Below are 189,982 nucleotides of genomic sequence, written 5' to 3'. Positions count from 1 at the left end.
GAAGGCCATCGAAGACCCGGAGGGCGGCGCGCAAGGATGCGCGCCGTTTTTCATCGGGACAGGGATGTCCCGTATGAAAAATCCCCGCGGATGCACCGCTCGTGCGGGCCTGTGATTCAAAGAAAAGCATTTTTCTTTGGTTACCTTTCTTTTGTTGCTTATGACAAAAGAAAGTAACCCGCCGCTTTAGTGGCGGAAGCTTTTGGCGTTTGATCTTGTTTCTTTAGAAACCTGGGCAAGAGCAGAGCTTCCGTCCGCTAACGCGGCCGGGTTACTTTCTTTTGCTAAGCCCAAAAGAAAGGTAACCAAAGAAAAGGGCTCTCCTTGCAAGGGCACAAGCCACGAGTGCGATGCCCACGCCGGGATTTTTCGATAGGACATCCTTGTCCTATCGAAAAACGGCGCACGTCCTGTGCGCCGCCCTCCGGGTCTCCACTTGACCGGTAAAGCCACAAAGCAAAGCCACAAAGCAAAGCCACAAAGCAAAGCCACAAAGCAAAGCGGCAAAGCAAAGCGGCAAAGCAAAGCAGATCTATATCGCCGCAACGGCAACGATTTTTCTGCACATCCGGTAATCGCGGCTCGCGCCGACGCATCGCTTCGATGGGCGGCATCGGCGATGCCGGCTATGCGTGTTCCTTGGTCGCGGCTTTCGTCGCTCCTACCCTTCGCGAAAGCATGCCGCTTCGATGGATGACATCGGCGTTGCACCCTCTGCGCGTCCGTCCACACCCGCACGGCATCGGCACGCTTACGTCCGCGACACGGCTGTCGCGATCCAGCCCGAACCGCGCCGCCTCAGCCGCGACGGTTCAGACGTCGCCCCAGCCACCAGGCGCCGGCCGCGACCGTCACCCCGAGGAACAGGGCGAGGCCGCTGACGCCCGGGGTGGCGCGTTCGCTGACGAACTCGCCGCCCGGCAACAGGATGATCACCGCCATCGCCAGGCAGGCGTAGGCGACCACGGTCAGCACCCAGAACAGCCACTGCAGCGCACGCAGCACTTCGCGGCTGGGTTCGTTCTCGTGGCTGGTGCGGTGGGTGCCGCCGCGACCGAGCGCCCACAGCCAATAGGTCAGCGAGGCGTTGTCGACCTTGGCGCCGCGGCGCAGCGGGCGCCGGTAGGGGCTGTCGGCATACACGGCATGGTTCAGCGGGCCGTCGTTGCGCATCAGGTTGAGGCGGTCGTTGGCCAGCGGCAGGTTACGCGGGTCGTTCGGCGCGGCGTTGACCATCAGCGGCACCACCGTCGGCGCCACCAGGGCCTCGCTCGCCGGCGCGGCCACGTTGGCCGGCACCACGTTCGGAGGCGTGCTCAAGCGCTGCATCATCGACAACTGATTGAGCAGGTTCTGCTGCGCGAGCAGGGACTCGCTGTACAACGCGCTCGTCATCGGCGCGGCCAGCACCGCATTCGGCGTCGCCACCGGTACCGCGAGCGCAGGCGCCGCCGCATACGCGACCTGCGCCGGCAGGCCGGCGTTGCTCGCCGCGGCCACGCTCGGGTTGCCGAGCAGCGCGCTCTGCACGCCGGAAGGCTGCATGGTCATCGCGCTGCCGGGCACCGCATCGGCCGAGACCGGCCGGTTCAAGGCCGGCTGCAGCCCGGCGCTGTTGCCGAGCGCGCGTTCGGACAAGGTCGGCGGCGGGTATTGGGTGACCTGATTGAATGCGGTCTGGGTGTTGCCGCTCGAGTGCATCGACTGGCCGGGCAACAAACGGCTCGGATAGGCGGCGATCTGATCGTCCATCGCCGAACCGGAACTGACCACGTTCGGGGTGTTGTGCGGGCGGTCGTGCTCGGTCGAGCTGGGCGTGGTGCCGGACGGCGGCGTGACCGGGCTGGTGTCGCTGCCGTGATTGTTATCGACACCATTGCCGCCGGTGTGGGTATCGCCGCCGCCGTGCGGTTTTTCCAGGCCCGGCGGGCCGTCGCCGTTCAGCCCCGGCGGCGAGCCGGGACCGTGGTGATCGTCGCCGCCGAGACCGGGCAGGCCCAGGCCGAGCGGATCGTGGCCATGACCGTGGCCACCGCCCAGGCCCGGGAAGGACGGGCGGTGGCCGCCCGGAAATCCGGGGAAATTCGGAAAACCCGACATGGGCGTTCTCCCAGCAGAAACCTCGCACCGGATCGATAGCGCGCTTTGGGAAATTAATCCGCTGCGGGGCCGGGAGCATCCTCGGGCCGACCCTAGGTGCGACACGCCTGCGCCGGCCTTGCGGCGGGGCGTCGTGCCTGCCGGACTGCGTTAGCGGGACGAGCGCGATGCCGCAGTCGCCGAGTCGCGTGCGTCGATGCCGCAATCACCAACGTCGCTCGCATTCGATCGACCGCCCGCTCGCTCATCGCGTCCATCGACCACGCGAATCCGACACGCAGCGTGTTTGCGGCGAGGAGGCGTTGCCATTCATCGCCTGCCTTCCACGCCGGCATGCGATCGCCGCACAAACGTGGCAACGCAGGCGTCTTTCGCCTGCACATCCTCTTGTTGCCGTTGAAGTTCTCGGCGAGACTATTCGCGCAATCTCTACGTCGCGGCGCAACGCCGCGATGCGATCGCAGCACCATCCCTCTGCCGTAAACCCCAACCAGGAACTTCAATGAGCCGACTGCCCGGCCTCGATCTGCTGCGCGCGATCGCGATCGTATGGGTGATGTTTTTTCATGCCGCCACCGCCGGACTCGGCTCGCCTTACGGCCCGATGTCGGAATTCGGCTGGATGGGGGTGGACTTGTTCTTCGCCCTCAGCGGCTATCTGATCGGCTGGCAGGTGCTCAAGCCGCTGAGTCGCGGCGAACCGCTGCGCTGGGGCGATTTCTATCTGCGCCGCGCCATGCGCGTGCTGCCGGCGTTCTGGGCGGTGATCGCGCTGTACCTGCTGGTGCCCGAGTTCCGCGAGCGCCCCGGCATGCAGCCGGCCTGGCAGTTCCTGACGTTCACCGTGAACCTGTTGATCGACTACGAACACAACAAGGCGTTCTCGCATGCCTGGTCGCTCTGCGTGGAAGAGCATTTCTATCTGGTCTTTCCGTTGCTCGCATGGTGGCTGACGCGGCGCCCGGCGTTGTGGAAAACCCTCGCGCTCGGCGTGCTGTTGGTCGCGGGCGGCATGGCCTTGCGCGCCTGGGTCTGGCATTCGAGCCTGCCCGACGGCAGCGTGGCCTGGGTCGAGCGCGTCTATTACCCGACCTGGATGCGTCTGGACGGGCTGCTCGCCGGCGTCATGCTGGCGGCGATCCGCGCCTATCGTCCGCAATGGTGGTCGGCGATGATGCAGCGCTCCGGCGTGTTGCTGGCACTCGGCCTGGCCGGCGTCGCCGCGGCGATCTGGCTGTCGCAGAATCGCCTGGGTTTGCAGGCCTCGGTGTTCGGTTTCCCGGTGGTCTCGTTCGGGCTGGCCTTGCTGGTCGCCGCCGCGGCTTCGGAACAACGTTGGACCGGGCGCTTGCGCGTGCCGGGCGCGGCCTGGTTGGCGGCGGCGTCGTTCAGTCTCTATCTGACCCACAAGCAGATGTTCGGCCTGGTCTCGCGCCACTACGGCGAGCAACTCGACGGCCACGGCCTGCTTGCCTTCGCTGCCTATGCCGGCGCGGCCCTGCTCGGCGGTGCGGTCCTGTATTACGCGGTGGAGCGGCCGTTCCTGCGTCTGCGCGATCGCATCGTGCAGCGACGCGATGCCCAAGGCGAGGTCGGATCGGGTGCCGCGCTGCCGGCGGGCCAGGGCTGAGGCGGCGGGCGGGTTCGTCGGATGGCGCCTCCCCACTCCTGTTCATCGGCGGGCGATGCCTGAGATGTGACTTCTGTCATGTTTCGAGCATCCGGACTATGGCCTAAGGTGGGGAAAGCGCGCCGGACCGCGTTCGGGATAAGGTGGGTTCCGGAATCGTCGGCCGGCGATGCAGATCGCAGGCGGCGAATCCGGGCCGGTCCGTCCATGCATCCCCCGGTGTGGGCGCCTACAGTCCAGTGGCCCGATCCGTCCGTGGCCGATGTGCTCGAAGCGGGCCTTGCCCGTCGTTGCCAGAGGGGTGTGAACGATGCATCGAACTCGTGCCGAACTCGATGGCGATCTGTGCCAGCTGCGTGCCGCCTTGCCGATGTGGCGGCGACAGTGGCGCGACGATGCCGTGTTCTGGCCGCGCGTCGACAGTCTCGTCGAACGTCTGTTGACGGTGACGCCGCGCCCCGAGCGCGGCCACGTGGTCTCCAACATCAATCGGATGCTGGCCTCGCAGGGCTTGCAGCACGCGCCCTACGAATGAGGCCGGCGCGCGTCGCGACTGCGGCGGCGCCTGCGCTTATCTGATCAATTCATCCAGCAAGGCCGCGACGCGCGCGGCATAGGCGTTCGGCGCGAATCGCTGGGCGAAGGCGCGGCGTTGTTCGGCGTTGCCGTCGACCGACTCGCGGCCGAGCTGGATCATCAACTGGGTCAGCATCGGCCGGTCGTGCGGATCGAAACGCGGCATGTCGCCGGGCGCGACTTCTTCCAGGGCGCTGCCTTCGGCCACCGCGACCGGCGTGCCGGCGGCCAGCGCTTCCAGTACCGGCAGTCCGAAGCCTTCCGCATACGAGGGCTGCCACAGGCGTTCGGCATCGACGTACAGGCGCGCCAGGCCTTCGTCGTCGACCTCGTCGAACCAATGCACGCCGTTGAGCCGGCGCAGTTCCGGTCCGACGTCGGCGGGCGAGCCGACTACGGCCAGGTCCGGCGTGTCGTAATGCTGGCGGCGCGCGTCGAGCCAGGCGCGCAGGAACAAGTCGGCGTTCTTGCGCGGTTCGCGGGTGCCGACCAGCAACCAGTAACGCGGCGGCAAGGCGAGCGGCAGTTTGCTGCGGTCGGCCGGCGGCGGCAGCGGTGCGACCGCATCGGGCAGCACGTAGAGCTTGTGCGCATGCGCCGGGTACAAGCGTCCGCATTCGGCGGTGGTATAGCGCGACGGCGTCCAGATCGCGTCGGCGTTGGCGATCGCATGGCCGATCCGGGTCTGGTCGATCAGCCGCGTGGCCAAGGCGCGCCACGGCGAGGTGCGCGGGCGACGCAGGGTCAGCCGGAACAGGTCGTGCAGCAGCAACACCTGGCGCACGTCGGCCGGCTTGCGCCACACCGGCAATCCGCCCTCGGCGGTGGCGATGTAGATATCGATCTTCTCGCGGCGCAGCGCGGCCGGCAGAAAGCCGGCTTCGTAGTGCCAACGGTCGCGCAGGCCGGGGTCGTGGTCGAGCGGCAACGGTGCATCGTCGCTGACCGCGATGGCGCGATGCGGATGATCGGCCGGCGCGGCGGTGAACAGCACGGTGTCGATGCCGCTGCGGCCGCGCAAGGCGCGCTCCAGGGCCAGCACCTGGCGTCCGGCGGAGGTCGTCGGGGCGGCAGTGGCGGCGCGATAATCCAGGCCTATGCGCATGGCGCCCGCCTCCGTGCCGGGGCCGGCACGGGTTCGGCCGATGCCGACGGCAGCCACGGCGAAATCATTGCGGCGGCATTGGCCGTCGCGCGCGCGCAGGCAACGATCGCGGTGGAGAACGAATGCTTCATCGGATCCCGCAAGGCCCTGGGTCAGACCACTAACGGGATTGCAGCCGGATCGACCCTTCCCACTTAGTGCCAAATTAATGCGAAAAACATCACACTTATTATGTGATGTAAGTCGTTATGGTTGGCCCGGTCTATTGAATCGTTCATGAAAACGATGAACGAAAATAGCGCTTCCCCGTTCAGCTAAACGCGGTTTCGCGGCGCAGCGGCCATGCGGCTTGACAGCCTGGGCCTCCGGCTTTATCAACGGATCAGTTATTTAACCTTTCGGTTCATAGATATGTCCGTCGATTCGCTCAATGCGACCTTCGCCGCCCTGGCCGATCCGACCCGGCGCGCGATCCTGGCCCGGCTCGCCCACGGCGAGGCCGGCGTGACCGAACTGGCCGAGCCCTTCGCCATGAGCCTTCCGGCGATTTCCAAGCACATCAAGGTGCTCGAGCGCGCCGGCCTGATTGCGCGCGGCCGCGAAGCGCAATGGCGGCCTTGCCGGCTCGAGACCGAGCGGCTGCAGGAGGTCTCCGGCTGGCTCGATCGCTACCGGCAGATCTGGGAACAACGCCTCGACCGCCTCGACGACTACCTTGTGCAGTTGCAGGCGACGCACGCAAAACGCGACGACCCACCGCAACGCGGGGACCAGCGCGATGAGCACGATCCCGACTAGCGACAGAAGTGGCTTGCGCCGAGCAGGCTGCAGGCGGAGCCTGCGCCGCCATGGCTGACACCGGCGCGTCCGGGCGCAAGCGCGACGGCGCCGCCGATGCCTTGCCGGTGTCGGGCAGACCGTGTTGCGGTCTGCCGAGCCCCTTGGCGAGCGCCATCCGCAGCACCGTGCGCACGCCGGCCGACGTCGCCGCGTCCGCCGCACCGCCGCCGCCCTCCGGCGAAGACGGCGAGGGCGGCGAGGGCGGGCAAGACCCGATCCGATAACAGCCGCTGCGGGCGCGGCGAAACCACGCGAGCGCCGTCCCCGCAGTGATCGCTCGTTTGCCCGCACGAAGCGGCGAGCGCACGACTTCGGCGCATCGCAGCGATGCGATCGATCAAACGCCGGCGACGGCGTCCTGCCACCGTTGCGGGGTAGCGATCGTCCGCAGTCCTTGCCGCCCCGGGCGCGCCCCGTGCCGGCGATCCGCTAACCGGGCTTTGCGCGCCGATCCCGTGCCGGCGCGTCGTTTCGCGGTCCGTCAGCCCCCTGGACTGGCGGACCGTGGCTTTTGCCGTCGGCCTGCGTCGCCACGGTACTGGCGTGCTGGTCGACCGCGTCCTTGTCGATTTGGCCGCAGGCCGTTCGTCGTCCTCATGAGAGCCGCCACCGGGCCGCTCGCCCGCGAGGAACCGACGATGAAATTCATGCTGATAGTCAAAGCCGACCGCGACAGCGAGGCCGGGGTGTTGCCCGATCCGGCCCTGCTGCGCGCGATGGGCGCCTACAACGAGGAACTGGTCCGGGCCGGGGTGCTGCTCGCCGCCGAAGGCCTGCACCCGAGCGCCAAAGGCGTGCGGGTGCAGTTCGACGGCGCCACCCGCCGGATCGTGGAAGGTCCCTTCGCCTCGACCGAGGAACTGGTCGCCGGGTTCTGGCTGATCCAGGCGCGTTCGCTCGCTGAAGCGGTCGAATGGGTCAAGCGGGTGCCGCACCCGCCGGGCGTGCCGGCGCAGATCGAGATCCGTCAGGTCTACGACCTGGCCGACTTCGGCGAAGCCCTGAGCCCGGAACTGCGCGCGGCCGAAGAGCGCATGCGCGACCGCGTCGCGACCTGGTCGAACTGATTCGACCGCGATCAATGCGTGGCTTGTCGATTCCGCCCGCGCGGGTTCGTCGTTCGTAAGACACCGGCCGCCATGGCCGCCAGCATCGCGACGGCCATGCCCACCCACAGCACCCGTCTTACCCGGTTCAAACGCCACCACCCCAACCAGGACGACCACGCCATGCAACTGACCACGTATCTGTCTTTCAACGGCGATTGCCGCCAGGCCTTCGAGTTCTACCACGCGACCCTCGGCGGCAAGATCACCGACATGATGATCTTCGGCGACCATCCCGGCTGCGAAGGCCTGACCGAGCAGGACAGCGACAAGATCATGCACGCCCGCTACGAGCTCGACGGCTTCGCGCTGATGGGCACCGACGCCACCCACCTGTATCCCTACAAAGGCATCGCCGGCGCGCACGTCGTCGTGTCCTTGAACGACCCGGCCGAGGCCAAGCGCATCTACGACGCGTTCGCCGACGGCGGCAAGATCGAAATGCCCCTGCAGGAAACCTTCTGGGCGCTGGCCTACGGCATCGTCAGCGACCGCTTCGGCGTGCCGTGGATGATCAACTGCGAACAGGCGGCCTGACCGCCATCAGGGTAGGAGCGGCGTCGCCCAAGGATTTCCTTCGGTCGCTAGCCGCGATCGCGTTGTCGCATTCACCGGCGAAGGCCGTGGTGCCGACCGTTGCGGCCCGGGACCGATTTATCGGGCGTCGCAACTTTCGCCGGAGTTCGCTGGGTCGCGGTCGCGGCCTGCGCCGCTCCTACCCAAGGCGGCGATGCGGTCGCGGTCGATAGCACGCCGCTCTTACCCTGAAGCGGTCGCGCGGGCCTCGTCCTAAATGCCCTTGCATCGGCGTGCGCGAGGTGGTCTGATCCTTGGCCGTGACGGCCATCGATACCCACCGTGCCATCGACGCCGTCTGGCGCATCGAATCGGCCAAACTCATCGCCGGACTGACGCGCATGGTGCGCGATGTCGGTCTGGCCGAAGAACTCGCCCAGGATGCGCTGGTGGTCGCGCTCGAGCGCTGGCCCGAGACCGGAGTGCCCGACAATCCGGGCGCCTGGCTCATGCAGACCGCGAAGAATCGCGCGATCGACCGCTTGCGCCGCAAGAAGTTGCTCGACCGCAAGCACGAGGAAATCGGGCGCGAGATCGAGGCCAGCCAGGAAGAGGTCGAGGACGCGTTCTTCGACAAACTCGACGACGACATCGGCGACGATCTGTTGCGGCTCGTATTCATCTCCTGCCATCCGGTGTTGTCGACCGAAGCGCGTCTGGCCCTGACCCTGCGCCTGCTCGGCGGCCTCACCACCGACGAAATCGCGCGCGCCTTTCTCGCCGCCGAACCGACCATCGCCCAGCGCATCGTCCGCGCCAAGCGCACCCTGGCCGAGGCGCAGGTGCCGTTCGAGGTGCCGCGCGGCGAAGAGCTCGCGCAGCGGCTGGCCTCGGTGCTCGAAGTCATCTACCTGATCTTCAACGAAGGCTATTCGGCCACTGCCGGCGACGACTGGATGCGTCCGGGCCTGTGCGAAGACGCGCTGCGCCTGGGCCGCATCCTCGCCGGGCTGATGCCCAACGAATCGGAAGTGCACGGTCTGGTCGCGCTGATGGAAATCCAGGCCTCGCGTGCCGGCGCGCGCACCGCGCCCGACGGCACCCCGATCCTGCTGCTCGAGCAGGACCGCGCGCGCTGGGACCGGATCCAGATCCAGCGCGGGCTCAGCGCCCTGGAGCGCGCCATCCGCCTCGGCGGCGCGCAGCGGCCGTATGCCTTACAGGCCGGGATCGCCGCCTGCCATGCCAGCGCGCCGACCGCGCAGGACACGCCGTGGCCGCGCATCGCCGCGCTGTACCAGCAACTCGCGGTGCTGACGCCGTCGCCGGTGATCGAACTCAATCGCGCCGTGGCCTTGTCGATGGCGTTCGGCCCGGCCGCCGGCCTGGAGCTGGTCGACACGCTGATCGACGAGCCCTCGCTCAAGCACTACCACTTGCTGCCGACGGTGCGCGGCGACCTGCTGTTCAAGCTCGGCCGCCGCGACGAAGCGCGCGCCGAGTTCGAACGCGCCGCCTCGATGACCCGCAACGTGCGCGAGCGCGAACTGCTGCTCGCGCGCGCCGCCGAAAGCGTCTGAAGGTCAGCGCGACCGGCGAGTGGGCGAACCCGGGTTCGCACCGCGGCGCCATGGCGGCATTCGCCGCAGGTGTCGCGAGGGGGATCGGCAGCGCCGACACCGTCGTCCCAGGCATGGAATTCACAACATCCGAACGTGCGAAAACCGCGGAAATTTACCGGTTTTTTACACGCCCGCCGACGGCCTCGATCAGGATGCGCGCAACTCGGGCCGCGTGGAGGGAGACACGATGAGCAACCTAGCTATCGGCATAGCCATTGTCGTCGCACTGAATGTCTGGGCTACCGTCGTGGTGGTGCGCAACGAGGAGCCGCAAACGTATACGCGGCGCCGGCAACTGGGACTGATCTGGCTGCTGCCGGTGTTCGGCGCGACGCTGTGCTTGGCGATACACGCCAGTGGCCAGGTCATTGCCCACGGGATGCGCCGCGCAGGCGCTATGCGTTATCGGTCGGGCCGCGGTGCGGCCAACGATTTCGTATTTCCGCAGGCGGTGTTCTTCGCCAGCACAGCCGGTCAAGACTGCGGCGACCACGGCTGGGGCGGCCCTTGCGGCAACGACGGCAGCACCGAGGGCGGTGGCGACTGCGGTGGTAGTGACGGTGGCGGAGGCGGAGGCGGGGGCGACTGAGTCGCGCCGCTCAAACGCCGTCGTCGGCCATCGCACCGACGATCAACCGGGCCAGCGTCGCCGCGGCGTCGGCTTCCTCGATGCGCCCGCGCGTCATCTCGCGCGACAAGGCGTCGCCTGCGCCGATGATGGCGACGCAGCGGCGCAGCAGTTCGTCGCTCGGCAACGAGGCGGCGAAGGGCGCGAGCAGATCGCGGTAGAAGTTGACATAGCCTTCGACCAGTTCCTGCTGGAACTTTTCCATTTCCTCGTCGCCGGCCAACGCGGCGTTGATCGCGTGGCATTCCGGCCCGGCGGTGCGGAAGCAACTCATATAGCTCTCGCCGAGCAGGCGCGCGACGTCGTGCAGGCGATGCGGGGTGCGCTCGAAATCGCGCCGCACCACCGCGTTCTGGCGGTCGTCGATCTGTTTGTACAGCGCGATCAACAGGCCCGAGCGAGTGCCGAAGTGTTCGTAGGCGATCGGCTTGCTGACCCCGGCGCGCTCGGCGAGGTAGCCCAAGGTCAGGGCATCGGTGCCTTGCTCGCGGACGATGCCCATCGCTGTTTCGAGCAACTGCTCGCGACGTTCGGCCTTGGGCAGGCGTTTGGCGGGGGTGTCGGTCATGGAGCGATCTCTGGCGGGACGGGTGGTGGGTGCAGCGGAGAAAAAAGCGCTTGACAGCCTGGGTAGGAGTGTATCTTACTATTGGTAACTTACCAATCGTAGCTTATGCCGATGCCCGCCGGGCGCCGCGCACGCTGCCTCATCAAGGAGCTTGGACCATGAACGCAATCGCCAACAAACCCGTCCTCATCATCGGCGGTTCCGGCGTCGTCGGCGCCCAGGGCGCTCAGGCCCTGCGCCGCCTGCAGCCCGACCTGCCGATCGCCATCGCCGGCCGCGACCTGGCCAAGGCGGCAAAGGTCGCGGCCGAGGTCGGCCGAGCCGAAGCGGTGCGGGTCGACCTGGCGCGCGCCGATCTCGGGTTGGGCGATGAAGCGCGTTATGGCGCCGTCGTCGTGTTCGTCAAGGACGACACCCTCAACACGCTCAAGTACGCCCAGCGCCACGGCTTGCCCTACGTCAGCACCTCCAGCGGCTCGTTCGAGATCGCCCCGGAAGTCGCGCGCCATCTGCGCCATCCCGGGCGTTCGCCGATCCTGCTCGCCAGCCATTGGCTGGCCGGCACCGCAACCTTGCCGGCGCTGCATTTCGCCCGCGATTTCCGCCGGCTCGACCGCATCGTGATCTCGGCCCTGCTCGACGAGCAGGACATGGGCGGCCCGGCCGCGGCCGCCGACTACGAACGCCTGACCACCGCCGCCGCCGCGCAGATTCTCGACCAGGGGCGTTGGCGCTGGGTGCGTGGCGAGGAGGCCGCAACCACCTTCGCCAGCGTCGACGGCACCGTGGTCGAGGCCGCGGCGTATTCGCCCATGGACGTGGTCAGCCTGGCCGCGGCGACCGACGCGCACTCGATCCGCCTCGACATGGCCTTGGGCGAAAGCGCCAGCCGCCGTCGCGGCGAAGCCTTCTCGACCGAGATCGTGATCGAGCTCGAAGGCGAGCGCCACGACGGCACGCATGCGCGCACCCGCCACGAACTGGTGCATCCGCAAGGGCAGGCGCCGATGACCGCACTCGGCATCGCGCTCGGCGTCGAACGCCTGCTCGGCCTCGCCGGTGGCGAAGCGGTGGCGCCGGGCCTGTACACGCCGGACCTGTTGATCGACCCGGCCTACCAACTGGCGCAGTTGCAGGCCTTCGGTGTGCAGGTGGCGCAACGGTCGCTCGTCGAGATCCGCGCCGCCGCCTGACGACCCCTCGCCGTCGCTGCTGGTCACGCAGCGACGGCCGACCGCACACCACGCCATTCCCGGCCGACGTCCTGGTGACGTCGGTTGCGACCGCTTGCGGCCCCGCGCCGCGCCCAGGACTCCGTCATGGACTTCTCGCGTTTCTTCATCGACCGTCCGATCTTCGCGGCGGTGCTGTCGATCCTGATCTTCGCCGCCGGCCTGATCGCGATCCCGCTGTTGCCGGTCAGCGAATACCCCGACGTGGTGCCGCCGACCGTGGTGGTGCGCGCGGTCTACCCGGGCGCCAACGCCAAGGTCATCGCCGAAACCGTAGCCACGCCGCTGGAGGAAGCGATCAACGGCGTGGAACGGATGATGTACATGAAGTCGGTTGCCGGCTCCGACGGCGTGCTTGTGGTCACCGTGACCTTCAAGCCCGGCACCGACGCCGACCAGGCCCAGGTGCAGGTGCAGAACCGGGTTAGTCAGGCATTGGCGCGTCTGCCCGAGGATGTGCGGCGCCAGGGCGTGACCACCCAGAAGCAGTCGCCGACCCTGACCATGCTGGTGCACCTGATCTCGCCGGACGGCAAATACGACTCGCTGTACCTGCGCAACTACGCGACCTTGAAGCTCAAGGACGACCTCGCGCGACTGCCCGGCGTCGGCCAGATCCAGATGTTCGGCAGCGGCGACTACGCGATGCGGATCTGGCTCGACCCCAACCGCATCGCCGCGCGCGGCCTGAGCGCGGGCGACGTGGTGCGGGCGATCCGCGAACAGAACGTGCAGGTTTCGGCCGGCCAGCTCGGTGCCGAGCCGATGGCGAACCGCAGCGAGTTCCTGATTCCGATCAACGCCCAGGGCCGCTTGCACAGCGAAGCCGAGTTCGGCGGTATCGTCGTCAAGAGCGGCGCCGACGGCGAGCTGGTGCGGCTGTCCGATGTGGCCCGTATCGAACTCGATGCCGGCGACTACAGCCTGCGCGCCCAGCTCGACAACCAGGACGCGGTCGCGATCGGCCTGTTCGAGGCGCCCGGCGCCAATTCGATCGGCCTGTCGAACGCGGTGCGCGCGCGCATGAGCGAGCTCGCACGGACCTTCCCGCCGGGGTTGGAGTACCGCATCGTCTACGACCCGACCGTGTTCGTGCGCGACTCGATCAAGGCGGTGGTCACGACGCTGTTGGAAGCCGTCGCCCTGGTGGTGCTGGTGGTGATCCTGTTCCTGCAGACCTGGCGTGCTTCGATCATCCCCTTGCTCGCCGTGCCGGTGTCGGTGGTCGGCACCTTCGCCGCGCTGTACCTGCTCGGTTTCTCGATCAACACCTTGAGTTTGTTCGGCCTGGTGTTGGCGATCGGCATCGTCGTCGACGACGCGATCGTGGTGGTGGAAAACGTCGAACGCAATATCGAAGAAGGCCTGACCCCGCTGGCCGCGGCGCACCAGGCGATGAAGGAAGTGTCCGGCCCGATCGTCGCGATCGCCGTGGTGCTGTGCGCGGTGTTCGTGCCGATGGCGTTCCTGTCGGGCGTGACCGGCCAGTTCTACAAACAGTTCGCGGTGACCATCGCCATCTCGACGGTGATCTCGGCGATCAACTCGCTGACTTTGTCGCCGGCTCTGGCCGCGAAACTGCTCAAGCCGCATGGTGCACCGAAAGACGCGCCGACGCGCCTGATCGAGCGCCTGTTTGGCTGGCTGTTCCGCCCGTTCAACCGCTTCTTCGCGTCGAGCTCGCAGAAGTACCAGGGCGCAGTTTCGCGCGCGCTGGGCAAACGCGGCGCCGTGTTCGTCGTCTATGCGCTGTTGCTGGTCGGCAGCGGCCTGATGTTCAAGGCCGTGCCGGGCGGCTTCATCCCGATCCAGGACAAGCTGTACTTGATCGGCGGGGTGAAACTGCCCGAAGGCGCCTCGCTCGCGCGCACCGATGCGGTGATCCGCAAGATGAGCGCGATCGCGATGTCGACCGAAGGCGTGTCGGCGTCGGAAGGCTATCCCGGCCTGAACCCGCTGCAGTTCACCAACACGCCTAACACCGGCACCCTGTTCTTCGAACTCGACGGTTTCGGCGAGCGCGAGCGCAGCGCCGAGGCGATCAACGCCGAACTCAACGAGAAGTTCGCGGCCCTACAGGAAGGCGCGGCGTTCTCGTTCATGCCGCCGCCGATCCTCGGCCTCGGCGCCGGTTCGGGCTATGCGCTGTACATCCAGGACCGCAGCGGCCAGGGCTACGGCGAGCTGCAGAACGCACTCAACGGCTTGAGCGGCGCGGTCGCGCAGACCCCGGGCATGGGCTATCCGATCAGCACCTACCAGGCCAACGTGCCGCAGCTCGACGCGCGCGTCGACCGCGCCAAGGCCAAGGCCCAGGGCGTTCCGCTCGACGAACTGTTCGATACCCTCCAGACCTATCTGGGCTCGGCCTACGTCAACGACTTCAACCGCTTCGGCCGCACCTACCAGGTCATCGCCCAGGCCGACGGCGCCCACCGCGACAGCATCGAGGACATCGCCAACCTGCGCGTGCGCAACGTCGACGGCGCGATGGTGCCGCTCGGCTCGATGGTGAGCCTCGGCGAAACCTACGGCCCCGACCCGGTGATCCGCTACAACGGCTATCCCGCCGCCGACGTGGTCGGCGAATCCGACCCGCGCCTGTTGTCCTCGAGCGAAGCGATGCAGTCCCTGCGCGAACTGGCCGCCAAGCACTTGCCGAACGGCATGGCCATCGAGTGGACCGACCTGAGCTATCAGCAGGCGACCCAGGGCAACGCCGCGCTGATCGTGTTCCCGCTCGCGGTGTTGCTGGCCTTCCTCGCGCTCGCGGCCCTGTACGAAAGCTGGACTCTGCCGCTGGCGGTGATCCTGATCGTGCCGATGACCTTGCTGTCGGCCTTGTTCGGCGTGTGGCTGAGCGGCGGCGACAACAACGTGTTCGTACAGGTCGGCCTGGTGGTGCTGATGGGGCTGGCGTGCAAGAACGCGATCCTGATCGTCGAATTCGCCCGCGAACTCGAACTGCAGGGGCGCGGCATCGTCGAGGCAGCGCTGGAAGCCTGCCGCCTGCGTCTGCGCCCGATCGTGATGACCTCGATCGCCTTCGTCGCCGGCACCGTGCCCCTGCTGATCGGCCAGGGCGCAGGCAGCGAAGTGCGCGCCGCCACCGGCATCACCGTATTCGCCGGTATGCTGGGCGTAACCTTGTTCGGTCTGTTCCTGACTCCGGTGTTTTACGTGGCGTTGCGGACGTGGGTGATGCGGGGTGCGACGGCGCGGGCTTCCGCTGACACGCTTGCTCTCGGGTAGGAGCGACGCAAGTCGCGAACGCGTTGCATCGGGCTAACGGCGTCAGCGACTGCAGCCCTGTAGGAGCGGCGTGAGCCGCGACCGCGCTGTGTCCCGTTGTAGCGTGTCTGGCGGTGTGTCATTGAAGCAACTGCAACTGCAAAGCTTCCGCCCGCTAAAGCGGCCGGGTTACTTTCTTTTGCTAAGCCTAAAAGTCCGTCTGGATTCCCTTCGGTCAAAGGTAACCAAAGAAAAGGGCTCTCCTTGCAAGGGCACAGGCCACGAGTGCGCGGCTAGCGCCGGGATTTTTCGATAGGACATCCTTGTCCTATCGAAAAACGGCGCACGTCCTGTGCGCCGCCCTCCGGGTCTACGGTTGCATTGCTAGATCGGAACTGCGCCAAGCTTTCAAGGCAACGGCAACGGCAACGGCAACGGCGGGCCGGGGGCTTGTGATTGGGGTAGGAGCGACGCAAGTCGCGACCGCGTGGCTTCAACCTCGCGGCGTCATGGTCGTGCGGGTGGGCGCTGCGGGCTGATCCAGATCGCTGCATCTTGTTGAGATCGCGGCTTGGGCCCCCGACCAGAATGATCACCGAGTTGATCGGCGTCACAGAAGCGACGCGCGTCTGCAACATTTGCAACATGGGCTGTGGATGATGGCGGGTCGCCTGACGCTTCCGGGGATGCCCTACCGATGACCGACCCGCAACGCCGCCGCTTCCTGGTCGGGCTCACCGTGGGCGGTGCGGCGACCGTCGCCGGGCCGCTGGCGCTGTGGCGCTGGACCGGCGGTCACGGGCATAGCCTCGGCTCGGGCCCGGCACCGAAGTTGTCGGAGTTGGCGCCGGACGCTCGCTTCGTGCAGCCGCTGCGCTTGCCCGGTGTCGACGGCCTGCTCGCCGAGGTCGATCTGAAGCAACCGCTGCGCCTGCTTGCGCAGACGCTTTCGGTGGGTCTGTTCCCGGGCGCGGCGACTTCGCTGTGGGCGTATACCGGTCGCGTCGGTGCGCGCGAAGTCGGCAATCCCTTGTTGCATGCGCGCCGCGGCGATACGGTCGAGGTCGAACTCGATAATCGCCTCGCCGAGGCGACTACGATCCATTGGCACGGCCTGAGCATCGACGAGGCCAACGACGGCAGCGGCCTGCATCCGGTCGCGCCCGGCGCCCGCCGAAGCTATCGCTATCGGGTCGACAACCGCGCCGGCCTGTACTGGTATCACGCTCATCCGCACGGACGCACCGGCGTGCAATTGCAGCGCGGCCTGGCCGGTTTGCTGTTGGTCGAGGACGAGGAAGAACGCGCGCTGCGGCAGCGCCTTGGCATGCGCTGGGGCGAGCGCGATCTGCCCTTGATGATCGCCGACAAGCAGGTCGGCGCCGACAACGCCATCGTCTACAAGGACGGCGCCGACGACTGGATCGGCAACCGCGTGCTGGTCAACTGGACGCCCGAGCCTTACCTCGACGTGATCCCGGCCTGGTATCGCTTCCGTCTGGCCAACGTCGCCAATGCGCGCATGCTGCGGGTGGCCTTCGTGCAGGGCGATCAGGTGCTGCCGATGCAGTTGATCGGCACCGACGGCGGCCTGCTCGCCCAGGCCTGGCCGGTCGACGATGTGTTTCTCGGGCCGGCGCAGCGCATCGACGTGCTGGTCGACTTCGGCGCGCTCACGCCCGGCCAGCGGGTGATGCTGCGCAGCCTCGACTACGTGGCGATGGAGAACGAGGACGAATCCGGTGCCTTCCTGCCCGATCCGATGGCCGATCATCCCGGCGCCACGCCGATGGGCGCCGCGTTGGACCTGATGGAACTGCGTTTGATCGAATGCGCGACCGAACGCCGGCCGCCGACGCGGCTGCCCGACCTGAGTGCCTTGTCGAAGATCGACCCGTTGCCCGACACCGCCGACTGGCCGGTGCGCGCCTTGCGTCTGCGCATGGACGAGGCCGGGCGCTGGTTCATCAACGACTGGAATTTCCACGACAGCGGCCACGAGCCGTCGTTCTCGGTGCGCCGCGGCAGCCGCGAGGTCTGGGAAATCCGCAACAGCATGACCAGCATGCCGCACCCGATCCATCTGCACGGCTTCCAGTTCCGTGTGCTCTCGCGCAGCATCAGCCCGCCGGATATCCGCGGCCGCCAGGTCGCGCCCGGCGGTCTGACCGCGCAGGACCTGGGCTGGAACGACACCGTCGTGGTCTGGCCCGGCGAGATCGTGCGCCTGGCCATCGACTTCGCCCAACCGCTCAGCGGCAGCCAGCGCTACATGCTTCATTGCCACAACCTCGAACACGAGGACATGGGCATGATGCTGACCTTTGCGGTGACCGACTGATTCCGCCTTCCCGATCGATGCCCCTGCATTACGGAGTTGCCATGCGCCACGATTTCCTGCGTCCGACCCTGCTCGCCGCCGTCCTGGGCCTGGCCGCATGCACGCCGCCTGCAGGCGGCCCAGCGGGCGACGCCGCCAGCGATGCCGCTGGCGGCGCGCTGACCGCGGCCGAGCTCGACAGCGAGAAGGTCCGCATCAGCTACATCGTCGGCCGCGATTTTGCCCGCAGCATCGAACCCATCCGCGGCGAACTGGACCAAGGCATCGTGCTGCGCGCGATCCGCGACGCCCAGGCCGGCGCGCCGCCGCTGTTCGACGAGGCGCAGAGCAAGAAGATCCGCGAAGGCTTCAGCGAGCATCTGCGCAACAAGCGCGACGGTGAGCTCAAGCAGCTCGCCGCGCGCAACCTCGAAGCCGGCGACGCCTTCCTGAAGAAGAACGCGAAAGTCGACGGCGTGGTCAGCACTGCTTCCGGTCTGCAGTACCAGATGCTGCGGGCGGGCAAGGGTGCGCACCCGAAAGCCAGCGACACCGTACGCGTCAACTACGTCGGCCGCTTGCTCGATGGCAGCAAGTTCGAGAGCACCTACGACACCGACCACCCGGCCGAATTCGTCCTTGCCCAAGTCATGCCGGGCTGGACCGAAGCCGTGCAGCTGATGACGCCGGGCAGTCAGTACCGCTTCTGGATTCCGCCCAAGCTCGCTTACGGCGAGCAGGGGTTGCCTGGGCAGATTGAACCCAATGCGACCTTGGCGTTCGAGATCGAGCTGTTGGAGATTGCAGGGCAGGGGGCGCCGACGCAGGGGGAATGAGGGGCGGTCGAGGCCGGATTAGTTCTTGATCGCAAAGGTGATGCCAGGCGAAGTGGCTGTTCGGTTAGCTGAGATTATGCCGTTCTCCGTTCTCCGTTCTCCGTTCTCCGTTCTCCGCTCTCCGCTTCTTGCTCTTCGCTTTTCCTGCGAATTGGAGACCCGGAGGGCGGCCCGCATGGATGCGGGCCGTTTTTCATCGGGACAGGGATGTCCCGTATGAAAAATCCCTGCGTCGGCACCGAACGCGCGGGCCCTTGATTCAAAGAAAAGCATTTTTCTTTGGTTAGCTTTCTTTTGTTGCTTATGACAAAAGAAAGTAACCCGCCGCTTTAGTGGCGGAAGCTCTTAGCGTTTGATCTTGCTTCTGAAAACCCAAAGCAAGTGCAGAGCTGTCACCCTTGTAGGAGCGACGTAAGTCGCGACCGATCTCGCCGAGTATCGATCAAGCAAGAGCAGAGCTTCCGTCCGCTACGCGGCCGGGTTACTTTCTTTTGCTAAGCCCAAAAGAAAGGTAACCAAAGAAAAGGGCTCTCCTTGCAAGGGCACAGGCCACGAGTGCGATGCTAGCGCGGGGATTTTTCGATAAGACGTCCCTGTCTTATCGAAAAACGGCGCACGTCCTGTGCGCCGCCCTCCGGGTCTCCACTTGACCGACAAAGCGGCAAAGCGGCAAAGCAGCAAAGCAGCAAAGCAGATCAAAATCTTGGCAACGGCAACGGCAACGGCAACGGCAACGGCAACGGCAACGGCAACGGCAACGGCAACGGCAACGGCAACGGCAGTTCAGCGCCGCAGCTCACGTAAATCGCGGAAGGAACGCGGTCGCGGCTTGCGCCGCTCCTACCCCCGCGAAAGTGCGCCGCTTCGATGGGCGTCATTTGCGCCATGGCCTCTACTCGTCCCTTGGTCGCGACTCACGTCGCTCCTACAGGAGGGAAGGATTCGCAGGCTACTTCGGAGCAGTTGCAGAGCTCGCGGCGGCCGACGCCCCATGCCAGCGGCACCCGCCGAATACCTACGGAAAACACATTGTTTTCACCGATTTCGGCGACCGCCCGTCGGCCAGACATCGATCTGTGACGGCAGCCGCACGTGGCCCCGCAACGGGCGGGGAATCCGTCGCAATCGTGTAGTCGTTTAGCGGCCACACTCCGCAACGTTCGTGGTCCGCCCGGACCCTTACCCGCCCGCCATCACCGTTACGGAGACAGCCAGTGAACCCCATGCTCAAGGGCCTGCCCGCCCAGGGCGCGATCGCCTCGTTGTTGATCGCCGCCGTTCTCGCGCCCGCATCGGCCAGCCAGCGCACGCTGCAGCTGTCCGAGGACGACACCTTCAGCAAGCCGGTGCCGGCGCCCAAGGCGACGCCGTTGGCCAAGGCCGCCGCGCTCGACCGCGTCTGCGAAAGCGGCGCCAAGTGGATGCGCCTGGGGTTCAAGCAACTCAAGCTGAGCGGCTACGACTCGCTGGTGCTGACCAGCAGCGGCGGCGACCGCGTGGTGTTCGAAGGCAAGCACTGGAACGACCGCAGCTTCCATACCCGCGCCCTGCGCGGCGATTGCGTCGACATCAAGCCGTATTTCAGCCAGCCCGACAGCGCCTTCCAGCTCGACCGCTACGAATACAGCACGACGGCGCTGGAACTGGCGAGCGTGGTCGTGGCCGGCGCCGGCGACATCTGCGACACCAGCGGCACCGCGTGCAAGGGCACGTCCGACCTGATCGTCTCGATCAACCCGACCGCGGTCTTCACTGCGGGCGACAACGCCTACGACAGCGGCACGCTGAGCGAATTCAATAACCGCTACGCGCCGACCTGGGGCCGCTTCAAGGCGTTGACCAGCCCCTCGCCGGGCAACCACGAGTACTACACCAGTGGCGCCAGCGGTTACTTCGACTACTTCAATGGTGTCGGCAACGCCGACGGCCCGGCCGGTAATCGCAGCAAGGGCTATTACAGCTGGGACGTGGGCGACTGGCACTTCATCGCCTTGAACACGATGACCGGCGGCACGGTGTCCTCGACCCAGATCACCTGGCTCAAGAACGATCTGGCCGCCAACACCAAACCCTGCACCGCGGCGTATTTCCATCACCCGCTGGTGAGCCGCGGCAGCTACAGCGGCTACAGCCAGGTCAAGCCGTTCTGGGATGCGCTGTATGCGGCCAAGGCCGATCTGGTCCTGGTCGGCCACGACCACAACTACCAGCGCTACGGCAAGATGAATCCGAGCCAGGCCGCGGCCAGCGACGGCATCCGCCAGATCCTGATCGGCACCGGCGGGCGCGCGTTCTACGACATCGACGGCAGCCATGCCTCGCTGGAAGCGAGCAACGACAACACCCACGGCGTGCTCAAGCTGACCCTGACCGCGACCGGCTACACCGGCGACTTCGTGCCGCGCGCCGGCAGCAGCTATACCGATCATTTCACCGGCACCTGCAACAAGGGCGGCAATCCCTCGCAGTCGCTGACCCTCAACGCGGTGCGCGACGTCACCGTCAAATCCGGTGGCAGCCGCGTCAACACCGCGGTGCTGTATGCCGACGGCAGCGACGGCGGCCAGCAATTGCGCGGTCTGATGGGCTGGAACGTCACGAGCGCCGCGGGTCTGAACCTGGTCTCGGCGCAGGTGAAGCTGCAGGTCAGCGATCGCGCGACCGGCGTCTACGACCTGTACCAGGTCACGACGAGCTGGAGCGAAAGCAACGCGACCTACAGCGGAGCCACGCTCGGCACCAAGCTCGGTTCGGTCACCCCGAGTGCGACCGGCGCGCAGTACGTGACCCTCAACGCCGCCGGCCTCCAGTTGGTGAAGAACTGGGCCGCGGGCACGGTCGCCAACAACGGCGTGATCCTGGTGGCGGCCTCCGGCGTCACCGACGGCGTCGACTGGTCCTCGCGCGAAGGCGCGAACGCGCCGCAGCTATTGCTGAGCTACACGACGCCCTGAGCCGGCGCTCCGAAGCGGCGTTTGAGCGGCCGACGATCGCTTCGTCGGCCGCTGCGAACCAGCCTCCAGCGCCGCAGCGAGCCTGCGGGCGCTGGACACCGGACGATGCCGTTGCCGGCGACGGCAACGGAGATTTGCGTTGCGGCAGATCGAATACGGGTCGATGCGTGTTGCGGGTCAGCTCATCGCCTGCAACAGCGTGCGCGATCCGACGCCGGCGCCGATCATGAGCTTGACCGATTCCTTGATCCGGTCCGCGCCGCCGAGTTTGACCGCGGCGACCAGACGCTCGCCGATGGTCTTGCTCTCGTCGGTGGAATGCGCCTGCGCGCCGAGCACCGCGAAACCTTTCTCGGTCAGGCGATAGCGCAAGGCCATGTGGACGAAGGCCACACCGTTCAAGGACTCTTTCACGCAGGCGTTGCTGCGCAGATAGCCTTCGTCGAGCAACCATTCGAACGTGGCGCCGCAAGCCAATACCGCGGCGGCCATGTCTTCGCGATTGGCCGGGTCCAGGCCTGGGATATGTCGCGCCGATTCCTCGGCGTTGAAGCGGGCTACGACGGGATGCTGTTCTAGCGCCGCTGCACAGATGCGCGCAGTGGCAATGCTGAAAACTTCGATATTTTTCATTGATGACGCCCCCTGACGTCCTTGCTATTTACGAGGGGGTTACGTCAACGCCGTGTGATGGAAAAAACGCGTAAAGATTTGAATATCAAGGCGATTTATTGATGTGCGTCTCGTCGAATCTGTGACTGCCGATGTGCGGCCATCAACAATCTGACCCACTACGGCAGATGCACGCCAACAGCGGCACCCGCGTTGGCCCACAGCGTCAGGCAGACCGGGCCGCGCGCACAAAACGGCACAACTTCGTCGCAATCGGCGGCCTCAGGATTCTGTCGGAACCAGCTCGATCACGGTGTCGATCGCATCGGGCAACTGCTTGGGCAACTCGACGATCAACTGCCGGCCTTCGCGCCGCGTCGTCAATGCCGCGCCGCCGTCGAGCAGACGTGCGCGACGGGCACCGTCGACGTCCAGGCGCAAGCGGCCGTCGGCAGGGCGTTCGAACACGTGCAGATACATGCGGTCGGGTTTCGCGGTGATGCGCCCCCAGGCGACCGCGTCGAGCGGGCTGGCCTGGGTGGCGTAGACCGATTCGCCGTTGCGGCGCAGCCAGGCGCCGATCTGTTCGAGCCGGGTCGCGCTGGCCTTGGGCACGCTGCCATCGGCCTCCGGCCCGATGTTGAGCAGGAAGTTGCCGCCCTTGCTGGCGGTGTCGACGAGGTTGCGGACCAGCTCGCGCGTCGATTTCCACTGGTCGTCGAGCGCGCTATAGCCCCAGGTGCCGTTCATGGTCATGCAGGCTTCCCAGTCGACGCCGGCCATGCCCTGCGCCGGGATCGCCTGCTCGGGCGTGGTGAAGTCGCCGTGCGCGCGATCGAACCAGCGCAGGCTGCCTTGCGGATCGTCGTAGCCGAGCGAGCGATACAAGCGATTGTTCATGACGATGGCGGGTTGCGCGGCGCGCACCATCGTCATCAACTCGCCGGCACGCCAGGTTTCGCCTTCGGCGCCGGGATTGGAATAGTCCCACCACAGCACGTCGATCGGGCCGTAGTGCTCGACCAGCTCGCGCACCTGCGCCTGCAGGAAATCCTGATAGGCCTTGAGGTTCGCGCGTCGGGCGTAGTCGGGATCGTCCCGGTCGGTGGCTTTCTCGAGCGGATGCGGCAGCGGGTGTTCGAGGCGGGCGAAATCGCGATACGGGTAGGCCGGGTGATGCCAGTCGATCACCGAGTGATACAGGCCCACCTTGAGGCCTTCGGCGCGCGCGGCGTCGACGATCTCGCGGACCAGATCGCGGTCGACCGCGTCTTTCGCATCGAAGCGCGTGACCGCGCTGTCGTGCAGGGCGAAGCCTTCGTGGTGCTTGCTGGTGAACACCAGATACTTCGCGCCGGCGTTCTTGGCCAGCTTCGCCCATTCGCGGGCGAAGCCGGGCTTGGGCTTGAACAGCGGCAACATCTGCCGTGCGTACTCGTCGGTCGGCACGTGCGCATTGCGCTGGATCCATTCGGCCGAGCCCTTGATCGGCTCGCCGTTCCAGCGCCCGGCCGCGCCCGAGTACAGGCCCCAGTGCACGAACATGCCGAAGCGCGCCTCGCGCCACCAGCGCATGCGCGCATCGAACGCGGCCTGGCTCTCGCTCGGCGCCGCCACCACCAGTGCGGGCGCGTCGGCGGCCGGCGTCGCCGCTATTGCGCTGCCGGCCGTCGCCCACAGGGCGCCAAGCAACGCGGCGGTGAGGGACGCTCGATGGGTCGAACGATGCGGGGGGCGACGCGTACACGACATGCTATTGCTCCGGCGGTGACGAACCGCAGGCATCGGAACAGACCGACGCCGATGCGGTCAACCGTTGTGCGTCGTCGATCGGCCGCCGTCATCGCGAAAGCGATAAGGTTTTTGACGCAGGTGCGAATCTCCAAAAAATTCCAATGTCTGTCCAGACATCGCATAAGCATGTGCGTGGATTCGAGTACGCATGCGGATTCATCCGCGCACGCCTGTGAGCGACGCGCCACTGCGACTAGACTCGGATCATCGAATACCGCCGTAGACCGCATCGGTCGCGGCCGCAACGCGAGGAGTTCCATGGATCGACGTCGTTTCCTGATCGCCGGCGGTGCCGGCGCCGTGGCATTGGGCGCCGCGCCGACGGTTTCTGCGCACCCGGCAACGTCGAGCGCACAACGCGAAACCTTGTCGCGGCCGCGGCCCACGCCGCAGCAATTGGCCTGGCAACGCGAAGAGCTGGCGCTGTTCGTGCATTTCACCGTCAACACCTTCACCGATCGCGAATGGGGCGAGGGCGACGAAGACCCGCAGGTGTTCGCGCCGACGCAACTCGACGCCGGGCAGTGGGCGCGCGCGGCCAAGGCCGGCGGTTTCCGCAGCCTGATCCTGACCGCCAAGCATCACGACGGTTTCTGCCTGTGGCCGACCGCGACCACCGCGCACAGCGTGCGCAATAGCCCGTGGCGCGACGGCCGCGGCGACGTGGTCCGCGAGTTCGTCGATGCCTGTCGCGCCGAAGGCCTCGGCGTGGGGTTCTATCTGTCGCCCTGGGACCGGCACGAACCGCGCTACGGCAGCGGCCAGGCCTACGACGACTTCTACATCGCACAGCTGACCGAGCTGTTGAGCAACTACGGCCCGGTGGTCGAAGTCTGGTTCGACGGCGCCAACGGCGAAGGCCCGAACGGCAAACGCCAGGCCTACGACTGGCCGCGCATCCATCGCACCGTGCGCGAGTTGCAAGCCGATGCGATCGTGTTTTCCGATGCCGGCCCCGACGTGCGTTGGATCGGCAACGAACGCGGCGTCGCCGGCAGTACCTGCTGGGCTTCGGTCGACCCGGCGCGCGTGCCCTATGCCGGCTTCGACCGCCCATGGGTCGGCGAAGCCCTGCAGCAGGGCGACCCTTACGGTTCGGTCTGGCGCCCCGGCGAAACCGACGTTTCGATCCGCCCGGGTTGGTTCTGGCATGCGGCCGAAGACGCGAAGGTACGCAACGCGCAGCAGCTGATCGACTTGTATTTCAGCTCGGTCGGGCGTAACAGCAAGTTGCTGCTCAACGTGCCGCCGACCCGCGAAGGCCGTTTCCACGCCACCGACGTCGCCAACCTGGCCGCGTTCGGACAACGACGACAGGCCTTGTTCGCCGGCGGCAATCTGCTCGCCGGGGCGCGGCTGCGCGCGAACGCGAGCGCCGACGGCCATGCGCCTGCGCGCGTGCTCGACGGCGAGGCGGACTCGTATTGGGCGCCGTCCAGCGATGCGCGCAGCGGCTGGATCGAGTTCGAACTCGAACGCGAGATCGAATTCGATCTGTTGTGCCTGCAGGAAGCGATCGTTCACGGTCAGCACATCGCCAACCATCGCGTCGAACACTGGCGCGATGGCGTCTGGCAGCCGTTCGCCTGGGGCACGACCATCGGCTACAAGCGCCTGGAGCGCTTCGACCCCGTGCGCACCCATCGCCTGCGCGTGAGCATCGAGCATGCTTATGACATGCCGCGCCTGGCGAGCGTGGCTGTGTATCGCAGCCCGCGTTGATCGTCGCGCTCGAGGGTAGGAGCGGCGTCCCGGGGATTTCCTCCGGTCACAAGCCGCGACAGACCAAAGCGATGTACGTAAGCGTGGTGAGCGGATGCCGGATGCCTGAAGTCAGCCGGGACTATGCCGCTTCGGATGCTTGCGTGGTATTCGGCTGCTGCGGTTGGTCGCGGCTCGCGCCGCTCCTGCCCTGAAAGCCCGGGCCCAGGCGCCCCGGTAACCTGAACTGAAATTCAGCCGCACCCGTGCTAAGGTGCGCGCCAGAAGGGGAGTAGCTCCCGCTGTCGTATCGTCATTACGGGCTTACCGCCCCGGTGCGACAGGCGTCCGGACCTTGGATCGATCGATCCGGCCGTACGCGGGCAAGACCTTCGCCGCCAGCGGCGAAGCGCCCATCCTCCCCGATTCCTTCCGGATGAATGACGCCTCGCGGCTGCGGTCGCGCAGTTTGCCGTCAGCTTTTCATCTCCGGGAGAACCACATGCAAACCATCGGAAGTCCGATGCTCTGGGGGGCGTTCGTCGCCTTCGTCGTCGTCGCCTTGCTCGTCGATCTGGTGCTGATGCGCCACGGCGGGCCGCACAAGGTGACCTTCAAGGAGGCCGCCTGGTGGAGCGTCGGCTGGATCGGCCTGGCGCTGGCGTTCAACGCCGGCCTGTGGTGGTGGGTGACCCAGCAGTCCGGCGCCGAGATCGGCAACCGCATCGGCCTGGAGTTCCTGACCGGCTACTTGGTCGAGAAATCGCTCGCGGTCGACAACATCTTCGTGTTCCTGATGCTGTTCTCCTACTTCGCCATGCCCGAGGAGCAACGCCAGCGGGTGCTGGTGATCGGCGTGCTCGGCGCGATCGCGTTGCGCGCGATCCTGATCTTCGCCGGCGCCCTGTTGTTGGCGAAGTTCCACTGGATCTTGTACGTGTTCGGCGTGTTCCTGGTGGTGACCGGCATCAAGATGCTGTTGGCCGCCGGCAAGGCGCCCGACCTCGACAGCAACCCCTTGCTGAAATGGATGCGCAGCCATCTGCGCTTGACCGACGGCTACCACGGCGCGGCGATCTCGATCCAGCGCGATGGCCAGCGCTGGTACACGCCGCTGTTCGTGGTGATCGTGTTGATCGGCGTCACCGACGTGATTTTCGCCGTCGACTCGATCCCGGCGATCTTCGCGATCACCGAAGACCCCTTCATCGTGCTGACCTCGAACGTGTTCGCCGTGCTCGGCCTGCGCGCGATGTTCTTCCTGTTGCAGGGCATGGCCGACCGCTTCCATCTGCTGCCCTACGGCCTGGCCCTGGTGCTGGTGTTCATCGGCACCAAGATGCTGTTGATCGACGTGTACAAGGTGCCGATCCTGGTCTCGCTGCTCGGCGTCGCCGCGATCATCGGCGCTGCCATCGCCCTGAGCCTGCTGCGTCCGGCGCCGGCCAAGAGCGAGACCGAGACCGGCTCGACCGAGGTCTGATGCGGCGAGTCTGATCGCAAGCGTCGGGACATGGCGGACGGCGGCGCCGATGAGTACATTGGCGTCGCCGTCTTCGCGAGGGTAAGGACATGGCCCGCACTGCCGCCACTCAGGCAGTCGCCAAGGCGACCCGCACGCCGTCCGCGAGCAAGCGGGCGGCGTCCAAACAGGCGGCTTCCACGCGGGAGGCTCCGGCCGCATCGCCACCGCCGCTCGCCGAACGCTTGGGCGATGCGCTGGCGCAACTGCGCGCCGCCGCCAGCACGAGCCATCGCGATGGTTTGGCGCGCTACGCGATCCCCACCGAGCGCGCCTTCGGCGTGCCGATGGCCTCGATCCAGGGCATCGCCAAACGCCTCGGCCGCGACCGCGAACTCGCCGAGGCCTTGTGGGGCAGCGGCTGGTACGAGGCGCGCTTGCTCGCGTCCTACCTCGACGACCCGGCCCAAGTCAGCGCCGCGCAGATGGATCGCTGGGGCCGCCAATTCGACAACTGGGCGGTGTGCGACACCGTCTGCTTCGCCTTGTTCGATCGCAGCCCGCACGCCTGGCGCAAGATCGGGCAATGGGCCGGGCGTCGCGACGAATACCTCAAGCGCGCGGCGTTCGCACTGCTGGCCAGCAAGACCGTGCACGACAAAGCCGCGCCGGACCAAGCCTTCCTGCATGGGCTGGAACTCATCGAGGCGGGTGCCGGCGACGAACGCAACTTCGTCAAGAAAGCCGTCAACTGGGCCCTGCGTTCGATCGGCAAACGCAATGCCGTGCTGCACGCCGCAGCGCTCGCCGTGGCGAAACGCTTAGCCGCCTCGGAAGACGCCGCGCCGCGCTGGGTCGGCAAGGATGCGCTGCGCGAGCTCAACAGCGCCGCCGTCGTCGCCCGCGTGACGGCCAAGGCGGCGCGTGTGCCGGCACGCAAGGCCGCGGCGAAGGCACCGCGCACACGCAAGTAAGCCCCGAGGCCGGCCTCTTTGCCCAGGCGATCGCGTACATTCGCTGCGGCCATTGCCTGATCGCGAATCGTCCATTAGCGTCCCAAGCTCGGCACGGTGGTCGGCGTGAGCGCCGTACTGTCTCGCCTCGTCTCCGCTTTCACTTTCCGGCCTTCCGCATGCTCGCTTCGATCATCGTCGCCAACCCCGATCCGCTCAGCTTGAGCCACGCCATGGCCCAGCTCGCGCAGCGCACGCTTGCCGTACGCGGTTACGAAATCGCGTTTCACGATCTCAATGCGGAGGGTTTCGATCCGGTCCAGCCCACGGGCGAAAGCGCCAACACCGCATCGGTCGATGCCCTGGTCGAACAGCACTGCGCCGAACTCGCGCAGGCCGACCTGATCCTGGTGTTCCATCCGAACTGGTGGGGCCAGCCGCCGGCGATCCTCAAGGGCTGGATCGACCGGGTGTTCCGGCTTGGCACCGCCTATGGCTATCCGCCGGGCGTGTCCTACGAGGGCGTGCCGGTCGGTCTGCTGCGAGCGAGCCACGCCATTGTCGTAAATACCTCGAACACGCCGCCGGAGCGAGAGGCGGCGGTATTCGGCGATCCGCTCGAGGCGATCTGGAAGCACTGCGTGTTCGGGTTGTGCGGGGTGGACAGCGTGATCAGGCGGATGGTCGGGCCGGTATCGGGCAGCAGCGCCGAGCAGCGCGCGCAATGGCTGGCCGAGGTCGAGACCCTCGTCGCCGAGCTGGCCTGATCGCGCTCAGGCGCGCCGCCATTTCTCCGCCACGCCCTTGAAGAAGCTGTAGCAGAAAGTGCCGTCGGCGCGGGTGGTGCGGCGCAGGTCGGCGAGGCCGGAGTCGAACGCGGCCGGCGTGCTGAGCCCGGCGGCGATCGCGGCATCGCGCACGCCTTCGACCATCGCGCAGAAGGTCTTGTCGGTGAACCCGTCGACGAGCGCGGGACGGCCGGCATCGGCATAGACCATGCGCGGCGACACCGCGACCCGGTCGAAGCCGACCGCGACCAGCAGCGGATACAGGCTGCGACCGATCAGGGCGTTGCCGCCGGCGCGGCGTTGCAGTTCGACCTGGCAATCGATCGTCGCTCGTGCGGCGGCGCTGTCGGGGTGGAAGCAGATCGTGCCGTGGTCGCCTTCGATCACCGTGATCGTGCCGCCGGGCTTGAGCACGCGGTCGAGCAAGGCCAGGGCCGTGAGCGGACGCGCCAGGTGTTCGAGCACGAAGCAGACGAACACGTGATCGAAGCTGCCGTCCGCGAACGGCAGCTCGAACAGATCGGCCTGCAGGAACTCGACGTTGTCGAGGCCGGCCGCGTCGGCGCGCCGGCGCGCTTCATCGACCGATTCGGCGGAACGGTCGATCGAGGTGAACTGTGTTCCCGGGCTGCGTCGGGCCAGGGTCAGGCTCTGGGCACCGACGCCGCAGCCGACTTCGAGCACGCGGCTGCCGGGCGGATAGACGGTGTCGGCGTGCAGCAGGTCGGCGAGGGTGCCGGCCTGATCCTGCAGGCGTGCGTGTTCGCGCGGGTGATAACCGTGGACGTAGTTGGAAGTCATGGCGGCGGCATCGAGGACGGAGACGGCAGTCTCGTGCGGCCTCGACCGCGCGTCTTGAAGCTTATTGCGGCGGTGCGGCGCCGTCGTTGCGCGGCCGGCGAGCCGCTGCCGCCCGCTGCCAGGCGCCCGGGGTGAAACCGAACTGGCGCGCGAACGCACGCGTCATATGGCTCTGATCGGCGAAGCCGCTGTCGGCCGCGGCATCGGTCAGGCTGCGGCCGCGCCGGATCAGGTCGCGGGCGCGCTCGACCCGCTGCTGGACCAGCCAAGCGTGCGGCGGCAGACCGTAGGCGCGCTGGAAGCGGCGCAGCAGTTGGTACTTGGTCAGCCCGAACGGGGCCGCCAGTTCGTCCAGGCTTGGCGCCCGCTGCGGGTCGTCGGCGAGCCGTTCGCGCACCTGGGCGAGGTCGGCCGACACTGCCGGCGCCGGCGCCTGGGTGCTGTGGCGTTCGAGCAATTGCGCGCAGACCTGCACCAGGGCTTCTTCGCAGGCCAGGCCGTCGTCGTCGTGGGCCTGGCCCTGGTTCCAGAGGTCGAGACGGGCGAACAAGCGCAACAGCAAGCCCTGCAATCGGGCGTCGCGGATGACCGGGCGGACCAGCTCCAGCGAGCCTGCCGACGCCAGCGACGGCGCAACGCAGGGCGCGCTCATCGAATGCATCAGCTGCGGATCGAGGTAGAGCATGCGCCAGCGCCGTGCGCCGCCGAGCGGACGGCCGTCGTGCACTTCGCCGGGGTTGGTCGTGATCAGGTCGCCGGCGCGGGCGTCGACCTGGCCGCGTCCGCTCGCCGAACTCTGCGCGCCGCGTTCGAGCAGGCCGAGGCCGTAGGTTGCGTGCCAATGGCGGCCGAACTCGCGCGCGCTGTCGATCTGGGTGCCGTACAAGCCGGCCCAGGGCGAGGCGGTGACGCGGCTGCGATGGTCCGGGGCGGCGGGCATGGCGCCAATCATCGCACCCCCATCGCATCTCATCGCATCGCTCTGCCCGGAGCGCGCCGCGCCGTGCGTGCCGGTGCCAGCGGCATGGCCGCCATACCGCGGCCTAGGGACCGCCCTAGCGTTCGTCGCCGCCGCGCCAGTGCTACGGTCCCCGCCAAACGACTTTCGCCCGAATCCGAGCGGACCACGCCATGAGCTTCATCAACTTCCTCGATTCCGTTTCGCGCGCGGTGCAGCAGCTCGCGACCCAACCGGCCGCGCCGGTGCACGTGGTCCAGCGCCACGAGACCTTGCCCGACATCGCCGCGCAACACCGCGGCACGGTGCCGCAGGAGGTCTACGAACAGAGTCTCAAGGACGCCAACCCGCAGGTGTTGAACTGGGAGGCGCTGTACCCGGACACGCCGTTGCAGTTGCCGCCCGCGCACGACGGCGAGGCCGATCCGGTGGTCCATGCCGCCGCGCCGGCCCAGGCCGACAAGCCGACGCTGTCGCCGGAAGCGCAGCGCGTCGACGCCGCGCTCAAGGCCGACGCCCAGCAGTCCACGCCGCAGACCCAGGCCGAGTTGAAGTCGGCGATCCAGGCCGAGATGAAGGCGCGTTTCCAGGTCGAGTTCGACGCGCGCCCGACCGGCGCGATCTACGACACCAAGGCGATCGCCTCCTATGGCGACAGCATCGCCGCGCGCCACGCCGACGACCCGGCGGCGCAGGCGAGCATCGAGGCCACGGTCAAGGACATCAGCATCGACCATGAAGTCGAATTCGCGCTGATGGTGTCCGGCGGCGGCGATGCCAAATCGGTCATGTCGATCCTGAAGTCGCAATGGGCGTCGATGTCGCCGGAAGCGCAAGCGCGCTTGTCGACCAGCCCCGAGCTGGGCCGCTTGCTCAACGACAAGGTCGAGCCCTACGTGGCGGCGCCGTATGCGAATTTCAGCAGCGACGACCCGCGCGAGCAGCGCGTGCCGGCCAACGAGGCGGCCAAGCGCCTGGCCGAACTGGTCGGCGGCCTGCCGCCCGAACTCGCCAATGCGATGGTGACGCAGAACCTCGACACGGTGATGCGCATCGTCCAGGTCAAGCCGATGTACGCCGGCGAGAAGTTCGGCGGCAGTTCCTATGCCGACATGGCGCGCGTGGTCGGCGCGCTCGGTAACGGCGAGGACGGCAAGCGCATGCGTGCCGACATCGCCAGCATGTACCTGGCCAAGCCCGAAGTGCTGCGCGGGCAGTGGGTGCCGTTCTCGGAGAACATCTCCAACGCGATCCGCGACGGCGCCAGCCCGGCGCTCGCGCTGGAGATGGCCCAGCAACTCAAGAATCAGGGCTTGAACGAACAGGCCGGCGTGTTCCTGCGCGGCATCAGCCACGGCGCCGAGTTGCTGCAAGGCAAGATCGACGCCGACCTGAAGGAATACCAGTCGATGATGGGCGAGCTCGGTCGCCTGTTGAAGTACTCCGAAGGCCTGCCGCCGGAAGCGATCTCGCAGGCGGTCGACAAATACCTGGCCGGCAAGGGCAAGACCAATCCGGGTTGGCTGGAGAAATTCCACGGCCTCGAAGAACGCCTGACCGCGAACGCGAACGTGCTCAAGGACACCCTGGGCGGCTTGAACGCATTGCCCGAGGACCTCAAGGCGACTTATCCGGACCTCGGCAAGGAAATGCAGGCGGTCGCCAACAACGACTCGGTGCTGCAGGCCTTCGGCCTGGCCGCCGCGCGCGACCGCGATTTCCTGATCGGCGCCGAGGCCGATGCGGCGACCAAGCTGTTCGATGTCACCAAGGTGTCGAAGGAAGGCGCCGAGTACCTCAAGCGCCTGGCCAACGACGGCATCCAGCAGGCGGCGTTGAAGGTCTTTTCCGACCTCGATTCCTCCGATCCTACCAGCATCGCCAATGCCAAGACCCAGCTCGAATCGCTGAGCACGCGTTACGCCAGCCTGCTCGGCAAGGACTCCGAGCAATACCGCGAAGCGATCCGCGCGCTCGAAGGCCTGACCAGCGTGCCGGCGGGCGACACCGCGGCGATGGAGGCCCAGCTCAAGCAGTTCAACCAGGCATTGAGCGGTATCGACGGCTTCAACGCCAATCAGCCCGCCGGCGTGACCTTCCGTTCGCTCGGCGTGGCCGCGGCCGGCCTGGCCTTCGCCAAATCGAGCAGCGACCTGATCAGCGACCCGGGCTGGGCCAACGCGGTCGGCGCCTTCGCCGATGCCGCGGGCTTGGCCAAGGACGTGCGCGATCTGATGCACCGTCCGGGCAGCATTCCGATCGACGCCGATTCGGCGCTGGCCGACAGCCACGCCCGCGCCGGCGTGCGCTTCGAAAACTGGAACCGCGCGCTGGGCCTGCTGTCGGCGACCGGCGACATCGCCAAGATGGCCGACGCCCTGCTGTCCGACCGCCCGTACAAGGAAGCCGAGGCGGCGTTGTACGGATTGGGTGCGACCGGCACGGTGGTCATGACCTTGTCGAGCGGCCCGGTCGGCGCCATCGTCGGCGCGGTGATGATCGGCGTGTCGGTGTTCGGCCAGTCGGCCCTGGCCGACGGCCGCGACAAGGACGCCAAGATCAAGGGCTCGCAGGAGTTCCTGCAGAACGCCGGCTTCGACGCCGATGCGGCGCGGATCATGGGCGACCTCGGCGAGGACGAGCACTACCAGTCGATCCCGGTGGTGCCGCTGATGATGGAATACGGCAAGCGCGACGGCCTGGGCACCGGCAAGCCGATGACGCCGGAAGAGACCATCAAGGCGATCAACGACATGCCGCCGGATCAGCTGCAGGCCATGGTCAACCGATTGCGCATCGCCGCGCGCTGAGGCCTGTGAGAGAATCGCGACGGCCGTTGCGGCCGTCGCGGCCGGTCGAACCGTACTGCTGCGATCAGGGCGTGTCGGCGGGTTCCGCCAGGGCTTCGTCCTGGTAGATCGCCACGTGCGGCACGCCGTCGGCGCCGATCCAGCCGCGGTACATGCCTTCGGTGTTGAAGGGCAGGGCGAAACGGCCGTCGGCGCCGAGCGCGATCGCGCCGCCGTCGCCGCCGGCCTTCGGGATCGCCTCGTTGATCACCGCCTTGGCGGCCTCGCCGATGCTCTGCCCGGCGTACTGTACGCGCGCGCAGATGTCGTAGGCGGCCACCGCGCGGATGTAGTACTCGCCCCAGCCGGTGCCGGACACCGCACAGCGCGCGTTCGCATAGGTGCCTGCGCCGATGATCGGCGAATCGCCGACGCGGCCGTAGCGCTTGTTGGTCATGCCGCCGGTCGAGGTGCCTGCGGCGAGGCGGCCGTCGGCATCGAGCGCGACCGCGCCGACCGTGCCGAAGTGCTTGGCGGTTTCGACATCGGCGTGGGCCTTGCCCGAGGCCTCTTCCTTGAGCGCCTTCTGCAACTGCTGCCAGCGCTTCTCGGTGCGGAAATAGGACGGATCGACCAGCGTCACGCCCTGTTCGCGGGCGAAGGCTTCGGCGCCGTCGCCGACCATCATCACGTGCTTGGATTTCTCCATCACCGTGCGCGCCAGCAGGATCGGGTTCTTGACCCGGTGCACGCCGGCGATCGCACCGGCGCGCAGGCTGGCGCCGTCCATCACCGCCGAGTCGAGTTCGTTCTGGCCGTCGTGATTGAACACCGCGCCGCGCCCGGCGTTGAACATCGGCGCGTCCTCGAGCACGGTGATCGCGGCGGTGACGGCGTCCAGCGCGGGCTTGCCGGCCTTCAGCTGCGCATGACCGGCGCGCAGGGCCTGTTCGAGCGCGGCGCGCGCGGCGGTTTCGTCGGCCGGGGTCAGGCCGGCGCGTTCGACGCCGGCGCCGCCGTGGATCACCAGCACCGGTTCCGTCGCCTTTTTGTTCGCCGGCGGTGCGTCGGCGGCGTGGGCGAGCGTCGCCGAGCCGAGCAGCAGCCAGGCGAAACAATGATGACGCAGGGCAGTTGGCATGTTCGGCTCCGGACAGCCCCGGCGAGGGGCGAGAGTGATCAGGGCGGCGGCGGGGGCGCTGCGTTCGCATCGCGCCCGACCAGGCGCCCCGCTTCGACATCATAAAGCGCGGAGAAGGCCGGGCGCTCGACGCGAAAATCCGCCAGGTGCAGCACGCTGTCGCCGCCGACGCCGAGCACCGGCACCGCGCGGACACTGAGCGGCTTGCCCGCGGCATAGACCTCGGCCGCCGGCTGCGGACCCACCAGCCAGGCGTGCCCGCCGTTGCCGCTGAAGACGCGGCCGATGCCGTCGCCGTCGATGCACAGCGCGGTGTACTCGTCGACGCCGATGCCGACCAGGTCGTCGCGGCCTTGTTCCTGCGTCAGCCGCGCCAGCATCGCGATCAGGCGGCCAAGCCGCTCGCGCTTGCCGAAATGGCTGTCGGTGAGCACGCGTTCGAGATAGGGCAGATGCAGGAAGTCATCGACCAAGGTCAGCGCCGGTCCGGCAGGGTCGCGCAAGGCGTCCTCCGAGGTCAGGCTGCCGCCGTCCATGGCGCCGTAGGCGTGCGCGCCGAGAATCGCCAGCCCCGCGCTGGTGCCGCCGATCGGCTTGCCGGCGCGCACGTGCGCATCCAGCGCGCGATTGAGCGGCGTGCCTTTCCAATAGCGCACGTAGTTGGACTGATCGCCGCCGGCGAGGAAGATGCCGTCGGCCTGGCGCACGATCTCCAGCACCTGCGGGTCGCTGGCGGCGCGGCGATCCTCGAACACCAGGGTCTGCGCGGCGGTGATGCCGCCGATGTCCCGGAAGAACTCGTCCTGCGCCTCGGTGCTGCCGGAGGCGCGCAGGATCACGATGCGGCCGTGGCCGGCGCGCTCGATCATCCAGCGGAACGCCGGGTAGGGCCAATCGCCGCCACCGACCAGCATCGCCCCGGCGCGGGTCGGCGCCGGCCGCGGCGCGGCGAGGTCGCCGATCGCGTAGTAGCGATAGCCGTCGCGGCGCGACTCGGTGGTGTCCGTGGCCAAGGCGCTGGTGCAGCCAACGGCCAGGACAGCGCCGAGCACGCCTTGGCACAGCGTTCGAGCCAACACGGACCGGCGGGACCACAGGCGCATCGTTCGACTCCGGCTGGGTATGAAGGGCCAAGACGAACCAGCGCCGGCTTTCCCCCATGTCCGTTCGCAAATTCGCGCCCGCGCGCGCAATCCGCTGATCGGCTGCAGCGGCCGCTACGGAATGGACGTCGGAATCGGCTAAGGTCGGCGCATGAACGCCGCCCTCGACGCTTGGTTCGCCCGCGAGATCCTCGTGCACGAAGAGGCGCTGGTGCACGTGCTGCGGCGTTATTGGCCGCATCGCGACGACCTCCACGACCTGCGCCAAGAGGTCTACGTCCGCGTCTACGAGGCTGCCGGCAAGGCCTTGCCGACCCAGCCCAAGTCGTTCCTGTTCGCGACCGCGCGGCACCTTATGACCGACCGCCTGCGCCGCGGCAAGGTGGTGTCGATCGAGCCGGTGGGTGATTTCGAGGCTTTGAACGTCTTGATAGACGAGGTCTGTCCGGAGCGCCGGCTCGGCGCGCGGCAGATCCTCAAGCGTCTCGCCGAAGCCTTCGACCGTCTGCCCGATCGCTGCCGCGAGGTGGTGTGGCTGCGCCGGGTCGACGAGTTGTCGCAGAAGGAAGTGGCCGAGCGTCTGGGCATCAGCGAGAAGACCGTGGAGAAACAGATGGCCAAGGGGGTGCGTCTGATCGCCGAGTATTTCTACGGCGGCGAACCCTCGCGTGCGGACTTGCCGCGCAAGCCGCAGGCCGACAAGGAAACGGAACATGGCAAGCAGCAGACAGATTGAGCGCGACGCAGCGCAGTGGTTAGCCAGGCGCGAGGGGGGCGATTGGTCGGCGCTGGAACAGGCCGAGCTCGACGCCTGGCTTGCGGCCTCGACCGCGCACCGGGTCGCGTTCCTGCGTCTGGACGCGGCCTGGGCACAGAGCGACCGGCTCAAGGCGCTCGGCGCCGGGGCCGCTTCGGACGGCGTGCCGGCGCGTGGGCAATGGCTGCATTCGAGCTTCGATCTGCAGGCGCCGCGCGCCGAGTCGATGCCGGAACCGCCGACGCCGGCCGCGACCGGTCACGACGCCGCCGCGCTGGTGTTCGCACCGCGCCGCTCGGCCGCGCGCGGCGGCCGTGGCCTGCGTTATGCGGGCGTCGCGATGCTGGCGTTGTTGGGCGTCGCCTCGTTCTGGGGTTGGCAGCGTCAGGCCGTGGTCGAACAGGCTTCCTACCGCACCGCGATGGGCGACCTCAGCGACGTCGCCCTGGCCGACGGCTCGCAGGCGACGCTGAGCAGCGACAGCCGCATCGAGGTGGCCTTGTCGCGCAGCGAGCGTCATGTCGAACTGCAGCAGGGCGAGGCCTTCTTCGATGTCGCCAAGGACGCGCGGCGGCCGTTCGCGGTGGTGGCCGGCGGCCGCCGGGTGATCGCGGTCGGCACCCGCTTCTCGGTGCGCCGCGAGGGCGCCGACTTGCGCGTGGTCGTCACCGAAGGCACGGTGCGGCTCGAATCCGAGCCGGTCGGCGGCCGTCGCCAGCCGACCAGCGTGTTGCCGGCCGGCAGCACCGCCTTCGCCAGCCGCAGCGGCGTGTTGGTGCGCATCGGTTCGGTCGAGGACGCCGAGCGCCAGGTCGATTGGCGTCGCGGCTATCTGGTGTTCCGCGACACGCCGTTGAGCGCAGCCGCGGCCGAATTCAACCGCTATAACGCCCGCAAGATCGTCATTGGCGATGCCGCCGCGGGCGAGCTGCGGGTCGGCGGCAACTTCCGCTGGTCCAACACCGAAGTGTTCGTGCGCCTGCTCGAACAGGTCACGCCGGTCCGCGTCGAGCACCACCCGGACCGCATCGTCCTGCACAGCCGCTAGCCGGCTCCGCGTCGGCAGGCCGCAGCGCGTGCGGGATTTGCCGGCTTCGTTCGTCCTGATATCCCGATGGGCGCTGCAAGGCGCCGATGGGGAGGGGAACCCGATGTCGCGAAGTGCGCGTGTGTGGTGGTTGAGTCTGGCCTGTTCGGCCGCGTTGTCCGCCCAGGCGCAAGTCGCGGCGAAGCGGGAGGCGATCGATATTCCGGCGGGGGAGCTGGTGTCGGCGCTGGATGTGCTGGCGAGGCAGTCGGGGGTGCAGTTCGTCTACCGCGCCGATCGTCTCAAGGGGTTGCGTACTCGGGGGGTGCAGGGGGCGATGTCGGCCGAGGCCGCGCTCGACCGCCTGCTGCTCGGCAGCGGTCATGTGGCGCGGCGCGATGCGTCGGGGGCGATGGTGATCGTCAAGGATCCGACGCCGCCGAAGCCGCGCAAGAAGACCTCGCTGGCGCCGATGGGGAGCGGCGCCGACATCGTCGAGGCGTCGCCGCCGTCGACGACCGAGCTGGAAGGCGTGCAGGTCACCGGCTCGCGCATTCCGCGCAGCCAGATCGAAGGCCCGGCGCCGATCACGGTGATGACCGCGCAGGAGATCAAGGCCAACGGCTTCACCACCGTGCCCGACGTGCTGCGGGCGATGACCCAGAACGGCGGCGAGACCCAGAGCCAGCAGTCGGCCAGCGCCGCCGACTTCTCGCCGGGCGCACAGCAGGTCGACCTGCGCGGGCTCGGCCCGAACCACACCCTGGTGCTGGTCAACGGCCGCCGCATCGCCGACTTTCCGATGCCGTTCAAGGGCCGCAGCAACTTCACCGACATCTCGAATATTCCGCTCGGCATGGTCGACCGGATCGAGATCCTGACCGGCAGCGCCTCGGCGATCTACGGCTCGGATGCGATCTCCGGCGTGGTCAATTTCATCCTCAAAAAGCGCGCCGATGGCACCACCGTCGACTTTCGCCTCGGCGACACTACGCGTGGCGGCGGCGAGTCGTTCAACCTCAGCGTCTCCAGCGGCTACGGCAACGATCGCTTCAACGCGGTCTACGGTTTCGAGCTGCAGGTGCAGAACCCGTTGTGGGCTTACGAGCGCTCGATCCAGGACTCGACCCGGGATGCGCCGACCGCGAGCACGCGCGCCGCGCGCCGCGCCTTCCTGCGTACCAACTGGGACGACGAATACCTCGATCCCGGCGCCGCCTGCGGCCCCTTGGCCTCGCTCAACGGCGGCACCACCTACCGCGCCTCGCGTTCCGGCTGGGGGCCGGACGGCGAGGACGGCTACTACTGCGGCAGCGACGAGTCGATCGGCTACGGCACCATGATCAACAAGCGCGAAGGCCTCAATGCCTACGCCTCGTTGAGCTACGCCTTCGGCGACGCCAGCGAATGGTTCGCCGATGTGCAGTTGGGTTATCACGAACTGTCGATGTACCGCGACGTCACCGAATGGAGCTACCAGGCCCCCGACGGCAACGAGGCCGGTTATTTCCACAACCGCGCCACCGACCAGGTCGAGTATTGGCAGCGACAGTTTTCGCCCGAGGAAATGGGCGGCCTGGATCGCGGCATGATCCGCAACCGGCAGCGTACTTTCAGCTTGGCCACCGGCTTCAAAGGCCGCTTCGGCGAGGCCTGGGACTGGGAAGCCGCGCTGAGCCATTCGCAGTACCAATCGACGATCAGTTGGCCGCAGATCGTCGCGTCCCGGGCCAACGATCTGTTCCTCGGGCCGCAGCTCGGCGTCGACGACGACGGCTTCGCGATCTTCGACGCCGACCCCGAGCGCCTGTACCGGCCGCTGAGCCGGCAGGAGTACGACGCCATCGGCGCGCGTTCGACCTATCGGCCGAAGTCGCGCACCGACGCGCTGTCGCTGACCCTGACCAATATCGGGCTGTTCGCCCTGCCGGCCGGCGAGGTCGGCTTCGCCGGCACGCTCGAACTCGGCAACCAAAGCTACGACCTGCGCCCCGATCCGCTCGCCACCGGCTATCACTACTACAGCTGGCGCGATTCGGACGGCCGCGGCAGCCGCGACCGCTGGGCCGCGGCGGGCGAGTTGCGTTTGCCCTTGCACGAGCGCTTGAACCTCAGCGTCGCCGGCCGTTACGACCAATACCGCTACGGCGGCCACGACATCGACAAGTTCACCTACAGCGCCGGCCTGGAATGGCGGCCGCTCGACTCCCTGCTGCTGCGCGGCTCCTACGGCACCGCGTTCCGCGCGCCGGACCTGCATTACGTGTTCGCCGGCGAAGGCAATCAGGAATCGAGCGGGATCGACTATTACCGTTGCCGCAGCGAAGAGCCCGACAGCGACCTCAACGATTGCTCGTACGGCGACGAAGGCCTGGTCGTCACCCGCAGCGGCAACCGCAAGCTGGAACCGGAAACCAGCACCTCGTGGACTGCCGGCGTGGTCTGGTCGCCGCGTCCGAATCTGGATTTCTCCGTCGACTACTTCGACATCGATCTGCGCGACCAGGTCCAGGACCTGCGTATCGACGACGTGCTGCGCGACGAAGCCGGTTGCCGTCTCGGCACGCGCGCCGACGGCAGCACGGTCGATCCCGGTTCGCCGACCTGCGCCGATGCTTTGGCACGGATCCGGCGCACCAGCGAAGGCAAGCTCTACGGCGTCTACGTCAACCCGATCAACATCGCCAGCGAACGCACCAGCGGCGTCGATGTCAGCACCCATTACCGCCTCGACACCGGCCTGGGCACCTTTCGCCTCGGCGCCAGCTACACCTGGGTGCGCGAACACGAAAGCCAGCAGTACGCCGGCGACCGCGTCGAAGACCAGTTCGCGGTCAACAGCGGTTTCGACATCCCGCGCACCAAGGCCAGCGCCAGCGTGAGCTGGGAAAAGGAGCGCTGGTCGGCGACCGTGCACGGCGAACGCCTGGGCCGATTGCCGAGCGGGGATTCCTACAACGAGGTCTACGAGCCCGGCGGCGACGCCAGTGCCTGGATCGGCGCGACTTATCGCTACAACGCTTCGTTGCGCTACCGCTTCAGCGACCACGCCCAACTGTCGCTGGCGGTGACCAATCTGTTCGACAAGCTGCCGCCTAAGGATGCGACCTACAGCAGCTATCCGTATTACGACGTGTCCTGGTTCGATGCCGTCGGCCGCCAGGTCTTTCTGCAGTACACCCACAAATTTGGCGGCCGAGCTTTATAGGCCAACCCCGCGTCCCGCGGCAAGGATGGCCGCGGGGCGATTTTCCATCGCCGGCCGCATTTTCGCGATTCAGCGCTGCGCCGTGCGCGCGACGACGAAGATGCGGCGGAACTCGAACCAAGTGGTGCCGTCGCTGCGCGGCGGATAGGCGCGGTCGAGCCGCGGCGCGAGTTCGGCGCGGAAGCGTTGCCAATCGGCGCCATTAAGCGCGGCCTGGATCGGTCGCAAGGCCGTGCCGCTGATCCATTCCAGCACTGCATCCGGGCCGGACAACCGCTGCACGTAGGTGGTTTCCCAGGCATCGACTTCGCAGTCCTGCGTCGCCAGCAATTCGGCGTAGGCGCGCGGCGCATCGACCGCGCCGCCTTCGCGCAGTTCCACCGAGCCCAGCAGCGGCGCCCACGACGCGCTGGCCGCCAGTTCACGAACCAAAGCGTGCGAGGGCGCATCGAAGTTGCCCGGCACCTGGATCGCCAACCACGCGCCACCCGGCAACTGACGCGCCCAGCGTCGCAGTAACTCGCGATGCTCGGGCACCCATTGCAGCACCGCGTTCGAAACCACCACGTCGGTGTCGGGGCGCGGCACCCAGTCGCGCACGTCGCGCAATTCGGCGGCGACTCCGGCGGCTTGCGCCGCCTGCACCATCTCCGGCGAGTTGTCGCTGGCTTCGAGCGTGGCCCTGGGCCAGCGTGCGGCCAAGGCACGGGTCAGATTGCCCGGGCCGCAGCCCAAGTCGACCACGCGGCGTGGGTGCTCGGCGCGCACGCGTTCGATCAGGTCGAAGAACGGCCGGCCGCGCAGATCGGCGAAGTCGAGGTATTTGTCGGGGTCCCACATGGCGAGCTCCGCGAACCGATGGTCGGTCTGTCTTGCTTGTCTGTTCTTGCTTGTCGGTCTTGGGTGATCCGCCTTCGTGCATGCGCGGCGCAGCGTTCGGCCTGCGCGATGGGTAGCTCGGCGTTGCAGTTCACGCTCAGCATTCCATCGCCGGCGTTAACGCGATGTTGAATCGTGTGGGCGATCACAACCCGAGCGTGAGCGACTAAGGCCTTCGGCAAGTCTATGAACGAACGGTCATAAACTTCGCCGCCGCATCGATTATGGTGCCGCGCACAGGGGGCTTCGTCCTGACCGGAGCCTTGCACCATGAGTACGAAACTTTCCGCGGACGCTACGACTTTGCCCTTGAGTTACTGGGCGTTGAACTATCGTCATGCGGCGTTCTATCGCGATGGCACCCGGTTCGAGGATTACGCACCGGCGATCTATCTCGGCATCACCGCGCAGATCGAGAATCCGGGCCTGGTCTTCGACGACGTGGTGCCCGAGCTGGAAGCGCGTTATCAGCAGATCTGTTCCGGATCGACGCTGTCCTGGTCGCAGGCCGCCTGTGCGGCGGAAGCGGCGTGGACGCGTGCGCGGATGATTTCCGGCGCGGCCCGCGCCGCGTTCGAATCCGAGCTGGCCCGGCGTCGCGCCGCCTGAAACCTGCGCAGCGCGCCCGCGGCCATCGGCCCGGGCGCGCCGATTCTTTACTCGCTGATTTTTCGCGTTCAGGCGCGCGCTTGGTACCAGCCCTTACTGGCATTGACGATCCGCACCACCGACAACATCACCGGCACTTCCACCAACACGCCGACCACCGTCGCCAGCGCGGCGCCGGAGTGCACGCCGAACAAACCGACCGCGGCGGCCACCGCCAGTTCGAAGAAGTTGCTTGCGCCGATCAGCGCCGACGGGCCGGCGACGCTGTGCGCCACGCCGAGCTTGCGATTGAGCAGATAGGACAGGCCCGAGGTGAAATAAACCTGGATCAGGATCGGCACCGCCAGCATCGCGATGATCGCCGGCTGGGCCACGATCTGCCGGCCCTGGAAACCGAACAACAGCACCAGCATCAGCAATAACGCGGCCAGCGACAGCGGCCCGAGACGATGCAGCAGCTTCTGCAAAGCCGCATCGCCGCCACGGCACAGCACCGCCTTGCGCAGCAACACTGCGATCGCCACCGGCGCGACGATGTACAGCCCGACCGACAGCAGCAAGGTCGACCACGGCACCACGATCGACGACAGCCCCAGCAGCAGGCCGACGATCGGCGCGAACGCGACCACCATGATCAGATCGTTGAGCGCGACCTGGCTCAGGGTGAACTCCGGGTCGCCGTCGCACAGATTGCTCCACACGAACACCATCGCCGTGCACGGTGCGGCTGCGAGCAGGATCAGGCCGGCGACGTAGGAATCGAGTTGCTCGACCGGCAAGCGGTCGGCGAAAGCGTGGCGGATGAAGAGCCACGCCAGCAGCGCCATCGAGAACGGTTTGACCGCCCAGTTCACGAACAGGGTCACGCCGATGCCGCGCCACTGCCGCCGCACCTGCGCCATCGCGGCGAAGTCGATCTTCAACAGCATCGGCACGATCATCAGCCAGATCAGCGCCGCCACCGGCAGGTTGACCTTGGCGATCTCGGCCTCGCCGAGGGTCGCGAACAGCCCCGGCATGGCGTAACCGAGCGCGGTGCCAGCGACGATGCAGGCCAGCACCCACCAGGTCAGGTGGCGCTCGAACGCGCCCATGCGCTTGGATAATGGGGCCGGCGCGGCGGCTTGCGCGGTCGCGCTCATGCCTGCGCCTGCTTGGGGCTGGCGCAGCTGTCGGCCTGCGGATCGCAGCCGGCCGGCGCGCACTGCTGCGGCTGGCCGCCGCAGCAGTTGCGGGTCAGGAACTCGATCAGGCCGTTCATGGCGCCGAAGTCGGCGCGGTAGCAGATGTAGCGGCCCTGCGACTCGCCCTGGACCAAGCCGGCGGCGCTGAGTTCCTTGAGGTGGAAGGACAGGGTCGCGCCCGGCAGCGCCAGGGCCTCGGCGATCTCGCCGGCCATGCGCCCGGCCGGGCCGGCCTCGACCAGCAAACGGAAGATCGCCAGGCGGGTGGGCTGGCCCAGGGCGGCGAGGGCGGTGGTGGCTTGATTGATTTCCATAATTCCAGAATAGTAGAAACAACAACCGACCTCAAGCCGAGCCGTCATGCCCACTCTGCCCAACCTCGTCAGCGCCGCCCTGGACCTGCCCGACCTCGACAAGCTCGCGCTCACCGGCGCGACCCACCCGCCGCGGATCCTGATTCTGTACGGCTCGCTGCGCCCGCAATCGTTCAGCCGCAAGGCCGCGTTGGAAGCCGAGCGCATCCTGCGCCACTTCGGTGCCGAGACCCGGGTGTTCGACCCGCACGATCTGCCGATCCTCGACAGCGTGAGCGCCGACCACCCCAAGGTGCGGCAACTGCGCGAGTGGTCGCTGTGGTCCGAGGGCCAGGTCTGGGTCAGCCCGGAGCGCCACGGCAGCCCGACCGCGGTGTTCAAGAACCAGATCGACTGGCTGCCGCTGGAGGAGGGCAGCGTGCGCCCGACCCAGGGCCGCACCCTCGCGGTCATGCAGGTCTGCGGCGGCTCGCAATCGTTCAACGTGGTCAACGCGCTGCGCGTGCTCGGCCGCTGGATGCGCATGATCACCATCCCGAACCAATCCTCGGTACCGAAGGCCTGGCAGGAGTTCGACGAACAGGGGCGGATGAAACCCTCGCCGTATTACGATCGCATCGTCGACGTGATGGAAGAGCTGTTCAAGTTCACCCTGCTGGTGCGCGATCGCAGCGACTACCTCAGCAGCCGCTACAGCGAACGCAAGGGCGATCTCGCCGCGCAAACGCTGGCGGTGGCTTCCGGCGCGGTAGCGCTGCCTGGGAGCGCCGCTGCGGACGGCGCCGCGAACGATGCCGCGACTGAGGCTGCGAACGAGGCCGAAGCCGATACGAACACCGCAATCCACCCCAGCGCCGCTGCGCGCACGCCGTCGGCGTGCTGCGGCAGTGCCTGCGCCTCCAACGAGAGCTGAGCCATGGACATCACGATCTACCACAACCCCGCCTGCGGCACCTCGCGCAATACCCTCGCCTTGATCCGCCACGCCGGGATCGAGCCGACCGTGATCGAGTACTTGCAGGACCCGCCGTCGCGAGCGGCCCTGGTCGAACTGATCGCCGCCGCCGGCCTCAGCGTCCGCGAGGCCATGCGCCAGAACGTCGCGCCTTATGTCGAGCGCGGCCTCGACGATACGACGCTGTCGGACGATGCCCTGATCGAAGCGATGCTGCGCGATCCGATCCTGATCAATCGTCCCTTCGTGGTCAGCCCGCTCGGCGCGCGCCTGTGCCGTCCGTCCGAACTCGTGCTCGACCTGCTGCCGCCGATTACCCGGCCTTTCAGCAAGGAAGACGGCGAAGTCGTGATCGATGCCGACGGGCGCCGGGTGTCGTAGCCTCGCAGGCCGATCGGTCAAGATACGTCCGAACCTCCGCCCACCCGGAAACCACGATGACGCCCGCCATACGCCCGCTCGCCGCCGACGAAACCGCCGCCGTGCGCACCTTGTTGCTCGACAGCGGCCTGCCGGTCGACGATCTGGCCAGCGCCGCGATCGAGTTCCGCGTCGCGGTCGACGAAAACCAAGCGATGCTCGGCGTGGTCGGCATCGAGGTCTTTGACGAGGCCGGCCTGCTGCGCTCCCTCGCGGTCGAGCCGCGGGCCCGCCATCGCGGCATCGGCCACGCCCTGGCTTCGTCGCTGGAAGCCGATGCGCGCGCGCGCGGCTTGCGACAGCTGGTGCTGCTGACCCAGACCGCCGAAGCCTTCTTCGCCCGCCGCGGCTACACCGTCATCGACCGGGCCGCCGCCCCGGCCGGCATCCAGCGCAGCGCGGAATTCCGCTCGCTGTGCCCGGCCTCGGCGGTGTGCATGAGTTTGCTGCTGGAGCCGGCGCGGGTTGGTTGACGCCATGCGTCGGTACCGCGCTGCAGGCAGGACGGTATATGCCCTCGCACCGGCGTCCGCATCCGGCCGCGGACTGCGTTAATCGAATGGGGCAGTACTGGAGACGGATCTCGGATATGGCGGGTTTGGAGCTATTGGAATCGCCGCGGGCTGCGGCGGTGAGCGGGCCTTTGGCAGAAACGTCGGTGTTGCAGCAGCCATCGGCCCATGACGGATCGGCGCTTGGCGGACCGGCGCTCGGATCGGAAGCGGCCGGCGCCGAAGTAACGGCGCTATTGCAGCGTTGGGGCGCGGGCGATGCCAAGGCGCTCGATGCTTTGCTGCCCTTGGTCTACGCCGATCTGCGCGGGATCGCGCGACGCGAGCTGTATGGCCATCGCGGTCACGACACGTTGCAGCCGACGGCGTTGGTCAACGATGTGTTCGTGCGTCTGCTCGGCAGCGATCGGCTGCAGTGTCTGGGCAGCCGCGCGCATCTGTTCAATACCGCGGCGCGGATCATGCGGCAGTTGTTGGTCGACCGCGCGCGGCGCGCGGCGTGCGACAAGCACGGTGGCGCCTGGAGGCGCGACGATTTCGCCTGCGCGCTCGATCTGCCGATCCCGGAGCGCACTTTGCTGCCGGAACTCGACGTGGCCTTGGACGAGTTGGCCAGGCTCGATGAGCGCATGGCCAAGGTCGTCGAACTGCGCTATTTCACCGGGCTCAGCGTGGCCGAAGTCGCGCGTTTGCTCGAGGTCGAGGAGCGCACGGTCTATCGCGATTGGGCTGCGGCCCGCGCCTGGCTGCGCGACCGTCTGTCCGAGTGATGGCAGGTTGAGGCGGCGCTTCGCGTTGTCTTTTGCGACCCGAGCCAGAGCTTCCGCATGACCTCCAACGAATCGCCGTTCGAACGCCGCGCCCTGCAGTTGTTCCGTGGGGTGCTCGACGCCTCACCCGCGGAACGCGAGCGCTTGCTCGGGCAGGCCTGCGCGGGCGACGAGGCGCTGCAGGCTCGTGTGCGGGCGCTGCTGGCGCAGGTCGAGGAGTCGCAAGCCGGTTTCGATCCGGGTGCGGCATCGCCGCAAGGCGACGCGACGGGATTGCAGATCGGGCCCTACCGCTTGCTCGAACGGATCGGCCGTGGCGGCATGGGCGAGGTGTTCCGCGCCGCGCGCTGCGACGGCGCGTACGAGCGCGAGGTCGCGCTGAAACGCATCTGGAGCGGTTTTGCGCCGCTGGGGGCGGCGCCGTCGACCGAACGTTTCCTACGCGAACGGCAGGCGCTGGCACGGCTGCAGCACACGGGCATCGCCCAGTTGTACGACGGTGGCGTCACCGAGGCCGGTCAGCCGTGGTTCGCGATGGAGCTCGTTCGCGGCGAACCGATCACCCGCTGGTGCGCGGCGCGCGCGGCGACGATCGAGCATCGGGTCGAACTCATGCAGCAGGTTTGCGCGGCGGTCGACTTCGCCCACCGCGCCTTGATCGTGCATCGCGACCTCAAGCCGGCGAACGTGCTGGTCGACGAGGCCGGCCAGGCCAAGCTGCTCGACTTCGGTATCGCCAAATGGCTCGACGAGGCCGATCCCAACCAGGACCCAGCCCAGACCCAGACCCTGGCGATGACGCCGGCCTGGGCCGCGCCGGAGCAGCGCGAGGGCCGCGCGGTCACCACCGCGACCGATGTCTATCAACTGGGCATGCTGCTGCGGGTGTTGCTGTCCGACGATCTGCCGGCGCTCGGGCAGGCGCCGACGCGGCTCGCGGCTGCCTACGAGGCGCTGTGCAGGCGGGATGCCACGGCGGCGCAGCGGATCGCGCACGAGCGGGCGACCACGCCGGAACGGTTGCTGGCGCGCTTGCGCGGCGATCTCGACTGCATCGTGGCCCAAGCGACCGCGCAGGCGCCGCCGCAGCGCTATCGCAGCGCCGCGGCCCTGGCCGACGACCTGCAACGCTGGTTGGAGAAGCGCCCGGTGCACGCGCGCGGCGACGACCGTGCCTATCGGTGGCGGCGCGCGGCGCAGCGGCACTGGCCGGCCTTGACCACCGCGGTGGCAGCGCTGGTCCTGGCCAGCGGCATGGCCTTCTATCACTTCGCCCGGCTCGGCGACGAACTGCAACGTACCCGCGTCGCTCGCGACGAGGCCACCGCGGCGCAGGCCAAGGCCGAGGCGCAGCGCGGCCAGGCCGAGGCGACCGCCGAGTACTTCGTGGATCTGTTCAAACAGGCGCGGCCACGCGAGACCACCAGCGGCGAAGTCTCGGCGCGGGCCCTGATGGCGGCCAGCCTCGACGAGTTGTTGGCCGATCGTAAGCGCGACCCGCTGGTGCGTGCCTCGTTGTTGGCCGCGAATGCGCGCGCGTCGGCTTATCTAGGCCGCGACCGGGATGCCGACCGGGCCGCGGCGGCGGCCATCGCGTTGTGGCAGGCGCATCCGCAGGCGGATCGGGAAACCCTGGTCAAGACCCGGTTGCTCAGGGCCGGGTATCTGCACCATCTGCAACGGCCCGAAGAAGCGCAGCGCGAATTGGATCAAGCCATTGCGCTGGCCGCGCGCATCGCGCCGCGCGATCCCGACCTGCGGACCAGCCTGCAACTGTGGCGCGCCAACCTGGCCGGCGAGCGCGAAGACGCCGCGACGATACGCGACGCCTACGAGCAGGTGCTGCGCCTGACCGAGCATTCGCTGCAGCGCAGCTTGGCCTGTCGTTCGCACTACGCCGGGCTAGGCAACCTGGCCATGCTCGATATCGACGAGGGTCGTCCGGCCGATGCCGAACGGCGTCTGCGCCGCGCGCTGGCCATGATCGGCCCCTGCGGCATCCGCGACCAGGCCGACGGTCTCATACTGCGCCGCGTCCTTGCCGTCGCCTTGATCGATCAGGCGCGGTTGGGCGAAGCGCGAACCCTGATGGCTACCGCGCTCGAAGAGTCGCGTGCGCATTTCGGCGCGACCGATTCGTTCCTCGCCCACGCCTTGTTCGTGCAGGCCTTGCTCGAAGTAATTGAGCGGCGGCCGGCGGCGGCGCAGAAGCTGCTGGCCGAGGTCGCGCGTATCGACGATGCGATGCTGCCGCCTGCCAGCCCGATGCGCTATTCCCGCACCGGGCTGGGGGCGCTCTCGCTGATTGCACAGGCCGATCATGTCGCCGCCGACAAAAGCGCAACGGATGCCGCGCTGCGCGGTGCGGTGAAGGCGCTGCGACCGATCGTCCAGGCCGACGGTAGCGCGCTGCGCTCGGGTTCGCTCAACGAGCGCGCCAGCGGGCGTTTCCACGCTCTGGCACTGGCCTATGCGCAATGCCGGCTCGATGCGTCGAGCGGCAACCGCGAGGCCTTCGTAGTGGCGCGTGCCGCCGCCGGCACCATGCGCCCATGGCGTACCCGCATCAGCCGCGACTGGGGCCAGCGCTGCGGCGTGTGAGGGCGAGGCGCCCGGGTGCACCGGACGCTCGATTCGGCATCGTCGTCCGGATGCCCCGCTGACCCCGCTGCAAGCGTAGGCCTGCCGGGTCTATCCCTTGCGCCATTCCCACCCGGCGCAGGTGCGGCCGGACCGCGCCCGGTGGAAGTGCGGCGGGCGAGACCGCGCCGTCCCGATGCGGCGGTGGGTCGGGCGACAGCCGCCATGTCAGGTTCCGCAGCCTCCTCTCGTACCCCTGTATGCCACCCACGTGGCATCCCTCGCTCAGGTATCGGGTCGTAACGGACTGCGACGACGCAACGGCAACGCATTCGCATCGAACACCGCTGCCTTCCATCAGGAGTTTCACCATGCAACTCATCTTCCATCGCAAACCCCGGCGGCGCCTGCCGCTGCTGTCGACCGCGCTCGGCGCGCTGTCGCTCGCTTTCGCCGCGACCGCAATACCTGCTACGGCAGCGACCACAGCCGGGCCGGCGTCGGTCGTGCAAGGCCGCACCAACACGCTTGCCTCGTTCAGCCCGACCGTCTATTCCGACGGCTTGCAGCGCCAGTACCTGGTCAAGAACGGCCGCGTCTACAAGCGCACCGAACCCAACTGGAACACCTGGGAGAACATCACCGCGGCCTTCAATACCGTTCGGCAGGGCATCGGCGAGATCACCGCGTTCGACGTCGAGTTGTACCGCGACGGCCTGCACCGGCAGTTCCTGACCCGCGGCGGCCATGTCTACCGGCGCATCCAGACCGGCGTCGACCAGTGGGGCGCCTGGGAAAACATCGACGCGGCGTTCCCGGGCACGGGCAGCGCGCCGATCAGCTCGTTCTCGGTGGCGGTGTACGCCGATGGCCTGCAGCGTCAGTTCGTGGTGCGCGGCGGTCAGGTGTTCCGCCGCACCCAGACCGCGAGCGGCGGCTGGCCGGCGTGGGAAGACATCACCTCGGTGTTCTCGGGTGTCGGCGGTTCCGAGTCGACCATCACCGCCTTCCACGTGGCGCTCTACAGCGACGGCAAGCTGCGCCAGTTCCTGACCCGCGGCGACCTGGTCTACCGGCGCACCGAGCCGAACTGGAACACTTGGGAAGACGTTTCCTCGCTCTTCGATGGCGTCGGCCGCTCCAGCGACCCGCGCGTCGACGAGCCGATCCATAAGCGGGTCATGGTGATCGAATTCAATCCGACCATCCGGAGCATGAACCATCAGCGCCTGAGCCAGGCGAAAGGCTGGTACGACCCGCGGGTGCTGGAGCAGCAGTACATCCAGTTCCTCGAACAGGCCAGCAGCCAGGTGGTGCAGTACTCGATCGCCGAGCACGTATTCGTCGATGCGTTCACGCCGCGCACGCAGAACCCGATCTATGACGAAGCTACCTATCTGGGGTGTCTGGCCGACGAGCCCGACACCTGCCCGCTGGAGAACGACTTCGACTACGTCAGCGTGCTGCGCCAGTACGGCGTGTGCGAGAAGGCCAATGCCGGCGAGATCGACGAGCTGTGGCTGTGGGGCGGGCCGTACTTCGGCTACTTCGAAGCCAATATGGCCGGGCCCGGCGCGTTCCCGACCAACGGCGATCCGATTCCCGTCGAGCTCACCACCTGCGAGGTCAAGCTCAACATCATGGGCTTCAACTACGAGCGCGAGCCGGAGCGGATGCTGGAAGACATGGGGCATCGCGTCGAAGGCACGATGAAATACCGCTTCGGCCGTTGGGCGAACACTCCGCCGGACCCGCCGCCGGCGGTGTTCCCGCCCGATGCCAACCTGCTCGAACGCTTCACCGCGCGCGGCTTCGATGCCACCACTGCGGCCTGCGGCAACATCCACGGCAGCCTCAACGCCCCGCAGTACGATCCGGGCAATCGCTGGGGCTACGACTTCACCAACGGCCATTACGAGTACAACACCTGCGACGACTGGGAGAACTATCCGAACCTGAGCCCCGGCGCGACCACGCTCAACAACTGCACCAAATGGGGCGGGCCGCGTTGCACCTTCCCGGACGGCTACCGCACCGCCGACCGAGGCTGGCATCTGTACTGGCTCGGCAAGGTGCCGAATTTCGTCGGCCGCCACCTCAACGTGCTGAACAACTGGTGGTGGTACGTGATGGACTGGGACGCGGCGGCGCCATAAGCGCGGCACCTGGGTGCGACATCGAAGCGACGGGCGGGGCGAGAGCCTCGCCCGTTCTTCGTTACGGCAGTCGCCATCGCTTGCGCAAGCTTCAATCCGTCGATCGGTCGACCAGCGCCGCCAGCTTCTTCGGCGCCAGCACGCAATAACTCTCGGTCAACAGATCGGCGACTTCGTCCCAATCGGTGGCGCCGTCGAGGGTCATGCCGACGATGTTGGGAAACCACACCGGCCGGAAGAACGGCGCACGTTTGAAGCGCGGCGCATCGGCGCGAGGCAACGGCAAACGGAAGGTCAGCACCGTCGCCGGCCCTTGCGTGCCCGCGGCCTGCACATAGGCCGGCGGCCAAGCTGCGGCGATCGTCAGCACGTGGGCGAAGTTCTTCTTGCCGATCATCCAGCGTGTGCCGACCCAGGCCCGCTCTTCATGGGCCTCGGGCAGGCCGAGGCAGATCGAAGAGAGTCGGGCGACGATCTCGGCAGAGACATTGGGGTGGTCGGCCATGGCTCGGTCCAGCGCGGCGGAGGCGCATCGGAGTGTGCCAGTTCCGCCGCAAAGCCGGCCACCTACCGCGCCTTCAGCCGTAAACGATCGCCACGACCCCGTTCGGGTTGGAGATCTGGTCCACCATCACCCCGGTGACCTTGCCCTCATAGAACACCTCGCGCAGCGGCGCGTGATTGCGGTCGTCGATACCGGGCGCGATGCCCCGGTCCTGGGCGTAGTACTGGCAGTACATGGGCGGCGGATCGTCGTTCTTGCGCTGCGTGGTCACCGCGATGTAGAAGCCTTCCAGCGATTGATAGCCCACGCCGCCGAACACGGTGAAACCGACGCAGTCGTAGTTCTTCTTGTCGACCGGGTTCATGATCGACTTGGCCGCCGGGATCGTCGCCGACAGCGGCAGCATGTTGGGCAGGCCGTTCGGGCCGAAGCGGAACTCGATGTTCTCCAGGTCGGTGGCTGCGGTGTTGAACAGCACGCCTTGCAGATGCAGCTTGATGTCGAAAATTTCGATCAGGTCCAGTACCAGGGTGTACAGGCTGATGCCGATGCCGATTTCGGTCGACGCCGCGCCGGCGATGCCTTCGATCATGTCGGTGGCGAATTTGTTGATCGGGTCGTCGGGGTCGTTGGGGTTGCCGGGGACCTCGGGCAGAGTGAATTCCCGGGTCGAGATGATGCCGGTCGCGTCCTGGTAAGCCCGCAGCAGAGCCATCATGTCCGCGTGCGGCCGCAGCCCCTCCTTGAACGCCTCGTGCGCTGCGGTCATGTTGGCGAGGAAGGTCGTCACCGCGCCGGGTGCGGTGTGCGGATTCTTCAAGCCTTCGCTGAGCGCCTTGAAGGCCGCGCTGTCCTTTCGGACCCAGGTGACGTGCGAGTACTGGCAATCCGGATAGCTCATGGTCGTGTCCTTCTGGGTGATGGCAGGGCGAGGCAAAGCGCTCGACGCGTTGCGCGCGAGCGCGGCGGCTGACGGAGTCGGATCTGAACCTTGTCGCCGCGCGTATCAGCGGTGTCCTCGCGCGGTAGCTCGGCCTTCGTCGCCCCGGATAAACGCTCCCCAACGTTTCCAACAGGCAGGCAGCACGGCTTCGTGCGGGTTAACGGGGCGGGCCGGAGCAAGCGGCCAATCGGGCCATGCCCCGAACGCGGCTGCACCGGAATGGGCCTGCCTCGCTACGCTTATCGGGGCTCTTGCCGACGGCGCCGCTGCTTTGCACTAGTATGGTGCAATGCCCTCTGATCCCCTGCCCGCGCCGGACCTCAGCCTCGACAGCCTGACCACGCCGATGGCCTGGAGCGACGCGGCCGGGGCGATCGTCGGCTGCAATACCGCGTTCTCGCGCTGGTTCGGGATCGGGGCGCGGCGCCTGCTGGGCTGGACCCTGGCCGGGCTGGATGCCGGCGACGGCCGTTTGGCCCTGGCCCTGACCCGTCAGGGCGGCGACGAGGCGCCGCTGCGGATGCGGCGCATGCGCCTGCGTTATGCCGACGGCGAGGATCGCTTCGCCGACCTGTGGCTGAGCCGTCGCGACGACGGCGGCTGGCTGCTCGAGGCGCACCCGGTCGATGAGTTTCCGGGCGACGACCCGGCGCTGCTGCTGCCGTCGGCGCTGTCGGCGTCGTTGAAGGGGCTGGCGCACGAACTGCGCAATCCTCTGGCCGGGCTCAAAGGCGCTTCGCAGTTGCTGGCGCGCCGGGCCGAAGACAGCGAATCGCGCGAGCTGATCGAGCTGATCGACAGCGAAGTCGAACGCCTGACCGAACTGGTCGACCGCCTGCTGACCCCGGCGCCGCCGCGGCCGCATGCCTTGCTCAACATCCATGCGGTGCTCGAACGCGTGCTGCGCCTGGCCGAAGCCGATGCCGGCTGGGCGGTGCGGTTGGTGCGCGACTACGACCCCAGCCTGCCCGAGTTCGCCGGCGATGCCGACCGCCTGATGCAGGCGGTGTGGAACCTGGTGCGCAACGCGATCGAGGCCAAGGCGACCCACGTCAATCTGCGCACCCGCATCGAACGCGGGGTGCGCATCGCCGACACCGTGCATCCGATCGCGCTGCGCCTGGAAATCATCGACGACGGCCACGGCGTGCCCGACGAACTGGCCGAGCAGTTGTTCCTGCCGCTGGTGTCGGGCCGCGCCGAAGGCAGCGGCCTGGGCCTGGCGCTGGCCCAGCAAGTCTCGCGCGAGCACCGCGGTTCGCTGGCCTACCGTTCGCGCCCGGGCCATACCGTATTCACGCTGTTGTTGCCGATGCAGATCGAAGCCGAAGAGGAGGCGACATGAGCGCTGCACGCATCTGGGTCGTCGACGACGATCGTTCGGTCCGTTTCGTCCTGTCGACGGCCTTGCGCCAGGCCGGCTACGACGTGGACGGGTTCGAGAACGCCGGCGATGCGCTCGATGCATTGGAACAACGCGGCGTGCCCGATCTGTTGTTCACCGATGTGCGCATGCCCGGCGACGGCGGCCTGGTGTTGCTGGAGAAGCTCAAGGCGCGCGCGCCGTCGCTGCCGGTGGTGGTGATGAGTGCCTACACCGATGTCGCCAGCACCGCCGGTGCGTTTCGCGGCGGCGCCCAGGAATTCCTGTCCAAGCCCTTCGACCTCGACGATGCGGTGGCCCTGGCCGCGCGCACGCTGGCGGCGAGCGAGCCGCAGGAGCAGGCCAGCGTGGTCGCCGACGGCGCTGCCGACGACAGCCTGATCGGCGACACGCCGGCGATGCTGACCTTGTTCCGCGCGATCGGCCGCCTGGCCCAGGCACCGTTGTCGGTGCTGATCACCGGCGAGACCGGCACCGGCAAGGAATTGGTCGCGCGCGCGCTGCACCGCGAGTCGCCGCGTGCGGCGCGGCCGTTCGTCGCGCTCAACACCGCGGCGATCCCGGCCGAGTTGCTCGAAAGCGAGTTGTTCGGCCACGAGGCCGGCGCTTTCACCGGTGCGCAGCGCCGCCATGTCGGACGCTTCGAGCAGGCCCATGGCGGCAGTCTGTTTCTCGACGAAATCGGCGATATGCCCTTGCCCTTGCAGACGCGCTTGCTGCGCGTGCTGGCCGAGGGCGAATTCTTCCGTGTCGGCGGGCGCGAGCTGATCCGCGTCGACGTGCGGGTGATCGCCGCGACGCATCAGGACTTGGAGACCTTGGTCGCACAGGGGCGCTTCCGTGCTGACCTGTTGCACCGCCTCGACGTGGTGCGGCTGCGCTTGCCGCCCTTGCGCGAGCGTCGCGCCGACGTGCCGCAACTGGCCGAGCGCTTCCTGGCGTCGGCGGCGGTACGTTTCGCCGCGCCGGCCAAGCGGCTGTCCAAGCCGGCGTTGGAGCGCCTGATGGCGCACGACTGGCCCGGCAACGTGCGCGAGCTCGAGAACGTGTGCTGGCGCTTGGCGGCCTTGGCGCCCGGCGAGACCATCACCCGGCAGGACATGGACGACGTGCTCGGTGCGTCGACGCAGACGGCCGCCAGCGCTACCGAATGGGAGGCGCAGTTGTCGAGTTGGGCGCGCGCGCAACTCGCCGAAGGCCGCGCCAACCTGCACGCCGATGCGCGCGAGCGTTTCGACCGCGCACTGTTGGAAGCCGCGCTCGAACACACCGGCGGGCGACGCACCGAAGCGGCGACACGGCTCGGCCTGGGGCGCAATACCTTGACGCGCAAACTGGGGCCCGGGCGTCGCGGCGGTTAGGGGCCGGGTTTTCGCTTCCGTTCCAGGCGGGGTCGGGCTTGCAAGACGGCGATGCGTCGCAGTTGCGTGCGCACGAACATGCCGTGGTTGGCGGAATGCGATCGCGCACCGCGCGGCCCCGGCATTCGTGCCCATAATCGCTCATGCCCCTTGCGATGCCGGCGGTGCGGCGGCGCGTTTCACTCGCGCTGAACCCGCGCCGGGCTAGCGTCGAATCACCTTCTACCGTGCGCCGTCGCCGGCGCCGACGACAGGAGTCCCGCATGAACCCGATCCTTCGCAGCGTATCCATCGCCACCGCCGTGCTCGCGCTCGCCGCCTGCGGCGTACAGACGACGCGGCCGACGCCGCCCAAGCCCGTGGGCCCCAAGCCGGTGTCCACGGCGCAGGCCGGGCAGGTCATCCTCGCTTCGGCCTCGGGCAGCCTGGTCAGCGGCAAGCTGGCGTTGCGGCCGATGGGCGACGGCGTGCATTTCACCGGCGAGATCGGCGGCCTCACGCCGAACAGCTCGCATGCGATCCACGTCCACGAGAAAGGCGACTGCAGCGCGGCCGATGCCAGCAGCGCCGGCGGCCACTTCAATCCGGTCGGCCAGCCGCACGGGCAGGTCGATCACGGTCCCCACCATGCTGGCGACATGAACAACATCGTCGCCGATGCCGAAGGCGTGGCCAAGGTCGACGTGCATGCCAGCGGCGTGACCCTCGGCGGCGGCGCCATGAACGATGTCGGCGGCCGCGCGGTCATCGTGCACGCCTCGGCCGACGACTACCGCAGCCAGCCGGCCGGCAATGCCGGCGCGCGCCTGGCCTGCGGCGTAATCAAGATCCTGCGCTGACCCCAGCGCCGCGAAGGCGAAGCATGGCGCCCCAGGTGGGCGCCGTCGCTTTATCCTGTGCGTTCCGACCCTGCGAAGCTCCGTCATGACCCGCCTGCGTATCCGCGATGCCGTTCCGACCGACCGCGACCTGATCGCCGAGTGGATGATCGCGATGGCCTGGGAGACCGAGCACAAGCGCCTCGATCCGGATACCGTGCACGCCGGGGTCGCCAACGGCCTGGCCGACGCGGCCAAGGCGCGTTACTTCATCGCCATGCGCGAAGCCGATGTCGGCGGCCACGAAACCATCGCGGTGCCGGCCGGCACCCTGATGCTGACCCACGAGTGGAGCGACTGGCGCAACGGCGACTGGTGGTGGATCCAGAGCGTCTACGTGGCCCAGGAGCATCGCCGCCAGGGCGTCTATAACGCCTTGCACAGCCACGTCGCCGCGCTCGCCCAGGCGACCCCGGGCGTGGTCGGCCTGCGGCTGTATGTCGAACGCGCGAATGCCAATGCCCAGCAGACCTATGCGGCGATGGGCATGGTCGATGCCGGCTACGACATCTACGAACAGCACACCTGATGCGGTGTTGAGCGTGGGGCCTGTTTGCCTGCGTTCGTGCAGCAAGAGCAAATCCCCCACGTCCGCTGCGCGGCCGTTCGCCCCCTTCGCAAAGGGGGCAACAGCGAAAGCTGCGTCGGTAACGGCAGGTCTGTCCTGGTGGCGGTGTGGTAGTCATCGCCCTCCCCAGCGCCGATGGCGATGCCGTCGAACCGCCCCGCGCTGCTTTGCGCGACCACCGATTCGCTCCCCCCTTTGAAGAAGGGGGGCAGGGGGGATTTGCTCTTCGTGCGGCGGTGAGGCGCTGCATCCGTGCCGCGGTCTTCTCGCGGCCGCACTTGGAGCAAGAGCAGTCCCCCACGTCCGCTGCGCGGCCGTTCGCCCCCTTTTCAAAGGGGGCAACAACGGATGCGGCTATCCGTGGTTCAAAGCTGGTTGGCTTCGCTCTCGCCGTCGCAATGCACGAACGTCACCGGCACCGCGTGGGCGCCCAGTACGGCCGAGATCTGCCGCAGCCTCGCTTCGAAATGCTGATAGCGGCGATTGAGCTTGTCGCGGCATTCGTCGGTGTTGCACGGCGCTTCGGGCGCATAGCGCGCATGCCAGGCGGCCGGCGAGAACAGGGCGATGCGCGCCTCGCCTTCGCTGTAGTGGATCAGCGGTTCCGGACGGGCGTCCAGCCATTCCTCGCCGTCGGGCTGGAGTAGGGCGGTTTCGAGCAGCGGCCACAGCGGGCCGAGGCCGGCGTGTTCGTACTGCATGGCCATCATCGCGGCCAGGTCGTGCACGGTCAGGTAGCGGGCGTGCTCGACCTGCAGGCCGAACGCGGCCTGCGCCGCCAGCGCGGTGCCGGCGCCGGCCATGCCGCGCTCGAGCAGGCTGGATTCGAGGATCTCGCCGACGCGGGCGACGACGTCGGCCTCGCCGCTGAGGACGAACGGCACCAGCCGCAGCGGACCGCCGGCGAAGTCGGGCGAGGGCGCCAGGGCGCCGGGCAGGCGTTCGTCGTGGGCGCCGAAGGCGATCACCCGCGCGGCCGAGGCGGCGGCGCGGTCGCGTGGCGCGTTGGCGGCCAGTTGGTCGAGTTCGCGGTGCAAGGGCCAGCCCGGGCGCAGCAGTTCGACCGGGTCGTAGTGCGCGCCGACAGTGATCAGGTCCAGGCCGCCGGCTTCGGCGGCGAACGTAGCCAGGTCGCGCGCGATCTTCTCCGACAGCGCCCCGGCATCCTGGAGCGGCAGGGCATTGCGGTCGACCGCGGCGTCGCCCTTGAGCTCCAGCGCGAGAGCGCCGAGGACGTGCAGGGGCGCGGACGGAGCGCTGGCGGGAGAGCTGGCTGAGGTCATGATCACCGAGGATACGCTGGCGTTTGGTAGAGCGCGTGTGCAGCGCTACACTGGGCGCCATTATGCCCGCTCCGCTGCGGCGGGTCGGTTCGAAACTCCCTGTGAGGTGTACCGATGCGTCAAAACCGTCCCGTCGCCGTGCTCGGTGGCGTGCGTATTCCGTTCTGCCGCCAGAACACCGCCTATGCGGATGTCGGCAACCTCGGCATGTCGGTGCGCACCCTCGGCGCGTTGGTCGAAAAGTTCGGCTTGCACGGGCAGCAGCTCGGCGAAGTGGCGATGGGCGCGGTCATCAAGCACAGCAGCGACTGGAACCTCGGTCGCGAGGCGGCGCTGTCGTCGGGGCTGTCGCCGCTGACCCCCGGCATCACCCTGCAGCGCGCCTGCGGCACCTCGCTGGACTCGATCATCACCGTCGCCAACAAGATCGCCCTGGGGCAGATCGACGTCGGCATCGGCGGCGGTTCCGACACCACCTCGGACGTGCCGATCGTCTATGGCAAGAGCCTGCGCCGGCGTCTGCTGGAAGCCGCGCGCGCGCGCAGCACCAAGGAAAAGCTGGCCGCGTTCAAGGGCTTCAGCCTGCGCGAACTCAAGCCCGAGTTCCCCGGCGTGGCCGAGCCGCGCACCGGCAAGAGCATGGGCGAGCACTGCGAGGACATGGCCAAGCAGTGGAACATCTCGCGCGATTCGCAGGACGAGTGGGCGTTGTCCTCGCACCAGAAGCTCGCCGCCGCCTACGAGCGCGGCTTCTTCGAAGACCTGGTGGTGAGCTTCCGCGGCGTGTCGCGCGACAATAACCTGCGCGCCGACAGCAGCCTGGAAAAACTCGCGACCCTGAAGCCGGCGTTCGACAAGACCTCCGGCCGCGGCACTCTGACCGCAGCGAATTCCACGCCGCTGACCGATGGTGCGGCGGCCTGTCTGCTGGCGTCGGAAGAGTGGGCGCAGGCGCATAACCACGAAGTGCTGTGCTACCTGCGCGACGCGCAGGTCGCCGCGGTCGATTTCGTTCACGGCGAGGGCCTGCTGATGGCCCCGACCGTGGCCGTGCCGGAGATGCTCAAGCGCAACGGCCTGAGCCTGCAGGATTTCGACTTCTACGAGATCCACGAAGCCTTCGCCGCCCAGGTGCTGTGCACCCTGCGCGCCTGGGAGAGCGAGGACTACTGCAAGACCCGCCTCGGCCTGGACGCGCCGTTGGGCCGGATCGACCCGGCCAAGATCAACCCCAACGGTTCCTCGCTGGCGGCGGGTCACCCGTTCGCCGCGACCGGTGCACGCGTGGTCGCCACGGCCGCCAAGGAGCTCAAACAGCGCGGCGGCGGCCGCTGCCTGATTTCGATCTGCACCGCCGGTGGGATGGGCGTGGTGGCGATTCTGGAGCGTTGATGGGTGGGGCTGCTGCCTGCGGCCCCTCGCCCTAATCCTTCCCGACTTTGCATGTCCTTCTGTCGTCGGCAGAGGGGCTGTGATTTTCTCTGCCGCTCTGCCGCTCTTTGCTTTGTCGCTTTGCCGGTCAACCGTAGACCCGAAGGGCGGCCCGCATGGATGCGGGCCGTTTTTCATCGGGACAAGGATGTCCCGTATGAAAAAGCCCTGCGTCGGCATCGAGCGCGCGGGCCCTTGATTCAAAAAGAAGCATTTTTCTTTGATTACCTTTGACCGAAGGGAATCCAGACGGACTTTTGTTGCTTTAGACAAAAGAAAGTAACCCGCCGCTTTAGTGGCGGAAGCTTTTGGCGTTTGATCTGGATTTTGATTCTGATCTTGCTTCAGTGATACGCAGCAAGACCGAAACAGCGTGGTCGCGGCTTGCGCCGCTCCTACCCTGGGCTCCACTCAGAAACGACTAGATATTGAGACGTCGTGGTTACGCCTTTAAAGGGTAGGAGCGACGCAAGTCGCGACCGCGTTGCTTCAATCTCACGCCGTTCCTTGCCATAGCCTCCTGTAGGAGCGGCGTAAGCCGCGACCAATGGACGCGCAGAGGTCGCATAGCCGTCGTCATCGATCGAAGCTTTGATCTGTCGCAGGGTAGAGCGGCGCGAGCCGCGACCGCGATGTGACGGTCTTGCAGCATGTTTATCAAGCAAGAGCAGCGCTTCCGTCCGCTCACGCGGCCGGGTTACTTTCTTTTGCTAAGCCCAAAAGAAAGCTAACCAAAGAAAAGGGCTCTCCTTGCAAGGGCACAAGCCACGAGTGCGATGCCCGCGCCGGGATTTTCCGATAAGACGTCCCTGTCTTATCGGAAAACGCCGCACGTCCTGTGCGGCGCCCTCCGGGTCTCCACTTGACCGGTAAAGCGGCAAAGCAGATCAAAATCTCAGCAACAGCAACAGCAACAGCAACGGTAAGCGTTTGCGACCATCAAGCCGGCGGCGCACCGCGGCTGGTGCCGGCGATGTATTGCGGCGGCCACACCGTGCTCGGCGGGGTGGTGCCTTTGGCCCGCATCTGCGCCTGCAGTTCGGCCTCGAGTACGAGCTGCTGCATCGCGAAGGCCGGGTTGCCGGCGAGGTTGTCGTTCTGCTGCGGGTCGGCGAGGAGGTCGTACATCTCCCAATCGCCGCCCTGGCCCGGGTCGGATGTCGATCCATACACCGCATACGTCCACTGCGTCGAGCGGATCGCGCGGATCAGGCTCGGGCCGTCGCCGGCGATGTCGTCGTAGGTGTAGTGCACGTAGTCCTGCACCGAACTGCTGCTGCCGTCGAGCACCGTGCTCAGGTCGGTGCCGACCAGGTCGGCGAATTGCCCGCTCACCCCGAGCAGGCTGGCCAGGGTCGGCAACAGGTCGACCGAGCTCGCCAGGGCCTGGGTGGTCTGCGCCTGCGGCCAGGCGACCGGGTTGGAGAACAGCAGCGGTACATGGATCGCTTCGTCGTAGGCGTTGACGAATTTCTCGACCATGCCGTGCGACAGGCCGAGTTCGCCGTGGTCGGCGAAGCGCACGATCAGGCTCTGCTCGATCAAGTCGCTGCCCATCGCGTCGAGCACCTGCTGGATCTGCGAATCGACGTATTCGACCAGATACGCATAGAAGTCGACGAAATCCTGTTGGTTGGCCTGGCCTTCGCTCATCTGGCCCCAGGTGAAGCTCGACTGCGCGCGCGGCTTGGTCGACAGATCTTCGTCGGCATTGGTGGGGATCGGCGCATCGGCGAGGCTGTAGGTCGCCTGGTCGTAAAAGGTCGAGGCCTCGTTCAAATAGCCCAGGTGCGCGTCGTGCGGATTGACCAGCGACACCACCAGGCAGAACGGACTCGCCGGCGGCGCTTGCAGGAAGGCGCGGGCGTCGGCGACGTAGCGTTGATCGTTCTGGTTCGGCTGCACCGGCTGGCCCGGCGGTTGCAGCGGCTGCAAAGGGATCAGGGTGCCGCCGCCGAGGAAGGTGGTGCCGAGGTTGAGTCCGGCATCGTTCGGGTCCCAGCTCTGGAAACCCCAGGGCTGCAGATCGGTGCTCAGCGAGCCGGGTTCTTCGCCGCCGAGCAGATGCCATTTGCCGATCCAGTAGCAGTCGTAGCCGGCGGCCTTCAGCACGGTGGCCAGGTTCGGTACGCCGTTTGGGAAGTGCGGCGGCAGCGGCACGTCGGGCTGCGGCAGGGCCTGCCCGCCGGTGGTGGTGCAGCCGGTGCGCGCCGGGTACTGGCTGGTCAAAAAAGTCGCGCGGCTCGGCGAGCACATGCAGGCGCCGGTGAAGGCGTTGGCGAACTCGATGCCGTTGGCGGCGAGCTGACGCATCGCCGGCATCTTCGCTGCGAGCGTCGGCTGATAGGTCGCTGGCCACTGCAGCAGGCTGCGTTCCTGGTCGGTGATGATCAGGATCAGATTCGGTTTGTTGCCGTTCGAGAACAGATCGCTCAGGGCCATGACGGACGCTCCGTGAAGTGCAAGCTCAAACGCGCGATGCCGCGCGCTCAGGCCGGCGCACGCCGCGGCGCGATATCAAGCCGTGATCGTGGTCACGCCATGGCGGCGCTCGACGCCGGGTTGCGGCTCGATGGGCGGCCGGGAACCGCAGCGATCCGGCGGTTCCGTGACCGCCGTCGCCTGGGTTCACGAAAGTCGGTTTGCGGGTGCTAGTCCGGCCTCCATGCGCGGTGGTACGGTCGTGGCGCAACAAACCATACGCAAACGTATCCAATCGTGCTGGTCGATCCTTGGGAGGGGATGAACTCATGCGCAGAATCTGGTCGTGGTTCGTGTCGTGTTTGGCCCTGTTCGTCGTCGCCTTGCCGGTCGTGGCGGGCGGATTCACAGGCAGTTACCAGCGCATTCCGGGCTGGGATGGGGCCGAGATGGGCGCCTTCGTGATGGTGCCCAAGGACCAGGGACCGGGTCCGTTTCCGCTCGTGGTGATGCCGGCCAGCTGGGCCGTGCCGAACCTGGAGTACGTCGGCCGCGGCGGCATCCTCGCCAGCCAGGGCTATGTGGTCGTCAGCTACACCTCGCGCGGGTTCTGGGATTCGGCCGGGCAGATCGACATCGCCGGGCCCGGCACGGTCGAGGACGTCAGCTCGGTCATCGATTGGGCGCTCGCGCACACGCCGTCGAATCCGGCGCGGATCGGCGCCAGCGGCATTTCCTACGGCGCCGGCATCAGCCTGCTCGCGGCCGAGCGCGATCCGCGCATCAAGGCGGTCGCGGCGCTGAGCGGTTGGGCCGACCTGGAAGCCTCGCTGTATGCCAATCGCACCGTCAGCCAGCAGGGCGCGGCCTTGTTGGTGGTGGCCGGCAGCCTCACCGGCCGGCCCGGTCCGGAGTTGGCCCAGGCCACCGCGCGCATGGCGTTCGGCGACTTCGACGGCGCGGTCAACGGCCTGCTGCCGGTGATTCCGCAACGCAGCCCGGTCACCGAGGCGGCGGCCTTGAACCGCAACGGCACTGCGGTGCTGCTCGCCAACGCCTTCAACGACAGCCTGTTCACCCCGGGGCAGTACATCGATTTCTACAACGGCCTGAGCGGGCCGAAGCAATTGCTGTTCAGTCATGGCGACCACGCCACGGTCGAAGCGCCTGGCGCGCTCGGCCTGCCGAACGAGATCTACGACGCGGTCGGCCGTTGGTTCGATCGTCACCTCAAAGGCCTGGCCAACGGCGTCGACAGCGAATCGCCGGTGCGCCTGAAATCGCAGGACGGCGACTGGCGCGGTTACGCCGACTGGAACGCGGTGCAACGCGGCGCGACCGTGTATGCGCTGAGCCGGCCGACGGGCCTGTTGGCGCCGACCGGCGAACTGTCGGGTTCGCCGAGCACCGGCTGGAACCACGCGATCCTCACCGGCCTGCCGACCGTCGCCGACTCCGGCGTGGCCATGCTCAGCGGTTTCCTGCAGTCGGTGCAGATCGCGCCGCAGGCCTCGATCCCGCTGGTGGCGCGTGCCGGCGCCGGGGTGTGGTCGTCGCCGACCTACTGGACCGGCAAGCAGCTCAGCGGCATGCCGCAGTTGCATGTCACGGTCACGCCGACCCAGGCCGACGTCAGCTTGTTCGCCTATCTGTACAGCGTCGACCTGCTCGGCAACGGCACGCTGTTGAGCCACAAACCGTACTCGCTGCGCGGGGCGACGCCGGGTGTGGCGAAGACGATCGACCTGCGCATGGAAGCGACCAGCTGGGACATCCCGGCCGGCCGCAAGCTGGTGCTGGTGGTCGACACCGTGGACCCGCGTTACACCGCGGCGACGCGCATCGGCGGCTCGGTCAGCTTCAGCTCGCCGGCCTCGAACCCCTCGACCCTGACGGTGCCGTTGCGCTGACTCTCGGCGCCACCGCAGCTCGCGACAACGGCGCCCCAGGGCGCCGTTGTCGTGTCGGCGTCGCGCTTGCGTTGCGCCCGCGCCCGGCTAGGATGAGCTGCGAAGGAATCGGCAGGCACTACAACGGCGAGTGCGCGGCGCCGCTGCGATCCGCGCCGTCGCGCCGGCGACGCGCCAAACGATTACGAAATCGGGGATGCGACAGGGGACGCGATGTCGAGCTTCAATCCGTACGAGGCGCCGAAGAGCGCGCTGATCCATTCGCCTCGCGACGCCGGCGAACAGGCCGGTCCGTGGCGCGACGGCAAGGACCTGGTGGCCCAGCGCAGCAGCGAGCTGCCGGCGCGTTGCGTCAAATGCAATGCCGAGGCGACGGCGCCCAAGCTGCTGCAGCGCTATTACTGGCATCACCGCGGCTGGCACCTACTGATCCTGTTCAACCTGTTGATCTATGTGATCGTAAAGGTCGCGATCCGGAAGAGCGCGCGTCTGAACGTCGGGGTCTGCGCCGTGCATGCGCGCAAGCGCTTGGTCGCGATGTGGGCGGCGGCGTTGTTGCTGGCGGCCAGCGTCGCGACCTTGCTCGTCGCAATGAGCGGGCAACTTGGCGGCGCGGCTTATCTGGCGAGCCTGGCTCTGTTGATCGCCGCGATCGCGGTCGGCCTGGTCAAGGCGAGGTTGCTGTACCCCAAGCGGATCAGCGAACGTTATGCGCGCTATGCCGGATGCGGCGACGAGTTCCTCGCCACGTTGCCGAGCTTCGGCGACAGCGATCGTTGAGCGTCGGCGTCGATCCGGGCGCATTCGGGCAAGGCATAAAAAACGGCCGCTTCGAAGGCGGCCGTTTTCGTCGGGGGCGCGACTCAACCGCGCAAACGCGGCATGCCGTGTTCGTCGCGCTCTTCGATCACCGCCTCGTCGAAGATCTTCTGGCGCAGGTCGCGGCCGGGCAACTCGGTGGCGGCTTCGCCGCGCGCCGCGCGCAATGCGTTGACGTAACTCAGGCGGGCGCGGTTCTCGTCGCCGGCCTGGGCGTAGCCGTGGCCGAGCTCTTCCCAGGCTTCGCTGTTCGCGCCCTGGGCGAGCGCGCGGTGCAGATAGCCTTCGGCCTGCGGCCACTGGCCTTGGGCGCGGCTGATCCGGGCCAGGCTGACCAGCAGGCCCGGGCTGCCCGAATGCGCCTGCAGCCAACGCTCGGCATTGCCGCGGCGCGCCTCTAGGCGGCCGATCGGCAGGCGGCCGTACAAGGCCGCCAGCGATTCGTCCCAACGCGTGTCGAGCGCCTGTTCGAGGCTCTTGGCCGCGGCTTCTTCCCAGCGCAGCGCGGCCGCGCGTTCGGCATAAGCGGCGACCGTGGCCGGCTCGCTCTTCAGCGGCTTCGGCAGGGTTTCCCAATGGTCGGCGAGGACGTTGGCATCGGCGGCTTCGCGCAGCGCCGCTTCGGCCCAGGCGGCTTCGAGCTCGGCGAGGCGTTCGGCCGGCCACACGTTGTGCTGACGCAGTGCGCCGAGCAGGCCGTAAGCCTCGCCGGCGCGGCCGAGTGCGGCCAGGGCCTGCGCGCGCAAGGCCAGGCCGCGCGGCGGCAGCGGTTGCACGTTGGCGGCGTCGAGCGCAGCGAGCGCATCGCCGGCGCGGTCTTCGGCCAGGGCGAGGTCGGCGACGGCGAGCGCGCGCGCGACCGGGTAATCGCCGGCGAGCGCATCGAGATGGCGGCTCGCGGCGGCGGCGTCGCCGCGCGCGCTGGCCGAGCGTGCGGCGGCGACTTCGGCGATCGCGGCCACGTCGCGGCTGCGCGCGGCCTGGCCGAGCGATTTCTCGGCGCGGGCCCAGTGGCCCTGGTGCAGCGCTTCGAGACCGTCGATGAGGCGTGCGCGTGCCTGCTTCTTGCGATGCCGGCGCATCGCCACGAACGGCAGGCTGATCACTTTCCACACCAGCCACAGTGCGAGCAGGCCGCCGATCAGGATCAGCAAGGCCTTCGGCAGGTTGGTGACGTAGTCGATGCCGCCGTAGGTGACCACGACGTGGCCGGGGTCCTGCACCAGCAACTGCGCGACGAGCGCGCCGACCAGGGCCAGGACGATCCAGAACAACAGATTGCGGAACAGATTCATGTGCGGCACCTCCTTATCGCGCCAGCTTCCTGATCGGGTGTCGGCGGCCCGGCCGGTTCATTGGGCCGTGCGCAACTGGCGCAACTGCTGCAGTGTCGTGCCCAGGGTAGGAACCGACAGTGAAAGCGGCAGCGCGGCCAGTTCGCGCAACTGCGCGAGTTGGCGGTTTTGGGCCGGCGAAGGCGCCGACAGGCGCAGCACCCAGCTTTCGGCACGCTTGAGCGCGGTGCGATAGCCGTCGGCGTCGCGCCGTTCGGCGGCGGCGCGCGCCAGCGAGATTTCCAGTTGCAGGCCGGCGAGCGCGGCGGCGCGGTCGCTGGGGTGGGTGGCGACGGTGCGGTCGACCGGGCGGGTCTCGATCAGGGTGCCGAAGGCGCGGCGCCACCACGGCGCCAGCGCCGGCGCCGCCGCGCTCGGGCGCTCCGGCGGCAGGCTCAGGTTCTGCGCCAACGCATCCAGCTTGGCCATCGCCTGCACGCGCGGTTCGATGCCGAGCTCCTTGAGCGCGGCGGTTTCCTGCAGCAGGGTCTGGCGCAGGCTGAGATAGGCCGGGTCGTCGACGCCGTCGAGGACGCCGCCGGCCAGCGCATAGGCGCGGCGTGCGCCTTCCAGGTCGCCGGCGATCTGCAGGCGCTGCTGGCCCAGGGTCAGCAGCAGTTCGGTCTCGTCCAGGCGCATGGCCTGGGCGCCGTGGCGGTCGGGATCGGCGAGCTTGGAGACGCTGTCCTCGATCAGGGCGGCGCGCTGGCCGATGCCGTGCAACTCGTCGCGCAGCACCCGGTTGGTGGTGTCGGCCTGGGCGATGCGGCGGTTTTGCGCTTCCTGGTTGGTGCGGATCGTGTCCAGGCGCTCGCCGAGCGCTTCCAGGCGCTGGCCGGCATCGGCTTCGGCGGCGCGGTCTTGCGCCTGCCGGTTCTGCCATTGCTGCCAGCCGTACCAGGCGCCGCCGCCGGCGATCAGCAGCACGATGAGCAGCCAGAGCCAGCCGTTGGAACCGCGACGCGGCGTCGGCGATGCGGGAGCGGGGGATGCGGGAGTCGTGGACACGGTATCGAGGGGGGTGTTCATGGCCCGGCCATGCTACCGGATCGGTGCATCAAGACTGCCTTGACGCGATCAGCAGGCCGGCGGCGGCCGCTCGGGGGCGTCGCCGCCGGCGAGCGCGGCGCAGCCGGCCAGCAGGTCCTGCGCGCGCGGCCCGGCGGCCACCTCGACCTCGGCGAAGCCGAGGCCGCGCGCGAGCTCGGCCAGACGCGCGCTGGCGGCGCTGACGCGTGCCCGGCGCAGACGCGCGCCGGCGGCTTCGGGCAATTGCGCGAGCACGCGTTCGAGCGCTTCGCCGCTCGACAGCGCCAACCACAGCGGGCCGTCGAAGCCGAGCAGCCGCGCGATTTCGAACCGCGACGGCGCGGCCGGTTCGCGCACGTAGATGTCGGCGCGCAGCACGCGCGCGCCGCGCGCCTGCAAGGCCGGCGCGAGCACGCCGCGCCCGCCCGCCGCAGTCAGCAAACCGAATGCTTCGTTATCGAAATGTTGCAGTTCCGCTAACGCGAGCAGACCTTCGCTGTCCATGCGATGCGGCCACAGCACTTCGGCGATGCCGATTTCGTTCAACACCGCGGCAGTGCCTGCGCCGACGGCGTACCAACGCTGGCCGGCGCGCGTGCTCAACGACGGTTGCAGATCGCGCAACGCGCGCGCTGCGGCGGGACTGGTGACGAGTACGTGCGGCGCCGCCAAAGCATCCGATAACGCACGCCGGGATGCCGAATCGTCCTGCGTGCGCACCGACCACGGCGAAAGCTCGATCAATCCGCCGCCGTACTGTGCGGCGATACGACGAAGTTCTTCGTGATCGCCGCTCGGACGCAGTGAGATCACGTACCATCCCGGCGGTTGTCGCAGCTCGCGGCTCATGCGAACAGCTTCGCACAGCGCTGCCGATCGCGGCACTCGCCGGTGGCCGCCGTCTCCGGCGCGACACTCAATACTCCCCCGAACTGCAATGCCTTCGATGACTTCCGACGCCGCTCTGCAACGCCTTCATCAGCACTACCAATCGATGCCGCCGGTCGCGGCCATGCAGGTCAACATCGCCGGTTACGACGGCTCGCGCCTGCGCCTGCACGCGCCGCTGTCGCAACACGTCAACGACAAGGGCTGCGCCTTCGGCGGCAGTCTGGCCTCGATGATGACCCTGGCCTCCTGGGGCGTGATGTCGCTGGGCATCGAACAGGCCGGCCTCAAGGCCGAGGTGTTCGTCGCCGACAGCCAGACCCGCTACCTCGCGCCGCTGTTCGCCGACCTGGACGTGCACGCCGAGCTCGCCCCGGGCGCCGACTGGGGCAGCTTCCTGACCACCCTGCGCGAGCGCCGCCGCGCCCGCACCTCGCTGATCGCGCGTGCGCTGCTGCCCGAAGGCGGGATCGCGACCGAGTTCACGGCGCGCTACGTGGCCATCGCTAAGCCCTGACGCGAACGGTAGGATGCACGCCGAACGTCCTTTCCGCCGGAGTCCGCGATGCGCCCGCTTTCGAACAGCTCGCTCCTGATGCGCTTGTTGCAGCTCGCCCTGATGTTGTCGTGCGTGCTCGCGCTCGGCGGTTGCCAGACCACCGGCACCCAGAACAACAAGATCGGCGAGACCCAGTACGCCTATTCGGCGGCGATCCGCTGGGGCGACTTCGAGGGTGCGGTCAACCTGATCGAGCCCAAGCTGCGCAAGCAACTGGCGCCGACGACGATGCAACTGGAGCGCTACAAGCAGATCCAGGTCTCCTCTTACCGCGACGTCGGCACCGAGATGGACAAGGAAAAGGGCACCGCGGTGCGCCTGATCGACATCGGCGTGATCAACCGGCACACCCTGGCCGAGCGCACCGTGCGCTACACCGAGGCCTGGACCTGGGACCCGGAAGCCAAGACCTGGTGGCTGGTCAGCGGCCTGCCGGACTTCTGGGCCGGCCAGTAACCGCTCCGGGCCGCCCGGCATGGGCGGCCCCGCTCGCACCGCCCCGCTCAGAGCGCCCGCTCCGAACGCGCTTTTGCGCCGCCGCGCGCGCTGGGCGACAATCGCCGCCCGTTCGGGCCTCTGCGAGTCCGACTTCGTGAGCCCGACCTTGTGAGCCCGATCCTGTGAGCATGACCCTGTGAGTCTTGAAGAACTGCTGGCGTTCGCCGGCCGCCACCTGTACCTGTCGCTGGGCTTCGCCGGCCTGACCCTGGCCATCGTCTACACCGAAATCGCGCGCCTGTTCCGCGGCTACAAGGCCCTGCGCCCGGCCGAGCTGACCGCGCTGATCAACCGCGACAACGCCCTGGTCATCGACCTGTCGGCCAGCACCGAGTTCGAGAAAGGCCACATTCCGGGCAGCCGTTCGGTCCAGCCGAGCCAGTTCGACCCGGAAAGCAAGCTGCTCGCCAACGCCAAGGCGCTGCCGGTCGTGGCGGTGTGCCGCACCGGCCAGGCCTCGGCCGACGCCGCCAAGCGCCTGAAGAAGGCCGGCTTCGAGCAGGTCTATTGGCTCGACGGCGGCATCCAGGCTTGGCAACAGGCCGAACTGCCCTTGATCAAGGGCCGCGGCTGAGCCCTGCGGCGGGGCCGCGACGTTGTCGCGCCACCGCCACGGGCGCCGCCTAGACTGCGCCTCGCCCACCCTCGATAGCCGCCGTGCGTGATCCCGGTCCGGGTGTTTGGTCCCGGTCCGCGCGAGCGGGCATAATCGACCTCTTTTCTGAATTCCGCTGGGGAGTCACCCGAATGTCCGAAGAAAACGTCAACGGCGCCACCGCGCCGGCCGAAGCCGCAACCGGCCCCGCGTTCACCGTCGAGAAGATCTACGTAAAGGACGTCTCCTTCGAGGTGCCCGGCGCTCCGGCCGTGTTCGCCGAAGCCGCGCAGCCGCAGCTGCAGCTGAACCTGTCGCAGAACGTGCAGCGCGTCGGCGAGAACGCCTTCGAGGTCGTCCTCGGCATCACCCTGACCTGCACCGCCAACGACAAGCCGATGTACCTGGCCGAAGTGAAGCAGGCCGGCGTGTTCGGCCTGATCGGCTTCGACGCGGCGACCCTCGACGCGATGCTCGGCACCCACTGCCCGAACGTGCTCTACCCGTACGCGCGCCAGTTGGTCAGCGACCTGATCCAGGCCGGCGGCTTCCCGCCGTTCTTCCTGCAGCCGATCAACTTCGACGCCCTGTACGCCGAAGGCGTGCGTCAGCGCGGCGCCCAGTCCGAAGGCGGCCTGGCCGACGCGGAAACCGCTGGCAACGCCTGAGCCACGGCTCGCCTCGCGCATGACCCACGATCCGTCGCCGGCCGCTGCGCCGAAACCGCGCGTGGCGGTGCTCGGTGCCGGTTCCTGGGGCACCGCGCTCGCCGCGCTGATCGCCCGGCACGGTCATCCGACCGTGCTGTGGGGCCGCGACGCCGACGGCGCCGCGGCCATCGATACGCGGCATGAAAACCCGCGCTACCTGCCCGGCATCGCCTTGCCGGACTCCCTGCGCGCGACCACCGACCTGGCCCTCGCCCTGCGCGACGCCGACCTGGTCCTGGTGGTGGTGCCCTCGCACGCCTTCGCCGAAACCCTGCGCGAGCTCGCCCCGCACCGTCCCGCGCATGCGGGCGTGGCCTGGGCGACCAAGGGCTTCGAGCCCGGCAGCGGCCGGTTCCTGCACGAAGTCGCCGGCGAAGTGCTCGGCGACGACGTGCCGTTGGCGGTGGTGACCGGGCCGTCGTTCGCGAAGGAAGTCGCGCAAGGCCTGCCGACCGCGCTGACCGTGCACTCCGACGATGCCGCCTTCGCCCAGAGCGTGGCCGATGCCTTGCACGGGCCGGCGTTTCGCGCCTACACCGGCGACGACATGCTCGGCGCCGAACTCGGCGGCGCGATGAAGAACGTGCTCGCGGTCGCCACCGGCGTCGCCGACGGCATGCAGCTCGGCCTCAACGCGCGCGCCGGCCTGATCACCCGCGGCCTCAACGAAATGCTGCGCCTCAACCAGGCCATCGGCGGCCAACCCGAGACCCTGATGGGCCTGGCCGGCCTCGGCGATCTGGTGCTGACCTGCACCGGCGATCTGTCGCGCAACCGCCGCCTGGGCCTGGCCCTCGGCCGCGGCCAGTCGATCGAAGACGCGGTGCGCGAGATCGGCCAGGTCGTCGAATCGGTGCAGACCGCCGACGAAGTGATGCGCCAGGCCGAACGGCACGGCGTCGAACTGCCGATCTCCAGCGCGGTGCGCGCCGTGCTGCACGGCGAGATCACTCCGGCCGACGGTCTGCGCAAGCTGCTCTCGCGCGAGCAGAAACCCGAATACCCGACCGACCTGTTCGGTTGAGTCGCAACGCCGGCGCTGCTGCCGGCGTCGCTGCGTCCGCCGCGACTATCGCGGCCACCCACCCCCTCGAAACCCTCGGGAAAGGAACTCCTATGCGTCGTACGCGGGCCGTCTGGCCGCTCGTGCTCTCCCTGTTGTCGTTGCCGGCCTTCGCCGCGCCGCCGCCCTGCGGCAGCTATGTGACCGACGACTCCCCCGATCGCCTGATCTTCGACGGCAGCCGCGTCGAGCTGCGCGACGAGGAAGGTTTCCTTTCCGAGTTCTCGCCCTACGCCTACCGCGTCGAAGGCGACACCTTGTGGGTGCGCTCCGCCGACAGCAATGTGCTCAAGACCTACAAGATCGAAAGCGACGGCCGTCTGATCCAGCAGGCCGACCGCTTCGACAAGGGCGGCGAGGTCTACCGGCAGGTCGCCAAGGCGCAGTGCCAGCCGGCGGGCACCCAGGTCGTGGCGGTCGCGCCGCTCGAAGGCAAGCAACACCGCGACGACCAGCAAGATTGCGCGCTCGGCGACGTCCAGTCCTGCGTCGCGGTCATCGATTTCGGCCACACCCTCGCGCCGGCGCAAAGCGCGGCGAAACTGGAAACCTACTGCCGCCGCGACCGCAGCCCCTACGCCTGCAAGCAATGGGTCAAGTCGCTGAGCGCCGAGGAAGCGGGCGCGCCGATATACATGTTCCGCACCCAGCGTGTGTCCGAGGCCGGCCTGGCCGCGTTGCGGGTGTCTTGCCGCGACATCGGCGACGGCAAGGCCTGCGTCTCGCTGGCCGACCAGCAATGGCTGGCCGGGCGCTATGCCGATGCGCGCGACAGCTTCGCCTTCGCCTGCGACGGCAAGCTGTCCAAGGACGCCTGCAAGCGCGTCCAAGAGCTGAGGGGACTGAGCTTACGCAACGATGCGCCGCGCCAGCCGCCGCGTCAGCCGTGCGGCAGCTACGTCCTTCCCGATTCCGAAACGAGCCTATTCGGCGTGTTCCGTTTCACCGATGGGCAGGGCGCGAGCATGTCGGAAGAAGGCGAAGCCGACATGCGCTATCGCCTGCGCGAAGACGAAGTGCTGGTGCGCCACGACAAGGGCGACGATTTCGTGCTGCGCTGGTTCGATGCCGACACCCTCATCGGCATGGACGAGTGGACCCGCTACAAGGCGTATCGGCGCACCGAGCCCGCGCAGTGCGAGGCCATCGCCATGCCGGTGGCCGGCAAGCGCCTCAGGGAAACGCCGTACAAGGTCGACCACTGTGCCTTGACCGATCCGGGCGGCGCCGCGGCCTGTTGCGCGAAGGGTTCGATGTCGGCCTGCATGGGCGAGGGCCACATGGCCGCGCTCAACAACAACTGGGCCGTGGCCGCGCGTTCTTACGACAAGGTCTGCGCGATGCACGTGCGCGAAGGCTGCGGCAATCTCGTCGCTGCCTACCACAACACCGGCGACGACAAACTGCTCGCCGGCATCCGCAAGGTTTGCGCGGACACCCCCGACTCGGTGGCTTGCGAAGAACTGCAGCTGGCGAGCCCGCAGCAGGTCGAAGAGAAGCGCCTGGAGCGCGAGATGGCGCAGGAGCTGCAGAAGCTGCTGCAGGAAGGCGCGAAAGACGGCGAATCGCAGGACGCGCCAGAAGGCGAGCGCTGAGCGCGAGGCCCGGTCTGCCGAGGTTCATTATCGGCGGGCCCTGGCGCCGCCGCCACGAAGCGAGTCAGCCCAGTGGCTTCGCCGATCCGAACCCCGGACAAAAAAAGAGCCCGGCCTTTCGGCCGGGCTCGATCGCGACGTTTCGGGGGAGAGAGAGAACGGATCGCGGTGTTGCGGAATACTTATCGGTAGCGCTTTCTATCAGAAGCTGAAGCGCGGGCCGATGAAGAATTCCTTTTCGCCGCCGTCGAGGAACTTGGCGTCGGCGGTGATGCCCCAGTTCTGGTTGAACTTCACCAAGGTACCGACACGGCCGTAGAACTTGCCGTCGTAGGACTTGTCGTAGTCCTGGTAGCCGGCGAAGGCATAGCCTTCCCAGTTCGGCGTCAGGGTGCCGTTGACGCCCACTTCGACGCTGCCGCCCTTGAGCTTGTAGTCGCCGAACGAGTCGAAGTCGGACTTGTTGTGCTCATAAGCCAAGCGGGTCACCAGGTCGACGCGCTTGCTCAGCTCGTGGTTGTAGCCCACGCCCACGCGCAGATGATCGACGTCGTAGCCGGGAACGCGGAAGGTGCCGAAGTTGTACGAATCGGTCTTCTGCTGGCTGTAGCTGCCGAAGACGTGGAAGTTCGGGTGGAACGCGTACGAACCGCCGATGGCCCAGCCGTCGGAGTCGGTGTACTTGGTTTCGCCGTCGGTCTTGGCGTAACCGGCCTGTGCGTAGTTGTAGGACACGCCTTCGGCCGCGGAAGCTGCGAACGGCAGGGCGGCGGCGAGGGTGAGGGCAAGCAATGCACGCTTCATAAGGTCTAAGCCTCTTTATTGGTTTTATTCCGAATCCTCGCGCCTCGGAGTAAGGCGTCCGTGTGGATTCGGTGTGCGCAGTATCGGCATCGCGCTTCAATCGAACCTGAATTTTGTGTGCCTTTTTACAGGAACTAAACGTTCTGCTTACGGTACTTGGACATTTACCTAGGCCTTAAGTCATGGTTTTTTCCGCTCGGTTCAGCGAATGACGAGGCAATCTTGCCCGCGGCTGAATGTCTTGTTTCGCCGTATTCGGCAAAGCCGCGCGAATCGATCGGAGCGAAATACAAGGAACGGATATCACCGGACCCGATCGCGGCCCGAACATGAGAGGACCTGGTTTGTTCCGCGAGCGCCGACCCATGACGTTTGTCACCGATCACTCCTTACGCCCGATGCCGTCGGACGAATTCCTGGCGCTTGACGAACGCATCGGAGCGCAGGACTGGGGCGCCATCGCCGCCGCGTTGGATGGCGGCGGTCATGCGCTGATGCGGCAGTTGCTGACGCGCGAGGAGTGCGACGCCATCGCCGGCGCTTACCACGATGAGGCCCGTTACCGCAGTCGCGTGGTCATGGCCCGGCATGGTTTCGGGCGCGGCGAATACCGTTATTTCCGCTATCCCTTGCCCGATCCCGTGCAAGGTTTGCGCGGCGCCCTGTATCCGCGGCTCGCGCCGATCGCCGAGCGCTGGAACCAGGCCATGGGCATCGCTGTGAGCTACCCGCCGCGGCTGCAGGACTTTCTCGCGCGCTGCCATGCTGCGGGCCAGACCCGGCCGACGCCGCTGCTGCTGCGTTACGCGAGCGGCGACTACAACTGCCTGCACCAGGATCTGTACGGCGAGCATGTGTTCCCCTTGCAGGCGGCGATCCTGCTGTCGCAGCCGGGACGCGATTTCGAAGGCGGCGAGTTCGTGTTGACCGAGCAGCGCCCGCGCATGCAGTCGCGGGTCGAGGTGGTGCCGCTGCAGCAGGGCGACGCGGTGGTGTTCGCGGTCAACCAACGGCCGGTGCGCGGCGCGCGCGGCCATTACCGCGTGGCGATGCGTCACGGCGTCAGCCGCCTGCATTCGGGACAGCGGCATACCCTGGGCGTGATCTTCCACGACGCGAGCTGAGCCGAGGTCGCGGCGATAACGTCGAGGCGTGCCGGGCACGGCCAGCGTTGGCGCCGTCGACGGCGCCGGCGACGCCAGGTTACGGCGGCCAGCGCCGGTGTTTCATGCATGAACGACTCGGACGTGACCGTGTTCGCGCGGCCACGGCGTTGGCTATGGAGTCGCGGCCCATGCGCCGCGACGACGCGACGATGGCCGATCGCGGTGCGCGCCTGGCGGCACGCGCCGACGCCGGAGGCTTCGCGCGTCCATGGACGTAGTCGCCGTCAGGGAGTCAGGTCATGGCATTGCACGAACAAGCGTATATCCGTCGCGAACTGGAGTTTCCGGGGGCCTTGAGCAATGGCGCGAGCGGGGCGGGCGCAAGACGGGTCCAGGAATGGCTGGGGTTTCACGGCAACGGCACGCCGATCGACGGCAAGTTCGGTCCGGCCACCAACCGCGCTATCGAGGCCTTCGCCGCACGCAAGCATCTGAGTTACGCCGGCATCTTGACCCACGAGGTGTGGGCGGCGCTGACCGAGCCGATGGCGCGCGTGGTCGGTTTGCCGGCGAAGGCGCCGAACAAGTCGTATCCGCAACTCGTGCGTTGGTTCGCCGAGCAGCACTTGGCCGAGCATCCGGTCGAACTCGGCGGCGCCAACCGTGGGCCGTGGGTACGCATGTACATGAAGGGCAGCGAGGGCGAAGCCATGCTCTGGTGCGCCGGCTTCGTCAGCTTCGTCATGCAGCAGGCCGCCGAGAAGGCCGGCCGCGCCGCGCCGATCGCCGGCAGCTTCGGCTGCGACGAACTCGCGCGCCAGGCGAAGGCGGCGGGGCGTTTCGTCGCCGGCAAGAACGTTGCCCATAACGGCGGTTTCGGCGCGCTCGGCGCTTGCGGCATCTTCCTGGTGCGCAAGACCTCGAGCGACTGGATCCACACCGGTTTCGCCTTCGACGGCGGCGAGGAAAGCTTCCTCAGCATCGAAGGCAACACCGACCACAAGGGTTCGGCGAACGGCTTCGAGGTCGCGCGCCGCACCCGCCGCACCGCCGCCAACGATTTCATCCGCCTCGCTTAAGCGGGGCGCTGCCCCGCCGCCGCGCCGTCTTCCCGCGTTCCGCCCGCCGAACGGGCGGAGCGTCCTGGTTCCGTTTTCGCCCGTCCCCGCCAGACGAAATGTTGGCGGGGCGTATTGACGCGCCCTTCACCTCGACTTACATTGCCTCGTCAATGAAATGATATATCGTTTCATTTCACGCAAGGCATGGGGCGAGGATCACAGTGAGCGCAAGCAAGCAGGGCAGCCGGGCAGGTGCGGCGTACTTCGGGCGGATGACGCTCGCATCGGCTTTGGCATCGGTGACGTTGGCGTCGCCGGCGGCGGCACAGGAGGCCGCCGGCGGCGCGGCGGCGACCCTGCTCGACACGGTCACCGTCGAGGGCCGGCGCGCCGCCACCGCGCCGCTCGACACCGCCAACGCCACCGGTTCGCGGCTCGGTCTGACCGCGCGCGAGACCCCGGCGATGGTCGAAGTGCTGAGCCAGGACGCGATCCAGGCCCGCGGCCTGCGCGGCAGCGTCGATGCGCTCAACGCCGCGCCCGGCGTATTGGCCGGGCAGTTGCCGTCGTCGCCGGGCATGACCTCGATGCGCGGGTTCACCGGCGGCGCCATCGCCTTGCTCTACGACGGCGTGCGCCAGACCGCGGCGCCGTTGGTCACGCGCGACTTCGACAGTTGGAGCTTCGAGCGCATCGAAGTGCTCAAGGGCCCGGCCTCGGTGCTGTACGGCGAGGGCGCGCTGGCCGGCGCGATCAACCTGGTGCCGAAGCGGCCGCAGCTCGGCGACAGTGCTGTGGATGCCCGCGCTTTCGAAGGCATGGCCGGCTGGGGCAGCTTCGGCAGCCAGCGTTATGCGCTCGACGCGAACATTCCGCTCAGCGATCGCTTCGCCTTGCGCGCGGTGGCCAGCCATCGTCGCAGCGACGGTTATGTCGACGACACCGCCAGTGAGGCGACCTCGGCGACGCTGGCCGCGCGCTGGCGTCCGAGCGACGCGCTCGACATCGATCTGGCCCTGGATCATTACGAAGACGACTACGACACCGCCTACTGGGGCACGCCCCTGCTGCCGCGTGCCATCGCCCGCGAGCCGAGCGGGCTGGTGCGCAGCGGCAGCGACTACGTGCTCGACCGCTCCCTGCGCAAGCGCAACTACAACGTCGACAACGGCGTACAGGACGCACGCAGCGACTGGCTGCGCTCGCGGGTGAGCTGGCAGCTCAGCGACGGTCTGCGTTTCAGCAACGAGTTCAGCTATTACGACGCCAAGCGGCGCTGGCTGAATTCCGAGACCTATACCTATAACCGCCGCAGTGGCCTGCTCGATCGCGGCACCACCCGGATCGAACACGAACATCGCTTCTGGGTGGAACGCGCGACCCTGTTCTCGGAGCACCGCCTGGCCGGGCGCCGCAACCGCGCCTCGGTCGGGGTCGAGTTCAGCGACGGCGACTTCTTCGTCATGCGCCGTTTCGGCACGACCACGGCGGTCGACCCGTTCGCGCCGGTCCGCGGCCGCGTGTCCTTCGACGACGTTGCGCGCAACTTTCCCGGCGCCGGCAACCGCGTCGATTTCGACTCGACGACCCGGGTCGCCTCGGTGTTCGCCGAAGACGCGCTCAACCTGAGCCCGCGCTGGTTGCTGCTGGCCGGGCTGCGTTACGACCGCATCGAACTCGAACGCAGCATCCGCGACCTCAACACCGCAGCGCTGACCCGGTTCGAGCGGCGTTACGAACCCTTGTCGTGGCGGCTCGGCACGGTATTCGACCTCAGCCCGAAGACCCAGTTGTTCGCCCAGTACAGCGAGGCGGTTGCGCCGGTCGGCAGCCTGCCGCTGCTGTCGCTGGCCAATTCGCGCTTCGAGCTGACCCACGGCCGCGCCGTCGACGCCGGCATCAAGAGCAGCTTCTGGCAGGACCGCATCGACCTCAGCCTGGGCGGTTACTGGATCGAGCAGGACGACATCGTCACCCGCGACCCGCTCAATGCGAATCTGTCGGTGCAGGGCGGGCGCCAGTCCTCGCGCGGCATCGAACTGTCGGCATCGGCGGCGCTGACCCGCGGCCTGCGCCTGGAAGCGAGCTTCGCCGCGCTCGATGCGCGCTTCGACGAACTGCGCGAAGCCGGCGGCGTCGACCGCGCCGGCAACGTGCCGCCGAACGTGCCCGAGCGCGTCGCCAACCTGTACGCGAGCTATCGCTTCGAGGCGATCCCGCTGACCCTCGGCGGCGGCGTGCGCCATGTCGGCGCCTTTTACACCAACAACGCCAACAGCATCCGCGTCGATGGCCACGACGTCTGGGACGCCTCCGTCGCCTACCGCCTGCCGTTCGGCGAGATCGCCCTGCACGGGCGCAACCTCGGCGATGCCTTCTATGCCGACTGGTCCGGCGGCGCGGCCGACCAATTGGTGATCGCGCCGCCGCGCAGCGTCGAGCTGACCTTCCGGGTGAACTTATGAGCCTGCTGGAAACCCGCAGCGACGCGCTGCGCCTGCACGAGGTGCGCAAGGACTTCGGTGCGCGCCATGCGCTCGAAGCCTTGTCGCTGGCGATCGCGCCGGGCGAGGTTTACGCATTGCTCGGCCCGAACGGCGCCGGCAAGACCACCACCTTGAACCTGATCCTCGGCTTCCTGACGCCGGAGGCGGGCCATATCGACGTCGCCGGCACCCGCGTCGACCGCGACCCGCTCGCGGCACGGGCCAAGATCGCCTACCTGCCGGAAACGGTGATGCTGCATCCCACTCTCAACGCGATCGAGAACCTGAGCTATTTCGCCCTGCTCGGCGGGCGCCGTCTCGACGATGCGCAGGCGCGCGCGTTGCTCACCGAAGCCGGTTTGCAGGAGGAAGCGCACAGCCGCCGCGCCGCCGGATTTTCGAAAGGCATGCGCCAGAAGGTCGGCCTGGCGATCGCCCTGGCCAAGAATGCGCAGTTGTTGCTGCTCGACGAACCCACCTCGGGGCTCGACGCCAGCGCCGCCAACGACCTCTCGCAAGGCGTGCGCGCGGCGGCCAAGCGCGGCATCGCGGTGCTGATGGCGACCCACGATCTGTATCGGGTCAAGGATGTGGCGCATCGGCTCGGCATCCTGCGCGCCGGGCGTCTGCTGGTCGAACGTCATACCGACGAACTGTCGGCGACCGAGATCGAAGCCCTGTATCTGGAGCAGCTCGCCGCATGAGCGCGTCGCTGACCGGTTACGAATGGACGCTGCTGCGTCGCGACCGTCGGGCGTGGTGGGCCTTGCTTTGCCTGGGCGCCTTGGTGCTGCTGGCGTTCGCGGTCAATCTGGATGCGATCGCCACGACCAATGCGGCCAAGAGCGAGATCGGCCGCGCCGAGCGCGCGCGCTGGCTGGGCCAGGGCGAGAAAGACCCGCACTCGGCCGCGCATTACAGCATCTACGCGTTCAAGCCGACGCCGGTGCTGGCCGCGCTGGATCCCGGCGTGGAGCCCTTCGTGGGCCAGGCGGTCTGGCTGGAAGCGCATGTGCAGAACGACATGCTGTACCGGCCGCAAGGCGAGGCCTCGATGCTGCAGCGCGCCGGCCTGGTCAGTCCGGCCGGGCTGCTGATCGGCTTCGCGCCCTTGGTCGCTTTCCTGCTTGCCTTCACCGCGGTGGCGATGGACCGCGAACGCGGCACCTTGCGCTTGGCGCTGGGCGCGGCGATCCGGCCGCGCGCGATCGTGATGAGCAAGGCCTTGGCGATCTGGTCTGCACTCGTGTTGGTCTTGCTGCTGCCGGTGACCGCTGCGACCGCTGCATCGAGCTTCGTCCTGGGCGTGTTCGACCTCGACACCGCCACGCGCCTGGGCTTATGGACGCTGACGATGGCGCTGTATCTGGCCTTGCTGACCGCGGTCGGCATTGCGGTGTCGATGCTCGCCGGCAGTGTGCGCGCGGCGTTGGCGCTGTTGTTCGGTCTGTGGATCGTGTTCGGCCTGGCCTTGCCGCGCTGGGCCAACAGCGCGGTCGACAGCGCGCAGCCGTTGCCGTCGACCCAGGCGGTCAAGCAGCGTTTGCTCGACGAGGCGCCGGCGTTCTGGACCGCCGAGGATGCCAAGGCCAACCAGGCCAAGCTGCTGGCGCAGTACGGCGCGGCGAGCAAGGACGAGTTGCGGGTCGATCTGCGCGGCGCCGAACTCGATCTGAGCGAGCGGCATTCGCATGCGGTGTTCGACCGCGTGCTCGGCGGTTTCTACGACCGCGTCGAAGCGCAGGATCGCGGCTATGCCGTGCTGGGCCTGCTGTCGCCGATGGCGGCGATGCAGAGTCTGTCGCCGGCCCTGGCCGGCAGCGACTTCGTCCATCACCGCCGCTTCGTCGATGGCGCCGAGCGCTACCGGCGCGAGTTAGTCAATCGCATGAACCAGGACGTGATGGCGCATCCGCTCAACGGCGAGGGGCCGCGTCATACCAACGATGCTTCGCTGTGGGCGCAGATCCCCGAGTTCCGCCATCGCGTGCCGCCGTTGGCGAGCGCCTGGGGCGTGAGCACGCCGGCCTTGCTGGCCTTGCTGGGCTGGTGCGCGGCGGCCTGGGCGGCGTTGGCGCTGGCGGCGCGGAGGATGCGGCCATGAGCGCGACGGTCGACATCGGTTTCGTCGCGTTGTGGCGCTGGGAGCTGCGCCACGTCGGACGTAATCGCTTGCTGTGGATGGTGATCGGCCTGCTCGGCGTGGCGATGCTGTGGGGCGCGCTCAGCGGCGCCGCCCTGCATCGCAGCCAGGACGCGGCGATCGAACGCAGCCGCGCCAGCGATGCGGCCTGGACCGCGCAGATCCGCGAACGCGCGCGCCGCTACGCCGAGCCGGCCGAGAGCGAAGTGCCGTACTGGCAGGACCCGACCGACGCCGCGGGCTTCAGCCGCTATTTCCTGCGTGCGCACAGCTACAAACCGAACCTGCCGTTGTCGCCGCTCGCGGTCGGGGTCAGCGATCTGATGCCCGGGCGCTTGCCGGTCAAGTTGGAAACGCCGTTCGGGGTCGAACCGGTGTACGACTTCGAGAACCCGCGCGGGCTCGGGTTGGGACGTTTCGACCTCGGCTTCGTGCTGGTGTATTTGCTGCCGATCGCGGTGGTGCTGTTGATCGGCTTGCTCGCCACCTTCGAGCGCGACCACGGCATGCTGCGTTTGATCGCCGCGCAACGGGTCGGTCCGCGGACCTGGCTCGGCGCGCGCGTCGCCGCCATCGTCGCCTGGCTCGCGCCGGCGACGCTGGTGCTGGCGACCGCCTCACTCCTGGTCGCCGGCGCCGATCTCGCCGCGGCCTGGCCCGAACTGATCGCGTCGGCGGTACTGGTGGTGGCTTACCTGTCGTTCTGGGCCGCGCTGGGATTCGTCGTGGTCTCGGCCTGGCCCAGCGCCGCCGGCGCGATCAGCCTGATGAGCGCGGTGTGGGCATTGCTCGCGATCGGCCTGCCCCTGTTCGGCAGCGCGCTCGCGACCCGGCTCGGCGACGCGCCGTCGCCGGTGGCCTATGTCGATGCGCAACGGCGCGCCAACGACGCCATCGCCGAGCAGCGCGACGCGATCGTGGGCGCGGCCTTCCGCCGCTCTTCCGTGCTCGCCGCGGCGACCGAACGCGTGGCCAAGATCGACTACGCCACGCGCATGACCTTCCTGACCCCGGAGCTCGAACGGCGCCTGCTGCCCTTGCGCGAGCGCCAACAGGCCGCACGCGAATGGCGCGGCCGGGTCTCGGACTGGGCCGGCTATCTCGCGCCGCCGTTGGGACTGGAAGAAGCCCTGGCGGTGCTTGCCGGCACCGATGCTACCCGTCATGAACGCTTCGAACAGCAGACCCGCGCATACCAACTGCGCCTGCGCGATTGGTTCTACCCGCGCATCCAAGGGCAAATCGCCGCGCCGACGCCGCGCGCGGTGGCCAATAGCTACGGGCGGATGAACTTCGCCGATTACGACGGCATTCCCGCGTATCTCGGCACCGAGGCGCCAGCGCGCGCGCGGGTCGCCGCGGTGCTGCCGATGATCGGTTGGCTGTGCCTGCTGGCGGGTCTGCTGACCGCACTCGCCTGGCGGCGTTTGCGTCGCTGGCCGACGGAGCTCTGAGCGATGAGACGAGACGCACTGGCCTGGGCCTTGGCCCTGATCGCTGCGACCGCGACGGGCGCGGTGCAGGCGCAACGCACCGACGACAACGCCGTCACCGCGGCCGAGGACGCGTTCGGTGCCACCCTAGGCAACGAAACCATCGGCTTGTACAGCACCAAGCAGGTACGCGGCTTCTCGCCGGTCGACGCCGGCAACGTGCGCATGGACGGAGTCTATTTCGATCGCCAGGGCACGGTGCCGCCGCGCCTGGTCGAGGGCTCGACCATTCGCGTCGGCCTGTCGGCGTTGAGTTATCCGTTCCCGGCGCCGACCGGCATCGTCGACTATCGCCTGCAGAAGGCCGGCGACCAGCGCGTGATCAGCGTGGTCGGCGCGCTCAATGCCTACGGCGCGCCGGCGTTGGAACTCGACGCCAAGCTGCCCGTGATCCCGGGCCGGCTCGGGATCGCCGCCGGTGTCTCGTATGCGCGCGAGGAGTATTACGACGGCGCCGACGCGCGCTATCTGCGCGCCGGTGTGGTGCCGCGTTGGCGCCCGACCGAGAACATCGAGATCCTGCCGTTCTGGAGCATCTCGCGCGGCCGCGACGAGGAAGTCGCGCCGACGATCATTACTGCCGGCAATCATCTTCCGCCGAAGATCGAACGCCGCCGTCATTTCGGCCAGACCTGGTCGGACAACGAGTACGACAGCCGCAACTACGGCGTGCTCGGCAAGGCGCGCTTCGGCGACGACTGGGCCCTGACCGGCGGCGTGTTCCGCTCGATCAATAATATGCCGAGCGGTTTCGCCGAGTTGTTCGTCGACACTACCCGCGATGGCCTGGCGCGCGAGAAAGTCATCGCCGATCCGCGCCAGCGCTCGGCCTCGACCAGCGGCGAACTGCGCCTGAGCCGCAGCTTCCGCGAAGGCCCGCGCCTGCACGTGCTGCACGTCGCCGCGCGCGGCCGTCGCCTCGACAGCGAGTACGGCGGTTCGGCGCCGGCCCTGGATTTCGGCGTGCGACCGCTCGGCGAACCCTTGCCGATGCCCGAACCCGTGGCATTCGCGTTCGGCCCGCGCACCCACGACCAGGTCCGCCAGTGGACCGGCGGCCTGGCCTACGAAGGGCGCTGGCGCGAGGTCGGCGAACTCAGCCTCGGCATCCAGCGCAGCCGCTATGAAAAAAGCGTCGACCAACCGGGCCTGCCGCGCACCTCAACGCGCGATCAGCCCTGGTTGCCGAACGCCAATGTCTCGGTCTATCTCGGCAAGCGCCTGGCCTTGTACGCCGGCCACACCCGCGGCCTGGAGGAAAGCGGCATCGCGCCCGACGACGCGGCCAATCGCAACGAAGCCCTGCCGGCGATCCGCACGCGGCAGAGCGACGCCGGCCTGCGTTGGGCCTTCGCCGACGGCATGAAACTGGTGGCCGGCGCCTTCGACGTGCGTAAACCCTATTTCACCACCGACGAGCGCAACGTCTACGGCGCGATCGGCGAAGTGCGCCACCGCGGCGTCGAGTTGAGCCTGAGCGGTCGGCCGATGGACTCCCTGAGCCTGGTCGCCGGCGCGGTGTTGATGCGGCCGCGGGTGAGCGGCGAAGCGGTGCGCCTGGGCCGGGTCGGCGATCGCCCGATCGGCCAGACCGAGCGCGTGCTGCGCGCCGATCTCGAATACCGCCCGCCGTCGTGGGCGGGGCTTTCGTTCGATCTGTCGATGAGTCACTACGGCGAACGCATCGCGTCGCGCGACGGACGCAACCGCGTACCCGACTACACCTTGGTCGATGTCGGCGCGCGCTATCGGTTCCGGCTCGGTTCGGCGCCGGCGACCTTGCGCCTGCTGGTCGCCAACGTCGGCGACACCTACACCTGGAACATCTACGGCAACAACAGTTTCGGACTCACCGACGGGCGGCGCTACGTGGCCCAGCTCGCGGTCGATTTCGACGGTTAATTCGGCGGTTTTGGGGAGCGTGCGGCCATGCTGAGGCAGGAGCGGTATCGCGATAACGACCACGCGCGGGGTGGGGCCCGCGCGCAGGCGCGGGTGTCGTGCGAGCGGACTTCGAAGATCTACAGCGGCGTCTGCCACGGCACGCTGGGCGAGCTGTTGCAGGGGCCGTATGCGCAGGACGGCGAGTTGCACATCGGTCTGATCTCCTTGCCGGTGCGCAAATACAGCTGGATCCATTTCGCCCCGGGCGACGAGGGCGACATCGCCGTCGACCTGGCCGGCAAGGACAAATGCCGGCAGGCGATCGCGCTGTACCTGCAAGCGCACGGCAAGCGCCTGCCGAGCGGGCGCTGGAGCCACGACTCGGAACTGCCGCTCGGCAAGGGCATGGCCAGTTCGACCGCCGACATCGTCGCCACCATTCGCTGCCTGGATCGGATCTTCGGCCTGGCCTCGGCGCCGGCGGCGATCGCCGACCTGCTGCGCGGCATCGAGCGTTCCGACAGCGTGTTCCTCGACACCCACGCGTTGTACCTGAGCGGACGCCAGCAGATCGTGCAGGCCTTCGATACGCCGTTGCGCCTGCATGCCTGTTACATCGATGAGGGCGGCACGGTCGAGACCGAGAAGTGCGCGCATCCCTTGCTGGCCCACTACCAGCGCCATCTCGACGCCTATCGGGACAATCTCGAGCGCGCGCTGCAGGCCTTCGCCGCGCACGACCTCGCCGCCATCTGCGCCTGCGCGACCCAGAGCGCGCAGTTGGCGCAGGGGGTGATCGCCAAGCGCCACCTCGATGCCTTGCTCGAACGGCGCAGCGATTTCGCCGCCGACGGCATCGTCGTCGCCCACACCGGCAGCCTGCTCGGCTATCTGTTCGTCGAGCGGCCCGACCCGGCGCGCATGGGCGAGCTGTCGGCCTTCTTCCGCGGCCTGGGCCACCAGTGCCGTTTCGCCGAAACGGGGTTCTGATGAGCATGCACACGCATATCGCCGACGCGATCAAGGCGCCCGACCTGGTCCGGCTGGGTGCCAATCTCTATGTCGCGCGCTTCGAGACCATGAAGGTCTATTCGACCCTGGTCGCGGTCGAGCGCCTGCTCGCCAGCGGCCGCATCCGCCCGGGCGCGACCCTGATGGACAGCTCCAGCGGCATCTACGCGTACGCACTGGCCCTGGCCTGTCACAAGTACGGCCTGCATTGCCACATCGTCGGCTCCAAGACCGTCGACCGCACCTTGATGCTGCAGCTGCGCATCCTCGGCGCGACCATCGAGCAGGTCGAGCCGCAGGCGACCCTGAAGATGGACCAGAGCCTGCGCGTGGCGCGCATCCGCGAGCTGCTCGACAGCCGCCCCGACGTGCACTGGATGCAGCAGTACCACGACGACATCCATTACGACGGTTACGAGCCGGTCGCGGCTTTGTTCGCCGATGTTCTTGGCGACAGCGCGCTCAGCGTGGTCGGCGGGGTCGGCTCGGGCTGTTCCACCGGCGGTCTGGCCAGAGCCTTGCGCGCGCACGATGCCGCGGTCGAACTGATCGGCGTGCAACCGTTCGGCAGCATGACCTTCGGCTGCCAGCACATCGAAGACCCCGGCATCATCATCGCCGGCATCGGCAGTTCGATTCCGTTCCGGAACGTGCAGCATCGCTTGTACGACCAGATTCACTGGGTCTCGTTCGACTACGGTCTGTCGGGTTCGGTGGCCCTGCTGCGCGAACACGCGGTGTTCGCCGGATTATCGACGGGCTGTTGTTATCTGGTCGCCGCGCGCGAAGCCGCGCGCCGGCCCGAACGCAATATCGTCTTTCTCGCCGCCGACACCGGCCACCGCTACGTCGAGGGCGTGTTCGCCCATTACGAACAAGCTCTGGACCCGCGCGGCCTGGAGCCCAAGCCGATCGCCTCGCTCGACGAACTGGCCCTGCCGTGGTCGGCGATGGCCTGGGCGCGTGCCGACTTCGCCGCCGATCCCAACGACGCCGTAGCGCCGCCGCAACGCGATGCGGCGCTCGTCGCCGCGCACTGAATCCCTCCCTGGAGCAACCCCTCATGGCGCACCTGTTAATGATCGAAAGCTGGGTCGGCGGCACCGGCCGTATCTTCCCGCCCGCGATCGGCCGGCTCGGCCACCGCTACACCTTCGTCACCCGCAACCGCGGTCATTACCGCGACGCGCGTTCGCAGGAGATCCACCCGGTAATCGACCACGCCGATCACGTGCTGACCGCCGAGACCAACGACGTGCCGGCGCTGATCGAATTCCTGCGCGCCCAGCACGCCATCCTCAAGTTCGACGGCGTGGTGACGATCTGCGATTACTACATCGACACCGTGGCCCAGGTCGCGCAGGCGCTTGGGCTGCCGCAGGCGTTCTCGGCCAATGTGGTGATGGAGCGGCGCAAGGACCGGGTGCGCGAGGCGATCGAAGGCGCCGGCCTGCCGAACCCGAAGTTCGCGGTGACCCGCTCCTGGGACGAGACCCGCAGCGAGGCGCAGCGGATCGGCTATCCCTTGATCGTCAAGCCGACCGACCTGGCATCGAGCGCGTTCGTACGCCTGATCCACGACGAGGAAGAGCTGTGCGCGGCTTTCGACGCGCTCGAACAGTTTCCGCGTAATTTCCGCGAACAGGCACGCGTTCCCTTGCTGTTGCTGGAGGAGTACCTGCGCGGCGAGGAGTTCAGCGTCGAGGCCTGCACCTATCGGGGCCGGACCACGGTCATCGGCATCACCGACAAGAGCCTGACCGGGTTTCCGTATTTCATCGAGGACGGGCATATGTTCCCGGCCCGGCTCGATCCGGCCGACGCTGCGGCCATCGAAGCCTTGGTGCTCGGCGCGCTCGACGCGGTCGGGCACGACCATGGCATCAGCCACACCGAGGTCAAGCTGACTGCGGACGGGCCGCGCGTCGTCGAGATCAATCCGCGCCCAGGCGGCAACTACATCGCCGAGTTGATCCAGCGCGTGACCGGCATCGACCTGCTCGATGCGCAGATCGAGCTCGCCCTGGGCCGCGAACCGGACCTGCGGCGTCGCGACACCGGCGTCGCCAGCGCCGCGATCAAGTTCCTGGTGCCGCCGCGCGGCGGCTACGTGCTGGCGATGGACGGCGCCGCGAGCCTGGAGGCCGATCCGAATATCGAGCGCTGGAGCCTGAGCGCGGTGGCCGGCAGCGAAGTCGCGGCGCCGATCGACAACGCCTGTTACCTCGGCCACGTGATCGCGGTCGATCGGGTAGGCGGACAGGCGCGCGGGTATGCCGAGCGGGCGCTGGCCGAGGTCACGCTGCGTTATGCGGACACGGGCGCGGGCCCGGATACGCAAGCGGATGACAGGGAGGAGGCCCGGACTCGCGCTGCTGCAGAACTGGCGTCGACTGCAGCGTGAGCGTGCCGGCATGAGCTCGTTCCCACGATGTCGCTGCCGTTCCCCCCTTTGAGTAGGGGGGCTTTCGCTGTTCGCTCGCGACCACGCAAAAGCAACAGCAAATCCCCCCGCGTCCGCTGCGCGGTCGCGGCCCCCTTTTTTAAAGGGGGCAACGGCAACGGCATTAGAAGCAACAACTGCAACAGCAAAAATCGCAACCGCAACCGCAACCGCAACCGCAACCGCAACCGCTCCATCGACCGCAATCCGACGCGCTTCCCCCGCACCACTTCTCCGAGACCGACGACATGACGCTTTCCGCACCGACGGCCGTCGCTGCCGCACCTTCCACCGGCCAACTGCCGCCCATCGACGTCGCTGCACTGACCGAGGCGGTGCTGCGCGGCGACTACGGCCCGAATCCCGAAGGCCTGCATGCCGTCGGCGCGTTCTGGGTGCGCCAGAGCACCCAGTTCCCGGGCACCGAGACCAAATACCGCAACTACTATCTGGTGCTGCGGGTGGAGTCGGGCTTCGGCGGTTGTTGTGTCGAGCGCGATCAGCTCGACTCGGTGATCGCCGAGGAATTGTCCGGGCGCAGCGTCGCCGAGTTGCTGCGCGATCAACGCACGCCGGTGAGGGTCGCCGCGCTCGATGCTTATCTGTCGCTGGTGCGGCCGCATCGCGAGGCGGCCGAGGCGCAGGTGTTCATGCTGCCGCACGGTACGCCGCTGGAGCGGGCGCGGGCGCGCGACGAGGCCATCGCCGGTCTGCTCAAGATCGAGCCGGGCATGCGCGTGGGCCTGATCGGCGTGGTCAATCCGCTGGTGGCGGCGATCCAGGCCCAGGGCGGCGTTTGCCTGCCTTGCGATTTCAATCTGCAACGCACCCAGGACGGCACCGAGGTGGTGCGCGACATGCGGCCGGTGCTGGCGCAGGCGGACCTGGTGATCGCCACCGGTATGACCCTGAGCAACGGTTCCTTCGACGAGATCCTCGCCAGCGTGCGCGCGCGCGGCATTCCGTTGATCGTCTACGCCCAGACCGGCAGCGCGATCGTGCCGCGCTTTCTCGGCCACGGCGTCGCCGCGGTGTCGGCCGAGCCGTTTCCGTTTTCGCAGTTCAGCGCCGACCCGACGCCGATTCATCTGTATCGCGCCGCCGGCGCGGCGCGCGCGGCGGCCTGAGCACGGCCATGAGCGCAAGCCCGCCGCTGCAGGCATCCGTTCCGCTCGGCGCCGACGCGCGCCGACGCGGCCTCAACGGTTTGCTGGTCTACACCTTCTTCATGGTGACCGGCTTCGCCATGTTGATGCCGCTGGTCGCGGTGCACTTCGTCAACGACGTCGGCCTGGCCGCGGCGGCGGTCGGCCTGGCCTTGGCGGTGCGGCAGTTGACCCAACAGGGATTGGCTCTGGTTGGCGGCGTGCTCTCGGACCGCTTCGGCGCGCGCCGCATGATCTGCCTCGGCGTGTTGCTGCGCGCGGCCGGCTTCGCCAGCCTGGCCTTCGCCGACGATCTGCCGCTGCTGTTGTTCGCGATGGCGGTGTCGGCGCTCGGCGGGGCGATGTTCGAGGCGCCGTACCAGGCCTCCATCGCCGCGCTCACCGACGAGCGCACGCGGCCGCGTTATTACGCGATCAGCAACTGGGTCAGCGGGGTGGCGACCACGCTCGGGCCCTTGCTCGGCGTCGCCTTGTTGCGTTTCGACTTCCGCGTGGTCTGCCTGGTCGCCGCGGCCTGTTTCGCCCTCAACTTCGTCATCGCCCTGCGCCTGCTGCCGTCGGTGGCGATGCCGGAGCGGCCGCCGCCGCTGCGCCACGGCCTCGACCTGGTGCGCCGCGACCGCGCTTTCCTGAGCCTGGTCGTGCTGATGATGCCGTACTGGTTTCTCGCGGTGCAGATCAACATCAGCCTGCCCCTGTTGGCGCAGCGCCTGACCGGCGAAGTCGACAGCGTGGGGGTGATGTTCGCGGTCAGCGCCGGCCTGACGGTGTTGCTGCAATACGGCTTGGTGCGCTGGCTCGAACAGCGTCTCAGCACCGCCCAGGTGCTGGTGCTCGGCGTGGTGCTGATGTCGCTGGCGGTCGGCGCGATCGGCTTCACCGACGGCTTCGCCGGTTTCCTGTTGTGCATCGGCGGCTTCGCGGTCGGCGCGGTGATGACCCGCCCGACCCAACAGACCTTGATCGCCGGCTTGGCCGACCCGCGCGCGCTCGGCACGTTTCTCGGTGTGAGTTCGCTCAGCCTCGCCATCGGCGGCGGCTTGGGCAACGTCGCCGGCGGTTGGCTGGTCGATGTGGCGACGGCGAGGCACTGGCCGTGGTTGCCGTGGACGGTGTTCTGCGCCATCGGCCTGCTCAACGCGCTGGGCCTGTCGCTGCTGCTGCGCGCGCCGCGCGCGCAGGCGCTGCCGGCCGCATGAGACCCGACCCGGTTCGATAGCTTTGCTCCCTCTTCCCGCACCCGAGGGGAAGGGGGAGTCTTTTTCTTCGTGCGGCTCAGGCGCCGCCGGCGAAGTCGTGCTGGCGCCAGGCCTCGAACACCACCACCGCGACCGCGTTGGACAGATTCAGGCTGCGGTTGTCCGGGCGCATCGGCAGGCGCAGGCGATGTTCGGCCGGGATCCGGTCGAGCACATCCTCGGGCAAGCCGCGGGTTTCCGGGCCGAACACGAAGGCGTCGCCGGCGGCGTAGCGGGGCTGGTCGTGGCGGACCCGGCCGCGCGTGCTCAGCGCGAACAGCCGCGGCGGCGCGATCGCGTCCAGCGCCGCGGCCAGGCTGTCGTGCACCTGCACGGCGGCGTACTCGTGATAGTCGAGCCCGGCGCGGCGCAGTTGCTTGTCCTCCAGGGTGAACCCCAGCGGCGCCACCAGGTGCAGGCGCGCGCCGGTGTTCGCGCACAGGCGGATCACATTGCCGGTGTTGGGCGGAATCTCGGGCTGGTACAGGATGACGTCGAACATCCGCGCATTATGCGCGGCGAGGCCGCTCGGCCGCAGCGACAACGTAAATGCGACCGGCCACTCCCTATGACCGCCGGCCTAGTGCCTGGGCGCCTCGACCCGCCTAGGATGGTGCTTTCGTCCGCGCGCGGACGACCCCAGCCAGGAGTGCCCATGTCGCCGAAGTCCCCGTTGTCCCCGAACGCGCTCCGCGCCGCCCGCCCGCGCGCCGCCGCGCTGGCTCTCGCGCTGGCGACGGCCCTGGCCGGCACGGTCTGCGCGCCGGCGCTGGCGGCACCGGCCGCCGGCGCCAACGCGAACTCGAAGGCCGAGGTTTCGATCCCGTATGAAGAGTTCACCCTGCCCAACGGCTTGCGGGTGATCGTCCATACCGATCGCAAGGCGCCGATCGTCGCGGTCAACGTCTGGTACCACGTCGGCAGCAAGAACGAGCAGGCCGGGCGCACCGGTTTCGCCCATCTGTTCGAGCACCTCATGTTCCAGGGCTCGGAGAACCACAAGGGCGAGTTCTTCGCGCCGTTCGAGCTGGTCGGCGTGACCGACCAGAACGGCACCACCAACCAGGACCGCACCAACTACTTCCAGAACGTGCCGACCACCGCGCTCGACATGGCGCTGTGGATGGAATCGGACCGCATGGGCCATCTGCTCGGCGCGATCGACCAGAAAACCCTCGACGAACAGCGCGGTGTGGTCCAGAACGAGAAGCGCCAGGGCGAAAACCAGCCCTACGGCCGCCGCATCAGCGCCAAGCTCTACGAGGCGCTGTATCCGGCCGACCACCCCTACAGCTGGCAGACCATCGGCTCGATGGCCGACCTCGATGCGGCCTCGCTCGACGACGTCAAGACTTGGTTCCGCAGTTGGTACGGCCCCAACAACGCGGTGCTGGTGCTCGCCGGCGACATCGACGTGGCGACCGCCAAGGACAAGGCGCTGCGCTACTTCGGCGACATCCCGGCCAGCGCGACCCTGCCCGACATGGCCGCGCGCGTGCCCAAGCGCGAGCGCGACACCGAGGAAACCGTGCCCGACCGCGTGCCGCAGGCGCGCGTTTACCGCGCCTGGCCGGTCGCCGAGTTCGGCAGCCCCGACGGCACCGAGCTCGGCCTGTTCGCGCAGGTCCTCGGCGGCAGCGCGGCCTCGCGCCTGGACGCGCGCCTGGTCCACGCCGACCGCATCGCCGACAGCGCCAGCGTGTCGATCAACGACGCCGAGATCAGCGGCACCCTGGTGGTGGTCGCCAACGTCAAGCAGGGCGTCGACCCGGCCAAGGTGCGCGCCGCCATCGACGAAGAGATCAAGCGCCTGATCGAACAAGGCCCGACCGCGCAGGAGCTCGAACAGGCCAAGACCGCGAGCCGTGCCGACTTCGTCCGCGGGGTCGAACGCATCGGCGGTTTCGGCGGCAAGTCCGACGTGCTCGCGCGCTGCGCGGTGCTGCTCGGCAAGCCCGACTGCTATCGCGACGAACTCAAGGAACTCGCCGCGGCGACCCCGGCCAGCGTGCAGGCCGCGGGCCGTCGTTGGCTCGGCGTCGGCTCGCACACCCTGATCGTGCAGCCCGGCGACAAGCCGGCCTCGTCGCTGCCGGAAACCGTGCGCGCCGCGCCCGCGACCCAGCCGGCGGCGATTCCAGCCGCCGACCCGCGCTTCAAGACCGTGGCCTCCCCGGTCGACCGCAGCACCGGCGTGCCGGTGACCCAGCGTTTCCCCGATCTCAACTTCCCGACCCCGCAGCACGCACGCCTGGGCAACGGCATGGAAGTGGTGCTGATCGAGCGCCACGAAACCCCGGTGGTGCAGTTGGCGATGGAGTTCCCCGGCGGTTTCAGCGCCGACCTCGGCAAGAAGGTCGGCACCGCCAGCTTCGGCATGGCGATGCTCGACGAAGGCGCCGGCGACTACGGCGCGCTGCAACTGTCGGCGCGCAAGGAAGCGCTCGGCGTCGAGCTGTCGTCCAATGCCAGCCTCGACAGCGCCAACGTCGCGATGTCGGCGCTGACCGATAAGCTCGAACCGTCGTTGGACCTGTTCGCCGATGTCGTCCGTCGCCCGCGTTTCGAGGCCGCCGAGATCGAACGCGTGCGCGCGCAATGGCTGGCCGGGATCAAGCAGGAGAAGGCGCGTCCGCAGACTGCGGCGCTGCGCGTGTTGCCGCCGCTGCTGTACGGCGCCGGCCATGCCTATGCGATTCCGTTCACCGGCACCGGCACCGAGGCCTCGATCGCGTCGCTGAGCCGCGACGACCTGGTCGCCTTCCATCGCGATTGGCTGCAGCCCGACCGTGCCCGCGTGTTCGTGGTCGGCGACACCACCCTGGCGCAGATCGTGCCGCAGTTGGAGCGCCGTTTCGGCGACTGGAAAGCCGGCGCCAACGCACCGGCCCTGCCGGCACTGGCCACGGTGGCGCGCCCGAAGGCGCCGCGCGTGTTCCTGGTCGACCAGCCCGGCGCGATCCAGTCCAACCTCTACGTCGGCGAGCTGATCGCACCGACCGGCGATGCCGGCACCATCGACTTCGATTTCGCCAACGGCGTGCTCGGCGGCGAATTCAGCTCGCGCCTCAACATGAACCTGCGCGAGGACAAGCACTGGGCCTACGGTTCCTACAGCGGCTCGGGCAACGCCAAGGGCCAGCGGCCGTGGATCGCCCAGGCCGCGGTGCAGTCGGACAAGACCGTGGAGTCGCTGGCCGAGCTCAAGCGCGAGATCGAGTCCTTCGCCAGCGGCAGCGCGCCGATCAGCGCCGCCGAGGTCGCCAAGATCCGCGCCTCGAATACCTTGAGCCTGCCGGGCGCGTACGAGACCACCGACGCCCTGATGGCCCAGGTCAGCGCCGACCAGCGCTACGGCCGTCCTGCGGACTACATCCTCGAGTACAAGGCGCGCAACGAAGCGATGACCCCGGCGCTGGCGCAGGCCGCGGCGAAGACCCTCGACCCGGCCGCATTGACCTGGGTGGTGGTCGGCGACCTGTCGAAGATCGAACAGCCGATCCGCGCGCTCAAGCTCGGCGAAGTCGAAGTGATCGACCAGGACGGCAAGCCGGTGCACTGAGCCGATCGGTTGATGTCATGCAACGCGACGGGCCGCCTCTTCGGAGGCGGCCCGTTGGCGTTTGTGGAGCAGACGCAGTGGCGGCTGTAGTAAAAGCAAAAGCAAAAGCTAAATCCCCCGCGCCCGCTTCGCGGTCGCCGCCCCCTTTCTAAAAGGGGGCATGGGCGGGGCGCTTTTTGCAGTTGTACTTTCGATGGCAGCAAGCGGAGCAGCGCTGCACTCGTCACTTCGCATCCCCAAGACGGATTCCCCCCTTTGCAAAAGGGGGGCAGGGGGGATTTGCTTCCGCCTTCGCTCTCTCCGCCCAGCGCCCCATTCCTACCGCGCTCAGCCGATTCCGGTGACAATGCGCGCGATCGCATCCCTAACGAGGTTTCCATGCGCGCGTTGGCAATCGTCTCCCTGGCTTCGACCCTGGCCCTGATGGGCTCGGCCTGCACCTGGGTGCAGATGGCGCCCGGCGCACAAGCGGTGCGCGTGCTCTCCGGCGGCCCGGCGCCGTCGGGTTGCGAGAAGCGCGGCGAAGTCGTCGTCGCGGTCAAGCACAACGTCGCCTTCTACGAACGCAACGTCCTGCGCGTGCGCGAAGAACTCGAAACCCTGGCGCGCAACGAAGCCCCCGGTCTGCAGGCCGATACCATCCAGCCGGTGGCAGCGCCGGCCGACGGCCAGCAGCGTTTTGCCGCCTACCGCTGCGGCCCCGGCGCGGCCCCGGCTGCGCAATCGGCGCCTTCGGCGGCCGCTCAGACCTATCCTGTGGGCGGCTGAGCGCATTTCCAAACTCTCGCGTACGGCCTGTTAAGGCCTCTCGCGCTGTCCTAATCCGCTGTTTTTCAAGGGGTTTATGGCGCGGGGCGAGCGCCGGGTACCGGCCGCAGGCCAAGCATGGCTAATGCATAGGGGTCGTGAAGGCGCTAATCTGTCGCACTTTGTCCGCGAAGGGTTTGCGCCCATGCTGTTCCAACACGTCGCTATTGCCGGGCTCGCTCATGTCGATGCTCCGCGCAAGCTGACCTCCGACGAAATCAACGCCCGCCTCAAGCCCACCCTCGATCGCCTCGGCATCAAGGTCAATGTGCTGCAGGATGTCGCCGGCGTGCACGAGCGTCGTCTGTGGGACGGCGAAATGCGCGCATCCGACGCCGCAACCCTGGCCGCCGTCAAGGCGCTCGCCGATGCCGCGGTCGATACCGATCGCATCGGCCTGCTCGTCAACACCTCGGTGAGCCGCGATTACCTGGAGCCGTCCACGGCCAGCATCGTCGCCGGCAATCTGCGCCTGGGCGAGAACTGCCAGAACTTCGACGTCGCCAACGCCTGTCTCGCCTTCCTCAACGGCATGGACATCGCCGGCCGCATGATCGAGCGCGGCGAGATCGACTACGCCCTGGTCGTCGACGGCGAAACCGCCAACCTCGCCTACGAGAAGACCATCGAGCGCCTGAGCAAGGCCGACGTCACCGAGTCGCAGCTGCGCGACGAGATGGCGACCCTGACGCTCGGCAGCGGCGCCGCCGCGATGGTGCTCGCGCGCGCCGAACTCGCCCCGGGCGCCCCGCGTTACCGCGGCGGCGTGACCCGTTCGGCGACCGAGTGGAACCAGCTGTGCCTGGGCGACCTGCATCACGACCGCATGGTGGCCGACGGCCGCATGCTGATGATCGAAGGCCTCAAGCTCGGCCACAAGACCTTCGCCGCGGCCAAGGCCGCGTTGGGTTGGGCGGTCGAAGAGCTCGACGAATTCGTCATCCACCAGGTCAGTCGCGCCCACACCCAGGCCTTCCTCAAGGCCTTCGGCATCGACCCGAAGAAGGTCATGACCATCTTCGGCGAGCACGGCAACATCGGTCCGGCCTCGGTGCCGATCGTGTTGAGCAAGCTGCGCGAGATGGGTCGCCTGAAGAAGGGCAGCCGCGTTGCGCTGCTCGGCATCGGTTCGGGCCTGAACTGCTCGATGGCCGAAGTGGTCTGGTAATGCCTGCTTGAGCCGTGCGGCGCGAGCCGGCGGTGCAGTCGAATACCAAAAGCCCGGTGCGAAAGCGCCGGGCTTTTTGCTTTTGGGGGTTCGGGTGTCGGTGTCGCGTCGAGTGAGCCTTTGGCGTGCGCGATGTTGCTTGTCGCTGTCGCTGTCGTTGCCCCTTGCTGTGCGCCGATTCGCACTCGCGAAGGCAACGGAAGACCCGGAGGGCGGCCCGCATGGATGCGGGCCGTTTTTCATCGGGACAGGAATGTCCCGTATGAAAAATCCCTGCGTATGCACCGCTCGTGCGGGCCTGTGATTCAAAGAAAAGCATTTTTCTTTGGTTACTTTTGACCGAAGGGAATCCAGACGGACTTTTGTTGCTTTAGACAAAAGAAAGTAACCCGCCGCTTTAGTGGCGGAAGCTTTTAGCGTTTGACCTTGTTTGTATGAACGCCATAAGCAAGTGCAGAGCTTCCGCCCCCTAAAGGGTGCGGGTTACTTTCTTTTGCTAAGCCCAAAAGAAAGGTAACCAAAGAAAAGGGCTCTCCTTGCAAGGGCACAGGCCACGAGTGCGTAGCTGTCACCGGGATTTTTCGATAAGACGTCCCTGTCTTATCGAAAAACGGCGCACGTCCTGTGCGCCGCCCTCCGGGTCTACTGTTGACCGGTAAAGCGGCAAGGCAGGTCAAAATCTCGGCAACGGCAACGGCAACGGCAACGGCAACGGCAACAGCGCGGCCCAGTCCTCGATGACCGCTACCGCGTAGCTCGGGCTTGCTATAGTCGACCCCATCACGCGCCCGCCTAGACCGCCGTCGCGTCCAGGACTTCACCCACCGCAACGGAGTTGCCGCCATGGCCCAGCCCAAGAGCCACCTCGAGATCGCTCTCGCCTCGATCCCGGTGTTCACCAACGACGGCACGCTCGACGTCGCCGAACTGCAGAAGCTGCTCGACCTGGCGCTGCGCGACCAGATCGTCGACGACGACGAAAAGCGCGTGCTCGACAACATCTTCAAGCAGGCCGAACTCGGCACGCTCGATGCCGACGTGAAGCGCCGCATCGACGAAGCCCGTAAGCAGCACGGTATTTCCGCCTGAGACGATCCGCGTCGCGATCCGGTCGGCAACGACCGGGTCGCGGCGGTGGCGTGCGGGTAGATCGTGTCTGTCGGCATCCTTTGATTCGGGATTCGGGATTCGCGTCGGTCATCTGCAGTCGAGATGGTTGCGTCGTAGTCGTCTTGGCGTGGTCGCGGCTTGCGACGCTCCTACCCGGAGGCCGCTCTGGGGTAGGAGCGTCGCAAGCCGCGACCGCGGACTCCCCGGTCGCGAGTCGCTATCGGTTACCCGGTCGCCTCGGGTCGTGCGGAGGCTCGGCCTAGCTGGCGTCGAAACGTTCGTCACCCCGGTCGCCACATAAGTGACTGAAATAAAAGCTATGTTTGGCCGGCGTGGCCACTCCCCACCGTTCGTCGGCATATCACATGTCATGCTTGCCAGTGTCACATGTGATGACTTATCGTGAATGACATGGAACGTCGATCCTCCGCCTACTACCAGCGCAAACATCGCGAACGATTGCGCGAGAAGGGGCTGGTCAAGAAGGAGCTGTGGGTGCTGCCGGAATTTTCCGAGGAGCTCATGGCGGTGGAGCGACGGATGCGGCAGCCGCGCGGTGCGGTGTCGGGGCGAGGACGCGCGGAGGGCGCGATGAGCGATGGCAAGGTCTGGACGGCCGCGGGTTTGTACGATGCGCTGTCGCAGGACGAAGAATTCATCTACGGCGATTCGCAGATCGAGCTGATCGACGGCGCCGAACCCAGCCTGCACCTGGTGATGGCCGAATACGGCGACCTGCCGCTGTTCGTGGCCGTGGTCGGCGAACAAATCGTGGTCGAGGCGCTGCTGTGGCCGGTCGCGCACGTGCGCGACGCCTCGGCGTTCAACGAAGAAGTGCTGCGCACCCACAAGGTGTTCCCGTTGTCGACGATCGGCATCGAGACCCTCGCCGACGGCGAAGCGGTGTACATGATGTTCGGCGCGCTCAGCGCGGCCTCGTCGTTGTCGAACGTGCTCTACGAAATCGAGACCCTCGCCGACAACGTCATCAAGGCGACCGAAGCCTACGAAACGCAGTTGCTGGAGGTGGCCTGATGTCGACGTCCGATCCGCCCGCCAATATCTGGAGCAAGCTGCTGACCTCGATCCGCGGCGGTGCGCGCGAGCTCGGCGAGGCCTGGGTCGACAGCCAGGCGCTGCGCATCCTCGACCAGGAGATCCGCGACTGCGATCTGGAGCTGCGCCGCTCGCGCGAATCGCTGGCCGAGCTGATCGCCCGCCATTCGCTGGCGCAACGGCGCTTGAGCGACTCCAGCGACAAGGTCGCCGAATACGAAACCTATGCAATCAAGGCGCTGGAATCCGGCGACGAATCGCTGGCGCGCGAAGTCGCCGACAAGATCGTGCTGCTCGAAGCCGGCCGCGGCGACGACGAGCGCCACGTGCAGCAACTGGCGCTGAGCGCCACCGAGCTGCGCAAGGCCATCGCCATGGCCGAGGGCAATATCCGCCGTCTCAAGCAGCAACTCGACACGGTCAAGGCCACCGAGAGCATGCAGCGCGCGCAGGCCGCAGTCGCGCATCGTTATGCCGGGCCGCAGAACCGTTTGCAGACTGCGGTCGACTCGTTGGCGCGGATCAAGCAGAAGCAGGCCGAGCGCGGCGCGCGCATGGAGGCGGCGACCGAATTGGCGCGCCACGACGGCTCCGACGCGCTGGAACGCAAGCTGCGCGAGGCCGGCATCATCGCCGACGATGCCGGCGCCGAAGCGGTGTTGCTGCGGCTGCGACAGAAACTGCCGGGCTGACCGGTTTCATGGAGGCGCCGCAGGGAGCGCGGCACGCGGGGAGGGAGGGGTGATGATCGAGTTTCTGCAGATCGTGTTTTCGTTTCCAACGGCGTTCTACTCCGTCCTGCTGGGCGTGGTGGTCGGCTATTGGCTGTTGTCGGCGCTCGGCCTGGTCGGCATGGACGTAGCCGACGGTCTGTTCGGCCACGGCCATGGCCACTTCGGCGGCGACGGCCATGTCCACGGCCCGGCGCACGGCCATACGCTCGGCGATCAATCGCTGGCCGACGGCGCCCATCACCATCAAAGCGTGTTCGATCCCCTGATGCGCCTGGGGCTCGGCGGCATTCCGGTGACTGTCGTGCTCAGCGTGCTGGTCGCCACGGCCTGGGCGCTGACCTACCTCGCCGACCTGTATCTGCTGCGCCTGCTGCCGGATGGCGGCCTGCGTTTCGTCGCCGACATCGTCGCGCTGGTGGTCGCCTTCGTGTTGGCGATTCCGGTCGCCGCGTTCGCGCTGCGTCCGGTGCGGCGCTTGCTGCGCAAGATGCAGCCCGAGCCGCCGCGGCCGCTGCTCGGCCAGACCGCGGTGATTCGCAGCCCGGGCGTGTCCCGGGTCACCGGCACCGCGGCCATCGAGGACGGCGGCGCCGGCCTGATCCTGCAGATCCGCGACGAAGGCGGCGAACGTTTCAAGCGCGGGGACCGCGTGGTGTTGATCGAGTATCTCGCCGACCAGAACGCCTACCGCGTGGTCAGCGAAGACGAATTCCGCGGCGCCTGACCCTCGTCGGTCGCCGCCATCCGTATCGAAGTCGAGTCATAGGGAGATGCAAGAATGAATTTTCCGTCGGGTATTTTCATGGTCCTGACCCTGGTGGGTCTGGGCATTCTGGTCGTGTTCGTCCTGCTGATGATGTTCAAGGCCTTCTACATCAAGGTCCCGCAGGGCACGGCGCTGATCGTCAACGACATGTCCTCCATGCCGAAGGTGCATTTCACCGGCGCGCTGGTGTATCCGGTGATCTACAAGAAGGAGTTCATGAAGATCTCCTTGATTACCCTGGAGGTCGACCGCCGCGCCAAGGATGGATTGATCTGCAAGGACAACATGCGCGCCGACATCACCGTGGCGTTCTACTTGCGCGTCAACGAGACCCAGCAGGACGTGCTCAAGGTCGCCAAGTCGATCGGCGTGGACCGCGCCTCCGACCGCACCGCGGTCAATGAGCTGTTCAACGCCAAGTTCTCCGAGGCGTTGAAGACGGTCGGCAAGCAGATCGACTTCGTCAAGCTGTTCGAGAACCGCCAGGAATTCCGCGACCGCATCGTCGAGGTGATCGGCAACGACCTCAACGGCTACGTGCTCGAAGACGTCGCCATCGACTACCTGGAGCAGACCCCGAAGTCCTCGCTCGACCCGACCAACATCCTCGACGCCGAGGGCATCCGCAAGATCACCGAGCTGACTGCGGCGCAGAACGTCATCACCAACGAGCTCGAGCGCAACGAGCAGCTGGCGATCACCAAGAAGAACGTAGAAACCCGCGAGGCCATGCTCGCCCTGGAACGCCAGCAAGCCGACGCCGAGGCGCGGCAGAAGCGCGAAATCCAGACCATCCAGGCGCGCGAGCAGGCCGAAACCGCCAAGGTGCAGGAAGAAGAGCGGCTGAAGTCCGAGCAGGCGCGCATCTCGGTGCAGGAGCAGCTCGACATCCGCGAGCAGAACCGCCAGCGCGAAGTCGAAGTGGCCCAGCAGAACCGCCAGCGCGCGGTGGTGATCGAGGTCGAGAAGGTCACCCGCGCCAAGGATCTGGAAGTCGTCTCGCGCGAGCGCGAGGTCGAACTGAACCGGATCGAGAAGGAAAAGGCGCTGGAAGAACAGCGCAAGGAAATCGCCAACGTCATCCGCGAGCGCATCGCGGTCGAGAAGACCGTGGCCCAGGAAGAAGAGCGCATCAAGGAAGTGCGCGCGGTGTCCGAGGCCGATCGCGCCAAGCAGGTGACGGTGCTGAATGCGCAGGCCGCGGCCGAGGAAGAGCTGGTGCGCCAGGTCAAGCAGGCCGAGGCCAACGAGACCGCGTCCAAGCACCGCGCCGGCGAGATGACGGTGCTGGCGCAGGCCGAGCTGGAAGCGGCCGGCAAGCAGTCCGAAGCCAAGAAGAAGCTGGCCGAAGGCATCGAGGCCGAGCGCGCCGCGCCCGGCCTGGCCGACGCGCGGGTGCGCGAAGTCACCGCCGCGGCGAGCGAGAAGGAAGGCATGGCCAAGGCGCGCGTGATCGCCGAGACCCTGGCCGCGGAAGCCCGCGGCGAGCAGGAGAAGGGCCTGGCGCAGGCGCGCGTGATCGAAGCGCAGGCCGACGCCAAGCAGAAGCAGGGCCTGTCCGACGCCAAGGTGCTGGAAGAGAACCTGTTCGCGCAGGCGCGCGGCGACGAGCAACTCGGCGCGGCCAAGGCCAAGGCGACCAAGGACCTGGGCCTGTCGGAAGCCGAAGTGCTGCTGCAGAAGTTCAAGTCCGAGGCCGAAGGCCTGTCGCAGAAGTTCGGCGCGCTGGATTCGTTGAGCGACCAGGCCCGCTCGCACGAAGAGTTCCGCATGCAGCTGGAGAAGAACTTCGAGCAGGCGATCGCTTCGATCGAGGCCAACAAGGAAGTCGCCAAGGAGCAGGCCGACGTGCTGGCCGCCGCGCTCAGCAAGGCCAACATCGACATCGTCGGCGGCGAAGGCGAGTTCTTCAATTCCTTCGCCAAGGCGCTGTCGGTCGGCAAGGCGATCGAGGGTGTGGCCGGCAAGAGCCCGATCGTGCAGGACGTGCTGCAGCGTTTACTGGCCAAGTCGGACGGCAAGTCCGACGGCAAGGGCGAAGGCAAGGCTTCCAGCGAGACCGTGCTGGACTCCTGACCGCTCGCGGCCGGAACCCAGCAACACGGACCAAGGAACGCGCCGCCGCCATCGGCGGCGCATGGCAGCACGCCGGCGGCGCGGCTCAGCGCGCGGCCGGCAGGATCGTTAGGACGGACACATGGCGGACACCAAGCCGGGCACGGCGACGGGCGAGAACGCGAACGACGGCGGCGCCACCAGCGCGGCGGCGAATCAAGCCGTGGACCAGGCGGTCGCCCAGGGCGGCGCTTATGAGGTTTTGAGCAAACGCCTGGCCGAACAGGGCCAGCGCCTGCGCGACATCGCCCAGGGCCTGAACCAGCAGCGCCTCGCCGAGTTCGGCAGCAGCCAGATGGAGGTGGTCGGGCGCTTCCGCCTGCGCACCGAGAACAACTGCGTCGCGCGCGACATCGTCCAGGTCGGCGACTGCCTGGTGTTCGGCTACAACGTCTTCCTCGGGCTCAAGAAAGAAACCCGGGTCGAGGATGTGTTCGCGCTGTACAAGCTGGTGCAGGGGCCGGAGGGCTACGACGTCACCCCGGTCGAGCTCAAGGGCAGCTTCCTCGGCATCGACAGCTTCGCCCAGGATTTCCGCGAGCTGTATGCGTATTACAAGAACACCCGCCTGATCCAGCTGATCGTGCGCGACGGCAAGCTGCTGGCCGCGTTCCAGATCGGCGAGCGCATCACCGACCTGCGCGTGTTCCGCTGGGCGATCGCGCCGGGCGGTGAGGTGAGCTACATCGACAACCGCGGCGAGCGCGACATCGCCCTGCCGGCGCCGTTCGATTTCGAGTGGACCCGCGCCACCCGCGAGATGGTGGTCAACGGCCGCCACCCGCATCTGAACATTCTCGACAGCGTGTTCGTCGAGACCGTCAACGGCGACCTTACGGTCAAGATCGAGAACAACACCGAGGACGGCCAGGGCATCTACCGCGAGCCGGTCGCCGACAAGACCCAATCGCTCGACGACGCCCAAGTCGATTACGCCCGCGTCGGCAGCCTGATCCTGCTCAAGATCCTGCCGTACCGCGAAGAACAGTGGCGCTACCTGGTCTTCAACACCCTGACCCGCAAGGTGGTGCGCCTGGACGAGATCGGCCTGGCCTGCATCCAGTTGCCCGAAGACCACGGCATCATCTTCCCGGGCGGCTATTACCTGCAGAACGGCGAGCACAAGCGCTTCGACCAGGCGATGGACGGCATGCGCTTCAAGCGCACCATCCGCTCGCCCAACGGCGAGGACGTGCTGTACCTGTTCTACGAGCCCGAGCAGGGCCGCACCGCGATGTTCACCTACAACATGATCGAGCGGCGCCTGCAAACGCCGATCTTCGGCCATGGCTATGCGCGCCTGGAAGACGGACGCATGGTGATCTTCGCCACCGAAAGCGACGAGCCGACCCGCGTGCACCCGATGCAGGTCTGGCAGACGCCGTACTATAGCGACGAATTCGCCGCCAAGCAGCCGGCCGGCAACAGCTTCATGGGCAAGATCGGCAACGCCGAGTTGGTGCGCGGCGTGTCCGAGCTGATGAGCCTGTCGCGCGAGATCGAGGCCACCGAAGTCTCGGCGCAGCGTTACGGCCTGCTGGCGCAGAACACCCGCCGTTTGTTCGACGCCCACCATTGGTTGTCCGACCCCGCCTGCGCCGGTACCGCGCCGCTGCTGCGCGAGATCGCCGCGACCGCCGAGTCGGTGCTCGACGAGTACGAGAAAGTCGAAGGCATCCGCAGCCAGTCCGAGCGCGCGATGGCCGAGGCGCGCACGCGCCAGAAAGCCTTGCTCGACGCCCTGCAGCCGGAAAACTGGGAGCGGGTGCAGGAGTTCGTCGACGCCCTCAACGGCCTGACCGCGCAGCGCGGCCATCTGCTCACGATCCGCGACTACCGCTATATCGACGTCGCCGGCATCGATGCGATGGAACAGGCGCTGATCGCCGCGCACGAGCGCACCGCCGCGGCGACCGGCGCCTTCCTCGCCGGCGACAAGGCCCTGCTGCCGTTGGCCGAGCGTTTGCACGCATTGGAAGCGCAGGCCCAGCAGGCCGTGAGTGTGGCGCAGTTGCTCGAACCGATCGGACAGATGCAGGCGATGTCGGGCGACCTCGACATGCTGTCGGCGTTGATGGCGACGCTCAAGGTCGACGACGCCACCCAGCGCACCCGCATCGTCGAATCGATCTCGGAGATCTACGCCAAGCTCAACCAGGCCAAGGCGCGCGCCGAGCAGCGTCGCAAAAGCCTGGGGTCGAGCGAGTCGGTGGCCCAGTTCGGCGCCCAGTTCACCCTGTTCGGACAGAGCATCGCCAGCGCCCTGTCGCTGGCCCAGGACCCCGAGCGCGCCGACGAGCAGTTGTCGCGGCTGATGGTGCAGTTGGAGGAACTGGAAAGTCAGTTCGGCGAGCACGAGGCGTTCCTCGGCGACATCCTGTCCAAGCGCGAGGAACTGCTCGAGACCTTCGAAGCGCACAAGCAGACCCTGCTCGACGACCGCCAGCGCAAGGCCCAGGCGGTGATGGATGCGGCCACCCGCATCCTCGACGGCCTCGGCCGGCGCACCGCGCGCTTCGCCGGCAGCGACGAGCTCAACGCCTTCTTCGCCAGCGACCCGCTGATCCTCAAGCTGCGCGAACTGGCCGAGCGCCTGCGTACGCTCAAGGACAGCGTCAAGGCCGACGACGTCGAGGCGCGCCTGAAGGGCGCGCGCGACCAGGCGGTGCGCGCGCTGCGCGACCGCAGCGAGTTGTTCGAGGAAGGCGGCAACGTCATCAAGCTGGGGCCGCGCCACCGCTTCAGCGTCAACACCCAGGAGCTCGACCTGACCCTGCTGCCGCGCGGCGACGTGCTCAACCTGCACCTGACCGGCACCGACTTCTTCGAGCCGCTGCGCAACCCCGAACTCGATGCCGCACGCGATTACTGGGGCGTGTCGATGGATTCGGAATCGCCGCAGCTGTATCGCGGCGAGTACCTGGCCGGCCTGGTGATCGAGGCGGCCAGCGCCAACCGCGACGGCCTCAGCCTGGACCTGTTGCGTCAGCAACTGGCGCAGCCGGAAGCGCTCGCGCGCAGCGTGCGCGACTTCGCCGCGCCGCGCTATCGCGAAGGCTACGAAAAGGGCATCCACGACCACGACGCCAGCCTGATCCTGCAGGCCTTGCTGCCCTTGCGCGACAGCGCCGGCAGCCTCGGCTTCGAGCCGGCCGCGCGCGCCTGGGCGGCGCTGTTCTGGTCGCAGGTCGGCGAACAAACCGACGCCCGGCAATGGCCGGAACGCGCGCGCACCGCGCGCGACATTCATCAGTTGTTCGCCAGCGCCGCGGGCCTGGAATCGCTGCGCACCGAGATCGCCGCGGCGATGACCGGCTATGCCCAGCAGCAGACCCTGGCGATCGACCCGGCGCTGACGCCGCGCGCCGCCGAATACCTGGTGCTGGAGCTGTCGGCCGAACACCCGCAATTCGTGTTCAGCAAGTACGCCCAGCAACTGCTGCAGGCGTTGCGCGAGAAACTCACCGCGGCGCGGATGTGGGATGGCTTCGTCCAGGCTCTGGACGGCCTCGGCGACCGCGTCGCCGCACGTTGGGCGCTGGCGATGAACTGGGTCGAGGCGCTGGCGCGTTCGCCCGAACTCGCTCCGGTCGCGGCCTATGCCGCCGAAGCGGCGACCTTGTTGCTGCTCGACGAACGCTTCCCGAAGAAGATCACCGAGGTCGACCTGAGCGCGCCGGTGCAAGGGCTGCTCGGCGAGCATCCGCGCATTGCCGAGGGCCGCATGACCTTGGCCATCGACGACTGGTCGGCGCGCCTGCGCCACCACCGCGAGACCTTCGTCCCCGGCTTCCAGCGCTACCAGGCCTTGCGCCAGGAAATCGTCGGCCGCGAGCGCCACGCCCTGCGCCTGGACGAGTTCAAGCCGCGCCCGCTGACCTCGTTCGTGCGCAACAAGCTCATCAACGACGTCTACCTGTCGGTGATCGGCGACAACCTCGCCAAGCAGATGGGCACGGTCGGCGAAAGCAAGCGCAGCGACCTGATGGGCCTGCTGATGATGATCTCGCCGCCGGGCTACGGCAAAACCACCTTGATGGAATACGTGGCGCACCGGCTCGGCCTGATCTTCATGAAGATCAACGGGCCGGCCCTGGGCCACGAGGTGCGCTCGCTAGACCCCGAGCAGGCGCCCGATGCGACCTCGCGCCAGGAACTCGACAAGCTCAACCTGGCCCTGGAGATGGGCAACAACGTGATGCTGTATGTGGACGACATCCAGCACACCCATCCCGAGTTCCTGCAGAAATTCATCTCCCTGTGCGACGGCACCCGTCGCATCGAAGGCGTCTGGAAGGGCCGCACCCGCACCTACGACATGCGCGGCAAGAAGTTCTGCGTGGTCATGGCCGGCAACCCGTACACCGAGTCCGGCGAGGTCTTCAAGATCCCGGACATGCTCGCCAACCGCGCCGACATCTACAACCTCGGCGACGTGCTCGGCGGCATGGAAGCCTCGTTCGTGCTCAGCTACATCGAGAACAGCCTGACCTCGAACCCGGTGCTGGCGCCGCTGGCGACGCGCGAGATGGCCGACCTGTATCGCTTCGTCGACAAGGCCCAGGGCAAGCCGTTCTCGGCCAACGAACTCAGCCATGCCTACAGCGGCGCCGAGATCAACGAGATCGTCGCCACCCTGGAGCGGTTGGTGAAGGTGCGCGACGTGGTCTACCGGGTCAATCAGCAATACATCGCCAGCGCCGCCCAGGCCGAGAGCTACCGCACCGAGCCGCCGTTCAAACTGCAGGGCAGCTATCGCAACATGAACAAGCTCGCCGAGAAGATCTCGCCGGTGATGAACGAGGCCGAGTTGCAGCAGCTGATCGGCGACCACTACCTCGGCGAGGCGCAATTGCTGACCAGCGGCGCCGAGGAGAACCTGCTCAAGCTCGGCGAGATGCGCGGCACCCTCGACGAGACGCAGGCCGCGCGCTGGGCCCAGATCAAACGCGACTTCCAGCGCAACAAGGCGATGGGCGCGGGCGACGCCGATGTCGGCACCCGAGTCGTGGCGCAGCTCAACGACCTGGTCGAGAGCGTGCGCTCGCTCGATCAGTCGGCCACTCAGGCCGCGAGCCGTGCCGAGCCGGCGCCATCGGCGCCGTGGCAGGAAATCCTCGCGGCGTTGGAACGCGTGGCGCAAGCGCAGGCGCAACCGCCGGCGGCCCCGACCGCCCCGGCGCCGGATCTGTGCAAAGTGCTGAGCGGTCTCGGCTCGTCGCTGCAGACCTCGCTGGTGCCGTCGCTGCAGTCGGCGTTCGATCCGTTGGTCAACCACCTGCAGGACAGCAGCGAACGCCAGACCCGCCTCAACGAGGCCCTGGTCGAAATCTTCAAGCGGCTCGGCCAGCGCGACGTCGACGACGCGCCGACGCGCGCCGAGATGACCGAGCAGCAGCGCGAGCTGCAGCGTGCGCTCAACGAATTCGCCGACCGCCTCAACGGTCGCATTCAACGCTAAGGAATGGGCAGGGACATGGATTTCGGCCGACTCGATCAGACCTTGCGCGACAGCATCGCCGACCGCACCCTCGACAACGAGGAGAAGTTCGAGCTGCGCGAACTCGGCGCCGGACTCGGCAGCGAACGCGTGCGCTATCTGCGCAATCGCGCCTTCGACATGACCCGCGAGCTGATGCTCGGCGAGCCAGTGCATGCTCTCGACGGCCTGCGCTGGCTGGAGCAGGTGATCAAGACCCTCGACGTGGTCGCCGCGCCCACGGTGGTGTCGAGCGCCTACTTCGCCCCCGGGGGTGCCTGCCTGCGCAAACTGCGCGAGTTGTGCCGCGGCGCCAAGCGCAGCGTCGATATCTGTGTGTACACGATCTCCGACGACCGCCTCAGCGAAGAAGTCCTCGCCTGCCACCGCCGCGGCATCGCCGTGCGCCTGATCAGCGACAACGACAAGAAGTTCGACGAAGGCAGCGACGTGCTGCGCCTGCGCGAGGCCGGGGTGCCGGTGCGGATCGACGACAGCCCCTTCCACATGCACCACAAATTCTCGCTGTTCGACGGACGGGTGCTGGCCAACGGCAGCTTCAACTGGACCCGCAGCGCGACCACGAGCAACGAAGAGAACCTGGTGGTAACCGACGACGCCAATCTGGTGCGTTGCTTCGCCGGGCAGTTCGAGGAGTTGTGGGAGAAGTTCGTGCCGGCAGCGGATGCGGCGCGCTACTGAGCGCGGATCGAGGCCAGCGCCGGACTGGCGGCGTTTCTAGCTCGTTCTCGCTCGGCATTGCGGCGGCAATGCGGGCCTTTCAACCCTGCGCGGTGCCGCGGTGCCCCAAGGACACCGCGCCGCGGTCGGCCAGCTCGTCCCTGATCGCCTGGGTGTCCTGGTCGAGCATCGGCGCGGCGAACGGGGCCGGGCCGGGGGTGCGGCCGAACTTGATCGATTGGGCGACGCCGCGGTAGCGCCCGACCTGCGGGTGCTGGATCGGGCCGACGATGCCTTCGGCGAGCACTTGTGGGTGGTCGAACATGTCCTCGATCCGGCGCGCCGCAGCGCAGGGCACTTCGTCGCCGAACAGCGTTTCCCACTCCATCGCGCTGCGCCGCGCCAAGGCTTCGTGCAGGCGCGGCACGATCTCGGCCACCGCCTGCGCGCGCTTGCGCACGCTGTCGTAGCGCGGGTCGTCGGCGAGTTCGTCCAGGCCGGTCCTCTCGCACAGCGATTTCCAGAAGCGCGCGGTGTTGGCCGAAATGTAGATGTGACCGTCGCGGGTCGGGTGGATACCGGTGACGCCGCCGGAGCGCATATCGCGGCCGATGTCGAGGCCTTCGCCGTCGGCCCAGATCATCCGCGCCGATTGCATGGTCAGCGCGCTGCGCAGCAAGGACACGCCGACGAACTGGCCCAGGCCGCTGCGCTCGCGTTCGTACAAGGCCGAGGACACGCCGGCGGCGAGCAGGGCGGCGGCGTAGTAGTCGACGACCGAGCCGTAGATGATCTCCGGCGGCCCGCCGCGTCGCCCTTGCAGAGCGCACATGCCGGTCATGGTCTGCAGCACCTGGTCGTAACCGGCCTTGTCCTTCATCGGCCCGCTCTCGCCGTAGCCGCTGACCGCGCAATAGATCAGGCGCGGGTTGATCAGTTGCAGGCGCTCGAAATCGATGCCCAGGCGCTTGGGCACGCTCGGGCGGAAGTTGTGCACCAGCACGTCGGCATCGCGCACCAAGCGCAACAGCACGGCGTGGTCGGCCGGGCGCTTCAGGTCCAGGACGATGCCGCGCTTGCTGCGGTTGACGCCGAGGAAGGCGCGGCTTTCGCTGGCCAGGGTGGAGGGGTATTGGCGCAGGTTGTCGCCGTCGGGCGGCTCGATCTTGATCACGTCGGCGCCCTGGTCGGCGAGCAGGGTGCAGCCGTAGGGGCCGGCGATGTAGGCGCTGAGGTCGAGTACGCGGATGCCGCCGAGCGGGCCGGCCGGGGCCGTGCGCTCGGACGTCGGGTCGGGGGGGATGGAGTCCATGCGGTGCGCGTCCGAAAGCCTAGAGCCTGATGCCGGGTTCACTGTGCGCCTGTCGCCGCGGTCGAAACAGCCACGCGGCATATGTTCTGGCAGCACAAATTCTTGCTTGGCCGGTGTGGACTGTGCGTGCAGTCACGGGACGGGCGGCGATGAGCGCAGGGGCATGGGCGCGAGCGACATCCAGGTCAGGCGCCAGGCGCCGTCGATGCGGCCGCCGGCGCAGTAATACGGACGCAACACCAGCGGCGCGCGGTAGCCCGGATGCAGTTCGATGCGCGGCACCGCTTCGATCGCGTCCGGACCGGTCCATCGCAGCCAATCGCTTTGCGGTGCCGAGGGCAGCCGTAGCGTTTCCTCGGTCTTGAAGCCGTCGATCAGGCCGGTCGCATAGACCAGCGGCCCGCAGGCGACGGCCAGATATTCGTAGCGCAGCACTTCCTGCGCCACCGCGCTGCCGTCGGGCGCGCGCGACTCCTGCACGTTGCGATGGATCGCGGTGTGGGTGCGCGGGGCCATCGGGAACTGCGCGAGCACTTCGTCGCCCGCGCTCCACTCGCGGTCGATGACGAGGTAGTCGCCGGCGAGGATCGTCGCGTCGGCGGCGACGCCGTCGACCGACACCTGCGCCGCCGCGGCCCAGGAAGGAATGCGCAACTTGATGCGGAAACGCGAGCTGCGTTCGGGGTCGACGCGCAGGCGGATCGCGCCGTCGAAGGGATAGGCGGTGTCCTGTTCGATGTCGACCCGGCCGGCGCCCTGCAGCCCGATCCGCGCCGAGCCCGGTCCGTACAGATTCACCGCGATGGCGTCCTCGCCGACCTGCGCGTAGGCGACGCCGGGAATCTCCTCGACCGCCATCGCGCCGCTGGATTTGCAGCAGCGCCAGTACGTGGTGTGCACGCGGCGCCCGTTCGGGAACACGTAGTAGCACCAGTTCTCGCCGTCGGGCGCCTGTGCGCCGAGCAGGTCGTTATAGGCCGAGCGTTCGATCTCCTCGGCGTAGCGCGCCTCGCCGGTGATCGCGAGCAATTCGCGGTTCAACTGCATCCAGGCCAGGGTCGAGCAGGTTTCGACGTAACCGTGCGGATCGAACACGCCGGCCGGATTGAACACCTCGCGCGAACGCTGGGCGACGCCGCCCCAGGGGCCGCCGCCGAGGCTGAGGTGATGCTCGAGGATGCTGCGCCACAGGTTCTCGACGGCGCGGCGGTAGCGCGGCTCGCCGGTGGCGCGATGCAGCTTGGCCAGGCCGACCAGGTTCCAGGCCAGCTGATAGGCCTTGCCGGTGGCGATCTGCGCCACGTCGGTGCCGTCCAGCGCCTGCGACAACAGGCGCAAGTCCGGATTGCGTTCGGCCTGCTCGAGCACGGTCAGTGCGAGTTCGAGATAGGCCTGCTCGCCGGTGGCGAAGTACAGCTCGACCGCCGGGTCCATCAACACCGTCGCCGACAGGCCGTGGTGGTTGCCGAGTTCGTTGATGTCGATGGCGCCATCGGCCAGGGTGCGCCGGCACAGATCGCCGATGCGCCGGGCCGCGTCGAGATAGCGCGGCTCAGGGAAGTGGCGATGCACCTCGAGCAGGCCGAGGATCAGATAGGCGTGGGTCCAGATGTCCCAGGTGCGCACGCTCGGCGCACCGTCCCAGGTGCCCGGCTTGGGCGGCTGTTTGCGCATGAAGCGGCGTTCCGGCGCGTAGGTGCCGAGATAGCCGTCGTCTTCCTGGGTCGAGACCAGGAAGTCGGCGACCCCGAGCAGGCGCGCGCGCAGCCCGGCATCGCCGCTGCGCGCGGCGGCCTTGGCCGCGGCGATCAGCCACTTGCCTGCGTGTTCGCCGTACCAGTCGCCTTCGATGTTTTGTTGTCTGTGTTGCGGAGCGAAGATCGCGATCGCCGGGCTGTGCTCGTCGACGATGAAATGCGAGAGCCGGCCGCGGCGGTTGGCATCGAGGGCCTCGCCGAGCAGGCCGCCGAGGCTGACCTCGACGGCCTGGGGCGCGGGCGCGCCGCGATGCGTGTCGGTGCTCATGGAGCATCGACCACGCAGCGGAAGCCGATGCAGCCCGAACGGTCCTTGCTCGGCGCCATCAGCAGGTACTTGCCGTGCTGGTCGAGCCGGTAGGCCTGCGGGAAGTACCAGTGCGAGGTCTGCGGCCGGTAGGCGCTGCCGCCGCGCAGGATCGCCGCGCGGGTGTGCTCGTCGAGGTATTCGTCGCTCCATTGCCAGACGTTGCCGACCAGATCGAGCACGCCGAACGGGCTGGCGCCGGCCGGATGCGCGTCGACGTCGTCGGGCGCGCGCAGGCGCCGGCCGCGGTTCGGCGCCGGCACAGCGTCGTCGCGCCAGTCCTCGCCCCAGGGATAGCGGCGGCCGTCGTGGCCTTGCGCAGCGTACTGCCACTCCCACTCGCGCGGCAGGCGTTTGCCGGCCCACTGCGCATAGGCACGCGCATCCTCCAGCGCCACCCAGGTCACCGGCTTGCGTTCCCAGCCCGGGCGCGGCGCCCCGTCGACCCAGTCGCGCAGATAGTTGTGCGTATCGCGCGGGACATAGCCGCTGTCGATGACGAAGCGCTGGTACTCGGCGTTGGTCACCGGAGTGCGATCGATGAAGAAGCGCGGCAGGCGCATGCGCTTGCGATGGTTGCGGCGCGCACTGTCTTCCCACGGATACTGGACGTCGACGCCTTCCCAGGTCTGGCCTTCGATTTCGATGCCGCCGACGACGAAATCGAACTCGCCGGCCGGGATCTCGATCATGCCCGGTGGCGCCGCCGCGGCGGCCGCGACCGGCTCGATCGGCACCAGCCGTTGCGGCAAGGCGCGCCACTGGTTGGAGTAGCGATGCAGCGGCGTCGCCGCCAATTCGTTCATGCGGGCGAGGAAGACGTCGAGGCCGTCGATCTCGGCGCCCGGCGCCAGCGCGAGCACGGCGCCGAAACCGCGGCCTTCGAGCACGAAGTCGAACACCGCGCGGCCGCCATCGAGCCGCGGCTGCAGGGCCACGCCGTTCCAGGCGTCGAAATAGCGCGCGCCGTCGACGTGATCGACCGCGATCTGTTCGCCGGCGACTTCGTACTCGTTACGGTTGACGAGGGTCCACACGCTGCTGCCCGTGTGCGGGAAGCGGCTGGCGAACACGCCGGCCTGCAGGGTGTGCGCGTACGGACGCCAGTCGGCGCTGACGAAGTGGGCGGGAAATGTTCGTTCGATCGTGGCGATGCGGCGCAGGCTCTCGGCATCGCGTTCGCCGAGTTGGTTCCACAGGCCCCAGACGTTCTCCCAGGCGTTGTAGCCGATGCCGTTGAAGAAGATGTACTGCAGGTCGTGGTTGCGGTCGCGGCCCCAACGGTTTTCGTAGTTGATCATGTGGCGCGGTTCCAGCCACTTGAACTTGGCCACCGGCGGGATCGCTTCGTTGGGCGCCTTCTTGCCCCAGCTCTGCACGTTCCAGATCAGCGCCTCCTCGGCGCTGATGGTCGATTCGGGTTGCAGCACCACCGGGTGGCCGAGCGCGTCGCAGGCGTCGAAGAACGCGCGCGGCACGCCGTTGTAGGTATCGCCGTTGACGCCGTCGGCGCCGACCGCTTGCACCAGCTGGGCCACCGACTCCCAGTCCTTGCGGCCGCTGTCGCGGGTGCCCTGGTCCCAGGGCATGGTCGGCAGGAACACGCGCACGCCGCGGCGATGGAAATCGGCGATCGCGCCGCGCAGACCGTCGAGCCCGCCGGGCAGGTCGGCGGCGAGGTCGAACTGGTTGCGGTCGTCGACGCCGATGTTCGGATACACGTGCCAGATCAGCACGCTGTCGATGCCGCCGTAGCGGCGTTCGAGATCGTCGAGATAGCGATCGACGGTGTAGCGGTCGGCGACCGGGTCGTAGAAATAGCGGTCCTCGGCCATCATCTGGGCATGGACGAAATTGCGCTGCGCCCATTGCAGTTCCGGGCGGCGATAGTGCGCGTCGTCGTAGCCGATGCGGATCAGGTGTTCGCGGCGCCAGTCGCTGAGCTCGGCGATCCAGTCGTCGAGGGTGGCGTCGACGTCGACCTTCCAATGGCCGATCTCGGCGAACGGCCAGCCCGGCGCCTTGCCCGGCAGCGGCAGGTAGCGCTGGGTGGTGACGTGCGAGAACTTGTACTCGGTGCGCACGAGCGGGCGTTCGTCTTCGCTGGTGGCGTCGGCGGCGTGGTAATCGGGAGGGCGGGGCGCTTGGGTCATGGGGGCGTCGCTAAACCTGGAGCGGGAAAGACGTGACGGCGGCCGGCATCGAATCAGCTCCGGCGAGCCAGCGCTCGACCTCGTCGTGGCTCGGCACGCTGGCCTGCGCTCCGGCGCGGGTGCAGGCCAGCGCCGAGGCGGCGCAGGCGCGGCGCAGCGCGGCGGCGAAGCTCAGGCCATGCGCGAGCGCCGCGACCAGTGTGCCGCAGAACGTGTCGCCGGCGGCGGTGGTGTCGAGCGCGCTGACGGCGAAGGCGGCCTGATGCAGGTGCTCGCCGTCGAGGCGCGCGCGACAGCCGCGTGCGCCCAGGGTCACCACCACGCCGCGCGTCGGAATGCGCGCCAGCCCAGCGTCGAGGTCGCCGGCGATGCCGCTGAGGACGGCGAGTTCGCCTTCGTTGACGATCAACAGATCGATCGCATCCAGCAACGAGCTCGGCAGCGGCCGTGCCGGCGCTGCGTTCAATACCACGCGGACACCGGCGGCGCGCGCGCGCTGCGCCCAGGTTTCGACCGCGGCCAGGGGCGATTCGAGCTGCAGCAAGAGATGGCCGACGCCGGTGAGGTCGGGCAGATCCTCGCCGCGCAGGGCCTCGTTGGCGCCGGGCGCGACGGTGATCGCGTTCTCGGCGTCGTCGGACACGCACACGAAGGCGGTGCCGGTGGCCCGGTCGGCGACGCGCACGATGTGCGGCTCGACCCCGGCCTCGCGCAGCGAACGCTCGATCGGCGCGGCGTGGGCGTCGTTGCCGAGGGCGAGCAGCATGCGTGTCGGCGCGCCGCCGGCGCGCGCGCAGGCGACGGCTTGGTTGGCGCCCTTGCCGCCCGGGAACAAAGCGAGCTCGCGGCCGAGCACGGTCTCGCCGGGCGCCGGCACGTGGCTGGCGCGGACCACGAAGTCGAGGTTGGCCGAGCCGGCGACGAGGACGCAGGAGGACAGCGCAGCGCTCATTTCGTCGTCTCCGGTTCGGCGCGGGCTGGGATCTGCAAGGCGCGATAGACCTGCCGATAGAAGTCGCTGCCGATGCGCGGCAGATCCCGCCGCGCCTCGCCGTGCGGCAGATGCTGCAACAAGGCGATGGCGATCAATCGGTGCTGCGGGTCGATCGCGTAGGTAGTCGAGGCCGCGCCCGACCAACCGAACTGCCCGCGCGACCCGGGGCGGTCGCGCTTGGCCGGGTCGATCACGACATAACCGCCGAAACCGAAGCCCTCGCCGGCGCTGTATTGGTTCACCGGCGGATCGAGCATGCCCAGTTGGTTGCGCAGCATCGCCGCGACGGTGTCGGCGCGCAGCAAGCGCGGTCGCGGCCGGGCGTTCGGGCCCGTGCCCGACGCCGCAGGGCCGGGTGGGTCGGTATCGCGCGACGCTGACGCCGCAGGCGCGTCGGCATCGGCATCGGGCAGTGCAGCCGAGGGCGCGGCGATCAAGCCGCCGTCGAGCAGCATCTGGGCGAAACGGGCGTAGTCGCGCGCAGTCGAATACAGCCCGCCGGCGCCGCTCGGGTAGAGGTTCAAGCGCACGCCGGGTTCGCGCGCGTTCGGGCCGTCGGCGATCCGCAGCCGGCCGTCGTCGCCCATGCGGGTCAGCTCGACCACGCGTTCGCGCTGCGTAGGCGACACCTCGAATCCGCTGTCGCGCATGTCCAGCGGCACGAAGATGCGCTCGTACAGGAAGGCATCGAAGGGCTGCTCGGCGACCACTTCGATCACCCGTGCCAGCACTTCCAGCGCGGCGCCGTCGTAGCCGAAGCGGGTGCCCGGATCGGCGGCGAGCGGCGCGCGGCTCAGGCGTTCGACGAAGCCTTGCAGGTCGGCGGCCGCATGCGGGTCGTGGCGCCGCGCGATCGCCGTCGCCAGCTCGTCGCCTTCAAGCCCGGCCGGAAAGCCGGCGGTGTGGGTGAGCAATTCGCGGATGCTGATCTCGCCAGCGGCATCGCGCAGGCGCGGCGCATCGACGCTGCCGCCGACGACGACCTGCGGCCGCGCCAGTTCGGGCAGATACGCCGACACCGGGTCGTCGAGCCCGATCCGCCCTTGCTCGACCAGCAGCATCAGCGCGGCCGAGGTGATGGTCTTGGTCATCGAATACAGGCGGAAGATCGCATCGCGCCGCATCGGTGCGCGGCGGGCCAGGTCGCGGTGGCCATAGGCCTGCCAGTCGACGATGCGTCCGTCGCGCGCGATCAGGGTGACCGCGCCGAGATAGCCGTCCTCGCCGGTGACCGCGCGCATGAACCGGTGCAGCTCGGAGACGTTTGCTCCCCGGGGCGATGGGGCGGCATGGCCGTCGGCCGCCGCCGAGCCGATGCAGGCGCCGGCCAGCGCCAATGCTGCGACCCCCGCGAAGCGCCGGCGCCACCCGTCGGCGCCGGCAAAAGGCCACCGCCGCGCGCCAGCGCCGGCAAAAAGCCACCGCCGCGGACACGACGGCGGGGGCATCGGTCCGGGGGCGGTTCGAGGGAAACGCGGCGAGGGCGACAGACGGTTCAGAACTTGAAGGTATGCGTGAGCGAGAAGGTGCGGCCGCGACCGGCCCAGTAGTTCTGGAAGCCGCCGGGCGGCTGCGACCAGCTCAGGATGTACTGCTTGTCGAACAGGTTCTCGATGCCGAGCGAGAACTTGCCGTAGCGTTCGGTATCGAAGTTCATGCCCAGGTCGAACAAGGTGTAGCCGCGGGTGCTTTCCTTGAAGTTGAAGCGCGCGCCGTCGAAGCCGCGCACGTCGCTGGCGGACAGGTTGCGCGAGAACAAGGTGGTGGCGCCCAGGCTGACGTCGCCGCGCGGGTGGAACTTCCAGGTGAGGGTCCAGGCGAACTTGTCGGGGTTGATGTCGAGCACGCCCATCGGCTTGTTCGTGCCGCCCGCACCGAAGCGGCCAGCGGCGTCGGCGGCCCAGAACGAGGTCTTGCCGCGGGTGTGCGAATACACCGCGCTGAAGCGCCAGGCCTCGTTGAAGCGCCAGTCGCCGGACAATTCGTAGCCCTTGATCCGCACCGGCGCGCGCAGCAACACGAAATCGTTGGTGGCCGGATCGATCGCCAGCGACTGGCCGTAGTCGGACTTGGAGTCGTAGTGCGAAGCGCTCAACGCGCCGCGTTCGCCGCGCCAGTTGAAGCCGAATTCGGTGTTCTCGACCACGATGGCGTTAAGGTCGAGCAAGTCGGCGACGCCGATGCGCGGATCGTTCGGGCAGCCGTCGGGCTGGGTGTCGCCCGGGTCGTTGGAGCACTGGATGTTGCGCAGCGGAATACCGACGTTGGCCAGGGTGAAGCCTTCGCCGTAGGAGCCGAATACCGACCAGCCGTCGGTGATGCGCCAGACCGCGCCGAAGTTGGTCAGGTTCTCCTGGTAGTCCAGGGTGCCGCCGTCGACGTGGCGGCGGTCGCGGTACCAGGTGGTGGTGTAGCCATCGACGTGCAACTCGCCGTCTTCGCGGCGGATGCCGCCGCTGAGCGTGACCGGACCGATGTCCCACGACAGCTGTGCCCACGGTGCGCGGCTCTTGTACTCCATCGGCGGCACCCACAGCCGGTCGGTCAGCGCCAGACGCTGTTCGGCGGTGTCTTCGACCAGGTCGAAGCCGAGCCGCAGTTCCAGGCCGCTGACCGAGAACAGCGAGGGCCGCGCCCAGGACGTGCGCAGGCCCTTCTTGTGGGTGACGATTTCGGATTGGTCGTAGATCGAGCCCGACGGCCCGATCAGCGGATCCTGCTTGTCGATGGTGTTCTCGGGCAGGTAGCGCATCTCCTGGTCGGCCTGGTAGCCGTTGAGGGTCAGGGTGCCGCCGAAGAAGTCGGAATGGATATAGGTGAGCTGGTACTGCTTGAAATCGTTGATCGCGGCCTTGGAGCCGAAGATGCTGCCGCGCTCGGAGGTGTTGGTGCGGGTGGCTCCGCACAGTGCGGCCTCGTCCGGGCGGCAGCCCAGCACCTGCACGTAGTTGGCCTTGCCTTCGATGTTGAAGTGGCTGACCGAACCTTCGATGCGCTGCACGCCGTCCTCGCCGAAGGCGTAGCCGGCCTTGAGGAACAGGTTGCGCGACTCGGTGTCGGCCAGCGAGCCGCTGGTGTTCATGCCGATGCGGCGGCCGCTGCCGTCGTAGGTGATGCCGCGGTCGAGGAAGGAAGCGCTGGCGAGCAGGTCGAAGTTGCCGGCCTTGCGGGCGAAGTTGAAACCGAGCTTCCAGCCCTCGCTGTCGTCCTCGAACTGGGTGGTGTAGCGCGAGACGACGGTGAACTCGTTGCCTTCCTTGGTCGGGGCGGCCGAGAGGTAGTTGATGATGCCGCCGGCGGCGCCGATGCCTTCCGACGCGGAAGGGCCGTTGATCACTTCGATGCGGCCGACGATGCCCATGTCGGTGAAGGTGCCGTTGCGCGTGCCTTCGCGCAGCGGCGAACCCTGCGGCACGCCGTCGAACAAACGCAGGGCGACGCGGCCGCGCAGGTTTTCGCCGGTGTTGCTCATCGCCTGCGAGGATTCGGCGTAGCCCGGCACCGAGCGCGCCAACACCGCGGTCGCGTCTTCGGTCAGCACCAGGTTGCGCTGCACTTCTTCCTTCGAGACCAGGGTGATCGCGCCGGGAATGCGGTCGACCGCTTTCGGGCTGCGCGTGCCGGTCACCACCACGTTGTCGAGATCGACCGCGGCCTGGTCGGTCGCAGCATCCTTGTCGTCGGCGCTCGCCGCGGCCTCCTGCGCGCTGGCGGGAGCGGCGATGGCGGGACCGGCGATGGCGGAAAGCAGCAGGATGCTGCTGATCGCGGCGGTGAGTGGCTTGAGCATGTCGTGTCCCGTCCAGGCTGCGGTTGGCGGCGCGCGCCGCAACGGCGTACGCATGAACCCCGGCGTCGAGCGACGGCGGCGTGGCCGCGTCCTTGTGGCGACGTCCCCGACATCGCATGTCCCCGGAGTGAGTGCGAGCCTATGCGTTCGACTGCGCGCATAGAACCGTCGCGGACTATGTTCAGAGACTAGGATTTGTTGCTTGAGAATCAGGGTTTTCTTGCGGCGGTGCAGCATGCGCGGCTAGCGAACGCAGGCGTGGGCTGCGTTTGCGCGCATCGCCCCCGCGTCGCCCCTTCGCGCCCGCCGTTCGCGCCGCGTGCCCGCTCAGGCCTTGGCCTGCATCGCCTTGCGGCTTTCCTGCAGCAGCACGGTCACCAGGCGCACGCGCACGCTCGAACGCGACCAGACGATGCCGATGCAGCGCTTGGCGGACGCATCGGGCAGCGCGATGCGGGCGATGTTCAGGCCTTCCGGCCAGGGCCTGGCCCAGTCCGGTACCAGCGACACGCCGAGGCCGCGGTCGACCATCACCGCGATCGCGTTGAGGGCGTTGAGCTCGAAGCGCTCGCGCGGAACGATGTTGGCCGCGCGCAGGTATTCGTCGGCCTGGCGGCCGCCCCATTGGTGGCGGTCGTAGCGGATCAGCGGTTCGTTGGCGAGCAGGTCGTGCGGATCGCGTTCGGCCATCGACGCCGGCGCCAGCACGATCAGCGGTTCTTCGCGCAGGAGCTGCCATTCGCAGGTCTTAGGCAGCGGGAACGGCGCCTGCAGCACGATCGCCGCATCCAGGTCGCCCTGTTCCACCGCGTGGTAGAGGTCGGCCGAATAGCCGGGCTTGATGAAGACGTTGATCTGCGGAAACGTCTCGACCATGCGCGCGAGCACGTCGGGCAGCATGCCGGCGAGCGCGGTCGGGCAGGCGCCAAGGCGCAGCTCGCCGGAGATTTCGCTTTCGTTGGCCACGCTGCGCAGGTCGGCGACGCTGCGCAACAGCTCGCGGCTGCGCGGCAGGATCCGCGCGCCTTCCTCGGTGACGCTGACGGTGCGGCCGACCCGGGCGATCAACGGCGCGCCGATCTCGCGTTCCAGGGTGCGGATCTGCTGCGCCACGGCGGCCGGGGTGATGCCGAGCACGCGCGCCGCCGCGGCCATCGAACCCTGGTCGACGATGGTCACGAAGGTGTTGAGAAATTGGGTTTCCATGGCCTCTCGCTGGCGTCGTGACGGTCGCGCGAATCGCGGCCAGCCGAGGCTACACGAGGGTCGCCAGGCCCGCGTATGCCATCAGGGGGAGGCCGGTGCGGCGGCGACCGCCGCGTCCTTGTCGCGGTAGATCGTCAATCCGTCGAGCGAGCGCGCCGGCGCCGGGAACAACAGGCTGGCGAGGTAACCGAACACGATGCACAGCAGGATCGAGATCGCCAGGTAGAAGTACGGATGCACCAGGCGGAACGACCAGATCACCAGGGTCAGCACGATGCTGATGCCGATGCCGATGGCCACCCCGGGCGAATTGGCGCGGCGGGTGAACATGCCCAGGGTGTAGGCGCCGGCGAAACCGCCGCCGAGCAGGCCGGCCAGTTCGATCGACACGTCGAACAGCGAATGGATGTCGAAGCGCGACAGCAACAGCGCCGCGCCGATGCCGACCAAGCCGACCGCGACCGTGGTGAGTTCGGCGACGAACACGCTTTTCTTGGCGGTGCCGCGCTTGGCCAGTTTCTCGTAGAAATCCACCGAGATCAGCGTGGCCACGCTGTTCATGATGCCCGACAAGGTCGCCATCGCCGCGGCGAAGATGCCGGCGATGATCAGCCCGGTGACCCCGACCGGCAGTTCGGCGGCGATGAACAAGGGGAAGGTGGCGTCGATCGGCAGCAGCGGGTTCATCCGCTCCGGGTGCGATTTGTAATAGACGAACAGCGCGGTGCCGATCATGTAGAACACGAAGCCGCCGGGGATCATGATCGCGGCGAAGGCCCAGATCGAACGCCCGGCCTCGCGGTCGGACTTGGTCGACAGGGTGCGCTGCATCAGCACCTGGTCCTTCGGGAAGGTCAGCACCACGTCGAACAGCACCAGGAACACGAAGCCCCAGACCGTGGCCTTGGTCATGTCGAAGCTGAAGTCGAACAGGTGCATCTTGTCTTCGGCGCGGGCGATGGCGAGGAATTCGCCGAAACCGCCGTGCAACTGCCAGACGATGAAGCCGATGGCGAACACCGCGCCGCCCATCTTGACGATGACCTGGACGAAATCGGTCCAGATCACCGCTTTCATGCCGCCCATCGCGGTGTAGACGATGGTGAAGCCGCCCATCAGCAGCACGCTCCAGAACACGCTGATGCCGGTGATGGTGGCGATCGCCAGCGCCGGCAGGAACAGGATCACGCTCATGCGGCTGCCGATCTGGGTCAGGATGCACAGCGCGCTGGCGAGCATGCGGATCGCCGGATGGAAACGCGTCTCCAGGTAGGAGAACACCGACATCAGGTCGAGCCGGCGCAGCAGCGGTACGATCCAGATCGCCACGAAGATCAGCCCGAGCACCGCGATGAGGTTGTTGGTGAGGTACTGCCAGTTGCTCTCGAAGGCCTTGGCGGGAATGGCGATGAAGCTGATCGAGCTGGTGTTGGCGGCGTACAGGCTGACGCCGGCGGCCCAGAACGGAATGCTGCGGCCGCCGACGAAGAAATTGGCGGTCGAGTTGCGTTTCTCGCGCAGATAGAAATACAGGCCGATGCCGATCATGCCGGCCAGGTAGACCACGATCACCAACCAGTCCAGCCAGTGCAGCAGCAGCTTGTTGGCCTGCACTTGCGCGGTCGCGAACGCGGTGCGGCGGCCGTCGGCCGAGGGCTGCGTCCACAACAGGCCGTCGGGCCAGGCGGCGGTGAGCTGCGCGCCGGCCAGTTGCGCGCCCGGCAGCGGTGCCCAGGCGCTGGTGATGGTCTGATAGGTCATCGGCGTCGCCGCCGTGGCCCCCGGCGCGATCACCGGATACAGCACGTGGGCCTGGCCGAGGGCGCGGCCGGCACCGGGCAGCACCTGCCCCGGTACCGCGCCGGCCTGGCGCCAACCGTGTTCGGCCGACCAGCGCAACAGGCGGTCGGCGCCGCCGTGCGGGTCGGCGACGGCGACGAACAGGGAATGCGTCTGCACCACCAACGAGTGCGGCGCGCCGGCGCCCGGCCAGATCGCGACCGCACTCCAGGCGAGGCTCGCATCGGCGAGGCCGCGTTGGAACAAATGCAGCGCGCCGCCGGCATCGCGTCCGGCCACGAACAAGGTGTCGGCCGACAAGGCGCCACGCACCTGCGACAAGGCGGCCGGCAACGACGGCAGCGGGGCGAGGCGCAGGCCGCGCTCGTCGAGCGACAACTGCGCGACTGCGGTGGCGTCGGCGCTGGCGTCGGAGACGATATAGGCGCGGGCGCCGTCGCCGATCAGCGCGGCGACCTTGGCCGTACTAGTGGCGGTATCGCGGGCGCGCAAGGCGGTCCAGGCGGCGTCGCCGGGCGCCAGGCTCCAGGCGCCGTCGCGGGCGATGGCGACGGTGCGGCCGTCGACGGTGGCCACGCCGAGCAGCGGCGAGGGCGTGTCGAGCGCGGGCAGGCTGGCACTGCGCAAGGGCGTCAGCGGTTCGGCCTGTACGGGCGCGGCCACGATCGTCAGCGCGGCGCAGACGACGAGCAGGCGCCGCGCGATGCGCTGCGCGAGCGTGGCGAGCGCTCGGGGCGAGGCGGCGGCAGTCGGGTGATCGATACGCGGCGGGCTCATGTGCGCTCCGCGGCCGCGACCAGGGCCTGGGCGCGCTTGAGGAAGGGCAGGTCGATCATGCGGCCGTCGACGACGAAGACGCCACGGCCGTCGGCCGGCATCGCTTCGGCCGCGGCCAGCACGCGGCGCGCCGCGGCCAGCTCGCTGGCGCTGATCGCGAAAGCGGCGTGGGCCAGCGCGACCTGGCGCGGATGCACGCAGGTCTTGCCGAGATAACCGAGCCGGTGCGCGGCCTGCGCTTCGGCGCTGAAGCCGGCGTCGTCGTGCAGGTCGGCGTAGGCGCCGTCGAGCGCGAACACCCCGGCCTGGGCTGCGGCCATGCGCACGGCGAACATCGCCGCATGCACGTTGGCGCGGTCGCGGCGGTCGATGCCTTCGGCCTCGAACAGATCGCCCAGGCCGAGTTGCAGCCCGGCCACGCGCGGATGCGCGGCGGCGATCTCGGCGGCATGGGCGAGCGCGCGCGGGGTTTCGATGTTGACCAGGACCGGGATCGGCGGCGCGGCGGCGTTGTCGGCCTGGGCGCGTTCGATCGCCGCGACCGCCGCACGCAGGGCGCTCGCCGATTCGATCTTGGGCAGGTTGATCAGGGTCACGCCGGTGCGCGCGACCGCGGCGAGGTCGGCGGCGAAGTGCGGCGAGGCGGGGTCGTTGACCCGCACGATGACGACCTTGGGCGAGGCCGCCACCGCCGCCGAGGCGACGAAGGCCGCGACCGCGGCGCGCGCGGCGTCCTTGGCGTTTTCGGCGACCGCGTCCTCGAGATCGAACGACAGTGCATCGGCCGGACCGGCCAGCGCCTTGGCGAACAATTCCGGCCGCGACCCGGGCACGAACAGCTTGCTACGCATGGATCACCGCGGCGGGATGCGAATCGTCATGGGGCTGGAGTGTGCGACAAGCGGACCGCGGCAATCGCACAGGGCCGGCATGTTCAAACGATAGGTTTTGTTTCGATCCGCGCCGCCGGCGATCCGGCGCGCGGCCCCAGGATCGGCGGTTTCGGCCGGGCAACGTCGTCGAAGCGGCATCGATCCGGCGTCGAAGCGGCGGGAACGTTCCCCATCGGGCCGATGCAGCCGATAATGGCGCCTGTCCGCCCAGGTCCGCGCCCGTTCGCGTGCCGCCAACGAGCCGCCGATGACCTCCAGCCGCAGTTTTCCCGACTACCCCTTCCAGCCGCAGCGTTTCCAGGTCCGTCCCGGGATCGAGATGAGCTATCTCGACGAAGGCCCGCGCGATGGCGAGGTCGTGGTGATGCTGCACGGCAACCCGTCCTGGAGCTATTACTGGCGCAAGCTGGTGCTGGCGCTGCGCGACCCGAGTTCGGGCAAGGCTTATCGCTGCATCGTCCCCGACCATGTCGGCATGGGCCTGTCGGACAAGCCCTCCGACGATCCGGCAGTGCAGCCGCATTACGCGTACACCCTGCAATCGCGCGTCGACGACGTCGAGCGCCTGCTGCAGCACCTCGGCGTGACCGGGCCGATGACCCTGGCCGTGCACGACTGGGGCGGCGGCATCGGCTTCGGCTGGGGCCTCAAGCATTCCGAACAGATCAAGCGCCTGATCATCACCAACACCGGCGCCTTCCCGCTGCCGGCGGCCAAGCCGCTGCCCAAGCGCCTGCGCCTGGGCCGCGATTCCGCGATCGGCACCGGCCTGATCCGCGGCTTCAACGCCTTCGCCGGCGGCGCCGCGCGCATGGGCGTGGTCAAGCCGATGCCGGCCGACGTGCGCCGCGCCTACCTGGCGCCGTACGACTCCTGGGCCAACCGCATCGCCACCTCGCGCTTCGTCCAGGACATTCCGCTCGGCGACGGCGATCTGGCCTGGCCGCTGGTGCAGGCGATGGGCCGCAAGCTGCCCGAATACGCCGACCGCCCGGCCTTCATCGGCTGGGGCCTGCGCGATTTCGTTTTCGATCATCACTTCCTCAAGGGCTTCACCGATGCGCTGCCGCAGGCGCAGGTGCACGCTTTCGACGATGCCGGCCATTACGTGCTGGAAGATCAGGCCGAGGTGCTGGTGCCGGAGATCCGCGCCTTCCTCGACCGACACCCTTTGAGCTGAGCCGATGACGAACCCGACGCCAGCACCCGTCATCGAAGCAGGCGCCATCGAAGCAGGCGCCGCTGCGGCGAGCCGTAGCGACACCTGCAACATCGCCGCTGCGTTGCCGGCTTGTGCGGCGCAGTCGCCCGAACGGGTGGCGATGCGTTGCCCGGGCACGCGCCGCAGCGACGGCCTGGCGAGTTACGACGTCGAGCTGACCTACGGCGAACTCGACCGCCGCAGCGATGCGATCGCCGCCGGTCTGGCCAAGCGCGGCATCGTGCGCGGCACCCGCACCGCGGTGATGGTGCGGCCGTCGCCGGAGTTCTTCCTGTTGATGTTCGCTCTGTTCAAGGCCGGCGCGGTGCCGGTGCTGATCGACCCGGGCATCGACAAACGCGCGCTGCGGCAATGCCTGGACGAAGCAGAGCCGGAGGCCTTCATCGGCATTCCGCTGGCCCACGTCGCCCGCGTCGTGCTCGGCTGGGCGAAGTCGGCGCGTATCCGCATCACCACCGGCCGGCGCGCCTTCCTTGCCGACGACACCCTGGCGCGGGTCGAGCGCGACGGCGAAGGCGCGCCCTCGCAGCTTGCCGACACCCGCCCCGACGAAGTCGCCGCGATCGTGTTCACCAGCGGCTCGACCGGCGTGCCCAAGGGCGTGGTGTTCCGCCACCGCCATTTCGTCGCCCAGATCGACATGATGGGCGAAGCCTTCGGCATCGCCCCCGGCGGCGTCGACCTGCCGACCTTCCCGCCGTTCGCCCTGTTCGATCCGGCGCTGGGCCTGACCTCGGTGATCCCCGACATGGACCCGACCCGGCCGGCGCAGGCCGATCCGGTCAAGCTGATCGATGCCATCCACCGTTTCGGCGTCGACCAGTTGTTCGGTTCGCCGGCATTGATGGCGGTGTTGGCCAAGCACGGCCAGGCCTTGCCGGGCGTCAAGCGAGTGACCTCGGCCGGCGCGCCGGTGCCGCCGGAAACGGTGGCGGCGCTGCGCGAGCTGTTGCCGCGCGACGCCCAGTTCTGGACCCCGTACGGCGCCACCGAATGCCTGCCGGTGGCGGTGATCGAAGGCCGCGAACTGCAGTCCACGCGCGCGGCGACCGAGCAGGGCGCCGGCACCTGCGTGGGCCGTGCGGTCGAGCGCAACGAGGTGCGGATCATCCGCATCGACGATGCCGCGATCGAACACTGGTCCGACGACCTGGTGTTGCCGGACGGTGTGGTCGGCGAGATCACCGTGGCCGGCCCGACCGCGACCGACAGCTATTTCCGTCGCGATGCGGCGACGCATCTGGCGAAGATCCGCGAAGTGCGCGACGGGCTCGACCGCATCGTCCACCGCATGGGCGACCTGGGCTATCTCGACGGCGAAGGCCGGCTGTGGTTCTGCGGGCGCAAGACCCATCGCGTCGAAACCGCGAGCGGCCCGCTGTACACCGAACAGGTCGAGCCGGTGTTCAACACCCACCCGAAGGTGCGCCGCACGGCCCTGGTCGGCACCGGCGCCTTCGGTGCGCAGACCCCGTTGCTGTGGGTGGAGCTGCATGAACCGCGCACCGCGCGCGCCGAGTGCGAGCGCATCGCCGAAGAACTGCGCGCGATCGGCGCGGAGCACGCGCATACCGCGGGTATCGAGCGGATCCGTTTCCATCCGGGCTTCCCGGTCGATATCCGCCATAACGCCAAGATCGGGCGCGAGAAGCTGGCGGTGCAGGCGCGCAAGGGCTGAGGCGAGCGAAAAGCAAGAGCAAATCCCCCTTGGTCCCCCTTTTTCAAAGGGGGAACTCGATAGGAGGGGGCTAAAAGCTCGATGGACGGCGCAGCGACGGCTCGCTGTTGCCCCCTTTTGCAAAGGGGGCGAACGGCCGCGCAGCGGACGTGGGGGATTTGCTTTTTCCTCGCCAACGCACGGCGAAGGCCGGCGCGCGCAGCCTATGATGCGCAAGGTTTCCGCAGCCGCACGCTGCACTCACCACTTTCACGGATGCAGCAACGATGAAGATATTGGTCACCGGCGGCGGCGGTTTTCTCGGTCAGGCCCTGTGCCGCGGCCTGGTCGCGCGCGGGCATGAGGTGGTCAGTTTCAATCGCGGCCTGTATCCGGCGCTGGAACCGCTCGGCGTGATCCAGCTGCGCGGCGATCTCGCCGACCGCCAGGCCGTGATCGATGCCGCGCAAGGCTGCGAGGCGGTCTTCCACAACGCCGCCAAGGCCGGTGCCTGGGGCAGTTACGAGAGCTATCACCAGGCCAACGTGGTCGGCACCGAGAACGTGCTCGCGGCCTGCCGCGCCCACGGCATCGGCAAACTCGTCTACACCTCGACCCCGAGCGTGACCCACCGCGCCACCCATCCGGTCGAAGGCGGCACCGCCGACAGCGTGCCTTACGGCGAAGGCTTCAAGGCCGCCTATGCGACCACCAAGACCATCGCCGAGAAAGCCGTGCTCGCCGCCAACGGGCCGGACCTGGCCACGGTCGCCCTGCGCCCGCGCCTGATCTGGGGCGTCGGCGACAACCAGTTGCTGCCGCGCCTGGTCGAACGCGCGCGCAGCGGCCGGCTGCGCTTCGTCGGCGACGGCCACAACCGCATCGACACGACCTATATCGACAACGCCGCGCAGGCGCATTTCGACGCCTTCGAGCATCTCGCCCCGGGCGCGCCCTGCGCCGGCCGCGCCTACTTCATCAGCAACGGCGAGCCGCGCACGGTGCGCGAGACGGTCAACGGTTTGCTCGCCGCGGTCGGCGCGCCGACCGCCGACAAGACCCTGCCGTTCCGCGCCGCCTACGCCATCGGCGCGGTCTGCGAGCTGCTGTGGACGGTGTTGCCGCTGAAGGGCGAGCCGCCGATGACGCGTTTCCTCGCCGAGCAGTTGTCGACCACGCACTGGTACGACATGGCGCCGGCCCGGCGCGACTTCGGCTACGTGCCCCAGGTCGGTTTCGACGAAGGCCTGGCGCGGGTGCGCGCCCACCATGCCCAGGCCGGCGGCGCGGCCTCGACATCCGCGTAACAGCCGGCCGGCGCGCGCCGGCTAGAATGGCCGCATGACCGACACCGCCTCGCCCCTGGACGCGCTCAAGCCGATGGCCGGCCGCGCGCTCGAAGCCGCGCTGAACCGCGCGCTCGCGCTCGATCCCGACACCCGCGAAGCGCTGCGCCCGCTCGACGGCCGCAGCGTCGCCCTGCACCTGGCATCGCCGCCGCTGGCGCTGCGCATCGTGGTGGCCGGCGAGCGCCTCGAAGTCGGGCCGGTGCGCGACAGCGACGAACCCGACCTGTCGGTGCGCAGCACCCTCGGCGCGATCCTGTCGCAGTTGCCCAACCTGCTCGGCGGCGCGCGCAACGATCATGCCGCACCGGTCGGCAAGCTGCGCATCGAGGGCGACGCCGATCTGGCGCGGCGCCTGCAGCGTCTGGCCGAACGCTTCGATCCGGACTGGCAGCAACCCTTCACCGCGGTGTTCGGCGATGTGATCGGGGTGCAGGTCGCCAATACCGTCGCCGGCGCCTTGCGCCACGCCCGCGATGCCGCCGGCGCCTTGGCCGGCAACGCCGCCGAATACGTCACCGAGGAATCGCGCGACGTGGTCCCGCGCGATGAGTTGAACGCCTTCCACGACGATGTCGACACCTTGCGCGACGACGTCGAGCGTGCGGCCGCACGCGTGGCGCGCTTGCGCGACCGCGCAGGACGCAGCGCATGAGGTCGGCGGTGCGTGCCTGGCGTATCGGCCGCGTGCTGCTGCGCTATCGCCTCGACGACCTGCTCGACGGCACCCCGGTCGAACGCTGGCTCAAGCTTGCGCGCCCGTTCGTGCCGCGCGCTTCCGACGAGATCGCGGCGATGTCGCGCGGTGCGCGCCTGCGCCTGGTGTTGCAGGAGCTCGGGCCGATCTTCGTCAAGTTCGGGCAGATCCTCTCGACCCGGCGCGACCTGGTGCCGCCGGACATCGCGATCGAGCTGGCCCTGCTGCAGGACCGGGTCGCGCCGTTCGACGGCGAAACCGCGCGCAAGATCGTCGAGGACGCGCTCGAGCGCCGCATCGGCGAGGCTTTCGAATCCTTCGACATCGAACCGCTGGCCTCGGCCTCGATCGCCCAGGTGCACGCGGCGCGGTTGCCGGCGCAGGACGGCAAGCCGCCGCGCGAAGTCGTGGTCAAGGTGTTGCGTCCCGACATCGAGGGCAAGATCGCCGGCGACATCGCCTTGCTCAAGGCGCTCGCCGCCCTGGTCGACCGCGCTCATCCCAGTGCCGACAAGATCCGCCCGCGCGCCATCGTCGCCGAGATCGAGAGCACCCTCGCCGCCGAACTGGACCTGCAGCGCGAAGGCGCCAACGCCAGCGTGCTGCGCCGTTTCTGGGCCGACAGCGACGACATGTACGTGCCGGAAGTGATCTGGTCGCACACCGGCGAACGCGCGCTGACCCTGGAGCGCGTGTACGGCATTCCGTCCGACGACATCGCCGCGCTCGACGCCGCCGGCATCGATCGGCGCGCGCTCGCCTCCAAGGGCGTGCGGGTGTTCTACACCCAGGTGTTCCGCGACAATTTCTTCCACGCCGATGCCCACGCCGGCAACATCTGGGTCGACAGCGACCCGGCGCGGCGCAGCAATCCGCGTTTCATCGCCCTGGATTTCGGCATCATGGGCCAGTTGTCGGACGAGGATCAGTACTACCTCGCCGAAAACTTCATGGCGATCTTCAACCGCGACTACCGCCGCATCGCCGAGCTGCACGTGCAGGCCGGCTGGATTCCGCCGCACATCCGCATCGACGAGCTCGAAGCGGCGACGCGTGCGGTGTGCGAGCCCTACTTCACCCGACCGCTCAGCGAGATCTCGCTGGCCGAGGTGCTGGTGAAGTTGTTCCGCACCGCGCAGCGTTACGAGTTGACCCTGCAGCCGCAGCTGATCCTGCTGCAGAAGACCTTGCTCAACATCGAAGGCGTCGGCCGTCTGCTCGATCCCAAGCTCGACATCTGGGCGGTGGCGCGGCCGGTGCTGCAGCGCATCCTGCTGGACCGCTACAGCCCGCAGCGGCTGGCGAGCGAGTTCCGCAAGCGTTTGCCGGAGTTGGTCACGCGCGCGCCGGAGATGCCGCGCCTGCTGCACAGCTGGCTCAACCAGCAAGTGTCGGGCCAGCACGAATTGAAGATGCGCTCGCAGGACATCACCGACCTCAATCGCACGATCAAGGATGCGGTGCGGCGCACGGTCGCGGCGATCCTCGGCACCGGCCTGCTGGTGGTCGCGGCGGTGCTGTACGGCATGGAATCGGGAGGGCCGAGGTTCTGGTCGATCCCGGCTTCGTCGTGGATTGCCGGGCTCGGCGGCCTGTGGGCGCTGCTGGCGGCGTGGCCGCGGAGCAAGAGCTCGGGTTGATGGGGCACCTTGCTCTGTTGGCGCACGTGCCGTTGCCGAGATTTTGACCTGCTTTGCCGCTTTGCCGGTCAAGTGGAGACCCGGAGGGCGGCGCACAGGACGTGCGCCGTTTTTCGATAGGACAAGGATGTCCTATCGAAAAATCCCGGCGACAGCATCGCACTCGTGGCCTGTGCCCTTGCAAGGAGAGCCCTTTTCTTTGGTTAGCTTTCTTTTGGGCTTAGCAAAAGAAAGTAACCCGGCCGCGTAGCGGACGGAAGCTCTGCTCTGCTTGAGGCTTCTGAAGAAACAAGATCAAACGATAAAAGCTTCCGCCACTAAAGCGGCGGGTAACTTTCTTTTGTCTAAAGCAACAAAAGAAAGTCACCAAAGAAAAATGCTTTTGCTTTGAATCACAGGCCCGCACGAGCGGTGCATACGCAGGGATTTTTCATACGGGACATCCCTGTCCCGATGAAAAACGGCCCGCATCCCTGCGGGCCGCCCTCCGGGTCTTCGTTTGCCTTCGCTAATGCGAAGCTGCGCACAGCCACAGCCACAGCCACAGCCACAGGCTTTGGCTCGGCCCTATTTGTCCGCCGGCGCCTTCTTCGCAGCGGAAAAATCGCCGGCGGTATAGACGCTCAGTTGCTCGGGCTTGAGGTGCTTGCGGATCGCCGCATTGACGATGTCGACGGTCAAGGCCTTGAACTTCGCGTCGAGGTCGGCCGAGAACTGCATGGTGCGGCCATAGAACAAGTTGCTGGCCAGGCCGGCGGCGATCGCCGGATCGGAGGCGCGGGCCTGCTCGCGCTGGGTCAGCAGGCCGGACACCGCATCGCGCAGTTCGTCGGCGCCGACGCCATCCTTGATCAGGCGTGCGAGTTCCTCGCGCATCGCGCGCTCGACCTTGTCCAGGTTCTGCGGCGCGGCGATCGCTTCGATCGACCAGTTGCCGGCGTCGTCGACGCCGCTGCGGCTGCTGTCGGCGTCGAGGTCGCTGCCGACGCCGTAGCTCAGGCCCTCTTGCTGGCGGATGCGGTCGCCGAGGCGCGATTTGATGGTGCCGCCGCCAAGGATGTAGTTGGCCGCGACCAGGGCCGGGAAGTCGGCATCGGTGTCCTTCAGCGACAGGTTGGCGCGCGCCAGCAACACGCCGTTGGGTTTGTCCGGGGTGTCGAAGCGGCGCTGTTCGGCGGCGACCGCGGTGTAGCGGGTGTCGATCGGCGCGAACGCGTGCTTGGGGCGCCAGTCGGCGAACAGGCTGCGCAGTTGTTGCTTCAGCGCAACCGGGTCGAAATCGCCGACCACGCTGATCTGGCCTTCGGCGCTGCCGTACAGGTCGCGGTGATAGGCGCGGACGTCGTCGACCTTGAGCGCCTTGATCGCCGCCAGCGACTCGTCCAGGTTCATCGCGTGCAGCGGATGCCCGGCCGGCCAGGGGTCGAAATGCAGGGCCATGGCGATGCCGGCGATGCTGCCGGGCTCCTGGCGCGAGGCCTCCATGCCGGTGATCGCCTGCAGGCGGTACTGCTCGAATTCCTTGTCCGGATAGGTCGGCGTGCGCAGCACCTTGGCCGCCAGTGCGAGCGCTTCGCCGAGGTGCTCGCGGCGCGTGGTCAGGCTGATCCGCGCCGACTGCATGCTGCCGCTGATGCCGACGGTGGTCTTGAGCGCTTCGAAGCGCTCGTCGATCTGTTGGCGGCTCAAGCCTTCGCTGCCGCGCATCAGCAGGGCGCCGGCGATGCTGCCGGCGACTTCGCGGCCTTTCAGTGCGGCGAGGTCGGCGAAGTTGAACGAGGCCGAGACGGTGACGGTAGCGCCGCGGGTCTTTTTCGGCAGCAGGGCGAGCTTGAGTCCGCCGCCGACGCCGGTGTCGATCGTGACGGTCTCGGTGCGGGCCTGGATGTTGGCCGGAGTCGGATCGAAATGTTCGCCGGCCTCGATCGCGGTCTTGCCGGTATAGCCTTGCAGTACCGTGGCGGCGCTCGGCGCGGTGGGGATCTCGACCCGCTGCGGCGCGTCGGTCGGGACGAAGCGGCCGAAGGTGCGGTTGCTCGCGGTCAGGTAGCGGCGGGCGACGCGGTTGACGTCGTCGGCGCTGACTTTTTCGAGCGCGTCGCGGTAGTGGAAGTACAAGCGCCAGTCGCCGGCGACGACCGCGTCCGACAGGCCCATCGCGACGCCGGAAACATTGGTGTAGGCCAGCTCGAAACCGTTGCGCAGGCGCTGCTTGGCGGCCTCGACTTCGGCGGCGGTGACCGGCTGGCGTTCGATCTGCTCGAGCTGGGCGATCAGCACCTGTTCGGCCTTGGCCGCATCGCCGTCCTTCGGTACCGCGGCGAGCGCGCTCATCAGGCCGGGGTCCTGGCGTTGCTCGCTGCTGCCGCCGACGCTCGCGGCCAGGCCGCTTTCGACCAGGGCCTTGTGCAGGCGGCCACCCGGCACGTGGCCGAGCACCTCGTCGAGCACGCCGAGCGCGGCGGCATCGGCATGCGTGCCGGCGGGCACGTGGTAGGCAGCCATCAACAGGCGGATGTCGCCGACCCGGCGCACGGTGACGTCGCGCTCGCCGTCCTGGGCCGGATCGAGGGTGTAGAACTTGCGCATCGGCTCGGACGGCTTGGCGAGCGGGCCGAAATGACGCGCGACGGCGTTCAAGGTGGCGGCGGGGTCGAGCCGGCCGGCCAGCACCAGGGTGGCGTTATCGGGCCGGTACCAGGCGCGGTAATAAGCCTGCAGACGCTCGATCGGCACGTTTTCGACGTCGCTGCGCGCGCCGATGGTGCTGTTGCCGTAGTGGTGCCACAGGTAGGCGGTCGAACGCACGCGCTGCATCAGCGCCGCGACCGGGCTGTTCTCGCCGCTTTCCATCTCGTTGCGAACCACGGTCATTTCGCTGTCGAGGTCTTTGCGGGCGATGTCGGAATGCAGCATGCGGTCGGCTTCCAGGCCGAGCAGCCAGTCCAGGGTGGCGTCGTTGGCCGGGAACGAAGCGAAGTAGTTGGTGCGGTCGAGCGAGGTCTCGGCGTTGAAGCCGATGCCGCGCTTCTTCATTTCGGCGGGAATATCGCGATGGCGCGGCGTGCCCTTGAACAACAGGTGTTCGAGCAGGTGGGCCATGCCGGTCTCGCCGTAGTTCTCCTGCAGCGAGCCGACGCCGTAGATCAGGTTGACCGTCACCGTGGGCTGGCTGGCATCGGGAAACAGCAGCACGCGCAGGCCGTTGCTCAAGCGGTACTCGCAAATGCCCTCGACGCAGGGGCCGGCGCTGACCCCGGCCGGCGGCTTCGGCGATTCGGCCTGGGCCGGCGACAGGGCCAAGCCGAGGGCGAGGCCGAGCGAGACGGCGAGCGGGGCGAGACGCGTGCGGTAGTGAGGCATGAGAATCCTGGAATGTTCGATGGCGCAGGAGCGCTTGATGTTCGGTGACGCTGCGGGCGTTGAATGCCCGATGGGCGCTCTGTGAGCGTTGAATGTCTTATGGGCGCACTGTGAGCGTTCGGCGTAATAAACGAAGATAGCGGTTGATTACCCTAGCGCCTGTGTACGGCCTCATGAACCCGACGTTCAGTTCGACCCCAGATTCAGACGCCGGCCCGCGCGCGGACGTGGCCGCCGCCGGCTTGCCGGTGTTGTACGCCGACGAGACGATCGCAATCATCGACAAGCCGGCGGGGCTGATGGTTCACGACAGCGCGCTCGCGCGCGGCGAGACCGACTTCGCCGCCGACCGCCTGCGCGCGCAGTTCGGCCGGCCGATCTTCCTGGTCCACCGCCTCGACCGCGCCACCAGCGGCTGCCTGTTGCTGGCCTTCGATCGCGAAGCGGCCTCGGCCCTGGGCAAGGTGCTGATGTCGCGCGAAGTCGAGAAGGACTACCTGGCAGTGTGCCGAGGTTGGCCGGCCGAGGATGCGTTCGAGGTCGATCACGACCTCGACGGCGGGCCCGGCAAGCCGGTCAAGAAACCGGCGCAGACCCGTTTTCGTTGCCTCGGTCGTACCGAGCTGGCCTTGCCGTCGGCGGGTTTCGAGACCTCCCGCTATGCGCTGCTGCTGGCGCAGCCGCAGACCGGGCGCTTCCGCCAGATCCGTCGCCACCTCAAACACCTGTCGCATCACCTGATCGGCGATACCAGCCACGGCGACGGCCGCCACAACCGCAGCTTCCGCATGCTCGGCATCCATCGCATGTTGCTGCACGCGCAGCGCTTGTCGTTCCTGCACCCGCTCAGCGGCGAACGCATCGTCGCGGTGGCGCCGCCGGACGCGGAGTTCGCCAAGGCCCTGGCCTTGTTCGAGACGGCGCCCGCCGTTTAAGGGCGACGCGCCCTGACCCGCGCGCAGTTTCCCCTTTGGAAAAGGGGACAGGGGGACTGCTCCTGCGCCTTAGCGACGAAGCCGGCTCAGCCGCCCGCCGCAGGCTGGGGCGCGCTGGGAGGCGCCGGCGGTGCAGGCGGTGCCGGTGCGGTCTTGCCGTCGCCATCGACGATGTCCTTGACCTCGTCGCGCAGCTCGCGCTGCATGCGCTCGAACATGCTCCTCATCAGCGGCTGCATTTCCTGCATGGTCCGGCCCATCGCCTGCGGCATCTTCTCCATGATGCTGCGCCCGGCCGGGCTGCCGTAGAAATCGATGATGGCCTGCACTTCGGCGGCATCGAAGGTTTCGCCGTAGACCTTGCGGTAGATCGGCGCGACGGCCTTCCAGTCCAGCATCTGCTCGACCATGCTCATCTGTCGGGTCAGGCTGCGCGTGAGCGCTTCACGTTGCTTGTCGTCGAGCCGGTCGCCGGCTTCGGCCACGGCCATCATCTCGGCCGATTCGCGCATCTGCTTGAGCATTTCGCCCTTCATGCGCTCGTAGTTCATCGACTGCATGAGCTGGTCGATCTGGGCGTCGCTCGGGCGGGCGGCGAACGCCGGCGCCGCGCACAGCGCGGCGCTCAGCAAGGCGATGGAGAGACCGCGGGACAGCTTGATCATGGGTGTTCTTCCTTGAAGGGGGACGGCATCGTCCGTGGCCGCGCGCCGGCCGTCAACGCGGCCGCCGTCGTGGGGTTTACCGGGGTCGCCCGAACGCCGAGGCGATCAGGGGCGGCGTTCGTACTGGCGATAGACCGGACGCGCGGCAGCGTTGGAGGCCGCATTGAGCAGGTCCTGCAGGAAGGCGTCGCGCAACACCTGCTTCGGTGTGCCCGAGCCGTAGCCGTTGCCGCCGCCGGCGCCGTAGCCCTGCTGCGCCATCTGCTCCAGCACGCGGCGGCCCTCCGGGGTGCGCGACAGCTGGGTCAGCGCCTGCAGCTCAGAGGCGCTGAAGCCGCCGTTGCTCTGCTCGAAGCCGTTGCGGTCGTAGACGTTGCCGTAGGCGTCGCGGCCGTAGTTACTGTCGTCGTAGCGGTTGTCCCGGCGACCGTCGTCGTACTGGCTGGCCGTGGCGGCGCTGGCGGCATTCTGCAGCTGCTGCATGAAGCCGCTCTGCACGCCGGCGTACTTGCGCAGGATCTCCTGGTCGGTCGAATTCGCCGGCCGCCCGACCACCGCCTCGGCGATGGCCTGGGCCGATTGCAGGGTTTGCCGCTGCGCACGCGGCGAGGCGATGGCGTCGACATTGGCCGGGTCGAGGTAGGCGTCCTGCGCCGCGGCAGGCGCGGCGGCGAACAGTGCGGCGACCATGACTGTTGCGAGCCGGACCGCTGTGAGCGGGGCTGCGGCGAGCGAACGGGGCAGGCGCTGGCGCATACGGACTTCCTCCTTGGACCGGTCCCGGCATGGTCCGCCTCGTCCGCGGCCGCGTCAACGACGGCCGGCACAGCCGCCCGCCGCGGTCAAGCCCGGCTTCAGCCGCGGTTCGCCCGGGCCCCGTCAATGCCGCGTAATGGACGCGACCGCGCTCCGGTCTACAATCGCCGGCGGAGGAGAGCATGGTGGATCTGTCGATCACGATTCCCGAACAGGAATTGGTCGAGCGCTTCGTGCGTTCGACCGGTCCGGGCGGGCAAAACGTAAACAAGGTCGCGACAGCGGTGGAATTGCGCTTCGATATCGCGCAATCGCCCTCGTTGCCCGACGCCGTGCGCGAACGTTTGCTGAGCAAGCGCGACCGGCGCGTGACCACCGAGGGCGTGCTGGTGATCAGCGCGCAGCGTTTCCGCACCCAGGAACGCAACCGCGAGGACGCCCGCGTGCGCCTGGCCGCCTTCGTCGACAGCGGCCTGCGCGCGCCCAAGCCGCGCATCGCCACCAAGCCCAGCCGTGCTTCCAAGGAACGCCGCCTCGGCGCCAAGCGCGAACGCAGCACGACCAAGCGCGGTCGTTCGCAAAGTAATTGGGACTGACGGAGCACGCATGCAGCAGCCAGCCCGCGACGACATCGTCCTGACCTTGCCGCCGAACGTGCCGCAAGTGCGTTTCAACCGTTTCACCCGCTGGGTCGGCCGCACCATCCTGCGGCTCGGCGGCTGGCGCATGGTCGGCGCCTTTCCCGACATTCCGCGCGCGGTGCTGATCGGCGCGCCGCATTCGTCCAACTGGGACGGCGTCTGGGGGTTCGCGGCCAAGGCGGCGATGGGCCTGGACGTGAAGGTCCTCGGCAAGGACTCGCTGTTCCGCGTGCCTTTGCTCGGCGGTCTGTTGCGTTCGCTCGGGGTGATCCCGGTCAACCGCAGCGCCGCGCACGGCGTGATCGAGCAAGCCGCGGCGATGATCCGCGCCCAGGAACATTTCTGGTTCGGTCTCGCGCCCGAGGGCACGCGCAAAGTCGTCGAGCGCTGGAAAGCCGGGTTCTGGAAGATCGCCAAGGCCGCCGACGTGCCGGTGGTGCCGGCGTATTTCCACTACCCCGACAAGATCATCGGCATCGGCGAGGCGTTCCAGCTCGGCGACGACATGGATGCCGACATGCGCCGCATCCGGGACTGGTACAAACCCTGGCAGGGCAAGCACCACGGCACGACCTGACCCGATCCGACCTGACCGGCTGCGCGCCGGTTTCTGCGCGTTTATTCGGGCGTTTGCCGGCGCGTTAATTTGCGTGGACGCCCGGCGCGTTTGCCACCGGGTTTGCCGGCCTCGCCGGTGCTGTCGATCTGTTCGAGCTGCAGGCGCAGATCGTTCAAGGTCGAGACGATGTGGGCGCACAGCAGGTCGGCCACGCGCGCGGAGTCGCGCGCCAGCCAGGCCTCGAGGATCTCGTGGTGCTCGCTGCTCGCACGGGCCTCGCGGCCTTCCGGCTCCAGGTGCTTGCGCACATAGCGTTCGGCCAGCACCTGCAGGCGTTCGACCAACTGGGTGGTGACGTGGCGGCCGCCCGGCCGCACCAGCGACAGGTGGAAGGTGCGGTTGAAGCGCACCGCGCTGTGGACGTCGGCCTTCGAGGCTGTTTCCAGCGCGGCCAGCGCCGTCCCCGCGGCCTTGCGTTCGTCCTCGCTCGCTTCCAGACAGGCATGCGCGGCGGCGTCGGGCTCGATCTTCAGGCGCAGCGCGAACACTTCCTCGGCCTCGCTGGCGGTCATCGCCGGCACGAAGAAGCCGCGGTTGGGATGCGAGCTCAACAAGCCCTGTTGTTCCAGCCGGCCCAGCGCTTCGCGCAGCGGGATCTTGCTGATGCCGAGTTCCTCGGCGAGCAGCTCCTGGCGGATCGGTGCGAGCGGCGGAATCTGCGTCGACAAAATGCGTTCGCGGACCACTTCGAAGGCTTGGTCGGATAGCGAACGGGGGACGATGCTCATGCGTTCAGTCTACCCAACCGCCAGCGCCTGCGGCCTGCCCGGGGGCGAGGTGGTCGCCTGCGTGCGCCTGGGCGAGGGTAGGGTCGGAAAGCAAGGCTGGCGAGCGTCGCCTGATTCGAATCCGGGTTCGCGAAAGCGCGGCCGGGGCCGGCGTCGAATGGGCGGTCTTGGCCTCAGGCAGGGCGGTGACGCGGATCGCCGTCCGTCGGCGCACGGGCGTCTGCCTGGCACGGTGATCGTCTCCACAGACTGACGTCACGGAATCGGTCCAAGTTAGCAGATACCGTATACGGTATACAAAATAGCCTGGCGACATGTCAGGCGTGTGACCGGCCTGGCAGGGGGCCCGCCGGTGAACAGACTCGGGACCGATCGAGGGGCAGGCCAGGCCTGCACCGCGAACCCGGCTGCCCGGCGGATGGGGCTGCGCCAACGCGCGCCGACCGATTCGCGACGTCTGCCGCGCCTGTCCTGGAGCCACTGGCCGTCCCGTCCCCCACGAACGTGCGCGATGCGCGCGTCCCGACCACCGAGCCGCAACTCACCGAGCAAGGAGAGCAGCCCTCATCCACTCGTTCGACCGTCGATGACTTTCCGCAATCCGGAGCCACGGACCCGATCGCCAGGCCGCATGTCGCCGCCGCATCGGGCCCGACGTCCAATCAAAGGAGAATGCGATGTCTTTTGCACCCAAACCGGGGCCGACCCAAGCCCTCATGCTTGGCGCCGTCGTTACCGCCGTCAGCTTTCTGAGCTATGCCTTGCCCTGGGACGTGTTGAGCGGCGCGTCCGCCGAATCGGGCCCGCTGCAATCGAGTTCGATCCAATCCGACTCGGTTCAATCCGGCTCGGCTCGATCCCCGCTGCAAACCGCCGGCTTCGCCGTCGGCCATGGCGCGATGGCCGCGCAGACGGCCGCCGCGCGCGTCGCCGCGGTGCGTAAATCGCCAGCGACGGAGCGGCAGATATTCGATGCGCACCAGCAAGACCGCGCCGCCGAACCCTCGCTGCGCATTCCCTACCAGCCGTTGTTGCGCGAACGCGCCGACACCGATTACGACGGCGCCGACGCGCGTCGCGACATCCTGCAGCGGCCGTCGTTGGCCAAGTTCAGCGCGCGCAGCCTGCAGGCGGCCGAGGCGGCTTGCGACCCCAATCAGTTCGCCAGCCTCAGCGGCGCCGCCCTGGTCGCCGCGGTCAAAAGCGCCGACACCGATTGCATCAACCAATTGTTCGGCCTGAGCGGCACCACCGCCTACGGCACCTTCCGCGAAGCGCAGATGGTGACCATCGCCAACGCCCTGGCCACGTCCGCGCGCGACTACAACGGCACCAACGCCGGCAGCACCCTGCAACTGGTGCTGTTCCTGCGCGCCGGTTACTACGTGCAGTTCTACGACACCAGCGTCGGCAGCTACGGCGCGCCGCTGAAGAATGCGATCCGCCCGGCGCTCGACGCCTTCGCCGCCAACGCGAATTTCGGCTTGGTCAACGACGTGCACGGCGAAACCCTGGCCGAGTTCGTCACCCTGATCGACAGTTCGATCGAGAACGCGCGCTATCTGTACGTGGTCAAGCGCCTGCTCGACAGCTACAACAGCAGCTATAACGCGTATTACTGGATGAAGGTGGCGGTCAACAACGCCTACAACGTGACCTTCCGCGGCCACCAGGACGAAGCGTTCCGCACCGCGGTGCAGGCCGATCCCTCGATCGTCGACACGTTGTACAACTTCGCCAACACCCACTTCGCGATGCTGGGCCAGGCCGACGACTATCTGGTGGCCAACGCCGGTCGCGAGATCGGCCGCTTCCTGCAATACACCGGCAACGTCAAGAGCATCGCCCAGTCGCGGGCGAAGACGCTGCTCGACCGGTCCTCGGTGACGGGCCCGACCGCGCGCCTGTGGGTCGGCATCGGCGAGATGGTCGATTACTTCGACAAGGCCAATTGCGGCTACTACGGCCTGTGCGATTTCAAGGCCCGGGTCGACGCGGCGGCGTTGCCGGTCCGCCACACCTGCAGTCCGACCCTGCGCCTGCGCGCGCAGGCGATGACCGCCGCGCAATTGGCCGACACCTGCGCGATCGTCGCCGGCGAAGAGACTTATTTCCACCAGACCATGGCCACCGGCGGCGTGCCGGTCGCGAACGACCAGAACGCCGCGCTGGAAATGGTGGTGTTCGACAGCAGCACCGACTACGGCATTTATGCCGGCGCGCTGTACGGCATCAACACCAACAACGGCGGCATGTACCTGGAAGGCAACCCGGCCGCGACCGGCAACCAGGCGCGCTTCATCGCCTACGAGGCCGAATGGATGCGGCCGCAGACCTTCGAGATCTGGAACCTGACCCACGAATACATCCATTACCTCGACGGCCGCTTCAACATGTTCGGCGACTTCAACGCGGCGATGAAGCAGAAGACCGTGTGGTGGGTCGAGGGCTTCGCCGAGTACATGTCGTTCTCGTACCGCAACCTGGCCAATACGGCGGCGCAAAGCGAGGCCGCGCGCGGTACTTACGCGCTCAGCCGGGTCTATCAGAACGACTACAACAGCGGCCAGAACCTGGTCTATCGCTGGGGTTATCTGGCGGTGCGTTTCATGTTCGAGCAGCGCCGCAGCGAAGTGAACAGCATCCTGGGCTACTTCCGTCCCGGCAACTACACCGGCTACGCCACCTTCATGGGCGGCATCGGCAGCAACAACGATGCCGCCTTCCGTGCCTGGCTGCCCTGCGTCGCCACGCCGGACGCGCCCGGTTGCGGCGGCACGCCGAACCAGTCGCCGGTGGCCGCGTTCGGTCATGCCGCCAACGGTCTGACGGTGAACTTCAGCGACAGCTCGTCCGATCCCGACGGCAGCATCGCCTCGCGGCAGTGGAGTTTCGGCGACGGCACCAGCTCGACCGCCGCCAACCCGAGCAAGACCTACGCCACCGCGGGCACCTACACCGTGCGGCTCACGGTCACCGACAACCGCGGTGCGACGGCGACCACGAGCAAGTCGGTGACGGTTACCGGCGGCACCTCGAACACTCCGCCGGTGGCGGCGTTCACCACCCGTATCGAAGGCCTGAAGGTGAGCTTCACCGATGGCTCGTCCGATGCCGACGGCAGCATCGCTTCGCGTTCGTGGAACTTCGGCGACGGCACCAGCTCGACCGCGACGAATCCGGTCAAGACTTATGCCGCGGCCGGGACCTATGCGGTGCAGCTGACGGTGACCGACAACCGCGGTGCACGCACCACGGTCGCCAAGAGCGTGACGGTGAGCAGCGGCGGCGGTCTGCCGGAATGCGGTGCCGCCGATACCCGCGAACTCGGCAAGAACTGTTCGCGCAGCAACCTGGCTGCGTCGGCGGGTGGGTATGTCTACATGTTCTTGAACGTGCCGGCGGGCACCACGCAGTTGCGCATCACCACCTCCGGCGGCACCGGCAACGCCGATCTCTACGTCAACACGCTGGGCAGCTGGGCCACGCGCTCGGCGCACAACTATCGTTCGACCGCGAGCGGCAACACCGAGACGCTGACCGTCAACAACCCGCCGGTCGGCTATGTCTTTGTGAGCCTGTACGGCACGACCGACTTCAGCGGCGTGCGCGTGAGCGTGCAGTACTGAGCCTGCGCTAGCGAATTTGAACTAGCGAGCTTGCACTATGCGAGCTTGGGCAAGACTGAAGTCCGAGTGACTTCGACGGGGCGGGAGCGCGAGCTCCCGCCCCTTTCTTTTGGGCGTAAGCGATCGGCGATCAGCGGTCGGACTGGCCGGTCGCGTAGTAATCGCCGCGCACGAACAGGTCCGGCTGGATCAGCTCGGTGAAGGCGCGCGCCTGCGGCGACAGGTACTTGCCCTTGCGCACCACCACGCCGTAGCTGCGCGAAGGGAAATACTCGGCCAGCGAACGCGCCGACAAACGCGCTCGGTCGGCGTCGGTCAGGCAGATCGCGGTGACGATGCTGATGCCGAGCCCCATCGCCACGTATTGCTTGATGACCTCCCAGCCGCCGACTTCGAGCGCGACCGTGTACGGCACCCGGTTCTGCTGGAACACCACGTCGACCATGCGGTAGGTGGTGAGCCGCTGCGGCGGCAGGATCAGGCCGTAGGGGCCGAGGTCCTGCAGGGTCAGGGTGTCGAGCTTGGCCAGCGGGTGATCGCGCGGGGTGATCAGCATCGGCTCGAAGCGGTAGACCGGGGCGTAGCTGAGGTCGCCGGGCACGTCGAGCATCGAGCCCACCGCCAGGTCGACCGCATCCGAGCGCAACAGGTCCAGGCCGCCGGCGCCGGTGACGTTGTGCAGGGTCAGGCGGACCTCGGGGTGGGCGGCGCGGAAGGCTTCGACGATCTTCGGCAGCAGATACAGGATGGTCGAACTGCCGGCGGCGACATTGAGTTCGCCCGCGTCCAGGCCGCGGATGCGCTCGCGGAAGGTGCCGTCGAGGGCGTCCAGGCCTTCGACCAGGGGGCGGGCCAGTTCGTACAGCTCCTGGCCCTCGCGGGTCAGGGCCAGGCGGCGGCCGCTGCGCTCGAGCAGGCGCACCCCCATCTCGCGCTCCAGCGCCTGCAATTGCAGGGTCACGGCCGGTTGGCTCAGGTATAGCGCCTCAGCAGCTCGTGAGACTGAGCCCAGGCGCGCGGTCTGGCAGAAGGCGCGCAGCGGCTTGAGCCGGTCGCCTTTGTAAGCAAATCGCGGACTTAGGCTGCGTGTCGTGGCCACATGAGAAGTACTTATAAGTTACTTAAATGATATGCATTGAAAAAACTTGATTGTCAAATACAAGACGCCAGCGCATGGTCTGGGGCAAGAGGCCGGCTCGTCGGGAGCCGCCAGATCCCCCCAAGGATGATCCCCCCAGGAGTCGCACCGATGTCGGCAGTGATCGCGCAATGGCAGCAACCGCAACAGGAGCAACGTCAGCCGGGTGACGGCATCGAGCTCACGGCCAGCCTGGCCGGACAGGAGCAATTGCTGACCCCGGCCGCCCTCGAGTTCCTCGCCGGGCTGCACCGCCGTTTCGAGCCGGTGCGCCAGGCCCGCCTCGCCGCCCGCCGCGAGCGCCAGGCCTTCTTCGATGCCGGCGGCCTGCCGGACTTCCGCACCGACACCGCCGCGATCCGCGCCGGCCACTGGCGCGTCGCGCCGTTGCCGACCGCCTTGCTCGACCGCCGCGTCGAGATCACCGGTCCCTGCGATCCGAAGATGGTCATCAACGCCCTCAACTCGGGCGCCAAGGTCTACATGGCCGACTTCGAGGACAGCACCGCGCCGACCTGGGCCAACCTGCTGACCGGCCAGCGTGCGCTCAAGAAGGCGGTCGCCGGCACCCTCGACTGGATGGCACCGGACGGCTCCAAGCACTACACCCTCAAGCCCTTCGAGGAGCAGGCGGTGCTGATGGTGCGGCCGCGCGGCTGGCACCTCGACGAGAAGCACCTGCGCGTCGACGGCGCGCCGATCTCCGGCGGCTTGTTCGACCTGGGCCTGTTCGCCTTCCACAACGCCGCCGCGCTGGTCGCCAAGGACCGCGGCCCGTACTTCTACCTGCCCAAACTGCAGTCGATGGAAGAGGCGCAGCTGTGGAACGAGGTGCTCGACCACGTCGAGCGAGCGCTGGGCCTGGCTGCCGGTCAGATCAAGGTCACGGTGTTGATCGAGACCCTGCCGGCTGTGTTCGAGATGGACGAGATCCTGCACGCGCTGCGCAGCCGCATCGCCGGCCTCAACTGCGGCCGCTGGGACTACGTGTTCTCCTACCTCAAGACTTTCCGTGCGCACCGCGACAAGGTCCTGCCGGAGCGCGGCCAGGTCACCATGACCCAGCCGTTCCTGCGCGCCTATTCGGAACTGTTGATCCAGACCTGCCACAAGCGCGGCGCGCATGCGATGGGCGGCATGGCCGCGCAGATCCCGATCAGCGGCGACGAGGCCGCCAACGAAGCCGCGCTGGCCAAGGTGCGCGCCGACAAGCTGCGCGAAGTCACCGCCGGCCACGACGGCACCTGGGTCGCGCACCCGGCGCTGATTCCGCTGGCGATGCGCATCTTCGACGAGCGCATGCCGACCCCGCACCAGCAGCACGTGCTGCGCGACGACGTGCTGATCATCCGCGACGACCTGATCAAGCCCTCGTTCGGCACCATCACCCGCAGCGGTTTCGAAGGCAACGTCGAAGTCTGCGTGCGTTATCTGGCCGCCTGGCTCGAAGGCAACGGTTGCGTGCCGATCCACTGGCTGATGGAAGACGCCGCCACCGCCGAGATCGCCCGCACCCAGCTGTGGCAATGGCTGCACGCCGATGGCTTGTTCCTCGACGACGGCACGCCGCTCGATTTCGCCCTGCTCGAACGCGCCCTGATCGGCCTGCCGAGCAAGCTCGCCGACCGCATGAAGCTGCCGGGCGGCAGCAAGCTCGACGAAGCCATCGCGATGCTCGATGCACTGACCCACGCCGGCACGCTCGCGGAGTTCCTGACCCTGCCGGCCTACGAACGCATCGACTGACCCGCTGTGGGTAGGCGCGGCGCGAACCGCGAGCGTGGCACCGCAACCACGTCGGCCAACCCGAGGTCGCGGCTGGCGCCGCTCCTATCCACAAGCACACCACACCCCACGTCACACGACCCATACGTAAGGAATCGAAGTCATGAGCCACACCCTGCCGACCGCCGATCAACTCCGTAACGACTGGGCCACCAACCCGCGTTGGGCCGGCATCACCCGTCCGTATTCGGCCGAGGACGTGGTGCGCTTGCGCGGCACCGTGCCGGTCGAGCATTCGATCGCCAAGCTCGGCGCCAACAAGCTGTGGACGTCGCTGCACACCGAAGATTTCGTCAACGCGCTCGGCGCGCTGACCGGCAACCAGGCCATGCAGCAGGTCAAGGCCGGGCTCAAGGCGATCTATCTGTCGGGCTGGCAGGTCGCCGCCGACGCCAACATCGCCGGCGAGATGTACCCCGACCAGTCGCTGTACCCGGCCAACTCGGTGCCGCAGGTCGTGCGCCGCATCAACAACACCCTGCTGCGCGCCGACCAGATCCAGTGCTCGGAAGGCAGCGGCGACGTCGACTTCCTGCAGCCGATCGTGGCCGACGCCGAGGCCGGCTTCGGCGGCGTGCTCAATGCCTTCGAGCTGATGAAGGGCATGATCGAGGCCGGCGCTTCCGGCGTGCATTTCGAAGACCAGCTGGCTTCGGTGAAGAAGTGCGGCCACATGGGCGGCAAGGTGCTGGTGCCGACCCGCGAAGCGGTCGAGAAGCTGGTCGCCGCGCGCCTGGCCGCCGATGTCATGGGCGTGCCGACCCTGATCGTCGCGCGCACCGACGCCGAGGCAGCCGACCTGCTGACCGCCGACATCGACCCGAACGATCAGCCCTTCACCACCGGCGAGCGCACCGTCGAAGGCTTCTACAAGACCCGCAACGGTCTCGACCAGGCGATCAGCCGCGGCCTGGCCTATGCGCCCTACGCCGACCTGGTGTGGTGCGAAACCGGCAAGCCGGACCTGGAGTTCGCGCGCAAGTTCGCCGAGGCCATCCACGCCAAGTTCCCGGGCAAGCTGCTGGCCTACAACTGCTCGCCGAGCTTCAACTGGAAGAAGAACCTCGACGACGCCACCATCGCCAAGTTCCAGAAGGAAATCGCCCGCTACGGCTACAAGTTCCAGTTCATCACCCTGGCCGGCTTCCACAGCCTCAACTACGGCATGTTCAACCTCGCCCACGGCTATGCGCGCCGCCAGATGAGCGCGTTCGTGGAGCTGCAGGAAGCCGAGTTCGCCGCCGCCGAGAAGGGCTTCACCGCGGTCAAGCACCAGCGCGAGGTCGGCACCGGTTATTTCGACGCGGTGACGCAGACGATCCAGGGCAACCAGTCCTCGACCGTGGCGCTGAAGGGGTCGACCGAGGAAGAACAGTTCCACGACGACAGCAAGGCCGCCGCCTGAGCCGTCGTCCGCACGTCGCAAGGGGATAGGGACGAGGAAGGGCTCCGCAAGGGGCCCTTTTTCGTTGCGGGGAGCGACGGTCGGGAATGGGAAATAGGGAATAGGGAATAGGGAATAGGGAATAGCGCCGGGGAGGGCGTTCGGAGGTCGCGCCCGGCGAGCGTGCCGCATCCGGATCGCCGTAGCCCTGTTCAAGTGTGCGACGGTGGGCGCTAGCCCTCGGCGCCGGACCGTCGATGCGCTTGAGCGCTGGCGGGCACCCGGTCCGGGCGGGTCGAAGGCTACGCGGCCCATCACCATGAACAGGCCGCCGCGACTTCGTCCGGGCCGGCTCTTCCCGCGAAAAACGCAAGCTTTGCGCTGTTTCCTTCGCGCAACACCTTGTCGCCGCGGCCACGCTATTGCAACGTAATGGCGGCGCAATGGTCCCCGGATGCCGGCGCGGGCTGGCCGTTTCGGCGGCAAACCCGCGTTAGCAGTTCAGACCAGATGCTATCCTGCTGGTGGAACCCCACAGGATGAGGGGTGTGGGGAGATCGGGATGAATCGCGACATGGCGGTGCCCTCGATGGGCCGCGAAACCGACAACTCGACGACGACCGCGGCGCCAACGGACGTGGCTATGGCCGTGCTGACGCCTGGCGAATTCGAGCTGTTCGCCGAGATCGGGCGGCCGCGCCGGGTCGAAGCCGGGCAGGTGCTGTTCCGCCGCGGCGAGCTCGGCACCACCATGTTCGTGATCGCGCGCGGCGCGATCGTCCTCGACTTCGGCGACGACCTGGTCACCAAGCGCCTAGGCGTGCGCGAGTTCTTCGGCGAGCTCGGCCTGCTGATCGGCGACCACGCCCGCAGCGCCGATGCGATCGCCGCCACCGACGGCCTGCTGGTCGAGCTGCGCCACGAAGAATTTCAAAGGCTGGTCGACCGCGACCCGTCCCTGGTCTCGTATTTCCTGCGCCGCGCGATCATGCGCGTGGTGCTCAACGAACAAAGCCTGATCCGGCGCCTGCGCCGTCGCAACCAGGACCTGGAAGCGGCGCTCGACAGCCTGTATGCGACGACCCATCAGCTCAACCAGACCGAAGAGCTGATCCGTACCGACGACCTGACCGGCCTGTACAACCGTCGCGGCCTGACCCTGCACCTGCAGGAAAGCCGCAGCGTCGGCATGCCCGACACCATGGGACTGATCCTGATCGACTGCGACCGCTTCAAGCAGGTCAACGACGATCACGGTCATCTGGTCGGCGACCGCGTGCTGCAGAGCGTCGCCAACATCCTGCGCTCGGTGGCCGGCCCCGAGGACATCGCCTGCCGGCTCGGCGGCGACGAATTCTGTCTGCTGGTCGCGGCCTCGACGCGCCAGGACGTGATGCGCTTCGCCGACTTCATCGTCTCGACCGTGCACGGCTTGCTGCTGATTCCGCAGTCGCCGCCGACCATCTGTCCGGTCAGCGTCGGCGCCTGCCTGGTCAGCGCGAAGCACGAATGGAATGACTGGTATGCGCACGCCGACGGCGCGCTGTACCAGGCCAAGCGGTTGGGCGGCAACCGCGTGCATTGGCAGGACGCGGAACTGACGTCGGCATGAGCCGCGTCGACAAGGATGCCGTCATGAACGACGCCCACCGACCCAACGCCGACGGGCCGCAATTGCGGACGTTGTTGCTGACCGACCTGTGCGATTCGACCACCCTGGTCGAACGCCTCGGCGACGGTCCGGCTGCGTCGCTGTTCCGCGAGCACGACCGCCTGGTGCTGCAGTTGCAGCAGCGTTGGCGCGGCCGCCTGATCGACCGTTCCGACGGCTTGCTGCTGTTGTTCGAACGGCCCATCGACGGGCTCGGCTTCGCCCTCGACTATGCCCGCGGCCTGCGCGAACTCGGCGCGCCGCGCAAACTGACCCTGCAGGCCCGCGCCGGCCTGCACGTCGGCGAAGTGCTGACCTGGCGCAACAGCGACGAAGCGGTACAGGTCGGCGCCAAGCCGGTCGAAGTCGAAGGCCTGGCCAAGCCGATGGCGGGCCGGCTGATGGCGACCGCGCGTCCCGGCCAGATCCTGCTGTCGGCGATCGCCGAGCCGCTGGCGCACCGCGCCGCGCGCGAACTCGGCGAGCGCGGCCAGCAACTATTGTGGAAATCGCACGGCCGCTGGCGCTTCAAGGGCGTGCCCGAGCCGCAGGAAATCTACGAGGTCGGCGAGCCCGGCATCGCGCCCTTGCGCGCGCCGCCGAACGGGCCCAAGGCCTGGCGCGACATTCCCTTGTGGCGGCGTCCGGCCGCGCTCGCTGCCGAAGTCGCCTTGCTCGCGATGATCGGCACCGGCGTGTGGTTCGCGACCCGGCCGCAGCCGGCGATCGCCTTCAACCAGCGCGACTGGGTGGTGGTCGGCGACCTGCGCAACCTGACCGGGCAGGCCGTGCTCGACGATTCGCTGGAGCAGGCCTTCCGCATCAGCCTGGAGCAATCGCGCTACGTCAACGTGTTGTCCGACCTCAAGGCGCGCGACACCCTCGACCGCATGCAGCGCAAGGTCGACACCGTGCTCGACCGCGCGGTTGCCTCGGAGATCGCGTTGCGCGATGGCGCGCGCGCGGTGATCCTGCCGACGGTGGCCGAGGTCGGCGGGCGGGTGCGGGTCAGCGCCGAAGTGATCGACCCGCACACCCAGACCACGGTGTACGCCGAGTCGGCCGACGGCGTCGGCGCGGCCTCGGCGCTGACCTCGATCGACGAGGTCACCACCGCGCTGCGCGGCAAGCTCGGCGAAGCGCTCAAGAGCATCGACAAGGATTCCGAGCCGTTGCCGAAAGTCGCGACCGGCAACCTCGATGCGCTGCGCGCCTATGCGCTCGGCAGCAAGGCCTATGCGCATCGCCAGTTCGACGAGGCTCAGCAGTACTTCCAGCGCGCGGTCCAGATCGACCAGAAATTCGCCCTGGCGCACATGGGCATCATGCGTGTCTACGTCAGCAACGCCGACAGCGACAGCGCAAGGCCCTACCTGGAGCGCGCGCAGGAACTGCGCGACCACCTGACCCCGCGCGAAGCCCTGTACCTCGACGCCTGGGCGGCCGAGTTCGGCCCGCAGCCGTCGCTGCACGCGCCGGGCAAATGGAAGCTGCTGGCGGGGGTGTATCCGGATTACTTCGCCGGGCGCTATCAATACGCGTGGTCGGAGTTCCTCGCCAACCGCTTCGACAGCGCGCTGGCCGCGACCACCGCCGCGACCGCGCCGCAGGAGCCCTTGCGCAACGTCGCCTTCGAGCTGGCCGGGCGCATCCACTTGTCGCAGGAGCGCTATGCCAAGGCGCTGGATTCCTTCAAGCAGGCCGAACTCAGCGGCCATTACCCGCCCAACCGCCGTCACGCCTCGGCGCTGGCGGCGATGCGCCGGTTCGACGAGGCCAACCGCATCCTGGATTCGCTGACCAAGCCGGGGCATGTCGTCGGCGGCAACCTGACCGATCAGTTCGAGCGCATCGTCGTGCCGCTGGACCAGGGCCAGTACGCCAAGGCCGCCGAGATCGCGCGCGAGGCCGCGCGCGCCTCGCGCAGCGCCGCCACCGTGGTGCGTCACCCCTTGCGCTTCACCGACTTGGTGGTGCGCAGCGTATCCGGCAAAGACCGGCCGACCTCGGCCGAGATCGAGCTGTTCGCCGATGCGGTGCTGGCCGACGCCGGCAAGCCGAACAGTGCCGACCAGGACGATCTGGCCTTGAGTGCCTTGGCCGCGGTGCGCCTGGCTCAGCGCCAGGGCGACCGCGCCCTGGCCGAGCGCCTGTTGCCGCGCGTGGTCAAGGCGGTCAACACCAGCGGCAGCAGCGTGTCGCGCAAATTGCTGCAGGTCGCGCGCGCCGAGCAACTGCGCCTGGCCGGTAAACCCGAGGAGGCGATTCGTGAATTGCGCGGACTCAGCGACGGCAGCGAACCCTTCCAGGCCCACGTCGCCTTGCGCGACGCCTTGCTCGCGGCCGGCCGCAAGGACGAGGCCGCGACCGAAACCCGCTGGATCGCCGCCCATCGCGGCCGCGCTTATGCCGATCCGGCCGGGGCTCAGGTGTATCTAGCGATGAACGTCGCCGATGCTTCGGCGGCGCAGCGCGACACGGCGAAAGCCGCCGTCGCCGTCGCCGCGGTCAAGCCGGGCGGCTGATCCGCATGGCGGTGCCGGCCTGCGCAGACGCGCAGGCCGGTCGTTTCGAACTGGTGCTCGGACTAGCGCTCCGAACCGCGTTTTCCGAACGGTTGCTTCGAACCGGTGTTTCGAGCTGGTGTTTCGCGACCGATAGGATCGGTCAGCGCGACGGCAGGCCCCCGCCTCCCGTCGCGCCTGCATTCAAGCCACGGTGCCGCCCGAGCCGCCGCCGAGGCTGGCCTGCACCTGGCCGACTTCGAGCATGAACACCACCGTATGCGCACCGGCCGCGGTCAGATTACCGCGCAGTTCGTCGCGCGCAGCCTGCACTTCTTCCTTGCTGGCCAGCGAGTTGACCCGCAGGCAGCTGGCGCCGGCCAGCGCCGCCTGGGTCTGCTGCGGCGCGAGGCCGAGGCTCTTCTGCAATGCGGCGCCGGGGTCCTTGGCGAATTCAGTGCGGAACTTGTCGTCCGAGCTGAGCAGATCGAGCAGGCGGTCGGCGACCTCGGGTGCCAGCGGCGGGTGCCCGTTCTGTGGATTCTTATCGATAGACATCTGTTTCCCCTTGTGAAGACCCGTTGCGGGTCTGTCTGCGGCCGAATTTATCGCTGTTGGGGAGCGGCGAACAGCATCCGCTCACCCGCCTAGCACGCAAAAACGCCGAATCGCCGGCCATTCGCGCCTTCGCGCGATACCGTAGGCGCGTCCGGAGCCCCTGCGCCGTACCTGTTCAGTTGCGATGCGCACGCTGGAACGGCAGTGCGGCGATGGGCATGATACGGAGCCCGCGTGACCGGCCGGCGGCGATCCGCTCGCCGCGCCGCGACCGTCGCCGCCGCCCAGGACTCTCGATGCGCATCCGCCGTTGCTCCGTGCTTTTCCTCGAGCCGCGCGAGCACGTGGCCTTCGATCTGGCGTCGCTGCTGTCCGGCGGCGCCGGCTTGTCGCGGCAATTGCGTTGGCTGGCGCTCGCCGCCCACCTCGACGGCGAGGTCGAAGTGGACGCCGCACAACGCGAACTGCTCGGGCGCCTGAGCCCGGGCGACTGGATCGAAGCCGGTGCGTTGAGCACGGCCGATGCCTCGGTGCTGATGCCGTTGCTCGACGCCGGCCTGGTGGTGTGCGAGGCGGCCGATGCGGGCCCGCAGCGCATCGCTTACCGCGAGCGCGACGAACGACTGCGCAGCGGCCATTGGTTCGCACCGGCGGCGATGCTGCATCGTCTGGCGCGTTGGCAGGGGCTGGACGCCGTCGCTGCGATGGACGCCAACGAGCTGCATACCGCGGCCGACTTGCGTCGCAAACTCGGCGCGCCGCCGGCGCCGGTGTCCGAACGTTGCCCGCCCGAACAGCGCATCGCTCTGCCGCGCACCGACGGCAACGAGTTCGATGCCTTGCTCGCGCGCCGTTCCACCTGCCGCAACTTCGATGCCGAGCGCCCGCTGTCGCGAGCCTTGTTCGCGCATATGCTGCAACGGGTGTTCGCCGCGCAGGCCTTGGTCAAGGTCGAGGACGACACCGTATTCCTCAAGAAACACACGCCGTCCGGCGGCGGCCTGCACCCTACCGAGGCCTATCTGATCGTGCAGCGCGTCGACGGTGTCGAGCCGGGCCTGTATCACTACCACGCGCTCGATCATGCGCTCGAACCCTTGCCGGCACCGCAGGCGCCGCTGCGCGAGTTCGCCTTGCGTGCGCTGGCCGGGCAGCACTGGTTCGCCGACGCGCCGGCGATGGCGGTGCTGACGCCGCGTTACGCGCGTAGCTTCTGGAAATACCGCCAGCACGCCAAGGCCTATCGCGCCCTGGTGCTCGACAGCGGCCATTTGTCGCAGACCCTGTATCTCAGCGCGACCGAACTCGGGCTCGGCGCGTTCGTGACTTCGGCGATCAACGAAGTCGACATCGAGCAAGCCTTCGGCCTCGACGCGCTCGCCGAAGGGCCGTTGGCGATCTGCGGTTTCGGTTGGCGCGGCCAGCGCATGGCCAATACCGAATTCGACCCGGCCGGCGCGGTCTGGGGCGCGAGCGCATCGCCCGGTCGATGAGGCGCTGCAACGCAGCGTGCCAGCCGGCGGGGCGATGGTCCCAGCCGGCCGGTGTCATCCTGACGGCCCGCATCCCCGATTGAGGCGCGACGCCATGTGGCCCGACCGTCGTATCCAGGACTTGTTCGGCATCCAATTGCCGATTGTGCAGGCGCCGATGGCCGGCCCGACCCTCGCCGACATGGTGATCGGCGCTGCCCAGGCCGGCGCGCTGGGTTCGTTGCCCTGCGCCCTGCTCAGCGTCGAACAAGCGCACGAGCAATGCCGGCTGATCCGCGCCGCGACCGATCGGTCGCTCAATCTCAACTTCTTCTGCCATCGCCCGGCGCCCGCCGATGTCGCGCGCGAATCGGCCTGGCGCGAGCGCCTGGCGCCGTATTACCGCGAGTTGGGCCTCGACCCGGCGATGCCGGTACCGGCGTCGAACCGCACCCCATTCGGCGACGCTTACTGCGAACTGGTCGAAGAAGTGCGGCCGGAAGTGGTCAGCTTCCACTTCGGTCTGCCTGAGCCGCGCCTGCTCGATCGTGTCCGCGTCGCCGGTGCGCGCATCGTGTCCTCGGCGACCACGGTCACTGAAGCGCGCTGGCTGGAAGCGCAGGGCTGCGACGCGATCATCGCCCAGGGCGCCGAAGCCGGCGGCCATCGCGGGCTGTTTCTCGGCGACGATCTCGAGGTCTCGACCCAGGTCGGTCTGTTCGCATTGTTGCCGCAGGTGGTCGATGCGGTGCGGGTGCCGGTGATCGCCGCCGGCGCCATCGCCGATGCGCGCGGCATCGTCGCTGCGTTCGCGCTCGGCGCCGCTGCGGTGCAGATCGGCACCGCCTATCTGTTCTGTCCGGAGGCGAAACTGTCGCCGCTGCACCGGCAGGCCTTGGTTGAAGCGCGCGACGACCAGACCGCGCTGACCAATCTGTTCACCGGGCGTCCGGCGCGCAGCATCGTCAACCGCCTGATGCGCGAAGTCGGGCCGATATCGGCGCTGGCGCCGGCGTTCCCGCTCGCCGGCGGCGCGCTCGCGCCGCTGCGCGCGCAGGCCGAGGCGGCCGGCGCCGCCGATTTCATGTCGTTGTGGTCGGGGCAGGCGGCGCGCCTGGGCCGCGAACTGTCGACCTACGAACTGACCCGGACCCTCGCCGAGGAAACCCTGGCGCGGTTGCGGCGCTGAGCGCCGGCGTCGGCGCGACGTGCCGCGCTCGTTGCGAATTGAGACTTAATGCGGCTTCTCGCGCCTGTTTGCGCAAGCGGCGCGACTGCTAAGCTCGGCACGACCGCCGGACGGCGACGTCATGTCAGGCGCAAGCCGGCAGGCGTCGTGGCCTTCCGGGCTGCGATGCCGGCGGCCGAATTCCGCAGGTCGTTCCGTCGTCGTCCACCGATCGCTGCGGACCGGCATGGGGCTGAGTTTTTCCCGGGGCTGATCGAAGCTGCAGGGGAACGCGACGGGCGTGCGCACGATACCGGCGCATGCCGACGCTGGCGTTCGCCTCGTGCCGGGATCGGATAAGGATGGTCTGATGCGTTTGTCGTGTTCTGCCTCGCGCCTGAACCGCGAAGCCGAAGTGAGCACCGGATCGAAGCGCCACCGCGCTTGGGCGATGTGGGCCCTGCTGCTGGTGTGCGAGTGGTCGTGGGCGCAGGGCGTGTTGGTCGGTTGTCCGGGCGCCACGCCGGCGCGCGCGTTGCCGGAACCGGCGCTGTGCCTGCAACGGGCGAAGCTGGCGCCGGCGCAGGCCGCGGGCGAGAGCGGGGCCAAGGCCTTGTTCGCGCAAGCCAAGACCCAACTCGATGCCGGCCATATCGAGGACGCCGAGCGCTCGCTCGATTGCGCCGAGGCGGTCATCGGCGGCGAGGGCGATGCCGCCCTGCGCTACGAACTGGAGCGGCGGCGCGGCATCCTCGACTTCCGCCGCGAGTGGATCCCGCAGGCGCTGGCGCGGTTCGAGTGCGCGGCCAGCCTGTCGAGCGCGCTCGACGATTCGGCCGCGACCGCGCGCGACCTCAGCAACGTCGGCGCCGCGCTGCGCCGTCTCGGCGACTTCCGCGGCGCCTTGCGCAGCCTGACCGCCAGCCTCGACCTGCAGCGCAAGCGCGGCGAGGTGTCCGGCGCAGTCTTGAACAACATCGCCGACGTCTACCGCGAACTGCGCGAGACCGATACCGCGATGCGCTATTACCGCGAGGCCTTGGCTTCGTATCGGGCCAAGGGCGAGCCGGTCGAGGCCGCGCACGTGCTGGAGACGATGGCCGAGCTGGCGCTCGACAGCGGCGATGCGCCGCAGGCCTCGGCCTGGTTGCAGGAGGCGCTGAGCGTATACCGCGCCGGCGGCAACCGCGTTTACGAATTGCGCGTGCACGATGGCCTGACCCGGGTGGCCTTGGCGCAGGGCGACCTGGCCCAGGCGCAGCGTTGGAGCGCGGCCGCCCTGGCCCTGTCCGATACCTGGAAGCTGCCATTGCCGCCGGCGCTGCAGCTGCAGATCGCCCGCACCGCGCAGTTGTCCGGGGCGACCGCCGCGGCGACCACGCGCTTGCGCGAAGCCCTGGCGATGATGCCCGAAGGCGACCCGATGCGGGTGCCGCTGCTGCAGGAACTGGCCACCGCGCAGGAACGCGCCGGCGATGCGCCGGCCGCCAACGCCACCTTGCGCGATGCCTACGGCAAGGCGATCGCGCTGGCGCACGCCCAACACGACCGCCAGCTGGACTGGTTGCGGGTCCGTTTCGAGTCGGCCGAGCAGCAACGCACCATCGCCGCGCTCGAAAGCGAAAACCGCCTGCGCAGCGCGCAGTTCCGCCAGCGCACCCTGCTGTTGGGCTTCGCCGCGGCGCTGGCGGTCGCGGTGTTGCTCGGCTTCTTGCTGTTGCAGCAGCGCCGCCATCAGCGCGCGCGTTTGCGCGAGGAGGCGCAGCGGGTGCGTCACGAAGAGGAACTCGCCCGTTACCGGCGCGAAGCGGATGCTTTGGCCGAAGACCGCAGTCTGTTGCAGGGCTTGCTCGACAGCCGCGACGAGCCGTTGTGCCTGCTCGACGCCGAAGGCCAGGTGCTGGCGGCGAACCGCGCCGGCCGGCTTTGGCTCGGCGCGCGCGAGGACGAGGTCCTGGTCGGGCAGCCGGTCTCGGCCTTCGTCGGCGAAGCCGGTCGCGCCGCCCTGGCCTCGGCGCTGGAGCGCATGGAAGACAGCGCCGCGCAACGCGTGCAGATCGCCGCGCGCGAGGGCGCGCCCCTGGTCGCGACACTCGAACCCTGGGCGGGTGGCGACGGCTTGATCCTGCTCGCTCCGCACGACCGCGAAGCCGCCGCGCCGCCGGCGTCGTCGCCGTCGCCGGTCGAGATCGCAGCCGAGCCGGCCGATGCCGGCGCCGAGCCGTCGGTGCGCGACGGTTTCCGCCGCAGCCTGGTCGAACTGATGCTGGCCTCGATCGAGGCCTGGGAACGCACCACCGGCACCAGCCGCCTGGAGTTCGCCGAGAAAAGCCGGATCTGGCGGGTCAACATCGACGACGGCCGGTTACGCGCGCGCGCCCTGGAACGCTACCTCACCGTCGCCAAGTTGCCGCGCAACCCGCGCTGGCGCGACGTGCTGCGCTCGGCCTATTTCGTGCTCGGCCGTTGCGACGGCTTGGCGCCGGAAACCCGCGTTTCGCTGCAGCACTGCGTCGATGCGGTGCTGGCCTACACCCGGCGAGACGCCCTGGTCTGACCGACGCGACGTTCCCTGTCGCGTCGGTCAGTGGAACGCTGGCTGTAGCAGTCGGAAAGGCGCTCAGGGAGCGCTCAAGGTTTCGGCGGGCAGACCGCGCAGGCGCCGCTCAGGCCCTGCTCGAGCCGATAGCGCTCGTGGTGGCTGCCGTCCAGGTATTCCTTGGGGCCGAGCACGAACGGCACGGCGTCCTTCAGCGGCGCGACGATCTTGCAGTAGCTGACGATGGTCTCGGTGGCCGTGGCCCAGTCGTCGTCTTTCTCGACGATGCCGCACTTGTTCATCAGCTCGTGCAGCTGCGGGCCGTCGAATTCGAACCTGGCGACGATCTTCGGCGCCTCCCTTTCCTTGATGCACCAGTCCGCTGCCACGACCTCGTGGGCCCGACCGGCGAGCGGCGATGCGAGCAGGGCGCCGAACGCGAGGGAGACGACTGCGCGGGACAGGGACATGGGCGATCCGAAGAAGAAGGGGCGTGTCTCCAGAGTAGGTGCAGCGGCGCGGCCGACGCCAGTTCGGTCGCGGGTATAAAACGGGAATCAATTCGCCTAAGGCCTTGTTTCTTATGGTGCCGCGCCCTCGCCGTGCTCGGCGCCGGCCGGCGCCATGCCTTGCGAAAGCGCCGCTGCCTGCGCCGCAGCCGGGTCTCGCCGCGTTTTCGACCCGCCTTGCGCCCGGCATGGCCCGGCTTCGTCCTTGGCCGCGGCGGCGGCGCTGCCTAGCTTGGATTCGGCGCCACACCAGCGCCGAGACGCCGGGGAACGGGTGCCGCTTCCCCAGGCGTCGAGTCCAAGGACGGCACTCCAGTCCGTATCGCCCCTCCGAATCCATCACCTCGCAAGGAATCGCCAATGAAGTCGAAGTCTCTCGCCGCCGCAGTCGTCCTGCTGTTGGGCAGCACCTACGGTGCATCGGCATTCGCCGCCAGCAACCCGGTCGACACGGCCGGCATCCAGCACAACATGTACCTGGGCTGCCTGCTCGACACTGGAGCGACCCAAGCCACCTCGTTGGCCTACGTGGTCGACAAGTGCGGTTTCGACGCCGGCATGTCGACCGAACAGTTCGTCAAGGCCAACCAGCCGATCCTCGAGATCGAACCGACCCTGCCGCTGGCGCAGAAGATGGCCTCGCAGCGCGCTCGTTACAGCGCCTACGAGTTCTCCTTCTTCGAGCGCATCGACCAGGTCGTCGCCAAGGCCGCCGACCTCGACCAGGCCGACGCCATGTTCGCCGAGCTGGAAGCCGAAGCCATCGCCCAACTCGACGCCAAGTCGCGCAACGGCAAGACCATCCTCGGCGGGCTCAGCGTCGCCCGTCATTCCAGCCAGTTCTGGGCCAAGCACGTGGCCGAGACCGGCGGCGTGTCCAGCACCGGCAAGCGCCGCTGGTGGCACTGGGTGATCATCGTGGCGGTCGACGTCGGCGGTTACCTGCTGTCGGAGAACGTCGGCACCGCGGCCAGCGCCTCCAGCACGGCCAACGACATTCTGACCCCGTAAGCAAGGCTCGGCTTCGACCGAGCGCGGGCGATACATGGCCCCGTCGGTTGCCGCGAGCCGACATCGAAGGACGAAACCAGCCCGGCTGCAGGATGCGGCCGGGCTGTTTCGTTTGCGGGCCGGATGGACGAGCACCCCGAATCGGGTCGGCATCGCGCTGCTGCGAGCGCCGGTGCGGCCTTGACCGCGCGGGCGCGCCGGTCATCGCCCAGCGCTTGAGCCCCCGCGGTGCGGCGTGGCAGGATCGCGCGGGTGAACGGCAGGCCGCAGCGACACGGCCGTGCACGAGTTCGCGCCCGCGGGACGCGTCGCGATAGATGTCGCCATGGATTCGGTTCGCGGCAGTCGTTACAGCGCGCGGGCCGATGCGGCGCCCGCCGCCATCGGCAAGCCACGGCGCTGGGGACCCGGGGATCCTGCCGTGCGGGGAGGCCGGCGACCCAATCGATCAGGAATCGAGAAGCGCCGAACGCGACCCGCGCCTAGCATGACAGCACGTACCCCAACCCACAGGACGACTGCCATGAACATCAGCATCCACGCGTGCTTCCTCCCGCATAACGACGCGGACGCGGCAATGACTTTCTACCGCGACACCCTCGGCTTCGAAGTGCGCAAGGACGTCGCTTACGGCGGCATGCGCTGGATCACCGTCGGCCCGGCCGGCCAGCCGGCGACCTCGATCGTTCTGCATCCGCCCGCCGCCAGCCCGGGCATCACCGACGAGGAGCGCCGCACCATTGCCGAAATGATGGCCAAGGGCACCTACGGCATCATCACCCTGGCCACGCCCGATCTCGACGCCACTTTCGCGCGGCTCGAATCCGCCGGCACCGAAATCGTCCAGGAGCCGATCGATCAGCCCTACGGCGTTCGCGACTGCGCGGTGCGCGACCCCTCCGGCAATCTGATCCGCATCAACCAACTGCGCTGAGCCGCCGAGCGAATGCCGTCATGACCCGCAGCGACGTCGCCGGCACGGCCACCGACCTCGCTAGCGGTGCGGCGCCGGCCTCGTCTTGGCCGGCGCCGGCGCCAACGCGACGGAGCCGGTCGTCGATCTCGATCGCTCGGCATGGCCGTCGATCCCCGTCACACGCTTCCACCACCGACTGAGCGCGTCCGCCCGGCAACCCGCCGGGGCCGGGTGGCCGGTCTTCGCAGGAGGTCCTCGTGAACTGGAACAAATGGATTCGGCAGATCCACCGTTGGCTATCGATGATCTTTACGGTGACCGTGATCGCGACTTTCATCGCCCTCGCGCAGGAAAAGCCCATCGTCTGGGTATCCTACGTGCCGCTGGCGCCGCTCGCCTTGTTGCTGCTGTCCGGGCTGTATCTGTTCGCGCTGCCGTATGCGAGCAAGTGGTTCGGCAAACGCGGCGGCGCAAGCGGGCCGTAAACCGCGCGCTCGCCGCGCATCGCCTCCTTGTATGGTGGCTGCCCCTGCCGGCGGCCGCATCGATTCGCCGCAATATCGCCGCCGCATCGCCGCAACCGCGGCGATGCGGCGGGCAATGCATCCAGCGATGAACCCCACGAGCCCGACCGCGCCGACGCAGACCGCGCAGGCGTTCCGCCCCACCGATGGAGACACGATGAGCAAGGCCACGAGGAAGAACACGCAGTCGTCCGCGCCGCACGCCGCCGACCGCCATGACCTGATCCGCGTGCAGGGTGCGCGCGTGAACAACCTCAAGGACCTCAGCGTCGAGTTGCCGAAGCGCCGCCTGACCGTGTTCACCGGTGTGTCCGGGTCCGGCAAGAGCTCGCTGGTGTTCGGCACCATCGCCGCCGAATCGCAGCGGCTGATCAACGAGACCTACAGTTCCTTCGTGCAGGGTTTCATGCCATCGATGGCGCGGCCGGAGGTCGACGTGCTCGACGGCCTGACCACGGCGATCATCGTCGACCAGGAACGCATGGGCGCCAACGCCCGCTCCACCGTCGGCACCGCCACCGATGCCAATGCGATGCTGCGCATCCTGTTCAGCCGCCTCGGCAAGCCGCACATCGGTTCGCCCAACGCCTACTCCTTCAACGTCGCCTCGGTGCAGGCGGTCGGCGCGATCACGGTCAAGGGCGAGACCAAGCGCCAGACCTTCAACCGCACCGGCGGCATGTGCCCGCGTTGCGAAGGCATGGGCCGGATCTCCGACATCGACCTGACTCAGTTGTACGACGACAGCAAGTCGATCAACGACGGCGCGATCACCATCCCGGGCTACAGCATGGACGGTTGGTACGGCCGCATCTACAACGGTTGCGGTTTCTTCGACCCGGACAAGCCGATCCGCAAATTCACCAAGAAAGAACTGCACGATCTGCTGCACAAGGAGCCGACCAAGATCAAGGTCGACGGCATCAACCTGACCTACGCCGGCTTGATTCCGCAGATCCAGAAGTCGTTCCTGTCCAAGGACGTCGATGCCCTGCAGCCGCACATCCGCGCCTTCGTCGAACGCGCGACCACCTTCAGCGCCTGTCCCGACTGCGGCGGCACCCGCCTCAGCGAAGCGGCGCGCTCGTCGAAGATCGGCAAGATCAACATCGCCGACGCCTGCGCGATGCAGATCAGCGACCTCGCCGACTGGGTGCGCGGGCTCAAGGAGCCCTCGGTCGCGCCCTTGCTCGCCAAGCTGCTGCACACCCTGGATTCGTTCGTCGAAATCGGGCTGGGTTATCTGTCGTTGGAACGGCCGTCGGGCACCTTGTCGGGCGGCGAAGCGCAACGCACCAAGATGATCCGCCACCTCGGCTCGTCGCTGACCGACGTCACCTATGTCTTCGACGAACCGACCATCGGCCTGCACCCGCACGACATCCAGCGCATGAACGAGTTGCTGCTGCAACTGCGCGACAAGGGCAATACCGTGCTGGTGGTCGAGCACAAGCCAGAAGCGATCGCGATCGCCGACCACGTCGTCGACCTCGGCCCCGGCGCCGGCTCGGCCGGCGGCACGGTCTGCTACGAAGGCAGCGTCGAAGGCCTGCGCGCCAGCGACACCCTGACCGGTCGCCACCTCGACGACCGCGCCTCGCTCAAGCCGAGCGTGCGCAAGGCCAAGGGCCAGCTGAAGATCCGCGGCGCCAGCAAGCACAACCTGCGCAAGGTCGATGTGGATATTCCGCTCGGCGTGCTGTGCGTGATCACCGGCGTGGCGGGTTCGGGCAAGAGCTCGCTCGTGCACGGCTCGCTGCCGGCCGACGAGACGGTGGTGTCGGTAGACCAGGGCGCGATCCGCGGCTCGCGCCGCAGCAACCCGGCCACCTATACCGATCTGCTCGAACCGATCCGCAAGGCCTTCGCCAAGGCCAACGGGGTCAAGCCGGCCTTGTTCAGCGCCAACTCCGAAGGCGCCTGCCCGACCTGCAACGGCGCCGGCGTGATCTACACCGACCTGGCGACGATGGCCGGCGTGGCGACCACCTGCGAGGACTGCGAGGGCAAGCGCTTCGAGGCCTCGGTGCTGAAGTACAAATTCGGCGGCCGCGACATCAGCGAAGTGTTGGCGATGCCGGTCAGCGAGGCCGAAGCCTTCTTCGGCGCCGGCAAGGCGCACACGCCGGCCGCGCACGCCATCCTGCAACGGCTGGTGGATGTCGGTCTGGGCTACCTCAGCCTGGGCCAGCCGCTCACCACCTTGTCGGGCGGCGAGCGCCAGCGCCTCAAGCTCGCCACTCACATGGCCGAGAAGGGCGGTATCTACATACTCGACGAACCGACCACCGGCCTGCACCTCGCCGACGTCGAACAACTGCTCGGCCTGCTCGACCGCCTGGTCGACTCCGGCAAGTCGGTGATCGTGATCGAGCACCACCAGGCGGTGATGGCGCACGCCGACTGGCTCATCGACCTCGGCCCCGGCGCCGGCCACGACGGCGGCCGCGTCGTCTTCGAAGGCACCCCGGCCGAGCTGGTCAAGGCCAAGTCCACGCTGACCGGCAAGCATCTCGCGGACTACGTCGGCGCTCGAGGGAAGCCGTCGAAGAAGTCCTAGGACGGTTGGCTCGGATCGTCGTCGCGGCGCCGAGCCATCGAGGCAAGCGCGGGCAGTGGCCTGCGGTTCCTGTCCGTGCCCACGTTCTACACCGGGCTTCGAAAAGGTCGAGCACCAAAAAGGTCGAGCTTCAAAAAGACCGAGTTCCAAAAACGTCGAGCTTCAAAAAGACCGAGGGCACGACGCCGGACGCTGGGCGGCAGGCGCAGCCGCGGCCGAACGCCGCCTCCTGAAACACGTTTCCGGACTCCGCGAACGCCTTCCAAGATATTGTGGCAAAAGGAAAATCGGCAGCATGCGGGCTTCTCAAACAGGAACCCGCCATGGCAAACCTGCCGTTCACGCCAGCTACCATCCGTGCCGCACCGCTACGCGCGATCCTCGTCCGACTGCTGGCTTGCGCCTTCGTGCTTTTGTTGTCCGGCGGCGTGGCGCATGCCGGGCCGCCTGCCGATGACCGCCAGGTCGCCGCGGTGATCCAGGACTACCTGCAGGGGAGTTCCTACAACCGGACCGAGCAGCTTCGACGCGCGTTCCATCCCAGTGCACGCCTGTACCTGAGCCAGGGGGCGAGCGGCATGCGGGAGGTGGGGGTCGAGGAGTATGTCGGCTGGTTCAGCAAGAACCCGGACCAGTTCAATGGGCGATCCGGCCGTCTGATCAGCGTGCAGGTCGACGGCAACATCGCGACCGCGAAGGCGGAGATCCTGGTGGGCAAGGATCAGGCGCGCTACGTCGACCTGTTCCTGCTGAAGAAGCTCGGCGACGCGTGGCAGGTCATCAGCAAGACCGCGACCCGCTACCAGGCGCCGGCTCATGGCCGCCAGGTGCTGCTGGTCGTGTCCAATGTCGGCACGATACCCGGCACCCGCCTCAGCGCCGGCAACAGCTTTGCGGAGCTGATCCACGCCTACACCGCCTTCCGCGAAGCCGGCTACGGCGTGCAGTTCGTCAGCCCCGAAGGCGGGGCCGTGCCGCTGGCCTATATCGACACCCGCGATCCGGAGCACACGGCCAGGATCTACGACGGCGACTTCATGTGGGCCTTGGCCAATACGCGCAAACCCGAGGAGGTGAATGCGGTCGACTATGCCGCGCTGATGTACATCGGCGGCAGCGCCGCGATGTACGGCGTCGTCGACCACCCCGGCCTCAAGGCCCTGGCGGCCCGCATCTATGAACAGCAGCAGGGCATCGTCTCGGCGGTTTGTCACGGCAGCGCAGGCCTTGCGAACCTGACCTTGTCCGACGGCACGGCGCTGGTCAGCGGCAAGCGCGTCACCGGCTATCCCGATGCCTTCGAAGACAAGCAAGCGCCGTACTACAAGGCCTTGCCGTTCTCGCTCGAGCAGCGCCTGCAGGAGCGCAAGGGCCTGTTCCGTTACGGCGCCCGCAACACCTCGCACGTGGAAATCGATGGCCGGCTCATCACCGGCATGAACTGGCAGTCCACCCGCGACGTCGTCAAGGCCATCCTCCGGCAGTTGGATGCGTCGGGCGCGCCGGTAGCGACATCGCCGGCAGCGCCATCGCAAGGTTCGAGCCGCTAGCCGATCTCGTCGAAGCCGAGTCCACGCTTGCCGGCAAACCTCCAGCGGAGTGAGTCGCATCGATTGGGGACGATCAGATCGAACGCCGAGGCGTTGGCTCCGTGGGTAGGAGCGACGCGAGTCGCGACCGCGCGCTTACGGTCTCGCATCGCATCGAGCCACTCAGATCGAACGCCTGAAGCCTCCGTCACTAAAACGGCGGCGTGCTTTATTTGAGTCGCCGATCGCCCCATGAGTGCCAAGCTGCTCTAGGCAGCGGCCTCGCGCTCGCCACGCCGATACCCGATCGCCTCGGTCAAATGCGCCGTGGCGATCTGCGGGCTTTCGGCGAGGTCGGCGATGGTGCGCGCGACCCGCTGGATGCGGTGCATCGAGCGCGCCGACAGTTGCAAGGCATCGACGGCGCGTTCGAGCAGAGCGTGGTCGGATTGGCTGAGGCGGCAGGTCGCGGTGGTCTCGGCCTGGCTGAGTTGCGCGTTGGTCTTGCCGCTGCGCGCCAGCTGGCGTTGGCGCGCGGCGACGACGCGCTCGCGGATGACGGCGCTGCTTTCGCCGCTGGGTTGGTCGGGACGCAGCGCCGAGGAGGGCAGGCGAGGCACCTCGATGTGCAGATCGATGCGGTCGAGCAGGGGCCCGGAAATGCGCGCGCGGTAACGGCGGATCGCTTCGCCGGCGCAACGGCAACGCCCGCTGCAGTCGCCGGCCCAGCCGCAAGGGCAGGGGTTCATCGCCGCGACCAGTTGGAAGCGCGCCGGGAACTCGGCGCTGCGCGCCGCGCGCGACACCGTCACCACGCCGGATTCGAGCGGCTCGCGCAGGACTTCCAACGCGCGCCGTTCCCACTCGGGCAGTTCGTCGAGAAACAGCACGCCCTGATGCGCGAGCGAAATCTCGCCGGGGCGCGGATCGGCGCCGCCGCCGACCAGGGCGACCGCGCTGGCGGTGTGGTGCGGCGAGCGGAACGGGCGTTCGCGCCAGCGCGCCGGGTCGAGGCCGTGGCCGTGCGCGCCGCCGGCGACCGAAGCGATCGCCGCGGTCTCCAGCGCTTCTTCTTCGCTGGCCTCGGGCAACAGGCCGGGCAGGCGCGAGGCGAGCAGGGTCTTGCCGCAGCCGGGTGGGCCGATCAGCAACAGATGGTGGCCACCGGCGGCGGCGATTTCGAGCGCGCGCCGCGCCTGCGCCTGGCCGCGCACATCGCGCATGTCCAGGCCGGGCGCGCGCAGCAGCGGCGCCGCCTGGGCCTGCGGCAAGTCGGCGCGGCCGCAAAGCATGGCGCAGACTTCGAGCAGGGTGCGGCCGGTGCGCGCTTCGACGCGGCTGGCGAGTGCGGCCTCGGCGCCGTTGCCGGCCGGCACGATCAGGCGGCGCCCGAGCGCGGCCACCGCGAGCGCGGCAGGCAGCACGCCGTCGATGGCGCGCAGCTCGCCGGTCAGGCCGAGTTCGCCGAGGAACTCGTACTCGTTGAGCGCTTCCAGCGGGATCTGACCGCTCGCGGCGAGGATGCCCAGGGCGATGGCGAGGTCGTAGCGGCCGCCGTCCTTGGGCAGATCGGCCGGAGCCAGGTTGACGGTGATGCGCCGCTGCGGAAATTCGAACTGCGCGCACTGGATCGCGGCACGGACGCGGTCCTTGGCTTCGCGCACCGCCGCTTCGGGCAAACCGACGATGGACATGGTCGGCAGGCCGCCGCCGAGGTGGACCTCGACCCGGACCGCAGGCGCACGGACGCCCGATCGCGCACGGCTGTGCACGAGTGCCAGGTTCATGGCGGGGCTCAGTGCTGGGGCGTGGAAGCGTTGTCGAGTTGCGCTTCGAGCTCGGCGACGGTGCGCTGGAGTTCGTCGAGCTTCTCGCGGGTGCGCAGCAATACCGCGCGTTGGACTTCGAATTCCTCGCGGGTGACCAGCTCGAGCTTGGACAGGCCGGTCTGCAGTACGGACTTGAAGTTCTGTTGCATTTCCTCGCGGCCTTCGCGCAGGCCCGGGGGCAGCAGAGAGCTGAGGCGGCGAGCGAGGTCGTCGATGTAGTTCAGGTCGATCATGTGGGGAAAGCTCCTCCGGCAATGGGGTCAGCTTGACCGCCGGACCGGGACCTCGCCGTCGGCCGGGGCCGTGGCGGGTTGTCGGAAAAGTCCGAAGTGGATGACGCGGTCACTACATCACGGCGCCGGCGAGGCCCGCAAGCGCTTTGTCCTCATCGTCCAACGGAGCGCGCGGAGGCGGTGTGAACGGCGTCCGACGGGCGGCGTGACCCGCGTCGGACCTAGGTCGCGACCGCGTGGCACGTTATCCTGCGCGGTATTGCAAGGAGATCGACGATGAAGATGGTCATGGCGGTGATCAAACCGTTCAAGCTCGACGACGTACGCGAGGCGCTGGCCGAGGCCGGCGTGGCCGGCATCACCGCGACCGAGGTCAAGGGCTTCGGGCGCCAGAAGGGGCATACCGAGCTGTACCGCGGGGCCGAGTACGTGGTCGATTTCCTGCCCAAGATCAAGCTCGAAGTCGCGGTGACCGACGATCAGGTCGACACCGTGGTCGAGGCGATCATGAAGGCGGCCGGCACCGGCAAGATCGGCGACGGCAAGATCTTCGTCTGGGACCTCGAACGCGCGGTGCGCATCCGCACCGGCGAGATGGACGGCGACGCGCTGTGAGCGAACGCCGCCCGGCGCTGCCGGCGCGGCGCCATACGATGGGCTCCTGCGACGGCCGATCGACCGCGAACGAAGCGGCCATCGTTCAGGTCGGACCTTAGCGTCGTCGAACCGGCCCTCGTGCCCGCGCCGGGGCTGAGACGACTGCCTCGCCCTGATCGAGAAAGGCCTGCAACGCCGGCGCGCGCGGTCGATTGACCAATTCCAGCCGATACAGCGGGCGCGTCATCGACGCGTCTTCGTCGAGCTTGATCGTGCGCACGCGTTGCATCGTCACCAGGTCGGCGACCACGGTTTCCGGCAACAAGGCGATGCCGGCGTCGGCGGCGACGGCGTGCGCGATCGCTTCGTTGCTGCCGATCTCGATCACCCGCGCCGGTTCGATGCCGCGCGCGGCGAACAGCGACTGCGCGACCTGGCGTGTGCCCGAGCCCTGTTCGCGCACCAACCAGGTCTGGCGGGCAAGTTCGGCGAGGGAAGGGCGGCGCTTGGCGCCTAGCGCGCTGTCGGCGGCGGCGATCAGCCGCAACGGTTCGCTGCGCCACAGGCTGGCCTGGATGCGCGCATCTTCGACCGCGCCCTCGACGAAACCGACGTCGACCCGGCAATCGATCACCGCGCGGCTGATCTGCTCGGTGTTGCCGACCACCAGCTCCACCGTCAGCCCGGCATGGCGCCGCACGAACGGGCCGAGGCTCTGCGGCAGCCAATACGCCGCGACGGTGGTGCTGGCGCCGATGCGCAGGCTGCCCTGGCGCAGTTCGACGCGGTCGCGCACGTCCTCGCTGGCGATGCGTTCCAGGGCGAAGATCGCCCGCGCATGCTCGAACACCGCGTTGCCGTGATCGGTCAGCTGCACGCCGCGCACCGCCTTGGTTTCGGCGCCGCTGCGTTCGATCAGGGGCAGGTCGAGTTGGTGTTCGAGTTCGCGCACCGCCTTGGACACCGCCGACTGACTGACGAACAAGGCTTCGGCGGCGCGCGAAAAGCTTTGCTGTTCGACCACGGTCAGGAACACGCGCAGCAGGTGCAGGTTCATGGCATGAGCTTAATTCATGGATACTTGAATTATATGTATTGGACTCCCCGGGTGCGCGGGCCTACCTTGGCGCCGCTGTCGATCCGCCGCTGCCCTGGAGTTCCCCGCCGTGTCCGTCCTGAACCCGTCTTCGTCCGCCTCGTCCCTGCAATCGGGCCTGACCCGCTCGCCGGGGTTCTGGCCGGGGTTGGCGCTGGCGGCGGCGATCGCGGGCGCGGCGATGGCGCTGGCCTCGCTGCCGGCCTTGCAGGCCTGGGGCCTGAGCGCGCTGACCTTGGCGATCGTACTCGGCATCGTCGTCGGCAATACCGTCTTTCCGGCGTTTGCGGCCGCCGCCGGCAGCGGCGTGGACTTCAGCAAGGGCACGCTGCTGCGGCTCGGCATCGTGCTGTACGGCTTTCGCGTGACCTTCCAGGAGATCGCCGGGGTCGGCGTGGCCGGCTTGGCGATCGACGCGGTCGTGGTGGCCGGCGTGTTCGGCCTGGCCACCTGGCTGGGCACGCGCTGGCTCAAGCTCGATCGCGAGACCTCGATGCTGATCGGCGCCGGCAGCGCCATCTGCGGCGCTGCCGCGGTGATGGCGGCCGAGCCGGTGGTGCGCGCACAGGCGCACAAGGTGTCGGTCGCGGTCGCCACCGTGGTGGTGTTCGGCACGCTCGGCATGTTCGTTTATCCGATGCTTTATCCCTATCTCGGGCTCAGCGAACACGCTTACGGCGTGTATGCCGGCTCGACCATCCACGAAGTCGCCCAGGTCGTCGTCGCCGGCCGCGCGATCGGCGAGTCGGCCGCGTCGGCGGCGGTGATCGAGAAGATGCTGCGGGTGATGCTGTTGGCGCCGTTCCTGTTGCTGCTGTCGTCGCGGATCGGCGCCGCGCCGGGCGCGGCGAAGTCGAAGATCGCCGTGCCGTGGTTCGCGCTGTGGTTCGTGGCGGTCAGCGGCTTCAACTCGCTGCAGCTGTTGCCGGCGCCGTGGAAGGCGGCGATCGTGCAAGTCGACACCGTGTTGTTGGCGATGGCGATGGCCGCATTGGGCTTGCGCACGCATGTCGGCGCGATCCGCCAGGCCGGCCCGAAGCCGATGCTGCTCGCGGCGGTACTGTTCGGCGTGCTGACCATCGGCGGTTACGGCTTGAATGTCGGTGTGGCGAAGCTGTTCGGTGCCGCAGGTTGACCACTCATGTCGGCCAGGCATCGATCCGCCGCAGCATCCTTCATTCCTGCGCTCGCGTATTTCGAATGGCCGCCCCGGAAGGGCGCTAAGCGCGGATGCAGCTGAAAAGCACATACATTTGGCAGTGTCGAACCGCCGATCTCCACTGTTAGGATCGAATGTCCACACAGGGGGTTCGGAATACATGAAAGCACACATCATCGCGGCCGCCACCGCGGTCCTGTTCGTTGCGGGCGTGGGGACGAGTTATGGCGCCACGAAGAAGCCGCAACCTACCGCCGCGACCTATCGCGACAAAGCGCCTCAAGAGGCGGCCAAGGCGTTGACGGAAATCGCCTTGGTGCAGGCCGGCAAGAATGGCAGTTGGGAGCGGATCGGCGCCGGCCGGGTGTATTACCTCGGCGGCTTGAAGGCGCAAGGGCAGTCGGTGTTCGACGCGATTCTCTCGGGCAAGCACGAGGACAGCGATGTGTATCGCATCGCGCGCGCGTACGCGGAGGCCGGGGAGTGGGCGAAGGCCAAGCCCTTGTTCGATCGGTTCATCGCCGGCAACCGCGACGATGCCAAGGCGCATGCGGAAATCGGCGCGCATTACCTGTTGCAAGGCGATCGCGCGACGGCCGAACGCATGTTCGATCGGGCGTTCGAGCTGGAGAACGACAATCCGTGGATCACGGAATATGTCGCGGGCGCTTATATTGGGGTGAAGCCGCAGGAGTAAGTACGAGCGATGGCGGGGTTGGTTACTGCCTGCGCGGTCATCGGGAAGTAACGGCAACGACGGGTGGATAGATCGCCATCGACCGACGGCAGATTTCGCAGCTCAGTCGAAACCGCTGCAAAGCAACGTTCCTGCGGTTGCCGTAACAAAAAGCCCCGCGTGATCGGGGCTTTTTTTATAACCGACACCGAGCGCGATCGATCGCGCCGCGCGGGGCTTACTCGCCCAGCGCTTCGGCGACGAAGGCCGGGGTCGACAGCGCGCCGCGGTGGATGCCGGCGTTGTAGTACTTGCTGGCGAAGGTCTTGGCCTGGGCGTCGGCTTCGCGGAACTCGAAGTTGCCGCTCTTGCGCGCCAGGGTGCAGCTCCACCAGCCGGTCGGGTAGCATGGCTGCGGGAAGGGCAGGGTCTTGAAGGTCTTGAAGCCGGCCTTGCCCATCTCGGTGCGCATTTCCTTGATCAGCTCGATCAGCATCAGCGGCGATTCGGACTGCTGCACCAGGATGCCGTCCTCGCGCAGGGCGCGGAAGCAGCTTTCGTAGAAGGCCTTGTTGAACAGGCCTTCGGCCGGGCCGACCGGGTCGGTAGAGTCGACGATGATCAGGTCGACGCTGTTCGGCGCGCGGTTGGCCATGTAGGCGATGCCGTCGTCGAACAGCAACTGCGCGCGCGGGTCGTCGTTGCGGTCGCACAGTTCCGGGAACCACTTCTCGGCCATGCGCGTGACCTGCTCGTCGATGTCGCATTGCACCGCTTCGGTCACGCCGTCGTGCTTGAGCACTTCGCGCAGGGTGCCGCAGTCGCCGCCGCCGATGATGACGACGTTCTTCGGCGCGCGATGGGTGAACAGCGCCGGGTGCGACATCATCTCGTGGTACAGGAAGTTGTCGCGCGTGGTCAGCATCACCGCGCCGTCGATCAGCATTAGGTTGCCCCAGTCGGTCGTCTCGAAGATTTCGATCTTCTGGAACGGCGATTGGACTTCATCGAGCTTGCGGGTGACGCGGTAGCCGATGGACGAGCCGGTCGGCTCGAAGTTTTCGTAGTGCCACGTCGGTTCGGTAGTCATGCCGTTGCTTCCTGATAAAGGCCGTGCGGGTTGGGCGTCGCTGCTGGGGCGGGTGTCGCTGCGCGGGTGTCGCGTCGGTCCGCCGGTGCGGAGCCCGGCAGCGGGTTTCGAGGCCAGGCTTTCGAGGCCGGGGGCGCGGATTGTAGCGGACCCATATGAAACGGACCGTATGAACGGATATCGCGAGTGGCCCGGGTTTGCCGATCCGGCCGATCCCGGCGCCCGCGGCGGGTCCCCACCGGGGGTACGGCCTGTAGAATGCGCCTTCCCCACTTTGTCTGGTAACACGCCGATGTCCGACTGGTCGCTCGATCAGGCCCGCAAGACCTACTCGATCCCCCACTGGTCCGAAGGGTATTTCGACATCGACGCCGCCGGCCGGATCGCGGTGAGCCCGCGCGGCGAGCGCGGCCCCACCGTGGCGCTGCCCGAGGTGGTCGACGCCGCCCGCGCCGCCGGCGCCAAGCTGCCGATGCTGGTGCGCTTCCCGGACATCCTCGGCGACCGCCTCGGCAAGCTGCAGAGCGCCTTCGCCCAGGCCATGCGCGACTGGGACTACGCCGGCGGCTACACCGCGGTCTACCCGATCAAGGTCAACCAGCACCAGGGCGTCGCCGGCACGCTGGCCTCGCACGCCGGCGAAGGCTTCGGCCTGGAAGCGGGCAGCAAGCCCGAGCTGATGGCGGTGCTGGCGCTGAGCCGGCCCGGCGGCCTGATCGTCTGCAACGGCTACAAGGACCGCGAGTACATCCGCCTGGCCCTGATCGGCCGCAAGCTGGGCATGGAAACCTACATCGTCGTCGAGAAGCCGTCCGAGCTGCAGGTCGTGTTCGAGGAAGCCAAGGCCCTCGGCGTGAAGCCTGGCCTCGGCGTGCGCATGCGCCTGGCCTCGCTCGGTGCCGGCAAATGGCAGAACAGCGGCGGCGACAAGGCCAAGTTCGGCCTCAGCCCGCGCCAGGTGCTGGACTTGTGGAAGCAATTGCGCGACAGCGGCCTGCAGGACTGCCTGGGCCTGCTGCATTTCCACATGGGCTCGCAGATCTCCAACGTGCGCGACATCGCCAACGGCATGCGCGAGGCGACCCGCTATTTCATCGAGTTGTCCAAGCTCGGCGCCAACGTGCGCTACATGGACGTCGGCGGCGGCCTCGGCATCGACTACGAAGGCACGCGTTCGCGCAGCTATTGCTCGATCAACTACGGCGTCAACCAGTACGCCTCGAACATCGTGCAACCGCTCGCGGAAGCCTGCCAGGAATACGGCCTGACCCCGCCGCGCCTGGTCACCGAGTGCGGCCGCGCGATGACCGCGCACCACGCGGTGTTGGTCGCCAACGTCTCGGAGATCGAAGAGGCGCCGGAAGGCCGCGTGCCGCCCGCGCACGACGACGAGCCGGCAGTGATCCGCCACCTGCGCGAGATCCACGACGAACTCGACCAGCGCCCGGCGGTGGAGCTGTTCCACGAGGCCCAGCATCACCACGGCGAGGGCCTGTCGCTGTACGCGCTCGGCCAGATCGACCTGACCCATCGCGCCCGCATCGACGATCTGTTCTATGCGATCGCGCATGCGGTGCGCGCGCGCCTGGACGGCAGCGAAAAGAGCCATCGCGACCTGCTCGACGAATTGAACGAGCGGCTGGTCGACAAATATTTCGTCAATTTCAGCGTGTTCGAGTCGATGCCGGACGTGTGGGCGATCGACCAGGTGTTTCCGATCGCGCCGATCGAGCGCCTCAACGAAGTGCCGGACCGGCGCGGCGTGATCGCCGACCTGACCTGCGATTCGGACGGCAAGATCGACACCTACGTCGAGAACGAAGGCCTGGACACTTCCTTGCCGCTGCACGCCTTGAAGCCGGGCGAGAGCTACCGCCTGGGCTTCTTCCTGGTCGGCGCGTACCAGGAAATTCTCGGCGACATCCACAACCTGTTCGGCGACACCGATGCGGTCGAAGTGCGGGTGGACGGCGACGGCTATCGCCTGGCCCAGCAGCGCCGCGGCGACACCACCGACGTCATGCTGGACTACGTCGGTTACAAGCTGGCCGACCTGCGCGAGGCGTATCGCAGCAAGGTCGCCGCCGCCAATCTGCCGGCCGACGAGGCGCGCCGTCTCGACGAGGCGTTGGAAACCGGTCTGACCGGCTACACCTATCTCGACGACTCGCCGGTGGCCTGAGCGATGACGATGAATCGCTATCTGGTGATGGCCATGCGCCTGCCGCAGTTCGACACGGCCCAGATCGGTCCGCATCGTGACTTCCTCGACGAGTTGCGCGGGCAGGGCCGGCTGGAACTGGCCGGCGGCTTCGGCGACAAGAGCGGCGGCGCCTACGTGCTGCGCGCGTCGGATCTCGACGAGGCCCGGGTGTTGGCGTTCCGCGACCCGCTGCATCTCAGCGGCTCGTCGCGGATCGACGTTTACGAATGGCAGGCCTGAGCCAGGGCTGAGCCCGGGTTGAGCAGCGCAAGACGCCGCATTCACCGCGCGCGGCTTGGCGCGTTCAGGCAGCAGGGGAGCCTGTAGACCCAGACTGGGACGCATCGACGTCGTCCGGCAACGCCGGTCGCACGACGGCCGGGCGGGATCGCGGTACTGTCCACATCCGGTCGGGCGGTCCGCCGACGGCGCGACATCATGGTTTTTTGAAATATTTAGCGCCCGTAGGGCAGAAGGTCGAAATGAAAGTAGGGGTAATCGGTCTGGGAGCCATGGGCGCGCCGATGGCGCGTTACGTGCATAGCAAGGGCGTGCTGACCGCGGTGGGCAACCGGACGCAGGCCAAGGCCGATGCGATGGCATCGGAGCTGGACGTGCGTGCGGCGCGCTCGGCGGCCAACTTCGCCGATTGCGATCTGGTCGTGCTGTGCGTGTCGCTCGACGCCGACGTGCTGGAGAACGTCGCCGCCCTGGCCGAAGTGCTCAAGCCCGGCGCGATCGTGGTCGACCATTCGACCGTATCGGTCGAAACCGCACGCCGCGCCGCCGCGCTGTTGGCGGTGCACGACATCGGCTTCCTCGACGCGCCGGTGTCCGGCGGTGTCGAAGGCGCGCGCAACGGCAAGCTGTCGATCATGGTCGGCGGCGACGAAGCCCAGCTCGAGCGCGTGCGCGACGTCATCGATACCTATGCCGCGCGCATCACCCATATGGGCGCGACCGGTGCCGGTCAGGCGACCAAGGCCATCAACCAGATCCTGGTCGCCGGCATCAACGAGGCGGTCTGCGAAGGCCTGGCCCTTGGCGAGAAGCTCGGCCTGGATCCGGAACGCCTGTTGCCGACCTTGATGGCCGGCGCGGCCAGCAACTGGTTCCTCGACAAGCGCGGCGCGACCATGCTGCGCGACGAGTTCGCGCCCGGCTTCAAGTGCCTGCACATGCTCAAGGATCTGCGCATCGTCCAGGGCATCGCCCGCGACAGCGGCATCCGCACCCAGACCATCGATCAGGCCGTGGCGGATTACGCCGAGCTGATCGAACGCGGTTACGGCGAGTCGGACACCTCGGCCTTGATCGCGCTCAAGCGCGCGCGGCCGGCGCTGGTGGTCGAAGAATCGGATGCGGCGCCGGGGGCTGCGGCCAGCATCGAGGCCTGAGCGCTAGCCGGATTCCAGCGAACAACGAAAACCCGCACGCTGCCAGCGTGCGGGTTTTTTGTTGTGTGGCGGATACGGTTCGCTACCGTTGCGTTCGACTGGCGGTGCGCGGTCGCGGCTTGCGCCGCCCCTAACCTGGGAGCGTGCGGCGCGAGGGCCGAGTGGAGGTGCGGATCAGCGCGTGGCCGGCCGGCCGCGTCGTTGCGCGATGCGTTCGCCGAGGATGGCGCCAGCGAAAGCGGCGATGACGGTCAGGACGATGGCGAGCACGTTGTAGCGCAGCGCGCCGGCCAGCGACCGCATCGGCAGCGGGCTGTCGGGGAGGGCCATCGAAACGATCGTCCACAGGGTCAGCACCCACATCGCCACCATCAGCAACAGGGCGATCCAGCGGAAATGCACGTGGCGCGCGATCGCGCCGCCGACGCCCATGGCGATCAGGGCCCCGAACACGTCGAGCAGCGGAATCGCGCCGACGCCGGTCTCGATCGCCTGGCTCGCGTCCAACCCCAGGAACTTGATGAAAATGCCGAACAACAACAGCACGCCTGCCGCACTCAGGCAGCCCAGAAGAATGCGCTTGTCCATCCGATCCCCAACGACTACGTAGCGGGCGCAGTCTACTTCGACGCTCGTGCGACGCAGGGTGACCGGCGTCGCGCTGTGGCCGGGCGCGCTGCCGGAAGGTGGCGCTGCGCCGACGCGCGGTGACGCATCGCGGCAGTTTTTGCCCGGCGAGTCGGCGACTCGGGTACGGCGAATGCCGGGCCGGGCGAATCTCCGGTCGCCGGATGCGCACGCGCTCGGAGGCGAATGGTCGGTGGAAGGCGATGCAGCGTTGCAGGCCGTCAATGGCGCGAGTACCGGATCGCGGTCTTGCGCGGGGATCGCGGCCAACAAAAAGCCGGGCTTGCGGCCCGGCCTTTTCTTTTGCGCCTGTTTCCTTTGCGCCTGTCGCAGCCGCAGCGGCGCCGGCTTACTGCACCTTGATCGCCATGCCGGGCAGGCCGCCGTCGGCGAGCTTGCGCTTGGCGTCGGCCAGGTCGCTGGCCGTGCCGTAGGGCCCCATACGCACGCGGTACACGGTCTTGCCGCTGATCTGCGCCGATTCCACGCGCGCGCCAAGGCCGAGCATCGCGATCTTGGCCTTCATTTCCTCGGCCTGTCCGGAAGCCTGAAAGGCGCCGGCTTGGAGCAGATAGCGGGTGTTGTCGCTGGCCGCGGCGGGCTTGGCGACGTTGCCCTGGGTCGCGGCGACGGCCGGCGGCTTCGGCGTGACCGAAGTGGCCGGCGGCGGGGTCGCGCTGGCGACCTGGACCGGCGGTGCGGCGGTGCGGGCCGGCTCGACGGCGATGGTGTCGACCGGCTTGGGCAGGCTGACGGTGGTCGCGGTGGTGCTCGAGGCGGCGGCCGGCGTTCGCGTCGGCGGCGCGGTCTGCACCGCGGTCGCGGCCTGCACCGGCTGCGGCTGGGTCGCGGCGGTCTGAGCGTTCCTGCGCTGTTGGGCGGCGCGGCGCTGCTCTTCGGCGGCTTCGGTCGCGGCGAGTTCGGCATCGCTCATCTCGACTTCCTTGCCCGGCAGCAGGGTGTAGAAGTCGTAGTCGGTGCCGTCCTTACCGTCCTTGCCGGTCTTGTCGTCGTCGGCCTTGGCGTCGGCCGCATCGGCGTTGCGCGCCGGCTTGGCCGCCGCGTTGCTGTCCTCGGGTGCGACCGGCTCTTCATCGGCCGTGACCGCGGCCGGCTGGGCGTCGGGGTTCGGCTGCGGACGGAAGAAGCCGTCGCCGTCGGACTTGAGGTACTTGGGCGCGACCAGGATCAACACGACACCCAGCAGCAGCCCGATCACGCCCCAGGCCCAGCCCGGCAGGCTGTCGTTGCCCTGGTTGCGCTTGGCCTGAGATTTTCCGCGTCGTGCTGCCACTTACATTACCTCCGGGGCGTTCACCCCAAGTAGTTCGAGACCGTTCGCGAGCACCTGGCGCGTCGCCGCGGCCAGCACCAGGCGGGCATGGCGCTGGGCGTCGTCGTCGACCAGGAACTGGTGGTCGTTGTAATACGTCTGGAAGGTCTGCGCCAATTCGAGCAGATAACCGGCGATCTGGTGCGGCTCGAGGTCGCGGCCGGCGACCGCGACCACGTCGGGATAGCGCAGCAGGGTCACGATCAGCTCGTGAGCGGCGGCGTCGTTCAGGTCCAGCGGCTGGGCCAGGCCGTGCGCCGCGTCATAGGACAGGCCGCGCTCGGCGAGTTGGCGCATCAGGCCGCACATGCGCGCATGCGAGACCTGGACGTAATAGACCGGGTTGTCCATCGACTGCGAACGCGCCAGGTCGATGTCGAAGGTCAGCTGCGAATCGGGTTTGCGCGCGATCAGGAACCAGCGCACCGCGTCGCGGCCGGCTTCGTCGATCAGGTCGCGCAGGGTCAGGTAGCTGCCGGCGCGCTTGGACAGCTTCACTTCCTCGCCGCCGCGCATGACCGTGACCATCTGGTGCAGCACGTACTCGGGCCAGCCTTGCGGAATGCCGGCGTCGAGCGCCTGCAGGCCGGCGCGCACGCGCGCCAGCGAGCCGTGATGGTCGGCGCCGAGTTCGGTGATCGCGCGCTCGTAGCCGCGCTGCCACTTGCTCAGGTGATAGGCGACGTCCGGCACGAAGTAGGTGTAGGTGCCGTCGGACTTGCGCATCACGCGGTCTTTGTCGTCGCCGAAATCGGTCGAGCGCAGCCACAAGGCGCCGCCTTCTTCGTAGGTGTGGCCGTGGGCGATCAGCTCGCGCACGGTTTCCTCGACTTTCTCCTGCTCGTACAGCGAGCTTTCGAGGAAGTACACGTCGAAGCCGACGCCATAGGCAGCCAGGTCGGCGTTCTGCTCGCGGCGCAGATAGGCCACGGCGAAACGGCGGATCGCGTCGAGATCGTCGACGTCGCCGGCACCGGTGATGCTGTGGCCGTCGACTTCGACCGTGGCGCCGTCGAGATAGGCGCGGGCGACGTCGGCGATGTAATCGCCGCGATAGCCGTCCTCGGGCCAGTCGGTGTCGCCGGGCGTGCGCCCTTGCGCGCGCGCCTGCACCGAGATCGCCAGGTTGTTGATCTGCACGCCGGCGTCGTTGTAGTAGAACTCGCGCGCGACGTTCCAGCCGTTGGCGCCGAGCACGCGCGCGATGCAGTCGCCGATCACCGCGGCGCGGCCATGGCCGACGTGCAGCGGGCCGGTCGGATTGGCCGAAACGTATTCGACGCCGGCGCGACGGCCGGCGCCGCTGGCGTTGCGGCCGTACTGCGCACCCTGGGCGAGCGCCTCGCCGAGCTGGCGGCGCCAGGCCGCTTCGTCGACGTGGAAGTTGATGAAGCCCGGGCCGGCGATCTCGACCCGGCCGAGATCGGCGCTGGCGGGCAGGGCCTCGATCAGCTTCTGCGCGATCTCGCGCGGATTGCTGCGCGCCGGCTTGGCCAGCAGCATCGCGGCATTGGTCGAGAAGTCGCCCTGGGCGCGGCTCTTGGGGCGCTCGATGACGAAATCGGGCGTGGACAGGTCGGCCGGCACGGTGCCGGCTGCGCGCAATGCGTCGATGGCCTGCGCGACGAGCGCATGTAGGGTGGCTTTCACAGGGGACTTTGCGATTCGCAGGGCATTACGGAACCGCGCATTTTACCCGTATCGAACGGGCTTGCGCGGGCGATCGACGGCTTCGTCGGGCCGCGGATATTCCGGCCTGGCACGTCCAGGCGCCGTGAGTACGGGGCGGAGCGGTCGGCCCCCGGGCCATCGTCCCGACCGGGGTTCAAACCCAGCCGCGCGCGGCCATCGAGATCGGCAGACCGTCGCCGACCACGAAATGGTCGAGCAGGCGAATCTCGACCAGGGACAGGGCCTGCTTCAGGCGGGCGGTGACCGCCCGGTCGTCCTGGCTGGGCTCGGCGTTGCCGCTGGGGTGGTTGTGGCCAACGATGACCGCCGCGGCGTTGCGCTGCAGGGCGCGCCGGACCACCTCGCGCGGATGCACCTCGGCACCGTTGATGGTGCCCTGGAACATTTCCTCGAAGCCGATCACGCGGTGACGGGCGTCCAGGAACATGACTGCGAACACCTCGTGCTGCAGGCCGCGCAGGCGCTGGGCGAAGTAGCGCCCGGCCGATTCCGGGTCGGTCAGGGCGGTGCCGCGATCGAGTTCGGCGCGCAGGCAGCGCGTGGCCAGTTCCAGCGCGGCCTTGAGGGCGCAGGCGCGGGCCGTGCCGATGCCGCGCATGCGCACCAGCTTGGCAGGCGGCTGGTCGAGCAGGTCGCGCAAGGGGCCGTGCTCGGTCAGCAGCCCGCGGGCGGTGCCGACCGCGTCCTGGCCGCGCAGGCCCGAGCCCAGGAAGATCGCCAGCAGCTCGGCGTCCGACAGCGAGCCGCTGCCGTGGGCGAGCAATTTTTCGCGCGGGCGTTCCGCGCTCGGCCATTCGTGGATTCTCATGACTGCATCCTGCGCGGTGCCGGCCAGGGGCGGCATCGGGGGCGTGCGGGGCATCGGGTAAGCTAGACCGCCGAGAGGATGTAGGGATTCGCCGACGCGGCGTTCGTCGCGGCCGCATCACTCATCGTCTCCGAACCTGCATCGAGAACCGAACGAGCTCCGGCCCGCCCATGGCGCAAGACAAATCCCTGCCGCTGCACGACCAGCGCATCCTGCTTTGCGTCTGCGGCGGCATCGCCGCCTACAAGGCGGCCGACCTGGTGCGGCGCCTGCAAGACGCCGGCGCCCAGGTGCGCGTGGCCATGACCGAGAACGCCACCCGCTTCGTCGGTGCCGCGACCTTCCAGGCCCTGTCCGGCCATCCGGTCCGCAGCTCGCTGTGGGACGAGGCGGCCGAGCTGGCGATGGGGCATATCGAACTGGCGCGTTGGGCGCAGCGGATCCTGATCGCGCCGGCCACCGCCGACATGATCGCCAAGCTGGCCCACGGTTTCGCCGACGACCTGATCAGCACGCTGTGCCTGGCCTCGGAAGCGCCGGTCGCGATCGCCCCGGCGATGAATCACCGCATGTGGGGTCATCCCGCCACTCAGGCCAATGTCGCGACCCTGCGTGGGCGCGGCGTGGCGTTCTTCGGCCCGGGCGAGGGCCGCATGGCCGAACCCGAATCCGGCCCCGGCCGTTTGCTCGAACCGCAGGAACTGGTCGCCGCCCTCGCCGGAGCGATGGCATGAGCGGCGCCAGCCTCGCCGGCCGGCGCCTCGTCGTCAGCGCCGGCCCGACCTTCGAAGACATCGACCCGGTCCGCTTCATCGGCAACCGCAGCAGCGGCAAGATGGGCTTCGCGATCGCCGAGGCCGCGGCGCGGCGCGGCGCCCGGGTGGTGCTGGTCGCCGGCCCGGTCGCCCTGGCGACCCCGGCCGGGGTCGAGCGGATCGACGTGCGTTCGGCCCGGCAGATGCGCGAGGCGGTGATCGGGGCCTTGCCGGCCGATGCCTACGTCGGCGCCGCCGCCGTGGCCGACTACGCGCCGGCGCAGGTCGCGTCCGGCAAGATCAAGAAGAAAGACGAGCAGCTCACCCTCGAGCTGGTGCGCACGCCCGACATCCTGGCCGAGGTCGCCGCGCATCCGCAGCGCCCGACCCTGGTCGTCGGCTTCGCCGCCGAGACCCACGACGTCGAGTTCTACGCCCGCGGCAAGCTGGAAAAGAAGCGGGTCGACCTGATCGCGGCCAACCGCGTCGGCGTGGCCGGCAGCGGTTTCGAAAGCGACGACAACGCGCTCACCGTCTACTGGCGCGACGGCGCCCGCGCCCTGGGCCCGGCGCCGAAGACCCAACTCGCCGACGAACTACTCGATCTGATCCTGGCGCGCTGGCCGGCCTGAGCCTTGCGCGCCGCGGCGGCGCCCTCCCTGTCCGGACTTCCAAATCGATGAACCACACGCTCGAACTCAAGATCCTCGACGCGCGGCATGGCCATGAATGGCCGCTGCCGAGCTATGCGACCCCGGCCAGCGCCGGCCTCGACCTGCGCGCGGCGCTCGACGAGCCGCTGGTCCTGCACCCGGGCGACACCGCGCTGGTGCCGTCGGGCCTGGCCATCCATCTCGGCGACCCGACCTTGTGCGCGGTGATCCTGCCGCGGTCGGGGCTGGGCCATAAGAACGGCATCGTGCTCGGCAACGGCACCGGCCTGATCGACGCCGACTACCAGGGCCCGCTGCTGATCAGCGTGTGGAACCGGGGCCGCGAGACTTTTACGATGCAGCCGGGGGATCGGATCGCCCAGTTGGTGGTCCTGCCGATCGTGCGGGCCAGCCTGCAGGTGGTCGACGAGTTCGAAAGCAGCGCGCGCGGGGGCGGCGGTTTCGGCCATACCGGGGTGCGCTGAGCGAATAACGGGTGCCATGGCACACATCGTGCTAGACAACCACGGGAGCGACCGCGCCACGAGGCACAGTCGACGGAATGATCCGCGGCCCCGGTGCAGACTGGGGTATCGCCCGCGCAAGGCACAGACAGGGGAAAGGTTCTGGCAATGGTCGATGTGAAAATGGAAAAGCCGCAGCTGTCGCTGGCGCAAATCAAGCCCGTGCTGCTGCCGGCGGCGTTCGTCTGCCTGCTGCTGACCCTGTGGTTCGGCTGGAGCGGCATCCAGCAACATCGGGACGCCTCGCGTCGGGCCGATCTGGTCAGTGCGCGCGACAAGGCGGTCAGCGCCGCCCACGACGCCCTCGGCATCGAGCACAAGCGCCTGCGCGAGCGCATGGCGGCTCCGGAGATGCAGGCTGCGCTGCAAGCCGGCGACCTGCAGCGCGCCGCGACCCTGCTAACCCAGAGCTGGCCCGGTGCCAAGGCCGGCGCGGTGTTGCCGCCCGACCTGGCCGGCGACTACGCGCAACTGCCGAAGAGCGGCTACGGCCGGCTCGCGGCGATGGAAGCGGCGATCGTCGCCGACAAGCCGACCGCGGCGATCGTGCGCGACGGCGGCAAGCCGGTGCTGGCGCTGGCTGCGCCGGCGCGCGCCGGCGAGCAATTGGTCGGCGTGGCCTATCTGCAGTTGCCCTTGCAGCGCATCAGCGACGGCATCGAAAAGGCCGACGTCGACGGCAGCAGCTACCTGGCCCTGCGCCAGGGCGGTTTCAGCGTGATCGAACGCGGCGACACCTCGCTCGGCAACGGCGCCGAGGCGATGGCGGCCAAGATCCCCGGCAGCGACCTGCGCCTGGCCGCGGCGGTGCCGGACGTGCCCGGCGGCCCGCTGGGGCTCGGGGCACTGAGCTGCTTCATTGCCGCGGTGGTGTTCGGCCTGCTGGCGTTCGTGCTGATGCGCCTGCGTCAACGTGCCTACCGCACGGTGCCGGTCGAAGACGAAGGCCCGGTTCAGACTTTGGCTGAGACCATGTCGGTCTCTCCGCTCGAAGCGACCGATGCCAACGTGACCGAAAGCCAGAACTCCGCCGCGCCCAAGGCCGTGGCCATCGATGGCGGAATCTTCCGCGCTTACGACATCCGCGGCGTGATCGGCCAGACCCTGGACCCCGGCGTCGCCCAGATGATCGGCCACGCTATCGGCTCGGTGATGCACGACCAGGGCCTGACCGAGATCGTCGTCGGCCGCGACGGCCGCCTGTCCGGCCCGGCGATGATCGAAGGCTTGATCGCCGGCCTGCGCAAGGCCGGCCGCAACGTCGTCGACATCGGCCTGGCGCCGACCCCGCTGGTCTACTTCGGTGCCTATCACCTGCGCGCGGGTTCCTGCGTCTCGGTCACCGGCAGCCATAACCCGCCGGACTACAACGGCTTCAAGGTCGTGGTCGGCGGCGAGACCCTGTCGGGCGCGACGATCACCGACCTGTACCAGCGCATCGTCGGAGGCCGTCTGCACACCGCGGCCGAGCCCGGCACGCTGTCGCAGCGCGACATCTCCGAGGACTACGTCCAGCGCATCGCCTCCGATATCCAGATCGATCGTCCGCTCAAGGTGGTCGTCGATGCCGGCAACGGCGTCGCCGGCGACGTCGGTCCGCGCGTGCTCGCCGCGATCGGCGCCGAGGTTACGCCCCTGTACTGCGAGATCGACGGCGAGTTCCCGAACCATCACCCGGACCCGAGCGAGCCACACAATCTGGTCGACCTGATCAAGATGGTCGAGCGCCTGAACGCCGATCTCGGCATCGCCTTCGACGGCGACGGCGACCGCCTCGGCGTGGTCACCCGCGACGGCCAGAACATCTTCCCGGACCGGCTGCTGATGCTGTTCGCGGCCGACGTGCTCGAACGCAACCCGGGCGCGATGATCATCTACGACGTCAAGTGCACCGGCCGCTTGCCGGGCCACATCCTGCGCCACGGCGGCAGCCCGCTGATGTGGAAGACCGGCCACTCGCTGATCAAGGCCAAGATGCGCGAGACCGACGCCGAACTGGCCGGCGAGATGAGCGGCCACTTCTTCTTCAAGGAGCGCTGGTACGGCTTCGACGACGGCATCTACTCGGCGGCGCGCTTGCTGGAGATCCTGTCGGCACAGCCGCAAAGCCCGAGCGACACCCTCAACGCGCTGCCCAGCGGCGTCGCCACCGCCGAGATCAAGGTCGACGCGCCCGACGGCGACCCGCACAGCTTCGTCGAGCGTTTCGTCGCCGAGGCTTCGTTCGAGGGCGCGCGTCTGTCGACCATCGACGGCCTGCGCGTGGACTTCGCCGACGGCTGGGGCCTGGTGCGCGCATCCAACACCACGCCGATCCTGGTCATGCGCTTCGACGCCGACACTCACGAGGCGCTGGTGCGGATCCAGGACGCGTTCCGCGCCCAGTTGCTGGCGCTGAAGCCGGATCTGAAGCTGCCGTTCTAAGCCGCACCGAAGCGACGCCGGCCGGACCGGCATCGCCGACAACGCACACCAAAACGCCGCGGCTTGCCGCGGCGTTTTCGTTCATGGGCGTGCTTGTATGGGCTTGCTTGCCGCGACCGCTCGCTACGGCCACCGGCCCAGCCGGGCTCAGCCCTGATTGGGCCGGCGCGCCTTCATCGTGTGATAGCGCTCCAGAGCCGCGGCGAGGTCGTCGTCGGCGACGCTGCGCTCGGCCAACTGCTGCTTGAGCATCTCCTGCTGGTGCATCAGCTCTTCGTGCTGGTGACGGATGTTGTCGGCCAGGGTCTTGCTCACCGGCTTGGTGCCGAGCTCGGCTTCGCCGGCGCGGCGCAGCAGGCTCAACAGGGTCTGGCGACGGCCGTCGATGCCGAGCTGCGAGGCCTTCACGGTCTCGTCGAGCAGGATGATCCGCTCCTGGAACGAGTCGCGCAGCTCCTGCTCGGTCGCGTACGACTCGGCCATGGCGTGGTCGCGGCGCTTGCGCGCCTCTTCGGCCATGGCGGCGCTGCGGGCGGCGCGAGCGGCCTGATCGGCAAGCACGCGCTCTTCCGGGGTCAGGGCGCGATCGACCTGGCCGGTCCGCAGGCCGCTGCGTGCGCTGATCTCGGTGCGCGCGCTGTCGATCGCGTGCGCCGGCAGGGCGTCGCCGCAAACCTTCTGGCCGCCTTCGTTCCAGCAGTAAAGTTTTTTGTTGGTCTGCTGCTTGGCCTTGTCCTTGGGCGGGGCGGCGGCCAGCGGGGCAGCGAGCGCCAGCAGCAGCGCGCTGGCCAGCAGGGTATGGAGTCGGTTCATGTCGCCCTCGTGCCGTCGAACGGTCGGCCAATCGGCAAAGAACCAAGCAAGAGTCGGGCCATGTCGGTCTCCTCTTTCGTGCCTGCGATCACAGTGCGGGCGTCGTCCAACGCCCACATCCGTCTCCTGCGCCGCCGTCCGGCGATCAGGTTTCCGCGCTACGGCCGTAAGCGCTGCGGTAGGCCAGCAGGCGCTCGCGCTGCGAGGCGAACTCTGCGCTCTCGCCCGTGAAGGCGAGGAGGTCGTCGAGGGTGGCGATCGCGACCACCGGCAGAGCGTGTTCGATTGCGACAGTTTCTGCCGCCGAGCGTCGGGATTGTGCGGGGTCCACGGCTTCCTGGCGGTCGAGCGCGATGACGATGCCGGCGACGCTGCCGCCGGCCTCGGCGATCAGGCCGAGCGCTTCGCGGATCGCGGTGCCGGCGGTGATGACGTCGTCGACGATCAGCACGCGGCGGCCCGCCAGGGGCGCGCCGATCAGCATGCCGCCTTCGCCGTGGGCCTTGGCTTCCTTGCGGTTGAAGGCCAGCGGCAGGTCGCGGCCGCGGCGTGCGTATTCGCAGCCGAGCGCGGTCGCCAGCGGAATGCCCTTGTAGGCCGGGCCGAACAACAGGTCGAACTCCAGGCCCGCGGCCTGGATCGCATCGGCATAGCAACTCGCCAACCCGGCCAATGCCGCGCCCGAGTCGAAGCGGCCGGCATTGAAGAAATAGGGACTGACCCGGCCCGACTTGAGGGTGAACTCGCCGAAGCGCAGGGCGTCGGCGTTCAGGGCGAGCTGGAGGAAGCGATGGCGATGGTCGGTCATGGCGGGGTCGGGTCGGGGGAAGAAGGAATCAGGCGCAACAGCATCAGGTGCTGCGGGCCGGCGTTGCCGCCGTGGAACAGCTCGCCGGTGTCGACGAAGCCGGCCTTGAGGTAGGCCGAGATCGCCGGGCGGTTGCGCACGTTGACGGTCAGGGCGAGCAGGCGGCGCTGCGGATGACGCAGGCGCAGGTCGTCGCGGCAGGCGGCGATGGCGCGCGTGCCGTAGCCGCGGCCTTGCTGGGTGCGGTCGATCATATAGGCGCGCAGGCCCACGCCGGGCTCGCCGAGCGAGCGCCCGGCGATGGCCTGGACGCTGAAGTCGAGCCGGTAGAAGCCGACCACGCGGTCGCCGGCCAGCACCGCCATCGCCTCGCTGTTCGGGTCGCGCCAGGTGTCGGCCAGGTTGAACGCGGTGTCGCCGACGAAGGGCAGTTGCTCGGGGGCGACCTGCAGCGCGCGCACCGCGGGCGCCAGCGCCTCGTTCACCGGCAGCACGCGCACGGCGGCCGCGGAATCGCTGAAAACGGAGGTCGCCACGGTCATGGCCGACATGATACCCGTGCCCGGCCGTTGCTATGATCGTGCGCACTTCGGATGTGGAGCGCGCATGCGCATCATCAGCTTCAACGCCAACGGTCTGCGCTCGGCCACGACCAAGGGCTTCTTCGACTGGTTCAAGACCCAGAACGCGGACGTGCTTTGCGTCCAGGAGACCAAGGCCCAGGAACACCAGTTGGCCGGGCCGGCCTTCCTGCCCGACGGCTACCGCGCCTATTTCCGCGACGCCACCACCAAGAAGGGCTACAGCGGCGTGGCGATCTACAGCCGGCGCGAGCCCGACGAGGTCCGCACGGCCCTGGGCTGGGCGCCGTTCGACGAGGAAGGCCGCTACATCGAGGCGCGTTTCGGCAACCTCAGCGTGGTCTCGTTCTACATCCCGTCCGGTTCGTCGGGCGAGCTGCGCCAGGGCTTCAAGTTCGAGGTCATGGAATGGCTGAAGCCCATTCTCGACCAATGGCTGGCGAGCGGCCGCGACTACGTCCTGTGCGGCGACTGGAACATCGTCCGCACCCGCCTGGACATCAAGAACTGGACCTCGAACCAGAAGAACTCCGGCTGCCTGCCGCCCGAGCGCGACTGGCTCAACGGCGTGTGCATGGACGAAAGCGGCTGGGTCGATGCCTACCGCAGCTTGAACGCCGAGGGCCAGGACTACACCTGGTGGAGCAACCGCGGCGCCGCGCGCGCCAACGACGTCGGTTGGCGCATCGACTACCAGTTCGCCACCCCGAGCCTGCGCGACCGGCTGCGCGGCTGCTCGATCCTGAAGGAACCGCGATTCTCCGACCACGCGCCTTTCAGCGTCGACTATGACCTCTGAGACCGGCGCCGCGGCCGCGCGCGCGGCGCCGCCCGCGCGCAAGGGCTGGCGGCTGGTGCTCGCCAACCTGCGCGAGCCCAAGGTCCTGGTCATGCTGTTGCTCGGGTTCAGCTCGGGCATCCCGATCTACCTGGTCGGCAACACCCTCGGCTTCTGGATGCGCGAGAACGGCATCGAGTTGTCGACCATCGGCTTCCTGTCCTGGGTCGGGCTGGCCTATTCGCTGAAATTCCTGTGGGCGCCGCTGGTCGACAAGCTCGACGCGCCGGTGCTGGGGCGCTGGCTCGGCCGGCGCCGCGGCTGGATGCTGCTATCGCAATTGGTCGTCGGCGCGGCCCTGGTCGGCATGGCCCTGGTCGAACCGCGCCAGGGCCAGTTGCTGCTCGGCGGAGTCGCTTTGAACCACTTGCTGGTGTTCGGCGCGCTGGCGCTGGTGGTGGCCTTCGCCTCGGCGACCCAGGACATCGTCATCGACGCCTGGCGCATCGAAAGCGCATCCAGCCCCGAGCAGCAGGGGCTGCTGACCTCGACCTCGACCCTGGGCTACCGCGGCGCCCTGCTGGTCACAGATTCGTTGATCCTGATCCTCGCCGCGCAGGCCGGCTGGTCGCTGTCCTACGGTGCGATGGCGGCGTTGATGGGGGTCGGGGTACTGGCGACGCTGTCGGCGCGCGAGCCGGCCGCTTCGGTGCTCGCCGCGGCGAGCCCGCACCCGGCGCTGTTCTCCGCTCGAGGCTTGTTCGACGCCCTGGTCGGCCCGTTCGTGGCCTTCTTCCGCCAGCACGGCCAATGGGCGCTGTTGATGCTGCTGACCATCAGCCTGTACCGGCTGCCGGATTTCCTGTTCGGGCCGATGGCCAATCCGTTCTACGCCGACCTCGGCATGGCCAAGGAAACCGTCGGCGCGGTGCGTGGCTCGTTCGGTCTGGTCGCGACCATCGCCGGGGTCGCCGCGGCCGGCCTGACCGCGGTGCGCTTCGGCTTCATTCAGACCCTGCTCGCCGGCGCGGTGCTCGGCCCGGGCTCAAACCTGGCCTTCGCCTACCTGGCCCTGCACGGCAACGACCCGGGCGTGTTCACCGCGGCGATGGTGATCGACAACTTCTGCAACGGCTATGCCGGCGTGGCCCTGGTCGGCTACATGTCCAGCCTGACCAACGTCGGCTATACCGCCACCCAGTACGCGTTGCTGAGCTCGTTCTACGCCCTGCTGGGCAAGGTGTTGAAGGGCTTGTCCGGCGTCGCCGTAGAGCACCTGGCGATCGATCGCAGCCTGCTCGAGGCCTACTCGCTGTTCTTCGTCGGTACCGCGCTGGTCGGCATCCCGGCCCTGCTGCTGTGCATCGTGCTGGTGGCGCGCAAACCGCCGACGGCGGTACAAACCACGGCCTGATCGCGGCGCCTCGTATCCGCCGGCAGGCGCCGACCGTCGGTGCAGTCGAGTTCCTGAACGCGAATCCAGCAACTTCGTGTTGCTATCGATACGGCAACGATGGCACTTTGCTCGTCTGTGGCCGACATCATCCTGCACAACCTGGACGCCATCCTGGCCGACCGCATTCGCCGGGTCGCGGAGACGCGTGGCTGGAGTCTGCAGCGCACCGCGCTGCACCTGATCGAGAGCGGGCTGTTCGCGGTCGAGGCCGAGATGGTCGGGCGTTTCAGCGACACCGACGCTTCGGCGTTGCAGGAAGCGATCGCGGCGTTGGAGCACATCCCCAGCGACCCGGGGTTCTCCCTGATCGGCCGCGCCGAACCGGCCGAGCCCAAGCCGAGCGGTCCGGATTTCAGCAGCCTGGAACTGCTCGAAGAGTTCCGCATCAACACCGACTCGGCCTGAAGCCGGGTCGCGCCGACAGCGGCCGCGGTCAGGCGGAGGGGTGCACCGTACCGAGTACGCGCGGACCGCGCGCGCCGGTGACGCTGGGCAGGTTGCCCGGCAGTCCGCTCAAGGTTTGCCGCGCCAGCCAGGCGAAGCCCATCGCCTCGACGAAATCCGGGTCCAGGCCGTAAGGCACGGTCGACTCGACCGCGACCCCGGGCAGATGCGCGGCGATCCGCTCGAGCAGGGCGCTATTGCGCACGCCGCCTCCGCAGGCCAGCACCCGCTTCGTCGCCGGCTGGTGCGCGCGCAAGGCATCGGCGGTGGTGATCGCGCTGAGTTCCAGCAGGGTCGCCTGCACGTCCTGTGGCGCCTCCGCGCCGCTCAGGCGGGCCTCGACCCAGGCCAGGTGGAATTGCTCGCGTCCGGTGCTCTTCGGCGGCGGCAGGGCGAACCAGGGCTCGTCGAGCAGGCGCGCAAGCAGGTCCGCATCGACCGTGCCGCGCGCGGCGAAGGCGCCGTCGGCGTCGAACGCCGTGCCCAGGTGGCGCAGCGCCCAGGCGTCCATCAGGCAATTGGCCGGCCCGGTGTCGAAACCGCGCACGTCGCCGTGCGCCGGCAACAGGGTGAAGTTGGCGATCCCGCCGAGATTGAGCGCGGCCCGGTCCTCGGCGTCGGAATGCAGCAGGGCAGCGTGGAAGGCCGGCATCAGCGGCGCGCCGTGGCCGCCGGCGGCGACGTCGCGGCGGCGGAAATCGGCCACCGTGGCGATGCCGCTGCGTTCGGCGATGACCGCGCCGTCGCCGATCTGCCAGGTGAAAGGATGGCGGCCGTCGTAGCCGGCGCCGGCCGGGCGATGACGCACGGTCTGGCCGTGCGAGCCGATCGCGGCGACCTCGGATACGGCTACGCCGGCCTCGCCGATCAGGCTCAGCGCCGCGTCGGCGAAGGCTTCGGCGACTTGCACGTCGAGCGTGCCCAGTTCTTCCAGCGAACGCGCGTCGCCGCCCTGGCCGAGCGCGACCAGGCGCTCGCGCAGCGCCTCCTGCCAGGGGTAGGTGCGGCCGAGCACCAGTTCGCAGCGGGTCGGCGCGGCGCCGTCTGCGAAGCGCACCAGCGCGGCGTCGATGCCGTCGGCGCTGGTCCCGGAGATCAGTCCAAGATAAAGGCCTGAAACAGGCGTAGCGGTGCCAGCGGCAGCCGGGACCGAAGAGTTCTCAACCACGACGAAGCTCCCAAAGGCCTGAAACAGGCGTAGCGGTGCCAACAGCAGCCGGTACCGAAGAGTTCTCAACCACGACGGAGCTCCAAAAGGCCTGAAAGGGGCGTAGCGACGCCAGCGGCAGCCGGGACCATGGTGAAGATTCCTGTGAGGGAGACGACGCGAGTGGCCGTCGGGACCGAAGAATTCTCAATCACGACGAGGGCTCCCAAGGCCTGAAGTAGCCGAATTCCCAATCACGACGAGTTTCCTATGCGGTATAGCGCCCCACGGTAACGCCTCCCGCCCTTGCATGGCATCCATGACGCCATCCCCAAAAAGCACAAAGGCCTCCGAAGAGGCCTTTCGCTTGCCGCGGCCCGATCAGGCCTTGGTCGTCTTCTTCTTCGCGTTCGCCTTGGCCGGCGTCGCGGCCGGAGCGGGGCCCGCATCGGCGTAGATGATGTTCTCGACCTGGCGGATCCGCGCCAGAGCCACGCCGGTCTGGGTGCGGAACTGGGCCAGCGCCATGCCGCTCAGCGGCTCCGGCGGCGGCATCGTCACCGACAGCGGGTTGCGGTGCACGCCGTTGATGCGGAATTCGTAGTGCAGGTGCGGGCCGGTCGCCAGGCCGGAGCTGCCGACATAGCCGATCACCGTGCCCTGGCCGACGTGCTGGCCGGGCCGGATGCGGCCGAAGTTCGACATGTGCCCGTACAGCGTGGTGTAGCCGCGGCCGTGGTCGAGGATCACCGCGCGGCCGTAACCGCCCTTCCAGCCGACGAACTGCACGCGCGCGTCGCCCGCGGCCATGATCGGCGTGCCGGTGCCCGCGCCGTAATCGACGCCGGTGTGCATGCGGATGCGGCCCAGCACCGGATGGCGGCGCGAACCGAAGCCCGAGGTCAGGCGCGCATACGGAATCGGCATGCGGATGAAGCTCTTCTTGAGCGGGCGGCCGTCGCCGGTGAAGTACTCGGCCTTGCCGCCGCGCTCGAAGCGGAAGCCCGTATGCAGGCGGCCTTCGCTGGTGAAGGTCGCCGCAAGCACCGGACCGGTGCTGAGCAGTTCGCCTTCGCGCCAGGTCTGTTCGACCACGACGCTGAAACGGTCTTCGGCGCCTACGTCTTCGTTGAAGTCAATGTCGTACTTGAAGATGTCGTCGGTCAGCGTATTGATGTTGGCCGGCGTCAGCCCGACCTTGCGCGCCGAGCGGAACAACGACTTGCCGACCTTGCCGCTGAGGACCACGGTGCGGCTCTCGGTCGGTCGGGTGATGATCTTCTGGGTGATCTTGTCGCCGGCGAGGCTCAGCTCGATGCGGTGACTGTCGTCGCGGTCGTAGCGGAAGGTGCGCAGGCTGCCGTTGACCGGCATGTCGAACCCGAGCTCGGTGCCGGGCTTCATGCGCTTCAGGGCTTCCTTGGCGCCGGGCTGTTCGAGGATCTTGTGCATCGTCGAGGCCGGGATGTCCAGGTCCTTGAACACCGAGCCCAGGGTCTCGCCGCGATTGATCCGCACCAGCTGCCAGCTGTCGCCGTGTTCGCCGCGTACGCGGGCGATCGGCAGCGGCGGCAGGGCCAAGGCCAGGGATTGGCGCGGTTCGTGCACGCGCACCGAGGCGGTCGACTGGCTGAAACCCGGCACGATGGCTGCGACCATCATGCCCAGGGTCGCGAACAGACCGGCCTGCACCCACTGGCGGCCCGACCAGCGACCGTTGAATCCATCGGAAAGATGACGCGCCAACACGGGGCGGCGCAAGGCGGCTTCACGCAGTGCTTTCAGTCGTTCGCGGCGTTGCGCGCCTACACTGGAAGCCTGCTCGGGTACTGTCATTGGATGAATCCCTCGCGTGAGGTGTGAAGGCCGCGTAGCGGCGTTACCATAGTCACACGAGTAGTACGCGTCAAACCCTTGAGCTGAATGGGGTTTTTGTCTCCAGCCGGCCCAGTTTCGTTTAACTCCCAATTAACCTGAATCCGTGACCGCGTTCGCACTCCGGGGCGTGGCCGCCGAGCGAGTCCCCACGTGTCCTCATCCGTACAAGAAGCCCTCGACCTGATCGCCCGCGGCGCCGACGAAATCCTCAAGCGCGAGGAGCTCGAAGCCCGCCTCACCGCATCCATGAAGGCCGGGGGCCGCCCGCTGCGGATCAAGGCCGGGTTCGACCCGACCGCGCCCGACCTGCACATCGGCCACACCGTGCTGCTCAACAAGATGCGGCAGTTCCAGGACCTGGGCCATCAGGTGATCTTCCTGATCGGCGACTTCACCGGAATGATCGGCGACCCGACCGGCAAGAACGTCACCCGCAAGCCGCTGACCCGCGAAGACGTGCTCGCCAACGCCCAGACCTATGCCGACCAGGTGTTCAAGGTGCTGGACAAGGAGCGCACCGAGGTCCGCTTCAATTCCGAATGGTTCGGCCAGATGAGTTCGGCCGACATGATCAAGCTCGCCGCCCAGCACACGGTCGCGCGCATGCTCGAACGCGACGATTTCGCCAAGCGCTACGCCGCCCAGCAGCCGATCGCGATCCACGAATTCCTGTATCCGCTGGTGCAGGGCTACGACTCGGTGGCGCTGCAGTGCGACGTCGAACTCGGCGGCACCGACCAGAAATTCAATCTGTTGATGGGGCGCGGCCTGCAGGAGCACCACGGCCAGCCGGCCCAGATCGTCCTGACCATGCCGCTGCTGGAAGGCCTGGACGGCGTCAACAAGATGTCCAAGTCGCTCGGCAACTACATAGGCATCAACGAGCCGGCCATCGACATCGTCACCAAGACGATGAAGATCGACGACGTGCTGATGTGGCGCTGGATCGACCTGCTGAGCTTCGAGATCGGCATCGCCGAGGCGGCCCGTCTTAAAGACGAGATCGCCGCGGGCCAGCTCAACCCGCGCGACCTCAAGATGCGCCTGGCGCGCGAACTGGCCGCCCGCTTCCATGGGGCTCAGGCCGCCGAGCAGGCCATGGCGGGCTGGAATGCCGCAGTGCGCGGCGAGGGCGATATCGCCTCCCTGCCGCTGACCGACGTCGGCGTGCCGGCCGAGGGGCTGCGTATTGCCGCCTTGCTGGTGGCCGCCGGGTTGATGCCGAGCAATGCCGAAGGCAACCGCAAGCTCAAGGAGCGGGCGGTCAAGGTCGACGGCAACGTCATCGAAGACCCGCAGCAGGTGTTCGTCCCAGGGTTCGAGGGCGTGCTTGCCGTAGGCAAGCGCAATTTCGCCCGGGTTCGCCTGGTCGCCGCCTAAGCCGTCGGCGGCTCAGCCGAGAGCCGCCTGGCTGCATTGCGGCGCTTGCGGACCGGCGCCGCCGATGAACCTCCGGCCTGCGAAATGCCACGCAACCGGCGAAATGCATCCCTCTAGCGGTGTTCTTCTCCCTCTCCCGCCTGCGGGAGGGGGCGGGGTGAGGGCCGACCCAGGTCGCAAACCACCCGTTAAGCCCGTCCCATAAGGCTTTCCACCGCGGCCACGAAATTCCCTGTTCATTTTTTTCGAAATCGCTTCCCAAGCCCTGTTCATGTATGCATAATGCGCGGCCCCGTTGACCGGATGTATCGATCGGCGGGGACGCGCAGAAAGAGCGGTTTCGACAGGTGTTGACGGTCTGAAACATTGCTGTAAGATGCGCGGCCCGCTGACTGGTTTGTAAGGTTGGCGGGGCGCAGAAAGCGGCGGTTTCGATAAGTGTTGACGAGTCGAAAACATGCTGTAAGATGCGCGGCCCGGTGAGACGGAAGCTTCGGAAAAACGAAGCGGACGAGGAGTCGGGAAGCAGCAAAAAGTTTCGCGGACAGGTGTTGACGTTCACGAAAACTGCTGTATAGTGTGCGGCTCGCTCGGGCACTTCGGTGACGAGCACGAAACAAGGCGCTGAGGCCGGTTTCGATG

General features: G+C 68.1%; 146 protein-coding genes and 2 pseudogenes. 98 read left to right on the top strand and 50 right to left on the bottom strand.

Annotated features, from left to right (window positions below; all coding sequences use genetic code 11):
• Nucleotides 1-436 precede the first annotated feature (436 nt).
• Nucleotides 437-697, top strand: coding sequence for a hypothetical protein (locus LC490_RS21795; protein WP_223621602.1), 261 nt, complete (start codon nucleotides 437-439; stop codon nucleotides 695-697).
• Nucleotides 698-798: 101 nt separating this feature from the next.
• On the opposite strand, the gene LC490_RS21790 is transcribed toward LC490_RS21795, so the two are convergent.
• Nucleotides 799-2,100, bottom strand: a complete 1,302-nt coding sequence (locus tag LC490_RS21790; protein ID WP_223621601.1) for a hypothetical protein — start codon at nucleotides 2,098-2,100, stop codon at nucleotides 799-801.
• 502 nt (nucleotides 2,101-2,602) lie between these two features.
• Here LC490_RS21790 and LC490_RS21785 point away from each other — a divergent pair.
• The gene (locus LC490_RS21785; RefSeq protein WP_223621600.1) at nucleotides 2,603-3,730 is read left to right on the top strand and encodes an acyltransferase; all 1,128 of its coding nucleotides are present in this window, start codon (nucleotides 2,603-2,605) and stop codon (nucleotides 3,728-3,730) included.
• 310 nt (nucleotides 3,731-4,040) lie between these two features.
• Nucleotides 4,041-4,265 (top strand): hypothetical protein, encoded by a 225-nt coding sequence (locus tag LC490_RS21780; protein ID WP_031373937.1) that lies wholly within the window; start codon nucleotides 4,041-4,043, stop codon nucleotides 4,263-4,265.
• Between the two features lie 36 nt (nucleotides 4,266-4,301).
• Here the strand turns inward: LC490_RS21780 and LC490_RS21775 are convergent, their stop codons facing one another.
• Complete coding sequence (locus tag LC490_RS21775) at nucleotides 4,302-5,411, bottom strand: glycosyltransferase family 1 protein (protein ID WP_223621599.1); 1,110 nt, start codon at nucleotides 5,409-5,411, stop codon at nucleotides 4,302-4,304.
• 342 nt (nucleotides 5,412-5,753) lie between these two features.
• On the opposite strand from LC490_RS21775, the gene LC490_RS21770 reads away from it, so the two are divergent.
• The 6 genes from LC490_RS21770 to LC490_RS21745 all read left to right on the top strand — a co-directional run bounded on the left by LC490_RS21770 (nucleotide 5,754) and on the right by LC490_RS21745 (nucleotide 10,084).
• A complete protein-coding gene (locus LC490_RS21770; RefSeq protein WP_223621598.1) occupies nucleotides 5,754-6,209 on the top strand; it encodes a metalloregulator ArsR/SmtB family transcription factor in 456 nt (151 codons plus the stop codon).
• A gap of 50 nt (nucleotides 6,210-6,259) precedes the next feature.
• Nucleotides 6,260-6,475: a hypothetical protein gene (locus LC490_RS21765; RefSeq protein ID WP_223621597.1), complete on the top strand. Its 216-nt coding sequence runs from the start codon at nucleotides 6,260-6,262 to the stop codon at nucleotides 6,473-6,475.
• 414 nt (nucleotides 6,476-6,889) lie between these two features.
• Nucleotides 6,890-7,318, top strand: a complete 429-nt coding sequence (locus tag LC490_RS21760) for a YciI family protein (RefSeq protein ID WP_031373941.1) — start codon at nucleotides 6,890-6,892, stop codon at nucleotides 7,316-7,318.
• Nucleotides 7,319-7,390: 72 nt separating this feature from the next.
• Nucleotides 7,391-7,894: a VOC family protein gene (locus LC490_RS21755; protein ID WP_223621596.1), complete on the top strand. Its 504-nt coding sequence runs from the start codon at nucleotides 7,391-7,393 to the stop codon at nucleotides 7,892-7,894.
• Nucleotides 7,895-8,193: 299 nt separating this feature from the next.
• Complete coding sequence (locus LC490_RS21750; protein WP_223621595.1) at nucleotides 8,194-9,453, top strand: RNA polymerase sigma factor; 1,260 nt, start codon at nucleotides 8,194-8,196, stop codon at nucleotides 9,451-9,453.
• A 229-nt stretch (nucleotides 9,454-9,682) separates the two neighbouring features.
• Nucleotides 9,683-10,084, top strand: coding sequence for a hypothetical protein (locus tag LC490_RS21745; RefSeq protein ID WP_223621594.1), 402 nt, complete (start codon nucleotides 9,683-9,685; stop codon nucleotides 10,082-10,084).
• A 10-nt stretch (nucleotides 10,085-10,094) separates the two neighbouring features.
• Here the strand turns inward: LC490_RS21745 and LC490_RS21740 are convergent, their stop codons facing one another.
• On the bottom strand, nucleotides 10,095-10,691 hold the full coding sequence (locus tag LC490_RS21740; RefSeq protein WP_223621593.1) for a TetR/AcrR family transcriptional regulator: 597 nt from the start codon (nucleotides 10,689-10,691) through the stop codon (nucleotides 10,095-10,097).
• A gap of 158 nt (nucleotides 10,692-10,849) precedes the next feature.
• On the opposite strand from LC490_RS21740, the gene LC490_RS21735 reads away from it, so the two are divergent.
• The 5 genes from LC490_RS21735 (at nucleotide 10,850) to LC490_RS21715 (ending at nucleotide 21,264) form a co-directional block, all read left to right on the top strand.
• The gene (locus tag LC490_RS21735) at nucleotides 10,850-11,884 is read left to right on the top strand and encodes a hypothetical protein (protein ID WP_223621592.1); all 1,035 of its coding nucleotides are present in this window, start codon (nucleotides 10,850-10,852) and stop codon (nucleotides 11,882-11,884) included.
• 126 nt (nucleotides 11,885-12,010) lie between these two features.
• Complete coding sequence (locus LC490_RS21730) at nucleotides 12,011-15,175, top strand: multidrug efflux RND transporter permease subunit (RefSeq protein ID WP_223621591.1); 3,165 nt, start codon at nucleotides 12,011-12,013, stop codon at nucleotides 15,173-15,175.
• 676 nt (nucleotides 15,176-15,851) lie between these two features.
• Nucleotides 15,852-17,495, top strand: a complete 1,644-nt coding sequence (locus LC490_RS21725) for a multicopper oxidase domain-containing protein (RefSeq protein ID WP_223621590.1) — start codon at nucleotides 15,852-15,854, stop codon at nucleotides 17,493-17,495.
• 41 nt (nucleotides 17,496-17,536) lie between these two features.
• Entirely contained in the window at nucleotides 17,537-18,310 is a 774-nt protein-coding gene (locus LC490_RS21720) for an FKBP-type peptidyl-prolyl cis-trans isomerase (RefSeq protein WP_223621589.1), read from the top strand.
• 1,223 nt (nucleotides 18,311-19,533) lie between these two features.
• Nucleotides 19,534-21,264 carry a DNRLRE domain-containing protein gene (locus LC490_RS21715; RefSeq protein WP_223621606.1) on the top strand — a complete coding sequence of 577 codons (1,731 nt, stop codon included), beginning with the start codon at nucleotides 19,534-19,536 and terminating at the stop codon, nucleotides 21,262-21,264.
• A 177-nt stretch (nucleotides 21,265-21,441) separates the two neighbouring features.
• Here LC490_RS21715 and LC490_RS21710 read toward each other — a convergent pair whose 3' ends face one another.
• Together LC490_RS21710 and LC490_RS21705 are read right to left on the bottom strand one after the other, a co-directional pair.
• A complete protein-coding gene (locus tag LC490_RS21710; RefSeq protein WP_223621588.1) occupies nucleotides 21,442-21,897 on the bottom strand; it encodes a hypothetical protein in 456 nt (151 codons plus the stop codon).
• Nucleotides 21,898-22,158: 261 nt separating this feature from the next.
• A complete protein-coding gene (locus tag LC490_RS21705; protein WP_223621587.1) occupies nucleotides 22,159-23,628 on the bottom strand; it encodes an alpha-L-fucosidase in 1,470 nt (489 codons plus the stop codon).
• Nucleotides 23,629-23,928: 300 nt separating this feature from the next.
• Here LC490_RS21705 and LC490_RS21700 point away from each other — a divergent pair, with 300 nt between their 5' ends.
• The 4 genes from LC490_RS21700 to LC490_RS21685 all read left to right on the top strand — a co-directional run bounded on the left by LC490_RS21700 (nucleotide 23,929) and on the right by LC490_RS21685 (nucleotide 28,553).
• Entirely contained in the window at nucleotides 23,929-25,392 is a 1,464-nt protein-coding gene (locus LC490_RS21700) for an alpha-L-fucosidase (RefSeq protein WP_223621586.1), read from the top strand.
• A 481-nt stretch (nucleotides 25,393-25,873) separates the two neighbouring features.
• Nucleotides 25,874-26,854, top strand: a complete 981-nt coding sequence (locus LC490_RS21695; protein WP_031372085.1) for a TerC family protein — start codon at nucleotides 25,874-25,876, stop codon at nucleotides 26,852-26,854.
• 89 nt (nucleotides 26,855-26,943) lie between these two features.
• On the top strand, nucleotides 26,944-27,807 hold the full coding sequence (locus LC490_RS21690; RefSeq protein ID WP_223621585.1) for a DNA alkylation repair protein: 864 nt from the start codon (nucleotides 26,944-26,946) through the stop codon (nucleotides 27,805-27,807).
• A gap of 158 nt (nucleotides 27,808-27,965) precedes the next feature.
• The gene (locus tag LC490_RS21685; protein WP_223621584.1) at nucleotides 27,966-28,553 is read left to right on the top strand and encodes an NAD(P)H-dependent oxidoreductase; all 588 of its coding nucleotides are present in this window, start codon (nucleotides 27,966-27,968) and stop codon (nucleotides 28,551-28,553) included.
• A gap of 6 nt (nucleotides 28,554-28,559) precedes the next feature.
• On the opposite strand, the gene LC490_RS21680 is transcribed toward LC490_RS21685, so the two are convergent.
• Entirely contained in the window at nucleotides 28,560-29,375 is an 816-nt protein-coding gene (locus tag LC490_RS21680; protein WP_223621583.1) for a methyltransferase domain-containing protein, read from the bottom strand.
• Nucleotides 29,376-29,436: 61 nt separating this feature from the next.
• Nucleotides 29,437-30,315, bottom strand: a complete 879-nt coding sequence (locus LC490_RS21675) for an AraC family transcriptional regulator (protein WP_223621582.1) — start codon at nucleotides 30,313-30,315, stop codon at nucleotides 29,437-29,439.
• A 191-nt stretch (nucleotides 30,316-30,506) separates the two neighbouring features.
• Between LC490_RS21675 and LC490_RS21670 the strand changes: the two genes are divergently transcribed.
• Entirely contained in the window at nucleotides 30,507-33,143 is a 2,637-nt protein-coding gene (locus tag LC490_RS21670) for a LysM domain-containing protein (RefSeq protein WP_223621581.1), read from the top strand.
• Between the two features lie 64 nt (nucleotides 33,144-33,207).
• On the opposite strand, the gene LC490_RS21665 is transcribed toward LC490_RS21670, so the two are convergent.
• Together LC490_RS21665 and LC490_RS21660 are read right to left on the bottom strand one after the other, a co-directional pair.
• On the bottom strand, nucleotides 33,208-34,263 hold the full coding sequence (locus LC490_RS21665) for an isoaspartyl peptidase/L-asparaginase (RefSeq protein WP_223621580.1): 1,056 nt from the start codon (nucleotides 34,261-34,263) through the stop codon (nucleotides 33,208-33,210).
• 38 nt (nucleotides 34,264-34,301) lie between these two features.
• Nucleotides 34,302-35,366, bottom strand: a complete 1,065-nt coding sequence (locus LC490_RS21660; protein ID WP_223621579.1) for a cyanophycinase — start codon at nucleotides 35,364-35,366, stop codon at nucleotides 34,302-34,304.
• A 151-nt stretch (nucleotides 35,367-35,517) separates the two neighbouring features.
• Here LC490_RS21660 and LC490_RS21655 point away from each other — a divergent pair, with 151 nt between their 5' ends.
• The 3 genes from LC490_RS21655 (at nucleotide 35,518) to LC490_RS21645 (ending at nucleotide 40,358) form a co-directional block, all read left to right on the top strand.
• Nucleotides 35,518-36,102 carry a sigma-70 family RNA polymerase sigma factor gene (locus LC490_RS21655; RefSeq protein WP_031372093.1) on the top strand — a complete coding sequence of 195 codons (585 nt, stop codon included), beginning with the start codon at nucleotides 35,518-35,520 and terminating at the stop codon, nucleotides 36,100-36,102.
• Nucleotides 36,080-37,171, top strand: coding sequence for a FecR domain-containing protein (locus LC490_RS21650; protein ID WP_223621578.1), 1,092 nt, complete (start codon nucleotides 36,080-36,082; stop codon nucleotides 37,169-37,171). The genes LC490_RS21655 and LC490_RS21650 overlap by 23 nt, the downstream gene beginning before the upstream one ends.
• A 451-nt stretch (nucleotides 37,172-37,622) precedes the next feature.
• Nucleotides 37,623-40,358 (top strand): TonB-dependent receptor, encoded by a 2,736-nt coding sequence (locus LC490_RS21645; RefSeq protein WP_223621605.1) that lies wholly within the window; start codon nucleotides 37,623-37,625, stop codon nucleotides 40,356-40,358.
• Between the two features lie 69 nt (nucleotides 40,359-40,427).
• Here LC490_RS21645 and LC490_RS21640 read toward each other — a convergent pair whose 3' ends face one another.
• On the bottom strand, nucleotides 40,428-41,198 hold the full coding sequence (locus LC490_RS21640) for a trans-aconitate 2-methyltransferase (RefSeq protein WP_223621577.1): 771 nt from the start codon (nucleotides 41,196-41,198) through the stop codon (nucleotides 40,428-40,430).
• A 309-nt stretch (nucleotides 41,199-41,507) separates the two neighbouring features.
• Here LC490_RS21640 and LC490_RS21635 point away from each other — a divergent pair, with 309 nt between their 5' ends.
• On the top strand, nucleotides 41,508-41,846 hold the full coding sequence (locus LC490_RS21635) for a hypothetical protein (protein ID WP_152566224.1): 339 nt from the start codon (nucleotides 41,508-41,510) through the stop codon (nucleotides 41,844-41,846).
• A 68-nt stretch (nucleotides 41,847-41,914) separates the two neighbouring features.
• Here the strand turns inward: LC490_RS21635 and arsB are convergent, their stop codons facing one another.
• Nucleotides 41,915-42,940, bottom strand: a complete 1,026-nt coding sequence (arsB, locus tag LC490_RS21630) for an ACR3 family arsenite efflux transporter (protein ID WP_223621604.1) — start codon at nucleotides 42,938-42,940, stop codon at nucleotides 41,915-41,917.
• A 44-nt stretch (nucleotides 42,941-42,984) separates the two neighbouring features.
• Nucleotides 42,985-43,344: a metalloregulator ArsR/SmtB family transcription factor gene (locus tag LC490_RS21625; protein WP_223621576.1), complete on the bottom strand. Its 360-nt coding sequence runs from the start codon at nucleotides 43,342-43,344 to the stop codon at nucleotides 42,985-42,987.
• Between the two features lie 46 nt (nucleotides 43,345-43,390).
• Here LC490_RS21625 and arsH point away from each other — a divergent pair, with 46 nt between their 5' ends.
• The 6 genes from arsH to LC490_RS21595 all read left to right on the top strand — a co-directional run bounded on the left by arsH (nucleotide 43,391) and on the right by LC490_RS21595 (nucleotide 50,737).
• On the top strand, nucleotides 43,391-44,257 hold the full coding sequence (gene arsH, locus LC490_RS21620) for an arsenical resistance protein ArsH (RefSeq protein WP_223621575.1): 867 nt from the start codon (nucleotides 43,391-43,393) through the stop codon (nucleotides 44,255-44,257).
• Between the two features lie 3 nt (nucleotides 44,258-44,260).
• Nucleotides 44,261-44,680, top strand: coding sequence for an arsenate reductase (glutaredoxin) (arsC, locus tag LC490_RS21615; RefSeq protein ID WP_223621574.1), 420 nt, complete (start codon nucleotides 44,261-44,263; stop codon nucleotides 44,678-44,680).
• Nucleotides 44,681-44,736: 56 nt separating this feature from the next.
• Nucleotides 44,737-45,192, top strand: coding sequence for an arsenic resistance N-acetyltransferase ArsN2 (arsN2, locus tag LC490_RS21610; RefSeq protein WP_223621573.1), 456 nt, complete (start codon nucleotides 44,737-44,739; stop codon nucleotides 45,190-45,192).
• A complete protein-coding gene (locus LC490_RS21605; protein ID WP_223621572.1) occupies nucleotides 45,135-46,001 on the top strand; it encodes an ECF-type sigma factor in 867 nt (288 codons plus the stop codon). The genes arsN2 and LC490_RS21605 overlap by 58 nt, the downstream gene beginning before the upstream one ends.
• Nucleotides 46,002-46,058: 57 nt before the next feature.
• A complete protein-coding gene (locus LC490_RS21600; RefSeq protein ID WP_223621571.1) occupies nucleotides 46,059-48,602 on the top strand; it encodes a serine/threonine-protein kinase in 2,544 nt (847 codons plus the stop codon).
• A 350-nt stretch (nucleotides 48,603-48,952) separates the two neighbouring features.
• Complete coding sequence (locus LC490_RS21595; RefSeq protein WP_223621570.1) at nucleotides 48,953-50,737, top strand: hypothetical protein; 1,785 nt, start codon at nucleotides 48,953-48,955, stop codon at nucleotides 50,735-50,737.
• A gap of 91 nt (nucleotides 50,738-50,828) precedes the next feature.
• Here the strand turns inward: LC490_RS21595 and LC490_RS21590 are convergent, their stop codons facing one another.
• On the bottom strand, nucleotides 50,829-51,242 hold the full coding sequence (locus tag LC490_RS21590) for an MmcQ/YjbR family DNA-binding protein (protein WP_223621569.1): 414 nt from the start codon (nucleotides 51,240-51,242) through the stop codon (nucleotides 50,829-50,831).
• Between the two features lie 73 nt (nucleotides 51,243-51,315).
• The gene (locus tag LC490_RS21585; protein WP_031372106.1) at nucleotides 51,316-52,143 is read right to left on the bottom strand and encodes a hypothetical protein; all 828 of its coding nucleotides are present in this window, start codon (nucleotides 52,141-52,143) and stop codon (nucleotides 51,316-51,318) included.
• Between the two features lie 331 nt (nucleotides 52,144-52,474).
• Between LC490_RS21585 and LC490_RS21580 the strand changes: the two genes are divergently transcribed.
• From LC490_RS21580 to LC490_RS21565, 4 genes are all read left to right on the top strand, one after another.
• The gene (locus LC490_RS21580) at nucleotides 52,475-53,530 is read left to right on the top strand and encodes an ATP-binding protein (RefSeq protein ID WP_031372107.1); all 1,056 of its coding nucleotides are present in this window, start codon (nucleotides 52,475-52,477) and stop codon (nucleotides 53,528-53,530) included.
• Nucleotides 53,527-54,930: a nitrogen regulation protein NR(I) gene (ntrC, locus tag LC490_RS21575; protein WP_031372108.1), complete on the top strand. Its 1,404-nt coding sequence runs from the start codon at nucleotides 53,527-53,529 to the stop codon at nucleotides 54,928-54,930. The genes LC490_RS21580 and ntrC overlap by 4 nt, the downstream gene beginning before the upstream one ends.
• A 263-nt stretch (nucleotides 54,931-55,193) precedes the next feature.
• Complete coding sequence (locus LC490_RS21570) at nucleotides 55,194-55,769, top strand: superoxide dismutase family protein (protein ID WP_223621568.1); 576 nt, start codon at nucleotides 55,194-55,196, stop codon at nucleotides 55,767-55,769.
• Between the two features lie 85 nt (nucleotides 55,770-55,854).
• Nucleotides 55,855-56,337 (top strand): GNAT family N-acetyltransferase, encoded by a 483-nt coding sequence (locus tag LC490_RS21565; RefSeq protein ID WP_031372110.1) that lies wholly within the window; start codon nucleotides 55,855-55,857, stop codon nucleotides 56,335-56,337.
• Between the two features lie 404 nt (nucleotides 56,338-56,741).
• Here LC490_RS21565 and LC490_RS21560 read toward each other — a convergent pair whose 3' ends face one another.
• Nucleotides 56,742-57,659 carry a hypothetical protein gene (locus LC490_RS21560; protein WP_223621567.1) on the bottom strand — a complete coding sequence of 306 codons (918 nt, stop codon included), beginning with the start codon at nucleotides 57,657-57,659 and terminating at the stop codon, nucleotides 56,742-56,744.
• 114 nt (nucleotides 57,660-57,773) lie between these two features.
• On the opposite strand from LC490_RS21560, the gene LC490_RS21555 reads away from it, so the two are divergent.
• Complete coding sequence (locus LC490_RS21555) at nucleotides 57,774-59,051, top strand: acetyl-CoA C-acetyltransferase (RefSeq protein WP_223621566.1); 1,278 nt, start codon at nucleotides 57,774-57,776, stop codon at nucleotides 59,049-59,051.
• Between the two features lie 978 nt (nucleotides 59,052-60,029).
• Here the strand turns inward: LC490_RS21555 and LC490_RS21550 are convergent.
• Entirely contained in the window at nucleotides 60,030-61,532 is a 1,503-nt protein-coding gene (locus LC490_RS21550) for a sulfatase-like hydrolase/transferase (protein WP_223621565.1), read from the bottom strand.
• A 308-nt stretch (nucleotides 61,533-61,840) separates the two neighbouring features.
• Between LC490_RS21550 and LC490_RS21545 the strand changes: the two genes are divergently transcribed.
• Complete coding sequence (locus LC490_RS21545; protein WP_223621564.1) at nucleotides 61,841-63,421, top strand: CocE/NonD family hydrolase; 1,581 nt, start codon at nucleotides 61,841-61,843, stop codon at nucleotides 63,419-63,421.
• Nucleotides 63,422-63,634: 213 nt separating this feature from the next.
• On the top strand, nucleotides 63,635-64,201 hold the full coding sequence (locus LC490_RS21540; protein ID WP_031372772.1) for a hypothetical protein: 567 nt from the start codon (nucleotides 63,635-63,637) through the stop codon (nucleotides 64,199-64,201).
• A gap of 83 nt (nucleotides 64,202-64,284) precedes the next feature.
• On the opposite strand, the gene LC490_RS21535 is transcribed toward LC490_RS21540, so the two are convergent.
• The 3 genes from LC490_RS21535 to LC490_RS21525 are packed head-to-tail and all read right to left on the bottom strand — an operon-like array spanning nucleotide 64,285 to nucleotide 67,416.
• Nucleotides 64,285-65,535, bottom strand: a complete 1,251-nt coding sequence (locus LC490_RS21535; protein WP_223621563.1) for a heme biosynthesis HemY N-terminal domain-containing protein — start codon at nucleotides 65,533-65,535, stop codon at nucleotides 64,285-64,287.
• A gap of 57 nt (nucleotides 65,536-65,592) precedes the next feature.
• Nucleotides 65,593-66,603 (bottom strand): uroporphyrinogen-III C-methyltransferase, encoded by a 1,011-nt coding sequence (locus tag LC490_RS21530; protein WP_051885144.1) that lies wholly within the window; start codon nucleotides 66,601-66,603, stop codon nucleotides 65,593-65,595.
• Between the two features lie 48 nt (nucleotides 66,604-66,651).
• Complete coding sequence (locus LC490_RS21525; RefSeq protein ID WP_223621562.1) at nucleotides 66,652-67,416, bottom strand: uroporphyrinogen-III synthase; 765 nt, start codon at nucleotides 67,414-67,416, stop codon at nucleotides 66,652-66,654.
• A gap of 124 nt (nucleotides 67,417-67,540) precedes the next feature.
• On the opposite strand from LC490_RS21525, the gene LC490_RS21520 reads away from it, so the two are divergent.
• From LC490_RS21520 to LC490_RS21495, 6 genes are all read left to right on the top strand, one after another.
• Complete coding sequence (locus LC490_RS21520) at nucleotides 67,541-68,008, top strand: YiiD C-terminal domain-containing protein (RefSeq protein WP_031372768.1); 468 nt, start codon at nucleotides 67,541-67,543, stop codon at nucleotides 68,006-68,008.
• Between the two features lie 48 nt (nucleotides 68,009-68,056).
• Entirely contained in the window at nucleotides 68,057-68,506 is a 450-nt protein-coding gene (locus tag LC490_RS21515) for a hypothetical protein (protein ID WP_223621561.1), read from the top strand.
• Between the two features lie 178 nt (nucleotides 68,507-68,684).
• The gene (locus LC490_RS21510; RefSeq protein ID WP_031372766.1) at nucleotides 68,685-69,122 is read left to right on the top strand and encodes a rhodanese-like domain-containing protein; all 438 of its coding nucleotides are present in this window, start codon (nucleotides 68,685-68,687) and stop codon (nucleotides 69,120-69,122) included.
• Between the two features lie 173 nt (nucleotides 69,123-69,295).
• Nucleotides 69,296-69,811, top strand: a complete 516-nt coding sequence (gene secB, locus LC490_RS21505; RefSeq protein ID WP_031372765.1) for a protein-export chaperone SecB — start codon at nucleotides 69,296-69,298, stop codon at nucleotides 69,809-69,811.
• A 19-nt stretch (nucleotides 69,812-69,830) separates the two neighbouring features.
• On the top strand, nucleotides 69,831-70,877 hold the full coding sequence (locus LC490_RS21500; protein WP_031372764.1) for an NAD(P)H-dependent glycerol-3-phosphate dehydrogenase: 1,047 nt from the start codon (nucleotides 69,831-69,833) through the stop codon (nucleotides 70,875-70,877).
• 92 nt (nucleotides 70,878-70,969) lie between these two features.
• Entirely contained in the window at nucleotides 70,970-72,511 is a 1,542-nt protein-coding gene (locus LC490_RS21495) for a hypothetical protein (protein ID WP_031372763.1), read from the top strand.
• 201 nt (nucleotides 72,512-72,712) lie between these two features.
• Here LC490_RS21495 and LC490_RS21490 read toward each other — a convergent pair whose 3' ends face one another.
• Nucleotides 72,713-73,315: a diffusible signal factor-reguated Ax21 faimly protein gene (locus tag LC490_RS21490; protein WP_031372762.1), complete on the bottom strand. Its 603-nt coding sequence runs from the start codon at nucleotides 73,313-73,315 to the stop codon at nucleotides 72,713-72,715.
• Between the two features lie 365 nt (nucleotides 73,316-73,680).
• Between LC490_RS21490 and LC490_RS21485 the strand changes: the two genes are divergently transcribed.
• From LC490_RS21485 to LC490_RS21430, 12 genes are all read left to right on the top strand, one after another.
• On the top strand, nucleotides 73,681-74,439 hold the full coding sequence (locus tag LC490_RS21485) for a 2OG-Fe(II) oxygenase (RefSeq protein WP_223621560.1): 759 nt from the start codon (nucleotides 73,681-73,683) through the stop codon (nucleotides 74,437-74,439).
• Nucleotides 74,440-74,720: 281 nt separating this feature from the next.
• Nucleotides 74,721-75,500 (top strand): peptidoglycan-binding domain-containing protein, encoded by a 780-nt coding sequence (locus tag LC490_RS21480; RefSeq protein ID WP_036149027.1) that lies wholly within the window; start codon nucleotides 74,721-74,723, stop codon nucleotides 75,498-75,500.
• 203 nt (nucleotides 75,501-75,703) lie between these two features.
• Nucleotides 75,704-77,947, top strand: a complete 2,244-nt coding sequence (locus LC490_RS21475; protein WP_223621559.1) for a TonB-dependent siderophore receptor — start codon at nucleotides 75,704-75,706, stop codon at nucleotides 77,945-77,947.
• Nucleotides 77,944-78,672, top strand: a complete 729-nt coding sequence (locus LC490_RS21470; protein WP_223621558.1) for an ABC transporter ATP-binding protein — start codon at nucleotides 77,944-77,946, stop codon at nucleotides 78,670-78,672. The genes LC490_RS21475 and LC490_RS21470 overlap by 4 nt, the downstream gene beginning before the upstream one ends.
• The gene (locus LC490_RS21465) at nucleotides 78,669-80,072 is read left to right on the top strand and encodes a DUF3526 domain-containing protein (RefSeq protein WP_223621557.1); all 1,404 of its coding nucleotides are present in this window, start codon (nucleotides 78,669-78,671) and stop codon (nucleotides 80,070-80,072) included. Before LC490_RS21470 ends, LC490_RS21465 begins: the two co-directional genes overlap by 4 nt.
• Nucleotides 80,069-81,565 (top strand): DUF3526 domain-containing protein, encoded by a 1,497-nt coding sequence (locus LC490_RS21460; protein ID WP_223621556.1) that lies wholly within the window; start codon nucleotides 80,069-80,071, stop codon nucleotides 81,563-81,565. Before LC490_RS21465 ends, LC490_RS21460 begins: the two co-directional genes overlap by 4 nt.
• Before the next feature lie 3 nt (nucleotides 81,566-81,568).
• A complete protein-coding gene (locus LC490_RS21455; protein ID WP_223621555.1) occupies nucleotides 81,569-83,506 on the top strand; it encodes a TonB-dependent receptor in 1,938 nt (645 codons plus the stop codon).
• 27 nt (nucleotides 83,507-83,533) lie between these two features.
• Nucleotides 83,534-84,478, top strand: coding sequence for a hypothetical protein (locus tag LC490_RS21450; RefSeq protein ID WP_223621554.1), 945 nt, complete (start codon nucleotides 83,534-83,536; stop codon nucleotides 84,476-84,478).
• Nucleotides 84,478-85,539 carry a pyridoxal-phosphate dependent enzyme gene (locus LC490_RS21445; RefSeq protein ID WP_200875852.1) on the top strand — a complete coding sequence of 354 codons (1,062 nt, stop codon included), beginning with the start codon at nucleotides 84,478-84,480 and terminating at the stop codon, nucleotides 85,537-85,539. Before LC490_RS21450 ends, LC490_RS21445 begins: the two co-directional genes overlap by 1 nt.
• A 23-nt stretch (nucleotides 85,540-85,562) precedes the next feature.
• Nucleotides 85,563-86,903, top strand: a complete 1,341-nt coding sequence (locus tag LC490_RS21440) for an ATP-grasp domain-containing protein (RefSeq protein WP_223621553.1) — start codon at nucleotides 85,563-85,565, stop codon at nucleotides 86,901-86,903.
• A gap of 287 nt (nucleotides 86,904-87,190) precedes the next feature.
• Complete coding sequence (locus LC490_RS21435) at nucleotides 87,191-88,069, top strand: DUF364 domain-containing protein (RefSeq protein WP_223621552.1); 879 nt, start codon at nucleotides 87,191-87,193, stop codon at nucleotides 88,067-88,069.
• Between the two features lie 8 nt (nucleotides 88,070-88,077).
• Nucleotides 88,078-89,307, top strand: a complete 1,230-nt coding sequence (locus tag LC490_RS21430; protein WP_223621551.1) for an MFS transporter — start codon at nucleotides 88,078-88,080, stop codon at nucleotides 89,305-89,307.
• 76 nt (nucleotides 89,308-89,383) lie between these two features.
• Here the strand turns inward: LC490_RS21430 and trmL are convergent, their stop codons facing one another.
• On the bottom strand, nucleotides 89,384-89,848 hold the full coding sequence (trmL, locus tag LC490_RS21425; RefSeq protein ID WP_031372749.1) for a tRNA (uridine(34)/cytosine(34)/5-carboxymethylaminomethyluridine(34)-2'-O)-methyltransferase TrmL: 465 nt from the start codon (nucleotides 89,846-89,848) through the stop codon (nucleotides 89,384-89,386).
• Between the two features lie 153 nt (nucleotides 89,849-90,001).
• On the opposite strand from trmL, the gene LC490_RS21420 reads away from it, so the two are divergent.
• The 10 genes and pseudogenes from LC490_RS21420 to LC490_RS21375 all read left to right on the top strand — a co-directional run bounded on the left by LC490_RS21420 (nucleotide 90,002) and on the right by LC490_RS21375 (nucleotide 106,845).
• Nucleotides 90,002-92,908 (top strand): pitrilysin family protein, encoded by a 2,907-nt coding sequence (locus LC490_RS21420; protein WP_223621550.1) that lies wholly within the window; start codon nucleotides 90,002-90,004, stop codon nucleotides 92,906-92,908.
• A 387-nt stretch (nucleotides 92,909-93,295) separates the two neighbouring features.
• Nucleotides 93,296-93,610 (top strand): annotated as a pseudogene (locus LC490_RS21415) (DUF4156 domain-containing protein); the annotation flags it as partial.
• A gap of 250 nt (nucleotides 93,611-93,860) precedes the next feature.
• Nucleotides 93,861-94,883 carry a 3-oxoacyl-ACP synthase III gene (locus LC490_RS21410; RefSeq protein WP_031372746.1) on the top strand — a complete coding sequence of 341 codons (1,023 nt, stop codon included), beginning with the start codon at nucleotides 93,861-93,863 and terminating at the stop codon, nucleotides 94,881-94,883.
• Between the two features lie 843 nt (nucleotides 94,884-95,726).
• Entirely contained in the window at nucleotides 95,727-95,972 is a 246-nt protein-coding gene (locus LC490_RS21405; RefSeq protein ID WP_031372821.1) for a hypothetical protein, read from the top strand.
• A 432-nt stretch (nucleotides 95,973-96,404) separates the two neighbouring features.
• The gene (locus LC490_RS21400) at nucleotides 96,405-97,028 is read left to right on the top strand and encodes a DUF2170 family protein (RefSeq protein ID WP_031372820.1); all 624 of its coding nucleotides are present in this window, start codon (nucleotides 96,405-96,407) and stop codon (nucleotides 97,026-97,028) included.
• Complete coding sequence (locus tag LC490_RS21395) at nucleotides 97,028-97,741, top strand: PspA/IM30 family protein (RefSeq protein ID WP_031372819.1); 714 nt, start codon at nucleotides 97,028-97,030, stop codon at nucleotides 97,739-97,741. The genes LC490_RS21400 and LC490_RS21395 overlap by 1 nt, the downstream gene beginning before the upstream one ends.
• Nucleotides 97,742-97,793: 52 nt before the next feature.
• A complete protein-coding gene (locus LC490_RS21390) occupies nucleotides 97,794-98,507 on the top strand; it encodes a hypothetical protein (protein WP_031372818.1) in 714 nt (237 codons plus the stop codon).
• A gap of 54 nt (nucleotides 98,508-98,561) precedes the next feature.
• Nucleotides 98,562-100,625 (top strand): flotillin family protein, encoded by a 2,064-nt coding sequence (locus LC490_RS21385; protein ID WP_031372817.1) that lies wholly within the window; start codon nucleotides 98,562-98,564, stop codon nucleotides 100,623-100,625.
• A gap of 121 nt (nucleotides 100,626-100,746) precedes the next feature.
• Nucleotides 100,747-106,125, top strand: coding sequence for a DNA repair ATPase (locus LC490_RS21380; RefSeq protein ID WP_223621549.1), 5,379 nt, complete (start codon nucleotides 100,747-100,749; stop codon nucleotides 106,123-106,125).
• Nucleotides 106,126-106,140: 15 nt separating this feature from the next.
• Nucleotides 106,141-106,845, top strand: coding sequence for a phospholipase D-like domain-containing protein (locus LC490_RS21375; RefSeq protein ID WP_223621548.1), 705 nt, complete (start codon nucleotides 106,141-106,143; stop codon nucleotides 106,843-106,845).
• A 79-nt stretch (nucleotides 106,846-106,924) separates the two neighbouring features.
• Here the strand turns inward: LC490_RS21375 and LC490_RS21370 are convergent, their stop codons facing one another.
• The 9 genes from LC490_RS21370 to LC490_RS21330 all read right to left on the bottom strand — a co-directional run bounded on the left by LC490_RS21370 (nucleotide 106,925) and on the right by LC490_RS21330 (nucleotide 121,771).
• Nucleotides 106,925-108,136 (bottom strand): CoA transferase, encoded by a 1,212-nt coding sequence (locus LC490_RS21370; protein WP_223621546.1) that lies wholly within the window; start codon nucleotides 108,134-108,136, stop codon nucleotides 106,925-106,927.
• A gap of 132 nt (nucleotides 108,137-108,268) precedes the next feature.
• Nucleotides 108,269-110,161: a beta-L-arabinofuranosidase domain-containing protein gene (locus LC490_RS21365; protein WP_223621544.1), complete on the bottom strand. Its 1,893-nt coding sequence runs from the start codon at nucleotides 110,159-110,161 to the stop codon at nucleotides 108,269-108,271.
• Nucleotides 110,158-112,353 (bottom strand): SUMF1/EgtB/PvdO family nonheme iron enzyme, encoded by a 2,196-nt coding sequence (locus tag LC490_RS21360; protein WP_223621541.1) that lies wholly within the window; start codon nucleotides 112,351-112,353, stop codon nucleotides 110,158-110,160. Before LC490_RS21360 ends, LC490_RS21365 begins: the two co-directional genes overlap by 4 nt.
• Nucleotides 112,354-112,363: 10 nt before the next feature.
• The gene (locus LC490_RS21355; protein WP_223621540.1) at nucleotides 112,364-113,305 is read right to left on the bottom strand and encodes a ribokinase; all 942 of its coding nucleotides are present in this window, start codon (nucleotides 113,303-113,305) and stop codon (nucleotides 112,364-112,366) included.
• Complete coding sequence (locus tag LC490_RS21350) at nucleotides 113,302-114,588, bottom strand: serine hydrolase domain-containing protein (protein ID WP_223621539.1); 1,287 nt, start codon at nucleotides 114,586-114,588, stop codon at nucleotides 113,302-113,304. The genes LC490_RS21355 and LC490_RS21350 overlap by 4 nt, the downstream gene beginning before the upstream one ends.
• Before the next feature lie 254 nt (nucleotides 114,589-114,842).
• Complete coding sequence (locus LC490_RS21345) at nucleotides 114,843-117,137, bottom strand: TonB-dependent receptor (RefSeq protein ID WP_223621538.1); 2,295 nt, start codon at nucleotides 117,135-117,137, stop codon at nucleotides 114,843-114,845.
• 327 nt (nucleotides 117,138-117,464) lie between these two features.
• Nucleotides 117,465-118,343: a LysR family transcriptional regulator gene (locus LC490_RS21340; RefSeq protein WP_223621537.1), complete on the bottom strand. Its 879-nt coding sequence runs from the start codon at nucleotides 118,341-118,343 to the stop codon at nucleotides 117,465-117,467.
• A gap of 81 nt (nucleotides 118,344-118,424) precedes the next feature.
• On the bottom strand, nucleotides 118,425-120,920 hold the full coding sequence (locus LC490_RS21335; protein ID WP_223621536.1) for a sodium:solute symporter: 2,496 nt from the start codon (nucleotides 120,918-120,920) through the stop codon (nucleotides 118,425-118,427).
• Nucleotides 120,917-121,771 (bottom strand): CoA ester lyase, encoded by an 855-nt coding sequence (locus LC490_RS21330; RefSeq protein ID WP_223621535.1) that lies wholly within the window; start codon nucleotides 121,769-121,771, stop codon nucleotides 120,917-120,919. The genes LC490_RS21335 and LC490_RS21330 overlap by 4 nt, the downstream gene beginning before the upstream one ends.
• A gap of 289 nt (nucleotides 121,772-122,060) precedes the next feature.
• On the opposite strand from LC490_RS21330, the gene LC490_RS21325 reads away from it, so the two are divergent.
• The 5 genes from LC490_RS21325 (at nucleotide 122,061) to ubiB (ending at nucleotide 128,375) form a co-directional block, all read left to right on the top strand.
• On the top strand, nucleotides 122,061-122,993 hold the full coding sequence (locus LC490_RS21325) for an alpha/beta fold hydrolase (RefSeq protein WP_223621534.1): 933 nt from the start codon (nucleotides 122,061-122,063) through the stop codon (nucleotides 122,991-122,993).
• Between the two features lie 4 nt (nucleotides 122,994-122,997).
• Entirely contained in the window at nucleotides 122,998-124,713 is a 1,716-nt protein-coding gene (oleC, locus tag LC490_RS21320) for an olefin beta-lactone synthetase (protein WP_223621533.1), read from the top strand.
• 266 nt (nucleotides 124,714-124,979) lie between these two features.
• Complete coding sequence (gene oleD / locus LC490_RS21315) at nucleotides 124,980-125,999, top strand: 2-alkyl-3-oxoalkanoate reductase (protein WP_223621532.1); 1,020 nt, start codon at nucleotides 124,980-124,982, stop codon at nucleotides 125,997-125,999.
• A 34-nt stretch (nucleotides 126,000-126,033) separates the two neighbouring features.
• Nucleotides 126,034-126,693, top strand: coding sequence for an SCP2 sterol-binding domain-containing protein (locus tag LC490_RS21310; protein ID WP_031372802.1), 660 nt, complete (start codon nucleotides 126,034-126,036; stop codon nucleotides 126,691-126,693).
• Nucleotides 126,690-128,375 (top strand): ubiquinone biosynthesis regulatory protein kinase UbiB, encoded by a 1,686-nt coding sequence (ubiB, locus tag LC490_RS21305; RefSeq protein WP_223621531.1) that lies wholly within the window; start codon nucleotides 126,690-126,692, stop codon nucleotides 128,373-128,375. Before LC490_RS21310 ends, ubiB begins: the two co-directional genes overlap by 4 nt.
• A 567-nt stretch (nucleotides 128,376-128,942) precedes the next feature.
• On the opposite strand, the gene LC490_RS21300 is transcribed toward ubiB, so the two are convergent.
• Nucleotides 128,943-131,738 (bottom strand): pitrilysin family protein, encoded by a 2,796-nt coding sequence (locus tag LC490_RS21300; protein WP_223621530.1) that lies wholly within the window; start codon nucleotides 131,736-131,738, stop codon nucleotides 128,943-128,945.
• Between the two features lie 227 nt (nucleotides 131,739-131,965).
• On the opposite strand from LC490_RS21300, the gene LC490_RS21295 reads away from it, so the two are divergent.
• Nucleotides 131,966-132,673 carry a pseudouridine synthase gene (locus LC490_RS21295; protein WP_223621529.1) on the top strand — a complete coding sequence of 236 codons (708 nt, stop codon included), beginning with the start codon at nucleotides 131,966-131,968 and terminating at the stop codon, nucleotides 132,671-132,673.
• Nucleotides 132,674-132,759: 86 nt separating this feature from the next.
• Here LC490_RS21295 and LC490_RS21290 read toward each other — a convergent pair whose 3' ends face one another.
• A complete protein-coding gene (locus LC490_RS21290; protein WP_031371364.1) occupies nucleotides 132,760-133,338 on the bottom strand; it encodes a DUF2059 domain-containing protein in 579 nt (192 codons plus the stop codon).
• A 105-nt stretch (nucleotides 133,339-133,443) separates the two neighbouring features.
• The gene (locus LC490_RS21285; RefSeq protein ID WP_223621528.1) at nucleotides 133,444-134,028 is read right to left on the bottom strand and encodes a hypothetical protein; all 585 of its coding nucleotides are present in this window, start codon (nucleotides 134,026-134,028) and stop codon (nucleotides 133,444-133,446) included.
• Nucleotides 134,029-134,276: 248 nt separating this feature from the next.
• On the opposite strand from LC490_RS21285, the gene arfB reads away from it, so the two are divergent.
• A complete protein-coding gene (gene arfB / locus LC490_RS21280; RefSeq protein ID WP_031371362.1) occupies nucleotides 134,277-134,690 on the top strand; it encodes an alternative ribosome rescue aminoacyl-tRNA hydrolase ArfB in 414 nt (137 codons plus the stop codon).
• Between the two features lie 10 nt (nucleotides 134,691-134,700).
• Nucleotides 134,701-135,312, top strand: a complete 612-nt coding sequence (locus LC490_RS21275) for a 1-acyl-sn-glycerol-3-phosphate acyltransferase (RefSeq protein WP_031371361.1) — start codon at nucleotides 134,701-134,703, stop codon at nucleotides 135,310-135,312.
• Nucleotides 135,313-135,353: 41 nt separating this feature from the next.
• Here LC490_RS21275 and LC490_RS21270 read toward each other — a convergent pair whose 3' ends face one another.
• Nucleotides 135,354-136,082, bottom strand: coding sequence for a GntR family transcriptional regulator (locus LC490_RS21270; RefSeq protein WP_081930702.1), 729 nt, complete (start codon nucleotides 136,080-136,082; stop codon nucleotides 135,354-135,356).
• Between the two features lie 677 nt (nucleotides 136,083-136,759).
• On the opposite strand from LC490_RS21270, the gene LC490_RS21265 reads away from it, so the two are divergent.
• Nucleotides 136,760-139,711 (top strand): collagenase, encoded by a 2,952-nt coding sequence (locus LC490_RS21265; RefSeq protein ID WP_223621527.1) that lies wholly within the window; start codon nucleotides 136,760-136,762, stop codon nucleotides 139,709-139,711.
• A gap of 130 nt (nucleotides 139,712-139,841) precedes the next feature.
• Here the strand turns inward: LC490_RS21265 and LC490_RS21260 are convergent, their stop codons facing one another.
• Nucleotides 139,842-140,810 carry a LysR family transcriptional regulator gene (locus LC490_RS21260; protein WP_031371358.1) on the bottom strand — a complete coding sequence of 323 codons (969 nt, stop codon included), beginning with the start codon at nucleotides 140,808-140,810 and terminating at the stop codon, nucleotides 139,842-139,844.
• 150 nt (nucleotides 140,811-140,960) lie between these two features.
• Here LC490_RS21260 and aceB point away from each other — a divergent pair, with 150 nt between their 5' ends.
• The 4 genes from aceB to LC490_RS21240 all read left to right on the top strand — a co-directional run bounded on the left by aceB (nucleotide 140,961) and on the right by LC490_RS21240 (nucleotide 148,194).
• Entirely contained in the window at nucleotides 140,961-142,595 is a 1,635-nt protein-coding gene (gene aceB, locus LC490_RS21255; RefSeq protein WP_031371357.1) for a malate synthase A, read from the top strand.
• 142 nt (nucleotides 142,596-142,737) lie between these two features.
• Entirely contained in the window at nucleotides 142,738-144,039 is a 1,302-nt protein-coding gene (gene aceA / locus LC490_RS21250; protein ID WP_223621526.1) for an isocitrate lyase, read from the top strand.
• Between the two features lie 622 nt (nucleotides 144,040-144,661).
• Nucleotides 144,662-145,630, top strand: a complete 969-nt coding sequence (locus tag LC490_RS21245) for a GGDEF domain-containing protein (protein ID WP_223621603.1) — start codon at nucleotides 144,662-144,664, stop codon at nucleotides 145,628-145,630.
• Between the two features lie 23 nt (nucleotides 145,631-145,653).
• Nucleotides 145,654-148,194: a putative peptide modification system cyclase gene (locus tag LC490_RS21240; protein ID WP_223621525.1), complete on the top strand. Its 2,541-nt coding sequence runs from the start codon at nucleotides 145,654-145,656 to the stop codon at nucleotides 148,192-148,194.
• Between the two features lie 183 nt (nucleotides 148,195-148,377).
• On the opposite strand, the gene LC490_RS21235 is transcribed toward LC490_RS21240, so the two are convergent.
• Nucleotides 148,378-148,731, bottom strand: coding sequence for an NHLP-related RiPP peptide (locus LC490_RS21235; protein WP_223621524.1), 354 nt, complete (start codon nucleotides 148,729-148,731; stop codon nucleotides 148,378-148,380).
• A gap of 296 nt (nucleotides 148,732-149,027) precedes the next feature.
• On the opposite strand from LC490_RS21235, the gene LC490_RS21230 reads away from it, so the two are divergent.
• From LC490_RS21230 to LC490_RS21220, 3 genes are all read left to right on the top strand, one after another.
• Nucleotides 149,028-150,224, top strand: coding sequence for a putative peptide maturation dehydrogenase (locus LC490_RS21230; protein WP_223621523.1), 1,197 nt, complete (start codon nucleotides 149,028-149,030; stop codon nucleotides 150,222-150,224).
• Between the two features lie 94 nt (nucleotides 150,225-150,318).
• On the top strand, nucleotides 150,319-151,392 hold the full coding sequence (locus tag LC490_RS21225; RefSeq protein WP_223621522.1) for a nitronate monooxygenase family protein: 1,074 nt from the start codon (nucleotides 150,319-150,321) through the stop codon (nucleotides 151,390-151,392).
• A 349-nt stretch (nucleotides 151,393-151,741) separates the two neighbouring features.
• Nucleotides 151,742-153,928: a tetratricopeptide repeat protein gene (locus tag LC490_RS21220; protein WP_223621521.1), complete on the top strand. Its 2,187-nt coding sequence runs from the start codon at nucleotides 151,742-151,744 to the stop codon at nucleotides 153,926-153,928.
• Between the two features lie 74 nt (nucleotides 153,929-154,002).
• Here LC490_RS21220 and LC490_RS21215 read toward each other — a convergent pair whose 3' ends face one another.
• Nucleotides 154,003-154,380: a hypothetical protein gene (locus tag LC490_RS21215; protein ID WP_223621520.1), complete on the bottom strand. Its 378-nt coding sequence runs from the start codon at nucleotides 154,378-154,380 to the stop codon at nucleotides 154,003-154,005.
• Nucleotides 154,381-154,779: 399 nt separating this feature from the next.
• Here LC490_RS21215 and LC490_RS21210 point away from each other — a divergent pair, with 399 nt between their 5' ends.
• From LC490_RS21210 to LC490_RS21190, 5 genes are all read left to right on the top strand, one after another.
• A complete protein-coding gene (locus LC490_RS21210; RefSeq protein WP_031371348.1) occupies nucleotides 154,780-155,430 on the top strand; it encodes a hypothetical protein in 651 nt (216 codons plus the stop codon).
• A 487-nt stretch (nucleotides 155,431-155,917) separates the two neighbouring features.
• Entirely contained in the window at nucleotides 155,918-156,364 is a 447-nt protein-coding gene (locus tag LC490_RS21205; protein ID WP_318025801.1) for a VOC family protein, read from the top strand.
• 239 nt (nucleotides 156,365-156,603) lie between these two features.
• Nucleotides 156,604-156,831 (top strand): hypothetical protein, encoded by a 228-nt coding sequence (locus LC490_RS21200; RefSeq protein WP_031371346.1) that lies wholly within the window; start codon nucleotides 156,604-156,606, stop codon nucleotides 156,829-156,831.
• A gap of 127 nt (nucleotides 156,832-156,958) precedes the next feature.
• The gene (locus LC490_RS21195) at nucleotides 156,959-159,430 is read left to right on the top strand and encodes an excinuclease ABC subunit UvrA (RefSeq protein ID WP_223621519.1); all 2,472 of its coding nucleotides are present in this window, start codon (nucleotides 156,959-156,961) and stop codon (nucleotides 159,428-159,430) included.
• 323 nt (nucleotides 159,431-159,753) lie between these two features.
• Complete coding sequence (locus LC490_RS21190; RefSeq protein ID WP_223621518.1) at nucleotides 159,754-160,980, top strand: nuclear transport factor 2 family protein; 1,227 nt, start codon at nucleotides 159,754-159,756, stop codon at nucleotides 160,978-160,980.
• A gap of 248 nt (nucleotides 160,981-161,228) precedes the next feature.
• Here LC490_RS21190 and LC490_RS21185 read toward each other — a convergent pair whose 3' ends face one another.
• On the bottom strand, nucleotides 161,229-162,746 hold the full coding sequence (locus LC490_RS21185) for a YifB family Mg chelatase-like AAA ATPase (protein WP_223621517.1): 1,518 nt from the start codon (nucleotides 162,744-162,746) through the stop codon (nucleotides 161,229-161,231).
• 8 nt (nucleotides 162,747-162,754) lie between these two features.
• On the bottom strand, nucleotides 162,755-163,021 hold the full coding sequence (locus LC490_RS21180; protein ID WP_031371342.1) for an accessory factor UbiK family protein: 267 nt from the start codon (nucleotides 163,019-163,021) through the stop codon (nucleotides 162,755-162,757).
• A gap of 276 nt (nucleotides 163,022-163,297) precedes the next feature.
• Between LC490_RS21180 and LC490_RS21175 the strand changes: the two genes are divergently transcribed.
• Entirely contained in the window at nucleotides 163,298-163,636 is a 339-nt protein-coding gene (locus LC490_RS21175) for a P-II family nitrogen regulator (RefSeq protein ID WP_031371341.1), read from the top strand.
• A 97-nt stretch (nucleotides 163,637-163,733) separates the two neighbouring features.
• Here LC490_RS21175 and LC490_RS21170 read toward each other — a convergent pair whose 3' ends face one another.
• Entirely contained in the window at nucleotides 163,734-164,675 is a 942-nt protein-coding gene (locus LC490_RS21170) for a LysR family transcriptional regulator (RefSeq protein WP_223621516.1), read from the bottom strand.
• A 145-nt stretch (nucleotides 164,676-164,820) separates the two neighbouring features.
• On the opposite strand from LC490_RS21170, the gene LC490_RS21165 reads away from it, so the two are divergent.
• Both LC490_RS21165 and LC490_RS21160 read left to right on the top strand, forming a co-directional pair.
• Nucleotides 164,821-165,849: a YeiH family protein gene (locus LC490_RS21165; RefSeq protein ID WP_255611064.1), complete on the top strand. Its 1,029-nt coding sequence runs from the start codon at nucleotides 164,821-164,823 to the stop codon at nucleotides 165,847-165,849.
• Nucleotides 165,850-165,967: 118 nt separating this feature from the next.
• Complete coding sequence (locus LC490_RS21160; RefSeq protein ID WP_223621514.1) at nucleotides 165,968-166,570, top strand: hypothetical protein; 603 nt, start codon at nucleotides 165,968-165,970, stop codon at nucleotides 166,568-166,570.
• A 217-nt stretch (nucleotides 166,571-166,787) separates the two neighbouring features.
• Here LC490_RS21160 and speE read toward each other — a convergent pair whose 3' ends face one another.
• The gene (gene speE, locus LC490_RS21155) at nucleotides 166,788-167,639 is read right to left on the bottom strand and encodes a polyamine aminopropyltransferase (RefSeq protein ID WP_223621513.1); all 852 of its coding nucleotides are present in this window, start codon (nucleotides 167,637-167,639) and stop codon (nucleotides 166,788-166,790) included.
• 292 nt (nucleotides 167,640-167,931) lie between these two features.
• Between speE and speA the strand changes: the two genes are divergently transcribed.
• From speA to LC490_RS21140, 3 genes are all read left to right on the top strand, one after another.
• Nucleotides 167,932-169,821 (top strand): arginine decarboxylase, encoded by a 1,890-nt coding sequence (speA, locus tag LC490_RS21150; protein WP_223621512.1) that lies wholly within the window; start codon nucleotides 167,932-167,934, stop codon nucleotides 169,819-169,821.
• A gap of 9 nt (nucleotides 169,822-169,830) precedes the next feature.
• Nucleotides 169,831-170,082 carry a YciI family protein gene (locus LC490_RS21145; protein ID WP_031371335.1) on the top strand — a complete coding sequence of 84 codons (252 nt, stop codon included), beginning with the start codon at nucleotides 169,831-169,833 and terminating at the stop codon, nucleotides 170,080-170,082.
• Nucleotides 170,083-170,324: 242 nt separating this feature from the next.
• Nucleotides 170,325-171,239 (top strand): NAD(P)-dependent oxidoreductase, encoded by a 915-nt coding sequence (locus LC490_RS21140; protein WP_051884671.1) that lies wholly within the window; start codon nucleotides 170,325-170,327, stop codon nucleotides 171,237-171,239.
• Between the two features lie 174 nt (nucleotides 171,240-171,413).
• On the opposite strand, the gene LC490_RS21135 is transcribed toward LC490_RS21140, so the two are convergent.
• From LC490_RS21135 to radC, 4 genes are all read right to left on the bottom strand, one after another.
• Complete coding sequence (locus LC490_RS21135) at nucleotides 171,414-171,827, bottom strand: hypothetical protein (RefSeq protein ID WP_223621511.1); 414 nt, start codon at nucleotides 171,825-171,827, stop codon at nucleotides 171,414-171,416.
• A gap of 388 nt (nucleotides 171,828-172,215) precedes the next feature.
• Complete coding sequence (locus LC490_RS21130; protein WP_223621510.1) at nucleotides 172,216-173,160, bottom strand: SPOR domain-containing protein; 945 nt, start codon at nucleotides 173,158-173,160, stop codon at nucleotides 172,216-172,218.
• Nucleotides 173,161-174,849 (bottom strand): arginine--tRNA ligase, encoded by a 1,689-nt coding sequence (gene argS, locus LC490_RS21125; RefSeq protein ID WP_031371331.1) that lies wholly within the window; start codon nucleotides 174,847-174,849, stop codon nucleotides 173,161-173,163.
• Between the two features lie 175 nt (nucleotides 174,850-175,024).
• Nucleotides 175,025-175,699: a DNA repair protein RadC gene (radC, locus tag LC490_RS21120; protein ID WP_031371330.1), complete on the bottom strand. Its 675-nt coding sequence runs from the start codon at nucleotides 175,697-175,699 to the stop codon at nucleotides 175,025-175,027.
• 170 nt (nucleotides 175,700-175,869) lie between these two features.
• Here radC and coaBC point away from each other — a divergent pair.
• The 3 genes and pseudogenes from coaBC to LC490_RS21105 all read left to right on the top strand — a co-directional run bounded on the left by coaBC (nucleotide 175,870) and on the right by LC490_RS21105 (nucleotide 180,055).
• Nucleotides 175,870-177,086, top strand: a pseudogene (gene coaBC / locus LC490_RS21115) (bifunctional phosphopantothenoylcysteine decarboxylase/phosphopantothenate--cysteine ligase CoaBC).
• Nucleotides 177,087-177,133: 47 nt separating this feature from the next.
• Nucleotides 177,134-177,592 (top strand): dUTP diphosphatase, encoded by a 459-nt coding sequence (dut, locus tag LC490_RS21110; RefSeq protein ID WP_223621509.1) that lies wholly within the window; start codon nucleotides 177,134-177,136, stop codon nucleotides 177,590-177,592.
• A gap of 147 nt (nucleotides 177,593-177,739) precedes the next feature.
• The gene (locus LC490_RS21105) at nucleotides 177,740-180,055 is read left to right on the top strand and encodes a phosphomannomutase/phosphoglucomutase (protein WP_031371328.1); all 2,316 of its coding nucleotides are present in this window, start codon (nucleotides 177,740-177,742) and stop codon (nucleotides 180,053-180,055) included.
• 147 nt (nucleotides 180,056-180,202) lie between these two features.
• Here the strand turns inward: LC490_RS21105 and LC490_RS21100 are convergent, their stop codons facing one another.
• The 3 genes from LC490_RS21100 to LC490_RS21090 all read right to left on the bottom strand — a co-directional run bounded on the left by LC490_RS21100 (nucleotide 180,203) and on the right by LC490_RS21090 (nucleotide 182,227).
• The gene (locus LC490_RS21100) at nucleotides 180,203-180,868 is read right to left on the bottom strand and encodes a hypothetical protein (RefSeq protein ID WP_223621508.1); all 666 of its coding nucleotides are present in this window, start codon (nucleotides 180,866-180,868) and stop codon (nucleotides 180,203-180,205) included.
• A 145-nt stretch (nucleotides 180,869-181,013) separates the two neighbouring features.
• Nucleotides 181,014-181,676 (bottom strand): orotate phosphoribosyltransferase, encoded by a 663-nt coding sequence (gene pyrE, locus LC490_RS21095; protein ID WP_031371326.1) that lies wholly within the window; start codon nucleotides 181,674-181,676, stop codon nucleotides 181,014-181,016.
• The gene (locus tag LC490_RS21090) at nucleotides 181,673-182,227 is read right to left on the bottom strand and encodes a GNAT family N-acetyltransferase (RefSeq protein WP_051884667.1); all 555 of its coding nucleotides are present in this window, start codon (nucleotides 182,225-182,227) and stop codon (nucleotides 181,673-181,675) included. The genes pyrE and LC490_RS21090 overlap by 4 nt, the downstream gene beginning before the upstream one ends.
• 55 nt (nucleotides 182,228-182,282) lie before the next feature.
• Between LC490_RS21090 and LC490_RS21085 the strand changes: the two genes are divergently transcribed.
• The 3 genes from LC490_RS21085 (at nucleotide 182,283) to LC490_RS21075 (ending at nucleotide 184,896) form a co-directional block, all read left to right on the top strand.
• Nucleotides 182,283-183,056 (top strand): exodeoxyribonuclease III, encoded by a 774-nt coding sequence (locus LC490_RS21085; protein WP_031371324.1) that lies wholly within the window; start codon nucleotides 182,283-182,285, stop codon nucleotides 183,054-183,056.
• Nucleotides 183,046-184,449 carry an MFS transporter gene (locus LC490_RS21080; protein WP_031371323.1) on the top strand — a complete coding sequence of 468 codons (1,404 nt, stop codon included), beginning with the start codon at nucleotides 183,046-183,048 and terminating at the stop codon, nucleotides 184,447-184,449. The genes LC490_RS21085 and LC490_RS21080 overlap by 11 nt, the downstream gene beginning before the upstream one ends.
• A gap of 99 nt (nucleotides 184,450-184,548) precedes the next feature.
• Complete coding sequence (locus tag LC490_RS21075; RefSeq protein ID WP_223621507.1) at nucleotides 184,549-184,896, top strand: hypothetical protein; 348 nt, start codon at nucleotides 184,549-184,551, stop codon at nucleotides 184,894-184,896.
• A 28-nt stretch (nucleotides 184,897-184,924) separates the two neighbouring features.
• Here the strand turns inward: LC490_RS21075 and LC490_RS21070 are convergent, their stop codons facing one another.
• Both LC490_RS21070 and LC490_RS21065 read right to left on the bottom strand, forming a co-directional pair.
• Nucleotides 184,925-186,103 carry an anhydro-N-acetylmuramic acid kinase gene (locus tag LC490_RS21070; RefSeq protein ID WP_223621506.1) on the bottom strand — a complete coding sequence of 393 codons (1,179 nt, stop codon included), beginning with the start codon at nucleotides 186,101-186,103 and terminating at the stop codon, nucleotides 184,925-184,927.
• Between the two features lie 360 nt (nucleotides 186,104-186,463).
• On the bottom strand, nucleotides 186,464-187,918 hold the full coding sequence (locus LC490_RS21065; protein WP_223621505.1) for a M23 family metallopeptidase: 1,455 nt from the start codon (nucleotides 187,916-187,918) through the stop codon (nucleotides 186,464-186,466).
• A 192-nt stretch (nucleotides 187,919-188,110) separates the two neighbouring features.
• Here LC490_RS21065 and tyrS point away from each other — a divergent pair, with 192 nt between their 5' ends.
• Nucleotides 188,111-189,340, top strand: coding sequence for a tyrosine--tRNA ligase (gene tyrS, locus LC490_RS21060; RefSeq protein ID WP_223621504.1), 1,230 nt, complete (start codon nucleotides 188,111-188,113; stop codon nucleotides 189,338-189,340).
• Nucleotides 189,341-189,982 lie beyond the last annotated feature (642 nt).

This window comes from Lysobacter sp. ESA13C (assembly GCF_019970005.1).
GTDB classification, from domain to species: domain Bacteria; phylum Pseudomonadota; class Gammaproteobacteria; order Xanthomonadales; family Xanthomonadaceae; genus Lysobacter; species Lysobacter antibioticus_B.
This window is presented reverse-complemented; position numbering and strand designations above follow the sequence as displayed.

What these genes read in the sequence shown, in the direction of transcription:
- LC490_RS21365 (WP_223621544.1), bottom strand. Translation starts at nt 110,161, where the DNA reads ATGAGCACCGACACGCATCGCGGCGCGCCCGCGCCCCAGGCCGTCGAG.
- LC490_RS21090 (WP_051884667.1), bottom strand. Translation starts at nt 182,227, where the DNA reads ATGTCGGCCATGACCGTGGCGACCTCCGTTTTCAGCGATTCCGCGGCC.
- LC490_RS21765 (WP_223621597.1), top strand. Translation starts at nt 6,260, where the DNA reads ATGGCTGACACCGGCGCGTCCGGGCGCAAGCGCGACGGCGCCGCCGAT.
- LC490_RS21140 (WP_051884671.1), top strand. Translation starts at nt 170,325, where the DNA reads ATGAAAGTAGGGGTAATCGGTCTGGGAGCCATGGGCGCGCCGATGGCG.
- LC490_RS21790 (WP_223621601.1), bottom strand. Translation starts at nt 2,100, where the DNA reads ATGTCGGGTTTTCCGAATTTCCCCGGATTTCCGGGCGGCCACCGCCCG.
- LC490_RS21335 (WP_223621536.1), bottom strand. Translation starts at nt 120,920, where the DNA reads ATGAGCCCGCCGCGTATCGATCACCCGACTGCCGCCGCCTCGCCCCGA.
- LC490_RS21725 (WP_223621590.1), top strand. Translation starts at nt 15,852, where the DNA reads ATGACCGACCCGCAACGCCGCCGCTTCCTGGTCGGGCTCACCGTGGGC.
- LC490_RS21585 (WP_031372106.1), bottom strand. Translation starts at nt 52,143, where the DNA reads ATGAGCTATCCGGATTGCCAGTACTCGCACGTCACCTGGGTCCGAAAG.
- arfB (WP_031371362.1), top strand. Translation starts at nt 134,277, where the DNA reads ATGGTGGATCTGTCGATCACGATTCCCGAACAGGAATTGGTCGAGCGC.
- LC490_RS21405 (WP_031372821.1), top strand. Translation starts at nt 95,727, where the DNA reads ATGGCCCAGCCCAAGAGCCACCTCGAGATCGCTCTCGCCTCGATCCCG.
- LC490_RS21650 (WP_223621578.1), top strand. Translation starts at nt 36,080, where the DNA reads ATGGCAAGCAGCAGACAGATTGAGCGCGACGCAGCGCAGTGGTTAGCC.
- LC490_RS21660 (WP_223621579.1), bottom strand. Translation starts at nt 35,366, where the DNA reads ATGCGCCTGTGGTCCCGCCGGTCCGTGTTGGCTCGAACGCTGTGCCAA.
- LC490_RS21225 (WP_223621522.1), top strand. Translation starts at nt 150,319, where the DNA reads ATGTGGCCCGACCGTCGTATCCAGGACTTGTTCGGCATCCAATTGCCG.
- LC490_RS21385 (WP_031372817.1), top strand. Translation starts at nt 98,562, where the DNA reads ATGAATTTTCCGTCGGGTATTTTCATGGTCCTGACCCTGGTGGGTCTG.
- LC490_RS21540 (WP_031372772.1), top strand. Translation starts at nt 63,635, where the DNA reads ATGTCGAGCTTCAATCCGTACGAGGCGCCGAAGAGCGCGCTGATCCAT.
- LC490_RS21350 (WP_223621539.1), bottom strand. Translation starts at nt 114,588, where the DNA reads ATGCGCGCGGTCACCGGCGAGGACGGCTATCTCGGCGCGGTCACCCTG.
- LC490_RS21330 (WP_223621535.1), bottom strand. Translation starts at nt 121,771, where the DNA reads ATGCGTAGCAAGCTGTTCGTGCCCGGGTCGCGGCCGGAATTGTTCGCC.
- LC490_RS21680 (WP_223621583.1), bottom strand. Translation starts at nt 29,375, where the DNA reads ATGACTTCCAACTACGTCCACGGTTATCACCCGCGCGAACACGCACGC.
- LC490_RS21635 (WP_152566224.1), top strand. Translation starts at nt 41,508, where the DNA reads ATGAGTACGAAACTTTCCGCGGACGCTACGACTTTGCCCTTGAGTTAC.
- LC490_RS21410 (WP_031372746.1), top strand. Translation starts at nt 93,861, where the DNA reads ATGCTGTTCCAACACGTCGCTATTGCCGGGCTCGCTCATGTCGATGCT.
- LC490_RS21550 (WP_223621565.1), bottom strand. Translation starts at nt 61,532, where the DNA reads ATGGCCCTGAGCGATCTGTTCTCGAACGGCAACAAACCGAATCTGATC.
- LC490_RS21580 (WP_031372107.1), top strand. Translation starts at nt 52,475, where the DNA reads ATGCCCTCTGATCCCCTGCCCGCGCCGGACCTCAGCCTCGACAGCCTG.
- LC490_RS21390 (WP_031372818.1), top strand. Translation starts at nt 97,794, where the DNA reads ATGATCGAGTTTCTGCAGATCGTGTTTTCGTTTCCAACGGCGTTCTAC.
- LC490_RS21785 (WP_223621600.1), top strand. Translation starts at nt 2,603, where the DNA reads ATGAGCCGACTGCCCGGCCTCGATCTGCTGCGCGCGATCGCGATCGTA.
- oleD (WP_223621532.1), top strand. Translation starts at nt 124,980, where the DNA reads ATGAAGATATTGGTCACCGGCGGCGGCGGTTTTCTCGGTCAGGCCCTG.
- LC490_RS21135 (WP_223621511.1), bottom strand. Translation starts at nt 171,827, where the DNA reads ATGGACAAGCGCATTCTTCTGGGCTGCCTGAGTGCGGCAGGCGTGCTG.
- LC490_RS21715 (WP_223621606.1), top strand. Translation starts at nt 19,534, where the DNA reads ATGCTCAAGGGCCTGCCCGCCCAGGGCGCGATCGCCTCGTTGTTGATC.
- LC490_RS21570 (WP_223621568.1), top strand. Translation starts at nt 55,194, where the DNA reads ATGAACCCGATCCTTCGCAGCGTATCCATCGCCACCGCCGTGCTCGCG.
- dut (WP_223621509.1), top strand. Translation starts at nt 177,134, where the DNA reads ATGAACCACACGCTCGAACTCAAGATCCTCGACGCGCGGCATGGCCAT.
- LC490_RS21515 (WP_223621561.1), top strand. Translation starts at nt 68,057, where the DNA reads ATGCGCCCGCTTTCGAACAGCTCGCTCCTGATGCGCTTGTTGCAGCTC.
- LC490_RS21590 (WP_223621569.1), bottom strand. Translation starts at nt 51,242, where the DNA reads ATGGCCGACCACCCCAATGTCTCTGCCGAGATCGTCGCCCGACTCTCT.
- LC490_RS21400 (WP_031372820.1), top strand. Translation starts at nt 96,405, where the DNA reads ATGGAACGTCGATCCTCCGCCTACTACCAGCGCAAACATCGCGAACGA.
- LC490_RS21640 (WP_223621577.1), bottom strand. Translation starts at nt 41,198, where the DNA reads ATGTGGGACCCCGACAAATACCTCGACTTCGCCGATCTGCGCGGCCGG.
- LC490_RS21355 (WP_223621540.1), bottom strand. Translation starts at nt 113,305, where the DNA reads ATGAGCGCTGCGCTGTCCTCCTGCGTCCTCGTCGCCGGCTCGGCCAAC.
- LC490_RS21770 (WP_223621598.1), top strand. Translation starts at nt 5,754, where the DNA reads ATGCGGCTTGACAGCCTGGGCCTCCGGCTTTATCAACGGATCAGTTAT.
- secB (WP_031372765.1), top strand. Translation starts at nt 69,296, where the DNA reads ATGTCCGAAGAAAACGTCAACGGCGCCACCGCGCCGGCCGAAGCCGCA.
- LC490_RS21065 (WP_223621505.1), bottom strand. Translation starts at nt 187,918, where the DNA reads ATGACAGTACCCGAGCAGGCTTCCAGTGTAGGCGCGCAACGCCGCGAA.
- LC490_RS21490 (WP_031372762.1), bottom strand. Translation starts at nt 73,315, where the DNA reads ATGAAGCGTGCATTGCTTGCCCTCACCCTCGCCGCCGCCCTGCCGTTC.
- LC490_RS21210 (WP_031371348.1), top strand. Translation starts at nt 154,780, where the DNA reads ATGAAGTCGAAGTCTCTCGCCGCCGCAGTCGTCCTGCTGTTGGGCAGC.
- LC490_RS21310 (WP_031372802.1), top strand. Translation starts at nt 126,034, where the DNA reads ATGACCGACACCGCCTCGCCCCTGGACGCGCTCAAGCCGATGGCCGGC.
- LC490_RS21745 (WP_223621594.1), top strand. Translation starts at nt 9,683, where the DNA reads ATGAGCAACCTAGCTATCGGCATAGCCATTGTCGTCGCACTGAATGTC.
- LC490_RS21690 (WP_223621585.1), top strand. Translation starts at nt 26,944, where the DNA reads ATGGCCCGCACTGCCGCCACTCAGGCAGTCGCCAAGGCGACCCGCACG.
- LC490_RS21695 (WP_031372085.1), top strand. Translation starts at nt 25,874, where the DNA reads ATGCAAACCATCGGAAGTCCGATGCTCTGGGGGGCGTTCGTCGCCTTC.
- LC490_RS21285 (WP_223621528.1), bottom strand. Translation starts at nt 134,028, where the DNA reads ATGGTCGCCGCACTGTTCGCCGCCGCGCCTGCCGCGGCGCAGGACGCC.
- LC490_RS21145 (WP_031371335.1), top strand. Translation starts at nt 169,831, where the DNA reads ATGAATCGCTATCTGGTGATGGCCATGCGCCTGCCGCAGTTCGACACG.
- LC490_RS21345 (WP_223621538.1), bottom strand. Translation starts at nt 117,137, where the DNA reads ATGCTCAAGCCACTCACCGCCGCGATCAGCAGCATCCTGCTGCTTTCC.
- LC490_RS21500 (WP_031372764.1), top strand. Translation starts at nt 69,831, where the DNA reads ATGACCCACGATCCGTCGCCGGCCGCTGCGCCGAAACCGCGCGTGGCG.
- LC490_RS21105 (WP_031371328.1), top strand. Translation starts at nt 177,740, where the DNA reads ATGGTCGATGTGAAAATGGAAAAGCCGCAGCTGTCGCTGGCGCAAATC.
- LC490_RS21080 (WP_031371323.1), top strand. Translation starts at nt 183,046, where the DNA reads ATGACCTCTGAGACCGGCGCCGCGGCCGCGCGCGCGGCGCCGCCCGCG.
- LC490_RS21420 (WP_223621550.1), top strand. Translation starts at nt 90,002, where the DNA reads ATGTCGCCGAAGTCCCCGTTGTCCCCGAACGCGCTCCGCGCCGCCCGC.
- LC490_RS21700 (WP_223621586.1), top strand. Translation starts at nt 23,929, where the DNA reads ATGGATCGACGTCGTTTCCTGATCGCCGGCGGTGCCGGCGCCGTGGCA.
- LC490_RS21175 (WP_031371341.1), top strand. Translation starts at nt 163,298, where the DNA reads ATGAAGATGGTCATGGCGGTGATCAAACCGTTCAAGCTCGACGACGTA.
- LC490_RS21190 (WP_223621518.1), top strand. Translation starts at nt 159,754, where the DNA reads ATGGCAAACCTGCCGTTCACGCCAGCTACCATCCGTGCCGCACCGCTA.
- LC490_RS21340 (WP_223621537.1), bottom strand. Translation starts at nt 118,343, where the DNA reads ATGGAAACCCAATTTCTCAACACCTTCGTGACCATCGTCGACCAGGGT.
- LC490_RS21625 (WP_223621576.1), bottom strand. Translation starts at nt 43,344, where the DNA reads ATGGAAATCAATCAAGCCACCACCGCCCTCGCCGCCCTGGGCCAGCCC.
- LC490_RS21380 (WP_223621549.1), top strand. Translation starts at nt 100,747, where the DNA reads ATGGCGGACACCAAGCCGGGCACGGCGACGGGCGAGAACGCGAACGAC.
- LC490_RS21185 (WP_223621517.1), bottom strand. Translation starts at nt 162,746, where the DNA reads ATGAACCTGGCACTCGTGCACAGCCGTGCGCGATCGGGCGTCCGTGCG.
- LC490_RS21655 (WP_031372093.1), top strand. Translation starts at nt 35,518, where the DNA reads ATGAACGCCGCCCTCGACGCTTGGTTCGCCCGCGAGATCCTCGTGCAC.
- LC490_RS21435 (WP_223621552.1), top strand. Translation starts at nt 87,191, where the DNA reads ATGACGCTTTCCGCACCGACGGCCGTCGCTGCCGCACCTTCCACCGGC.
- LC490_RS21220 (WP_223621521.1), top strand. Translation starts at nt 151,742, where the DNA reads ATGCGTTTGTCGTGTTCTGCCTCGCGCCTGAACCGCGAAGCCGAAGTG.
- LC490_RS21685 (WP_223621584.1), top strand. Translation starts at nt 27,966, where the DNA reads ATGCTCGCTTCGATCATCGTCGCCAACCCCGATCCGCTCAGCTTGAGC.
- aceA (WP_223621526.1), top strand. Translation starts at nt 142,738, where the DNA reads ATGAGCCACACCCTGCCGACCGCCGATCAACTCCGTAACGACTGGGCC.
- LC490_RS21735 (WP_223621592.1), top strand. Translation starts at nt 10,850, where the DNA reads ATGAACGCAATCGCCAACAAACCCGTCCTCATCATCGGCGGTTCCGGC.
- LC490_RS21450 (WP_223621554.1), top strand. Translation starts at nt 83,534, where the DNA reads ATGCTGAGGCAGGAGCGGTATCGCGATAACGACCACGCGCGGGGTGGG.
- LC490_RS21205 (WP_318025801.1), top strand. Translation starts at nt 155,918, where the DNA reads ATGACAGCACGTACCCCAACCCACAGGACGACTGCCATGAACATCAGC.
- LC490_RS21530 (WP_051885144.1), bottom strand. Translation starts at nt 66,603, where the DNA reads ATGAACACCCCCCTCGATACCGTGTCCACGACTCCCGCATCCCCCGCT.
- pyrE (WP_031371326.1), bottom strand. Translation starts at nt 181,676, where the DNA reads ATGACCGACCATCGCCATCGCTTCCTCCAGCTCGCCCTGAACGCCGAC.
- LC490_RS21395 (WP_031372819.1), top strand. Translation starts at nt 97,028, where the DNA reads ATGTCGACGTCCGATCCGCCCGCCAATATCTGGAGCAAGCTGCTGACC.
- arsB (WP_223621604.1), bottom strand. Translation starts at nt 42,940, where the DNA reads ATGGGCGCGTTCGAGCGCCACCTGACCTGGTGGGTGCTGGCCTGCATC.
- LC490_RS21665 (WP_223621580.1), bottom strand. Translation starts at nt 34,263, where the DNA reads ATGCCAACTGCCCTGCGTCATCATTGTTTCGCCTGGCTGCTGCTCGGC.
- LC490_RS21290 (WP_031371364.1), bottom strand. Translation starts at nt 133,338, where the DNA reads ATGATCAAGCTGTCCCGCGGTCTCTCCATCGCCTTGCTGAGCGCCGCG.
- LC490_RS21645 (WP_223621605.1), top strand. Translation starts at nt 37,623, where the DNA reads ATGGGGAGCGGCGCCGACATCGTCGAGGCGTCGCCGCCGTCGACGACC.
- LC490_RS21470 (WP_223621558.1), top strand. Translation starts at nt 77,944, where the DNA reads ATGAGCCTGCTGGAAACCCGCAGCGACGCGCTGCGCCTGCACGAGGTG.
- LC490_RS21705 (WP_223621587.1), bottom strand. Translation starts at nt 23,628, where the DNA reads ATGTCGTGTACGCGTCGCCCCCCGCATCGTTCGACCCATCGAGCGTCC.
- LC490_RS21270 (WP_081930702.1), bottom strand. Translation starts at nt 136,082, where the DNA reads ATGAGCATCGTCCCCCGTTCGCTATCCGACCAAGCCTTCGAAGTGGTC.
- LC490_RS21520 (WP_031372768.1), top strand. Translation starts at nt 67,541, where the DNA reads ATGCCTTCGATGACTTCCGACGCCGCTCTGCAACGCCTTCATCAGCAC.
- arsH (WP_223621575.1), top strand. Translation starts at nt 43,391, where the DNA reads ATGCCCACTCTGCCCAACCTCGTCAGCGCCGCCCTGGACCTGCCCGAC.
- aceB (WP_031371357.1), top strand. Translation starts at nt 140,961, where the DNA reads ATGTCGGCAGTGATCGCGCAATGGCAGCAACCGCAACAGGAGCAACGT.
- LC490_RS21560 (WP_223621567.1), bottom strand. Translation starts at nt 57,659, where the DNA reads ATGACCTCAGCCAGCTCTCCCGCCAGCGCTCCGTCCGCGCCCCTGCAC.
- LC490_RS21085 (WP_031371324.1), top strand. Translation starts at nt 182,283, where the DNA reads ATGCGCATCATCAGCTTCAACGCCAACGGTCTGCGCTCGGCCACGACC.
- LC490_RS21275 (WP_031371361.1), top strand. Translation starts at nt 134,701, where the DNA reads ATGCAGCAGCCAGCCCGCGACGACATCGTCCTGACCTTGCCGCCGAAC.
- LC490_RS21325 (WP_223621534.1), top strand. Translation starts at nt 122,061, where the DNA reads ATGACCTCCAGCCGCAGTTTTCCCGACTACCCCTTCCAGCCGCAGCGT.
- LC490_RS21485 (WP_223621560.1), top strand. Translation starts at nt 73,681, where the DNA reads ATGACGTTTGTCACCGATCACTCCTTACGCCCGATGCCGTCGGACGAA.
- LC490_RS21780 (WP_031373937.1), top strand. Translation starts at nt 4,041, where the DNA reads ATGCATCGAACTCGTGCCGAACTCGATGGCGATCTGTGCCAGCTGCGT.
- LC490_RS21670 (WP_223621581.1), top strand. Translation starts at nt 30,507, where the DNA reads ATGAGCTTCATCAACTTCCTCGATTCCGTTTCGCGCGCGGTGCAGCAG.
- LC490_RS21075 (WP_223621507.1), top strand. Translation starts at nt 184,549, where the DNA reads ATGGCACTTTGCTCGTCTGTGGCCGACATCATCCTGCACAACCTGGAC.
- LC490_RS21360 (WP_223621541.1), bottom strand. Translation starts at nt 112,353, where the DNA reads ATGACCCAAGCGCCCCGCCCTCCCGATTACCACGCCGCCGACGCCACC.
- LC490_RS21720 (WP_223621589.1), top strand. Translation starts at nt 17,537, where the DNA reads ATGCGCCACGATTTCCTGCGTCCGACCCTGCTCGCCGCCGTCCTGGGC.
- LC490_RS21465 (WP_223621557.1), top strand. Translation starts at nt 78,669, where the DNA reads ATGAGCGCGTCGCTGACCGGTTACGAATGGACGCTGCTGCGTCGCGAC.
- arsN2 (WP_223621573.1), top strand. Translation starts at nt 44,737, where the DNA reads ATGACGCCCGCCATACGCCCGCTCGCCGCCGACGAAACCGCCGCCGTG.
- LC490_RS21430 (WP_223621551.1), top strand. Translation starts at nt 88,078, where the DNA reads ATGAGCGCAAGCCCGCCGCTGCAGGCATCCGTTCCGCTCGGCGCCGAC.
- LC490_RS21460 (WP_223621556.1), top strand. Translation starts at nt 80,069, where the DNA reads ATGAGCGCGACGGTCGACATCGGTTTCGTCGCGTTGTGGCGCTGGGAG.
- LC490_RS21760 (WP_031373941.1), top strand. Translation starts at nt 6,890, where the DNA reads ATGAAATTCATGCTGATAGTCAAAGCCGACCGCGACAGCGAGGCCGGG.
- LC490_RS21100 (WP_223621508.1), bottom strand. Translation starts at nt 180,868, where the DNA reads ATGAACCGACTCCATACCCTGCTGGCCAGCGCGCTGCTGCTGGCGCTC.
- LC490_RS21545 (WP_223621564.1), top strand. Translation starts at nt 61,841, where the DNA reads ATGCGCAGAATCTGGTCGTGGTTCGTGTCGTGTTTGGCCCTGTTCGTC.
- LC490_RS21245 (WP_223621603.1), top strand. Translation starts at nt 144,662, where the DNA reads ATGGCCGTGCTGACGCCTGGCGAATTCGAGCTGTTCGCCGAGATCGGG.
- LC490_RS21730 (WP_223621591.1), top strand. Translation starts at nt 12,011, where the DNA reads ATGGACTTCTCGCGTTTCTTCATCGACCGTCCGATCTTCGCGGCGGTG.
- LC490_RS21195 (WP_223621519.1), top strand. Translation starts at nt 156,959, where the DNA reads ATGAACCCCACGAGCCCGACCGCGCCGACGCAGACCGCGCAGGCGTTC.
- speA (WP_223621512.1), top strand. Translation starts at nt 167,932, where the DNA reads ATGTCCGACTGGTCGCTCGATCAGGCCCGCAAGACCTACTCGATCCCC.
- LC490_RS21455 (WP_223621555.1), top strand. Translation starts at nt 81,569, where the DNA reads ATGAGACGAGACGCACTGGCCTGGGCCTTGGCCCTGATCGCTGCGACC.
- LC490_RS21495 (WP_031372763.1), top strand. Translation starts at nt 70,970, where the DNA reads ATGCGTCGTACGCGGGCCGTCTGGCCGCTCGTGCTCTCCCTGTTGTCG.
- ubiB (WP_223621531.1), top strand. Translation starts at nt 126,690, where the DNA reads ATGAGGTCGGCGGTGCGTGCCTGGCGTATCGGCCGCGTGCTGCTGCGC.
- oleC (WP_223621533.1), top strand. Translation starts at nt 122,998, where the DNA reads ATGACGAACCCGACGCCAGCACCCGTCATCGAAGCAGGCGCCATCGAA.
- LC490_RS21440 (WP_223621553.1), top strand. Translation starts at nt 85,563, where the DNA reads ATGGCGCACCTGTTAATGATCGAAAGCTGGGTCGGCGGCACCGGCCGT.
- arsC (WP_223621574.1), top strand. Translation starts at nt 44,261, where the DNA reads ATGGACATCACGATCTACCACAACCCCGCCTGCGGCACCTCGCGCAAT.
- LC490_RS21710 (WP_223621588.1), bottom strand. Translation starts at nt 21,897, where the DNA reads ATGAAAAATATCGAAGTTTTCAGCATTGCCACTGCGCGCATCTGTGCA.
- LC490_RS21235 (WP_223621524.1), bottom strand. Translation starts at nt 148,731, where the DNA reads ATGTCTATCGATAAGAATCCACAGAACGGGCACCCGCCGCTGGCACCC.
- LC490_RS21480 (WP_036149027.1), top strand. Translation starts at nt 74,721, where the DNA reads ATGGCATTGCACGAACAAGCGTATATCCGTCGCGAACTGGAGTTTCCG.
- LC490_RS21535 (WP_223621563.1), bottom strand. Translation starts at nt 65,535, where the DNA reads ATGAATCTGTTCCGCAATCTGTTGTTCTGGATCGTCCTGGCCCTGGTC.
- LC490_RS21565 (WP_031372110.1), top strand. Translation starts at nt 55,855, where the DNA reads ATGACCCGCCTGCGTATCCGCGATGCCGTTCCGACCGACCGCGACCTG.
- LC490_RS21445 (WP_200875852.1), top strand. Translation starts at nt 84,478, where the DNA reads ATGAGCATGCACACGCATATCGCCGACGCGATCAAGGCGCCCGACCTG.
- LC490_RS21370 (WP_223621546.1), bottom strand. Translation starts at nt 108,136, where the DNA reads ATGGACTCCATCCCCCCCGACCCGACGTCCGAGCGCACGGCCCCGGCC.
- LC490_RS21240 (WP_223621525.1), top strand. Translation starts at nt 145,654, where the DNA reads ATGAACGACGCCCACCGACCCAACGCCGACGGGCCGCAATTGCGGACG.
- LC490_RS21170 (WP_223621516.1), bottom strand. Translation starts at nt 164,675, where the DNA reads ATGAACCTGCACCTGCTGCGCGTGTTCCTGACCGTGGTCGAACAGCAA.
- LC490_RS21755 (WP_223621596.1), top strand. Translation starts at nt 7,391, where the DNA reads ATGGCCGCCAGCATCGCGACGGCCATGCCCACCCACAGCACCCGTCTT.
- LC490_RS21595 (WP_223621570.1), top strand. Translation starts at nt 48,953, where the DNA reads ATGCAACTCATCTTCCATCGCAAACCCCGGCGGCGCCTGCCGCTGCTG.
- LC490_RS21675 (WP_223621582.1), bottom strand. Translation starts at nt 30,315, where the DNA reads ATGCCCGCCGCCCCGGACCATCGCAGCCGCGTCACCGCCTCGCCCTGG.
- LC490_RS21230 (WP_223621523.1), top strand. Translation starts at nt 149,028, where the DNA reads ATGCGCATCCGCCGTTGCTCCGTGCTTTTCCTCGAGCCGCGCGAGCAC.
- LC490_RS21600 (WP_223621571.1), top strand. Translation starts at nt 46,059, where the DNA reads ATGACCTCCAACGAATCGCCGTTCGAACGCCGCGCCCTGCAGTTGTTC.
- LC490_RS21180 (WP_031371342.1), bottom strand. Translation starts at nt 163,021, where the DNA reads ATGATCGACCTGAACTACATCGACGACCTCGCTCGCCGCCTCAGCTCT.
- trmL (WP_031372749.1), bottom strand. Translation starts at nt 89,848, where the DNA reads ATGTTCGACGTCATCCTGTACCAGCCCGAGATTCCGCCCAACACCGGC.
- radC (WP_031371330.1), bottom strand. Translation starts at nt 175,699, where the DNA reads ATGAGAATCCACGAATGGCCGAGCGCGGAACGCCCGCGCGAAAAATTG.
- LC490_RS21300 (WP_223621530.1), bottom strand. Translation starts at nt 131,738, where the DNA reads ATGCCTCACTACCGCACGCGTCTCGCCCCGCTCGCCGTCTCGCTCGGC.
- speE (WP_223621513.1), bottom strand. Translation starts at nt 167,639, where the DNA reads ATGACTACCGAACCGACGTGGCACTACGAAAACTTCGAGCCGACCGGC.
- ntrC (WP_031372108.1), top strand. Translation starts at nt 53,527, where the DNA reads ATGAGCGCTGCACGCATCTGGGTCGTCGACGACGATCGTTCGGTCCGT.
- LC490_RS21555 (WP_223621566.1), top strand. Translation starts at nt 57,774, where the DNA reads ATGCGTCAAAACCGTCCCGTCGCCGTGCTCGGTGGCGTGCGTATTCCG.
- LC490_RS21215 (WP_223621520.1), bottom strand. Translation starts at nt 154,380, where the DNA reads ATGTCCCTGTCCCGCGCAGTCGTCTCCCTCGCGTTCGGCGCCCTGCTC.
- LC490_RS21740 (WP_223621593.1), bottom strand. Translation starts at nt 10,691, where the DNA reads ATGACCGACACCCCCGCCAAACGCCTGCCCAAGGCCGAACGTCGCGAG.
- LC490_RS21265 (WP_223621527.1), top strand. Translation starts at nt 136,760, where the DNA reads ATGTCTTTTGCACCCAAACCGGGGCCGACCCAAGCCCTCATGCTTGGC.
- LC490_RS21375 (WP_223621548.1), top strand. Translation starts at nt 106,141, where the DNA reads ATGGATTTCGGCCGACTCGATCAGACCTTGCGCGACAGCATCGCCGAC.
- LC490_RS21775 (WP_223621599.1), bottom strand. Translation starts at nt 5,411, where the DNA reads ATGCGCATAGGCCTGGATTATCGCGCCGCCACTGCCGCCCCGACGACC.